Origin of the sequence: Pseudarthrobacter sp. C1 (assembly GCF_034720455.1) — a bacterium.
In the GTDB taxonomy this organism is placed as follows: Bacteria; Actinomycetota; Actinomycetes; order Actinomycetales; family Micrococcaceae; genus Arthrobacter.
In genome coordinates, this window is the sequence record NZ_JAYESK010000002.1 from 115,344 (window position 1) to 344,377 (window position 229,034).

202 protein-coding genes, 3 tRNA genes, 1 other RNA gene and 2 riboswitches (1 of these 208 only partly in view) are annotated in these 229,034 nt (G+C 65.7%); of the genes, 79 read left to right on the forward strand and 127 right to left on the reverse strand.

Annotated elements, in window-relative coordinates:
* Positions 1 to 19: 19 nt before the first annotated feature.
* Complete coding sequence (locus U7114_RS03200; protein ID WP_323056542.1) at positions 20 to 1,030, reverse strand: exonuclease domain-containing protein; 1,011 nt, start codon at positions 1,028 to 1,030, stop codon at positions 20 to 22.
* 83 nt (positions 1,031 to 1,113) lie between these two features.
* On the opposite strand from U7114_RS03200, the gene U7114_RS03205 reads away from it, so the two are divergent.
* Positions 1,114 to 1,890 (forward strand): VTT domain-containing protein, encoded by a 777-nt coding sequence (locus U7114_RS03205; protein WP_323056686.1) that lies wholly within the window; start codon positions 1,114 to 1,116, stop codon positions 1,888 to 1,890.
* 95 nt (positions 1,891 to 1,985) lie between these two features.
* Here U7114_RS03205 and rdgB read toward each other — a convergent pair whose 3' ends face one another.
* The 6 genes from rdgB to clpS form a co-directional block, all read right to left on the reverse strand.
* Positions 1,986 to 2,660, reverse strand: a complete 675-nt coding sequence (gene rdgB / locus U7114_RS03210) for an RdgB/HAM1 family non-canonical purine NTP pyrophosphatase (RefSeq protein ID WP_321213838.1) — start codon at positions 2,658 to 2,660, stop codon at positions 1,986 to 1,988.
* Positions 2,657 to 3,415, reverse strand: coding sequence for a ribonuclease PH (gene rph / locus U7114_RS03215; RefSeq protein WP_157241850.1), 759 nt, complete (start codon positions 3,413 to 3,415; stop codon positions 2,657 to 2,659). Before rph ends, rdgB begins: the two co-directional genes overlap by 4 nt.
* 53 nt (positions 3,416 to 3,468) lie before the next feature.
* A complete protein-coding gene (locus U7114_RS03220; protein ID WP_321213839.1) occupies positions 3,469 to 4,266 on the reverse strand; it encodes an MBL fold metallo-hydrolase in 798 nt (265 codons plus the stop codon).
* A complete protein-coding gene (murI, locus tag U7114_RS03225) occupies positions 4,263 to 5,279 on the reverse strand; it encodes a glutamate racemase (protein ID WP_157241849.1) in 1,017 nt (338 codons plus the stop codon). The genes U7114_RS03220 and murI overlap by 4 nt, the downstream gene beginning before the upstream one ends.
* 105 nt (positions 5,280 to 5,384) lie before the next feature.
* Positions 5,385 to 5,951, reverse strand: coding sequence for a DUF2017 domain-containing protein (locus tag U7114_RS03230; RefSeq protein WP_321213841.1), 567 nt, complete (start codon positions 5,949 to 5,951; stop codon positions 5,385 to 5,387).
* Complete coding sequence (gene clpS / locus U7114_RS03235; protein ID WP_157241848.1) at positions 5,944 to 6,327, reverse strand: ATP-dependent Clp protease adapter ClpS; 384 nt, start codon at positions 6,325 to 6,327, stop codon at positions 5,944 to 5,946. The genes U7114_RS03230 and clpS overlap by 8 nt, the downstream gene beginning before the upstream one ends.
* 96 nt (positions 6,328 to 6,423) lie before the next feature.
* On the opposite strand from clpS, the gene U7114_RS03240 reads away from it, so the two are divergent.
* Entirely contained in the window at positions 6,424 to 7,752 is a 1,329-nt protein-coding gene (locus U7114_RS03240) for a nicotinate phosphoribosyltransferase (RefSeq protein ID WP_321213842.1), read from the forward strand.
* 9 nt (positions 7,753 to 7,761) lie between these two features.
* Positions 7,762 to 8,400 (forward strand): isochorismatase family protein, encoded by a 639-nt coding sequence (locus U7114_RS03245; protein WP_157241847.1) that lies wholly within the window; start codon positions 7,762 to 7,764, stop codon positions 8,398 to 8,400.
* A 22-nt stretch (positions 8,401 to 8,422) separates the two neighbouring features.
* Here U7114_RS03245 and U7114_RS03250 read toward each other — a convergent pair whose 3' ends face one another.
* The 8 genes from U7114_RS03250 to U7114_RS03285 all read right to left on the reverse strand — a co-directional run bounded on the left by U7114_RS03250 (position 8,423) and on the right by U7114_RS03285 (position 17,806).
* Positions 8,423 to 10,204, reverse strand: a complete 1,782-nt coding sequence (locus U7114_RS03250) for a DEAD/DEAH box helicase (RefSeq protein ID WP_321213843.1) — start codon at positions 10,202 to 10,204, stop codon at positions 8,423 to 8,425.
* Entirely contained in the window at positions 10,204 to 10,545 is a 342-nt protein-coding gene (locus U7114_RS03255; RefSeq protein WP_323056543.1) for a DUF3039 domain-containing protein, read from the reverse strand. Before U7114_RS03255 ends, U7114_RS03250 begins: the two co-directional genes overlap by 1 nt.
* Before the next feature lie 131 nt (positions 10,546 to 10,676).
* Positions 10,677 to 11,459 carry a glucosamine-6-phosphate deaminase gene (nagB, locus tag U7114_RS03260; RefSeq protein ID WP_323056544.1) on the reverse strand — a complete coding sequence of 261 codons (783 nt, stop codon included), beginning with the start codon at positions 11,457 to 11,459 and terminating at the stop codon, positions 10,677 to 10,679.
* A 20-nt stretch (positions 11,460 to 11,479) separates the two neighbouring features.
* Positions 11,480 to 13,051, reverse strand: a complete 1,572-nt coding sequence (locus U7114_RS03265; RefSeq protein ID WP_323056545.1) for a transporter — start codon at positions 13,049 to 13,051, stop codon at positions 11,480 to 11,482.
* A complete protein-coding gene (locus U7114_RS03270; protein ID WP_157241844.1) occupies positions 13,033 to 13,854 on the reverse strand; it encodes an ABC transporter ATP-binding protein in 822 nt (273 codons plus the stop codon). Before U7114_RS03270 ends, U7114_RS03265 begins: the two co-directional genes overlap by 19 nt.
* Positions 13,855 to 13,980: 126 nt before the next feature.
* Positions 13,981 to 15,078 (reverse strand): NADH:flavin oxidoreductase/NADH oxidase, encoded by a 1,098-nt coding sequence (locus U7114_RS03275; RefSeq protein WP_323056546.1) that lies wholly within the window; start codon positions 15,076 to 15,078, stop codon positions 13,981 to 13,983.
* Positions 15,078 to 16,049 carry a tetratricopeptide repeat protein gene (locus U7114_RS03280; RefSeq protein WP_157241843.1) on the reverse strand — a complete coding sequence of 324 codons (972 nt, stop codon included), beginning with the start codon at positions 16,047 to 16,049 and terminating at the stop codon, positions 15,078 to 15,080. Before U7114_RS03280 ends, U7114_RS03275 begins: the two co-directional genes overlap by 1 nt.
* 53 nt (positions 16,050 to 16,102) lie before the next feature.
* Positions 16,103 to 17,806 (reverse strand): hypothetical protein, encoded by a 1,704-nt coding sequence (locus U7114_RS03285; RefSeq protein WP_323056547.1) that lies wholly within the window; start codon positions 17,804 to 17,806, stop codon positions 16,103 to 16,105.
* 191 nt (positions 17,807 to 17,997) lie between these two features.
* On the opposite strand from U7114_RS03285, the gene U7114_RS03290 reads away from it, so the two are divergent.
* On the forward strand, positions 17,998 to 19,308 hold the full coding sequence (locus tag U7114_RS03290; protein ID WP_321213849.1) for an AI-2E family transporter: 1,311 nt from the start codon (positions 17,998 to 18,000) through the stop codon (positions 19,306 to 19,308).
* A gap of 32 nt (positions 19,309 to 19,340) precedes the next feature.
* Here U7114_RS03290 and U7114_RS03295 read toward each other — a convergent pair whose 3' ends face one another.
* Both U7114_RS03295 and U7114_RS03300 read right to left on the reverse strand, forming a co-directional pair.
* Complete coding sequence (locus U7114_RS03295; protein WP_157241841.1) at positions 19,341 to 20,141, reverse strand: alpha/beta hydrolase; 801 nt, start codon at positions 20,139 to 20,141, stop codon at positions 19,341 to 19,343.
* A gap of 42 nt (positions 20,142 to 20,183) precedes the next feature.
* A complete protein-coding gene (locus U7114_RS03300) occupies positions 20,184 to 20,540 on the reverse strand; it encodes an ATP/GTP-binding protein (RefSeq protein WP_157241840.1) in 357 nt (118 codons plus the stop codon).
* A gap of 115 nt (positions 20,541 to 20,655) precedes the next feature.
* Between U7114_RS03300 and nucS the strand changes: the two genes are divergently transcribed.
* Positions 20,656 to 21,351, forward strand: a complete 696-nt coding sequence (nucS, locus tag U7114_RS03305; protein WP_321213851.1) for an endonuclease NucS — start codon at positions 20,656 to 20,658, stop codon at positions 21,349 to 21,351.
* Positions 21,352 to 21,652: 301 nt separating this feature from the next.
* On the forward strand, positions 21,653 to 21,856 hold the full coding sequence (locus tag U7114_RS03310) for a cold-shock protein (protein WP_011692441.1): 204 nt from the start codon (positions 21,653 to 21,655) through the stop codon (positions 21,854 to 21,856).
* An 88-nt stretch (positions 21,857 to 21,944) separates the two neighbouring features.
* Here U7114_RS03310 and U7114_RS03315 read toward each other — a convergent pair whose 3' ends face one another.
* From U7114_RS03315 to U7114_RS03380, 14 genes are all read right to left on the reverse strand, one after another.
* Entirely contained in the window at positions 21,945 to 24,506 is a 2,562-nt protein-coding gene (locus U7114_RS03315) for a bifunctional lysylphosphatidylglycerol flippase/synthetase MprF (RefSeq protein ID WP_157241839.1), read from the reverse strand.
* On the reverse strand, positions 24,503 to 25,813 hold the full coding sequence (locus tag U7114_RS03320) for an alpha/beta hydrolase (protein WP_323056687.1): 1,311 nt from the start codon (positions 25,811 to 25,813) through the stop codon (positions 24,503 to 24,505). The genes U7114_RS03315 and U7114_RS03320 overlap by 4 nt, the downstream gene beginning before the upstream one ends.
* A 5-nt stretch (positions 25,814 to 25,818) precedes the next feature.
* Positions 25,819 to 26,247, reverse strand: coding sequence for a DUF2550 domain-containing protein (locus U7114_RS03325; protein WP_157241837.1), 429 nt, complete (start codon positions 26,245 to 26,247; stop codon positions 25,819 to 25,821).
* A 10-nt stretch (positions 26,248 to 26,257) separates the two neighbouring features.
* On the reverse strand, positions 26,258 to 26,542 hold the full coding sequence (locus U7114_RS03330) for a F0F1 ATP synthase subunit epsilon (protein WP_157241836.1): 285 nt from the start codon (positions 26,540 to 26,542) through the stop codon (positions 26,258 to 26,260).
* 1 nt (position 26,543) lies between these two features.
* The gene (gene atpD, locus U7114_RS03335; protein WP_157241835.1) at positions 26,544 to 27,998 is read right to left on the reverse strand and encodes a F0F1 ATP synthase subunit beta; all 1,455 of its coding nucleotides are present in this window, start codon (positions 27,996 to 27,998) and stop codon (positions 26,544 to 26,546) included.
* An 83-nt stretch (positions 27,999 to 28,081) separates the two neighbouring features.
* Entirely contained in the window at positions 28,082 to 28,972 is an 891-nt protein-coding gene (locus U7114_RS03340) for a F0F1 ATP synthase subunit gamma (RefSeq protein WP_157241834.1), read from the reverse strand.
* A gap of 72 nt (positions 28,973 to 29,044) precedes the next feature.
* Complete coding sequence (gene atpA, locus U7114_RS03345; RefSeq protein ID WP_157241833.1) at positions 29,045 to 30,682, reverse strand: F0F1 ATP synthase subunit alpha; 1,638 nt, start codon at positions 30,680 to 30,682, stop codon at positions 29,045 to 29,047.
* A 79-nt stretch (positions 30,683 to 30,761) separates the two neighbouring features.
* Positions 30,762 to 31,589: a F0F1 ATP synthase subunit delta gene (locus U7114_RS03350; protein ID WP_157241832.1), complete on the reverse strand. Its 828-nt coding sequence runs from the start codon at positions 31,587 to 31,589 to the stop codon at positions 30,762 to 30,764.
* Positions 31,589 to 32,140: a F0F1 ATP synthase subunit B gene (locus tag U7114_RS03355; RefSeq protein ID WP_323056548.1), complete on the reverse strand. Its 552-nt coding sequence runs from the start codon at positions 32,138 to 32,140 to the stop codon at positions 31,589 to 31,591. The genes U7114_RS03350 and U7114_RS03355 overlap by 1 nt, the downstream gene beginning before the upstream one ends.
* A 52-nt stretch (positions 32,141 to 32,192) precedes the next feature.
* A complete protein-coding gene (gene atpE, locus U7114_RS03360; RefSeq protein ID WP_009356484.1) occupies positions 32,193 to 32,396 on the reverse strand; it encodes an ATP synthase F0 subunit C in 204 nt (67 codons plus the stop codon).
* A 107-nt stretch (positions 32,397 to 32,503) separates the two neighbouring features.
* Complete coding sequence (gene atpB, locus U7114_RS03365; protein ID WP_157241830.1) at positions 32,504 to 33,304, reverse strand: F0F1 ATP synthase subunit A; 801 nt, start codon at positions 33,302 to 33,304, stop codon at positions 32,504 to 32,506.
* A gap of 81 nt (positions 33,305 to 33,385) precedes the next feature.
* The gene (locus U7114_RS03370) at positions 33,386 to 33,724 is read right to left on the reverse strand and encodes an AtpZ/AtpI family protein (RefSeq protein WP_323056688.1); all 339 of its coding nucleotides are present in this window, start codon (positions 33,722 to 33,724) and stop codon (positions 33,386 to 33,388) included.
* Positions 33,724 to 34,197, reverse strand: coding sequence for a hypothetical protein (locus U7114_RS03375; protein ID WP_157241829.1), 474 nt, complete (start codon positions 34,195 to 34,197; stop codon positions 33,724 to 33,726). Before U7114_RS03375 ends, U7114_RS03370 begins: the two co-directional genes overlap by 1 nt.
* A 109-nt stretch (positions 34,198 to 34,306) precedes the next feature.
* Positions 34,307 to 35,419 (reverse strand): MraY family glycosyltransferase, encoded by a 1,113-nt coding sequence (locus U7114_RS03380; protein WP_157241828.1) that lies wholly within the window; start codon positions 35,417 to 35,419, stop codon positions 34,307 to 34,309.
* Positions 35,420 to 35,755: 336 nt separating this feature from the next.
* Between U7114_RS03380 and U7114_RS03385 the strand changes: the two genes are divergently transcribed.
* The gene (locus tag U7114_RS03385) at positions 35,756 to 36,652 is read left to right on the forward strand and encodes a glycosyltransferase (RefSeq protein ID WP_323056549.1); all 897 of its coding nucleotides are present in this window, start codon (positions 35,756 to 35,758) and stop codon (positions 36,650 to 36,652) included.
* A gap of 10 nt (positions 36,653 to 36,662) precedes the next feature.
* On the opposite strand, the gene U7114_RS03390 is transcribed toward U7114_RS03385, so the two are convergent.
* From U7114_RS03390 to argS, 10 genes are all read right to left on the reverse strand, one after another.
* Complete coding sequence (locus U7114_RS03390) at positions 36,663 to 37,436, reverse strand: WecB/TagA/CpsF family glycosyltransferase (RefSeq protein WP_157241826.1); 774 nt, start codon at positions 37,434 to 37,436, stop codon at positions 36,663 to 36,665.
* Positions 37,436 to 38,272 (reverse strand): L-threonylcarbamoyladenylate synthase, encoded by an 837-nt coding sequence (locus U7114_RS03395; RefSeq protein WP_321213860.1) that lies wholly within the window; start codon positions 38,270 to 38,272, stop codon positions 37,436 to 37,438. Before U7114_RS03395 ends, U7114_RS03390 begins: the two co-directional genes overlap by 1 nt.
* A 12-nt stretch (positions 38,273 to 38,284) precedes the next feature.
* Entirely contained in the window at positions 38,285 to 39,157 is an 873-nt protein-coding gene (gene prmC / locus U7114_RS03400; protein ID WP_323056550.1) for a peptide chain release factor N(5)-glutamine methyltransferase, read from the reverse strand.
* Positions 39,158 to 39,178: 21 nt separating this feature from the next.
* Positions 39,179 to 40,252: a peptide chain release factor 1 gene (prfA, locus tag U7114_RS03405; RefSeq protein WP_157241824.1), complete on the reverse strand. Its 1,074-nt coding sequence runs from the start codon at positions 40,250 to 40,252 to the stop codon at positions 39,179 to 39,181.
* A gap of 304 nt (positions 40,253 to 40,556) precedes the next feature.
* Complete coding sequence (gene rho / locus U7114_RS03410) at positions 40,557 to 42,722, reverse strand: transcription termination factor Rho (RefSeq protein WP_323056551.1); 2,166 nt, start codon at positions 42,720 to 42,722, stop codon at positions 40,557 to 40,559.
* A gap of 296 nt (positions 42,723 to 43,018) precedes the next feature.
* A complete protein-coding gene (gene thrB, locus U7114_RS03415; protein ID WP_323056552.1) occupies positions 43,019 to 44,005 on the reverse strand; it encodes a homoserine kinase in 987 nt (328 codons plus the stop codon).
* 2 nt (positions 44,006 to 44,007) lie between these two features.
* Positions 44,008 to 45,114, reverse strand: a complete 1,107-nt coding sequence (thrC, locus tag U7114_RS03420; RefSeq protein ID WP_321213864.1) for a threonine synthase — start codon at positions 45,112 to 45,114, stop codon at positions 44,008 to 44,010.
* Positions 45,115 to 46,443 (reverse strand): homoserine dehydrogenase, encoded by a 1,329-nt coding sequence (locus tag U7114_RS03425; protein WP_157241822.1) that lies wholly within the window; start codon positions 46,441 to 46,443, stop codon positions 45,115 to 45,117.
* Positions 46,444 to 47,919 carry a diaminopimelate decarboxylase gene (lysA, locus tag U7114_RS03430; RefSeq protein WP_323056553.1) on the reverse strand — a complete coding sequence of 492 codons (1,476 nt, stop codon included), beginning with the start codon at positions 47,917 to 47,919 and terminating at the stop codon, positions 46,444 to 46,446. It abuts the gene before it with no gap.
* 4 nt (positions 47,920 to 47,923) lie between these two features.
* Positions 47,924 to 49,588 (reverse strand): arginine--tRNA ligase, encoded by a 1,665-nt coding sequence (gene argS, locus U7114_RS03435; RefSeq protein WP_323056554.1) that lies wholly within the window; start codon positions 49,586 to 49,588, stop codon positions 47,924 to 47,926.
* A 182-nt stretch (positions 49,589 to 49,770) separates the two neighbouring features.
* On the opposite strand from argS, the gene U7114_RS03440 reads away from it, so the two are divergent.
* The 6 genes from U7114_RS03440 (at position 49,771) to U7114_RS03465 (ending at position 54,413) form a co-directional block, all read left to right on the forward strand.
* Positions 49,771 to 50,214, forward strand: a complete 444-nt coding sequence (locus U7114_RS03440; protein ID WP_157241820.1) for a hypothetical protein — start codon at positions 49,771 to 49,773, stop codon at positions 50,212 to 50,214.
* 3 nt (positions 50,215 to 50,217) lie between these two features.
* Positions 50,218 to 51,090: an FAD:protein FMN transferase gene (locus tag U7114_RS03445; RefSeq protein WP_323056555.1), complete on the forward strand. Its 873-nt coding sequence runs from the start codon at positions 50,218 to 50,220 to the stop codon at positions 51,088 to 51,090.
* The gene (locus U7114_RS03450) at positions 51,087 to 52,631 is read left to right on the forward strand and encodes an FAD-dependent oxidoreductase (RefSeq protein WP_157241819.1); all 1,545 of its coding nucleotides are present in this window, start codon (positions 51,087 to 51,089) and stop codon (positions 52,629 to 52,631) included. Before U7114_RS03445 ends, U7114_RS03450 begins: the two co-directional genes overlap by 4 nt.
* A gap of 113 nt (positions 52,632 to 52,744) precedes the next feature.
* Positions 52,745 to 52,820: transfer RNA gene (locus U7114_RS03455), tRNA-Arg, on the forward strand.
* Between the two features lie 142 nt (positions 52,821 to 52,962).
* A complete protein-coding gene (locus tag U7114_RS03460; RefSeq protein ID WP_157241818.1) occupies positions 52,963 to 54,015 on the forward strand; it encodes a M4 family metallopeptidase in 1,053 nt (350 codons plus the stop codon).
* 65 nt (positions 54,016 to 54,080) lie between these two features.
* Positions 54,081 to 54,413, forward strand: a complete 333-nt coding sequence (locus tag U7114_RS03465) for a protealysin inhibitor emfourin (protein ID WP_104998388.1) — start codon at positions 54,081 to 54,083, stop codon at positions 54,411 to 54,413.
* Positions 54,414 to 54,426: 13 nt separating this feature from the next.
* On the opposite strand, the gene U7114_RS03470 is transcribed toward U7114_RS03465, so the two are convergent.
* Entirely contained in the window at positions 54,427 to 55,395 is a 969-nt protein-coding gene (locus U7114_RS03470; protein ID WP_323056556.1) for a GlxA family transcriptional regulator, read from the reverse strand.
* A gap of 81 nt (positions 55,396 to 55,476) precedes the next feature.
* Between U7114_RS03470 and U7114_RS03475 the strand changes: the two genes are divergently transcribed.
* Together U7114_RS03475 and hrpA are read left to right on the forward strand one after the other, a co-directional pair.
* Positions 55,477 to 55,644, forward strand: a complete 168-nt coding sequence (locus U7114_RS03475) for a hypothetical protein (protein ID WP_197432488.1) — start codon at positions 55,477 to 55,479, stop codon at positions 55,642 to 55,644.
* A gap of 81 nt (positions 55,645 to 55,725) precedes the next feature.
* Positions 55,726 to 59,697 carry an ATP-dependent RNA helicase HrpA gene (gene hrpA / locus U7114_RS03480; protein ID WP_323056557.1) on the forward strand — a complete coding sequence of 1,324 codons (3,972 nt, stop codon included), beginning with the start codon at positions 55,726 to 55,728 and terminating at the stop codon, positions 59,695 to 59,697.
* A 33-nt stretch (positions 59,698 to 59,730) separates the two neighbouring features.
* On the opposite strand, the gene U7114_RS03485 is transcribed toward hrpA, so the two are convergent.
* Genes U7114_RS03485 through U7114_RS03500 form a run of 4 tightly spaced genes read right to left on the reverse strand, consistent with a single transcriptional unit; the run spans position 59,731 to position 62,862 of the window.
* Entirely contained in the window at positions 59,731 to 60,156 is a 426-nt protein-coding gene (locus tag U7114_RS03485) for an HIT family protein (protein WP_157241814.1), read from the reverse strand.
* Complete coding sequence (locus U7114_RS03490; protein ID WP_323056558.1) at positions 60,153 to 61,316, reverse strand: NAD(P)-dependent alcohol dehydrogenase; 1,164 nt, start codon at positions 61,314 to 61,316, stop codon at positions 60,153 to 60,155. Before U7114_RS03490 ends, U7114_RS03485 begins: the two co-directional genes overlap by 4 nt.
* A complete protein-coding gene (locus U7114_RS03495) occupies positions 61,313 to 62,209 on the reverse strand; it encodes a sulfurtransferase (RefSeq protein ID WP_323056559.1) in 897 nt (298 codons plus the stop codon). The genes U7114_RS03490 and U7114_RS03495 overlap by 4 nt, the downstream gene beginning before the upstream one ends.
* Positions 62,206 to 62,862, reverse strand: coding sequence for an MBL fold metallo-hydrolase (locus U7114_RS03500; protein ID WP_323056560.1), 657 nt, complete (start codon positions 62,860 to 62,862; stop codon positions 62,206 to 62,208). The genes U7114_RS03495 and U7114_RS03500 overlap by 4 nt, the downstream gene beginning before the upstream one ends.
* A gap of 94 nt (positions 62,863 to 62,956) precedes the next feature.
* On the opposite strand from U7114_RS03500, the gene U7114_RS03505 reads away from it, so the two are divergent.
* The gene (locus U7114_RS03505) at positions 62,957 to 63,421 is read left to right on the forward strand and encodes a Fur family transcriptional regulator (protein ID WP_321213873.1); all 465 of its coding nucleotides are present in this window, start codon (positions 62,957 to 62,959) and stop codon (positions 63,419 to 63,421) included.
* A gap of 55 nt (positions 63,422 to 63,476) precedes the next feature.
* Here U7114_RS03505 and U7114_RS03510 read toward each other — a convergent pair whose 3' ends face one another.
* The 5 genes from U7114_RS03510 to U7114_RS03530 all read right to left on the reverse strand — a co-directional run bounded on the left by U7114_RS03510 (position 63,477) and on the right by U7114_RS03530 (position 68,721).
* The gene (locus U7114_RS03510; RefSeq protein WP_323056561.1) at positions 63,477 to 64,352 is read right to left on the reverse strand and encodes a metal ABC transporter permease; all 876 of its coding nucleotides are present in this window, start codon (positions 64,350 to 64,352) and stop codon (positions 63,477 to 63,479) included.
* Positions 64,352 to 65,164 carry a metal ABC transporter ATP-binding protein gene (locus tag U7114_RS03515; protein WP_321213875.1) on the reverse strand — a complete coding sequence of 271 codons (813 nt, stop codon included), beginning with the start codon at positions 65,162 to 65,164 and terminating at the stop codon, positions 64,352 to 64,354. Before U7114_RS03515 ends, U7114_RS03510 begins: the two co-directional genes overlap by 1 nt.
* Complete coding sequence (locus tag U7114_RS03520; RefSeq protein WP_321213876.1) at positions 65,161 to 66,150, reverse strand: metal ABC transporter solute-binding protein, Zn/Mn family; 990 nt, start codon at positions 66,148 to 66,150, stop codon at positions 65,161 to 65,163. Before U7114_RS03520 ends, U7114_RS03515 begins: the two co-directional genes overlap by 4 nt.
* A 133-nt stretch (positions 66,151 to 66,283) precedes the next feature.
* Complete coding sequence (locus U7114_RS03525) at positions 66,284 to 67,354, reverse strand: hemolysin family protein (protein ID WP_321213877.1); 1,071 nt, start codon at positions 67,352 to 67,354, stop codon at positions 66,284 to 66,286.
* Complete coding sequence (locus U7114_RS03530; protein ID WP_157241805.1) at positions 67,351 to 68,721, reverse strand: hemolysin family protein; 1,371 nt, start codon at positions 68,719 to 68,721, stop codon at positions 67,351 to 67,353. The genes U7114_RS03525 and U7114_RS03530 overlap by 4 nt, the downstream gene beginning before the upstream one ends.
* 548 nt (positions 68,722 to 69,269) lie before the next feature.
* Between U7114_RS03530 and U7114_RS03535 the strand changes: the two genes are divergently transcribed.
* The 5 genes from U7114_RS03535 to U7114_RS19370 all read left to right on the forward strand — a co-directional run bounded on the left by U7114_RS03535 (position 69,270) and on the right by U7114_RS19370 (position 75,595).
* Positions 69,270 to 73,079 carry a multifunctional oxoglutarate decarboxylase/oxoglutarate dehydrogenase thiamine pyrophosphate-binding subunit/dihydrolipoyllysine-residue succinyltransferase subunit gene (locus tag U7114_RS03535; protein WP_323056562.1) on the forward strand — a complete coding sequence of 1,270 codons (3,810 nt, stop codon included), beginning with the start codon at positions 69,270 to 69,272 and terminating at the stop codon, positions 73,077 to 73,079.
* Between the two features lie 190 nt (positions 73,080 to 73,269).
* Entirely contained in the window at positions 73,270 to 73,869 is a 600-nt protein-coding gene (locus tag U7114_RS03540) for a GDSL-type esterase/lipase family protein (protein WP_321213879.1), read from the forward strand.
* An 87-nt stretch (positions 73,870 to 73,956) separates the two neighbouring features.
* Entirely contained in the window at positions 73,957 to 74,784 is an 828-nt protein-coding gene (locus U7114_RS03545; RefSeq protein ID WP_321213880.1) for a DUF4097 family beta strand repeat-containing protein, read from the forward strand.
* The gene (locus U7114_RS03550; protein ID WP_323056563.1) at positions 74,784 to 75,395 is read left to right on the forward strand and encodes a PadR family transcriptional regulator; all 612 of its coding nucleotides are present in this window, start codon (positions 74,784 to 74,786) and stop codon (positions 75,393 to 75,395) included. The genes U7114_RS03545 and U7114_RS03550 overlap by 1 nt, the downstream gene beginning before the upstream one ends.
* Before the next feature lie 125 nt (positions 75,396 to 75,520).
* A complete protein-coding gene (locus tag U7114_RS19370) occupies positions 75,521 to 75,595 on the forward strand; it encodes a 50S ribosomal protein bL37 (RefSeq protein ID WP_369299106.1) in 75 nt (24 codons plus the stop codon).
* Between the two features lie 95 nt (positions 75,596 to 75,690).
* On the opposite strand, the gene rsrA is transcribed toward U7114_RS19370, so the two are convergent.
* Both rsrA and U7114_RS03560 read right to left on the reverse strand, forming a co-directional pair.
* Positions 75,691 to 75,951: a mycothiol system anti-sigma-R factor gene (gene rsrA, locus U7114_RS03555; protein ID WP_157241802.1), complete on the reverse strand. Its 261-nt coding sequence runs from the start codon at positions 75,949 to 75,951 to the stop codon at positions 75,691 to 75,693.
* Positions 75,948 to 76,721 (reverse strand): sigma-70 family RNA polymerase sigma factor, encoded by a 774-nt coding sequence (locus U7114_RS03560; RefSeq protein WP_321213882.1) that lies wholly within the window; start codon positions 76,719 to 76,721, stop codon positions 75,948 to 75,950. The genes rsrA and U7114_RS03560 overlap by 4 nt, the downstream gene beginning before the upstream one ends.
* Before the next feature lie 337 nt (positions 76,722 to 77,058).
* On the opposite strand from U7114_RS03560, the gene U7114_RS03565 reads away from it, so the two are divergent.
* The 11 genes from U7114_RS03565 (at position 77,059) to U7114_RS03615 (ending at position 85,842) form a co-directional block, all read left to right on the forward strand.
* Positions 77,059 to 77,607: a DoxX family protein gene (locus U7114_RS03565; protein WP_157241800.1), complete on the forward strand. Its 549-nt coding sequence runs from the start codon at positions 77,059 to 77,061 to the stop codon at positions 77,605 to 77,607.
* 6 nt (positions 77,608 to 77,613) lie between these two features.
* The gene (gene aroA, locus U7114_RS03570; RefSeq protein ID WP_323056564.1) at positions 77,614 to 79,002 is read left to right on the forward strand and encodes a 3-phosphoshikimate 1-carboxyvinyltransferase; all 1,389 of its coding nucleotides are present in this window, start codon (positions 77,614 to 77,616) and stop codon (positions 79,000 to 79,002) included.
* Positions 78,986 to 80,101, forward strand: a complete 1,116-nt coding sequence (locus U7114_RS03575) for a ribosome small subunit-dependent GTPase A (RefSeq protein WP_321213884.1) — start codon at positions 78,986 to 78,988, stop codon at positions 80,099 to 80,101. The genes aroA and U7114_RS03575 overlap by 17 nt, the downstream gene beginning before the upstream one ends.
* Positions 80,102 to 80,149: 48 nt before the next feature.
* Entirely contained in the window at positions 80,150 to 80,962 is an 813-nt protein-coding gene (hisN, locus tag U7114_RS03580) for a histidinol-phosphatase (RefSeq protein ID WP_157241797.1), read from the forward strand.
* A 159-nt stretch (positions 80,963 to 81,121) separates the two neighbouring features.
* A riboswitch (SAM riboswitch) is annotated at positions 81,122 to 81,235 on the forward strand.
* Between the two features lie 35 nt (positions 81,236 to 81,270).
* Positions 81,271 to 82,713 carry an aminotransferase class V-fold PLP-dependent enzyme gene (locus U7114_RS03585; RefSeq protein WP_323056565.1) on the forward strand — a complete coding sequence of 481 codons (1,443 nt, stop codon included), beginning with the start codon at positions 81,271 to 81,273 and terminating at the stop codon, positions 82,711 to 82,713.
* Positions 82,714 to 82,807: 94 nt separating this feature from the next.
* Entirely contained in the window at positions 82,808 to 83,566 is a 759-nt protein-coding gene (locus tag U7114_RS03590) for a class I SAM-dependent methyltransferase (protein WP_323056566.1), read from the forward strand.
* A 64-nt stretch (positions 83,567 to 83,630) separates the two neighbouring features.
* Positions 83,631 to 84,359, forward strand: coding sequence for a metal-dependent transcriptional regulator (locus U7114_RS03595; RefSeq protein WP_321213887.1), 729 nt, complete (start codon positions 83,631 to 83,633; stop codon positions 84,357 to 84,359).
* On the forward strand, positions 84,356 to 84,781 hold the full coding sequence (locus tag U7114_RS03600) for a CrcB family protein (protein ID WP_323056567.1): 426 nt from the start codon (positions 84,356 to 84,358) through the stop codon (positions 84,779 to 84,781). Before U7114_RS03595 ends, U7114_RS03600 begins: the two co-directional genes overlap by 4 nt.
* Positions 84,778 to 85,179 (forward strand): CrcB family protein, encoded by a 402-nt coding sequence (locus U7114_RS03605; RefSeq protein ID WP_323056568.1) that lies wholly within the window; start codon positions 84,778 to 84,780, stop codon positions 85,177 to 85,179. Before U7114_RS03600 ends, U7114_RS03605 begins: the two co-directional genes overlap by 4 nt.
* A gap of 67 nt (positions 85,180 to 85,246) precedes the next feature.
* Positions 85,247 to 85,615: a hypothetical protein gene (locus U7114_RS03610; RefSeq protein ID WP_321213890.1), complete on the forward strand. Its 369-nt coding sequence runs from the start codon at positions 85,247 to 85,249 to the stop codon at positions 85,613 to 85,615.
* Positions 85,616 to 85,707: 92 nt separating this feature from the next.
* Positions 85,708 to 85,842, forward strand: a complete 135-nt coding sequence (locus tag U7114_RS03615) for a hypothetical protein (RefSeq protein WP_255428760.1) — start codon at positions 85,708 to 85,710, stop codon at positions 85,840 to 85,842.
* A gap of 2 nt (positions 85,843 to 85,844) precedes the next feature.
* Here U7114_RS03615 and U7114_RS03620 read toward each other — a convergent pair whose 3' ends face one another.
* The 14 genes from U7114_RS03620 to U7114_RS03685 form a co-directional block, all read right to left on the reverse strand.
* Complete coding sequence (locus U7114_RS03620; RefSeq protein WP_157241793.1) at positions 85,845 to 86,828, reverse strand: S1C family serine protease; 984 nt, start codon at positions 86,826 to 86,828, stop codon at positions 85,845 to 85,847.
* A 207-nt stretch (positions 86,829 to 87,035) separates the two neighbouring features.
* Positions 87,036 to 87,404: a transfer-messenger RNA gene (ssrA, locus tag U7114_RS03625) on the reverse strand.
* A gap of 88 nt (positions 87,405 to 87,492) precedes the next feature.
* Positions 87,493 to 87,966, reverse strand: coding sequence for an SsrA-binding protein SmpB (gene smpB, locus U7114_RS03630; RefSeq protein WP_009356865.1), 474 nt, complete (start codon positions 87,964 to 87,966; stop codon positions 87,493 to 87,495).
* An 86-nt stretch (positions 87,967 to 88,052) separates the two neighbouring features.
* Positions 88,053 to 89,477, reverse strand: a complete 1,425-nt coding sequence (locus U7114_RS03635) for a peptidoglycan DD-metalloendopeptidase family protein (RefSeq protein ID WP_321213891.1) — start codon at positions 89,475 to 89,477, stop codon at positions 88,053 to 88,055.
* Between the two features lie 26 nt (positions 89,478 to 89,503).
* Positions 89,504 to 90,418, reverse strand: coding sequence for a permease-like cell division protein FtsX (gene ftsX, locus U7114_RS03640; protein ID WP_157241791.1), 915 nt, complete (start codon positions 90,416 to 90,418; stop codon positions 89,504 to 89,506).
* Positions 90,415 to 91,194 (reverse strand): cell division ATP-binding protein FtsE, encoded by a 780-nt coding sequence (gene ftsE / locus U7114_RS03645; protein ID WP_157241790.1) that lies wholly within the window; start codon positions 91,192 to 91,194, stop codon positions 90,415 to 90,417. The genes ftsX and ftsE overlap by 4 nt, the downstream gene beginning before the upstream one ends.
* 186 nt (positions 91,195 to 91,380) lie before the next feature.
* The gene (prfB, locus tag U7114_RS03650; protein ID WP_157241789.1) at positions 91,381 to 92,496 is read right to left on the reverse strand and encodes a peptide chain release factor 2; all 1,116 of its coding nucleotides are present in this window, start codon (positions 92,494 to 92,496) and stop codon (positions 91,381 to 91,383) included.
* 86 nt (positions 92,497 to 92,582) lie between these two features.
* Positions 92,583 to 92,996, reverse strand: a complete 414-nt coding sequence (locus U7114_RS03655) for a pilus assembly protein TadG-related protein (protein ID WP_323056689.1) — start codon at positions 92,994 to 92,996, stop codon at positions 92,583 to 92,585.
* 44 nt (positions 92,997 to 93,040) lie between these two features.
* Entirely contained in the window at positions 93,041 to 93,562 is a 522-nt protein-coding gene (locus tag U7114_RS03660) for a hypothetical protein (RefSeq protein ID WP_157241788.1), read from the reverse strand.
* A complete protein-coding gene (locus U7114_RS03665) occupies positions 93,543 to 93,968 on the reverse strand; it encodes a TadE family protein (RefSeq protein ID WP_197432487.1) in 426 nt (141 codons plus the stop codon). Before U7114_RS03665 ends, U7114_RS03660 begins: the two co-directional genes overlap by 20 nt.
* A 3-nt stretch (positions 93,969 to 93,971) precedes the next feature.
* A complete protein-coding gene (locus tag U7114_RS03670) occupies positions 93,972 to 94,202 on the reverse strand; it encodes a hypothetical protein (protein WP_157241787.1) in 231 nt (76 codons plus the stop codon).
* Positions 94,203 to 94,260: 58 nt separating this feature from the next.
* On the reverse strand, positions 94,261 to 95,202 hold the full coding sequence (locus tag U7114_RS03675) for a type II secretion system F family protein (protein WP_323056569.1): 942 nt from the start codon (positions 95,200 to 95,202) through the stop codon (positions 94,261 to 94,263).
* Positions 95,199 to 96,056 (reverse strand): type II secretion system F family protein, encoded by an 858-nt coding sequence (locus U7114_RS03680; RefSeq protein ID WP_323056570.1) that lies wholly within the window; start codon positions 96,054 to 96,056, stop codon positions 95,199 to 95,201. The genes U7114_RS03675 and U7114_RS03680 overlap by 4 nt, the downstream gene beginning before the upstream one ends.
* On the reverse strand, positions 96,053 to 97,276 hold the full coding sequence (locus tag U7114_RS03685) for a CpaF family protein (RefSeq protein ID WP_157241785.1): 1,224 nt from the start codon (positions 97,274 to 97,276) through the stop codon (positions 96,053 to 96,055). The genes U7114_RS03680 and U7114_RS03685 overlap by 4 nt, the downstream gene beginning before the upstream one ends.
* 288 nt (positions 97,277 to 97,564) lie before the next feature.
* Between U7114_RS03685 and U7114_RS03690 the strand changes: the two genes are divergently transcribed.
* A complete protein-coding gene (locus U7114_RS03690) occupies positions 97,565 to 100,450 on the forward strand; it encodes a GH25 family lysozyme (protein WP_157241784.1) in 2,886 nt (961 codons plus the stop codon).
* A 63-nt stretch (positions 100,451 to 100,513) separates the two neighbouring features.
* Here the strand turns inward: U7114_RS03690 and rfbA are convergent, their stop codons facing one another.
* Positions 100,514 to 101,383: a glucose-1-phosphate thymidylyltransferase RfbA gene (gene rfbA, locus U7114_RS03695; protein ID WP_321213922.1), complete on the reverse strand. Its 870-nt coding sequence runs from the start codon at positions 101,381 to 101,383 to the stop codon at positions 100,514 to 100,516.
* Between the two features lie 55 nt (positions 101,384 to 101,438).
* Here rfbA and rfbB point away from each other — a divergent pair, with 55 nt between their 5' ends.
* The 4 genes from rfbB to U7114_RS03715 are packed head-to-tail and all read left to right on the forward strand — an operon-like array spanning position 101,439 to position 104,990.
* Complete coding sequence (rfbB, locus tag U7114_RS03700; protein ID WP_157241782.1) at positions 101,439 to 102,437, forward strand: dTDP-glucose 4,6-dehydratase; 999 nt, start codon at positions 101,439 to 101,441, stop codon at positions 102,435 to 102,437.
* A gap of 4 nt (positions 102,438 to 102,441) precedes the next feature.
* The gene (locus U7114_RS03705; protein WP_157241781.1) at positions 102,442 to 103,866 is read left to right on the forward strand and encodes a sugar nucleotide-binding protein; all 1,425 of its coding nucleotides are present in this window, start codon (positions 102,442 to 102,444) and stop codon (positions 103,864 to 103,866) included.
* Between the two features lie 35 nt (positions 103,867 to 103,901).
* Positions 103,902 to 104,594: a glycosyltransferase family 2 protein gene (locus U7114_RS03710; protein ID WP_157241780.1), complete on the forward strand. Its 693-nt coding sequence runs from the start codon at positions 103,902 to 103,904 to the stop codon at positions 104,592 to 104,594.
* A 9-nt stretch (positions 104,595 to 104,603) separates the two neighbouring features.
* On the forward strand, positions 104,604 to 104,990 hold the full coding sequence (locus U7114_RS03715; RefSeq protein ID WP_157241779.1) for a DUF2304 domain-containing protein: 387 nt from the start codon (positions 104,604 to 104,606) through the stop codon (positions 104,988 to 104,990).
* Positions 104,991 to 105,063: 73 nt separating this feature from the next.
* Here the strand turns inward: U7114_RS03715 and U7114_RS03720 are convergent, their stop codons facing one another.
* Positions 105,064 to 105,945 carry a glycosyltransferase family 2 protein gene (locus U7114_RS03720; protein ID WP_157241778.1) on the reverse strand — a complete coding sequence of 294 codons (882 nt, stop codon included), beginning with the start codon at positions 105,943 to 105,945 and terminating at the stop codon, positions 105,064 to 105,066.
* A 164-nt stretch (positions 105,946 to 106,109) separates the two neighbouring features.
* Between U7114_RS03720 and U7114_RS03725 the strand changes: the two genes are divergently transcribed.
* The 7 genes from U7114_RS03725 to U7114_RS03755 all read left to right on the forward strand — a co-directional run bounded on the left by U7114_RS03725 (position 106,110) and on the right by U7114_RS03755 (position 114,978).
* Positions 106,110 to 106,871, forward strand: a complete 762-nt coding sequence (locus tag U7114_RS03725) for a glycosyltransferase (RefSeq protein ID WP_321213924.1) — start codon at positions 106,110 to 106,112, stop codon at positions 106,869 to 106,871.
* Positions 106,871 to 107,806: a glycosyltransferase gene (locus tag U7114_RS03730; RefSeq protein WP_323056572.1), complete on the forward strand. Its 936-nt coding sequence runs from the start codon at positions 106,871 to 106,873 to the stop codon at positions 107,804 to 107,806. Before U7114_RS03725 ends, U7114_RS03730 begins: the two co-directional genes overlap by 1 nt.
* Before the next feature lie 57 nt (positions 107,807 to 107,863).
* Entirely contained in the window at positions 107,864 to 108,907 is a 1,044-nt protein-coding gene (locus tag U7114_RS03735; protein WP_321213926.1) for a hypothetical protein, read from the forward strand.
* Positions 108,908 to 108,937: 30 nt separating this feature from the next.
* Entirely contained in the window at positions 108,938 to 110,170 is a 1,233-nt protein-coding gene (locus U7114_RS03740) for a lipopolysaccharide biosynthesis protein (protein WP_323056573.1), read from the forward strand.
* Entirely contained in the window at positions 110,167 to 112,143 is a 1,977-nt protein-coding gene (locus tag U7114_RS03745) for a DUF6541 family protein (protein WP_323056574.1), read from the forward strand. The genes U7114_RS03740 and U7114_RS03745 overlap by 4 nt, the downstream gene beginning before the upstream one ends.
* Before the next feature lie 67 nt (positions 112,144 to 112,210).
* Entirely contained in the window at positions 112,211 to 113,278 is a 1,068-nt protein-coding gene (locus U7114_RS03750; RefSeq protein ID WP_323056575.1) for a substrate-binding domain-containing protein, read from the forward strand.
* Positions 113,275 to 114,978, forward strand: a complete 1,704-nt coding sequence (locus U7114_RS03755; RefSeq protein WP_321213930.1) for a DUF2142 domain-containing protein — start codon at positions 113,275 to 113,277, stop codon at positions 114,976 to 114,978. Before U7114_RS03750 ends, U7114_RS03755 begins: the two co-directional genes overlap by 4 nt.
* A 361-nt stretch (positions 114,979 to 115,339) precedes the next feature.
* Here the strand turns inward: U7114_RS03755 and U7114_RS03760 are convergent, their stop codons facing one another.
* Complete coding sequence (locus tag U7114_RS03760) at positions 115,340 to 115,819, reverse strand: GtrA family protein (protein ID WP_231754890.1); 480 nt, start codon at positions 115,817 to 115,819, stop codon at positions 115,340 to 115,342.
* A gap of 77 nt (positions 115,820 to 115,896) precedes the next feature.
* On the opposite strand from U7114_RS03760, the gene U7114_RS03765 reads away from it, so the two are divergent.
* Positions 115,897 to 117,480, forward strand: coding sequence for a DUF2142 domain-containing protein (locus U7114_RS03765; RefSeq protein ID WP_323056576.1), 1,584 nt, complete (start codon positions 115,897 to 115,899; stop codon positions 117,478 to 117,480).
* A 15-nt stretch (positions 117,481 to 117,495) separates the two neighbouring features.
* On the opposite strand, the gene U7114_RS03770 is transcribed toward U7114_RS03765, so the two are convergent.
* A complete protein-coding gene (locus tag U7114_RS03770; protein WP_321213932.1) occupies positions 117,496 to 119,520 on the reverse strand; it encodes a glycosyltransferase in 2,025 nt (674 codons plus the stop codon).
* Positions 119,517 to 120,704 (reverse strand): UDP-galactopyranose mutase, encoded by a 1,188-nt coding sequence (gene glf / locus U7114_RS03775; protein ID WP_321213933.1) that lies wholly within the window; start codon positions 120,702 to 120,704, stop codon positions 119,517 to 119,519. The genes U7114_RS03770 and glf overlap by 4 nt, the downstream gene beginning before the upstream one ends.
* Before the next feature lie 188 nt (positions 120,705 to 120,892).
* Here glf and U7114_RS03780 point away from each other — a divergent pair, with 188 nt between their 5' ends.
* The gene (locus U7114_RS03780; protein WP_323056577.1) at positions 120,893 to 124,954 is read left to right on the forward strand and encodes an FtsK/SpoIIIE domain-containing protein; all 4,062 of its coding nucleotides are present in this window, start codon (positions 120,893 to 120,895) and stop codon (positions 124,952 to 124,954) included.
* A 22-nt stretch (positions 124,955 to 124,976) separates the two neighbouring features.
* Here U7114_RS03780 and U7114_RS03785 read toward each other — a convergent pair whose 3' ends face one another.
* A complete protein-coding gene (locus tag U7114_RS03785) occupies positions 124,977 to 125,465 on the reverse strand; it encodes a hypothetical protein (RefSeq protein ID WP_370460663.1) in 489 nt (162 codons plus the stop codon).
* Positions 125,466 to 125,695: 230 nt separating this feature from the next.
* Between U7114_RS03785 and U7114_RS03790 the strand changes: the two genes are divergently transcribed.
* Positions 125,696 to 125,944, forward strand: coding sequence for a WhiB family transcriptional regulator (locus tag U7114_RS03790; protein WP_015937605.1), 249 nt, complete (start codon positions 125,696 to 125,698; stop codon positions 125,942 to 125,944).
* Between the two features lie 122 nt (positions 125,945 to 126,066).
* Here U7114_RS03790 and U7114_RS03795 read toward each other — a convergent pair whose 3' ends face one another.
* The 4 genes from U7114_RS03795 to U7114_RS03810 are packed head-to-tail and all read right to left on the reverse strand — an operon-like array spanning position 126,067 to position 134,421.
* Positions 126,067 to 127,533 carry a PAS domain-containing sensor histidine kinase gene (locus U7114_RS03795; protein ID WP_321213935.1) on the reverse strand — a complete coding sequence of 489 codons (1,467 nt, stop codon included), beginning with the start codon at positions 127,531 to 127,533 and terminating at the stop codon, positions 126,067 to 126,069.
* Between the two features lie 28 nt (positions 127,534 to 127,561).
* Complete coding sequence (locus tag U7114_RS03800; RefSeq protein ID WP_323056578.1) at positions 127,562 to 132,415, reverse strand: NAD-glutamate dehydrogenase; 4,854 nt, start codon at positions 132,413 to 132,415, stop codon at positions 127,562 to 127,564.
* A gap of 57 nt (positions 132,416 to 132,472) precedes the next feature.
* A complete protein-coding gene (locus U7114_RS03805) occupies positions 132,473 to 133,780 on the reverse strand; it encodes an AAA family ATPase (RefSeq protein WP_321213937.1) in 1,308 nt (435 codons plus the stop codon).
* Positions 133,777 to 134,421 carry a hypothetical protein gene (locus U7114_RS03810; protein ID WP_157241764.1) on the reverse strand — a complete coding sequence of 215 codons (645 nt, stop codon included), beginning with the start codon at positions 134,419 to 134,421 and terminating at the stop codon, positions 133,777 to 133,779. Before U7114_RS03810 ends, U7114_RS03805 begins: the two co-directional genes overlap by 4 nt.
* A gap of 155 nt (positions 134,422 to 134,576) precedes the next feature.
* Here U7114_RS03810 and U7114_RS03815 point away from each other — a divergent pair, with 155 nt between their 5' ends.
* Positions 134,577 to 134,792 (forward strand): helix-turn-helix domain-containing protein, encoded by a 216-nt coding sequence (locus tag U7114_RS03815; RefSeq protein WP_009356834.1) that lies wholly within the window; start codon positions 134,577 to 134,579, stop codon positions 134,790 to 134,792.
* A 37-nt stretch (positions 134,793 to 134,829) separates the two neighbouring features.
* Here the strand turns inward: U7114_RS03815 and U7114_RS03820 are convergent, their stop codons facing one another.
* Complete coding sequence (locus tag U7114_RS03820) at positions 134,830 to 135,399, reverse strand: hypothetical protein (RefSeq protein ID WP_157241763.1); 570 nt, start codon at positions 135,397 to 135,399, stop codon at positions 134,830 to 134,832.
* Between the two features lie 129 nt (positions 135,400 to 135,528).
* Here U7114_RS03820 and U7114_RS03825 point away from each other — a divergent pair, with 129 nt between their 5' ends.
* Together U7114_RS03825 and U7114_RS03830 are read left to right on the forward strand one after the other, a co-directional pair.
* The gene (locus U7114_RS03825; protein ID WP_323056579.1) at positions 135,529 to 136,431 is read left to right on the forward strand and encodes a LysM peptidoglycan-binding domain-containing protein; all 903 of its coding nucleotides are present in this window, start codon (positions 135,529 to 135,531) and stop codon (positions 136,429 to 136,431) included.
* Positions 136,432 to 136,521: 90 nt separating this feature from the next.
* Positions 136,522 to 137,031 carry an Rv3235 family protein gene (locus U7114_RS03830; RefSeq protein ID WP_323056580.1) on the forward strand — a complete coding sequence of 170 codons (510 nt, stop codon included), beginning with the start codon at positions 136,522 to 136,524 and terminating at the stop codon, positions 137,029 to 137,031.
* A gap of 98 nt (positions 137,032 to 137,129) precedes the next feature.
* On the opposite strand, the gene secA is transcribed toward U7114_RS03830, so the two are convergent.
* The 7 genes from secA to mtrA form a co-directional block, all read right to left on the reverse strand.
* The gene (secA, locus tag U7114_RS03835; protein ID WP_323056581.1) at positions 137,130 to 139,868 is read right to left on the reverse strand and encodes a preprotein translocase subunit SecA; all 2,739 of its coding nucleotides are present in this window, start codon (positions 139,866 to 139,868) and stop codon (positions 137,130 to 137,132) included.
* Positions 139,869 to 139,915: 47 nt separating this feature from the next.
* On the reverse strand, positions 139,916 to 141,181 hold the full coding sequence (locus U7114_RS03840; RefSeq protein ID WP_323056582.1) for a winged helix-turn-helix domain-containing protein: 1,266 nt from the start codon (positions 141,179 to 141,181) through the stop codon (positions 139,916 to 139,918).
* A gap of 32 nt (positions 141,182 to 141,213) precedes the next feature.
* Complete coding sequence (gene hpf / locus U7114_RS03845) at positions 141,214 to 141,939, reverse strand: ribosome hibernation-promoting factor, HPF/YfiA family (RefSeq protein ID WP_157241760.1); 726 nt, start codon at positions 141,937 to 141,939, stop codon at positions 141,214 to 141,216.
* Between the two features lie 144 nt (positions 141,940 to 142,083).
* Entirely contained in the window at positions 142,084 to 143,007 is a 924-nt protein-coding gene (locus U7114_RS03850) for a ComF family protein (protein ID WP_323056583.1), read from the reverse strand.
* Positions 143,008 to 143,111: 104 nt separating this feature from the next.
* Entirely contained in the window at positions 143,112 to 144,830 is a 1,719-nt protein-coding gene (locus U7114_RS03855; protein ID WP_157241758.1) for an LpqB family beta-propeller domain-containing protein, read from the reverse strand.
* Positions 144,827 to 146,578: an MtrAB system histidine kinase MtrB gene (gene mtrB / locus U7114_RS03860; protein WP_157243075.1), complete on the reverse strand. Its 1,752-nt coding sequence runs from the start codon at positions 146,576 to 146,578 to the stop codon at positions 144,827 to 144,829. The genes U7114_RS03855 and mtrB overlap by 4 nt, the downstream gene beginning before the upstream one ends.
* A 142-nt stretch (positions 146,579 to 146,720) precedes the next feature.
* Positions 146,721 to 147,395, reverse strand: a complete 675-nt coding sequence (gene mtrA / locus U7114_RS03865) for an MtrAB system response regulator MtrA (protein WP_102974915.1) — start codon at positions 147,393 to 147,395, stop codon at positions 146,721 to 146,723.
* 560 nt (positions 147,396 to 147,955) lie between these two features.
* On the opposite strand from mtrA, the gene U7114_RS03870 reads away from it, so the two are divergent.
* Genes U7114_RS03870 through U7114_RS03895 form a run of 6 tightly spaced genes read left to right on the forward strand, consistent with a single transcriptional unit; the run spans position 147,956 to position 153,909 of the window.
* On the forward strand, positions 147,956 to 148,981 hold the full coding sequence (locus U7114_RS03870) for a hypothetical protein (RefSeq protein ID WP_323056584.1): 1,026 nt from the start codon (positions 147,956 to 147,958) through the stop codon (positions 148,979 to 148,981).
* Positions 148,971 to 149,660, forward strand: a complete 690-nt coding sequence (locus U7114_RS03875) for a DUF4129 domain-containing protein (RefSeq protein WP_323056585.1) — start codon at positions 148,971 to 148,973, stop codon at positions 149,658 to 149,660. Before U7114_RS03870 ends, U7114_RS03875 begins: the two co-directional genes overlap by 11 nt.
* Positions 149,657 to 150,871 (forward strand): DUF4350 domain-containing protein, encoded by a 1,215-nt coding sequence (locus U7114_RS03880; protein WP_323056586.1) that lies wholly within the window; start codon positions 149,657 to 149,659, stop codon positions 150,869 to 150,871. Before U7114_RS03875 ends, U7114_RS03880 begins: the two co-directional genes overlap by 4 nt.
* Positions 150,868 to 151,863 carry an AAA family ATPase gene (locus U7114_RS03885; protein ID WP_157241756.1) on the forward strand — a complete coding sequence of 332 codons (996 nt, stop codon included), beginning with the start codon at positions 150,868 to 150,870 and terminating at the stop codon, positions 151,861 to 151,863. The genes U7114_RS03880 and U7114_RS03885 overlap by 4 nt, the downstream gene beginning before the upstream one ends.
* Positions 151,863 to 153,155 carry a DUF58 domain-containing protein gene (locus U7114_RS03890; protein ID WP_157241755.1) on the forward strand — a complete coding sequence of 431 codons (1,293 nt, stop codon included), beginning with the start codon at positions 151,863 to 151,865 and terminating at the stop codon, positions 153,153 to 153,155. The genes U7114_RS03885 and U7114_RS03890 overlap by 1 nt, the downstream gene beginning before the upstream one ends.
* Before the next feature lie 40 nt (positions 153,156 to 153,195).
* Positions 153,196 to 153,909: a DUF4166 domain-containing protein gene (locus tag U7114_RS03895; RefSeq protein WP_157241754.1), complete on the forward strand. Its 714-nt coding sequence runs from the start codon at positions 153,196 to 153,198 to the stop codon at positions 153,907 to 153,909.
* Positions 153,910 to 153,915: 6 nt separating this feature from the next.
* Here U7114_RS03895 and U7114_RS03900 read toward each other — a convergent pair whose 3' ends face one another.
* From U7114_RS03900 to U7114_RS03940, 9 genes are all read right to left on the reverse strand, one after another.
* Positions 153,916 to 154,920, reverse strand: coding sequence for a hypothetical protein (locus tag U7114_RS03900; protein WP_323056690.1), 1,005 nt, complete (start codon positions 154,918 to 154,920; stop codon positions 153,916 to 153,918).
* A gap of 65 nt (positions 154,921 to 154,985) precedes the next feature.
* A complete protein-coding gene (locus U7114_RS03905) occupies positions 154,986 to 155,393 on the reverse strand; it encodes a chorismate mutase (RefSeq protein WP_157241753.1) in 408 nt (135 codons plus the stop codon).
* A gap of 98 nt (positions 155,394 to 155,491) precedes the next feature.
* Entirely contained in the window at positions 155,492 to 157,216 is a 1,725-nt protein-coding gene (locus U7114_RS03910; RefSeq protein WP_157241752.1) for an ABC transporter ATP-binding protein, read from the reverse strand.
* Positions 157,213 to 158,226, reverse strand: coding sequence for an ABC transporter permease (locus tag U7114_RS03915; protein WP_157241751.1), 1,014 nt, complete (start codon positions 158,224 to 158,226; stop codon positions 157,213 to 157,215). Before U7114_RS03915 ends, U7114_RS03910 begins: the two co-directional genes overlap by 4 nt.
* 2 nt (positions 158,227 to 158,228) lie before the next feature.
* Positions 158,229 to 159,320, reverse strand: coding sequence for an ABC transporter permease (locus U7114_RS03920; RefSeq protein WP_157241750.1), 1,092 nt, complete (start codon positions 159,318 to 159,320; stop codon positions 158,229 to 158,231).
* 140 nt (positions 159,321 to 159,460) lie between these two features.
* Positions 159,461 to 161,092, reverse strand: coding sequence for an ABC transporter substrate-binding protein (locus U7114_RS03925; RefSeq protein ID WP_157241749.1), 1,632 nt, complete (start codon positions 161,090 to 161,092; stop codon positions 159,461 to 159,463).
* A 237-nt stretch (positions 161,093 to 161,329) separates the two neighbouring features.
* Positions 161,330 to 162,469 (reverse strand): tRNA 2-thiouridine(34) synthase MnmA, encoded by a 1,140-nt coding sequence (gene mnmA, locus U7114_RS03930; protein WP_157241748.1) that lies wholly within the window; start codon positions 162,467 to 162,469, stop codon positions 161,330 to 161,332.
* A 133-nt stretch (positions 162,470 to 162,602) separates the two neighbouring features.
* Positions 162,603 to 163,832 (reverse strand): cysteine desulfurase family protein, encoded by a 1,230-nt coding sequence (locus U7114_RS03935; RefSeq protein ID WP_323056587.1) that lies wholly within the window; start codon positions 163,830 to 163,832, stop codon positions 162,603 to 162,605.
* Between the two features lie 53 nt (positions 163,833 to 163,885).
* The gene (locus tag U7114_RS03940) at positions 163,886 to 164,578 is read right to left on the reverse strand and encodes a hypothetical protein (RefSeq protein WP_323056588.1); all 693 of its coding nucleotides are present in this window, start codon (positions 164,576 to 164,578) and stop codon (positions 163,886 to 163,888) included.
* Positions 164,579 to 164,805: 227 nt separating this feature from the next.
* Between U7114_RS03940 and U7114_RS03945 the strand changes: the two genes are divergently transcribed.
* From U7114_RS03945 to U7114_RS03960, 4 genes are all read left to right on the forward strand, one after another.
* Positions 164,806 to 165,756, forward strand: a complete 951-nt coding sequence (locus U7114_RS03945; protein ID WP_323056589.1) for a J domain-containing protein — start codon at positions 164,806 to 164,808, stop codon at positions 165,754 to 165,756.
* Between the two features lie 42 nt (positions 165,757 to 165,798).
* Complete coding sequence (locus tag U7114_RS03950) at positions 165,799 to 166,266, forward strand: tRNA (cytidine(34)-2'-O)-methyltransferase (protein WP_321213955.1); 468 nt, start codon at positions 165,799 to 165,801, stop codon at positions 166,264 to 166,266.
* A 213-nt stretch (positions 166,267 to 166,479) separates the two neighbouring features.
* Positions 166,480 to 167,118, forward strand: a complete 639-nt coding sequence (gene sigK / locus U7114_RS03955) for an ECF RNA polymerase sigma factor SigK (protein ID WP_321213956.1) — start codon at positions 166,480 to 166,482, stop codon at positions 167,116 to 167,118.
* A 1-nt stretch (position 167,119) separates the two neighbouring features.
* Positions 167,120 to 167,998, forward strand: coding sequence for an anti-sigma factor domain-containing protein (locus U7114_RS03960; RefSeq protein WP_409339686.1), 879 nt, complete (start codon positions 167,120 to 167,122; stop codon positions 167,996 to 167,998).
* Between the two features lie 100 nt (positions 167,999 to 168,098).
* Here U7114_RS03960 and U7114_RS03965 read toward each other — a convergent pair whose 3' ends face one another.
* From U7114_RS03965 to U7114_RS03980, 4 genes are all read right to left on the reverse strand, one after another.
* Positions 168,099 to 168,878 carry a PIG-L deacetylase family protein gene (locus U7114_RS03965; RefSeq protein WP_157241744.1) on the reverse strand — a complete coding sequence of 260 codons (780 nt, stop codon included), beginning with the start codon at positions 168,876 to 168,878 and terminating at the stop codon, positions 168,099 to 168,101.
* Positions 168,879 to 168,882: 4 nt separating this feature from the next.
* The gene (locus U7114_RS03970; protein WP_157241743.1) at positions 168,883 to 169,836 is read right to left on the reverse strand and encodes an electron transfer flavoprotein subunit alpha/FixB family protein; all 954 of its coding nucleotides are present in this window, start codon (positions 169,834 to 169,836) and stop codon (positions 168,883 to 168,885) included.
* Positions 169,837 to 169,850: 14 nt separating this feature from the next.
* Entirely contained in the window at positions 169,851 to 170,642 is a 792-nt protein-coding gene (locus U7114_RS03975; protein ID WP_104998470.1) for an electron transfer flavoprotein subunit beta/FixA family protein, read from the reverse strand.
* Between the two features lie 275 nt (positions 170,643 to 170,917).
* Positions 170,918 to 172,468: a S1C family serine protease gene (locus U7114_RS03980; protein ID WP_323056590.1), complete on the reverse strand. Its 1,551-nt coding sequence runs from the start codon at positions 172,466 to 172,468 to the stop codon at positions 170,918 to 170,920.
* A gap of 283 nt (positions 172,469 to 172,751) precedes the next feature.
* Here U7114_RS03980 and U7114_RS03985 point away from each other — a divergent pair, with 283 nt between their 5' ends.
* The 3 genes from U7114_RS03985 to U7114_RS03995 all read left to right on the forward strand — a co-directional run bounded on the left by U7114_RS03985 (position 172,752) and on the right by U7114_RS03995 (position 177,225).
* Positions 172,752 to 174,797 carry a TPM domain-containing protein gene (locus U7114_RS03985; RefSeq protein WP_323056591.1) on the forward strand — a complete coding sequence of 682 codons (2,046 nt, stop codon included), beginning with the start codon at positions 172,752 to 172,754 and terminating at the stop codon, positions 174,795 to 174,797.
* Between the two features lie 106 nt (positions 174,798 to 174,903).
* Positions 174,904 to 175,695 (forward strand): PspA/IM30 family protein, encoded by a 792-nt coding sequence (locus U7114_RS03990; RefSeq protein WP_157241740.1) that lies wholly within the window; start codon positions 174,904 to 174,906, stop codon positions 175,693 to 175,695.
* Positions 175,696 to 175,791: 96 nt separating this feature from the next.
* Entirely contained in the window at positions 175,792 to 177,225 is a 1,434-nt protein-coding gene (locus U7114_RS03995; RefSeq protein ID WP_323056592.1) for a deoxyribodipyrimidine photo-lyase, read from the forward strand.
* Positions 177,226 to 177,244: 19 nt separating this feature from the next.
* Here U7114_RS03995 and U7114_RS04000 read toward each other — a convergent pair whose 3' ends face one another.
* The 5 genes from U7114_RS04000 to U7114_RS04020 form a co-directional block, all read right to left on the reverse strand.
* Entirely contained in the window at positions 177,245 to 178,177 is a 933-nt protein-coding gene (locus tag U7114_RS04000; RefSeq protein ID WP_323056593.1) for a cytochrome b/b6 domain-containing protein, read from the reverse strand.
* Positions 178,178 to 178,318: 141 nt separating this feature from the next.
* Positions 178,319 to 178,392: transfer RNA gene (locus tag U7114_RS04005), tRNA-Met, on the reverse strand.
* Positions 178,393 to 178,494: 102 nt separating this feature from the next.
* Positions 178,495 to 178,568, reverse strand: a tRNA-Met gene (locus U7114_RS04010).
* 167 nt (positions 178,569 to 178,735) lie between these two features.
* Positions 178,736 to 181,708 (reverse strand): UPF0182 family protein, encoded by a 2,973-nt coding sequence (locus U7114_RS04015; RefSeq protein WP_323056691.1) that lies wholly within the window; start codon positions 181,706 to 181,708, stop codon positions 178,736 to 178,738.
* Between the two features lie 167 nt (positions 181,709 to 181,875).
* Positions 181,876 to 183,075, reverse strand: coding sequence for a PDZ domain-containing protein (locus U7114_RS04020; protein ID WP_416235542.1), 1,200 nt, complete (start codon positions 183,073 to 183,075; stop codon positions 181,876 to 181,878).
* Positions 183,076 to 183,208: 133 nt separating this feature from the next.
* On the opposite strand from U7114_RS04020, the gene U7114_RS04025 reads away from it, so the two are divergent.
* Entirely contained in the window at positions 183,209 to 184,684 is a 1,476-nt protein-coding gene (locus U7114_RS04025; protein WP_323056594.1) for a zinc-dependent metalloprotease, read from the forward strand.
* 33 nt (positions 184,685 to 184,717) lie between these two features.
* Here U7114_RS04025 and U7114_RS04030 read toward each other — a convergent pair whose 3' ends face one another.
* From U7114_RS04030 to nudC, 3 genes are read right to left on the reverse strand one after another with little or no spacing between them, the layout of a single operon-like run.
* Positions 184,718 to 185,272, reverse strand: coding sequence for a M48 family metallopeptidase (locus U7114_RS04030; protein WP_323056595.1), 555 nt, complete (start codon positions 185,270 to 185,272; stop codon positions 184,718 to 184,720).
* Positions 185,273 to 185,316: 44 nt separating this feature from the next.
* A complete protein-coding gene (locus tag U7114_RS04035; protein ID WP_323056596.1) occupies positions 185,317 to 187,452 on the reverse strand; it encodes an ATP-dependent DNA helicase UvrD2 in 2,136 nt (711 codons plus the stop codon).
* Between the two features lie 58 nt (positions 187,453 to 187,510).
* The gene (nudC, locus tag U7114_RS04040) at positions 187,511 to 188,533 is read right to left on the reverse strand and encodes an NAD(+) diphosphatase (RefSeq protein ID WP_321213963.1); all 1,023 of its coding nucleotides are present in this window, start codon (positions 188,531 to 188,533) and stop codon (positions 187,511 to 187,513) included.
* Positions 188,534 to 188,676: 143 nt separating this feature from the next.
* Between nudC and U7114_RS04045 the strand changes: the two genes are divergently transcribed.
* A complete protein-coding gene (locus tag U7114_RS04045; protein ID WP_321216274.1) occupies positions 188,677 to 189,924 on the forward strand; it encodes a macrolide 2'-phosphotransferase in 1,248 nt (415 codons plus the stop codon).
* Here U7114_RS04045 and U7114_RS04050 read toward each other — a convergent pair.
* Genes U7114_RS04050 through U7114_RS04060 form a run of 3 tightly spaced genes read right to left on the reverse strand, consistent with a single transcriptional unit; the run spans position 189,911 to position 197,282 of the window.
* Entirely contained in the window at positions 189,911 to 193,492 is a 3,582-nt protein-coding gene (locus tag U7114_RS04050; protein ID WP_323056597.1) for an ATP-dependent DNA helicase, read from the reverse strand. The genes U7114_RS04045 and U7114_RS04050 overlap by 14 nt on opposite strands.
* Before the next feature lie 8 nt (positions 193,493 to 193,500).
* Positions 193,501 to 196,869 (reverse strand): ATP-dependent DNA helicase, encoded by a 3,369-nt coding sequence (locus U7114_RS04055; RefSeq protein ID WP_323056598.1) that lies wholly within the window; start codon positions 196,867 to 196,869, stop codon positions 193,501 to 193,503.
* Complete coding sequence (locus U7114_RS04060) at positions 196,866 to 197,282, reverse strand: MGMT family protein (protein ID WP_323056599.1); 417 nt, start codon at positions 197,280 to 197,282, stop codon at positions 196,866 to 196,868. Before U7114_RS04060 ends, U7114_RS04055 begins: the two co-directional genes overlap by 4 nt.
* Before the next feature lie 63 nt (positions 197,283 to 197,345).
* Here U7114_RS04060 and U7114_RS04065 point away from each other — a divergent pair, with 63 nt between their 5' ends.
* From U7114_RS04065 to U7114_RS04080, 4 genes are all read left to right on the forward strand, one after another.
* Entirely contained in the window at positions 197,346 to 198,056 is a 711-nt protein-coding gene (locus U7114_RS04065; protein WP_157241731.1) for a 3'-5' exonuclease, read from the forward strand.
* Positions 198,057 to 198,389: 333 nt separating this feature from the next.
* Positions 198,390 to 199,325: a substrate-binding periplasmic protein gene (locus tag U7114_RS04070; protein ID WP_157241730.1), complete on the forward strand. Its 936-nt coding sequence runs from the start codon at positions 198,390 to 198,392 to the stop codon at positions 199,323 to 199,325.
* A gap of 16 nt (positions 199,326 to 199,341) precedes the next feature.
* The gene (locus U7114_RS04075; RefSeq protein ID WP_104998485.1) at positions 199,342 to 200,106 is read left to right on the forward strand and encodes an amino acid ABC transporter permease; all 765 of its coding nucleotides are present in this window, start codon (positions 199,342 to 199,344) and stop codon (positions 200,104 to 200,106) included.
* Positions 200,103 to 200,840, forward strand: a complete 738-nt coding sequence (locus tag U7114_RS04080) for an amino acid ABC transporter ATP-binding protein (protein WP_157241729.1) — start codon at positions 200,103 to 200,105, stop codon at positions 200,838 to 200,840. Before U7114_RS04075 ends, U7114_RS04080 begins: the two co-directional genes overlap by 4 nt.
* 82 nt (positions 200,841 to 200,922) lie before the next feature.
* On the opposite strand, the gene hemL is transcribed toward U7114_RS04080, so the two are convergent.
* From hemL to hemE, 10 genes are all read right to left on the reverse strand, one after another.
* Complete coding sequence (gene hemL / locus U7114_RS04085; protein WP_323056600.1) at positions 200,923 to 202,254, reverse strand: glutamate-1-semialdehyde 2,1-aminomutase; 1,332 nt, start codon at positions 202,252 to 202,254, stop codon at positions 200,923 to 200,925.
* A gap of 36 nt (positions 202,255 to 202,290) precedes the next feature.
* On the reverse strand, positions 202,291 to 203,388 hold the full coding sequence (locus tag U7114_RS04090) for an LLM class flavin-dependent oxidoreductase (protein WP_323056601.1): 1,098 nt from the start codon (positions 203,386 to 203,388) through the stop codon (positions 202,291 to 202,293).
* Positions 203,388 to 204,368 carry a porphobilinogen synthase gene (gene hemB / locus U7114_RS04095; RefSeq protein ID WP_323056602.1) on the reverse strand — a complete coding sequence of 327 codons (981 nt, stop codon included), beginning with the start codon at positions 204,366 to 204,368 and terminating at the stop codon, positions 203,388 to 203,390. The genes U7114_RS04090 and hemB overlap by 1 nt, the downstream gene beginning before the upstream one ends.
* 60 nt (positions 204,369 to 204,428) lie before the next feature.
* Complete coding sequence (locus U7114_RS04100; protein WP_323056603.1) at positions 204,429 to 205,295, reverse strand: uroporphyrinogen-III synthase; 867 nt, start codon at positions 205,293 to 205,295, stop codon at positions 204,429 to 204,431.
* A gap of 8 nt (positions 205,296 to 205,303) precedes the next feature.
* Positions 205,304 to 206,302, reverse strand: coding sequence for a hydroxymethylbilane synthase (gene hemC, locus U7114_RS04105; RefSeq protein WP_323056604.1), 999 nt, complete (start codon positions 206,300 to 206,302; stop codon positions 205,304 to 205,306).
* Positions 206,299 to 207,567, reverse strand: coding sequence for a ferrochelatase (locus U7114_RS04110; protein WP_323056605.1), 1,269 nt, complete (start codon positions 207,565 to 207,567; stop codon positions 206,299 to 206,301). Before U7114_RS04110 ends, hemC begins: the two co-directional genes overlap by 4 nt.
* A complete protein-coding gene (gene hemQ / locus U7114_RS04115; protein ID WP_157241723.1) occupies positions 207,564 to 208,265 on the reverse strand; it encodes a hydrogen peroxide-dependent heme synthase in 702 nt (233 codons plus the stop codon). Before hemQ ends, U7114_RS04110 begins: the two co-directional genes overlap by 4 nt.
* A 116-nt stretch (positions 208,266 to 208,381) precedes the next feature.
* Positions 208,382 to 209,287 (reverse strand): hypothetical protein, encoded by a 906-nt coding sequence (locus tag U7114_RS04120; protein WP_323056606.1) that lies wholly within the window; start codon positions 209,285 to 209,287, stop codon positions 208,382 to 208,384.
* 106 nt (positions 209,288 to 209,393) lie between these two features.
* Positions 209,394 to 210,851 carry a protoporphyrinogen oxidase gene (gene hemG / locus U7114_RS04125; protein WP_323056607.1) on the reverse strand — a complete coding sequence of 486 codons (1,458 nt, stop codon included), beginning with the start codon at positions 210,849 to 210,851 and terminating at the stop codon, positions 209,394 to 209,396.
* Positions 210,852 to 210,855: 4 nt separating this feature from the next.
* Positions 210,856 to 211,950 carry a uroporphyrinogen decarboxylase gene (gene hemE, locus U7114_RS04130; RefSeq protein ID WP_157241720.1) on the reverse strand — a complete coding sequence of 365 codons (1,095 nt, stop codon included), beginning with the start codon at positions 211,948 to 211,950 and terminating at the stop codon, positions 210,856 to 210,858.
* Positions 211,951 to 212,108: 158 nt separating this feature from the next.
* Between hemE and U7114_RS04135 the strand changes: the two genes are divergently transcribed.
* Entirely contained in the window at positions 212,109 to 213,425 is a 1,317-nt protein-coding gene (locus U7114_RS04135; RefSeq protein WP_323056608.1) for a glutamyl-tRNA reductase, read from the forward strand.
* A gap of 200 nt (positions 213,426 to 213,625) precedes the next feature.
* Here U7114_RS04135 and moeB read toward each other — a convergent pair whose 3' ends face one another.
* Positions 213,626 to 214,825 carry a molybdopterin-synthase adenylyltransferase MoeB gene (gene moeB / locus U7114_RS04140; protein WP_323056609.1) on the reverse strand — a complete coding sequence of 400 codons (1,200 nt, stop codon included), beginning with the start codon at positions 214,823 to 214,825 and terminating at the stop codon, positions 213,626 to 213,628.
* An 83-nt stretch (positions 214,826 to 214,908) separates the two neighbouring features.
* Here moeB and U7114_RS04145 point away from each other — a divergent pair, with 83 nt between their 5' ends.
* From U7114_RS04145 to U7114_RS04155, 3 genes are read left to right on the forward strand one after another with little or no spacing between them, the layout of a single operon-like run.
* Complete coding sequence (locus U7114_RS04145; protein WP_104998498.1) at positions 214,909 to 215,574, forward strand: TetR/AcrR family transcriptional regulator; 666 nt, start codon at positions 214,909 to 214,911, stop codon at positions 215,572 to 215,574.
* 49 nt (positions 215,575 to 215,623) lie between these two features.
* Positions 215,624 to 215,848, forward strand: coding sequence for a DUF3107 domain-containing protein (locus U7114_RS04150; RefSeq protein ID WP_321213976.1), 225 nt, complete (start codon positions 215,624 to 215,626; stop codon positions 215,846 to 215,848).
* Positions 215,849 to 215,888: 40 nt separating this feature from the next.
* Positions 215,889 to 216,191 carry a hypothetical protein gene (locus U7114_RS04155; protein WP_321213977.1) on the forward strand — a complete coding sequence of 101 codons (303 nt, stop codon included), beginning with the start codon at positions 215,889 to 215,891 and terminating at the stop codon, positions 216,189 to 216,191.
* A gap of 92 nt (positions 216,192 to 216,283) precedes the next feature.
* On the opposite strand, the gene U7114_RS04160 is transcribed toward U7114_RS04155, so the two are convergent.
* The 4 genes from U7114_RS04160 to thiO form a co-directional block, all read right to left on the reverse strand.
* Entirely contained in the window at positions 216,284 to 216,622 is a 339-nt protein-coding gene (locus tag U7114_RS04160; RefSeq protein ID WP_323056610.1) for a 4a-hydroxytetrahydrobiopterin dehydratase, read from the reverse strand.
* Between the two features lie 42 nt (positions 216,623 to 216,664).
* Positions 216,665 to 217,480: a thiazole synthase gene (locus U7114_RS04165; RefSeq protein ID WP_323056611.1), complete on the reverse strand. Its 816-nt coding sequence runs from the start codon at positions 217,478 to 217,480 to the stop codon at positions 216,665 to 216,667.
* 5 nt (positions 217,481 to 217,485) lie between these two features.
* A complete protein-coding gene (thiS, locus tag U7114_RS04170; protein ID WP_321213979.1) occupies positions 217,486 to 217,722 on the reverse strand; it encodes a sulfur carrier protein ThiS in 237 nt (78 codons plus the stop codon).
* Entirely contained in the window at positions 217,719 to 219,038 is a 1,320-nt protein-coding gene (gene thiO / locus U7114_RS04175) for a glycine oxidase ThiO (protein ID WP_323056612.1), read from the reverse strand. Before thiO ends, thiS begins: the two co-directional genes overlap by 4 nt.
* Positions 219,033 to 219,150: riboswitch (TPP riboswitch) on the reverse strand. It overlaps the preceding gene by 6 nt.
* A 28-nt stretch (positions 219,151 to 219,178) precedes the next feature.
* Here thiO and thiE point away from each other — a divergent pair.
* The 4 genes from thiE to U7114_RS04195 all read left to right on the forward strand — a co-directional run bounded on the left by thiE (position 219,179) and on the right by U7114_RS04195 (position 224,408).
* On the forward strand, positions 219,179 to 219,934 hold the full coding sequence (thiE, locus tag U7114_RS04180) for a thiamine phosphate synthase (protein ID WP_321213981.1): 756 nt from the start codon (positions 219,179 to 219,181) through the stop codon (positions 219,932 to 219,934).
* 76 nt (positions 219,935 to 220,010) lie between these two features.
* Complete coding sequence (locus tag U7114_RS04185) at positions 220,011 to 221,531, forward strand: RNB domain-containing ribonuclease (RefSeq protein ID WP_323056613.1); 1,521 nt, start codon at positions 220,011 to 220,013, stop codon at positions 221,529 to 221,531.
* Between the two features lie 304 nt (positions 221,532 to 221,835).
* Entirely contained in the window at positions 221,836 to 223,527 is a 1,692-nt protein-coding gene (locus U7114_RS04190; protein ID WP_323056614.1) for a DEAD/DEAH box helicase, read from the forward strand.
* Between the two features lie 8 nt (positions 223,528 to 223,535).
* Entirely contained in the window at positions 223,536 to 224,408 is an 873-nt protein-coding gene (locus U7114_RS04195) for a DNA-methyltransferase (RefSeq protein WP_157241709.1), read from the forward strand.
* 68 nt (positions 224,409 to 224,476) lie between these two features.
* On the opposite strand, the gene U7114_RS04200 is transcribed toward U7114_RS04195, so the two are convergent.
* Together U7114_RS04200 and U7114_RS04205 are read right to left on the reverse strand one after the other, a co-directional pair.
* Positions 224,477 to 224,707: a hypothetical protein gene (locus tag U7114_RS04200; RefSeq protein ID WP_157241708.1), complete on the reverse strand. Its 231-nt coding sequence runs from the start codon at positions 224,705 to 224,707 to the stop codon at positions 224,477 to 224,479.
* A 254-nt stretch (positions 224,708 to 224,961) separates the two neighbouring features.
* The gene (locus tag U7114_RS04205; protein WP_323056615.1) at positions 224,962 to 225,816 is read right to left on the reverse strand and encodes a PHP domain-containing protein; all 855 of its coding nucleotides are present in this window, start codon (positions 225,814 to 225,816) and stop codon (positions 224,962 to 224,964) included.
* A gap of 139 nt (positions 225,817 to 225,955) precedes the next feature.
* On the opposite strand from U7114_RS04205, the gene U7114_RS04210 reads away from it, so the two are divergent.
* Entirely contained in the window at positions 225,956 to 227,542 is a 1,587-nt protein-coding gene (locus U7114_RS04210; RefSeq protein WP_321213986.1) for an aminopeptidase P family protein, read from the forward strand.
* Between the two features lie 98 nt (positions 227,543 to 227,640).
* On the opposite strand, the gene U7114_RS04215 is transcribed toward U7114_RS04210, so the two are convergent.
* Positions 227,641 to 228,546 carry a general stress protein gene (locus U7114_RS04215; RefSeq protein WP_323056616.1) on the reverse strand — a complete coding sequence of 302 codons (906 nt, stop codon included), beginning with the start codon at positions 228,544 to 228,546 and terminating at the stop codon, positions 227,641 to 227,643.
* A 77-nt stretch (positions 228,547 to 228,623) separates the two neighbouring features.
* Between U7114_RS04215 and U7114_RS04220 the strand changes: the two genes are divergently transcribed.
* Positions 228,624 to 229,034, forward strand: partial view of a magnesium transporter MgtE N-terminal domain-containing protein gene (locus U7114_RS04220; RefSeq protein ID WP_104998511.1) — the 5' portion only. It continues 873 nt past the right edge of the window; only the first 411 of its 1,284 coding nucleotides appear in the window; its start codon is at positions 228,624 to 228,626; the stop codon falls past the right edge of the window.

A 229,034-nucleotide genomic window follows, 5' to 3' on the forward strand; every position in this document is an offset into this window, starting at 1 on the left:
GGATGAACCGGCGGGCACCTCAGGCTATGCCCGCGGCCGCGAAACCGCCCACCATCTGCAGGAACTCCCCTTCGGAGAGCACCTCGATGGCCTGCCCCCGCTCATGGAGTTCCAGGACCCGGCGGGCCTTGCCCGTCAGCCTGCCGGACCGAAGGTCTGCGGCGACAAAGCCGTCGCCCACCACCAGGACCGTGGTGCGTCCGGTTACCCGGCTTTCGGGCCGGGCGCCGACGTCCGCAGAGCGCCTTTTCGCCTCCGGGCGCCCCATGGACAGCTGCCCGGTGAAGACGACGGTCTGCCCGTACAGGGGATGGCCGGGCTCGGCGTCGGGGTTGGGCAGCGGGTTGGCGCCCTCCTCCGGCCAGCCCGCCTGGAAGGACCGGAGCGGCGCAGCAGTGCTGCCGGACGCAGCCGAGAGGGCGGCCAGGCTCGGCTTGGAGAGCGCATCCGTCGCGGGGTGGAAAGCCTGTTGCCGGGGCATCACCAGTCCCAGGGAGAGGTAGAGTTCGGGGATGCTGTTGGCCTGGTTCCTGCGGGCTATGTCGATCAGGATCCCCGCGCACGCCCGCGCGTCCTCGGCGGCGTCGTGATGGTTCACCAGGGGAACGCCGGCTTCCTCCGCGGCGAACGGCAGGGAGTTGGACACCAGGGAATAGCACCGCCGGGAGAGCATCACGGTGCAGACATAGTCGTAAGCGGGCCCCGGCAGGCCCGAGACCTCCAGGCCGGAACGGATCACGCCCAGGTCGAAGGCAGCATTGTGCGCCGCGAGGATGTCGTCGCCGATGAAGGCCCCGATCTCGGGGAAGAGGTCCCCGAAGCGGGGCTTGCCGGCCACGTCCTCGGCCCGGATGCCGTGGATCCGGACGTTGTGGTAGTCAAAGTGGTCGTGGTCCTGCGGCGGCCGCATGAGCCACGAAGCTTCCTCGACGATCCGGCCGCCCCTGACCTTGGTCAGGCCGACTGCACAGGGCGAGCCCCGAAAGCCGTTCGCAGTCTCGAAGTCGATCGCCGTAAAGTCCAAACCCACGGCCCCCACCTTACCGCCGGAATGCCGCCCCTCCGTGCAGGCACAGCTCTGTCAAGTACCCTTGAGGGGTGAACTTTCCTGTGATGAATGACCTCGCCGTGTCCATGCTGGGCGGGGCAGGACCGGTCCAGCCCCAGCTGGCCTCCTTCCTGCCCGACTGGCTGAACCCCCAGGTCTTCCTGGCCGATCCCGCCCTGGCACCTTGGGTGGTCCTGCTTGTCTGCGGGATTGTCTTCGCGGAAACCGGCCTGCTGGTTGGCTTCTTCCTGCCGGGTGATTCCATGCTGTTCACCGCCGGACTGCTGGTGGCCACGGACACCATCAAGTTCAACGTGCTGCTGTTCGCGCTGCTGATCATCATCTCGGCCATCGTGGGTAACCAGACCGGCTACCTCATCGGTTCAAAGGCCGGCCCCGCCATCTTCAACAAGCCAAACTCACGCCTCTTCAAGCGCGAGAACGTGGAAAACGCGCACGCCTTCTTCGAAAGGCACGGCGGCAAGGCACTGATCCTGGCCCGTTTCGTCCCCATCATCAGGACTTTCGTTCCCGTCATCGTGGGCGTGGCCCAGATGAGCAAAAAGAAGTTCTTCCTCTTCAACGTCATCGGTGCAGTGCTGTGGGGCGGCGGCGTGACGCTCCTGGGCTACCTGCTGGGTGACCGCGTGCCGTGGGTCCGCGAGAACCTGGACATCATCTTCATCGCGATCGTCCTGGTTTCGGTCCTCCCCATCGGCGTGGAGGTCCTCCGCGGCCTCTCCGCCAAGCGGCAGGCCAAGGCCTACGGCACCGATCCGGTGGACGAGTTCATCGAAGAGCACGCCCCCGAGGACGAGCAGAAGACGCCGCGCCTGCCCTAGGAAGCCGACCAGAGATCCTACGCAAAAGGTGTGCCCCCGCTCCGGCGGGGTGCACACCTTTTTTGTTTGCCCAGCGAGCCGTCCACCGGCGGGCGTCAGGACTTTGGCGCCTGCAGGGCCTCGACGATGGCGGGCAGCAGCGCGCGGAACGCCTTGCCCCGGTGGCTGATGGCGTTCTTTTCCTCGGCGGACAGCTCGGCACAGCTGCGGTCCTCCCCCGCGGGCTGGAGTACCGGATCGTAGCCGAAGCCGCCGTTCCCCCGCGGCTCGCGCAGCAGGATCCCTTCGAGTTGCCCGTATTCCACTACCTCGCGTCCGGGGGTGCCGTCCGCGTCCGGGACCGCGAGGGCCGCCGCGCAGACGAAGGCGGCGCCCCGATGGTGGTCCGGAACGTCCGAGAGCTGGCTGAGCAGGAGCCGGAGATTGGCGGCGTCGTCGCCATGGCTGCCGGCCCACCGGGCTGAGAAAATCCCGGGTGCTCCGCCCATGACGTCCACGGCGAGGCCGGAGTCGTCGGCGATGGCCACCAGGCCGGTGGCCTCGGCGACAGCGCGCGCCTTGAGCAGCGAATTCTCGGCGAACGTCACGCCTGTTTCGACGACGTCCGGGGCGCCTGCAGCCGCCGCGTCCACCACCTGCGTGTCGACGTCGAGCCCGGGCACCTGTCCCCGCAGCAGCTCACGCAGTTCCCGGAGTTTGCCCTTGTTGTGCGTGGCAAGGACCAGGCGGGGGGCAGCACCTTGCCACGGGGCGGCGGCGGCCGCGCTCACAGCGTGTCTGCCAGGGTTTCGCGCTGGATGGCCGCGAGCTGCGTGGTGCCCAGCAGGGCAAGGTCCAGGAGCTGGTCCAGTTCTGCCCTGTCAAAGGGTGCGCCCTCAGCCGTGCCCTGCACCTCCACGAACTTGCCGGACCCGGTGACCACCACGTTCATGTCCGTTTCGGCCCGGACGTCCTCCACGTACGGCAGGTCCAGCATGGGAACGCCGTCGATGATGCCCACGGACACCGCGGCGATGGTGTCGATGAGGGGCTGGGCGTTCTTTGCGATCAGCTTGTTGTCCCGGGCGAAGCGGATGGAATCAGCGAGCGCAACGTAGGCGCCGGTGATGGCTGCCGTGCGGGTTCCGCCGTCGGCCTGGAGGACGTCGCAGTCCAGCACGATGGTGTTCTCGCCGAGGGCCTTGGTGTCGATGATCGAGCGGAGCGAACGGCCGATCAGCCGTGAGATCTCGTGGGTGCGGCCGCCGATCTTGCCCTTGACCGATTCGCGGTCGGAGCGGGTGTTGGTGGCCCTCGGCAGCATGGCGTACTCGGCGGTGACCCAGCCGCGGCCCTCACCCTTGAGCCAGCGCGGGACGCCCGCGGTCAGGGAGGCGGTGCACAGGACCCGGGTGTTGCCGAACTCGATCAGGGCCGATCCTTCGGCCTGGGAAGACCATCCGCGCGTGATGCTGATGGGCCGGAGCTGGTCGGGAGCGCGGCCGTCGGCGCGCACGATGGGCACTGCAGTTGCTTCAGAAGTCATGCCTTTAGCTTATCCACTGCAGGTGCTGCCGACGCCTGACCCTGTTTCGGGGCCTAGATGGTGTAGTGGACGCCGGCAACCGCTACCGCAACATCGCCGCCGAACACCGGCCGGGCCTCGGCCATCACGGTGGTCTGGGACGTCCATACCGGAATGTGCGTCAGCAGGAGCCGGCGTGCCCCCGCCGCCGCGGCGGCCTCCCCCGCACGCTTGCCGGTGAGGTGGACGTCCTTGATTCCGTCGTCGCGGCCTTCCTCGAATGCAGCTTCGCACAGGAAGAGGTCTGCGTCCTTCGCGGCTTCCTCAAGCCCGGCGCAGGAATCGGTATCACCGGAGTACGTCAGGGTCCGGGAGACGGTGTTTCCCTCCTTGTCCGGTTCCACCACTTCCACCCGCAGGGCGTAGGCCTCCTCCACGGGGTGGTTCACGGCAAAGGGGGTCACGGTGAAGGGACCCACGGTGACCGGCTGGCGTTCGGCCCAGTTGGTGAAGTCGAATTCCTCATGCATGCCAGGGTCCAGCGGCAGCCCGTACGCGGTGGCCATCCGGTCTGCAGTGGCGGCCGGTCCCCAGACCGGAATCCGTCCCCGGCCCCAGCCGCCGGGCTTCCAGCGGACGGCCACGTGCAGGCCGCAGAGGTCCATGCAGTGGTCGGGGTGCAGGTGGGTCAGGAAGATCGCGTCGATGTCCTCGAGGTCCGTGTACCGCTGGATGGCACCCAGTGCGCCGCTGCCCAGGTCCATGACCACTTTCCAGGTCCGCTCGCCGTCGTTCGCGGTCAGGAGGTAGCAGGATGCGGGCGATCCGGGGCCGGGGAAGGAACCGGTACAGCCGACGATGGTGAGCTTCACTGGCCCGGCCCCCCGGTCACTGACGTCCCAACGAAGTTGGAGATCCGCGGACGGGCGGCGGCGCCCTGGGCGGCAGCGATCATCTCGGGGGTGATCCGGGCAAGGCTGCCGGTGGGGTACTGCGCGGACACATGGTCCACGTGCCGGACGGAGAGCACTTCCGGGCCAAGGAACCGCCTGGCCAGGGCCTCGAACTGGCCGGCGTCGCCGGTGGCCACAAAGTGGTGCTCCGGGGGCGTGGCGTCCGTGCGCTGGAGACCGTGGGTGGCCAGGGCGCGGTAGACGTCCTTGGCGGTCTCTTCGGCGCTGGACACGAGGGTCACGTCCGCTCCCATGACGTAGGAGATGACCCCCGTGAGCAGCGGGTAGTGCGTGCAGCCCAGGACCACCGTGTCCACGCCGGCCGCCTTGAGGGGTGCAAGGTACTCCTCGGCAACAGCAAGAAGGGCCGGTCCGGTGGTGACGCCGGCCTCCACATAGCTGACGAACTCAGGGCACGCCACGGAGGTGATCGCCAGGTCGGGAGCCGCGGCAAACGTGTCCTCGTAGGCCCGGGACCCTACCGTGGCGGAGGTGCCGATCACGCCGACCCGTCCGCTGCGGGTAGCGGCAACGGCACGCCGCACCGCCGGCTGGATGACCTCGATGACCGGGATGCCGTACTTGGCCGTGTAGCGCTCCCGGGCGTCCCGCAGGACAGCGGCCGACGCCGAGTTGCAGGCGATGGTGAGCAGCTTGACGCCGGAGTCCACGAGTTCGTCCATCACACCGAGGGCGTTTGCCCGCACCTCCGCGATGGGCAGGGGGCCATAGGGCCCGTGCGCCGTGTCCCCCACGTAGAGGATGGACTCATTGGGCAGCTGGTCGATGATGGACCGTGCCACCGTCAGGCCGCCCACGCCGGAGTCAAAGACACCGATGGGCCGTGACTCCACGGCGGCGGCAGGGGTGTCGCTTGCGGCGGACCCGGCTGCAGCGCCTGCCGGCGGATCAATGCTCGAGGCTCTACTCATGATTATTCGAGGATAGGGCTTCCCTGCAGCCCCGGCGGTGATCTTGTGGCCAGCAGCTCATGTCTGGTGTGTCACAGCACGGGGACGGAGACCGGCCGGCGCCGCTCATCGGCGGGCGTCCAGGGACTGCAGCATGGCCTGGACCAGTGATTCCTGGAGCCAGGTGGCGAAGTTGTAGACCAGCGCCAGGTAGCTTTCCACGTCCTCCGCCTGGGACCAGTCCTGCATGAGGTGGACATGTTCGGCATCCTCCTCATCCTGGATGTCCAGCCGCTCGGCCAGGACAAGCCGGACGTCGTTCAGCGCCATGGACCAGTGCTTCGCCCCCTCGGGCGTCAGCACAATCTCGTCCTTGTCCAGGTCCAGGGCGGCCGCCTGCAGGGCGCCGATCTTTGTCTCCCGCAGCGACCGCTCGGTGAGCTGGCGGAACTCAAGGGACGCGCCGGCGTCGTCCTTCATGACGTTGGGAAGGAGCCGCTTAACGGCGCGGTCCGAAGGCTCGGCGACGTCCATGTCCAGGCCGATCAGGGCAGCCAGCGGATCCTGCCCCGTCCGTTCCTCCGGCTGCAGCATGGAAATGACGTCACTGATCAGGCTGCGCAGCAGGTCCCGCTCCGCAGGCTCAAGATAGCCGGTAATGCCCTTGAGTCCGTACTTGAATGCCTTAGCCACGTTTCCCCTTGCCCTGGCCCGGTCCGCCGGATTTGCGGGTGCTGCCGCCGTTCCCGCCGCTGGCCTTCTCCACCGTCGCCCACAGGCCAAAACCGTGCATCGCCACCGCGTGGCGCTCCACCTGCTCCTTGCTGCCGGAGGCAACAATGGACCGGCCCTTCTTGTGGACCTCCATCATGAGCTTGTTCGCCTTGCTCTCCGAGTAGCCAAAGTAGCTCTGGAAAACGTAGCTCACATAACTCATGAGGTTGACGGGATCGTTCCAGATCACCAGGTTCCAGGGGATGTCCGGTGCCGTCAGGGAATCGGTGGATTCCGCTGTTCCGGTCCGGGTGCCCTCCCGTGTATCGGGGCCGGGCGCAACGCTTATGGTCATCTGTCCATTCTATGGGGATGATAGGCCCACACCGGCGAGGGCCCCGCGGCGAAGCGGAGCGAGACGCGGGAGCCGGTGGGGACTAGAGTAACTTTCGTGAGTACCTCCGCCGGCTGGGACCATCCCCGCACGTCTTTCTACACCGACCACTACGAGCTGACCATGCTGCAGGCGTCGCTCCACTCGGGGGCCGCGCACCGCAAATCGGTGTTCGAGGCGTTCGCCCGCCGCCTGCCGGACGGCCGGCGCTATGGGATCGTGGCCGGCACCGGACGGTTGCTTGAGGGCATCGCCAACTTCCGTTTCGGGGAAGCGGAGCTGGAGTTCCTGGAGCGCACCAAGGTAGTCAATGCCCAGACCCTCGAATACCTGGCCTCCTACCGTTTCTCCGGGGATATCTGGGGCTACCCGGAGGGTGAAGCGTACTTTCCCAATTCCCCCATCCTGATCGTCGAAGCCACCTTCGCCGAAGCCTGCATGCTGGAGACCTACCTGCTGTCCGTGCTGAACCACGACAGCGCCATCGCCTCTGCCGCGTCCCGCATGGTCAGTGCCGCCGGAGGCCGGCCCTGCATCGAGATGGGCTCCCGGCGCACCCACGAGGAAGCGGCCACCGCCTCCGCCAGGGCGGCCATCATTGCCGGGTTCGACAGCACCTCCAACCTTGAGGCCGGCATCCGCTACGGGATCAAGACGGTGGGCACCGCCGCCCACTCCTTCACCCTCCTGCACGACACCGAACGCGACGCGTTCGAGGCGCAGATTGCGTCCCTCGGGCACCATACGTCCCTGCTGGTGGACACGTACGACGTCGAGGCGGCCGTCCGCACGGCAGTGGACCTTGCCGGTCCCCGGCTGGGAGCGGTCCGCCTGGATTCCGGGGACCTGGTTGCGCAGGCCCAGTGGGTGCGCCGCCTGCTGGACGACCTCGGCAACGAGAACACCAAGATCGTGGTCACGTCCGACCTCGACGAGTACGCCATTGCGGCCCTGCAGTCCGCCCCGGTCGATTCCTACGGGGTGGGCACCTCGCTGGTCACCGGCTCGGGCGCACCCACCGCCAGCATGGTCTACAAACTGGTCAGCCGCACGGACGATGACGGAAACTTCGTCTCCGTCGCCAAGGCGGCCAAGAACAAGGCCAGTGTGGGCGGCCGCAAATACGCGCTGCGCAAGCTGGATGAACGCGGCATCGCCACTGCCGAAGTGGTGGGCGTGGGGCACCGGCCCGAGGATGACGGCAATGACCGCCCGCTGCTCCAGCAGTTCATGAAGAACGGCGAGGTGATGCCGGGCTGGACCGGCCATGAAGGGGTGCTTCGCGCACGCCAGCGCCATGCTGATTCCATGGCGGAACTCCCCCCGGTGGTCAACCGCCTGCAGCGCGGTGAAGCTGCCATCCCGACTCTCTATGAAGACAACTGAGGAGGACTGATGTCCCGCGCACTGATCATCGTCGACGTCCAGAACGATTTCTGTGAAGGCGGCTCGCTCGCCGTGTCCGGCGGTGCGGACGTTGCCGGCGCCATCAGCGAATACGTGGACGCCCACCACGGCGAGTTCGACCACATCGTGGCCACCCAGGACTGGCACATCGACCCGGGCGCCCACTTCTCCGACACACCGGACTTCAAGGACAGCTGGCCGCCGCACTGCGTGGCCGGGACCCGGGGCGCCGAACTCCATCCGGACCTCGACACCGAATACATCCAGGCGTATTTCCAGAAAGGCCAGTTCGCCGCTGCCTACTCCGGCTTCGAGGGCCTGCTGGCCCCTGAAGACGCAGTGCCCACCGGGGAACGCCGGCCCGGGGCCCTGCCCGGACCGGCAGGCGAGGAAAAATTCGCCCCCGACGAGGACGCTATCGGGCTGGATGACTGGCTGCAAAGCCACGACGTCGAGGACGTTGTGGTGGTAGGAATCGCCACCGACTACTGCGTCATGGCCACCGCCCTGGACGCCGTCCAGGCAGGCTACTCGGTCACCGTCCTCCGGTCCCTGACCGCGGGGATCGCGGAGGACCTGGAGGACGCCGTGGCCGAAATGGAACTCGGCGGGGTAGACGTCGCCTGAGTGGCCCTGGCGGCTTCGGCCGCTACTTCCGGCCGATGAACCAGTCCTGGAGCTTCCGCAGACGCGACTGCAACTGCTCCTCGTTCGCCTGGGCAACGGGCGGTCCGCCGCACACCGTCCGCAGCTTGGTGTGCACCACGCCGTGGGGGGTACCGGTCCGGGCTGACCAGGCGGCCACGTTCTTGGCCAGCTCGTTCCGGAGGTCCATCAGCATCCGGTGGTCCGGGACGGCCGGCGCCGGGGTTTCGGCCGCCGCAGGAGCCTTCCGGTTCTTGCGGTTCAGCTGCTCATGCTGGCGCTGCCGCAGCAGCGTGCCCACCTGCTCCGCGTCCAGCAGCCCGGGAATGCCCAGGAAGTCCATCTCGTCGTCGGACCCCACTTCGCCGCCCGTGCCGAACTCGCCACCGTCGAACAGCACACGGTCAAAGGACGCCTGTGAATCCAGGGCCTCGAACTTGCCCTTGGTCAGGCTGTCCGACGCCTTGTCCTCGCGGTTGGCCTCGGCCATCAGCGAGTCCTCGGGATTGAACAGGCCGTCCCCGTCTTCCTTCTCGGGGCGGTCCAGGGCATGGTCCCGCTCCGCCTCCATGGAGTTGGCCAGGGCCATCAGCTGCGGCACCGAGGGCAGGAAGACCGACGCCGTTTCCCCGCGTTTGCGGGCACGCACGAAACGCCCCACAGCCTGGGCAAAAAACAGCGGCGTTGAAGTCGATGTGGCGTACACGCCCACGGAAAGCCGCGGCACGTCAACGCCTTCGGACACCATCCGGACCGCCACCATCCAGCGTTTCTCGCTGGCGGTGAATTCCTCGATCTTGCTCGACGCCTTCGCGTCGTCGGAAAGGATGACCGTGGGCGACTCCCCGGTGATCCTCTTGAGCTGCCCGGCGTACGCGCGCGCGTCCTCGTGGTCCGTGGCAATCACCAGGCCGCCGGCGTCGGGGACGGTCCGCCGGACCTCGCTGAGGCGCTTGTCCGCACCGGCCAGGACAGCCGGAATCCACTCGCCTGCGGGGTTTAGGGCGGTACGCCAGGCGTGTGACGTGATGTCCTTGGTCACCGCGGCCTCCCCCAGCGACGCCGCCATCTCTTCACCGGCACTGGTCCGCCAGCGCATCTGCCCCGAATAGGCCATAAACATCACCGGGCGGACAACGTGGTCCCGCAGGGCGTTGCCGTAGCCGTAGGTGTAGTCGGCCTTGGAGCGGCGGATCCCGTCCCGGTCCTCGGCGTACTCGACGAACGGGATGGGCGAGGTGTCCGAGCGGAACGGCGTACCGGTCAGGGAGAGGCGCCTCACTGCGGGGTCGAACGCCTCGCGCAGGCCGTCGCCCCAGGACAGGGCCTCGCCGCCGTGGTGGATCTCGTCCAGGATCACCAGGGTGCGGGCGGCCTCGGTCTTGGCACGGTGCAGCAGCGGCTTGCTGGCCACCTGGGCATACGTGACGGCCACCCCGATGAAGCCGCGGCCGTGCTGGCCGTCGGAGTTCTTGAAGTTGGGGTCGATGGCGATTCCCACCCTGGCCGCCGCATCCGCCCACTGCCGCTTGAGGTGGTCCGTGGGCGCCACGATGGTCACCCTGTTCACGGCGCCGGAGTCGATGAGCGTGGAGGCCACGCGGAGGGCAAAGGTGGTCTTGCCGGCGCCGGGGGTTGCTACCGCGAGGAAATCACGGGGGCTGTTGCTCAGGTATAGGTCAAGCGCTTCCTGCTGCCAGGCACGGAGTTTCGGGGCGGTTCCCCAGGCTGCGCGTTCCGGATAAGCCGGAGGCAGGGTGGGGCCGCCAAAGAGCGTCTCCGTCACTATTTGTTGTTGCCCGAGTCCCCTCCGGGACCCTTGCCGCCGTCGTTGCCCGGGCGGAGGCCGTCATAGACCTCTTTGCACATCGGGCACACCGGGAATTTCTGCGGGTCCCGGCCCGGCGTCCAGACCTTGCCGCACAGGGCGATGACGGGGTCCCCGGTCAGCGCGGACTCCATGATCTTTTCCTTGCGCACATAGTGCGAAAAGCGCTCCCGGTCCCCGGGTTCCACTTCCTGGCGCAGTTCCTCGCGCTCAATGGTGGCTGTGGACGATCCAGCCCCGGAAAGCTCGCGCATCGGGTCGTTCTCGAGAGGGTCCGTCATGCTAGTCATGCGAACCATCTTAGCCGTTCGAGCGGCGCCACGTTCGACGCCGGACGCTGCCGCCGCGCCGCCCGGAACCGGCCGCCGTCGTACTTTTCCGCCGGATACCCTGGCTGCCGGCCCGCGGTCAGCCAGCGGCCAGCCGGTGGTCAGAGGCCCTGCCAGGCGGGCTTGTTGTCATAGGTGTGGCGGTAGAAATCCGCCAGCTTCAGCGCCGAGGCGGCGGCCTGGTCCAGCAGGACGGTGGCGTGCGGATGGAACTGGAGGATCGACGCCGGGCAGATGGCCGAGACGGGACCCTCCACGAAGTCGCGGACCGCCTGGGCCTTGCGCGCGCCCGTTGCCACCAGGATGACATGCCGCGCCTCCATGATGGTTCCGAGGCCCTGGGTGAGGACATGGTGCGGGACCTCGGCCAGGCTGTTGAAGAACCGGGCGTTGTCCCGGCGTGTCTGTTCGACGAGGCTCTTGATGCGGGTCCTGGAGGTGAAGGAGGACCCCGGTTCGTTGAACGCGATGTGGCCGTCCGTCCCCACTCCCAGGAGCTGCAGGTCGATTCCGCCGGCGGCGCTGATGGCTTCCTCGTAGGCGCGGCAGGCCTCCGGAATGTCCTCGGCTGTCCCGTCCGGTCCGTGCACATTCTCCGGGGAGATGTTCACCCGGTTGGTGAATTCACGCCGGATGACTTCGCGGTAGGACTCGGGATGGCCGGCAGGAAGGCCCACGTATTCGTCCAGGGCAAATGCGTGCGCCCGGCTAAAGTCCAGGCCGTCCCGGTCGTGCCGGGCGGCCAGCTCATCGTAGACGGGCAGCGGGGACGAACCCGTTGCCAGGCCCAGGACAGCACCCGGTTTGCGCCGCAGGAGTTCCTCGATGGCGTCAGCGGCGAGCTTACCGATCTGTTTGCTGCCGTTGAGGATGACTACTTCCATGCTGTTCCTTTCCGAAGTTTTCAGCGGTTGACGGCCACTTGGGCCAGGAGCTCGGGACCGCGGGCATCCAGCCATTTTCCGCCCAGCCGCACGCCTGCCACGAACAGGCACAGGCCCAGGGCCGTCCCTGCGCCAAGGTTGATCCAGCCGAAGATCCGGTTGCCGGTGACCAGCTGGGCGGCCAGGAGCCCGGCCTCCGGCAGGACCAGGACCATCAGGAGCACCAGTCCGCCGAACTGGACCGCGAGGGTCTGCCCCACATTGCCCGGCGGTTTTTTGAACGGGCTGTCGCCCGGCAAGGGAACGGCCACGGTGTAGCGTGCGGAGACAACCGAAGACAGGCCCAGGCCGGTGAACAGGACGCCCAGGCTGAGGCCCAGCTGGCCGGGCAGGGCACCCCAGTCCCCCGTGAAGGCGGAGTACCCCAGCGCAAACACCAGCACCACCGGCAGGGCGAACGCCAGGCAGGCCAGGGCACGGCCCAGCCGGTCCGCCACGCCCCGGACGCCGGTGGCCAGGTGGAGGGCGAACGCGGTGTTGTCATAGGACACATCGGCGGAGATGGACCAGGCGAGGATGAACGCGGACATCGGGGCGAGGAAAGCCAGGCTGGTGTAATCCCCGGTCTGGCTGCCCTGGAACAGCAGCACCACGGGAAGCAACGGGATCACCACAAGCGAGCCCGAATACCGCGGGTCCCGGAACCAGTACGTGAGGCACCTGGCCATCACCGCCCCGGCCGGGACCGCGGGCAGGACCCCCAAAAGTCCCAGCTTGCCGCCTTTCCTCTTCCCGCTTCCCGCATAGGGAGGAGTCACCAGCGCCCGCTCCAGCAGGACCTTCCAGGCCCACGCCAGGGCGGCAAGTGTTGCCGCGGACAGGAGCAGCTTCAGGGCTGCCGCGCCTGGCTCGCCGGCGGCGACGTCACCGGCAATGGACCATGGGGCTCCGAGCGGCGTCCAGGACAGCATCCGGGCAAAGCCGGGGAGGAACCCGGCGGACGAGGAGATGCCCTGGCCTACCCCGGCCACGATGGGTCCCATCAGGACCAGGGGCACCATGAAGGCGACGGCGCTGATGTCCTTGAAGCGCCGTGACGCTGCCAGGCTTGCCGTCGCCGTTGTGACCACCTTGGCGATGACCACGCAGGTCATCACCCCCAGCACTGCTCCGGCGAAGGCAGCGAGCGCGGGAAGGACCGCCCGGGACCACGTCACCACCGTAGCCAGGGCAACGAGGGACGTTGCGAGCCCGGGAATTCCGATCAGGCCGCCCAGGGCCAGTCCCGCCAGCATCTGGTTCATGGGGATGGCGAAGGTTGTGAACCGCGCAGGGTCCAGCGTCATGTCCGTTGCCGACGCCACCACCGGCACGATTCCCCAGCCCAGGATGGCAGCGGACCCGCCCAGCACCACGGCGGCGTAGGCGAGATCGTGCGGCGCGTTGCGCAGCAGTACCAGGACCACCACCAGCATGCCCACCAGGCCGAGCGCGTACAGTCCGGCGAAGGCCATGCCCACCAGCTGCAAGGGGCTGCGCCGCAGGCCGTTGCGCAGCAGGGTGAGCTTGAGCCTCAGGAGGTGCGCAACCATTCCAGGCCCTCCGTGTGGCTGCGGCCGCCAACCAGCTGGACGAACCGGTCCTCAAGTGTTGCCCCGGCGCGCACCTCGTCCACCGTTCCCGCCGCCAGCAGCCGGCCGCCGGCCACCACTGCCACGTGGTCGCACATCCGCTGGACCAGGTCCATGACGTGGCTGGACACCATGACGGTGCCGCCGGAGGCAACATACTTGTCCAGGATCGAGCGGATGTTGGCCGCGGAGATGGGGTCCACCGCCTCGAAGGGTTCATCCAGGACCAGGAGCCGGGGCGCGTGGATCAGGGCGGAGGCCAGCGCGACCTTCTTGGTCATGCCGGCGGAGTAGTCCACCACCAGTGTGCCGGCGTCATCCTGGAGGTCCATGGCCGCGAGCAGGTCCGCAACGCGCGTGGCCACGACATCCTTGTCCATTCCCCGCAGCAGCCCGGCGTAGGTGATCAGCTGTTCCCCGGTCAGCCTGTCAAACAGCCGCACGCCGTCCGGAAGGATGCCCATTAGCCGTTTGGCTTCCAGCGGCCGCTGCCACACGTCCACGCCATGGACCACCGCTGTGCCAAAGTCCGGGCGAAGCAGGCCGGTGGCCATGGACAGCGTGGTGGTCTTGCCGGCACCGTTGGGGCCCACAATCCCGTAAAAGGAACCTGCCGGCACGTCCAGGCTGATGCCGTCCACGGCGATTTTGCCGCCGAAGCGCTTGGCCAGGCCCCTGATGGACAAGGCAGGCAGGTGTGCCGCAGGGCCGGGAAGCGCGGCCGGGTCCGGTGGCAGCGCCGGCTCGGGTTGCGGAGCAGTCATGAAGCCAGCGTAGCCCTCAGCCCACCCCTTCGGGGTCCTCCCGCGGGAGGAGTAAACAAGGCGTGGCGACGCCCCTTTATCCAGCTGCGCCTTTGTGCTGCCGGCGGGCCTCCATCGAGCCGGACATCAGAATGAGTGCCGGGGAACGGCCCGTTCGTATTGCGGCGGCCACGCAATGTCGTGGCCCAGTTCGAAGGCCGCCCGCAGCCACCAGTGCGGGTCCCGCAGCGCTGCCCTGGCAATGAGGACGCCGTCAGCCTGTCCCGTGGCAAGGGCGTGTTCTGCCTGCCCCGCGGAGGTGAGCAGGCCAACGGTCCCGGTGGCCACTCCGGCTTCCTTGCGGATGGCGGCGGAAAACCCGGTCTGGTAGCCGGGGCCGGCCTTGATGTGCTGATGAGCCACGGCACCCCCGCTGGAAACGTCGATGAGGTCCACCCCGTGTTCGGCTGCCTGCCGGGCCAGGCGCACGGAAGCGGCAAGGTCCACACCGCCGTCCGCCCAGTCGCTGGCGGAGATCCTCAGGAGCAGCGGCATGGACTCCGGAATGACCGCCCGTACCGCGTCCACCACCGAGAGCATCAGGCGGTTCCTGCCGGCTTCGTCCCCGCCCCACTGGTCGTCGCGGGTATTGATCAGCGGGCTTTGGAACTGATGGAGCAGGTACCCGTGGGCGGCATGGATTTCCATGGTGTCGAAGCCTGCGTCCAGGGCACGCCCGGCAGCCGCGGCGAAGTCGCCGATGACGCCGCGGATCTGTTCCTCCGTCATCGCGGCGGGAACGGCATAGCCGTCAAAAGCCGATGCCGAGGGACCCACAGTGGTCCAGCCGCCGTCGGACTCCGGCACGCTGCCCTGCCTGCCGGAAAACGGCCAGTAGGTGGATCCCTTCCTGCCGGCATGGGCGAGTTGCACGCCGATCCTGGCCTCCGCCGGGCCGTGGCGGTGCACGAAGGACGTGATCCGCTGCCAGGCCTCGGCCTGTGCGTCGTTGTAGAGCCCGGCGTCCCGGGGACTGATCCTGCCCTCGGCGTTGACGGCCGCTGCCTCGGTGAGGATCAGCGCTGCGCCGCCGGCCGCGAAGGACCCCAAATGCATCAGGTGCCAGTCGTTCGGCACGCCGGGGGCGTCGTCGGGATCGCAGCTGTACTGGCACATGGGTGAGACCCAGCCCCGATGCTGGAGCTCCAGCCCCCGGAGCTTCAGCGGCTGGAACAGCGCCGGCACTAGAAGAGGACCCTCGCGAGTGCCTGGCGCGCCTTGCCCACCCGCTCGTCCGCAGACCCCACCACGTCGAACAGCTCCAGCAGGCGGACGCGGGCAGTTTCACGTTCCGGGCCGAAGTTCCTGCCGATGAAGGTGACCAGCCGGTTCAGCGCATCCTCCACGTGGCCGCCTGCCACATCCAGGTCCGCCACGCCCAGCTGCGCCTCAAGGTTGTCCGGTTCGTTGGCCGCCAGCGCCCGCAGGGCTTCGCTGTCCTGCGCGGAGAGCGGCTGCAGCCTGGCCATCAGCTCCACCTGGGCCAGGCCGGCCTTCGCCTCGTGGTCCGAGGGCATCTCGGTCAGTGCCTGGCGGTAGGCATCGGCTGCTGCGGCGTAGTCCCCCGCCTCGATGGCGTCAAAAGCCGCCTGGTGCAGCGGCGGCAGGGGCGCGGGGGTGTCGTCTTCAGCGGCACCGGCACCCAGGCTGCCGGTCACGCCGTTCGCCGCAGCCACCTTCAGCAGTTCGTCAAAGAGGCTGCGGACCTGCTGTTCGTCTGCGCCGCCCTGGAAGAGCGGTACGGGTTGGCCCTTGAGGACGGCCACCGCGGTGGGCACGGCCTGCACCTGGAAGGCCTGGGCCAACTGCGGGAACGCCTCGATGTCCGCGGCGCCGAGGACCAGGCGGCCGCCGTAGCTTGCCACCACCCGCTCCAGGACGTCCAGCATGGTTGCGGACTCCGGCGAGTAGGAGGCCCAGAGCGCAAAAACAACCGGCACCTGCGCTGACAGCTCCACCAGCTGCTGGAAATTGCCTTCGGTGACGTTGACTTTCAGTTCCGGCGAGCCAGGAGCATCGGGGGCTCCGCCCTGCGGCGTTCCGGTCCCGGCCGGGGACGCGGGGCGCTGCTTCAGCGTGGAAAGGTCGACGGCGCCGCGCAGGTTAAGCAGGTTGGCAGCGGCAGGAGGGACTGGGCGGGAAGCTGGCGAACTCATGCTTTCCACTCTAGCCACTCCGGCCGCTGCCGGGGCTACTGAAGGAACCGGGGTTACTTGAAGCTGGCCCCCGTCAGTCCGCGGGTCGCAGCGACGAGCTTCATCGGGTCGGTTGACCCTGCCGGCGGCACGTACACGGCCACGGACTCGGCGAAGGTCAGGACCATGCCGGTGGTGGTTTCCTTGCCGCCGGCCAGGGCTGCGGCATCGTCACCAATGGTGAGCTTGTCACCTGCGGCCTTGGGGGTTCCCTCGAAGCCGAAGTTGATCCGGCCCAGGACCAGGGCGCCGCCGTCAGCCGTCCGGAAAACAACCGTATTTTCCGGAGCCACCTTGTGGGTGAAGGAGAAGTTGCCGTTCTCGCCGGCCTTCACCACCTCGGCCTGGTAGGACAGGGTGTCCGCAATGTACGGCGAGGACTCCCCTTCCACGAGCTTGTCCTTGTAGGCGGACTCAGCGGTGGTCAGTCGGTCGGCAAGGCCGGACATGGCCTCCTCGCCGCTGTAGAGCAGGCCGGTCTTGTCGCCCGCGGCCAGGGTCTCCGTGCCGTCCCGGTTGATGGTGGGGAAGGTGGTTCCGGGCTGCAGCGGGTTGGTTTCCACCAGCTTGTAGTTCTCGCGCGGAGAGGGCTGGACCAAGGTCAGCAGCTGCGGCACCACGTTGCCGTCGCCCTGGGTCACCGCCATAACGGACCTCGGCCACTCGCGGTCGCTGGTCACCACGGTGGTGAGCAGCTTGGTGGAGCGGACCGGCATGCGGGGCTCGTAGGAGCCCACCTGGGAGCGGATCTTGTAATTCTGGGTGCGGACCTCAAGCTCAGTGCCGCCCACGCGGTCCGCGAGCTTGGCCGCATCCTTTGCGGCATCGCCGGCGTCAACGGCGCTGGAAACCTGTTCCAGGATCCTACGGAACTGGGCATCCAGCAGGACGGGCGGACCGGACTGCCCCTGCGCGGCAGACGAAGCTGCGGAAGACGGATCCGGGGAAGGCGCCGGCGATGTGGCGCTGGCGGCGGCACCGCTTCCGGCCACGACGGCAACAGCCACTACTCCGGCGGCCGCCATGGTTACCCGCGAGGACCGTGCCTCGTTGCGGGCCCGGGCGCGCTGCGCAAAGCCGCTGCCCTTGCCGTCGCCTTCGCCGTTGCGCCTGCGGGCGGAGAGCAGGGCCAGGGCGATTCCACCCAGGATCAGCAGCGAGCCGAGGATGATCAGCGGGATGGCCCACGGGGTGGACGTGTCGTTGGGGAACGTCATGGAAACGGTGGCCGGCGCCGGCTTGGTTCCGTCGGAGGCGAGCAGGAGTGTCCAGTCGCCGTCCGCCGGTGCTGTCCACGAGTATTCAAGCTCGCTGATCGCATTCTCGGTGGAAACCCAGAGGTCCGAGCCGGCGGGGTTGGGCGCGGTGGCTTCGCCGTCGGCGTGCTCAACCAGCAGCGACTTCTCGTCCCCGGACACGCCGGTGATGGTGTTGTGCGCAGTCTGGCCCACCCACGCCTCCACGTCGTCCGGCCGGCCCGCTGCCAGGAGGAAGTTGCCGTCGCCCTCGATCTTGATCTTGACGGTCCCGCCGTGAAGGGTGCGCAGGTTTTGGTCGATCACGGTCAGCGGGGCCTCGGCAGCATCCACCGGAGCGGCGGCCGTAAAAGTCTCGGAGGGGGCCCAGATGGTTCTCTGGCCGATGCCGGCCAGAAGTGTCAGGAGGCCGAGCAGCACGAGTGCGACTGCAGTCTTTAAACGCAAGGGAACACCTATCATCAGCGGGGGTTTCCTTTCAATAGTATCCGTTTTGTTATCGAAGGCCCGGATCGGGGCTTCTGCGAGGACCGCCAGCGGGTCGCCGGCCGGGCCGTTCCGCTGCTGTTGACAAGGCTGCTGATAGTGTTTGCGATGATCATCACACCGGCCCGCCGACGCGGTGCCATCAACGGAACAGGCCCCTAAAACCAGTGACTGACAAGACGGACGAATCCTCCGCGGCGCCAGAGAACCCGGGGGGTGGGCAGCCGCCGGCAGCCGCTCCGCAGGGTCCCGCAGCTGCCCGCCGGAAGAGGCCCGCCGCGGCCGCCCTCGGGCTGCTGCTTCACCGCCTGCGCCAGCCACTCCCCGGCGCCCAACCCAGGCTCCGGTTTGAAATGCCGCCGGAGTACTCCCGCCAGAACGGGGAAGACGCCAGCCGGGACAGCGCGGTACAGCCGCAGTTCGGCAGCCCCGGCCCCCGAATCTCGCCGCAGCATCCCCTTTATCTGGGCTTCATGGGCACGGTGGGCGTCGGACTTGCCCTGCTGGTCTACTGGATCGGCTCCAACACCACGCAGCTGCTGCTGTGGATTGTGGCTGCGCTGTTCATCGCGCTGGGGCTGGAACCTGTGGTCGGCTGGCTGGAAAGCCGGAAGATCCCCCGCCCCGCCGGAATCCTGGTGTCCGTCACGGTGCTGATAAGCGCCGTCGTCGGCTTTTTTGCCACGCTCATTCCCACCATCGTGGAGCAGGTCACCCAGATCGTCGAGCAGGCACCGGTGTGGATCCGGGACTTCATCGACTCCGACTTTTTCCGCAGCCTGGATGACCAGTTCGGCGTGCGCGACCGGATCACAGAGGAACTGGAGAAGTTCGTCAACGACCCCGCCGCGATGGGCGGGATTTTCGGGGGCGTGGTGGGCTTTGGCTCCACCGTGGCCAACGGCCTCTTCGGCACCCTGATCGTCCTGGTGTTGAGCCTGTACTTCCTCGCTGCGCTGCCCGCAATGAAGAAGTGGGGCTACCGGCTGGCGCCGCGTTCCCGGCGGCACCGCGTTGAAGCGCTGTCCGAGGAAATCACCCGATCGGTGGGCAACTACGTGATCGGCCAGGCGGTGGTTGCCCTCCTGAACGCCACCTTCGCCTTCATCGTGATGTCCATCGTGGGCATCCCTTTCGCCCTGCTGCTGGCGTTCGTGGTGGCCCTGCTCGCGTTCATTCCGCTGGTAGGCGGCATGATTGCGGGGATCGTGGTACTGCTGGTTTCGCTCACCGAGGGCTGGCAGGCGGCAGCGGTGTACGGTATCTGCTACTTCGCCTACCTGCAGTTCGAGGCCTACTTCATCTCGCCGCGCATCATGCAGAAGGCCGTGGCGGTCCCCGGCGCCGTGGCCGTCATTTCAGTCATTGCCGGCGGCAGCCTGCTGGGCGTGCTCGGCGCGCTGATCGCCATTCCGACGGCGGCCGCCGTCCTGCTGCTGGTCAGGGAGATCTACATCGTCAGGCAGGACCAGCACTAGATGTGCGTCACCGGACCGGCCCCAGCCGTTCCCTAGGCTGACGCTGTTGCCGCGGGCCCGTTCCATTCGTGCGGCAGTCCGGCAGCGCCCGATCCCGCCTCGGTGACGTCATCCACAATTTCGTTGAGCACCCGGGAGGCGTACTTCTCCCCCACCCACAGGTGCTTGGCGCCGTCCACGCCCACCACGCGGGCCTGCGGGACCAGGCTGAAGCGGGCTGCGGCCTCGTCCGGCTTGAGGAAGTCATCGTGCTCCGGCACCAGGACCGTGAGCGGCTTTCCTGATGCGGCCCAGAGGCGCAGGTGCTCATCTGTGGCGCGGTGCAGCGGGGGCGAGAGCAGGACCGCGCCCTCAACCAGGGACGCCACGGGTTCCACGGCTCCGTACATCAGGGCGAGTTCCGTACCGAAGGACCATCCCACCAGCCAGCGGTTGGGCAGGCCGCGTTCGACGGCGAAGCGCACCGCGGCCTCCATGTCATGGCGTTCCCCGACGCCCTCGTCGAAGGCCCCGCTGCTGGTTCCGTGCGGGGACGTGGTTCCGCGGGTATTGAACCGCAGCACGGCGATGCCGGCAAGCGCCGGCAGCCGGTAGGACGCCTTGCGGTAGACATGCGAGTCCATGAAGCCGCCGTGCGTTGGAAGGGGATGCAGGGTGATCAACGTGGCATTCACGGGGCCGGATTCCGGCAGCGCCAGCTCGGCCACCAGGGTGTGTCCGTCTTCCGTGTCCAGCTTCACCAGCTCGCGTTTGGCGGGCAGCACGGTTGAGGCACGGATGGGAGCGGGCCCTGCGGCCTGGTGGAATTCGTACGACGCCGGATCAAAAGTCATGCCTGCCAGCTTAGCGACAGCGGGCGCATCTTTGCCCGCCCGTCAGCGGTAGCGGTAACTGCGCGACATCCAGCAGTTGGTGTGCCAGTGCCGCCGTTCGGCCAGGCCGGCCGCGGCCCCGAACAGGTGGTCATCCTTCCAGACCACCAGGTGGGCGACGCCGGGCAGCACCGCGGTGGAGCATTCGGGGCAGATGTAGGTTTTCTCGGCGTTTTTGGCTGTCATGGTGCGGACCATCCATTCGCCGTCGGGCGCAGTCTCCCGCCGCACGATGCCGGCACGTGCGCGTTCGAGGTCGAGTTCGGGGACGTCCTGGCCGCCCTTCTTTCCGGCGCCCGCTCTTCCGGACCCGGAACCCTTTCCGGAAACGGGACGGCGGGGGCGGTTGGAGCGCGGCATGCCTCCATTCTGCCCCAGCGGCGGGCCGGCAGGCTCCTCAACCGGCCGGAGCCGGCCGCAGCCGCCCGGAGACCGCCGGCGGAGCCTGCACCCGGCAGACGGTAGTCTGTACGGCGTGCGACTTGTCATAGCCCGATGCTCCGTTGATTACGTTGGCCGGCTCAAAGCCCATCTCCCGCTTGCCACCAGGCTCCTGCTGGTGAAGGCCGACGGCTCCGTCCTGGTCCACTCCGACGGCGGTTCCTACAAACCGCTCAACTGGATGAGCCCGCCGGCCACGCTCAGGGTGATTTCCCCCGAGGACGTGGACCTCGAACTCGGGGTGGTGGAGCAGTGGACCGTCCAGTCCGCCAAAACCGACGACCGGCTCATCATCAACATCCACGAAAAACTCGACGAGTCCTCCCACGACCTCGGCGTGGACCCCGGGCTGATCAAGGACGGCGTGGAAGCGGACCTGCAGCGCCTGCTGGCGGAACAGATTGAAACACTGGGAGCCGGCTACTCCCTCATCCGCCGGGAATACTTCACCGCCATCGGCCCGGTGGACATCCTTGCACGCGACGCTGAGGGCGCCACTGTGGCCATTGAGCTGAAGCGCCGCGGTGACATCGACGGGGTGGAACAGTTGACGCGGTACCTCGAACTGCTCAACCGCGACCCCCTCCTTGCCCCGGTCCGCGGGATTTTTGCGGCCCAGCAAATCAAGCCGCAGGCAAAGGTCCTGGCCAACGACCGCGGGATCGACTGCGTGACCCTGGACTACGATGCCATGCGCGGCGTTGACGACAGCGAGTCACGGCTTTTCTGACTGCAGGGCCAAGGTGTTCAAACCCCGGTTGAATAAGCTCCTGACATGCGCATTAACCTGTCTTTTGCCGAAAATTTGTCCGTTTCGCCGTGCAAACCGTTGACCTGCGGGAACGGGCATGAAATTCTTGTCTCAGTCTTTGTGTAGGTGTTTTTCATGCTCGCAAGACATGTTGCGAGCGCGAAGCTCCTGCAACGCCGCTTCCCTTTCCGGGACGGTAATTCAGGATTCTTCTCGCGGAGTGACCAAGGCCGGCACGAGGTGTGCCGATCTTAAAAAGTTCCATAATGAGGAGAAATAAATGGCACAGGGAACCGTCAAGTGGTTCAACGCTGAAAAGGGCTTCGGCTTCATTACCCCGGATGACTCGGATGGGGACGTTTTTGTCCACTACTCCGAAATCCAGACCGGCGGCTTCAAGACCCTCGACGAGAACCAGCGCGTTCAGTTCGAAATCGGCCAGGGCGCCAAGGGTCCCCAGGCTACCGGCGTAACGCTGGTCTAGTCCCGCATTCCGGCCGCAGCTGCGGCCGGGCAGCGAAACAATGGTCCCCGGCAATTATGCCGGGGACCATTGTTGTTAATCAGGACAGCTATTTCACCAATTTGCGCACGAGGCGGGCGCCCTGCGGAAGGGAAAGCCCGGGCAGGTACGCGCGGGTCAATGCCCGGCCGATCGCCGGCAGATACAACGCGTCCTGGTAATACAGGTAAAGCGCACGGTATTCGGGTTTGAAGCGCGACTTGAATGCGGCCAGGGAGCGGAATCCGTAGACGGGTTCCAGTGCGTGGCCCACGAGGTCGAGTATCCGGACCAGGTTGTCCGCTTCGCCTTCACCGGGGGCCTCAGAACGGGAGCCGTCACCGGCAGGGGATTCGGGAAGGCTGGCCAGCGGTGAGCCCGAGAGCGAGATCACCTCAACCGAACTGCGCAGCTCAAGCACGGCAGAGGCGATGAGGAATTCCATGACCCCGGGAAATCCGTCGGCGCCGCGGCGCATGACGTCAAGCGTCCTGCTGACCAGGACCCCGCCGTCATAAACCGGCAACCAGCTGGTCACCCCGTGGACCGTGCCGCCGGCATCCACGGCAAGGCAGCACAGCACCTCCGGGTCGTCGAGCTCGTCGATGCCGCCGAGGGTAAAACCCATTTCGGGAACGGTCTTTCCGGCCGCCCATTCCTCGGAGACCTCTATCAGCTTGGACCGCAGCGCCGGCGGCAGGGACTGGTACGTTCCCCAAACAGCCTGAACCCCCAGCTTGGCTGCCCTGTTCAGTGCGGTCCGGACGTTCTGCCACTCCTTGCCCTTGAATTCGAGTTCACGGACGGCCAGCCTGGTCTCCTGGGCAACGGCAACCCTGGAAAAACCGCGTTCCCGCAGCATCGGCCAGAGCGAATCATCGCAGGAGTAGAGCGCAGGGATGAGGCCTTCGTGGCTGCAGTAGTCAAGGAAACCCTCGGTCACCCGCCCTTGTGCAGTTGGCGGCCCGAAAGCGCCGCCCAGTGTCAGAGCCACGCTGCCGTGCCGCTGGAACGCCACGGCGCCGCGGCCGTCGGGGCTGAACCAGTACGTGTTGGGTTCCCACAGCGCCATCCAGGACAGGGGTCCGCCGCCCTGGTGGAGCAGGGCGCGTGCTTTGATCCTGTCCTGCCGTCCGGAGTCGTTGCCGTGGTGGCCGCTGAGCAGGGCCCACCACACGCTGACCAGCGCGACAACCCAGAACACGGGTCCGGAATAGGCAAAGAGCACCGCTTCCAGGTTGTTCCGGTCGGCGAACACCCGGTGGTAGTACTGCGGGATGGGAACCGGGACGTACTGGCGCGCAAGCTCTGCAAAGAGCGCCAGGATGCCGCCGTCGCGTAGCAGACCGCCGGCCCAGAACCAGGCCGCCGCGTATGCTCCGGCGAGGACAAGCCATGTTCCTCCCACGACTGCGGCCAGCGTCCGGCGGGCAGCAGGCCGCGTCTGGACGCGGAACTGGCGCCGGTTGAGCCACAAAAGGACCGCCAGGAGCAGGGGGACGAACACCAGGGGAAGCACATGGGCAAACGCCGACGCCATGGGTGTGGCGGACGCGCTGTGCGGCCTGGACGGGATCAGTGCGAACAGCGCAAGATAGACGCCGGCAAGGGCTGTGACCGCAAGCTGGATGACAATGGCGATGTTCAGGGCCAGGCGCCGGCCGCGGCGCATGCCGTCCGCACAGATCAGCAGCAGGATGACCGGAACCACCGCAAGCGCGAGTCCGAAGGGCCCGGCAAAGCCTGCCCGGCCCGCTTCAAGGCAGGACGACTCCACGGTTGCGCCGCAGTTGAACTCCAGTTGGCTCAGGGTTGGCATCGGGTTGAGGACTACGTCGCGCAGGAGCGCCAGCGGGCCTGTGGGTGACCGGGCGATTCCGGTGAGGATGGGCCCCACCGCAAAGACTGCCACCGTCAGGGCCAGCAGGTTCCGTGCTTCGCGGCCGGTTGACCGGTGCCGGTGGAGCTGGCCGCGATCACCCTGGATCCACCAGCCGGCCAGGAGTCCCAGGATGGCACCGATCAGGCCGATCACCGTTTCTGCATGCCCGATGTACAGCACCAGCAGCAGGGAGATGGACAGCACAGCTGTCCGGAGCCGGCGTTGCCAGAGGACCGGCAGCCGGCCGGAGGCTGCCAGACCTGCCGCGAGGACTGCAGGGTAGGGTCCGATCAGGATGTCGTCGGCCATCCGGTCGAGCCACCCGTCCCCCACGTATCCCGCCAGTTGCGTGATCAGCAGGAAGAGCGTTACGGCACCGAACTGTCCTCCGAAAAAGAAGGCGGCCGCTGCGACGGTTCCCAGTTTCCGCTCGGCAAGCCCCAGCAGCAGGAGGATCATCAGCGACGCGGAAATATAGGCCAGCGGGTTCGTGGCGAAGAAGAGGCTGGTGAACAGGCACCACCAGTTGCCGGCCCGCAGCCCCGGTCCGCTGACGCCTGCACCGTCCAGCAACTGCTCCGGGGGCCCGGCAAGGAAGCTGCCGGTGACAGCACCGGTGGCGAGGAACACGAGCAGGACCGCCACTGAGAAGGGCATTGACTTCAGGGCACTGATGGCACGGTCGAGTGTCGGGCGGACCACCGTTGCCCAGGCGAGCGATCCTGTCCGGACCTTATGTCCCGTTGTCATTGCCCCATCCCCCAGCGGGCGGACAGGAACTCCAGGGCATCGGCAAGGCGCTTGGAGGACGTGTCCCAGGAGTGGCCTGTTTGTTCCACCTCGTAGGCGCGGACGTCAAAGCCGGCCTCCCGTGCCGCGGCGGCCAGAGTACGGAGATAACCCACAAATTCTGGGTCGTTCTGTCCGGCAGTCAAGTACAGGCCGCTGGATTCGAAGCGCTGTTCCTTCATGATGGCCAGGGGGGTTTGCCGCTCAAATTCCTCCGGCCTCCCCGGAAAGGCAGCGTCAATGGTTTTTTGCCGCTCCTTGGCGATGGCCGGTTCAGCTTCCCCGGAGAACGAAAGGACAGCCGGAAAGAGATCCGGGTGCCGGGTTCCCATCTGCAGGGCACAGGTGCCGCCAAAGGAAAAGCCGCCAATGGCCCACTGACTATGGTTGGTGTCCACGGCCAGGGTGGAACTGATCCAGGCCGGCACGTCACGTGACAAGTAGGTGTCAGCCTGCGCTATCTGGCTGTCCATGCACATGGTGTTGGCAGACTGCGAGCCGTTGGGATCGGGGATCACCACCACCGGTGCCAGGCCGCCGTGCGCCGCCGCAAAGGAATTCATGTGCCCGCCCAGAGCTCCGCCGGTCAGCCAGTCCGCGGGGCCGCCCGGCTGTCCGGCGATCAGGACCAGCACCGGCAGGGCTGGCCGGTTTTTGGCGAAGTAGGCGGGCGGCAGGTAGATGTACGCGTCCCGGGCGCTCATCCCGGACTTTTCCCCAGGGATGAAGGCCTTCCGCAGCTCGCCTTCGGCAGGGACGTCCCCTTGCGGCACCCACCCGCGGAGGGTAGCGCCGTCGGACTGTCCCGGCTGCCGCATCAGCTCCTGCTCCAGCGTCGGGATCCTCGCGAGTGCTGTGCCGAAGAGATCGCTGACCGTCTTGTTGAGGCCAAAATAGGCGTTGATCTGCACTGCCGAAAGTGCCGTCACCAAAAGGGCGGCCACCAACCCGGCCGTACGCCGGCGCCACGTGTTTCGGGGCATCCTCAGGAGGAGGAGGATCAGGGCGGCCACGCCGGGCACCACCCACAGGAGGACGGTATCGGGAATGTTCTCCGGGAAGATCGAGAAGACGTTGATGAGAGCCCAGTGGATGGAAGCCACGAGGGCGAAGGCGGCAGCCGCGGCCGCAATGACTTTCAAGAACCAGCTCCGCCTGGCGACGGCGGACGGGGGCAGCAGCAGGTACGCGGCACCGGCCACCCCGAGGGCGAGGGAAGCCCAATATAGCGGCCCGTCGATGAGCCGGATGTCGAAGAACCAGTCCACGTTGGCTAGCGCCAAGTCCCAATGCCGATGACCGGGCCGGCTTCCAGCCAGGAAGAGAGGCCCGTGTAGGCGTCGAAGTTCATGGCGAGGCGCATGTCCTGGCCTTCGTACCGCAGTTCAACAATGACGACGTCGGGCTGCACCTTGACAGCCTCGGCCTCCGTGGGCGTCCGCCGGCCGAGCAGTTCCAGGGAATGCCGTTTGAACTTGTGCTTGGGCCGCACGCTAAGGGAAAGCAGCCGGAACCATTCAAGGTCGTTGTCCTGATAACGACAAACCCCCATCTGCCAGCTGTTTCCAGCCATGCAAATGGAGGCGTCCACCGTGCCGAGGGCACGCCGCAGATTGAAGCGGCGCACCCCCGAAAGGCACAGTGCAAATATCAGCAATCCAAAAGCGACTGCCAAGGCGATGAACAGACCCGGTGCGTCCATCAAAGTGATGCTAGCGGATCCCAGCGGTAGCCGAGCCGCCCAGCTGGGCGTTGTCAGCAACGATAACCACACGGTTGTTGTCGACGGAGAAGAACCCGCCGTCAACCTCTACCGCAATCCGGTCTCCCGAAACCGGCTGGATGGCCAGTTCACCCTCGGCCAGGATCGCCAGCAGGGGCGAGTGGCCGGGCAGGATTCCGATTTCACCATCGCTGGTGCGGGCCTTGACCATCTTGGCCGCTCCGGACCACACAAAGTGGTCCGCTGCGACAATCTCAACCTCAAGCTCAGCCATATTACTTGGTCTGTTCCTGGATCTTGGCCCACTGGCGCTCTACGTCATCCAGGCCGCCGACGTTGAAGAACGCCTGCTCTGCGATGTGGTCGAGCTCGCCGTCGCAGATGGCGGAGAAGCCTTCGACGGTGTCCTTGATGGAAACCGTGGAACCTTCGACGCCGGTGAACTGCTTGGCGGTGTAGGTGTTCTGCGAGAGGAACTGCTGGATGCGGCGTGCACGCGACACGACGATCTTGTCCTCTTCGGAGAGTTCGTCAACGCCGAGGATGGCGATGATGTCCTGGAGTTCCTTGTTCTTCTGCAGGATCTGCTTGACACGGACAGCCGTGTTGTAGTGGTCCTTGCCGATGTACTGGGGGTCCAGGATGCGGGAGGTGGACGTCAGCGGGTCAACTGCCGGGTACAGGCCACGGGAGGCGATTTCACGGGAAAGTTCCGTGGTCGCGTCCAGGTGCGCAAAGGTAGTTGCCGGGGCCGGGTCGGTGTAGTCATCCGCGGGGACGTAGATGGCCTGCATCGAGGTGATGGAGTGGCCCTTGGTGGAGGTGATGCGCTCCTGCAGGAGGCCCATCTCATCAGCCAGGTTCGGCTGGTAGCCCACGGCGGAGGGCATGCGGCCGAGGAGGGTGGAGACCTCGGAACCTGCCTGCGTGAAGCGGAAGATGTTGTCGATGAAGAGCAGCACGTCCTGGTTCTGGACATCGCGGAAGTACTCCGCCATGGTCAGCGCGGACAGGGCCACGCGGAGGCGCGTTCCCGGCGGCTCATCCATCTGGCCGAACACAAGGGCGGTGTCCTTGAGGACGCCTGCCTCTTCCATTTCAACCCAGAGGTCGTTGCCCTCACGGGTACGCTCGCCGACGCCGGCGAATACCGAGGTACCACCGAAGTTGCGGGCCACACGGGTGATCATTTCCTGGATCAGAACGGTCTTGCCCACGCCGGCGCCGCCGAAGAGGCCGATCTTTCCACCCTTGATGTAGGGAGTGAGGAGGTCGATAACCTTGATGCCGGTTTCCAGCATCTCGGTGGAGCCTTCGAGCGAGGCGAAGTTCGGTGCCTTGCGGTGGATCGGCCAGCGTTCGCTGATGTCCAGTTCCGACTCTGCAACGTCCAGGGGCTGGCCCAGCACGTTGAAGATGTGGCCCTTGACGCCGTCGCCAACGGGTACGGAGATGGGGGCGCCGGTGTCCACTACGTTGGTGCCGCGGACCAGTCCGTCGGTAGCCTGCAGGGAGATGGCGCGAATGAGGTTGTCGCCCAGGTGCAGGGCGGTCTCGAACGTGATGGTCTTGGTTACACCGTTGAGAGTAATCTCGGTGGTGAGGGCATTGTAGATGGACGGGATTGCGTCAGCCGGGAATTCGACGTCGACAACCGGGCCGATTACGCGCGCAATGCGCCCGGTGGCACCGGACGTTGCGGCTACGTGTTCGGTAGCAGTGGCAGTCATCTCTCTCACTTCACTCAGTAGATGGCGTGGGTTTAAGTTTATCTGTGGTGGTGCAGGTCCTGCGGAATCCGACCTGCTGCAGGCTAGGACGCGAGGGCGTCGGCGCCGGCAACAATCTCGGAAAGCTCCTGCGTAATTTCAGCCTGGCGGGCCGTGTTGCGCAGACGCGTGTACTTCTTGATGAGGTCCGTGGCGTTGTCGCCGGCGGACTTCATGGCCCGCTGGCGTGCAGCAAGCTCCGAAGCCGCAGCCTGCAGCATGGCCGCGAAGATGCGTGACTCGATGTAGCGCGGCAGCAGGGCATCAAGAACCTGCTCGGTTTCCGGCTCGAATTCGTACAGCGGCAACAGGTCCGATTCAGAAGCGGCCTGCTCTTCCACTACTTCCAGCGGAAGCAGGCGGATGACAGTGGGCTCCTGGGTAACCATGGACTTGAAGCGGGTGTACACCACGTGGATCTCGTCCACGCCGCCCTCTTCGTAGTCGGTTGCGAACTCGGACAGCAGTGCTTCGCCGATTTCGCGCGCGGTGGCGAATTCGGGTGCGTCCGTCCCTCCGGTCCAGACCCGTGCGTATTCACGGTTCCGGAAATCGAAGTAGGCCTGGGCCTTACGTCCAACGACGTACGTCTTGACTTCCTTGCCTTCTTCGTGGAGCAGCTCGATGAGACCTTCCGCCTGCTTGAGCACGCTGGCCGAGTACGAACCTGCCAGTCCACGGTCCGCGGTAATTACCAGGACAGCGGCACGGCGGATCTGATCCGGCTCGGTGGTCAACGGGTGGTCGATTTCGCTTTGAGTTGCGACAGCAGAAACGGCGCGTGTGATCGCGTTCGCGTAAGGCAGTGAAGCTGCTACGCGCGCACGGGCCTTGCCGATGCGCGAGGTAGCGATCAGTTCCATCGCCTTGAAGATCTTGCGCATCGACGTGGTCGAGCTGATCTTCTGGCGGTAGACCCGGATCTGGGCTCCCATACTTATCCTTTCCTAACATTCCTTAGACCGGATGCGCCGGGCCCTTGGGCCCGGCACATCCGGCCAGCGGAACTAGCGCTTCTGCTTGACGATTTTTTCCTGGTCGACTTCGCCCTCGGAGATGGCTTCATGCTCCTCGTGGCCGGCGCCTACCAAGCGGTCGTCGCCCTCGCCGAAGAAACCCTTCTTGAAGTCCACGATGGCGGACTTCAGGGCTGCTGCGGTGTCGTCGTCCAGCACGTTGGTCTGCGCCAGCGTGGTGAGGATCGAGGACTTGTGCGTCAGGTGCTCCAGGAACTCGGACTCGAAGCGGCTGATGTCCTCAACCGGAACGTCGTCCAGGTAGCCGTTGGTGCCGGCCCAGATGGACACAACCTGGTTCTCCACCGGGAACGGCGAGTACTGGCCCTGCTTGAGCAGTTCCATCAGGCGGGCGCCACGGGTCAGCTGCTGGCGGGATGCGGCATCCAGGTCCGACGCGAACATGGCGAATGCCTGCATGTCGCGGTACTGGGCCAGATCCAGCTTCAACGTACCGGAGACCTTCTTCATGGACTTCACCTGTGCGGCGCCGCCCACGCGGGAAACGGACACACCAACGTCGACAGCGGGGCGCTGGTTGGCGTTGAAGAGGTCCGACTGGAGGAAGATCTGGCCGTCGGTGATGGAGATGACGTTGGTCGGGATGTAGGCGGACACGTCGTTCGCCTTGGTCTCGATCAGCGGCAGGCCCGTCATGGAACCGGCACCCAGTTCGTCGGACAGTTTTGCACAACGCTCCAGCAGGCGGGAGTGCAGGTAGAACACGTCGCCGGGGTAGGCTTCGCGGCCCGGCGGGCGGCGGAGCAGCAGCGACACTGCACGGTAGGCCTCGGCCTGCTTGGAGAGGTCATCGAACACGATGAGGACGTGCTTGCCGCCGTACATCCAGTGCTGGCCGATAGCGGAACCTGCATACGGTGCCAGGTACTTGAAGCCTGCGGGGTCGGATGCCGGAGACGCCACGATAGTGGTGTACTCCAGTGCGCCGTTGTCCTCGAGGGTCTGGCGGATGGCGGCGATGGTGGACGCCTTCTGACCGATGGCCACGTAGATGCAGCGGACCTGCTTGGTCACATCGCCCGAAGCCCAGTTGGCCTTCTGGTTGATGATGGTGTCGATCGCAATGGCCGACTTGCCGGTCTGGCGGTCGCCAATGATGAGCTGGCGCTGGCCGCGGCCGATCGGGATCATGGCGTCGATGGCCTTGAGTCCGGTCTGCATCGGCTCGTGCACCGATTTGCGCTGGGTCACGCCGGGAGCCTGGAGCTCCAGCGCGCGGGTGGTTTCGGCCTTGATCTCGCCGAGGTCGTCGATGGGCATGCCCAGCGGGTCGACAACGCGGCCAAGGAAGGCGTCGCCCACGGGAACGGACAGAACCTGTCCGGTGCGGTGGACTTCCTGGCCTTCTTCGATGCCGGTGAAGTCGCCGAGGATGATGACGCCGATTTCGCGGACGTCGAGGTTCTGGGCCAGGCCCAGCGTGCCGTCCTCAAAGCGAAGCAGCTCGTTCGCCATGACCGAGGGAAGGCCCTCAACACGGGCGATGCCGTCACCAGCGGTAGATACGCGGCCGACCTCTACGCGTTCTGCGTTTCCGGGTTCGTAGGACGCCGCGAACTCGTTCAGCGCAATACGGACGTCGTCGGCGTTGATGGTCAATTCGGCCATCTGCAGTCCCTGCTCTCCTGTTTTGTGATCACCGTTTCCGGTGACCGGGGTTTCTATCAGTTAGGTTGTGCTTGTCCGGCTAGCCGGCCAGCTGGCGCTGCAATTGGCCCAGCCTGGCGAGGACCGAAGCGTCGAGCACTTCGTCACCAACCTGGACACGGATGCCGCCAATAAGTGACGGGTCAACATTGAGGTTGACCTTCAGTTCCCGCCCGTACATGGCATTCAGGCCCGCCTGGAGGCGGTCAAGCTGCGTCTGCGTCAGGGGACGGGTCACGCTGACCGTTGCAATCCAGCGCTGCTGCCGCTTGGCCGCCAGTTCGGCGAACCGCTGAACCAGCCGCGTGGGCTTGATGCCGCGGGGCTGGGTGACGGCCTGCGAGATGAGCACTTTAGCTTCCTCGCTTGCAGCTGGCACCAGCTTCGCGGCCAGTGTGGCCTTGGCCGCAGCACTGGCCTGTGGTTCGGACAGAGCACGTTGCACCTCGTGGCTGGAGGCAACGGCCTGGTTGAAGGAGAACAGATCGTTTTCCAGTTCTTCCAGGCCAGTGATTCCGGAGGCAGAAACGGCCGACTTGTTTTCAGCAACGGAAATGACCACCGTTGCGGCAAGAGTCTCGAGTGCATCGCCGATGTCACGGGCCGTTGCCCAGCGCGAGCTGGCCAGTCCGCCCGCGATCTCTGCAGCATCAGCGGAGACTTTCCCGCCAACCAGCTGCTTGACCAGCGCCGACTTTTCGCCACCGTTGCGGGACGGGTCAGTCAGGGCGCGGCGCAAGCCAGCCGAGCTGTCCACCATTCCCAGAATTCCGAAGAGTTCCTTTGCCAGCTGCAGCGACGCGGTGGGAAGTTTGGCTTCCAACTCTGCCAGCGCTGTTGCCAGCGATTCGCTCGATACGCCTGCCATTACTTAGCTGCACCTGCGTTCTGGGTCTCCAGATCTGCCAGGAAACGGTCCACGACCCGTGCTGCACGCTCGTCGTCGCTGAGCGCTTCGCCGACAATCCGGCCCGCCAGGGTGGTGGCCAGGGTGCCGACCTCGGAACGCAGGGACACAACGGCCGCCTGGCGCTCGGACTCGATCTGTGCGTGGGCCTGGGCCGTGATGCGGGCAGACTCTGCAGCTGCCTTCTCCTTGAGATCCGCGAGGATCTGGGCACCTTCGGCGCGGGCTTCCTCACGGATGCGGTTGGCTTCGGTGCGGGCGTCGGTCAGCTGCTGCTTGTACTCTTCGAGTGCAGCAGACGCCTCAGCCTGGGCCTTTTCAGCCTTTGCAATGCCGCCTTCGATGGCCTCGGCACGCTCGGCGAAGGTCTTTTCGAACATCGGGACAACGAACTTGACCACGATGAAAAAGAGGATGGCAAAGCCCACGAAGACAACGCCCATTTCCCAGATATTGGGAACCAGGGGGTTGACTTCGCCCTCAGTGGCGGCTGAGATGATCAGCTGATTCATATTTCACCCGTCCTTATCTACTCGGTTCTGTAAGTTCGCTTCGCTCTAAGGACTAGAGAACGAAGGCGAAGACCAGGCCGAGGATGGCGAGGGCTTCGGTCAGCGCAAGGCCGAGGAATGCGATCGGCTGCAGGACGCGCTGTGCTTCCGGCTGGCGTGCAACGCCGTTGATGTAGGCAGCGAATACGAGACCAACACCGATACCACCGCCGATTGCGGACAGACCGTAACCTACGAGGTTGAGATTGCCTTCCATTTTTATTCCTTTCAAGATGCCACCCATGTGGCAGGTTGTTTGGTTTGCTCTATCCCCGCGAGGGGAAGTCTTAGTGCCCGGCGGCGGGTTGCCGGCAGGGAGGGTGCCTAGTGGCTGTCGGCGTGAAGTGCGCCTTCGATGTAGATCGCAGTCAGCAGGGTAAAGACGTAGGCCTGCAGGACCATGATCAGGGCTTCAAGCATGTACATGGCGATCGCCCCGGCCAGGACCAGGAGCGAGGTTCCCTTGAGCAGGAGGTTCTCCTGCATGACGAGGAACTCGATGCCGTAGCCGGCGATCATCACGATGAGGTGGCCTGCGAGCATGGTGGCGAACAGACGGAGGCTGTGCGTAACAGGCCGGACCAGGAAGTTGGAGATGATCTCGATCGGGATGACGATCGGAAGGATGAACCACGGAACACCGGAGGGCACGGTGGCCAGCTTGAAGTAACGGAGTCCGTTCTTCCTGACGCCGATGGCGATCCAGGTGACGTAGACAATGCCGGCCAGCACGTAGGCGCCGCCCACGTGCGAGAACGTGGGGAGCTGGAAGAACGGGATGGCCCCGTAGATGTTGTTGACCAGGATGAAGAAGAAGAGGCTGAACAGCAGCGGGACGTACTTCATGAAGTCCCTGCCGCCGATGATGTCCTTGGCGATTCCGTTCCGGACGAAGCCGTAGGCGGCCTCGCCGGCGAACTGGAGCTTGCCGGGTACCAGCTGCTGCTTGCGTGCGGCAAGCACGAAGAAGACGGCGATAAAGACGACAGAGAGGAGGACCAGCAGCATCTGCTTGGAGAATCCTTCTGCGGCACCCCACGGCAGGATTGCCGGCAAATGCATTTCGTTAATACCAGGAGGAGTAAACTCTCCTGAATCTTGGGCCGGGAGCGCAAGCGCGATCAACGCGTTTCCTCTCTGCAGTGTCCATCATTGGGCGTTGGGCGGGGACCGGCAGCCGGAAGGCCTGCTGTTCCCCCTGTGAAATTATTTGGCATTAGTGTCGCCGTCCTGGGACGGCCCGCTGGAAGCACGGCGCTCCCCAGCATTGTTTCGAGAACTGGTAAGGCCATGCATGTGGGAAAGGTAGAAACCTCCGACGGCTCCAAGCAGGGCGCCTGCGAGCACGATCCAGCGCGTTCCCCACACGTAATCCAGTCCCCACCCTATCAAACTCCAGACGATGATTCCGCCAATGATGTAGCTGAATACGGCCATGCCGGCGTTGTATGCGCCGCTGGTTCCGTCGCTCGATACACCGGGGGCAGAACCGCTCGATCCGCTGTTCCCGTTGCGGCCTTTGTTGGGCTTCTTCGGATCACGCATCATGGTTTTCCTTGTTCCGGCTCGTTGTAGATCTGCAGGCGCGCCTTGCTGAAACCGTAGATTTCAGCAGCCTGCCACAGGACGACTGCGGTCACCGCTCCGGCCACAAACCAGCGCCCTTGCAGCCACTGCGGAGCCCCTACGACGAACAGCACGACGGCGAAGCCGACCACCTTGACGAAGTAGGTTGCCACGAACATGCCGATGGCGCCCGAAGGGTTGCCGCGGCCCACGAAATGTCCCACCAGGAGGCTGATTCCGAAGAACAGCATGACCAGCAGCCCACCCGCGGTACTGGACAGGGCGGCGTTCACGCCCTGCAGAAGCACGGCTGCGGCCGCGCAGAGGAGCAGGCCGGCGGCAGAGGCAATCGAGCTCAGCTTGAGGAGGTGCAGCCAGAGCGACGGAGTGGGGCCGGATGCGCCAACACTTCCGTTGCCGGACGGAGGTCCGGACTCGGCGTTGGAGGTCATTCGATCCCAATCGTCGGCACCAACAGGCGGTTCGCCGGCAGGCAGGTTTGGAGGGGCAGCTTTGGCTGCCCCTAAATTCTACACGAGATAGAAATAATTGGCATCGAGGTTACGCCCGCGTCTCTTCGCCGCGCCGGGCAAGGTACGGCCAGGCGGTGACGAGGCCCATGACAAGGGTGGCGAAGAGGTCCACGGCGAGCACCACCTGCCACGGGAAGATGGCGAAGGCCAGTCCGCCGAAGGAGAGGATGCCGGTCCAGAGGTACATCAGGATCACCGCGGTGCGGTGCGAGTAGCCGATGTCCAGCAACTTGTGGTGCAGGTGGCCCTTGTCCGCGGACCAGGGCGAGCGGCCGCGGGCGGTGCGCCGCACCACGGCCAGGCCCAGGTCCAGCAGCGGCAGGAAGAGGACGGCGAACGGAAGCAGGATGGGAATCACGGTGGAGATACCGTTGGCCCTGTCATACAGCCCCGACGTGATCTGTCCGGTGGACACGACGCCGGCAGAAGCCATCAGCAGCCCGATCAGCATCGCACCGGAATCGCCCATGAAGATTTTGGACGGAAACCAGTTGTGCGGGAGGAAGCCCAGGCAACTGCCCACCAGGACGGCGGTGATCAGGGTGGCGAGGTCCGAATAGTCCAGCAGCACGGCGTTGCGGTGCACCCAGTATGCGGTGAAGAAAAACGCGGTCCCGCCGATGATGGCCACACCCGCGGCGAGGCCATCCAGGCCATCGATGAAGTTGAAGGCGTTCATCGTGGTGACGATCAGCCCCGCGGTCAAGAGCACCCGTACCGTCTCGTTTTCGAGGTAGATCGCTTCCGGCACCCAGGGGACGATGGTCATCTGGACTCCCCAGATGGCCACCGTAAGGCCCGCGGCGCTTTGCCCGATGAGTTTCACCCACCAGCGGATGTCCAGCAGGTCGTCCGCCACGCCCACCAGGACGATGACGGCAGCACCGGCAAGGACGCCCCAGGGGGAGAAGTTATTGCGGTAGATGTCCTTGACGAAGAATGACTGGCTGGCAACAATCAGCGCAACCATCACTCCGAGGAAAATCGCCACGCCGCCCAGCCGCGACACCGGGATCGAATGCATGTCGCGGCTGCGGATGGGCAGGTGCAGTTCCAGCCGGTGGCCGACGACCCGCGCTGCCCAGGTGGCCGCGTAGGACACGATGGCAGCCGTCAGCCCCATCAGCAGGTACATGATCATGGGGCGGGGGCCGTTTCAGGGGGGAGGCTGAAGCAGGGCAACCGTGCCGGCAGCTGGTCCTTGGTCGAGGGGCTCACTGGCCGGGAATCTGTTCTTCGATAAATGAAACTTCTCCGTCGCCGAGCGCGCAGCAGGCAGTACGCATTTCCGTATGCGCAGTGCCATACAAAACGCAGTGCCTTACAGAACGCAGTGTCTTACAAAACGCAGTGCCTTACAGGGCTGTATTACAGTGGACTCTAGTCAAAGATACTAGCGCCAACAGCATCATGGCTTCGCGCCACACGGCGCAGTGCGAGCGGGGAAATCCCTGTCAGCCATGCTGAAAGGACCCCAATGACCCCCCGCATAGCCGTCGCTGCCGTGACCTTCGACCGGCCCAATGAACTGGCTGTCCTGCTGGATGCGATCAACGCGCAGAGCGCACCCGTGGAGACGATCTGCCTGGTGGACAGCGGCACGGCCCCGGCCGCGGACGTCGCCGCCAAGCACCCGAATGTCGACTACGTCCGCTCGGAAGCAAACCTCGGTGGAGCAGGCGGATTCGCCCTGGCGGCGCTGAAGGCCGTGGCCAGCGGTGCCACATGGATCTGGATGATGGACGACGACGCCGAGCCGGCTGATCCGGAATGCCTTGCAACGCTGGTGCGTGAGGCTGAGGCACGGGACCTGGAAGCGGTGGTTCCGCTGGTGACGGCGCCGGGCCAGCCCGACCGGCTTTCCTTTTTCTTCCGCCTGGACGGCAAGGTCACGCACAGCCGCGCCGAGGTGGAAAAGCTGGGCTTCCTGCCCAACGACGGCCACTTCTTCAACGGGGCGCTGATCCGTTCCGACGTCTTCTTCAAAGTGGGCCTGCCCGACATGCGGCTCTTTATCCGCGGCGACGAGGTTGACTTCACCATCCGTCTTCGCAAGGCGGGGATCAGGTTCGGCACAGTGACCACTACCGCCATCACCCACCCGCACGCGTTTTCGGAGACCCAGCATGTATTCGGCGCCGGCTGGCACGTCATTGTTCCGGAATCGGCCTTCAAGCGGTACTACTACTACCGGAACCGCGGCTATCTGATCCGCCGGTACTTCCGCGTCAGGTCCTTCGTTGCGGATGTGGGCGGCTATCTGGGCTACTTCCTGCAGCACCGGGACCTTCCCGGCTTCCTGGGCTGGGCCAGGTCCTTCACCACCGGCCTCCGGGGCAAGGGGTTCGCGCCGCTGGAAGACCAGAAGTTCTAGGCTGCGGTTCCTAGCTCCTGCGCGCCAGCCCCTGGCGCTTCAGCCCGCGGGCGGCCAGGAGCCACAGCAGCACCCAGGGCTCGCCAAGCACGCGGTACGCCACGCGGCGGGGATGAAGCAGCAGGCGCCACGCCCACTCCAGTCCCAGCCTGCCCAGCCACCGGGGGGCGAGCTTCTGGAAGCCGGCAAGCTGTTCGATCGCTCCGCCTACGGCGCAGTAGACCGCGGGCGGCATCTCGCCAAGGCGCCGCTGCAGGACTTTTTCCTGCAGGGGCATGCCAAGTCCGATCAGGACCAGCTGCGGCTGCTGCCGGTGGAGCCAGGCCACAGCTTCATCCTCAAGCCCGTCATCCCAGCCCTCCCCCGGAAAGCCTGCAACCTTTGCGCCGGGGACGATTGACTGCAGCTTCCTGACGGCGCCGGCGTTGGCCTCCGCACCGGCGCCAAGCACGGCAATCCGCTCCAGTCCCCGCACCTGGTCCAGCGCCGGAAGCCAGTCGGTCGAGCCCAGCCTGTAGTCCATGACGGGGCCTTCAGCCTTGCCTGTCCTCCCCCACAGCCAGAGCACGGGAGCCCCGTCCAGCAGGACCACGTCGCTCCGCTGGTAGAGGTCGCGGAAGCCCTCATCCGAGAGGGTCAGCGTGACGCTGTGGAGGTTATGGCCCAGCACCGTCCGGGTGGAGCCTTCCTGGACGTAGCGGCTGAGTTCCGCCACCAGTTCCGGAACGCGCAGCGGGGTTGCTTCAACATCCAGCACCGGGACCTGCTGGCGGTCCAGTGCCATCAAGATTCAGTGTCCCGCGCCGGCGCCGGGGTTGCGGGAGCGGGGGGTTCGACGGCGGAGGACCCTGCCGGGGGCTGGACCGACGCGGCGGCCTGCTCCTCCGCCACGGGAGCCGCAACCGCAGGCGACGCGTCAGCGGGTCCTGCATCCACCGGTTCCTCTTCAGCCATGGGGATCTCCCCCAGGCCCAGAACACCCGGAACGTGCTCCCGGAGCTGGTCAAGGCTTACGGCACCGTTGCGGACCACGCGCAGGTGCGGCCCCGTGGCGTCAACAATGGTGGAGGGCACGGCGTCCTGGCCTTCCTGCGGCCGGAAGCCTCCTTCCAGGTAGACCTCCACGGAATCGGCAAGCTGCTCGCGCGCGGCGGCGGCCGTCTGACCGGGCACGTGGCCCGTCCGGTTCGCAGAGGATACGGCGAGCGGCCCGGTGAGGGTCAGCAGTTCCTGGGCGATCTCGTCGTCAGGCATGCGCAGTGCCACCGTCCCCTTGGTCTCACCCAGATCCCAGTCGAGGGACGGCTGGGCGTGCAGGATCAGGGTCAGGCCGCCCGGCCAGAACGCCTCCGCAAGCTTGCGGGCGTCCGGGGACACATCCGTAGCCAGTCCATCAAGTGCATTGATCCGCGGGATCAGCACGGGCGGTGGCATGGTGCGGCTGCGTCCCTTGGATACCAGCAGCATGGTCACGGCCTGGGGCGAAAAGGCGTCGGCGGCAATGCCGTAAACAGTGTCCGTGGGAAAGACCACGCACTTCTTCTCGCTGATGGCCCGCTGGGCGTGCTCCAGCCCCTTGGCGCGCTCGTCGTCACTGGTGCAGTCGTAGGTAGTGGTCACTCGCCTATTCTTTCATTCCCTGTAGTCCGGATCCGCGAGCAGGGCGCTGGTGGCGCGTTCCTTGCCGTTGAGGTCCAGATGCGTCCTGATTCCGGTCCAGTTCCCTGCCCTGGCCAGCATGGCCGAGATCCAGCCCGCCTGGACTTCCGCGTGTTCCATCACGAAGTAGCCGCCGGGCCGCAGGAGGCGGGCCGCGGAGGCAGCGGCCGCCGTCGGAAGTTCCATCCCGTCCGCTCCCCCGCCGTACAGCGCTTCGGGCGGATCGTGGAGGGCGACTTCGGGTTCGTTGGGGATGGCTTCGGCGGGGATGTAGGGCGGGTTGGACACCACCACGTCGAAAGTTCCGTTGAGCTCCGGCAGCGCGTCCCGCAGGTCCCCCTGGACGAGGTTGACGCCCAGGGGCGCCAGGTTCCTTGCAGCCCAGGCGTGGGCGAGGGGGCTGAACTCCACCGCGTGGACTTCGGCGCCGGGCACCTCGTGGGCGATGGAGCCGGCGATGGCGCCGGATCCGGTACCAAGGTCCACAATGCGCGGGTGCGGCACGCCGATGACGTGGTCGATCACCAACTGCACCACGGACTCGGTCTCCGGGCGGGGAATGAAGACCCCCGGCCCCACGGCCAGTTCGAGGTAGCGGAAATGCGCCACACCGGTGATATGCTGCAGCGGCGTCCTGCCGGCACGCTCCGCCACGAGGGCCGCATAGCCTTCCGGCGCTGGAGTATCGCCAAGCATCATGGCGCGGAGGCGGCCGAGCCCGACACTCAGGAGGTGGTCGGCGAGCAGTTCGGCGTCCACGCGGGGGCTGGGCACGCCGGCGTCCCGGAGGATGGCTGTTGCCTCGGCGACGGCATCCGCAAGCGACTGGCCTGGCTCAAGTGTCATGTCTGGGATGTGCCGGAAGGACTAATCGCCGATGGCGTCCAGGCGAGCCTGTTCGTCCATCTCAATTGCGGACTGGATGACGGGTTCCAGGTCGCCGTTCATCACCTGGTCCAGGTTGTATGCCTTGTAGCCGGTGCGGTGGTCCGCGATGCGGTTTTCCGGGTAGTTGTACGTGCGGATGCGCTCCGAGCGGTCCATGGTGCGGATCTGCGACTTCCGCTGGGCCGAGTTCTCGGCGTCGATCTGCTCCTGCTGGTGAGCCAGGATGCGTGCCCGCAGCACGCGCATGCCGGCTTCACGGTTCTGCAGCTGCGACTTCTCGTTCTGCATGGCCACCACGATTCCGGTGGGAAGGTGGGTAATGCGCACGGCAGAGTCCGTGGTGTTGACCGACTGGCCGCCCGGGCCGGAAGACCGGTAGACATCGATCTTGAGGTCGTTCTGGTTGATCTCAAGCTCTTCGGGCTCGTCCACCTCGGGGAGGACCAGCACGCCGGCCGCCGAGGTGTGGATGCGGCCCTGGGATTCGGTGACGGGAACGCGCTGGACGCGGTGTACGCCGCCCTCGAACTTCAGGCGGGCGTAAACGCCCTCGGCAGGATCGTTCGAGTTGCCCTTCACGGCCACCTGGACGTCCTTGTAGCCGCCAAGGTCGGATTCCGTGGCGGAAATGATTTCGGTTTTCCAGCCGCGCGATTCCGCGTACCGGGTGTACATGCGCAGCAGGTCGCCGGCAAAGAGCGCAGCCTCGTCGCCGCCCTCACCGCCCTTGACTTCAAGGATGACGTTGCGGGCGTCGTCAGGATCCCGCGGAATGAGCAGCCGCCGCAGCTTGGCCGCGGCAGTTTCCAGCGCGGCCTCAAGCTCGGGAACCTCGGCAGCAAATTCAGGGTCCTCGGCCGCCATCTCCTTGGCAGCAGCAAGGTCATCCCGGATGGCCTCCCACTTGTGGTAGGCCTCAACAATGCCATTAAGCTGAGCCGACCGCCGCCCCAGCTTCCGGGCAAGCCGCTGGTCAGCATAAACAGCAGGATCCCCCAGCTGCGCCTGGATGGAGTCATGCTCATCAAGCAGGCCCTGTACGGACTCAAACATTTAAAACCTCTTTCGACTTGTACAAGTCTAGTTACTGCAACGCGGGGTCAGTTAACGCCCAATCCAGGGCTCCCGGAGGGCCAAAAGTGACCCCGCGTCGCGTCTCTTGGTGCGGAACCGTTAACGACGAACCGCTCAAAATATGCCGGCCAGGGAGCAGTCGATGACTCCCAACCTTCGCAAGCTCAGGTCGGGGCCCTCGTCATCTCCCTTACGGGCCTGCCGGAGCCGGGTGGCTTGGGATCGTAGATCGCAAGCCACCCGGCGTAGGGGCGGGGCCGGCATATTTTGAGCGGTGACTCAGCTACTTGTCGTTATCCGACTTCGCACCAAGCGTCGTCTTCTGGACCTGCATGAGGAACTCAACGTTGCTCTGGGTTTCCCGGATCTTGTTGGTCAGCAGTTCAAGGCTCTGCTGGGTCTCGAGTCCGGAGAGGACGCGGCGCAGCTTCCACATGATCTTGACTTCCTCGGGCGAGAGCAGGTTCTCTTCACGGCGGGTGCCGGACGCGTTGACGTCCACGGCCGGGAAGATGCGCTTGTCAGCCAGCTGGCGGGACAGGCGGAGCTCCATGTTGCCGGTGCCCTTGAACTCTTCGAAGATGACCTCGTCCATCTTGGAACCGGTCTCTACGAGCGCGGTGGCCAGGATGGTGAGCGAGCCGCCGTTTTCGATATTGCGGGCTGCACCGAAGAAACGCTTGGGCGGGTACAGTGCCGCGGAGTCGACACCACCGGACAGGATGCGGCCCGAGGCCGGTGCCGCCAGGTTGTAGGCACGGCCCAGGCGGGTCATGGAGTCCAGGAGGACCACAACGTCCATGCCCATTTCCACGAGGCGCTTGGCGCGTTCGATGGAAAGTTCGGCCACGGTGGTGTGGTCGTCGGCAGGACGGTCGAAGGTGGAGGCAATGACCTCGCCCTTGACGGTGCGCTGCATGTCCGTGACTTCTTCGGGGCGTTCGTCAACCAGCACCATCATGAGGTGGACCTCAGGGTTGTTGGTGGTGATCGCGTTGGCGATGGACTGCAGGATGAGCGTCTTTCCGGCCTTCGGCGGCGAGACGATCAGGCCACGCTGGCCCTTGCCGATCGGCGCCACGAGGTCGATGACACGGGGGCCGATCTTCTTGGGATCGGTCTCCAGGCGCAGGCGCTCGGACGGGTAGAGCGGAACCAGCTTGGCGAACTCGACGCGGTCCTTGAGCTCTTCCGGCGTCTTGCCATTGACGGAAGTGACGCGGACCAGGGCGTTGAACTTCTGGCGGGCGGACTGCTGGCTGCGGTCTTCGCCATCGCGGGGCGCCCGGATGGCGCCGACGACGGCGTCACCCTTGCGGAGGTTGTACTTCTTGACCTGGGCCAGGGAGACGTAGACGTCGTTAGGGCCCGGCAGGTAACCGGAGGTACGGATGAACGCGTAGTTCTCCAGGACGTCCAAAATGCCGGCTACCGGCAGGAGGACATCGTCCTCGGTGACCTCAACGTCGTCGACATCCGGACCCTGGGCGCGGCCGCGGCGGCGGTCATTGCGGTCGCGGAAGCGGTCATTGCGGGAGTTGTCGCGGTCCTGGCCGCCCGAGCGGTCATTGCGATCGTTCCGGTCGCGCCGGTTACGGCGGTTGCGGCGGCTGCCGCCGTCGGAGTCGTCACTGTCGCGGCTGTCCTCGCGGCGGGACCCTTCGCGCTGGCCGGCCTCGCGGCTGCCTGCGTTGTCACGGCCGCTCTCGGTGCCTTCACGCGGGCCGCCGTCGCGGCCGCGGGTGCGGCCGCCTTCACGGCGGTCGGTGCGCTGGCCTGCATCGCCCTCAGCCGGAGCTTCGGTGCGCTGTTCTGACGTCCGCAGTTCTGAGGTGCGCTGTTCCGCGGCCTGTGCTGCGGGGCGCTGTTCGACGTCGGCCTGCACGGCAGGAGCCTCGGCGGCCTCCGCACCCTGGGGTGCTGCGGCGGCAGCTTCGCCGCGGCGGCGGTTACGGGTACGCGGCTGGCGGCGCTCGGTGGCGCCTTCAGTTGCTTCGGGAGCCTCCGCAGGCGCTTCCACCGGCGCGGCGGGGCCCGTTTCGGCAGCAGCGGGCTCAGCGGCGGCCGGTGCCACCACTCCGTCGCTCACTGCGCGGCGGCTGCGGCCACGGCGGGCGCGGGTGCCTTCAGCGGGCGCTTCCGGAGTCTCAGCCGGAGCGGCGGCAGCCGGGGCGGAGACGGCCGGGGCGGCAATGCTCTCGGCCCGCTTCTCGGTTGCCTTGGCAGGAGCCTTGGTCAACGGGGTGCCGGCGCGATGGGCGGAAATGGCTGAGACCAGGTCCCCCTTGCGCATCCGGGAACCGCCGGAAATACCGAGCTGGCTGGCAAGTGCCTGCAGCTGGGCGAGCTTAAGGCCTGCGAGGCCACTGCTCTTGGCGGGTGCGGCCGGCGATTCGGCAGCAGAAGATGATAGTTCCACAGCTGGCGACAGCTCAGTGGTTTCGGTCACGAAGGATCCTTCCCCCTCGACGGCGTCCAGACGAGGAGCTGGACGCGATGATTTGATCTGGGCTGCAGTTCAGATCTGCAGCCGGATTGTTCGGCCTTGCCGGTTGGAGATCGGCCAGCAGGGCCGGATACTGATTCACCTTCCACTCCGCCCGTGGCGGAGGGATGGGCTGACGCATCAGGGGCAGCTTTATAGCTACAGATTCCTGCGACAGACCAAGCAGGCGGCACCGGAATAGATTGCGCAGTAGGAGATCAAATCGCAAATGAATGCTGGAGGAGATCAGATAGGCGGAATTACCGCCGGTGCATCTCCACCTTAGCACCTTCAACGTCCACTGCCAGCTTCAGCACCCGCCATGCCATATCCGGCGTGTTGGCTGCGATGAAGTCCTCGATGAAAGCCACAACGGCGGCAGCCTCAGCCTCGCCGTCAGCCAGGACCAGCACGGTGGGCCCGGCGCCCGAAACGACGGCGGCATATCCCGCCGTGCGCAGCGCCCCGATCAGCGCTGCGGACGGGCGCATTGCCTCCGCCCGGTAGCTCTGGTGCAGGTAGTCCTCGGTGCCGGCCAGCAGGAATTCTGGTTTGGCCGTCAGTGCGTGGATCAGCAGCGCGGCGCGGCCGGCGTTCATTGCGGCCGCGTGGTGGCCCACCGAGGCCGGCAAGAGGGCCCGCGCCGCCTCCGTGGAAAGTTCGAAGTCAGGCACCGCCACAACGGGGATGACCGATTCCGACACCGTTGCCCGCGTGCTGCTGTACTGGTCATTGTTCTGCCAGGACAGTGCCAGTCCGCCGAAAATGGCGGGTGCGACGTTGTCCGGGTGCCCCTCCATCTCGGACGTGAGCTGGAGGATCCAGTCCTTCCCGCGGCGGGCAGCCTCAGGAACCAGGGCATTGGCTGCGGTCACGGCAGCTACCACTGCCGACGCCGAGGACCCGAGCCCCCGCCCGTGCGGGTTGACGTTGTCCGCCGTGATCCGAAGCCCCTCGTGCCGGAAGCCCAGGCGGTGCAGGGCCTCCGTGAGGGCCCTGACCACCAGGTGGGTGGCATCGCGGGGAAGTGTTTCAGCCCCCTCGCCGCTGAGGTCGAAGTGCAGCTCGCCACTGCCCAGGGTTTCCACCGTCAGGGTGTCGTGCAGCGACAGGGCGAGCCCCAGGCTGTCGTACCCGGGGCCCAGGTTCGCGCTGGTGGCGGGCACGCGAACGGTCACCAGCTGGCCGGCCGGGACTGCCGGCGCAGCTGCTGCGGACTCGGCAGGCACAGTGAGGGTGGTTTCCACGGTTATTTGTCTTCCAGTCCCAGTTCGGCTGCAACCGTGACGACGTCGTTGGGTACCTTGACCGGCTGCACATCGCTGCCGTCCTCGGTGCGCAGGGCCCACTGGGGGTCCTTGAGGCCGTGGCCCGTAACGGTGATGACGATCGTCTTGCCCGACGGGACTTCACCGGCGGCGTGCTTTTTCAGCAGCCCGGCCACGCCTGCGGCGGATCCGGGCTCCACGAAAACGCCCTCGCGTGCGGACAGCCAGCGGTGCGCATTCAGGATTTCCTCATCCGTGACTGCGTCAATCAGTCCGCCGGACTCGTCACGGGCGCCAATGGCGCCGTCCCAGGAGGCGGGGTTGCCGATCCGGATGGCCGTGGCAATGGTGTCCGGTTCGGTGATGGGGTGGCCGGCGACGAAGGGGGCCGCGCCAGCCGCCTGGAAACCCCACATGGCCGGGGTCTTGGTGGAGACGGCGGGAAGGGTGCCGGCCGTTTCGGACTCGAAGGGAGCGGAGTACTCCTTGTAGCCCTTCCAGTAAGCGGTGATGTTTCCGGCGTTGCCGACCGGCAGGACGTGGATGTCCGGAGCGTCGCCCAGCGCGTCGACGATTTCGAAGGCACCGGTCTTTTGGCCCTGGATGCGGGCCGGGTTGACTGAGTTCACCAGGAACACAGGGTAGGACTCCCCCAGCTTCCGGGCGATGTCCAGGCAGTTGTCGAAGTTGCCGTCCACCTGCAGCAGCGTGGCGCCGTGGGCGATGGCCTGGCTGAGCTTGCCCATGGAAATCTTGCCTTCCGGCACCAGGACAGCGCACTTCAGGCCGGCAGCGGTGGCGTAGGCGGCAGCAGAGGCGGAGGTGTTACCGGTGGAGGCACAGACTACAGCCTTTGCCCCGGAGGCGACGGCGGCGGTCATGGCCATGGTCATGCCGCGGTCCTTGAAGGAACCCGTGGGGTTCATGCCCTCAACCTTCAGGTACACCTCGGAACCGGTGAGCTCGGAAAGCTTCTGCGCGCGCACCAGCGGTGTGCCGCCTTCGCCAAGGGTGATGACCCTGGTGGATTCCGTCACGGGCAGACGGTCAGCGTATTCGCGGATGACGCCGCGCCATTGGTGAGCCACTTAGACTCCTTCTACCCGCAGAACGGATGTAACTGAATTGATGACGTCCAGGCCTTTCACGGCCTCGACGGTGGCCGCTAGGGCAGCCTCTGACGCGCGGTGGGTGACGATCCGCAGCTCGGCGGATTCCACGTTGGACTCCGCGTCACGGTGGATGGTCTGCCGCATGATCTCGATGGATACGCCGTGCTCGGCGAAGAGCTGGGCAATCCTGGCCAGCACGCCCGGCTGGTCGGCGACGTCGAGCCCGATGTAGTAGCTGGTAACGGCCGCGTCGATCGGCAGCGCCGAAACCTGGCCGGTGGTGGTTTCCGTCCGGCCGGGTCCGCCGAGGACCAGGCTGCGCGCGGCCGAGACCAGGTCGCCCAGGACAGCGGACGCAGTGGGGGTACCGCCGGCTCCCTGTCCGTAGAACATCAGTTCGCCGGCATTCTCGGCTTCGATGAAAACCGCGTTGAAGGCGCCGCGGACGGCGGCCAGCGGGTGCTCCCGGGGAAGCAGCGTGGGGTGCACGCGCACAGAGACGCCCTCGCCGCCGTCGGCATCCGTGCCTGCTGCGGGAAGCTTCTCCGCAATCGCCAGCAGCTTGATGACAAAGCCGGCGTCCTTGGCCGCTGCAATATCCGCCGCAGTGACCGAGGTGATCCCTTCGCAGTGGACGTTTTCCAAGGCAAACCGGGTGTGGAAGGAGAGCGAGGCAAGGATGGCGGCCTTGGCGGCGGCATCGTGGCCTTCGACGTCCGCAGTGGGGTCCGCCTCGGCGTAGCCAAGGCGCTGCGCTTCGGCGAGGGCATCGGCGAACTGGGCTCCGGTGCTGTCCATCTGGTCAAGGATGAAATTGGTGGTTCCGTTGACGATGCCCAGGACGCGCGTGATCCGATCGCCGGCGAGACTGTCGCGGATGGGACGCAGGATGGGGATGGCACCGGCGACGGCGGCCTCATAGGAGAGCTGGACGCCCGCCTTGTCAGCCTCCTCGTGCAGGGTGGGGCCGTCCTGCGCCACGAGCGCCTTGTTGCCCGTGACAACGCAGGCACCGTTGCGAAGGGCAGAAAGGATCAGCGTGCGGGCCGGCTCTATGCCGCCCATCAGCTCGATCACCAGGTCCGCGTCCTTGACCAGCGTCTCGGCGTCGGTGGTGAAGAGCTCCTGCGGCAGGTCCACGTCGCGGGGGGCATTGACGTTGCGCACGGCGATGCCGCTCAACTGCAGCTTCGCGCCCGTGCGGGCGGCAAGGGTGTCGGCGTCCTCAATGAGGATCCGCGCAACCTGGGCCCCAACGTTGCCGCAGCCCAGCAGGGCTACTTTCAGGGTTCGCAATTCCGTCATTCAGGCTCCCATGTCGCGGTTCAGCAGATCTTCTTCGGTTTCCCCGCGGACAATCAGCCGGGCAGATCCGTCGCGCACCGCGACAACGCCCGGCCGGGCCAGATAGTTGTAGTTGCTTGACAGGGCCCAGCAGTAGGCGCCGGTCCCCGGTACAGCAAGCAGATCACCGGCTGCCACGTCCTCGGGCAGATATACATCTCTAACAACTATGTCGCCGCTCTCGCAATGTTTGCCCACCACGCGGGACAGCTGCGGAGCCGCCGCGGACGCGCGGGAGGCCAGAATTGCGGAGTAATCGGCGTCGTAGAGCACGGGCCGGGCGTTGTCGCTCATGCCGCCGTCCACCGAAACATACCGGCGCGGATACGTAACGTTGTTGCCTCCGTCACTGGCTCCGGAGGGGGCCGGCGCGTCCACGCGCACGGTTTTGATCGTCCCCGCTTCGTAAAGGGTGAACGTGGTGCTGCCCACGATGGCGCGTCCGGGTTCGATGGAGATGCGGGGCGAGTCAATGCCCAGTGCTGCGCAGGTGGAACGGACGACGGCGGCCATCGCCTCCGCGATCTCGGCTGCGGGGCGGGGGGTGTCCACCGGGGTATAGGCGATGCCGTAGCCGCCGCCGAGGTCCAGCTCCGGAAGGACAATGGAGTACTTTTCCTGCATGGCGGCGAGGAAGCGAAGGAGCTTCTCGGCAGCCATCGCGAAGCCGTCCGGCTCGAAGATCTGGGATCCGATGTGGCAGTGCAGTCCCAGCAGTTCAATGCCCGGGTGCGCGGCAGCGGCTGCCACTGCTTCTTCGGCAGCGGACAGCCCGGCCTGTTCGGTGGTGTCCGCCGCCATGGAGAGGCCGAACTTCTGGTCCTCGTGGGCCGTGGCAATGAATTCGTGGGTATGCGCGTGGACCCCGGGCGTGAGCCGGAGCATGACCTTGGCTTTTTCCCCCCGCAGTTCAGCGATGGCGCCCACCCGGACCAGTTCGCTGAGGCTGTCCACCACAATCCGGCCCAGCTTCATGTCCAGCGCACGGTGGATCTCGCCGTCGGACTTGTTGTTGCCGTGCAGGGCCACGTCGGCGCCGGGAATCCCGGCCTTTGCCGCGACGGCCAGCTCGCCGCCGGACGCAGTGTCCAGCCGCAGCCCCTCCTCCTCGACCCACCGCACCACGGCGGTGCACAGGAATGATTTGCCGGCGTAGTAGACGTCCACTCCCCCGCAGACATCGGCGAACGCATTGTTGAAGGCGTCGCTGAAGGCGCGTGCCCTGGCACGGAAGTCGGTCTCGCTCATGACGAAGAGCGGGGTTCCATATTGCCGCTGGAGCTCGCTGACGGGAATGCCGTCGATGGTGAGTTCACCGGACTCGTTCCTGGCTGCATCCTGTGCCCACATCTTTGGCTCAAGGGCATTCAGGTCCGCAGGGACAGACAGCCAGCCCGGGGCTAGCGGAGAACCGGCAATGGGGTCCTGTGCAGTCATTGGATCACATCCGTTCCGGCGCGGAAACGCCAAGCAGGTCAAGGCCGTTGGCCAGTACCTGGCTCGTGGCGTCGTTGAGCCACAGCCGGGTGCGGTTGACATCCGTCACCGCTTCGTCGCCCATGGGCGCAATGCGGCAGGCGTCATACCAGCGGTGGTAGGCGCCGGCGATGACCTCGAGGTGGCGGGCCACACGGTGCGGCTCGCGCAGCTCGGCGGCCTTGGCCACGATCGAGGGGTAACTGCCCAAGTAGGAAAGCAGCTCGTTCTCGGTGGCGTGGTCCAGCAGCGAGGCGTCAAAGCTGTCCTTGCCGTCCACCTGGCGCTCCACTCCGGCCGCCACGGCGTTCCGGGCAGCACCGCGGGAGCGGGCGTGGGCGTACTGGACGTAGAACACCGGGTTTTCGTTGCTGTGCTTCTTCAGCAGCTCCGGGTCCAGGGTCAGGGGCGAATCTGCGGGGAAGCGTGCCAGCGAGTAGCGGACGGCGTCCTTCCCAAGCCAGTCGATCAGGTCCTTGAGCTCAATGATGTTTCCGGCGCGCTTGGACAGCTTCGCTCCGTTAACGGACACCAGCTGCCCGATCAGCACCTCGATGTGGACCTCGGGGTCGTCGCCGGCGCACGCGGCAATCGCCTTGAGCCGGTTGATGTAGCCGTGGTGGTCCGCGCCGAGGAGGTAGATCTTCTCGGTATAGCCGCGGTCCTTCTTGGACAGGTAGTAGGCGGCGTCGGCTGCGAAGTACGTCGGCTCGCCGTTGGCCCGGATCATCACCCGGTCCTTGTCGTCGCCAAAGTCCGTGGTCCGCAGCCAGACCGCGCCGCCGTCGTCGAACACGTGGCCCTGCTCGCGCAGGCGCGCCACTGCACTCTCGATCGCGCCGGCGTCGTGCAGCTCCTGCTCGGAGAAGAACACGTCGAACTCCACGCCGAAGTCCGCAAGGGTGGCCTTGATGTCCTTCATCTGCGCCTCGTAGGCAGCGGCGCGGATCACCGGAAGGGCCGCAACTTCAGTCAGTTCGCGGATGTCCGGGTGCTCCGTCAGCACCTCATGCCCAAGGTCCGCAATGTACTGTCCGGGGTAGCCGCCGTCGGGCACGGGGAGGCCGTGCAGCCGGTTGTAGACGGAGTGTGCGAAGACGTTCATCTGCGTGCCGGCGTCATTGATGTAATACTCAGCGGTCACATCCGCCCCGGACGCACGCAGCACGCGCGCGATCGAATCCCCCAACGCCGCCCAACGGGTGTGCCCGATATGCAGCGGACCGGTGGGATTGGCCGAGACAAACTCCATGTTCACCGTGTGGCCGGCGAGCGCGGAGTTGGTGCCGTACTGCTTTCCGGCTTCGACAATCACCTTGGCCAGGGCGCCGGCGGCAGCCGCATCCACGGTAATGTTCAGGAACCCCGGCCCCGCGATGTCCACGGCGGCAACGCCGTCGATGGACTTCAGCCGGGCACTGAGGATGGTGGCGAATTCACGCGGGCTGGTGCCGGCCTGCTTGGCAAGCTGCAGGGCAATGTTGGTGGCCCAGTCGCCGTGGTCCCGGTTCTTGGGTCGCTCCACGCGCACCTCATCAGGGACAGCTGATGCTGCAAGGGCGATGTCACCGGCGGCGACAGCATCCTTCAGGCAGGCGGATATGGCGAGGGAGAGTTCTTCGGGAGTCACCCTTCTAGACTACCGGGGGCCGGTCACAGCAAAGGAATCCAGGGCGCTTCCTGCACCCTGTCGATCCACAGGAAACCGGAAATCTTCGCACGGGTTGAACCAATACGCTGGCTTTTGCGTTGACAACACAGTAAGCACTGAGCAGATCCCTTCCTGCGTCCCCTGATGAAACGAGAACCCTGATGAGACCCTCAGTCCGTAAAAGTGTTTACGCCGGAGTCGCCGGCCTGTCCCTGGCGGGAGCGGTGGCAGGCTGCGCGCCGTCAGCCGGGAGCAGCACCGCGGCAACCACCCCCTCCACCGGAGCGTCGACAACGGCGGCCGGCGGGGCGGAATACAAGGACGGCACGTACAGCGCCGACGGCACCTACGTGTCGCCCAACGGTACGGAGACAGTGGGCGTCCAGCTCACGCTCGCCGCCGGGACCGTCACGGACGTGCAGATCACCCAGCATCCGTCCAACCCGAATACCCGCAAGTTCCAGGGCGAGTTTGCCGGGGGCATCGCGGCCCAGGTGGTTGGCAGGAACATCGACGAGCTCAATGTGTCCAAGGTTGCGGGCTCTTCCCTCACCAGCGGCGGTTTCAACAAGGCCCTGGAGCAGATCAAGTCGGAGGCCCGGTAGGCCGTGCCGGACGGGGACCGGGAGGACTTTGCGTTTGAGGGGATCGGGACGCGCTGGCAGGTCTCTGCGCCCGGGCTGCTCGGTCCGGCCCTGCGGACCCGCCTCCTGGACGTGGTGGAACGGTTCGACGCCGACTGGTCCCGCTTCCGGGACGATTCCCGCGTCACCGCGATGGCCAGGGAACCCGGCCGGTACGAGTTTCCCGCCGAGGCCGGACCGCTCGGGCTGGTCTACCGCACCCTCTACCAGCTCACCGGCGGGGCCATGACCCCGCTCATCGGCACCAGCCTGGAGCGCCTGGGCTACGACGCCGGCTACTCGCTTCGGCCGTCCGGCTCCCCGCTGCCTGCTCCGGCCTGGGACGACGTACTGGACTGGGCCGGCACCACCCTCACCACGAAGGCTCCTGCCGTCCTGGACATCGGGGCCGCCGGCAAGGGCCTGCTCGTGGATCTGCTGGCGGCGGAGCTTGAGGCGGGAGGCGTGGAGGCCTTCATCATCGATGCCGGCGGGGACCTCCTGGCGCGTGGCCCGGATCCCGTTCCGGTGGCATTGGAACACCCCTACAACGAAGCCCAGGCCATCGGGGTGGTGCAGCTGGCCGGCCGGGCACTCTGTGCATCTGCCGCAAACCGGCGCGCCTGGGGCGACGGCCTGCACCACGTCCTGGATGGCAGGACCGGTCGCCCTGTCAGGACCGCCGTGGCCACGTGGACACTGGCGGAAACCACCATGCTGGCCGATGCCCTGGCAACCGCGCTCTTTTTCCTCCCTGGTGACGAACTCCAGCGGTCTTTCGATTTTTCCTGGTTGACGGTCTTCTCGGACGGAAGCGCCACCCATTCCGCAGGATTTGAAGGGACACTGTTTTCATGAGCCCCGTTGAAGCGCCGGGGGCCGGACCGGCCCTGTCCGTGGCCGGCCTGCTGGATACCGTGCTGGGCCGGTTCACCATGTACCGGCTGATCCTCCTGGTCCTGGCGGCCCTCGCCGGATACAGCCTTCTGCTGGATGCCCTGGGCTGGCTGACTTTCGGCATTCCGGAGATGCTGGCGCACCTGGTCCTCTGCCTTGGGCTGACGTACGCGTCGAACAGGGCGCTGGCAGTGCTGTTCCGGGTACGGCCGCACTCCGAGTCGTCGCTGATCACCGGGCTGCTTCTCTATTTCCTGTTCTGGCCCTCCTTCGCCCCCATGGATGTGGCGGGAGTGGCTTTGGCGTGCGTGCTGGCATCGGCGTCGAAATACGCCCTCGCCTGGCGCGGCCGGCATGTGTTCAACCCCGCCGCAGCCGGCGCGTTCGTCACGGGCCTCACCGGCCTGAATATCGCAACCTGGTGGGCCGCCACGCCGGCCATGCTGTGGCTGCTGGTCCCCGGGATCCTGCTGGTCCTGTACCGCACCCGGAAGTTCCTCATGGCTTCGGTGTTCACCGTTGTTGCCGCCGCGATCATCACTTCCGAACTGATCCAGGCCGGGCTGTCAGCGGGCATGGCCTTGTGGCAGTCCTTTGCCCAGCGGCCGCTGCTGTTCTTTGCGGGGTTCATGCTTACCGAGCCGCTGACACTGCCGCCGCGGCGCTGGCAGCAGCTGGCGTTGGCTGCAGTGGTAGGTGTTGTTTTCGCGGTCCCCTACAACGTCGGTTTCCTGGCCAACTCTCCGGAGGCGGCGCTCCTGCTGGGCAATCTGCTGGCTTTCCTGGCGGGCCAGCATGGGAGCGTGTCCCTTCGTTTTGCCGGAACCAGGGCGTTGACACCCAGCACTACGGAGTTCTCCTTCGAACCGTCCCGGCCGGTCCGCTTTGTGCCGGGGCAGTACATGGAGCTGGACCTGCCGCAGGTCAAGTCGGACCGGAAGGGACGGCGTCGTGTGTTCAGCCTGACAGGTTCGCCGGACGACCGCCTGGTGAAGTTTGGCGTGCGGACAGCTGAGCCGGTGTCCCCGGCGAAGCGGGTCCTCCTTGCGCTGAAGCCCGGGGACAAAGTGACCGCCACGTCCGTGGGGGGAGACTTTGTCCTCCCCCGGGATCCCCGGAAGCCGGTACTGCTGATTGCCGCCGGAATCGGCATCACGCCTTACCTTTCACACTTGTCTTCGGGAGGACTGCGGGAACGGGACGCTGTCCTCCTCCTCCTTGCCAGGAGCGCCGACGAGATTGCCTATGCGCAGGAACTGCGGGCGGCGGGCATCCGCGTCCTGGTGCGCACTGCGGATGGTTCCGCGCCGCCGCCGGACCTGGCCGCCGCCTCCTGGGACGGCACGCGGCTGGATGGCGAAGCCCTCCGGGCACTGGTCCCGGACATCGCGGAGCGGGACGTCTACGTCTCGGGCTCACCGGCCAGCGTCGCCTCGCTGCGGCGGGCGGCTAAGCAGGCAGGGGCCCGCCGGCTCCACGTGGACTCATTCTCCGGCTACTGATTCCGGCCCGGGACCGCGCACGGGGTGGCGGAGCGGTAGCGATTTTCCCTTGCGGGCCACCTTCCTGCTAAGCTCTAGGACGTCCCGCCAGCAACGGCAGGAAACCCCGGATTGCCCTCGTAGCTCAGGGGATAGAGCGTCTGCCTCCGGAGCAGAAGGTCGTAGGTTCGAATCCTATCGAGGGCACCAGAAGAACCCCGCCACTTCAATGAAGTGGCGGGGTTTTCTGCTCCCATACGCCCGTGCACGCTGCCTGCTTCCGTACGTGAGCCTGCGAAGGATTGTCGGTGCGCCCTCGTAGGCTGAAATCACCAAGTCGAGGGGGTACGCCATGCACGTTCCGTTCTGTTCCATCGTTCCGCCATACCTGTTGAGGCGGTTGGCCAAACAGGGTGCGCCGGAGTTTTCCTCCGCGGCCAGGGCAGCCAAGGAAGCTTTGGGCCATGTGGAGTCGTTCCATTCAGCACGGTCCCAGCCTGTGCCGGGCATTCCGGCAGGCGTCCGCCAGGCGAAGCCGGGACCGTCAACCCGGGCCATCTACGACGCCGGCGGCTCAGAGACCCTCCCCGGCAGGCTGGTCCGCAAGGAGGGTGAAGCCGCCACGGATGACCCTGCCGTCGATGAGGCCTACGACGGGCTGGGCCACACGCACCGCCTGTACGCGGACGTGTTCGGACGCAACTCCATCGACGGACGCGGGCTGCCGCTGGACGCAACGGTCCACTTCGGCAAGCTGTACGACAACGCCTTTTGGGACGGCAAACAGATGGTCTTCGGCGACGGCGACGGCGAGGTCTTCGAACGGTTCACCCGGTCCCTGAGCGTCATCGGCCACGAACTGGCCCACGGTGTCACCCAGTATTCCGCCGCGCTCGCCTACCGCAACCAGGCGGGGGCCCTTAACGAATCCATGTCCGACGTCTTTGGCGCACTGGTCGAGCAGTATGTCAAAAACCAGTCCACTGCCGAGGCCAGCTGGCTGATCGGCGAGGGCCTCTTCACAGCCGAAGTGCAGGGCAGCGCCTTGCGTTCCATGAAGGCCCCCGGCACGGCGTACGACGACGACGTGCTGGGCAAGGACCCCCAGCCGGACTCCATGGACGCGTACGTCAAGACGAGCGCCGACAACGGCGGGGTCCACATCAACTCCGGCATCCCCAACCGCGCCTTCTACCTCGTGGCGGAGACCCTCGGGGGAAACGCCTGGGACTCGCCCGGGCGCATCTGGTACGAGACACTCACGGGCGGAACACTGCCTCCCACGGCGACCTTCAGGGTCTTTGCGCGTGCCACGGCCGCATCCGCCGTGGAGCTTTTCGGTTCCGGATCCACCGAGCATGACGCCGTCCGGAAGGCGTGGGAAACTGTGAAGGTCAAGCTTTAACGGACGCCTGGCTGCCGCACTTCGGGGCGGCAGCCAGGCTGTAGGGCAAGCCCAAGGACCAGGCCATGAAGATCAGTGTTGAGCGCACCGGAGGAATCGCCGCGATACCACGGGTGTGGACTGTGGAAGCCCAATCCAAGAGCGCCATCAGCCAGTGGCAGCCCATCGTGGAGGCATGCCCGTGGGATTCAGTACCCAGGACCCCGAAGGCAGCTGCCGAGCAGTTTGCGGAAGCCCAACCGGACAGGTTCATCTATTCGATCCGGGCAGGGCAGCGCCGGGCAGCCCTGCCTGAGCAGGCCGTCACCGGACCTTGGCGGATTCTCGTGGACAGTACGCGGGAAGCGGCCGAGGAAATCCGCGCCAAACAACGCCGCAACGGACCGGCGCCCGGTTAGCGTGCAAGGGGCGCTATCCCGCCACAGCCAGTTGGCCGCGGAAAGCGCGGCGGTATGACTGCGGGCTGGTGTCCAGGACCTTGGCGAAGTGGTGCCGCAGCAGGACAGGGTGCCCGAAGCCGGACTCCCTGGCGATTTCTTCGATGTTCAGGTCGGTGGACTCAAGGAGTTCCTGGGCGCGTAGAACACGCTGTGAATTGAGCCAGGCGGCAGGCGTCGCTCCGGTCTCCGACCTGAACCGCCGTGCAAAGGTCCTCGGCGACATGTGGACCCGTGCCGCCAGTTCGTTCACCGTGTGCTCGCGGTCCAGGTTCTCCACCATCCAGCGCAGCAGTTCCTCCATGGGAGCGGAACCGCAGGCTGGCATTGGCCGGTCGATGAACTGCGCCTGGCCGCCGTCACGGTGCGGGGGAACCACCATGTCCCTGGCGATCGCGGCCGCCACCTGCGCCCCCAGTTCGACGCGCACAAGGTGCAGGCACGCATCGATCCCGGCGGCGGTGCCTGCGGAAGTGATGATGTTGCCGTCCTGCACGTAGAGGACGTTTTCGTCCACCTGTACGCGCGGATACTCTGCAGCCAGTTGGCCTGAGTAGTGCCAGTGGGTGGTGCAGCGGCGCCCGTCGAGCAAGCCGGCGCGGGCCAAGGCAAAAGCGCCCGAGCAGATGGACATTACCCAGGCTCCCCTCGCATCGGCAGCCCGGAGCGCTTCGAGGACGGATTCGGGCAACTCGTCGTCCCTGCCGTAGGGCGCCATGATGACCAGGTCCGCATCGTCGGTTGCCTCGAGTCCCAGGCCGACGTTCAGGGACAGGCCGGACTTGAGCCGGACGTTACCAGGCTGCGGCGTGCAGACGCGGAAGTCGAAGGCCGGGACGCCGCTCCCCCGGCCGGATCTGTCGATACCGAAGACCTCGCAGGCAGTACCGAACTCGAATATCGAGAAGTTGGGAACCACGATGAGGGCCACTGATCTGAGCATGCTTCCATTGTGGCAGGAATTATAGCTTTTTGGGCATTTCTGCCACTTTTTCTTGGCTGCGGGGAGGAGAAGCATGGAGTCATGGAAATCCTCATAACCCTCCTCGTCCTCCTGATCCTCCTCGTGGCCGCCGCCACCGTTTCGGCGCTTTTGCGTGACGGCCGGGGGCATACGCCTCCTGTCGAATCCCACGAAGCCTGGTCCGCCCTGGACCTCCCCAGCATCAACTACACGCTCCGCGTCTTCTAGCGGGCAGGACCAAAAGGCGCCGGACAACTGCCGGCAGTACAGACGGGAAGCCCGGGCTCCCGCAGTAGACTGTCAGCAGACATGACACTTCACATCTCCTATCCCGCCGAGCTGCCGGTCTCCGAGCGGCGCGAAGACCTGATGGCAGCCATAGCGGCGAACCAGGTCACCATCATCGCCGGCGAGACCGGTTCCGGTAAGACCACCCAGATACCAAAGATGTGCCTCGAACTTGGCCTGGGCGAAAACGGGCTGATCGGCCACACCCAGCCGCGCAGGCTGGCCGCCCGCACGGTGGCCGAGCGCATCGCCGAGGAACTTGGCGTGGACATCGGCCAGGAGGTGGGCTTCCAGGTCCGCTTCACCGGTGAGGTCAGCCGCGCCACGAAGGTCAAGCTGATGACCGACGGCATCCTGCTTGCAGAAATCCAACGGGACAAACTGCTGCGCAAGTACAACGCGATCATCATCGACGAGGCCCACGAGCGAAGCCTCAATATCGACTTCATCCTGGGCTACCTCAAGCGGATCCTGCCGCAGCGGCCGGACCTCAAGGTGATCATCACCTCCGCCACCATCGACCCCCAGCGCTTTGCCAACCATTTCGGCACACCGGAAGAACCCGCACCCATTGTCGAGGTCTCCGGGCGGACCTACCCGGTGGAAATCCGGTACCGCCCGCTCTCCCAGCCGCCAGGCGGAGCCGGCCCTGACGACGAGAACGGTTCCGATGACGAACTCGAGGAAGACCGCGATCCGCTTGACGCCGTGTGTGACGCCGTCGACGAACTTGCCCTGGAAGCGCCGGGCGACATCCTGGTGTTCTTCTCCGGCGAGCGAGAAATCCGCGACGCTGCCGAAGCGCTGCAGGCCCGCATCCAGTCCAACCGCCGGCTGGCCGGAACCGAAGTCCTTCCGCTCTTCGCACGGCTGAGCCTGCAGGAACAGCACAAGGTCTTCCACCCCGGCAACAAGCGCAGGATTGTCCTTGCCACCAACGTCGCCGAAACCTCGCTCACCGTGCCGGGCATCAAATATGTGATCGACACCGGCACCGCCCGCATCTCCCGGTACTCGCACCGCACCAAGGTCCAGCGGCTGCCCATCGAGCGGGTCTCGCAGGCGTCCGCCAACCAGCGTTCGGGGCGGTGCGGCCGCGTCTCGGACGGCATCGCCATCCGCCTGTACTCCGAGGAAGACTTCGATTCGCGGCCGCTGTACACCGACCCGGAAATCCTGCGGACCAACCTCGCCGCCGTCATCCTGCAGATGACCGCCATGGGAGTGGCGCGCGGCCCCAAGGATGTCGAAAACTTCCCCTTCGTGGAGCCGCCTGAAACGCGGGCAATCAACGACGGTGTCACGCTGCTCCGCGAACTCGGCGCCCTCGCTGCCTCCCGGCCGCAGAACGGCACGGACGGGGCGAAAAGCGGCGGCGGGCTCACCGCCGTCGGGCAGAAGCTCGCCCAGCTGCCGGTGGACCCCCGGCTGGGCCGGATGATCGTGGAGGCGGGCAAACGCGGCTGCGTCCGCGAGGTGATGGTCCTGGCCGCGGCCCTCACCATCCAGGACCCGCGCGAGCGTCCAACAGACAAGCAGCAACTCGCGGCGGAAAAGCACAACCGGTTCAAGGACGAGAACTCGGACTTCACCGGCTTCCTTAACCTCTGGAACTACCTGCAGGAGAAGCAGCAGGAGCTCTCGTCGTCCGCCTTCCGCCGGATGTGCCGGGCCGAGTTCATCAATTACCTCCGGGTCCGGGAGTGGCAGGACCTGTTTGCCCAGCTGCGCCAGCTGGCCCGGCCCCTGGGCATCAGCCTCGACAACAAGCGGCTAGCCGATCCGGTGGGCAACCACGAGGGCATCCACATCAGCCTTCTTTCCGGGCTCCTGAGCCACATCGGGATCCTTGACGAACGCAAGCGCGAGTATGCCGGAGCCCGCGGCAGCCGGTTCGCCATCTTCCCCGGCTCGGCCCTCTTCAAGAAGTCGCCCACGTTCGTGATGGCGGCGGAACTCGTGGAGACCAGCCGCCTCTGGGCGAGGGTGGCTGCGAAGTTCGATCCTGTATGGGCCGAGCAGGTGGCCCCGGACCTGGTGAAGCGCAGCTACAGCGAACCGCACTGGTCCACCCGGCAAGGTTCAGTGATGGCCTACGAAAAGGTCACCCTCTACGGCGTGCCCATCATCGCCCAGCGCAGGATCAACTACGGCAGGGTTGACCCCGTCGTCGCCCGGGAACTCTTCATCCGCCATGCCCTGGTGGAAGGCGACTGGAAAACCCACCACAAGTTCTTCCACCGCAACCGGGCCCTCCTCAATGAGGTGGAGGAACTGGAGGCCAGGATGCGCCGCCGGGACCTCCTGGTGGATGACGAGACGCTGTTCGAGTTCTACGATGCGCGGATCGGGCCTGACGTGGTGTCCGAGAGGCACTTCGACAAGTGGTGGAAGGAAGCGCGGCAGAAGAACCCGGACCTCCTGGACTACGACAAATCCCTCCTCCTCAGCGACGACGCGGACGACCTTGACGACTCCGCCTACCCCAAAACGTGGCTGCACAAGGGCTTCGAGCTTCCGCTGAGCTACGAATTCCACCCGGTGGCTCCGGGTTCGCCGCCCAACCCGTCCGACGGCGTCACGGCCGAGGTGCCGGTGCTGTTCCTTAATCAGCTGGATGACAAGGCCTTCCGCTGGCTCATACCCGGGCAGCGTGTTGAGCTGGTGACGGCCCTGATCAAATCCCTGCCCAAGCAGGTCCGGAAGAACTTCGTTCCCGCCCCGGACGTTGCCCGGCAGGCGGTGGCACTCCTGGAAGCCGATTTCGATCCCGCCGTGGATGAACTCGAACCTTCCCTTGAGCTTGCCCTGCGCCGGATCCGGGGACACGTCATCCCGCCGGGTTCGTGGAACTGGGACGCGGTGCCCCCGCACCTGCGGGTGAGCTTCAAGGTGGTGGACAGCAAGGGCAAAGTCCTGGACGAGGGCAAGGACCTCGCCGCGCTCCAGGAGAAGCTGGCCCCGGCAACGCGGCGGGCCATCGCCGAGTCGCTGGGGGCCACGCCTGCCTCCACCGCGCCCGGCGCCGGCAACGGCAAAAAAGCAGGGAAAACGCACGACGCCGGATCATCCGCGGCGCGGCAGCCTGCCGAAGTGCCGGGGGCCGGAGCCCCACCCGGCTTCCGGGAACAGGACGGGCTCACCGAATGGACGGTCGGAACGGTCCGGCGCCAGGTCAGCAGCACGGTCAACGGCCATACAGTGACGGGTTATCCGGCACTGGTGGACCAGGGCACGTCGGTGTCCCTGCGTGTCTTCCAGACTGCCGAGGAACAGCAGGAGGCAATGCGCGGCGGAGTGGTCAGGCTGCTGGCCCTGCGCGTTCCGGCTCCTGACCGGTACGTGCTGGAGCACCTGAGCAACACGGAGAAACTCACTTTCAGCCAAAACCCGCACGGCTCGGTCTCAAGCCTGATCGCGGACTGCGCCCTGGCCGCCATCGACAAGCTCACGCCCGCGGAACTGCCCTGGGACCGGGAGTCCTTTGACCGGCTGTACGAGGTGGTCCGGGCCGAACTGATCGACACGGTGTTCAGCGTCACCGCCGTGGTGGAACGTATCCTGGCCAGCACCCGGCGGATCGAAAAACAGCTGAAGGGCACCACCAGCCTGGCGCTGATCAGTGCCCTCAACGACATCAAAAGCCAACTGGAACAGCTGGTCTACCCCGGCTTTGTGGCACGGACGGGCTACGCCCAGCTGAGCCAGCTCCCCCGGTACCTTACGGCCATTGAGAAGAGGCTGGAACGCCTGCCGGGCAACGTCCAGCGCGACGCCCTGAACATGGCCGCGGTGCAGCGGCTCGAGGACGACTACGACGACGCCGTATCGGCCCTGCTCCCCGGACGGAAGGCCGGCCCTGAGTTAACCCAGGTGCGCTGGATGCTCGAGGAGCTCCGGGTGAGCCTCTTCGCCGTTGAACTCGGAACAGCGTATTCGGTGTCGGAGAAGAGGATCCGCGCCGTGCTCAACAAGGCACTTGCCCCGGCCTAGGCGGAAACCGGGAGCGGGACCGGGACGGGCTGCCTAGGACGGGACGAACTCGCCGTACCCGGCGGCCCGCAACCCTTGGCGGAGCTTCTCGGCGTTGGCGTCGAGGATGTCCGGATCGGGGTTCTGGTCCGCCGTCGCGAAATTGAACTCGGCCATGCTCCTTGAGGGCCAGACGTGCACGTGGAGGTGGTTGATCTCATAACCCGCCACGATCAGCCCGGCCCGCGCGGCCTTGAAGGTCTCCACCTGCACGGCACCGATCCGCCGGGCCACCTCCATGACCTTCGCCAGCGTTTCCGGCGACGCATCCGTCCACCGGTCCACTTCCTCAGTGGGTACCACCAGGGTGTGGCCGTCAGCCAGCGGACCGGTGGTGAGGAAAGCGGAAACATCCGGTTCCCGCCACACGAAGCGGCCCGGGATTTCGCCGTTCAGGATCCTGGTGAAAAGCGTGCTCATGCGTCTGCCTCCTTGGCGGGTCCCTGCAAGGTGCTGGTGTCCAGCACAAAACGGTATTTCACATCGCCTGCCACCATCCGGTCGTAGGCCTCATTCAGCTGGTCTGCCCGCACCACCTCGATGTCCGCAGCAACACCGTGCCCGGCGCAGAAGTCCAGCATCTCCTGGGTTTCGGCGATGCCGCCAATCAGCGAGCCGGTGTAGGAAAGCCGACGCCCGATGAGCGCGCCCGGGTTCACCGGCGGCATCGCCTCCGACGGCAGGCCCAGCTGGAAGAGCGCACCGTCCACCCGCAGGGTCCGGAAGAACGGTTTCAGGTCGTGCGGGGCCGCCACGGTGTCGATGATGAGGTCGATGCTGCGGTTGGCCGCTGCCATCGCCGCTTCGTCGCGGGACAGGACAACCTCATCCGCGCCCAGCTCCACGGCAGCCGCCACTTTTGCCTCCGACGTGGTGAACACCACCACCTTCGCTCCCATTGCCTTGGCGAACTTGACGGCCATGTGGCCGAGTCCGCCCAGCCCCGCCACGCCCACAACGTCGCCTTCTTCGACGTCGAAGTGCCGAAGCGGCGAGAACGTGGTGACGCCGGCGCACAGCAGTGGGGCAGCGGCGGCGGGATCGAGGGCTGCCGGCACCCGCAGGACGTAGCGGCGGTCCACCACCACGGAGGAGGAGTAGCCGCCCTGCGTCAGGGCGCCGCCGTTCCGCCGGTCAACGGCCCCGTACGTGCCGGTCATGCCGCTTTCGCAGTACTGCTCCAGGCCGTCCAGGCAGCTTTCGCATTCGCGGCACGAGTCCACCATGCAGCCCACACCCACGCGGTCGCCAGCGGCGAAATCCGTCACCGCGGAGCCCACCCGGCTGACGGTGCCCACAATTTCGTGTCCCGGGACCAGCGGCCAGACCTTGCCGCCCCACTCGCCGCGGGTTGCATGCACATCCGAGTGGCACAGCCCGCAGAACTCGATGGCGATTTCGACGTCGTCCGCCCCGGGAGCGCGCCGGGCAAGGGTCAGCGGCACGAGCCCGCTGTCCGGTGACGTCGCGCCGTACGCGGCAGCGAGGCGGCCGCCGTCGACAGCAATTGCTTCAGGAGCGGCAGGTTCCGGGGCGACTGGTTTGGCAAGGGGCGGCGGTACGGGGCGTCCTGGAGTCATAGTGGGACGCTACCCTTGACCGCAGCCGTGTTTCCACTCGGCGGTCCGCTTGGGCGGCCGGGCTCTGCGCCGGTTGCCACCGGCAGGTCCGGGTTGTTGGACCACTCCGAGAACGAGCCCGGATACAGTGCAGCCCGAAAGCCGGCGAGTTCCAGGGCTGCCACCTCATGGGCCGCAGTGACCCCGGAGCCGCAGTACACCGCGACGCGCACTCCGTCCCGGACGCCCAGCGACTCAAAACGGCGGCGGAGGGCGTCAGACTGCAGGAACCGCCCGCTGCTGTCCACGTTTTCCGACGTCGGCGCGCTGACCGCACCCGGGATATGTCCGGCCCGGGGGTCAACAGGCTCAAACTCCCCGCGGTACCGCTCCCCGGCACGGGCATCCAGCAAGAGGCCGGCGTGCGGCCAGCCGGCCGCGGCAGCGGCGTCGAGCACCGGCATGTTTCCGTCCGCGAGCGTCACGTCTCCCGCCTCCGGGACAACCGGTCCTGCTTCCACCGGAAGGCCCGCGGCACGCCAGGCGGCCAGGCCGCCGTCGAGCAGGTAAACGTCCGCGAAGCCGGCGTTCCGAAGCATCCACCACACGCGTGCCGCGGCCATGCTGCCGCTGTCATCGTAGGCAACCACGACGTCGCCGTCGCGGATGCCCCAGCGCCTGGCGCTTTCCTGGAAGTCCCGGGCGGCCGGCAGCGGGTGCCTCCCGCGCTCCGGAACTGCCGGGGCGGCAAGTTCGGTGGCGAGGTCCACGAACACGGCACCCGGCAGGTGCCCCTGCAGGTAGTGGCGGTAACCGTGCGGATCGCCCAGGACCCAGCGGACGTCAAGGAGCACCGTGCGCCGGTGTTCGGCAAGGCGGGCCTGCAGGCCGGCCACGTCGATCAAGGGGTTCAAACTTCCACCGACTCCCGGGCAGCCAGATGGGTGTATTCGGTGCCGTATTTGGCGCCGATCCTCTGGACATGGCCTTCCACGATCTTCAGGCCGTTCTCGTTGAGCAGTCCGTCATGGATCTGGAACGCCTTCGGCGCCCGGACGCCGATCACAAAGTCCAGCACCTCGGCGGATTTGCTCCACGGCGCGTGGAGGGGAACCAACAGGGTCCGGACGCTGGTCCCGTCCGGAATGACGAAGGAGTCCCCCGGGTGGTAGACGTTGTCGTCGATGAGGTATCCGATATTGGCGACAACGGGGATCTGCGGGTGGATCAGGGCATGCTGGCCTCCAAAGCTGCGGACGGTGAAGCCGGCAGCCTGGAATGTTGAGCCAGGGTTCACGGCATGGATGCGCGCGGCTTCGCCCGTGGCCTTGTCCTGCAGCTGGCCGGCAACCCGCGCCGGAGCGAAAACCGCCAGCGCCCCGTTTGCGCGCAACGCCTCCACCACAACCGGAACGTCGATGTGGTCGGCATGCTCATGCGTGACCAGGACCGCCTCCGCATCTTCCAGGGCCTCCGCCGACTCGGAAAAGTTGCCCGGATCCAGGACCAGGACCCGGGCGTCCTTTTCAAGGCGGACGCAGGAGTGGGTGTATTTGGTCAGCTTCATAGCGCCAGCCTAGGGTCCGCCGCGGGACCGTGTCCACGACGCTCCGGCTGGTAATCTGTATCTTTGCCACCATCCTGAGGAAGCGAGTCCACCCATGCCCTTCGGCGCCAAGGCTGATTCCACCACCCCGTCCCCCGTGCCGGGCGGCGGCAAGGAACAGCGCGTCACGAAGCAGCGCCGGGCCGTAAGCGCCGCCCTGGATGAACTCGACGATTTCGTCAGCACGCAGGAGCTGTACCGGATCCTGCAAAACCAGGGCGCCCCGGTCTCGCTGGCAACCGCCTACCGGATCCTGCAGTCTCTCGCGGACGAGGGGCTGGTGGACGTTCTGCGGAACGGCGACGGTGAAGCGGTGTACAGGCGCTGCGCCGTCACCGGGCACCATCACCACTTGCTGTGCCGCAACTGTGGAAAGGCCGTGGAAGTGGAGGCCCCCGCCGTCGAGACGTGGGCGGCGCGCATCGCGGCAGAACACGGATACACCGACGTGGCCCACACGGTGGAGATTTTCGGGCTCTGCCCTGACTGCACAGTGCGCCAGGCCGCCGGCATCCTTTAGGCACGCAGCCAGGTCGGCGACCATGCAGGCGGCAGGCCTGTAGGCAGGCCGCCTTTCAGGATGCGGCCAGGACCCGCCCGTTGATGCCCCTTGCGGCCCGCACCGACCCGACCACCCGGCACACCACGTAGATCAGGAACGACAGGGTAGTGACGTAGGGGCTGATGGGGATGCGCCCGCCCAGGGCCAGCAGGATCCCGCCCACCGTGGCCGTCATGGCAAAGACCACGCTAAGCACCACCACCGCCACCGGTGAAGACGTCACCCGCAGCGCCGCCGCGGCCGGGGTAATCAGCAGGGCGAGGACCAGGAGCGCGCCCACCACCTGGATGGACAGCGCTACGGAGACGCCCAGGAGGACCATGAATACGATGGCAAGCGTCCGGACGGGAACACCCCGGGCCTCCGCCAGTTCCGGATCCAGGCTGGCGAAATTGAGCGGCCGCCAAATGGCCACCAGGGCCAGCATCACCACCACGGCGGTACCGGCAAGCGCCTGGAGCTGCACCGTGTCCACGGACACGATCTGCCCGGTCAGCAGGCCGAACTTATTGGCAGCCCGTCCTTCGTAAAGGGACAGGAACAGGATCCCAAGTCCCAGCCCGAACGGCATGATCACGCCGATGATTGAATTCTTGTCCCTGGCCCGGACGCCCATCAGGCCCAAAAGCAGGGCGGCGGCAACCGATCCTATGAGCGATCCAAAGACGATGTTCGCGCCGACCAGCAGGGCAAAGGCGGCACCGGCGAAGGAGAGTTCGGATATGCCGTGGACCGCGAAGGCCAGGTCGCGCTTCATGACAAAGGTGCCAACCAGCCCGCCCAGCAGGCCAAGGACGGCACCTGCCCAAATCGAGTTCTGGACCAGGACCAGCAGCTCGCCGTAGTTCTCGAAGCTGAAGATCGCGCCAAGGATGCTGTCCGCGTCCATCAGGCAGCCTCTCCCGCCGCGTGCGTCTCCGCATGGTGGTGGGTTGTGGCGTCAGGGAGGCCCACCACCACGATGCGGCCGTTCGCGTGGATAACCTCAACGTGGCTGCCGTAGAGGCCGGAGAGGACTTCCGTGGTCATGACTTCCTCGGGGGTTCCCACCCTGAAGCGTCCGCCGGCCAAGTACAGGACACGGTCCACGTAGTCGATGATGGGGTTGATTTCGTGCGTCACGAACACAACGGCGCTGTTCTGGTCGCGGCACTGCTTGTTGATCAGGGCGCTGACCGCCTGCTGGTGGTGCAGGTCCAGGGAGAGCAGTGGTTCGTCGCAAAGCAGGACCTGCGGATCCGTGGCAAGTGCCTGCGCCACGCGGAGCCGCTGCTGCTCGCCGCCGGAGAGCTGGCCCACCGGGACTTTTGCGTATTCCGTGGCACCAACCAGTTCAAGGAGTTCGTCAATCCTGCGGTTGGCCTTGGCGGTGTTCAGGCGCAGGCCCCAGCGGTGGCCGTCAACGCCCAGGCCCACGAGGTCCCTGGCACGCATGGGAGTGTCCGGAGCGAACGATTTCTGCTGCGGGATGTAGCCGATCAGGCTGCTCCCGCGCTCCACGGGGCGGCCGCCCAGGACGGCCTGGCCGCGGTGCAGGTCCTGGAGCCCTAGGAGGACCTTCAGGAATGTGGTCTTGCCGCTTCCGTTGGGACCAAGCACGGCGAAGAACTCGCCGGGCTTAATGTCCAGGTCCAGGTCCTCCCAGAGCGCCCGCTTACCGAACTTCAGGGACGCTCCGGTAAGGCTGACCAGGGGTTTCAACTATTTGTCTCCAGAACTTTGCTGATGTTGTCCACATTGTCCGTCATCCACTGCAGGTACGTCTTGCCCTCAGGCAGTGTTTCGTTGAAATCCACCACCGGAACCCCGGCAGTTTCCGCGGCCTTCTTCAGCGACTCCGTCTGCGGGCCTTCGGTCTGGCTGTTGTAGGCGAGGAGCCGCACCGACTTCGTGGCCACCAGGTCGGTTGCCGCCTTGAGGACTGCAGGCGGCACGTCGGAGCCTTCTTCAATCGCAGCAGTGTAGTCCGCAGGGGTGGCGTTCACCAGCCCGGCATCCTCAAGGAGGTAGAGGGGCACGGGTTCGGTGACGGCAACCTGGGCCCCGGCTGACGCAGGCTTGAGGGCATCGAGCTTTATGTGCAGCTCTTCAACGCTGGATTTGAAGGCGGAAGCGTTCGACTGGAAGGTCGAAGCAGAGGCGGGGTCCAGCTCGCCGAGCTTGGCGGCGATGCCGTCGGCCAGCTGCTCCATGGCGTGCAGGCTGTACCAGACGTGCTCGTTCATTTCGCCGTGGCCGTGCGCGGAGTCATCCCCCGCTGCTGGTTCCGTCGTGGTCGCCCCAGCGGAGGGCTTTTCCTCCTCCGGGTGGGCAAGGCCGGAAAGTTCGACGGCGTTCAGCACCTTCGCGTCGTCGAGGCCGCTGTCCTGTGCCAGGGTGTGGATGAAGCCGTCGTAACCGCCGCCGTTTTCCAGGACAAGGTCCGCCTTGGACACTGCCAGCCGGTCCTGGGCAGTGGCTTCGTAGGAATGCGGATCCTGGCTGGTCTTGGTAATGAGGGCCGTAACGCTGACCTTGTCACCGCCGATTGTCTTGGCGATGTCCCCGTAGACGTTGGTTGACGCCACCACGTTGATCCCGTCGGCAGCCTGCGTTGACGGTTCCGCCTGCGGGCTGCACGCGGTGAGCAGGAGGCCTAGCCCGGCAAGGGCGGCCATGGACGATCGGGCAGCGGCGGTACGGCGCACGGGAACCTCATTCAAAAGGGAAGGTGAAAACAACCAGTCCAGCTTATACCTAAATGGGAATCATTCCTATTTAGGACGGAAGGCCGGCAGAAAAGGCGCCTTCCCCGAACTGGCCGGGAAGGGCGCCTTCGGGTCAGCTGCCGTTCGGCTGTCCCAGCCTGCGGATGCCGGTGGCCTGCGTGGCGTCCCTGATCTCGCCCACCAGCTGCTCGATCACGTCCTCGAGGAACAGGACGCCCTGGGTGTTGCCGTCCGGGCCGATCACCCGGGCCAGGTGCGAGCCAGTGCGCTGCATGACGGACATCGCCTTTTCAATCTCGTCGTCCAGTGCCAGGTTGGCCAACGACCGGATGCGGCTTTCGGCTATCGGCAGCCCATACGCCTCCTCGGGGATGGAGAGCACGTCCTTGACGTGGAGGTAGCCGTACAGCATGTCGTCCTCGTCAAGCATGGGGAATCGGGAAAACCCGGTGCGGCTGACTGCTTTTTCGAACTCCACCGGTGTGGTGGACGCCTTCAGCATGACCAGCTTGTCCAGCGGCACCATGATGTCCGCGGCCGTGTATTCGGAGAACTCCAGCGCGCCGGTGATCAGCCCGGCGTCGTCGTCCACCAGGCCGTGGCGGGTGGACTCCTGCACGATCGACTGCACCTCCTCAAGGGTGAAGGAGGAATTCACCTCATCCTTGGGCTCAATGCGGAGGAGCTTGAGGATGTGGTTCGCGGACCAGTTCAGGACCGAGATCACGGGGTGGACCAGCCGGGCAACAAACATCAGCGGCGGGGCAAGCAGCAGCGCCGCCTTGTCCGCCACGCTTACCGAAATGTTCTTCGGCACCATCTCGCCGAAGGTGACGTGCAGGAACGTCACCAGCATCAGGGCAACGGCGAAGGCCGCCACGTCGGCGATCTCCATCGGCAGTCCAAGGGTCTCCAGGGGGACGGCCAGCAGGTGGTGGATAGCAGGTTCAGCCACCAGCAGGATCAGCAGCGAACACACGGTGATGCCAAGCTGCGCACATGCCAGCATCAGCGACACGTTTTCCATGGCGCGGAGGGTGGTCTGCGCACGCTTGGACCCGGCCTCGGCCAGCGGCTCGATCTGGCTTCGCCGCGCGGACATGACCGCGAACTCAGCGGCAACGAAGAACGCATTACCAAGCAGCAGGATCCCCAGCCAGACGATTCCGGCCCAGTCGCTCATTGTTCTGTCCTGTCGTTGCGCTTGGACCTGCCGTTGCGCTTCGTCTTGTCATCGGTGGCCGCGGGCTCGGGCTCAACGGCCGGGTGGAAGCAGATCCGGTCAATCCGGCGGCCGTCCATCCTGGTGACACTCAGTGTCCCCCCGCCAACGGGAACCGTGTCCCCCACGGCGGCAATCCTGCCCAGCTTGCTCATGACGTACCCGCCCACGGTCTCATAGGCCGCTTCGTCGGGGACGGTCAGCCGCGGAATCTGCTCGGACAACTCGTCCGGGCGAAGCAGGCCCGGGAAGTACCAGTCGCCGGAGGCACTCTGCAGCAGTCCCGGGCGGACCTTGTCGTGCTCATCCGCCACCTCCCCCACGATTTCCTCGACCAGGTCCTCAAGGGTGGCGATGCCGGCAGTTCCGCCGTACTCATCCAGGACCACTGCGAGTTGCAGGTTGCCGTCCCTGAGTTCTGCCAGAAGCGCGTCAAGGTGGATGGTCTCGGGAACCCTCAGGACCTCCGTCATGATGGCCCCGGCTTCCAGGTTCGGGCGGCGGTCCCAGGGAACAGCCACCGCCTTCTTCACGTGCACCAGCCCCCGGATGTCGTCCGCGGAGTCACCGATGACCGGGAAACGGGAGTATCCGGTCCGGCGCGCGGCATCCACCACATCCGAGACCGGCTGGTCGGCGTCGATCGTCTCCACCCGGATGCGCGGCGTCATCACGTCCGCCGCTGTCCTCGTGGAGAAGTTCAAGGTGCGCGCCACGAAGTTGGCGGTGCCGGCGTCGAGCGTTCCCATCGCCGCCGAACGGCGCACCAGGGATGCAAGTTCCGCGGGCGTCCGGGCGCCGGAGATTTCCTCCTTTGCCTCCAGTCCAAAAACGTTCAGCACCTTGTTGGAGAATCCGTTGAGCACCACGATGGCAGGCCTGAAGACGGCGGTGAACATCAGCTGCGGCCGCGCCAGGGCCCGCCCTACGGGGAAGGACAGCGCAATGGCCATGTTCTTGGGCACCAGTTCGCCCAGGAGCATGGAGAGCAGGGTGGCGATCACCATGGCCAGGACCAGGGAAATGGAGGAGGCCGCGACGCCGGCAAGTCCGACGGCGGCCAGGGGGGCCTCCAGGAGGCGGCCCAAGGAGGGCTCCATCACGTAGCCGGTGAGGAGGGTGGTCAGGGTAATGCCCAGCTGGCAGCTGGACAGCTGCGTAGACAGCGACTTCAGGCAGGTGAGCAATGGCGCGGCGGCCGTGTCGCCGTCGTCAATGGCGCGCTGGACCGTTGCCTGGTCCAAGGCGATGAGGGAGAACTCGACGGCGACGAAGAAACCCGTACCGGCGATGAGCAGCAGTCCTGCTGCGAGGAGTAGCCACTCCATTCAGCATCCCGCCCGGGAGGCGGTTGCCGACGGCGTGGCATTTAAAAGGGGAAGCCGGGGACTGGACGATCTTCCCGGCGGAGGATGGTCGGCAGAGACCGACGCTCTTTCCGCGGGGGCTACGGCCGGCCGGGCTGCCGGCGGATGATGGGCTCGTGTTCGGGGTTTGCCGGCTCTGCGGGTGGACTGCGCGGAGCTGGTCTTCATGCTCCGCTGACAGCCCCCAGGCCGGCACCTAGATTTACTGTCCATAAGGTTTTTAGTCTACAGGAGCAGCACCCCCCGCCCCGCCGCCGCCGGCCCGCCGGCAGCTCCCCCAGCCTGGTTCTTGCCACGGCAGGGCGCTGCTCGACCGTGGTGCATAACGCCACATTCAGCGATCCCGGCGTCACTTCATGATTTGAATCACCCTTATTGGCAGTTAAGACAAGATGCTCACTAGACTTGCAAAGGTCTGGGTTCAGAGGACGCAGAGATCGGTTCGAACGTGTTGCTGAGGCACCGTGGGGCCGGAGAGAAATCAAACTCATGGAAGAGGCGTATTTCAAGTGCCAGAGCAGCCTAGCCACCGTCTACCAGAGGAATTTGGCGGAAACGAGTGGCTCGTTGACGAACTGTACGAGCAGTACCAGCAGGACAAGAACGCTGTGGATGCCAAGTGGTGGCCGCTGTTTGAATCGTTCGGGTCGGGCAACAGTTCTTCTTCCAACGGACATCCGGCGCATGCCGCAGCCCACCCTGCCACCCGGGAAATGCCTGCCGTAAACCCCGCCCCCGCAGCCCCGGCACCGTCGCCGGCCGCTGCCCCCGCCGCGCCTCCGGCACCTCCTGCCGCGCCGCCGGCGTCCGCTGCAGCCCCGGCAAAGAAGGCTCCCGCCACCGAAGCCCGCGACGGCGGCAAGAAGACCGGGACCGGAACCGGCTCGCAGCCCATCCCCGCGCAGCTGCCCAAGAACGTCAAGGCCCCCACCGCCCCCGAAGAGGACGTCGTCTCCGTCCTTCGCGGACCGGCAAAGGCGATCGCCACCAACATGGTCACCAGCCTCCAGGTGCCCACCGCCACCAGCGTCCGCGCCATCCCGGCCAAACTGCTGATCGACAACCGCGTGGTCATCAACTCGAACCTCGCCCGCGCCCGCGGCGGCAAGGTTTCCTTCACGCACCTCATCGGCTATGCCGTGATCCGCGCCCTTTCCCAGTTCCCGTCGATGAACGTGTACTACGACGAAGTGGACGGCAAGCCGGTTGCGGTCCAGCCGGCCCACGTCAACTTCGGCATCGCCATCGACATGCCCAAGCCTGACGGCACCCGCCTGCTCATGGTGCCAAACATCAAGAAGGCCGAGACCCTCAACTTCTCCGAGTTCTGGCACACCTACGAGGACCTCATCAAGCGTGCCCGCAACGGCAAGCTGACCGCGGAGGACCACCAGGGCACTACGGTGTCGCTGACCAACCCCGGCGGCATTGGCACGGTCCACTCGGTGCCCCGCCTGTCAAAGGGCCAGGCCGCCATCATCGGCGTCGGCGCCCTCGACTACCCTGCGGAATTCCAGGGTGCCAGCGAAAAGATCATCGCCCATAACGCGATCAGCAAGGTCCTCACGCTGACGTCCACTTACGACCACCGGGTAATCCAGGGTGCCGGCAGCGGCGAGTTCCTGAAGCTGGTCCACCAGCTGCTGCTGGGTGCGCAGGACTTCTACGACGAAATCTTCGAGTCCCTCCGCATCCCCTACGAGCCCGTGCGCTGGAGCGCCGACAAGCAGGTGGACCCGGCCGACGAAATCAACAAGGTGGCCCGGATCCAGCAGCTGATCCACTCCTACCGCGTCCGCGGACACCTGATGGCGGACACCGATCCGCTGGAGTACGTCCAGCGCAAGCACCCCGACCTCGACGTCCTCACCTATGGCCTGACACTTTGGGACCTGGACCGCGAATGGCCCACGGGCGGCTTCGGCGGCAAGCCCATGCTCAAGTTCCGCGACATCCTGGGTGTCCTGCGCGATGCATACTGCCGCACCACGGGCATCGAGTACATGCACATCCAGGAGCCTGCCGAGCGCAAGTGGTTCCAGGACCAGCTGGAGCACCCCTACTCGAAGCCCAGCCGCGAAGAGCAGCTGCGCATCGTTTCCAAGCTGAACGCAGCCGAGGCCTTCGAAACCTTCCTCCAGACCAAGTTCGTAGGCCAGAAGCGATTCTCCCTCGAGGGCGGCGAATCGCTGATCCCGCTGCTGGACGCCATCATGTCCAACGCGGCCGACGACGGCCTGGACGAGGTTGCCATCGGCATGGCCCACCGCGGCCGCCTCAACGTGCTCACCAACATCGCCGGAAAGACCTACGCGCAGGTCTTCCGGGAGTTCGAAGGCACCCAGGACCCGCGCTCCGTGCAGGGATCCGGCGACGTAAAGTACCACCTTGGCACCGAGGGGACGTTCACCTCGGACAACGGCAAGGAAACCAAGGTCTACCTGGCCGCCAACCCCTCCCACCTGGAAGCCGTGGACCCCGTCCTCGAAGGCATCGTCCGCGCCAAGCAGGACCGGCTGGACCAGGGTGAGTCCTTCCCGGTCCTGCCCATCATGGTCCACGGCGACGCCGCCTTCGCCGGCCAGGGCGTGGTTGCCGAAACACTCAACCTGTCCCAGCTCCGTGGCTACCGCACCGGCGGCACCATCCACGTTGTGGTCAACAACCAGGTGGGCTTCACCACGGCCCCCTCGTCATCCCGCTCGTCCACGTACTCCACGGACGTTGCCAAGATGATCCAGGCACCGGTGTTCCACGTGAACGGCGACGACCCCGAAGCCGTGGTCCGCATCGGACAGCTCGCCTACGAGTTCCGCCAGCGGTTCCACAAGGACGTTGTCATCGACATGGTCTGCTACCGCCGCCGCGGGCACAATGAGGGCGATGACCCCTCGATGACGCAGCCGCTGATGTACAACCTGATCGAGGCCAAGCGCTCAGTCCGCAAGCTGTACACCGAGTCCCTCATCGGCCGTGGCGACATCACCGAGGAAGAGGCCGAACAGCTGCTCCGCGACTACCAGGAGCGCCTGGAACGCGTCTTTGCCGAAACCCACGCGGCGCAGACCTCCCCCATCCCGATCGTGACGGCGGATACTGCCGCCGTCTCGGACATCGAGCGTCCCATCTCCCAGCAGTCGGACTCCGGCGTCAATGCCCCTGCCTCCACGGCAATCTCCGCCGAGACCCTGGCCCGGATCGGCAAGGCCCATGTGGAGGTCCCCGAGGGCTTTACCGTCCACGCCAAGCTCAAGCAGCTGCTCGAGAAGCGTGAACAGATGTCCCGTGAAGGCGGCATCGACTGGGGCTTCGGTGAAATCGCGGCCTTCGGCTCGCTGATCATGGAAGGCGTCCCCGTACGCCTTGCCGGCCAGGATTCCCGCCGCGGCACGTTCGTGCAGCGCCACGCCGTCTTCCACGACCGCGCCAACGGCAAGGAATGGCTGCCACTGGGCCATCTCTCCGACGACCAGGCGAAGCTGTGGATCTACGACTCCCTGCTCTCCGAATACGCGGCCATGGGCTTCGAATACGGCTACTCCGTTGAGCGGCCTGACGCGCTGGTCCTTTGGGAAGCGCAGTTCGGCGACTTCGTCAACGGCGCGCAGACCATCATCGACGAGTTCATCTCCTCCGCTGAGCAGAAGTGGGGCCAGCGCTCCTCGCTGGTGCTGATGCTGCCCCATGGCTACGAAGGCCAGGGACCGGACCATTCCTCCGCAAGGATCGAGCGGTTCCTGCAGCTGTGCGCCGAAGAGAACATGATCGTGGCCAACCCCACCACGGCCGCCTCGCATTTCCACCTGCTGCGCCGCCAGGCCTACAGCCGTCCGCGGAAGCCGCTCATCATCTTCACGCCCAAGCAGCTGCTGCGCCTCAAGGCGGCCGCATCCTCGGTGGAGGACTTCACCACCGGCAGCTTCCGCCCTGTGATCGGCGAGCACGAGCAGCTGGCGGGAGGCGCCGTCGAACGCGTACTCCTGGTCTCCGGCCGCCTGTACTACGACCTCCTGTCCACGCGGCAAAAGACCGGTGACAAGACCACCGCGATTGTCCGCGTGGAGCAGCTCTACCCGCTGCCGCACGAGGAGATCGCAAAGGAGCTGGCCAAGTATCCGAACGCCGAGGTGGTCTGGGCCCAGGATGAGCCCGCCAACCAGGGGCCGTGGCCATTCATCGGCCTGAACCTGCCGGACGCCCTCGATCGCCGCATCCGGCTGGTCTCCCGCCCGGCCTCGGCATCCACCGCTGCAGGGTCCATGAAGCGGCACGCCGCTGAGCAGGACGTCCTCCTGAAGCAGGCATTTGCACGGAAGTAAAGCAGTAAGGCTGCCCGGCCGGACGTCGAAATCCCAGACTCCGGCCGGGCAGTTCTGTTTAATGGAGTGCACAGCGCCGATGAAACGCACGGCGCGAGATGGACAGCCCAACGAATGCACAGGCGCCGCTCCGTGGCCGGCAGTTGAATCCACGGTTGCAGCGGCAAGGCACTGACGTAAAGAGGAACGTGTGGAAGACAGGAAGCTGCGCATTGCAGCTGTAGGAGATGAACTGCTGGCCGGACTGGGTGATCCCCGGGCGCTCGGCTGGCTGGGACGCGTCCTCGCCCGCACGCCCCGGGACAGCATGCTCCTGGAAAGCTACGCCCTCCCATGCCCGCAGGAAGGCACGGAAGGCCTGGCCGCGCGGTGGCTCGAGGAAGCCGGCCGCCGGTTCAGCGACCACGCCGAAAACAGGCTGGTCATCGGACTCTCCGGGCGTGACATCGAGTTTGGGCTCTCCACGGCGCGCAGCAGGCTCAACCTGGCCAACATCCTGGATTCGGCGTCGCAGAACCGGATTGAGGTCTTCGTCGTGGGGCCGCCCCCCACACTGGACCCGAACCGGAACAGGCGCCTGGATGAGCTGAACACGGCCTTCGCCGACGTCACAACACGGCGCAAGCACCTGTACGTTGACACCTTCTCCCCTCTCCTGAACCACGAACAGTGGCGCCAGGACCTGGCAGCCAACGGGGGAACTCCGGGGCAGGCAGGTTACGGACTGATGGCATGGCTGGTTCTTCACCGGGGCTGGTTCCAGTGGCTCGGCATGGACGTCCCGGAGTAGGCCCGATTCGCGATATATCTTGACGCTGTTTCCATGGGCGGGTAGCTTGGAAGGGTCAACACGATATATCGCCTTTTGGAGGACCCCGTGACTGATCAAGAATGGACTGTCACCAGCCCGCAGACCATCGACGTCGACGGCGTGGAGTCCCTGAAGCTGGGCATGGTCCAGGGCCGCTTCGACGTGGTCACGCACGAGGAACCCGTAGCCCGGATCGAGATCGCGGATGTCCAGGGAGACCCGGTGGCGGTATCCCTCAGCGATGGCCGGCTGGAGGTCCGCCACCAGTTGCACGGACCCCAGGGCTGGTTCAAGAACCTGATGGGGACCGTCAGCCACAACAGCGAGAATTCAGCCGTCATCAGTATTGCCGTTCCTGCCCACGTCCGCGTGGAGGCGGGAACAGTCAGCGGTGACGGGCTGGTGTCCGGCATCAAAGGGCAGACCCGCCTGAACACGGTTTCCGGCTCGGTCATGGCGGACGGTACCGAGGGTGAACTGCACATCAGCACCATCAGCGGAGAAGTCTCCGCCCGGAACCACACCGGTGTCCTCACCGCCAAGAGCGTCTCCGGCGAAGTGACCGCGTCCGGGCACCTGAGCAATATCCGCGCCAACACCGTCAGCGGGGACATGAGCTTTGACCTCCTGGGCTTCACGCACGATTTCGGGGCCAACTCGGTGTCCGGAGACCTCACCATCCGCCTGCCCCATGACGTCGGCGTGGACATCGTGGCCAAGTCTGCCAGCGGTGCGGTGGTGATCGGAGACCAGCGGTACACGGTGGTCGGCGGCAAGGTGGAAACCATTGCGGGCCCGGACGGACAGCTCATGCTGGTGCGGACGAACACGGTGTCCGGCAAAACCTCCATCTTCCACGGCCCGGCGGTTGAAAGTGCAGAAGCCGGCTCCTAATGGCCCCGGTATTCGCCCACGGCGCGCTTCGCCTCTACCTGCTGGCACTGCTTGAGTCAGGTCCCAAACACGGCTACGAGCTCATCAAGGAACTCAAGGAAAGGTTTGGTGGCACCTACTCCCCCAGCGCCGGAACCATTTACCCGCGGCTGGGAAAACTTGAGGAGGAGGGTCTGGTGGCCACGGAATCCGCCGGGCGCCGGACAAACTACCGCATCACCGCTTCCGGACTGGCTGAGCTGAACCGGCGCCGTGACGAACTGGCCGGGGTGGAGAGCCAAATCTCCGCCTCCGTCCGGCGCTTGGCCGACAACCTCCGCGACGACATCCGCAGCAACATGCGGGGCCTGCGCGCGGATCTTGCCGCCACGGCGGAGGCTGCGCGGGCCACCGCGCTGTCGACGGAATTCAAGGTCCCCGGCAGGTTGCCCCCGGAAAGCCAGCGCTCCCTGAAGGAAGCGGAAATGATGATCCAGCGGTTCCGGGACGATCTCAGGGCGGAACTGCGGCTGCACGCAGGCAGGCAGCCGCTCAGCCCCCTGGCACTGGAAACAGTCAGGACAGTCCTCGAACAGGCCGGCATCTCGATCCGCAACTCGCTCAGACCCTAGGCCTGTACGCCTTACAGCTGACAAAGCGCAGGTCACGCGGCCGTCCCTGGTTCGCGGGCAGCTACTTGATGTGCGAGACTTGAGGGCAGCTCTTTTGAGTACCAACAGTAAGAAGGAGGCCAGCTATGAGCAAGCGTGCACGCAAGCGTCGTGACCGTAAGCGTGGCGGCGCGAACCACGGGAAGCGCCCCAACACCTAGGCACATGCCAGGAACTACGGTTCAAGCGAAGGACCCCGGAAGCCACATGGCTTCCGGGGTCCTTTGCTGTTGTCAGCGGCGGCTGTGCGGCCGCCCTACGCGTCTACCGGCCGGATCGTGTGGATCCGGTCAAGAATGGCGTTCTTCAGGTTTTCCGGGGCAGCCTCGGTGCAGGAGCGCTTAACCATGTTGCGGATCACGCATTCGAGGTCGTACTGCTCCGTGCATTCCGGGCAATCATCAAGGTGGTTCTTGATTTCGGTGATGTCCTCGCGGGTCAAAGCACCGTCGAGGTACTCGTAGATCCGTTGCATCCGGGTGTCATCGCAATCGCCCAATCCCTGGCAGTCGCTCATTTCCTGCTCTCCTGTTGTGTGCTTCCTGCCGCGTCCGGTGATTCGGCGGCTGTCTTGAATCCGCGCTCTGCGGCGTACTCCCCCAGCATGTCCCGCAACATTCTCCGGCCGCGGTGGAGCCGGGACATCACCGTGCCGATGGGCGTGTTCATGATGTCTGAAATTTCCTTGTAGGCGAACCCTTCGACATCGGCGAAGTAGACCGCAAGGCGGAATTCCTCGGGAATGTCCTGGAGCGCCCTCTTCACGTCGGAATCCGGGAGGTGGTCCAGCGCTTCGGCCTCGGCGGACCGGAGACCGCTGGAGGTGTGGGACTCAGCCCTCGCCAACTGCCAGTCCTCGATGGTGTCCGAGTTGGACTGGAGCGGCTCCCGCTGCCGTTTGCGGTACAGATTGATGTACGTGTTGGTCAGGATGCGGTAGAGCCAGGCCTTGAGGTTGGTTCCGGGCTTGTACTGGTGGAACGCGGAGAAAGCCTTGGTGTAGGCCTCCTGGACGAGGTCCTCGGCATCTGACGGGTTCCGGGCCATGCGCATCGCCGCCGAATACAGCTGGTCGACATACTGCATCGCATCGCGCTCGAACCTCAGCCTGCGTTCTTCCACAGATTCAGTGGAAACATCCACCAGGTCCCCGCCCGCTTCCGCGGCAGGCCCGGCCACCGGGACAACTGCGGAATCGGCAGCCTCTGTTCCGGCGGCAAGGCTGCTCTTCGCTTCGTCATGGGAAGCTTCGTACATGGCCGAGACGGCCGGATCCAAGGTGCTCATTGCCCTCAAGTCTACTGTCAGGCTCCGCGCACGCGGCGGCCCGTACCCTGATGGTTCCGACTTAAACGTGTCCAGTGCCACCGGGCCTGCTGCTTCAATTCCGTCCAACACGCGCGCCAAGGGCCCAACTCCGCTCTGCTTGTCCGGCCGGGGACCGGCGTCTGGCGATCCGTGCCCGGCCATCTGTTCCATGGTTTCACCCATGACTTCCCTGCGGACCGGTGTTCCCGGATCCGACATCCATAACCTCCCGCGCTCGGCAAATATTCCCCAAAAGTGCAAGACTAGGACGGACTCCGCCGCATTCGACGCGGTTCGTCCACCCGGGAGGAAATCCATGTCCTTTGTCCGCACGCTCGCCCGCCCCATGCTGGCCTCCAGCTTTGTCCTTGCTGGAATGGATAAGCTCAAGAACGCTGACGACACCGCGCAGCAGCTCTCGCCGCTGCTCCGCAAGGCGGCCGCCTCGCTGCCCTTCAAAACGGACGAGAAGACCCTGGCCCGCGTCATCGGCGGAACCCAGGTTGGTGCCGGCGTGCTGTTCGGGCTGGGCAAGTTCTCCAGGCTTTCGGCCACTGTGCTCACCGTGGTTTCCCTGCTCAACACGTTCGTCGAATGGCGCAGCGCAGACATCAGCAGCAAGGAAGGCCGCGACACCCGGCGTAACCAGCTCCTCAAGAACCTGTCGTTGAGCGGGGGCGCACTGCTGGCGTCAGTGGATACTGCCGGCAAGCCGGGCCTGGCCTGGCGGGCAGAGCACCTGGCCGCGGATGCACGCAAGGGCGCGTCCCACCTCGCGGCGGATGCCAGGAAGACCACCAACAAGAAACTCCACAAAGCGGACAAAGCCGTGCGCCGCGCGGTGGAACAGGCCACGGGGGCATAACAACGTATGACCGCAGCAGCCGCCGTCCGGGATGATTCCGGCACGCCTGTCCCCCACTGGGCCGCACCCTTCGCGTCCCGGCCCGTCAATGCCACCGTCACGGTACCCGGTTCCAAGTCGCTGACTAACAGGTACCTGGTCCTTGCAGCCCTGGCTGACGGACCGTCCCGCCTGCGCGCACCGCTGCACTCCAGGGACTCCGCGCTGATGATCGAAGCACTTCGCCAGCTGGGGGCCACCATTACGGAGGTGCCCGGGGACGGAGCCTTCGGACCCGACCTGGAAGTTGTTCCGCTGGACCCGGACGCCGCCCCGTCCCTGGCCAGGATCGACTGCGGCCTCGCCGGCACGGTCATGCGGTTCGTCCCGCCCCTCGCGGCACTGCGCAGGGGCGCCGGCGAGTTCGACGGCGACCCCCACGCCCGCAAGCGGCCGATGGGAACCATCATCGAGGCACTCAAGTCGCTCGGAGTGGCCGTTTCCTCCACGGAGGGCGGCACGCCGTCGTCATTGCCGTTTGTGGTGGATGGCACGGGTGAGGTCCGCGGCGGCCACCTGGTAATCGACGCCAGCGCCTCCTCCCAGTTCGTTTCGGCGCTGCTCCTGGTGGGGGCACGGTTCACCGAGGGGCTGCACCTGGAACACGTGGGCAAGCCCGTGCCCAGCCTCGACCACATCAACATGACCGTGGCCGTCCTGCGTGGAGCCGGTGTTGCCGTGGACGACTCCGTTCCCAACCACTGGGTTGTCAGCCCGGGACCCATCCGGGCGTTTGACCAGCGGATCGAGCAGGACCTGTCCAACGCCGGGCCGTTCCTCGCCGCGGCTTTGGCCTCGCGGGGCACCGTGCGGATCCCCGGCTGGCCCGAGGAAACGCAGCAGGTGGGTGACCTCTGGCGCAGCATCCTCGCCCGGATGGGCGCGGACGTCACCCTGCACGACGGCGTCCTGACAGTCACGGGCGGACCGGCCATCAAGGGCGCGGACTTCGCCGACACCAGCGAGCTGGCCCCCACCGTAGCCGCCCTGTGTGCACTGGCGGACGGACCGTCGCGGCTGAGCGGTATTGCCCACCTGCGGGGACACGAAACGGACCGGCTTGCCGCGCTGGTGGCCGAAATCAACCGGCTCGGCGGTGACGCTGAGGAGACCAGCGACGGCCTGGTGATCCGTCCTGCCAGGCTGCACGCCGGTGTCGTCCACAGTTACGCGGACCACCGCATGGCTACCGCCGGAGCCATCCTCGGCCTGGCCGTGGAGGGCGTCGAGGTGGAGGACATCGCCACCACCGCCAAGACCATGCCGGACTTCCCCCGGTTGTGGGCGGACATGCTTGCGCAGGACGGCACCCCCGAGGCGGGGGCGGAAGGTTCCAGCGGTGGCGCGGAGCACTGACTCCTGGGACGAATCCGACGTCCGGATTCGGCCCAGCAAAAAGGGCTCCAGGCCTCGCACAAAGGACAGGCCCAGCCACGACGACGCCGTCACCGGCCGGATCATCACGGTTGACCGGGGCCGTTACAGGGCTGTGGTGGGTGAGGACTCGGGCAACGAGCGTGTGGTTATTGCCGCCAGGGCAAGGGAACTGCGAAGGAACCCGGTGGTGGCGGGGGATTTCGTTTCACTCGTGGGTGACGTCTCCGGCGAGCCGGACACTTTGGCGCGGCTGGTGAAAATCCAGGACCGCAAGACGCTCCTGCGGCGCAGCGCCGATGACACTGATCCCGTGGAACGCGCCGTGGTGGCCAACGCGGACCAACTGGTCATTGTGGTGGCCGCTGCCAACCCCGAGCCACGGACTGGCTTCATCGACCGCGCCCTGGTGGCCGCCTACGACGCCGGTATCGAGCCGATCCTGCTGGTCACCAAGGCGGACATCAAGGATCCTGCGGAGCTGCTGGCCAACTACACCCACCTGGACTTCCCCGTGATCATCAGCCGGACGGCGGATGCGCAGGCCTCGGGCGTGGATGCCCGCTCCGACGACGGGCTCTCCGCCCGCCTGGACAGGGCCGCCGTCGCGGAGCTCCGGACCCACCTCGGCGGGAAAGTGACCGTGATGCTGGGGCATTCCGGCGTGGGCAAGTCAACCATGGTGAATGCGCTGACCGGGGCCGAACGGGCCACCGGAGGGGTGAACGCGGTGACCGGCCGGGGCAGGCACACGTCGTCGTCCGCCCTCGCCCTGCGCCTCGCTGACGCGCCGTCCGGCAGCTGGATCATCGACACCCCCGGCATCCGCTCCTTCGGCCTGGCCCACGTGGACCCGGACCGGATCCTGCGCTCCTTCCCGGACCTCTCCCCCGGCACGGATGACTGCGAGCGCGGCTGCAAGCACACAGCCACCGCCGTGGACTGTGGGCTGGACGCGTGGGTAGCGGGAGGCCATGCCGGACCCACCGGTTCAGCAAGGCTGGCCTCCCTGCGGCGGCTCCTGGGGACGGACCCCCGAATGGAAGCCCAGGAGGCCAAGGAGCTGGGCAGCGTCAACTGACGGGGCCCGGTTCCCGGCAGAACGGCGCGCAGACGGTAGTTTGGAACCATGATCCAACCCGCTTCGAGCTACAACGATGACCTGCGCCTGGCCCACGTCCTGGCCGACTCAGTGGACGACCAGACAATGAGCCGCTTCAAGGCGCTGGACCTCCACATCGAGACCAAGCCGGACCTGACGCCCGTCACCGATGCCGACAAGGCGGCCGAGGAGGCCATCCGCGGCCAGCTCTCCCGTTCCCGTCCGCGCGATGCCGTACTCGGCGAGGAGTTTGGCAGCACCGGCCATGGTGCGCGGCGGTGGATCATCGATCCCATCGACGGCACCAAGAATTTCGTCCGCGGCGTTCCGGTGTGGGCCACGCTGATCGCCCTCGTGGACGAAGGCGAGCCGGTGGTGGGCGTGGTGAGCGCCCCTGCACTGGGCAAGCGCTGGTGGGCGGCCAAGGGCATGGGCGCCTATATGGGACGTTCCCTGGCAGCCGCAACCCGCCTCCGCGTGTCCAACGTGTCCAAACTGTCCGACGCTTCCCTGTCTTATTCGAGCCTTGGCGGCTGGAAGGAGCGCGGTAACCTCAACGAATTCCTGGGCCTCACGGAGGACGTGTGGCGTACCAGGGCATTCGGGGACTTCTGGTCGTACTGCATGGTGGCGGAAGGCTCGGTGGATATCGCCTGCGAGCCCGAGCTCAACCTCTACGACATGGCCGCCCTGGTGCCCATCGTGGTTGAAGCGGGCGGCCGGTTCACATCGCTGGAAGGTGAGGACGGCCCGTTCGGCGGCAACGCACTGGCCACGAATTCCATCCTTCACTCGGAGGTGCTGCGCCGGTTGAACCCGGACCTGGACGACCTCCTCTGACCCTCCTCTTCCGAACAATCAACGGCGGGCACCTCCGAAAGGAGGCGCCCGCCGTCGTTATCTTCGGCAAAAGCGGACCTTTTCAACTGCGCGTAACAAAGGCCTTAACATTCCGGCCGGCTTTTAGCCTGCGCGGGCTATGTCCTACGCTCTTAACCAGGTCACGAGTGCCAGCGCTAAACCCCGGTTTGCTGGCCGGCAACCCTCCATTCGCGGTGGGGTGCCCCGGGTGACGACCAGGCCGGTCCGGAACGGATGCGGCAAGCGCGGATTCCCCCAGCGGAGTCCTGTTCCAAAGTGAGGTCTCTGTGACAACAGCCACCGTCTCCCCCAACGCCGCAATCCAGCCTGACGCCGCAGCACAGCCCGGACAGGACGCCCTCTTCGACCAGCGCCACGCCGCAGCCGGCCGTCCCCTGGCGGCAGTCACGGGCGCCGAAATCCAGGCTCCCCTGATCCATGGCGGGCACGTCCGGTACGCGAACCTGGACTACGGCGCGTCCGCGCCGGCGCTCTCCGTGGTGTCCGCCTACCTCAATGAAATCCTGCCGTTCTACGCGAGCGTGCACCGCGGAGCCGGCTACGCCTCCCAGATCAGCACCTCGGTCTACGAGAATGCCAGGGCCATCGTCCGGGAGTTCGTGGGCGGCCGCCCGGACGATTCCGTGATCTTCACCCGGAACACCACCGACTCCCTCAACCTGCTGGCCGGCTGCCTGCCCGTCACGAACGGCCGGGCCGACGGCGACGTCCTGTACCTCGACATTGAGCACCACGCCAACCTGCTGCCATGGCAGGGCGTGCCCCACCGCAGCATCGTGGCGGACGACACCATCGCAGGGACCATTGAGGCCGTGCGTGCCGAACTGCAGCACGGCGGGGTAAGCCTGCTCGCCGTCACCGGCGCGTCCAACGTCACGGGCGAGATCCTTCCCGTCCGCGCCCTCGCCGCACTCGCCCACGAGCACGGCGCACGGATCGTGGTGGACGCGGCCCAGCTGGCGCCGCACCGCCGCATCGACATCACCGCTGACGACGTCGACTACATCGCCTTCTCGGGGCACAAGCTTTACGCGCCTTTTGGCGCCGGTGTGCTGGTGGGCCGGCCGGACTGGCTCGACGCCGGAACACCGCACCTTGCCGGCGGCGGCGCCGTCAAGGAGGCAAGGCTCGACGGCGTCAGCTGGGCAACGGGCCCGGCCCGCCATGAGGGCGGATCACCGAACGTGCTGGGAGCGGCCACCCTGGCCCGCGCAACGCAGGTCATCGCGGGGCTGGACCAGGACCGCTGGCACGCGCACGAATCAGCCATCCGCTCCTACCTGGTGGAGGGCCTGCAGGGAATCGACGGCGTGACCGTCCACCAGATCTTTCAGGACACCAACCCGGATACGGACACCATCGGCGTGGTCAACTTCTCGGTCGAAGGCTACGACGCCGGACTGGTGGCGGCGTACCTGTCGGCAGAGCATGGCGTGGGCCTGCGTGACGGCCGCTTCTGCGCCCACCCGCTGCTCAAGCGGCTGGGGCTGCCGTCGGGTTCCCTCCGTGCCAGTTTCGGCGTGGGATCCCGGCTTGACGATGCCGAGCGGCTCCTGGCAGGAATCCGTGACCTGCGGAGCAAGGGGCTCGGCTGGGACTACGTGGTGGACGCGGGCCGCTGGGTTCCCGCCAACGACAACCGCACCTACCCGCACTGGGCTCCCAACACTCCGGGAACGGCCGGCGCCGCCCCCTGCATCGACGACTGACCTGCGGCCCGCCTGCATGCTGCCGCTCCGCCACACCGGCGCGGGTGCGGTAAATTCGGAAGGTAGCAACGAGACCCGACGAAGGAGGCCACGCGTGGCACGGGGTGGCCCCAGGCTGGATCACGGCCGGCGGCGGGAGCTGGGCCAGAGCTTCCAGGATGGCGGCAAACACTACCAGCAGGTGCGGCCCGGGTATCCCGCTGAGACAGCACAGTGGCTGGTACCTCCGGGCGCCCGGGACGCGCTCGACGTTGGTGCCGGCACGGGCAAGTTCACTGAACTGCTGCTGGGGCTGGGGCTGTCCGTCACGGCGGTGGACCCCTCAGCCGACATGCTCGGACAGCTGGCGGAACATTATCCCGGCGCCGCGGCTGTCCTGGGCACCGCGGAGGCCACCGGCCTGCCTGACTCAGCGTTCGACGTCGTCACCGTGGCGCAGGCCTGGCACTGGTGCGATGCGCTGCGGGCAAGCACGGAACTGGCCCGCGTCCTCCGCCCGGGGGGAACGCTTGGCCTGGTGTGGAACCAGCTGGACACGTCCGTCCCCTGGGTCCACCGGCTCTCGAGGATCATGCATGCCGGAGACGTCTACAAACCCGGTTTCCGGCCGCTGGTGGGGCCTGAGTTCGAGGGCTTGGAGGACCACCTGACGCACTGGCAGGACTCCGTCACCACCACCGACCTGATGGAGCTGACAAAGTCGCGCAGCTACTACCTCCGTGCGGGTGAGGCCACCCGGGCGAAGGTACTGGCGAACCTCGACTGGTACCTGCATGAGCACCTGGGACATGCGCCGGACGAAGACCTGGAGTTGCCTTACCTCACCCTGGCCTGGCGGGCGGTGAGGGCATGAGTGCCCGCCACCGCCAGCCCCGCCGGTCCCCGCATGGCGGCGGCGAGCCGGTAGGCTTGATCCCGTGAAGACCAGCGCGCCCTCCTCCTCCATCGAGGACTACGTCAAGGTCATCTACTCATTCACCGAATGGCAGGACAAGCCCATCACGTCCTCCCAGCTGGCGCAGCGCCTTGGCGTGGCCAATTCCTCCGTATCGGAAATGGTCCGCAAGCTGAAGGACCAGGGCCTGGTGGACCACAAACCGTACAGCGCCATCAGGCTCACGGACGCCGGTCTCCGGCTTGCCCTTTCCATGGTGCGGCGCCACCGGCTGATCGAGACGTACCTCGTCCAGCAGCTGGGGTACAGCTGGGACGAGGTGCACGACGAAGCCGAACTGCTGGAGCATGCCGTCTCGGACACCTTCATAGAACGGATGGCAGCCAAGCTGGGCAACCCGCAGCGGGATCCGCACGGCGATCCGATCCCCACCGCCGATGGCAAAGTGTTCATGCCCCGCGCGCACCTCATGGGTGAACTTGATGAGGGCCATACCGGCCGGATTACCCGGATCAGCGACGACAACCCGGAACTGCTCCGCTACCTGGCGGCCGAGGAGATAGACCTCGACGCCGAAGTTGAGGTGGTGGGCCGCCGGCCCTTCGGCGGCGCCCTGGTGGTGCGGATCAGCAATTCGGGCCGCGAACGGAACTACGACCTCGCTGACGAGGTTACGTCGGCGCTGTGGGTGCACAGCGACCACCCCCACCCCGGCTGCCTCCTCGGGGACGCTGACTTGCCCAGGGTGTGAGCCGGCTGAAGACTTCCGGCGTAGGGCTGCGCGCCTGGCTTGCGGTGGCGGCCGGCGCCCTGATCGGTACCGAGCTGCGCTACGGCCTGGCTGTTGCGTTTCCTGAACTGCCCGGCGCCTTTCCCTGGACCACCCTGGGCATCAACGTGGCCGGCAGCTTTGTCCTGGCCGCCCTGACCACCATGTGGATGGCCCGGCCGCAGACTGCCTTCTGGCTGCGGGCCGGGCTGGGGCCTGGCCTGCTGGGCTCCTTCACAACATTCTCGGCCGTGGTCTTTTCCGTGGACCAACTGGCCCGGGCCGGGCAGCATGGTGTGTGGTCCGCCTACCTCGCACTGTCGCTGCTCCTTGGACTTGCGGCCGCCGGCGTGGGGTGGCGGGCCGGGAAATTGGTTGGCCGGCGCCCCGGGGTCCGCCGGTGATCGCGGCGGTCATGGTAGGAATATTCGGCGTGGCAGGCGCCCTTCTCCGCTTCGGCGTGGACAGCTGGTTTGCGCATCACAGCTCCATCCGCAGTACACGCGCCACAGGCAGCGCAGAGAGGCTGCACTGGCCCTGGGCCACGTTGCTGGTGAACGTGGCCGGCAGCTTCGTCATCGGAGCAGCGCACGGCTCCACTGCGGGGCTGGGGCTTGGCGCCGAGTGGCAGGCCGGCCTGGCCACGGGCCTGGCCGGAGGGCTGACCACCTTCAGTTCGTGGACCACCGCAACGGTGCGGCTGCTCAGCGAGGAACGATTCGGCGCTGCCGCAGTGAATCTTGCGGCCAACCTGGTCCTGGGTTTTGGCGCGGCAGCTGCCGGGATCGCCCTGGTTTCCTAGCGTTGGCTGCCTTGTCAGCTGTGGTGACGGCGCGCTGATTTGGCGGGCTCCCGTATCGTGGATGGTGATGATTAGCAGACGCGACGCGGCCATTGCCCTTGATGTACCCATGGAGATGGCACAGCGCCATGGCCTTCCGAAGTGGATGACCGAGGCCGAGCTGGGTGAAATCCTGGACAACCCGCCGCCTTGGCTGGTCCAGTCCCGCGCAAACCGCACCGGCAAACGCCCTGTGTGGGTCCATCTGGAATGCGCAGTCTGCGGTTACGAGGAAGCCGCGCGCCCCAAGAAATGGTGGCCGGACTTCACCTACGTGGTGTGCGGGCACCACGATTCCGGAGAGGTTCCCCGCACGCGTGAGGGGTACGTCCGCAGCGAGTTCGACGGCGTCGGGACACGTTTTGTGGGCATCGCCGACGTACCTGTTCCGGACTGATTTCGTGTCGATCCAGGCCATTACATTCGGGGCTGAATAGGCGTAACTTACGAAGTGGGACGCAGCCCGTCCCCTGCTGTAAGGAGCACGCCATGCCGGACAAAACACCCCACCAGAACCTGGCAAAGAAGCCGGTCAAGACCATCAAGGAAAAACGCGCCGAGAAGAAGGCGAAGAACCCTGAGGGCGCCCAGGACCCGGTGGCGCACTTGAAGAAGCGCCGGTAGCCTTACTGGCCGTTTGCCTGCATCTCGTCGGGTACGGCAACGAGGTCCTCATCCCTGCCGTGCCTCAGCACCCTGATCTGCAGCGGCTTGCCGATTGCATCGGCGAACAGCAGTTTCTGCAGGCTTTCAGCGTTGCTGACGGCACGGCTTCCGGCTGTAAGGATTATGTCGCCGGCCTGTAGTCCCGCGCGTTCTGCAGGCGATCCGGCCAGCACCTCCACCACCCTGAGCCCCTCCCGCTGGCCCGTCCTGATCACCGCACTGGCGTTTAGCCGAATGGGGGTGCTGACCACTCCGAGGTAGGCCCGCCTGACCCGGCCATCTTTCAGCAGGGCTGCGATGATCCGCCGTGTCGTGGTGTTGATGGGCACGGCGAGGCCAAGCCCGGCGCCGGCCACTGCGGTGTTGATGCCCACGATCCTGCCGTGCGCGTCTGCCAGGGCGCCGCCGGAACTGCCTGGGTTGAGGGCCGCGTCGGTCTGGATGACGTCCTCGATCACCCGCCGGTTGCCGCCCGCCCAGACCGGGATGGAACGGCCCAGGCCGCTGACCACTCCGGCCGTGACTGATCCTGCCAGCCCGAGCGGATTCCCGACCGCAATGACCAGCTGGCCCACACGCAGTGTCTCAGCGTCGCCGAACCGGGCAGGGGCCACCCTCGGTGCTTTGCCGCGGACCACGGCGAGATCCGACAATGGATCCACGCCAACCAGTTCGAGATCGGTCCGGCTGCCGTCGGCAAACGCGGCATGGCCCTTAGTGGTGCCGGCCACCACGTGCGAATTCGTCAGGAGATAGCCGTCCTCGGTAAACAGGACTGCAGAACCTGCTCCCGCGCGGAACCGGCCGGTCCGGCGTGTGCTGGTCATTTCTATGGCCGCAACGTGCGGCGTAACCGTCTCAGCCACCCGCATGACCGTCTCCGAATATGAGTCCAGCGGGCCGTCGTCGAACTCTTCCGGGCTGGGCTTGCGTGTCTGGTTCATGGGGCACCTCCTGGCTGCTCCGGCTGCCTCCGGCCCAGCCGGGGCCGCGACGCCGGATCTTATAGAGGACAACCCATGGACGGCGGCTGCTAGTCCCGGACCGGCTACGCCGTCGGTGAACAGCCGCTTCTTGAGGCCGTGCGCTTAAACACTGAAAGACCCGGACGAGGGGTCCGGGTCTTTCAGTGTGCCTTGCGGCTTTTCAAAATGTGGAGATGGGGGGAATTGAACCCCCGTCCGATGTCGTGTTGTCAGGGCTTCTCCGGGCGCAGTTTGCGTCGGATTTTCTCGGCCCCAGCCATGCTGCAAACAGCTGGCTGATCCGGGCCCAGTCATCTAAGAGTCCCGCTCACCCCGATGACGGGGGTAAGCAGCAGTGGCTATCTAAATGACGCCAGGTTCCGGGGCAATAGCAACCTCGGGCTGACGGACTGTCTTACTGCTTAGGCAGCAAGAGCGAAGTCAGTGCGCTTAGAATTGGCACTTATTGGTTTGCAGACAGCGTTTACGAGATAATTCTGCATCCTCGGCCCGCTTCACCTGTCGCGACTAACATCGTCGAAACCGATCATCCCCGTATTTTGTTATCAAACCGGTGGGCTTCCCCTCCGGACTACTTATAGTAACGCATGTTCCCGGGGATTCATTCCCGGCCGCCGGATCACTAGCGGCGGCGGTTGCGTTCCCGCATCTCACGCTGCGCCTCACGGTTGTCCTGCTGCTCGCGGAGGGTCTGGCGCTTGTCGTATTCACGCTTACCGCGGGCCACGCCGATCTCCACCTTGGCCTTGCCGTCAACGAAGTACAGCTGCAGCGGCACGATGGTGTAGCCCGATTCCCGCACCTTGTGGGAAATCTTGATGAGCTCCTCACGGTGCAGCAGCAGCTTGCGGCGGCGGCGGGCGGCGTGGTTGGTCCAGCTCCCCTGGTTGTACTCGGGGATGTGGATGGCTTCCATCCACAGCTCGTCGTTGTAGAAGGTGCAGAACCCGTCCACCATGGACGCGTGGCCCTCCCGCAGCGACTTTACTTCGGTGCCCATGAGCGCGATTCCAGCCTCGTAGGTGTCCAGCACGTGGTAGTCATGCCGGGCCTTACGGTTGGTGGCCACCACTTTACGGCCACTTTCTTTAGGCAAGGGAAAGCTCCTCAGTTCGAGAATCGGATGTCCTCCGGCCCGGCCGGCGCGGAGTCATACCAGTCTACGGCAGGCTGACGGCCGCCCTACAGCAGGCGCATCGGGTCTACGGCGGCGCCGTTCAGCCAGGTCTCGAAGTGGGCGTGGCAGCCCGTGGAGTTACCTGTGTTGCCCGAGTAGGCAATCAGCTGTCCCTGCGAGACCCGCTGCCCGTTCGACACCACGATGCTGGCGTTGTGGTAGTAGATGGTGTTCAGGGTATTGCCCTCGATCAGGCCGTGGGAGATCTTGACCCGCCAGCCGCCGCCGTCAGCAGAACTCCAGCCCGAGCTGAAGACCTCTCCCGCCGCTGCCGCATAGACGGGCGTGCCGCAGGCGGCGCCGAAGTCGATGCCGGTGTGCAGGTACCCGCCCTGGCCGTAGAAGTCGATGGTGCCCGGCGGGGTTGCCCGCCAGCCGAAACCGGAGGTGATGGGAACGCTGCCGTCGAACGGGTGCCGGAGGCCAAAGGCCGACGGCGATCCTACAGAGGGCACAAAAGGCTGCACCGGGGGCGGCGGCTGGTTCCTCGCTGCCGCGGCGGCCGCGGCAGCGGCAGCGGCTTCCGCCGCCAGCCTGCGCTGCTCGGCTTCCCAGGCTTCGCGGAGTTTCCTGTCGCGTTCCTGGATTTCCGCGGCCACAGCGTTCTGGCTGGCCTGCACGCCGGCGAGCTGGGACTGGATGCCGGGCTTGGCCGCCTGGAGTTCGGCGTCAAGGCGGGTGGTGTCGGCGATCAGGCGGTCTACTTCTTCCTTCTTCGCGGCCGCTTCATCACGGGCGGCCTTCTCCCGCTCAAGGGCTGCGTCGGCCTTTGCCTTGAGGTCCTTGATCTCGGCTTCCACGGCCTGCAGGCGGGCTTCGGAGTTCACGTTGGTCGCGTTCTGCTGCGACAGCTTGTCCATGGCGGCGTTTTGGCTCCGCATGGCCTGGTCCGCCAGGTCCATGGTTTCGGTGAGGCTGCCGCCGTTGTTGGCCCCGAAGAAAAGTGACAGGTTGGACGGAACGCCGCCGGATTTGTACGCCTGGGTGGCGATCTGGCCGATCAGTTTTTTGGTGTCGGCAATCTTTTGTTTGTCCGTCTCAAGCTGCTGGGTGATCTTGGCTTTGTTCTGCTGCGCCATGTCCACACGGGCGGAGAGCGCCTCCACCTCCTTGACGGCACCGGCCACGCGCCCCTGCGCCTCGAGCAGTGCCTGCTGCGCGCCGGGCAACTGGCCCTGGTAGATCACCAGGTCGCTGGCCGCCTTGGCAATGCGCGAATCAACGAATTCCAGGGACTGCTGGACGCGGGCAGCCTCCGCTTCCAGTGCCCTCTGCCTGTCCTCGAGCTCGTCAGCGAAGGCCGGCGCCGAAGATGAGGCCAGGCCCGCGGCTAGGACGACTGCCAGCACGCCGCTGAGAATGCTTTTGCGGTGCGCCGTGCGGCGGCTGTTGAGCCGGTGTCGCGGCGACGTTTGGTCCGTTAAGTTCATGGGCATTCCTAGTTCGGTTTGCATACCTAGACGCGAAGGTATCTGCGCAAGGTCAAGAGAGACGAAATTCCGGCCAAGGATCCGCCAAGGATTATCAATGCCGGCGCGAGGATCAGCGTCTGCCCGGCGGAGATGAAGGCTGTGTCCGGGTACTGCTGGGCCATGTAGTCGCCCAGGAAGAAGTGGGCCACGGCCCAGAGCGTGGCGGAGGCCAGCGCCGCGCCGATGACGGCGGCAATGACACCTTCCAGGATGAAGGGAAGCTGGATCACTGTCTTGGAGGCCCCCACCAGGCGCATGATGCCCGTTTCGCGGCGGCGGCTGAAAGCGGAGAGCCTGATGGTGGTGGCGATCAGCAGGATGGCGCACACAATCATCACGCCTGCGATGCTGACGGCCACCAGCGAGGCGCCGTTCATGACCGAGAACAGGCGCTCAAGGAGCTGGCGCTGATCGATCACCGTTTCCACTCCCGGCTGGGAAGAGAAGGTCTCGCTGATGATCTGGTACTTTTCCGGATCCTTCATGTTGATGCGGAAGGATGCCGGGAGCTGGTCCGGCGTGACCGAGTCAACGATGGGCGAATTCGAGAACTGGTCCTTGAAGTGCTTGTAGGCCTCTTCCTTGGACTCGAACTGGAAGTCGTTGATGTACTGCGCCACTGCGGGAGATTCCAGCAAGGCGTTGAGGCTCTCCTGCTGCTCGGGGGTGACTGGCCCGCTGGCGCAACCCGCCGCCGTCGACCCTTCACTGCACAGGAAGACGGCCACCTGGACTTTGTCGTACCAGTAGCCCTTCATCTGGTTGATCTGCATCTGCAGCATGCCGGCCGCGCCCACGAAGGTGAGCGAGACAAAGGTGACCAGGATGACCGAGACCACCATGGAGAGGTTGCGGCGGAGTCCGCTGCCGATCTCACCGAGGATAAACGCTAGCCTCATCGCTGTCCCTCGCCTTCGCCGGGCAGGCCCGCTTCGGGGTTTTCCCGGCCGCTGGCGTCCTTGAGCCTGCGCGACTGGCCGACAACGGGAATCATGGAGGTGTACAGCGCCTTGGCTTCGTCACGGATGACGATGCCGTTCTTGAGCTCAACCACGCGCTTGCGCATCTCGTTGACGATGTCGTCATCGTGGGTGGCCATCACCACGGTGGTTCCGTTTTGGTTGATCTTGTCCAGGACACCCATGATGCCCATCGAGGTGGTGGGGTCAAGATTTCCGGTGGGCTCGTCGGCGAGGAGGATCCCGGGCCTGTTGACCACTGCGCGGGCAATGGCCACGCGCTGCTGTTCACCGCCGGAGAGCTCGTGCGGCATGCGGTGCTCTTTGCCCTCGAGGCCAACGGTCTTCAGGACCTCGGGGACTGTGTCCCTGATGACGCTGCGGCTCTTGCCGATGACCTGCATGGCGAAAGCTACGTTGGCGAAGACGTTTTTCTGGGGCAGGAGCCGGAAGTCCTGGAAGACGACGCCGATTCCGCGGCGGAGCCTGGGCACGCGCCAGCTTGATATCTTGGCGACGTTCTGGCCGGCGACGTAGACGGCGCCGGATGTCGCCCGGTCTTCCTTGAGCACCAGCCGGAGGAAGGTGGACTTGCCGGAGCCGGATGCGCCCACCAGGAAGGCAAATTCGCCGCGGTCAATCTCAAGGTTGACGGAGTCCAGCGCAGGCCGGGCTTTCTGGTCGTAGACCTTGGTGACATTTTCGAATCGGATCATGGCCCTAAGTACCCTGCAGGGCATGGCTGATTCTGATGCAGCCCAGTTCTGCAGCCGGTGCGCGGGTTTTCGTTTGGGGGAAGTAGGGCCCCGGCCCCTCGACTATACGCAGGAGTCTTTGCGTATCACGCTGTTATCCGGGGGCGTGTCGGCGAATTCGCTCTTGGGCCTTGGCGGCCGCCTGGCCTATTTTTCAGCGTTGCGGTTGTCGGTGCGCCAGCGGATTCCGGCGTCGATGAAGTCGTCGATCTCCCCGTCGAACACGGCCGAGGTGTTGCCCACCTCGTGCTCGGTCCGCAGGTCCTTGACCATCTGGTACGGGTTCAGGACGTAGGACCGCATCTGGTCACCCCAGGATGCCTTGACGTCGCCGGCCAGTGCCTTCTTTTCGGCGTCTTCCTGCTCCTTCTTAAGGAGCAGGAGCCGGGACTGCAGCACGCGCATGGCGGCGGCGCGGTTCTGCAGCTGCGACTTTTCGTTCTGCATGGACACTACGGTGCCGGTGGGGATGTGCGTGAGGCGGACTGCGGAGTCCGTCGTGTTGACCGACTGTCCGCCCGGGCCGGATGAGCGGAACACGTCAACCCGGATCTCGTTGTCCGGTATTTCGATGGAGTCTGTCTGTTCGATCAGCGGGATTACTTCGACGGCGGCGAAGGACGTCTGGCGCCGGCCCTGGTTGTCGAAGGGGCTGATGCGGACCAGCCGGTGCGTGCCGGCCTCGACGCTGAGCGTGCCGAACGCGTAGGGTGCCTTGACTTCGAAGGTGGCCGACTTCAGCCCGGCTTCCTCCGCGTAGGAGGTGTCCATGATCGTGGTGGGGTAACCGTGGCGTTCCGCCCAGCGGAGGTACATGCGCATCAGCATCTCGGCGAAATCGGCAGCATCCACGCCGCCGGCACCTGCGCGGATGGAAACCACTGCCTCCCGTTCGTCATACTCACCGGAAAGCAGGGTGACCACTTCCAGTTCCTTCAGGGCCTTCTTGATGGACTCGAGTTCAGCCGCTGCCTCCCCCATGGAATCGGCGTCGTCCTCGTCCTGCCCCAGCTCCACCAGGACCTCGAGGTCATCGATCCGTGACGCAAGGTTGTTGAGGCGTTCCAGTTCCGACTGTCGGTGGGAAAGGCGTGAGGTGATTTTCTGCGCCGCTGCGGGGTCGTCCCACAGGTCCGGCTCGCCCGCCCGCTCGCTCAATTCGGCGATGTCTTCCTTCAGTGCGTCTACGTCGGAGACCCGCTCAATGGACTCGTAGGTAGCGCGAAGGGCGCGGATTTCAGCAGAAAAATCAATATTGGCCATGGTTGTTTAAGCCTACGCTATCCGGGGCAGCGCACCGGCGTGCGCTATTGGCGCCCGGAGCGCATACATTCTGCGCGTCCGGGAAGTCAGCGCGTCAGCCGCGAGCGGGCCGTCGACGTTGCTTCGATCCTGATGCCGTCGGGCACCAGGAAGTTCACCACCGGCGGATGGACTGCTGCGGTCAAGACAACGACGGCGGTGGCGCCGTCGGGACTGCCTGTTGCCCCCGTGACCGCCAGGCCGTCGAAACGCTGCGATGCGGGGCTCCTTGCCAGGAAGTCGGCTGCGACGCTCCGGACCCGGGCGGGGTCAAGGGTGGCCGACGGGCTGCCGCCTTGCCCTTCCACCTCGCCCAGGGTGTAGCTGTCAGCGGCAGCCAGGGAGGCGCCGTCGGCCAGCGACAGCAGCCGCTTGTGCTCCAGGTAGACGGACGAAATGCCAACCACCACCGTTGCCACCAGCAACGCCAAGGTTACGTAGCCGAGGATCATCACCATCATCTGGCCGTCCTCGCCTCGTGTCCTGCCGGTCACGGTCCTGCTGGTCACCGGAACCGGCCCACCAGTTGAGTCGAGGATGCCTGTACCTCGCTCGCCGCCAGCCGGAAACCATCGTTAAAGGGCACGAACGGCAGGGGCACGGCCAGGGTCACTGTAACGGTGACTGCGGTGCCTGCGGCCTGGCAGTCTGCCGGATTGCAGGATGTGGCAACGCTCGCTTCCTCAGGCTGGTGCCCAAAGTCGGCAAGGGCGACGGCGACAGCCTGTTCTGCTGCAGCCTGGGCGGTTGTTCCGTCAGGCTGGGCCACATAAACCTTCGCGGCTTGGTCGGCTGCTCCCACCACGGCAAAGGAGCCGCCCTGGATCTGCCCCACGGTGATGACGAAGTAGACCAGCGGCACCATCAGCAGAAGGGCCAGGAACGTGAATTCGACCACCGCGCTCCCCTGTTCGTGCTTGCGGGCAGGTTCCTGCGGCGCATCGCTTTCCCGCGGTATCCGGCAAAGGGCTTCGCCCAGGCCGGCCCTGAGCGGGGACCACAGGCATTTATGGCTGGACCGCCGCATGCCCCTTCACCTCCAGCATCTCCCGGGGACCGATGAGACCGATCACGGGCATTGGAGCCCGGACTGTCACTTCGAGGGTGCGAAGCCCCTGGACGGTCACTTCGCTCGTGCTGACGTGTTCGGCGAATCCGGAAGTCAGGGCTACGCCAATCAGCCCGCGGGTCCGTTCCTCTGCGTCCGCGGCTCCCCGGTCCGCCAGGGTTCCGTAGCGTGCCCCTGACGCCGCAGCATCGATCAAGGTATTCCGAACGTGCAGGATCAAGGTCAGCTGGATAATCGCCAGGAAGAACATGGTGAGGAGGCCTCCCACCAAGACAAAATCCACCACTGCCGAGCCCTGCTCCCGCGCCCCGGGCAACCCGCATTTGTTGCTGGCCTGGCCGGCGCGACGGGAGGATTGCGTCATCGGCTAGCTTCCGACCGTTTCCATCGCCTGGTTGAACATTGCTTCGAGCGCCGGTCCGGCAAGTGCCAGGAGCGCGGCCACCAGGACTGCTGACATCAAGGTGATCATGACCCACCCGGGGACGTCTCCCCTCTCATGGTCCTCAGCGTGGCGCCCTCCTGAGCAAAGTCCGGTGCCCAGCAGGGCACCCAACACCAGGAGCAGGGATGCCCAGCGGTTACCCATGGTTTTCATTTCTCGTCCTCTTCCTGATTTGATTCTTCGAGCTTCTTGCGTTCCGTGTCTTGTCTTCCTAGAAGCCCAGGTTGATGGCTGCAAGCCCGGGAAAAACGGCGAAGACCACAGTCAGGGGGAGCACGCCGAAAACAAGCGGCACCATCATCGCGATCTCCTTCTTGCCCGCAGCTTCCATGAGGTCCCGTTTGGCTGTGTCCCGCACGTCCTGGGCCTGGGCACGAAGGACATCCGCGAGCGGTGTGCCTCGCTCAACTGCGACGATGATGCCGTCAACAAACCTGACCAGTGGCGCCAGATCCGTCCTGCCCGAGAATGCCTGCAGTGCCGTCACCAACGGTTTGCCGGCCCGGGTCTCGGCAAGAATGTTCGAGAACTCTTGGGACAGTTCGCCCTTGGCACTGCGGCAGACCCTCTCAAGCGCTCCGGTTGCGCTCTCCCCTGCGCTGACGGCGAGCGCCATCAGTTCGGCGAGACTCGGGAACTCCGCCATCATTCGTGCTTCCCGCCGACGGACCTGCGCGCCCAGCCAATAGTCACGCAGCATGAAGCCGCCCACGGCGCTGCCCAGGACTGCCAGGGCCGCAAACAAGGGGCTGAACCTCCCGGCTGCTGCTCCTATGAGGATTAAGCCAAGGGAAACCACGAAACCTGCAGCAGCCCACAGGAGCTGCTCCGCACGGAAGTCGACGGAAGATTTGTTGATGCCTGCCTGTGCCAAGCGTCGGGCGGTGGCTCCCGGCGAGGGGTTCAGCCGTCCCAGCGCCGCCATGCCGTCACGGAAAACCGGGCGAAGTATCCTTTCGAGCGGTCCGAAGGGCGTCAGGTTCTGCTCCGCGGAGTTCAGGAGCCGTGATTCGAGGTTCTGGGACCTCAGCTGCGGCTCGATGCGTTCTGTCAGTGTGGTGGCACGCATGAGCGGGGATCTAAACACGACGAGCCATAGGCCGACGCCCAGTACAGCCCCACATACAACTGCCGCCGGCGAAATCCCGATCACCTCAACACCCGCTCATCCTGCGGAAGAGCGCCAATCCTTAGCATGATGGAGTAGCAGACCAGCGAAACCACCAGTCCCCCGAGCAGGACTGCCGCGCCTACAGCCGTGTTGTAAGCCTGCACCGCTTCCGGCCGCGTTGCCAGCAGGATCATGACGATCCACGGGGCAGCGACAGCAAGGCGCGCCGCATTGACGGTCCAGGACTGCCTTGCTTCAAGTTCGCTGCGGGTGCGAGCACTTTCGCGGAGGAATTCGGCCAGCGTACCGAGCAGCCTGCCCAGATCGGAGCCCCCGACCTCGCGGGTGAGGCGCAGGGCCTCGACAATGCGGTCAGCGACAGGGTCGGCGAGCCGGTGTTTGAGCTTGTTCAGCGACGCATCGAACTGGCCTCCCGCGCGATAGTCGGCGGCGAATTCCCGAAAGACGTGCCGCAACTCTTCGGGGCCTTTGTCCCCCAGCTGAATCAGTGCCTCGGGCAGCGGCAAACCGGCGCGTATCGCGGAGCGGAGGTGATCGACGACGTCGGGCCACAACTGTCGCAATAGGGCGCTTCTCTTTTTCGCCCTCCAGCGCACGACACTGACGGGGAGCCATGCCGCGAACAGCGCGAAGCAGCCAGCGATTGGCCAGGAGCGGCTAATGGCGTAGAACACCAGGGCCACGAAGAGCCCCAGGCCCAAGCACGTACCCAACAATCCGCCCGGAGATACTCTGTCCACGCCCGCGGAGGCGAGAAGATCGGCCAGGCGGCTGGCCTTCCGCTCCCGCGGACCGTGTGCCGGAGACTCCCAGCAGGACCACCAGATCAGGAAGAGGCCCGTCCCTGCCGTCACCCCCAGCAATGCTGACGTCATCGCGGATCCAGCAACGCCGCGACGTCGTAGCCTGCCCGGTTGAACTTTTCAGCGGCAGGCATCGAGTTGGCCCTGGCCTGCAGGGTGCCATCCATCATGGTGAACACCGGGGAGGACTCGATGATGCCGTTTTCGACGCGGCGGCCCAAGGACAGGATCTCGGTGACCTCCCTGCGTCCGTTGGCGTGCCGGCTGCAGTGCACCACCAGGTCGATGCAGGATGCGACAGTGGGGACAACAAAGGCGCTTGAGATGTTTTCGCCCGCGAGCAGGGGCAGGGTGCAGATCTTCGTGACGGCGTCGTGTGCTGAATTTGCATGGACGGTGCACATGCCTGGAAGGCCACTGTTTAAAGCGATCAGCATGTCCAGGCTCTCCGCCTCACGGACCTCGCCCACCACCAGCCGGTCGGGCCGCATGCGAAGGGCTTCCTTGACCAACCGGCGAAGCGGGATCTCGCCTTCACCCTCCAGGTTCGGCTGCCGGCATTGGAGGCCGACGACGTCGCGCAGGGGAAACTGCAGTTCGAAGATCTCCTCAACGGTGATCACACGTTCCCGGCTGCCGATGCTCGCTGCCAGGCAGTTCAGCATCGTGGTCTTGCCGGCCTGGGTTGCACCGGAAACCAGGATGTTGAGGCCGCTTGATACGGCTGCACCCAGGAAACGGGCTGACTGCGGCGTGAGCGTGCCGAGCTCGACGAGATGTTCAAGGCGGCTGGCCTTCACCACGAACTTCCTGATGTTCACTGCCCAATGCTTGCGGGTCACATCGGGAATGACGACGTGCAGCCTGGAGCCATCGGGAAGTGCTGCGTCCACAAAGGGAGACGACATGTCCAGGCGGCGCCCTGAGCTCTTGAGCATCCTCTCCACCAGGTCCCGGACCTGCTGCTCGGTGAGGCTCAGGGAGGTAAGTTCCGATTCGCCGTTGCGGGCCACAAAAATTTCATTGGGCGCATTGAGCCAGATCTCCTCAATTGAGGGATCGTCCAGCAGGGGCTGCAGCACGCCGAAGCCGGCAACAGCATCGAAGAGGAACCGGCGCGCTGCATCGAGTGGACCTATGGGAGGAAGAGGTCCCATGAGCGCTCGCTCGTCGTAGTCGGTAACCGCTGCCTCAACAAGCCGGCGCACCTCACCAGCCTGGTGCAGCGGATCCAGCCCTCGACGACGGATCAGCTCACGGACCTCGTCCTCGACAATTCCAAGCGCGTCCATACGTTCCCCAATACAACTGCCGCCCCCGGCGGAGGCAGTGCAACTGGGATAAAGACTAGGGACCATACAACATGCTGCCAAGTCATAAGGATTGTCTGTGGATAAGCGCAAGATAGCCACAGGATCAACACATGCACCATCAGCACCACTGTTTCCACCAGCAACACGGTGCTATGGTGAGCGCGTTAAGTGTCAAAAACCCCTGTCCGTCAGGTTCCTGGGGGAACCAGCCGGAACAGCAACCCAGATGAGGGCTCGTGGGAGCGCCTCATTGTCTCCGGAGCCAATATGAAACGGAACCTGTCTCAGTCCCGTCGCCCCGTCAGGAAGTCCCTTGGGATCGTTCTGCTGGCCGCTTCCCTGGTGGCCGGCCCAGGCCTGGCGGGTATTGCCTCCGCCGTTGAGCCTGCCCCGACGCCGACAACTTCCTCGCCGACGAGTGATCCGTCGCAAACTGTTTCACCTTCTCCGTCGGTCTCTACGCCGCCCCCTTCTCCCGAAGAAACAGCACCGGCGGCAGCGCCGGCCGCCCCGCCCACTGCAGAGGCTACCCAGTCCATGGCGGAAGCAGTCGGCGTCGGCGGAGCTGAGATGGGGCAGCGGTCCGCCCGCGTTACGGCCTCGGCTCCCTCGGACTCGTTCAAGCGGCTGAGCACGGAGTCACTGTCCACCGAAGGCACCTGGATGCCCACTTTTGGCATCCAGGGACTGGACGTGAGCGGCCACCAACCGAGCGTGGACTGGCAGCAGCAGTGGAATATGGGCGCTCGTTTTGCCTACGTAAAGGCCACTGAAGGCAATTACTACACGAACCCCTCCTACGGCCCCCAGTACCAGGGGTCCCGCAACGTTGGAATGATTCGGGGCGCCTATCACTTCGCCATACCCAACTGGTCTTCCGGAGCGGACCAGGCGCGCTACTTCGTGCAAAACGGCGGGGGCTGGTCCGCCGACGGGTACACTATGCCGCCCGTCCTGGACTTCGAATTCAACCCGTACGAGGGACGCACCATCAACGGGTTCTACTTCGGCAATACCTGCTACAACATGGCCCCAGCCCAGCTGCAATCCTGGGTTCGGGATTTTGGCAACACCATGCAGGCGCTGACCGGCAGGCTCCCGGTTATCTACACCAATACAAGCTGGTGGAACCAGTGCCTGGGAAATCCGGCCGGTTTTGGTGACTATCCCCTGTGGGTTGCGGCGTACCCAAGCTCTCCCACGAACAACGCCGGCCCGGTACCCACCGCCAGCTGGGGTACTTACAGCATGTGGCAGTACAGCAGCACCGGCCCCTTCGCCGGCGACTCCAATGTCTGGAACGGGGATTACGCGGGCTTGAAGGCATTTGCCTCAAGCGGCATCCCTCCTGCCGCGACCAGGGCCATTGATGCGCTCCGGTCATCCATGCCGTCGCTCGGAGCACAGACTTCTGACACGATCTGCGGGCTTAGGGATGGAGGCTGTTTTAGGGGCTACCAATCGGGAATCGTTATGTGGTCCTCCTTGTCAGGTGCCCAGCCGAGCATGATCGGGCCAATCCGCGATTCCTGGGCAAGGACTGGATTCGAGAACGGCCAGATGGGATATCCGGTCTCGGCTGTCATTTGCGGGATCAAGAACGGCGGCTGCTTCCAGAACTATCAAGGTGGATCAATCATGTGGTCGCCGGCGTCGCCGGCATCGCAGGTACCTTTCGGAGCGATCCGAGACTATTGGGCAGCCCAGGGGTACGAAAATGGCGCTCTGGGCTACCCCACAAGCGATCAGACATGTGGGCTCAAGAACGGCGGCTGCTTCCAGCTCTTCCAGGCTGGTTCTGTCCTCTGGAGCCCTGCCACAGGTGCCCGCCTGGTGAAGACAGGACCGCTCCTCGATGCCTGGTCCCGGGCGGGATTTGAGAACGGCCTGCTCGGCTACCCGAAATCGGAGGCCACCTGCAGCAGCTCAGCCTGCACCCAGGACTTCAGCGGTGGCGTTATTGCCTGGACGCCAACCTCAGGCGCCTGGCCTGTCTTCATGGGAATGGGCGAGACCTGGAAAGCGGCCAGGACGAACGGGGAACCCATCGGGTTCCCCGTGGCAGGGGAAGTCTGTGGCCTGCGGGAAGGCGGCTGCTATCAACTGTTCCAGGGCGGGACACTTATGTTCTCCCCGGCCCGCGGTGCCTTTACCCTTACCGGCCGCTTGCTGGATTACTGGCAGAAGTCCGGCTTTGAGAACGGCCGGCTGGGCTACCCGGCCGGCGCCGCGAGCTGCGGCGGAGTGCAGATCGAGTGCCGGCAGGCGTTTGAAAAGGGCGTTGTGGGCTACTCAGCCAGCACGCCCCCGGAAACGGTTCCTGCCGGTCCCCTGGCGGCAGGCTGGGAGCGTCTGGGGTGGGGCGCAGGAACCCTCGGCTACCCCGCATCTCCGCAGTATTGCGGGCTCAAGGACGGCGGCTGCTTCCAGATGTTTACCAAGGGCGCGCTTATGTACTCGCCGCTTACAGGGGCCCAGCCCAGCATTTGGGGACCGATCCGGGATCTGTGGCAGAAAACCGGCTTCGAGAACGGGGTACTGGGCTACCCTGCCTCCGACGTCATCTGCGGCCTCGTTGACGGCGGCTGCTTCCAGAACTACTCCACCGGGACCGTCATGTGGTCTCCTGCAACCGGAGCGAACGCCGTGATGTTCGGCCCCGTCCGGGATGCTTGGGTGGGCTCCGGATTTGAAGGCGGGAAGCTTGGTTACCCTGTCAGTGCACTGGTTTGCGGGCTCAAGAACAGCGGCTGCTTCCAGAACTTCGCCAGGGGAACGGTCATGTACTCGCCCACAACCGGGGCACATGCGATGACTTCAACGCCGATCAGGGAGCGGTGGGCGGCAACAGGCTACGAGTCAGGGTCATTGGGCTACCCCACAAGTGCCACAATCTGCGGCCTGAGGAACGGCGGCTGCTTCCAGAACTTCGAGAAGGGCACGGTGATGTGGTCCTCGGGAAGCGGCGCCCACCTTATGGTGCCGGGCCCGATCCAGCAGAGCTGGGCCAGCCAGGGCTTCGAAAACGGAACACTCGCCTACCCCACCAGCAGCCAGACGTGCACAGTCGACAGGACATCCTGCAGCCAGACGTTCCAGGGAGGAAGCATCAGCTGGACCGCCTCCGGTGGAGCGACAATCCGGCTGAACTAGCCGGGCGATAACGAAGAGCGGGACCCGGATCTCCGGGTCCCGCTCTTCGTTATGGACTATGTTCTAGTGGCCGTGCTCCAGCAGATCGATTAGATAAGATCCGTAGCCGCTCTTTACCAGAGGCTCGGCCCGCTCCCGCAGTTCGTCATCGGTAAGGAAGCCCAGCCGCCAGGCGATTTCCTCCGGTGCACCGATCTTCAGTCCTTGGCGATTTTCGGTTGTCCGGACGAAGTTCGAGGCATCGTTAAGATCGTTGAAAGTGCCTGTGTCCAGCCAAGCCGTCCCCCGCGGCAGGATCTCAACCTGCAGCTTTCCCCTCTCCAGGTACGTACGGTTGACGTCGGTGATCTCCAGTTCACCCCTGGCCGAGGGCTTGAGGTTCCTCGCGATCTCCACAACGTCATTGTCATAGAAATAAAGTCCGGGGACGGCGTAATGGCTCTTGGGTTTTGCCGGCTTTTCCTCCAGCGAGATGGCCTTGCCCTCGGAGTCGAACTCCACCACGCCGTAGGCCTTGGGGTCCGCCACCCAGTAGCCAAACACCGCCCCGCCATCGATGTTCTCGAAACGACGCAACTGTGTGCCCATTCCGTGGCCATAGAAGATGTTGTCGCCGAGGACCAGGGCCACGCTGTCATCACCGATGTGCTCTGCACCGAGCACGAATGCCTGGGCAAGGCCGTCCGGCGAAGGCTGCTGCTTGTAAGTGATGGACACTCCGAAACGGGACCCGTCCCCCAGCAGGCGTTCGAATTGCTCTGCGTCATGCGGAGTGGTGATAATCAGGATGTCCCGTATCCCGGCAAGAATGAGGGTGGAGAGCGGGTAGTAGATCATGGGCTTGTCGTAGACCGGGACCAACTGCTTGCTGACTCCCAGGGTTATGGGGTGAAGCCTTGAGCCGGTACCGCCGGCAAGTATTATTCCGCGCATGCTCCCATCTTTCCCTTCGCTAAGTGCGGCGGCAAATCCGGTACCCTTGGGAATTATGCAGCGACTTCTTGTTACCGGCGGCGCCGGCTTCATTGGCTCAAACTTTGTCCACTACGTTCTGGAGAATACGGACTCCCACGTCACTGTTCTGGACAAGCTGACCTACGCCGGCAACCTGGCATCGCTGCGGGGCCTCCCCGAGGATCGTTTTGAGTTTGTCCACGGTGACATCGGCGACGCGGCCCTGGTGAACCGCCTTGTCGCGGACACCGACGTCGTGGTCCACTATGCTGCCGAGTCACACAACGACAACTCCCTGCACGATCCCCGCCCCTTCCTGGACACCAACATCATCGGCACCTACACGCTCATTGAAGCTGCCAGGCAGCACAACAAGCGGTTCCACCACATCTCCACGGATGAGGTGTACGGTGACCTGGAACTCGATGACCCGGAGCGGTTTACCGAACAGACACCCTACAATCCCTCCAGCCCGTACTCATCCACCAAGGCAGGCTCAGACCTGCTGGTCCGTGCATGGGTCCGGTCCTTCGGGCTCCAGGCAACCATCAGCAACTGCTCCAACAACTACGGGCCGTACCAGCACGTGGAGAAGTTCATTCCCCGCCAGATCACGAACGTCATCGACGGGATCCGCCCCAAGCTTTACGGCAAGGGCGAAAACGTCCGTGACTGGATCCACGCCAACGACCATTCCTCCGCGGTCCTGGCCATTATCGCCAAGGGCAGGATCGGCGAGACCTACCTGATCGGCGCGGACGGGGAGAAGAACAACAAGGACGTCGTCGAACTGATTCTCAAGCACATGGGCCAGGCGGCGGACGCCTACGACCACGTTGTGGACCGCCCCGGCCATGACCTGCGCTACGCCATCGACTCCACCAAGCTCCGCGAGGAGCTGGGCTGGGAACCGGAGTTCTCCAACTTCGACGAAGGCATCGAAGCCACCATCGCCTGGTACCGGGACAACGAGGACTGGTGGCGCCCCCAGAAGGCCCAGACCGAAGCGAAGTACAAGGAACAGGGCCAGTAAACGAATGCCGATCGAATTTTCCAAAAAGCTCGCTGCACACGAAACGCCCATTCCCGGCGTCGTGCTCTATGACCTCCCGGTCCACGGTGACAACAGAGGTTGGTTCAAGGAAAACTGGCAGCGGGAGAAGATGCTGGAAATCGGACTGCCGGATTTCCGGCCGGTCCAAAACAACATCTCCTTCAACGAAAAGGCCGGGACCACCCGCGGCATCCACGCAGAACCATGGGACAAGTTCATCTCGGTCGCAACGGGCCGGATCTTCGGTGCCTGGGTTGACCTCCGCGAAGGCCCCACTTTTGGTGCAGTCTTCACGGCGGAAATCGACCCGAGCCAGGCCATTTTCATTCCCCGCGGCGTAGGCAATGCCTTCCAAACCCTTGAGGACAACACTGCATACTCCTACCTCGTAAACGACCACTGGTCCGCTGACGCGCAGGGGCAGTACACCTTCCTGAACCTCGCGGATGAAACAGCTGCCATCGGCTGGCCGATTCCGCTGGAACAGGCGGAGCTTTCCGACAAGGACAGGGCGCATCCAGTGATGGCTGACGTCACCCCGATGCCAGCCAGGAAGATCCTCGTAATCGGTGCAGACGGGCAGTTGGGCAAGGCGCTGCGGAAGCTGTACGACGGCGACCCATCCGTCGAGTTCGCGTCCAGGGCCGAGTTCGACCTCACCACCGCGGAATCCTTCAGCAGCCGCAACTGGAAGAACTACACGGCGATCATCAACGCGTCCGCCTACACGGCGGTCGATGCTGCGGAAACTGCTGAAGGACGTGCGGCCGCCTGGAACGTAAATGTCACGGCCGTCGCGCAATTGGCCAGGACCGCCGTCGAGCACAACCTCACACTGGTGCACGTCTCGTCGGACTACGTTTTTGACGGCTCCCGCCGCGTGCACGATGAGAACGAGCCCTTCGCCCCACTCGGCGTCTACGGCCAGACCAAGGCCGCCGGCGACGCCATCGTGAGCGTTGTTCCCCGCCACTACATTGTGCGGACGAGCTGGGTCATCGGAGCCGGCAACAACTTTGTCCGGACCATGGCTTCCCTGGCGGAACGCGGCGTAGCACCATCAGTGGTCAACGACCAGATCGGCCGGCTGAGCTTCACCCAGGACATCGCCGCCGGCATCAAGCACCTGTTGGAGCACGAAGCTGAATATGGCGTCTATAACCTCAGCAATGAGGGTGAGCCGCAGTCATGGGCCGACATTGCCGCCGACGTCTACGAGCTGTCGGGCAGCCCAAGGGAAGCGGTGAGCGGAGTTACCACCGAAGAATACTTCAGCGGTAAAACCGCCGCGCCCCGCCCCCTCGCAAGCACGTTGGACTTGACGAAGATCAAAGCGACGGGCTTTGAGCCGGCCTCCTCCAGCAACCGGTTGGCCGAATACTTGAAGAATGAGTTGATCAACCCGTGACACTAAGCAACCGCAGGCCCGAAACACTGGTCATCATGCCTGCCTGGAATGAGTCCGAATCCATTGGCAACACCATTCGGGAAGTGTACGAGTTTGGGCCTCTGTGCGATGTATTGGTCGTCGACGACGGATCCCGCGATAACACTGCCCAGGTGGCACGTGATGCCGGCGCCATGGTCCTCCAGCTTCCTTTCAATATGGGAGTCGGCGGCGCAATGCGTACCGGATTCAAATATGCGAAGAACCATGGCTACAGCCAAGTGATCCAAGTCGATGCTGACGGCCAGCACGATCCGCGGGATATCAAAACGGTGCTGGACGGCCTTCAGGATGCCGACATTGCCATCGGCGCCAGGTTCGCCGACAAGGGCAATTACACGGTGCGTGGACCCAGGAAATGGGCCATGAAAGTACTGGCGTGGACGGTTTCCCGTGTTGCCGGCACCACTTTGACCGACGTCACCTCAGGGTTTCGGGCCGCAAATACAAAAGCCATCCGCCAGTACGTGGATCACTATCCTGCGGAATACCTCGGCGACACCATCGACTCCCTTGTTGTCGCGATCCGTTCCGGCTGCACCGTTAAACAGGTTGGGGTTTCAATGCGCGCCCGCCAGGGCGGAACGCCAAGCCATGACCCCATCAAAGCCGCCATTTATCTCGGACGCTCAGGAATGGCTTTGCTGTTCGCACTGACGCGAAAGAAAACCGAGCCGTCCACCAACTAGGAATTCAACATGTCACTCCTTATGGGTTCCATCGTCGTCGTGGCGATCCTGTTCTTTGTGTTCGAAATGCTCCGCCGCCAGAAACTGCGTGAAAAGTACGCTGTGCTGTGGATCGTGATCGGTATCGGCACCCTCCTACTCTCGGCCTTCCCCTCCGTATTGGAGAAAGCCAGTGGACTCCTCGGAATCCAGGTACCGGCAAACCTCCTCTTCATCATGACGCTGGTCCTCCTGGTGGGAGTGTGCCTGCACCTCTCGAGGGAGCAGTCTCAGGCTGAAGACGAGGTGCGGATCCTTTGCGAGGAAGTAGCCCTTCTCAGGGCGGACCTGGCCGATGTTCGACACCGCCTGAAAGCGGTCTCCACGTCTGGGGAGGAACCCGAAAACGGCCAATAGGAGAGCCCGGCCGCGGATGTGAGTGAAACAACAAAAAAGGACGCCCGAGGCGTCCTTTTTTGTTCGCTGCTCCCTATCTGACGACGTGCTTCGCCAGCCGGGGCAGTGAATCGAACTTGCCTTTCCCGACTGATTTAAAGATTAGCGACACAGCGTTGAGCCGGGAGGTGGTGTGGAAACTCGCAGCGCGCGCGGCACCTTTCCAGCCAAGACGGCTGAACCGCTCAGCCTGCTGCTGAAAGAAGCGCCGCTCCTCATCAAAACGCCTGCCGTCCAGTGCACGCACCGACGAGTCGGACGCCTGGTGCCTGCGGTACAGGAAGGCCAGCACGGGATCAACAATCATCGAACCGTGCTCTGCGGCGATATCGAGCAAGAGGGCGAGGTCTTGGACAACGTCGAGACCTTCGGTGAACCCGATACGCTTGACCGTCTCTGAACGCCATGCCAGGGACGGGAAGTACGCCCAGTCGGCACGCACCAGGCTTGTCGCCATGGCCTCACCCTTAAGTTCGATGCGCTCACTGGTCTTGGGTGCATAGACCTTCTTCACAGCATCCACGAGCGGCGTGCACGCGATGCCCTGCTCATCAATTACCTGCACCCCCGGCTGGACAACGTCTGCCTTTGGGTACTCTTCGAAGGCGCTCACCACAACGTCGAGATAGTTGGGGAGCATGATGTCGTCGGCGCCCATAATGACGACGTAAGGGGCTTCTACGAGGGTCAGCGCCTTGCGGTAGTTGCCGTTTGCGCCCAGGTTCTGGTCGTTCTTGAGGTAGGTAACCCGAGGATCCGTGATGGTCGAAAACCATCGTTCGGGTTCAGGATCCGGGTACCCATCGTCGATGACAACAAGCCGCCAGTCTTGGTTCTCCTGATTCATTACGCTGCGGGCTGCAAGCTTCATCTGATGGACATCGCCGTAGTACGGCAACATTACGTCAACGGTCATGGACCTGAGGTTCCTTCCGTGGTTTCCGCGCGAAGAGCTCGGCGGCTGCGTCCCCTCGATTATAGTTGACTGGCATGCGTCCATTCGGGCAGGCACAGCTTGCTAGACTGCTTGGGACCTGCCCGCCCCGCTGGCACCGCCCGGAGGCCTGAGGAGAAAAACTGATGGAGCCCGAAACCGCCCCCAAGCCGCGCGTGAGCGTGTGCATGGCGGCGTACAATGGCGCGCGCCATATAGAGGAACAAATCGACTCAATCCTGAGCGAAATTGGCCCGCACGATGAGCTGGTAGTGGTCAACGATTGCTCCACCGACGAGACATCCCAGCTAGTGGCCGGCATCAATGATCCGCGGATCCGGCTCATCCAGGCCGAGCGCAACAACGGTTACGTCCGCACTTTCGAACGGGCCCTTGGTGAGGCGCGCGGAGAATTCGTATTCCTTTCCGACCAGGACGACGTGTGGCTCCCTGGCAGGGTGGAACGCATGATCTCCGCCATGGACGGCAAAAACATGGTTGTCAGCAATTGCCGGCACTTTGACGGTCCGCTGGGCTCGTTCCACGAAATTCGGCTGCGCTCCAAGGACTCGACACACAACCTCCGAAACATCCTCGGCATTGTCGTGGGCTACCGGTTGCACTGGGGGTGTGCCATGGCGCTCCGGCAGGAAATCCTCCAGCAGGTATTGCCTTTCCCCTCGTACATGACTGAATCACATGACCAGTGGGTGGCAACCGTGGGCAATGTCAACCGCTCCATTATCTACATGGAAGAAGACACCATCCTTCACCGACTGCACGGCGGGAACCTGACCCCTCACGGCATCCGCTCCGCCGCAAAGATAGTCCGGGCACGTATTGCGTTCCTCCGCAACGTTGTCGAGGCTGTACGACGACGCTTTCGCCACGCCAGGACGGCGCAGTAATGGCGCCTGCAGACTTTGAAGCCAAAGAACCGCACCAGGACGTGTGCGGGGTCGTTTCCGCATACAACCCAGGTCCGGAAAACGTCTCCAACGTCAAATGGCTGCTGCGCTTCGTCTCCCACGTTGTGGTCGTCGACGACGGCTCGCCGGGCGACGTTTCACAGGCGCTGGCGGAGATGGAGGACGCCGGCGCAATCGTGGTACGGCTGAGCACTAACTCCGGCATAGCACGGGCCCTGAATGTTGGAATCAAGGAAGCAGTGGAGCGGTGGGGTCCGGAGTGGATCGTCACCATGGACCAGGACTCCCGCTTTACCGGCGATTACATCACGTCCGCACTCGAAACCGCGGCTTCCTCCCGCGACCCTCGAAGCGTGGGCATGGTGTGCGCGGAGTCACATAACCATATTCCACTGCCCACCTGGGGCGATCGGCAGGAACCCCAGATCTTCGACCCCATGACCAGCGGCAGCTTGGTACGGACAAGCGTCTTCAACGTCGTTGGGTTCTTTGACGAGGGCTTTTTCATCGACTGCGTGGACTCTGAATTCAATGCCCGCTTACGCGAGCATGGACTCCGTGCCCTCGCGGGACGGGGATGCAACCTGGAGCACAGCCTTGGCAGTGCGCGCCCCATGAAAATTCTGGGATGGCATGCCCGCGTGGGCTCAAAGAAGCTGTTCGTCTACTACCACGCGCCGTTCCGTGTTTACTACATCACCCGCAATTCACTCATCCTTGCCCGCCGGTATGCGATGAAACAGCCAACGTGGGTGCTTCGCAGGATTTACATGGAAATCCAAAGCAACGTTGTCCGCTTTGGATTTGGCCCCAATAGGCGGAAGCATTTCGTCGCGGCCGTGGCAGGTGTCCGCGATGCGCTCCGTCAGAAGATGGGCAAAATAGACGACGCCCTCTCCGCCCGCCTGCGCTAAGGAAGAATCCCAGTACTCAGGGCAACCCCCTGGCCCGGCCGAGATCGAAAGACACCCATGACCACCAACTCAGGAACCATCTTCGTCCTCTACCACAAGGGACTCAGGACCGGGGGGCCGGAAGCCCTCCACCAGCTCGTCGACATGCTGCGCGAGCTTGGCCAGGATGCCTTTCTCGTCCCGCATCCCCACACGGCCCGGAACCCGCGGGTGGAACAGTACAACATCTATGACGCACCGGAAGCCCCTGAAATCGTGGATGCGCCCGGGAACACGGTGGTTTTCCCGGAAACCTATGTTTTTGAGATGTCGAAAGTGAAGCACGCCCGGCGGATGTGCTGGTGGCTCAGCATCGACAATTCCCTGACGTTCATGGCCGAACGGATGTGGCACCGCAACCAGGCCGGCCTTTTGAAGAAGGCACGCGAAGCCGCCTTTCCCTATGCCCGGATGTGGAAGAACCGCGTTAATCCGGAGTCCCTTCGGAAGGACCGTGACGTTGTCCATTTGGTGCAGTCGTCCTATGCCTGGGCCTTTATCGCCACGCGCCTGGACGTCGTACCCTCACTCATCTCCGATTACACCCCAACGGACGAGTTCCAGGGGACCACAGCCCTTCAGCGCAACCGCAACATGGTCACGTACAACCCCGCCAAGGGTGGGCACATCATCGAAGCCGTCAAGGCCCAATGCCCTCCTTCCTTGGAATGGCGTCCCATCGTAGGAATGACCCGGGCGGAAGTCGTCGAAACCCTCCAGGGCTGCGGCGTATACCTGGACCTGGGTCATCACCCTGGCAAGGACCGCATGCCCCGCGAAGCCACGTTGTCCGGCGCGCTCACCGTCGTTGCCCGCCGGGGCTCAGGTGCTTTCTATGCCGACGTCCCCATCCCCTGGGAGCACAAGATCACCCCCGGCGACGAAGAGGTGGCAACAGCCGTGGGGATGCTGCCTCGGCTCATCGAAAACTTCGATGTTGAAGTGGCAAAACAGGACACCTACCGGGCAACCATCCTGAATGAACGTTCCCGGTTCAAGCGGGAGGTTGAAGACGTGTTCGTGAACGGCCGGCTTGGCAAGGACGCGTATGACTACCTGTAGCAAACCAGCCAACCCCGGAGCAGCGACGGCATGATCAAAAGGATCGCGGCGTTCGCCGGGTTACCCTTGCTCGCCTCGCTGGCCTCCTTCATCCTCCTGCCAATCATTGCAAGGGTGGGCGGCGCTCCGGCGTGGAACTCTTTGGCTGTCGGGCAGGCCGTAGGCGCCATTGCCGCCATTGTCATCGGGCTCGGCTGGCCCCTCACGGGACCCGCCGCCGTCGCGTCAGCCAGCGAGGAAAGCGTGCGGCGCCGGCATTATGCCGTCAGCTTCGTCACCCGCTCGTTCATGTTCGTTTGCTCTGTGCCCCTGATGGCGCTCGCCCTGGGGTTCGCTAGCGGCACCAGCCAGTTCCCGGTCGCATTCCTGATGGCCTGCGCCCAGGCGGCGGCGGGCCTGACGCCGGCCTGGTACTGCATCGCGACCGGACACGCCGGCCGGATAGCCAAGTACGACGTCCTGCCGAGGATGGCAGCGACGCTCGGAGTGATACCGCTGATTTTCGCGACGAGTGAGATCTATCTCTACCCGCTGGCATTGCTGGTGCTGGGCTTGACAGGAACCTTCTGGTTCAACAAGAACCACTCCGACCGCCAGGATTACAGGGGCCTGTCACTACCGGTTGTTTTCAGGGAAATCTGGGGATTGCGGGCAGGCGCAGGAATCACTGTAGCTGCCGGAGCTTACGCTTCAACGCCTGTACTGGTGGTTCAGTTTGCTGCGTCGGCAAGCGGCCTGGCCGCCTTTGTGTCGGCCGAGAAGCTGTACCGGATCGGTCAACTGGCTACTGCCGCGTTGGGCAACAGCCTGCAGGGCTGGGTCAGCGAGTTTGGTACGGACCACCGTCAGAGGCGGAAGTTTTCGCTGGTGGCGCTGTCCGGACTTGGTACCGCCGGGTGGCTGATCATGGCCCTCCTCGGGCCTTGGGCCAGCACGCTGCTTTTTGGCCCGGCACTGGCTGCGGACTTTTGGACGTGCTTCTGGTTTGGCCTGTCATTCCTCCTGGTATGTGTCACAACGTCGACTGGCGCCCATTGGCTGGTTCCGGCCAAGCAGATGCGGGTCGTGTTCACCAGTACCATCGCCGGTGCCGTTGTGGGCCTCCCCGCCATGATTGTCCTGGCCGGACTGATGGGCGGCCAAGGCGGGGCCCTTGGCCTGGCGATAGGTGAAATCCTGGTCACCGCAATTCAGTTCGCAGCCGTTTTGCGGCTCATCCGGGCCAAAGCCCCGGAGGACAAGGTGGAGGGATTGACTCCATGATATGGATCGGCTTCCTCCCGGTGGTGGTTTTGGCAGCCCTCCTGCTGTACGTCCCCGGAGCCCTGATTGCCAGCTGCCTGAAATTCCGCCCGGGTGCTGTCCTTGGTCTTGCACCATTGCATTCGACGGCGGCCGCAGGCCTTGCGGGTGTCATTGCCGGACAACTGGGGATCCCTTGGAGTGTCCTGCCGTTTCTGCTGGTGAGCGCCCTGATTGCCGCGGCCGCACTGGTGATTACACGGGGCATTCCGTGGCGAATGCCCCGGATCCCGTCATGGCGGCAGTGTCTCCCCTTCGCTGCCATCGCCCTGGCTTCTGTTCCGATAACCTGGCGCTTCATCCAGCTGGTCGGCTCACCTGAGCATCCCTCACAGGTATTCGATAACGTCTTTCACCTCAACGCCATCCGGTTCATCCTCGACACCGGCAATGCTTCCTCGCTGAACCTTGCTTCTATCCAGGGGGTGAGCGGCTTGGATGCTGTCTATCCGGCGGCATGGCATTCTTTTGCCGCCTTACTGGTGCAGTTGGCCGCCGTCGATATCCCTACAGCGCAAAATGCACTGAATCTGGTCGTAGCAGCTGTTCTGTGGCCCGCTTCCTGCTTTTTTCTGGTGGCAAAGACCGTTTCGAGAAGGCCCGCCGCGCTTATCCTTGCAGCCGTTGTCGCCGGGACACAGGTGGCGTTCCCGTTCCTTATGATCGTCTGGGGACCGTTGTTCCCCTACGCCCTGGCAATTAGCATGATGCCCGCCGCCATCACTGCCCTGGCCGGGCTGGCACGGCTCGGACGGACCCGTACGGATCCGCTGCGGAGCTGGACCTGTGCGCTCGCCATCGCGATGGCGGGCCTTGCCTTCGCCCACACCAGTTCCATTAACACCACTATGGCTGCTGGTTTTCCGATCGCTGCCCTGCTGTGGTGGCGGCTTGCTGAGCGGGCTAAACTGCGGCAACCTGACCCGCGACGGGCCTGGCTGCTTATTGCCGGGACGTTGGCCGTTGTTGTTGTTGCAGCCGCCCTCTGGTTCAAGCTCCGCCCTGCTCCGTACGACAACTGGGGACCATCCGTTAAGCCGGGTGCCGCCGTCGGTGAGATCCTGACAATGAGCCCGATGCAGTCAGCCATCCCGGCTGTGGTGGTCTCGGTCCTGTCCATCGCGGGATTGCTCACGGTCTTCCGGATGGGCAGCCTCCGTTGGCTCGCCGCCTGTTATGCCATCGTCGGGGCGCTCTATGTCGTGGCAGCATCACTGCCTGAGAGCGCCCTTAGGGACGCTCTGGTGGGGACCTGGTACCAGGACACCTACCGGCTGGCGGCTCTCCTGCCGCTGTTCGCGACGCCGCTTGCCGTGGTCGGCGGACTGCGCATATGGGATTCCTGGCGCGCTTCCGCCGCGGCCTTCAAACTCCAGCGCGTGATCGGACACCGGTTTCGTTGGCGCTCACACACCGGGGCAACTGCACTGGCAACCATTACGGCCTTTGCCTTCGCTGCGCTCGCAACTGTCGCTGGCCCCTTGTCGCACTATATCGCCGGCGCCGCCACCGTCTATCGGTTCGACGCTGGATCCGACTTGTTGACTCCTGACGAGTTGGCGTTGTTGAAACGAATCCCCAGTCAGGTTCCTCCGGATGCAGTCATCGCCGATAACCCCTGGAACGGCAGCTCTTTGGCCTACGCTTATGCGAACCGGCGGGTACTGACGGCTCATCTGTTTGCGGAGAAGGACGCTGACACATTGCTTATCGACCGAGAACTGAAGGAAGCTCCGGACAACGAAGCCGTCTGCAGCGCGTTGAAGAAAAAGAATGTGCAATACGTTTTGGACTTTGGATCGCAGTACCTGATCGATTTGCCGGGATCCGAAACCTATCCCGGTGTAACCGACATAAGTGATGTCCAGGGGCTTGACCTTATAGATTCACAAGGTGACGGGGCCAAACTTTACCGGATCACGGCCTGCCCATGACCATGGGCAACTGCCGGGAGACATCAGCCTGCCCGTACCTGCTCCGCGTCGGCATTAGGCTGGACAGGTGATTCCTGTTTCCCGCCGAACATCCCGTCTCCTGGCCGCCGCTTTACTGTCGGGGCTCTTCACCCTAACCTCGTGCTCCACCACTCCCCCCGGAACCATCCAGGGCGCTCTTACCGGCATCGGCAGCAACGCCGGGCAGGGAGCCGTCAGCGCTTGGGGTTTGGCATGGGGCAGCGCGGTCAAGGGCACTTCGGTCAGCTTCTCGCCCGATGGTTCCGCGGCGGGGCTCAAGGCGTTCCAGGACGGACAAGCGCACTTTGCAATCACTTCTGCTCCGCTGCCTGAGCGGGAGGCTGCAGCGGTGCGCGGTATGTGCACTGATAAGGGCGCATTATCGCTGGCAGCCGGAGTCCTGCCGGTAGGTGTTGCGGTCAAGATCAAAGGCGTAAATGACCTTGTGCTGGACCCTCGAACCCTCGCAGCCATACTGCGCGGGGAAATCACGCGATGGAACGATTCGAGGCTGGCTGAGCTGAACCCTGGAATTGCGTTGCCGGACCTGGCAATCACTGTTCTTGTTCCGGAAGGGCCGTCGGATACAGTGCGGCCCGTCAACAACTACATCAGTGAGCGGACAGGCACCGATTGGGATCCCGAGCATGAAGACCGCTGGCCAGCCGACGTAGTCGGGCAGTCGTCGTCGCCGCCGCTGGCTCTTGCGGACAAACTTGACGATACGAATGGTGGCCTCTCCATTCTCGATGGAAGCATTATCGGCAACAGGTTTACTGCAGCCCAACTGATGTTCGACGGGAAGCCCCGGAGGCTGCAAGCCTCCTCGGTGGTAGACGCTGTCAGTACGGGCGATGTAGAAGCCTCATCAACCTCAGTCGTCCAATCGTTGGATGGGCGCTCCGGATATGCCCTGGGCACTGTCATTTACCTGCACGTCTGCAGGGAGTACTCGGAACCGGCCCTGAGCCGGCTGGGCCGCTCGTTCAGCGAAAATGTCTTTGGCAGCGATGCCCAGAAGAACGCCAACGCATTCGCGTTTGTCATGTCACCTAGCAAAAAAGCCGCAAGCGAAGGACTGGCACTCATCAGCACCATTGGAGACGGACAATGACCCTGCTTTTCCGAAATGTTCGACGACGTGGGTTGCCCCGACCACTGCCTACTTTCGGTCTTCTCACGGCACTGTTCTTTCTGCTGTTCGGATTGTGGTCGGCCGCCACCCCCCTCATGGGCTCTCCAGACGAGCCCGCGCATACCATTAAGGCCGCAGCTGTAGTTCGCGGCCAGATCCTGGTGGAGGAAGGTACCTCGTTCGGCCACGGCGTCCACGTACGTGTACCCAACTATATTGCGAGCCTCCACGCCCAAAGCTGCTACAAGTTCAACCGGGCTCAGGCTGCCGATTGCACAGCTCCCATTTATGCCGACGACACCTTCACAAACATTGCTGTGACCTCTGCAGGCTCCTATAACCCGATGTACTACTTTGTTGTCGGGTTGCCATCACTACTGATGTCCGGCGCCCCGGCGCTCTATGCCATGCGGCTGGTAAGCGCTCTACTCTGTGCCGCTTTCTTTGCAGCCGGCTTCACCGCACTGACCGAACTGAGGCGTCCAAAGTACCCCGTCTTGGTTGCGGCCCTGACAATGACTCCGATGATCCTGTTCCTTGGCGGGGGCATCAACCCGAACTCCTTGGAGATTGCGGCCACCATGGCAGCATTCGCGGGGTTCGTGGTGATCCTCGACAACTGGCGGGACACAAGACGTGTGATCCCCGCGCTGGCCACTGTTGCCGCGTCCACGGTGGCACTCGCAAACGCCCGGCAAATATCGTTGATATGGCTTCTCTGCGCCCTGATCGTCGGTGTCTGCTCTTTCCGGTTCCGGCGCACTGTCACCGTCTTTAAGGACAGGCGGGTGCTCGCTGCCGTGGGTTTGGCCGTTCCAGGGGCATTGTTGGGGTTAGTTTGGATGTACCTGGCAGCTAACGGGCCAGCAAACGTCGGCGTGGCGCCAGAGGGAATTGCCAATCCACATCCCGACGCCCCCCTGTACCGCGGTTTCATGATTATGCTCGACCGGACGTACGATTTCTTCCCGCAGTACATCGGAACCATGGGATGGCTCGACACCCCTGCACCCGAACTGGTGACGCTGGTTTGGGGCGGATTGATGATCGCCGGCCTGCTGATCCCTTTCTGTGTCCGGCCGCTTCGCAACTGGACCGGATACTGGGTTGCCCTCGCAATGCTCTACCTGGTTCCTGCGCTGCTGCAGACCGCGCTATGGCGTGGGATGGGGTTCATCTGGCAAGGACGCTACACGCTTCCCCTTGTTGTGGTCCTATTCGTCAGCGTAGGTCTTGGACTGAGGAAACTCAGATTCCCGGACGGCCCCGTTGCCTTACACGTTTCGCGGATCATGTTCTGGCTCATTGTTTTCTGCCACACCTTGACCTTCGCATATGTCTTGAGGCGCTACGTTGTAGGCATTAGTGAGATCGCCAACTGGCAGACGCTTTTCTCTTCGCCTGACTGGCAGCCGCCGTTCGGTTGGCTCCCCTTGACCATCGCTTACCTTCTTATAACCGCGCTCGCGGGCCTGATCCTGTTCCGCTACCTCTTCACCGGGCAGCCTTTGATAGCTCGCTCGGTGAGAGCTGGAAGGCCGGGCCGGCTCTCCACTTCGGGAGCCACCGCCCACGCGGAGCGAAACGCTGCGGCAGACCTTATTTCCGCATCCGGGGCCTCCCACCCCGTTTCCCCCGAGCCCGAAGTCTCCAGGGCGCCGCGGGAACCGTCCATGTAATTCAAAGGTGCCGCACGGCAGGCCGTGATGCGTACGCTTCAAGCCTCCGGCACTCACAAGGAGCGCCGGAGGCTGTTTTGGCTATGCACATGTGTAAAGCCCGGGCGTGGCCGAAGCGTTCCACCCAGCCCGGGCGGCGCCATAGCCCTCCCTGCCCCTTCAGAACGGGGCACTGGATGTGGTCACACCGTCGATCGTGCTGGACCGTTGGGCCGGGCTTGGATGTGTTCGGCCAGCCGCAGGGCCTGCTCACTGCGGAATGAAAGGTGCCCGGGAGCAGGCCCTTCAGGGTTTGGCGTCGTTCGTCGGGGCTGTCTGTTGCCCGAGTTGCCCCCCCGGAAGCCCCCTACCGGGCAGAGAACTAGTTCGTTTCCACGTCCTGCGGTTCACGCCGGAAGATCCAGTGCCGGTAGAGGAAATAGTTCCAAACCGTGGTGAGAGTCGTTGCAGTGGTCTTGCCCAAAACATACGACCAGCCAAGAGCATCAAAACCGGTAACTATCACATCACTTACGACGATGTTCAGTAGAACCAGGAGCAGGTACTTTGCTGCACTGACGCTTCCCTTGTTCGTTGCCTGGAAAGTGAATACTCGCTGGAGCAGAAAATTGAAAACCAGGCTAACGACGAACGCAATGGGCGTGGCAATCCAAAGGTCTACGCCGAACCCTTCGTGAAGCACCGCCAGCAGTCCCAGATCAAGCGCAAATGAAAGACCACCAACCGCCAGAAATCTGACTACGGGATGCCGGTAAAGGACCATAGCAAGGCGTGGCACAGGAGGAGCTGCCTCGGCGGAAGATTTATTGGATGACGGCATGCCAGAACCGGGAATTCGCATCGTGGGGTTGATCCTCTCCAGTGGAACGGAGTGTTCAGCCTCTTGACAGCCAGCCTCCAAGTACGCTTAAAGCTATCATGCCACATTCGACGCTCCCTCCCCTGTTAGCCAAGTTCAACCACCTAAAGACCCACCGACCCGCCCCCTCATCCTTCCGAGTCCTCATAGTTGCCTGGCTGCTCTTTGGATGCATCGGAAGCGTATGGAGTTTCGCTTCGCCCCTCATGTCCATTCCTGACGAACCCGCTCACACCATCAAGGCGGCAACAGTAGCCCGTGGACAGCTGTCGGGAACCAGCTCCGGAGTCCAAGGTGCCCCCTTGATGGTTCAAGTGCCCGGTTACATCGCGGATCTTAACCAACATGTATGTTTCGCGCAAAAATCAAACGTAACCGCTGACTGCGCGACTCCGATCGACTCCTCCGATCGAGGATGGAGAACCGGCAAGACATCCGCCGGAAACTACAATCCTGTGTATTACGGCATTGTCGGCCTGGGTAGCCGCGGCCTCAGCGGCGAAACTGCGATATATGCCATGAGGCTGATCAGTACGTGGATGGTGGCATTCTTCCTGGCTGCAATCTTCGCAGCCACCGCGTCCTTGCGTCGTTTCCACCGGCCAGTCATCGCGGCTTCAATAGCACTGACACCAGCTGTCTTCTTCTTAACCGGCTCGATCAACCCGAATGCGCTGGAGATAGCCTCCACGGGGGCCGTATTCGCGAGTCTTTGCGCCATCGCCGAGCAAACGGCCAGCAAGGTTAGGCTCAGCACTCTGCTCTTAGTTGTCTTCACCCTGTCCGCCTCAGTTCTCGCACATACCCGTCCGCTTTCCCTCTTGTGGTTGGCAATTGCCGCGACCGCCGCTGTGCTCTGTTTTGGCATCAATGCTTCTCTGCGCACGCTGGCACAAAGGAGATTCCAGGTAGCGCTGCTCATCGTCGGCGTATCGTGCGCTTTTGCACTGTGGTGGGTCGTGTCGGCGAAAAGCTTCGAAAGCCTGCTGGCGGGCGCCCCCATTCCTGCGGAGAGTGCAGCTGTTGCCATGCTCGACAAAACGGTTTTCTTCATGGTGGAGTACGTAGGTGTCCTTGGGTGGATCGACACTCTGCCGCCGCCGGCCGCTCTCTACGCCTGGGTCCTGGGGTTTGGGGCCATGTTGTTCCTTGCCTACACGGCCCGCCCTCTCAGGGCGCGCTGGGTCATGGTGCTGCTGACGGTTACCGTTATCGCAGTTCCAACCGCCCTGCAAGCAAGCTCAAGCGAACAGCTGGGTTGGATTTGGCAGGGAAGATACACGCTGGCAATGGTTGTCACCCTCATCTTGGCGGCTGGAATCGCAACGCGCTTCCGGCCGTTCCGTATTACGCCTTGGACTAAGTCCATGGTCCGCTGGGGGTTGGTTCTTGGGGGATTGGCGCACGCCTATGTGTTCCTGGAAGGCTTGCGCCGCTACACCATCGGGATTCAAGATCACGTCAACTGGACAGAGATGTTTGAACCGCTGTGGCAGCCTCCAGGTACCTGGCAAGTGCTCGCGGTCATCTACATCCTGCTGTTGGCAACCTGCGGTAGTTTCCTCTACCGCCTCTTGACTACGCCGCCGGCACAGGCACGGCAGAAGCATATAGCCCCGTTGCAGCCACCGCTCAGCAGATGATGAGCGGCGGGAGATTCATTTAGAAGCGCCCGCGCTCCTGGTGGCAGGGTCATTTTTATGGCCCTGCGCCGGGGCGGCGGCATCGAAGGTGGCGCGCCAGGCCTCCATCGAAACAAGGGCCGGCAGCGCCGACCTGTAGTTATCAGCCAGCGCATTCCAGTCTTTGTACAGTCGTGCATGCTGTCTGGCCGACCGTGTCAGCATTGCCCTGAGCTTTTTCGGATCGCGCCTATACCAGGAGGCGGCCGTACCCTCCGCGTTTGAAACTACGACGGAGTCGTAGTGGGCTATCCGAAACCAGCGATTATCAAGGTGGGCAAGGTACGCCTGGGGGCGTTCCAGCGATTCCGGCGGGGGCTGCTTCATCAGCTGCCGCGCCACCATGGTCAAACCCCACTGGACCATGTCCTTCTTGGCGGGCATTTGGACATCGGCAGCGGCCGAGAGGCCGGCGCCCAGTGCAGGCGCAGGAAAATCGTCCACGTCCTCGCGCATCGTTGCGTCGGAGTATGACTCACGGAGTTCGTTGATCTCCGCGAGCTTTGTACTCAGGGAAGGATGCAGGTGCCCGGGACCTGTCAGGAGGTCGTCCCTTCCAGCCAAACGATTGTGCGCGGTGAAGTACTGCAGGGATACCAGATGTTTGACGTCTTCCTGGAAAGATTCCCGAAGGACGTTGCCCCCTTTGGGATAGGGACTATGGAGAAGTGCGGTAATGAGCCGGTTACGGTTGTGGAAGTAGGCCTGCCAGCCCACAAGGTCGTCTTTGTCTATCCAGGAGATGTGCCAGAGTGCCGCCCCTGGAAGGGATACCGTCCGGATTCCGGCAGCTCTGGCCCGAAGACCATACTCGGAGTCATCCCACTTAATGAACACGGGCAGGGGCAGGCCAATCGTCCGGATGACGGACGTCGGGATCAGGCACATCCACCAACCGTTGTAATCTACGTCGACGCGGCGGTGAAGCCATGGCGTCTGCCGAAGGTTGGAAACGCCAAAGTCGTGCCGCATCTGCATATCCTGATGCGGCTGGCCTGGCGAGAAGCGGCGGGCGTCGATGGTCTCGCCCATCGAATACAAGGTGCTCCTGCTGTAGAGATCGAACATATGGCCACCAACGATGGTGGGATTCTTGCATCTGCCGGAAAAAGCCATCATCCGCATGATGCTCTCCGGCTCCATGACGACGTCATCGTCCAGGAGGAGAACGTAGTCGCTGCCGTTTTCGACAGCTTCGTACATTCCCCGCGCGAAACCTCCTGAACCCCCAAGGTTGGCCTGGTCGATCACCCTGAGTTTTGGGCCAAAGAGCTCCGCAACCTCTGCGAATCCGGGCTGGTGCGCCACCTTTCGTGACCCTTGGTCGACGATGATAACTTCCTTCGCCAGTTCAAGGGCATCCGGATGCTCAACGAGCGAGCGAATGTTGGCGAGGCAGAAGTCGGGCTTGTCCATAGTAGTGATCTGGATCGTCGCCCGCTCCCCGGACCTCAGCGGCTGGGGCCCTTCCCAGCGTGCCTGCTTTAGGACGAGGTCGCCGCGGCTCGACGCCAGATCGAACCAATACCAACCGCCATCACCGAATGGTTTGATGGACAACTCGAATGCCGTCGTCGTGTCGCCATCCAGCCTTGCGCCTTCAACACGCTGGATCGTTCCGCGGGCATTCGATTTGTAGACGGTGACCGAACCGTGTCCGGAGGTCTCAACGACAAGCCGGATTTGCCTGACATGGGTCCATCGCCGCCAGTAACTGGCCGGGAAGGCATTGAAGTAAGTTCCGAGCGAAAGCTGTTCGCCTGAACGCACACGAATGGAATAACGGGACACCAGGTCATCGAAATGCACCTCCTTCGGGCTTGCCCCAACAAGGTGCAGCCTCTCTCCAAGAGGCTTGGGATTCCGGGCAAACTCGTTGCTCTCCTGCATCCGAACGCCGCTTGCCGGGCCGGCGTCCGCATAGAGGGACATGGTGTCCACCCCTGATTCCGGAGGGAATATGACCCTCTGGAGCGTTGCCCAGCCCGGCGTGTCAGTCATGCGTCGACGCCTCCGCTTTCCAGCTTTACGCCGCTTTCGAAGTGCGGCCGGATCTTGTTGTCAAACATGCTCAGTGCCGAACCGATGGCCATGTGCATGTCCAGGTACTTGTACGTCCCGAGACGCCCGCCGAAGAGGACGTCCTTCTCGGCCGCCGCCAGGTCGCGGTATTTCAGGAGCCGTTCCCGGTCAGCGGACGTGTTGACCGGGTAGTACGGCTCATCACCCTTCTCGGCGAAACGTGAGAACTCTCGCATGATGACGGTCTTTTCCGTCTGGTAGTCACGCTCGGGGTGGAAGTGGCGGGGCTCGATGACCCGGGTGTAGGGGACGTCGTCGTCGTTGTAATTCACAACGGAGGTGCCCTGGAAGTCCTCCATGTCCAGCACTTCTTCCTCGAAGTCGATGGTGCGCCAGGACAGGTCACCTTCAGCGAAGTCGAAGTAGCGGTCCACGGGGCCCGTGTAGATCACCGGGATGTTCCCGACCACCTTGTTCTTGCTGTACTCATGCGACTCATCGAAGAAATCGGTGTTGAGCCGGACCTCGATGTTCGGGTGCTCCGCCATCTTTTCGATCCACGCCGTGTAGCCGTTCGTGGGCAGGCCCTCGTACTTGTCGTTGAAGTACCGGTTGTCGTAGTTGTACCGCACCGGGAGCCGCGAAATGATGCCGGCCGGCAGGTCCTTGGGATCCGTCTGCCACTGCTTGCCGGTGTAGTGCTTGATGAAGGCCTCGTACAGGGGACGGCCGATCAGCTGGATGCCCTTGTCATTGAGGTTCTGCGGATCGGTCCCGGCGAGCTCGCCGGCCTGCTCCTGGATGAGTTCCCGCGCCTGGCCGGGTGTCAGGTTGGCACGGAAGAACTGGTTTATGGTCGCCAGGTTGATGGGGAGTGAGAAGACCTCCCCCTTATGCACGCCATAGACCTTGTGGACATAGTTCGTGAAGGTCGTGAACCGGTTGACGTACTCCCACACCCGCTCGTTGGATGTGTGGAAGAGGTGGGCGCCGTAGCGGTGCACCTCGATGCCGGTCTGCTCTTCTTTTTCGCTGTAGGCGTTGCCGCCGATGTGGTGGCGGCGGTCGATGACGACGACCTTCAAGCCCAGCTCAGTGGCGGCCTGTTCTGCGATTGTCAGGCCAAAAAAGCCGGACCCTACGATGACGAGGTCAGCGGTCACAAAATCTCCTGGATTGAATGCGGGCAGCGCAATTGTGCGCATTGTCTGCTGCTCTAGCCTACCCGAGGGATAGCGGGCCCCGTCGAATCGAATGCCCCTGCCACTTGTCCACATAGAAGATTCAGGCCGTGTTCCACACCATGCCAATTGCCTAGCGTGGATTCAAAGGCACCGAAGGATTCACGCCCATGACACTTCACTGCACACTGGTCCGCAGCCCCCACGCGCTTCCGGCGGGGCCGCCCATGGAACTTTCCATTACGGCACCACCGGGCACTTCCGGCGCAAAAATCCACGCCCTGCTGGTGGAGAGGTTCGGCACGGGGGCGGTCTCTATCGGCGGGGATGACCTGTGTTCCATGAGCCTCGGCAAAGCACCCCTTGTGAATGGCGCCATCCTGGTCGACGGCGGGAGCCAGCCCCCCAGCCGAAGAAGGCCGAGGAGTCCGGCTCCTGATCCCGCTGCACCCATCGCGCTGGCTGTGCACACCGGCGCCGGAGCAGGCATCCTGGTCCCCCTGAGGCGCGGCACCTACACGATAGGCAGAAGCAATACGCGCATCGTGGTTCCCGATCCTGAACTCTCCCGCGAACATGCCCGCCTGGTGGTCACCGAGAAGGACATCATGATCGTTGATCTGGAGAGCGCCAACGGCACCTATGTGGACGGCGGACGGGTCCGCCATGCGCGCGTCACCACTGACTCCACCATCCGCTGCGGCAACACGGCAATGTCGCTCGTCTTCCTGGACCTGCCTGACAAGGCACTGGCCGACGCCGGCACGTCAGTTAAGGAGCCCCTCACCGTTCCAGGCCTCACCGAGTCCGGCAATCGCGGAATCCTTCTGCTCACCGCAGTGCTCCCCCTGGCCATCGGCATAGGACTCGCGGTCCTCACAGGAATGTGGATGTTCCTTGCTTTCGCGGCCGTCTCGGCAGTCTCCGTACTCATCCCGCTGGCGACGGGCCGCCGCCAGGCGCGCGAGTTCGCACAACGGATCCAGTCGGCAGTGGAGGAGGACCGGAAGCGGCGGCAGCGGGCGGGGCCCTCCCTCCCGCTGCTGATGCTGGCTGCCCGCCATGGGCAGGTTGCGCCTTCGCGGGCCGAGGGGAACGGCAGGGTGTGGCTTCGCCTCGGGCAAGCGGCCCAGGAAGCCTGTCTGAAAGTCGAGTCGGGGACCGCGCCCCGCATTGTTCCGTCAGTCGGGGAAGTCCCCGTGCTGCTGGATCCGGATCCCCCCAACACCACGTTCCGCGGGCCTCGGACCGTGGCGGAGGCGATGATCAGGTCGCTCGTCATGCAGTTGGCAGGCTACCCGTGTGGCAGCAGGACCCGCATCATCATCTGCGGCCCGCTGGAAAGTCTTCCGCTCCCTGCCCGCTTTCTTCCCGGCGTAACCCTCGCAGGAACCCGGCGTGCCGGCATGAAGGCACTCGCGGACGGCTTCGGTTCCACCTATGATCACGGTGTCCTCCTGTCCATCGAAGCGTCCCTCATGGACGAGGACGGACTACGGGAAAAGGCAGCAGGGCTGGGCTGGCAAGTGCTCCAGTTTTGTGAGCCTGACACCGTTCCGGGTGTCCCCGAAGTGATACTCGCCGAGCGGCAGTCGTTCCTGCGGGAAACGGGACGCCGCATTGCGTTCGTCCCGGACCTGGCACCCGAGGACGTGTTCAGCAGCTTCTGTCGGCAGGTAGCGGCCTCTCCGAGGCCGCCGGAGGGCCAGGAGCGCCCGGTCCCGTCTGCCTGCGCACTGGACGAACTGCTGCCGATCACTCCCGCAGACACTGCTGCCCGCTGGGCTGCGAGTGCCGGCACCCGCGGTCTAGGCGTTCCGCTGGGACTCGGAGCAACCGGGCCTCAACTTCTTGACCTGCTGAATGACGGTCCCCACCTGCTGGTGGCGGGAACCACAGGCTCGGGCAAATCGGAACTGCTCCGAAGCCTGGCGCTGGCGCTGGCGCTCACCCACCCCCCGGACAGGGTCAATTTCCTCTTTGTCGATTTCAAAGGCGGATCGGGCCTTGGTCCGCTGGCGGGCCTGGTCCACTGCGTCGGCGTCCTGACGGACCTGTCCACCCACGAACTCGAACGGACCCTCGCATCACTTCGGGCGGAAATCAGGGTCCGGGAGGAAGCCCTCGCCGCTGCCCGGGTTCCGGACCTCACCGCCTACCGTTCCACACGCGCATCCCTTAGTTGTCCCCTTCCCCATCTGGTCATCGTCATCGACGAGTTTCGGATGCTCGTGGACGACGCTCCAGAGGTAATCCGCGAACTCATGCGGATCGCTTCCATCGGGCGCTCGCTCGGTCTGCACCTCGTCATGGCGACCCAGCGTCCCCAGGGAGCGCTGACCGCCGACATCCGCGCCAACGTCACGTCCAGCATTGCGCTTCGCGTCCAGTCGGAGATGGAGTCCCACGACGTCATCAGGACCGCAGCGGCAGCCGGCATCAGGCTGGCAACTCCGGGGCGTGCCTTTATCGCCCGCGGCATGGAGGAGCCGGAGGAATTCCAGGCGGCAGCAACTGGAGCGTGCCGTGCCATGGCAGTCGAAGAGACGGAGGTACAGCTCGCCACGGAGTATCTGGAGGCCGTGGGCGAAGACACCGCGGCCACCGCCGGCACCGCAGACCTGACACCGGTAGAAGCAGCAGCTCCCCTCGTCTCGCTTGTTCGAAATCTTTGGGCCTCACAGGCAGGGGCAGCGCCACGGCCGCCGGTTGCCCCTCCCCTGCCCCGGAAGCTCACTCAACCCCAAAGGAAGATATCCCGTGGCGGCCTGACCGCCGGGGCAACGGCGAAGGACGGCACCAGCCAGTGGACCATTGATCTGGGCCTGGTGGACTTGCCCGAGCGCCAAGAGGTGACGCCCCTGCTGTGGAACCCCGCAAAGGACAGCCACCTCGCCTTTGTCGGAGGTCCGGCGTCCGGCGCGGCGGAGGCCCTTGACCTGGCCGCCCGTGAAGTGGCCGGTCATACAGCGGAATCACACTGTTATTTCCTGGACGCCGGCGGATCCTTCCTCGGCCTGGCCGCGCACACCCGGACGGGGGCCCACGCAGGGCTGCACGAGCTGCGGCGTGCCGTCCGCATACTTGAACGGCTGGCCCAGGAACTGGCCAGCCGCCTGAACCGGGCTGACAGCTGTGTTCCGCTTGTCCTTGCGATCTCCGGCTGGGGGTCCTGGGTATCGGCTTTTCGGGCAGGACCGCTGGCCTGGGCCGAAGACCTTGTCCAGGATCTGGTCCGCGACGGCGCCAACGCCGGAATCACGGTCCTCATCTCCGGTGAGAGGGAACTGGTTACGGCCCGGTTCTGCGGATCACTTCCCAACCGCATCTACTTCCCCGCAGGCTCCAATGAGGACAGCCGAATGGCATGGCCAAAGATGCCTTCCACGGCCCCGGTCAAAGGCAGGGGCGCGGCCTTCGGGCCGATCGTCGGCGGCCCAGCAGCCGTCTGCCAGCTCTTCGAACCCGCTTCGGCCAGTGCAGCGCAGGACGGCACCAGCCCGAACGAAGTCGTTGCGGCGGGGACCCGGCCTTTCCGGGTTGAGCCGCTTCCCTCCCTGGTATCAGTCTCGGAGGTTGAGGCTTTGGCTGCCAGGATGGATGACGTCGGAGCGACGGTTCCCGAAGCGCCGCTTGCGAACGGGAAGGGACCACGCCGGAGTGCCGGCGACGCCCACTCGCGGGACCTGCTCCTGGGCGTTGGTGGCGATGAACTTCAACCTGTCACCGTTCGGATTCCGGCCGGAGGCGTCTTCGCCGTCCTCGGTGGAGCCGGTTCGGGAAAGACGAACGTCCTGCGTACCCTGCAGGCTCTGAACCCGGCCGCGGGCCGGTGGACCTGCCCGGACGGCGGCACGGACCCGGAGGAATTCTGGAAGTGTTCGCTGGCCAAGGCCAGGGAGGGGGAACTGCCGAGGGCGGCGGTGCTGCTGGCAGACGACATTGACCTCTTGCCTGCCGGCGCCTTACAGGACCTGTCTGAGTTGCACGCCCTCGGCCACCCTGTGGTCCTGACCGCAAATTACAGTCCCTTGCTGCTTCAGCGCGTTCCGTTGGTCATGGATTGCCGTGCCGCCGGACGGGGACTCCTGCTGTCTCCGCGGTCCGCTTCGGAGGGCGACCTGTTCGGGGTCCGGTTCGACATCGAGCCGGATCCCCCTGCGGGCAGGGGGATGCTGATATCCCGGGGGCGGTCCTCCCCGGTCCAGGTTGCCTGGGCGGGGACGGAATAAAAGGACCGGGCGGCAGAACCTGCTAGAGAGCCGGCGTCCCCCCACCGGTGCGCGACGCATAACTGATCACCTTGCTTTGGAACAGAAGGACGATGGCAGTGACGGCCGGAACCAGCATAGCCAGCCCGGCAAGCAGGAGGCCGCTGCTGACCGTTGGAAATCCGATGGTCAGAACGAACAGCTGCGCTACGAGGGCAGCAGCCCGGGTCCAGCGGAAGCCGCGGTTCAGGAAGAGGGCCACCGCATACAGCCAGGCGGAGAAGGCAAGCAGGAGTACAAGGGTGAACACAGCTCCCCAGAATGACAGGACAGGGCTCCCCGCCAGCAACTGGTAGCCGTACCACCCCGCCGCGACCAGGAGGGCAGTGGCCTCCGCGGCCACTACCAGGGCCACCACAAGCACCGCCGCGGGCCGGCCACTCGGGCCCTTATCGTGCTGGCCGTTTCGGCCCTGGCCGGGGTCCGGTGCGGGTGAAGGGGGCTCTGCTGGGTTTACCGGGGGTCTTGACACACTGGCACCCTACCGGACATAGTCGGACAGTGGTGAGGGCCAGCAGCGCCGGTGTGATGTATCGCTCAGCTTTCGGGGGATATCAAGCGTTATTACCCCTTGTTTACACAGCGTTAACATGACAGGCTTGATTCAGATGACCAAGGGGGCCCCGCCGGGCCCTTTTCCTTTGTAGCTACTAGTGAATAATTTCACAAGGGCTCTTCCCAGAAATGGAGCAACTGATCAGCATGGATTGGCGTAACCGCGCAGCGTGCCTCGAAAAGGACCCTGAACTCTTCTTCCCCGTCGGGAACACCGGGCCTGCCCTCCTGCAGATCGAGGAAGCAAAGAGCGTCTGCCGCCGGTGCCCCGTTGTGGATACCTGCCTGCAGTGGGCCCTCGAGTCCGGCCAGGACGCCGGCGTCTGGGGCGGCATGAGCGAAGACGAGCGCCGGGCGCTGAAGCGCCGCGCTGCCCGCGCCCGCCGCGCTTCCTGATCCCACCGGAAACCTCCAGGCACAAACAGCCCCGGCTGCAACCTTCCAAGGCTGCAGCCGGGGCTGTTTCAGTTGTTCCTCCTCGGTAGTCCGGCTCCGGCAAAGGTAGCCGGGCTCCCGACCTACTTCCCGGCGAGGCTGAGGCGGATCTCGACGGCAGTGCCGCCGCCCTCCCGTGGCCGCCACTGGATGGTCCCGCCCAGTTCGCTCGTCACGAGGGTCCGCACGATCTGAAGCCCCAGCCCCTCAACGTGGGGTGTGTCGGGAAGCCCCACGCCGTCGTCGGCGATGGTGACGGTGAGCTCCTCGCCGTCATCCCCTTCCGACCGGTCAGCGATCAGCGAGACCGTTCCCGCCCTTCCCTCCAGTCCGTGCTCCACGGCATTGGTTACCAGTTCGTTGATGACCAGGGCCAGCGGGGTGGCGAGGTCGCTGGGCAGCTCGCCAAAGGTGCCGGAGCGTTCCGTCCTGACCTGTTGCGAGGGCGAGGCGACTTCCGCGGAAAGACGGAACTGACGTCCGATCAGCTCATCAAAATCCACGCTCTGGGTGAGGCCCTGGGACAGGGTCTCGTGGACGAGCGCGATGGTGGCCACCCGCCGCATCGCCTGCTCCAGGCCCTGTTTGGCTTCGTCGCTGACCATGCGCCGGGACTGCATGCGCAGCAGCGCCGCCACGGTCTGGAGATTGTTCTTGACCCGGTGGTGGATCTCCCGGATAGTGGCGTCCTTGGTGACAAGCTCCATTTCCCGCCGGCGCAACTCGGACACATCGCGGCACAGGACCAGCGCGCCGAAGCGCTGCTGCTCGTCGCGCAGCGGAATCGCGCGCAGGGACAGGCTCACCCCCCGGGACTCGATCTCACTGCGCCAGGGCATCCGGCCGGTCACTACGAGGGGGAGCGTCTCGTCCACCATGCGGCGGTCCTTGAGGAGGCTGGCGGTCACCTCCGCGAGGGACCGGCCCTCAAGGGATTCCCCGTCACCCAGCCGCCTGAAGGCAGAAACACCGTTGGGACTGGCGTACTGCACGATGCCTTCTGCATCCAGCCTGATCAGCCCGTCCCCCACGCGCGGCGCACCGCGCCGGGAACCCGTAGGCGACGCGAAGTCCGGCCAGAGCCCCAGCGTGCCCATCCGCAGCAGGTCATACGCGCACTGGCGGTAGGTCAGTTCGAGCCGGGACGGCATCCGCGAGCTGGACAGGTCCATGTGCGTGGTGACCACGGCAAGGGTGCGCCCGTTGCGGACCATGGGGACCGCCTCCACCCGCAGGGCCATGTCACTGCTCCAGTTCGTTTCGCTGGAGCGTTCAATGGAACGGCTGTTCCATGCCTTGTCCACGAGCGGCTGCAGGTCGGACCGGATGCCCTCGCCCACGAAGTCGCCGTGGAACACCGTGTGCGTGGTGGAGGGCCGGACATGCGCCAACGCCACATACCCGTGGTCAGGGTGCGGGAACCACAGCGCAAGGTCCGCGAACGCCAGGTCCGCGACCATCTGCCAGTCCCCCACCAGGAGGTGCAGCCACTCGGCATCGCCCGGCCCAAAATCAGCATGTTCCCTGATAGGGTCCGTAAAGATTGCCACTGCACCTCCATTTGCGACGCCGGCTTGGCTAGCGTCGAACGATTGACCTCAAGAGCCTCAATGCTACCGACAGTGACGCCATATCGTCGGCCTCAAGTGAATTGACCTCGTCGAACATGGACTTGGCCCGGCTCAGCTGCTCGGCATTTTGAGCCTCCCAGTCCTTCAGGCGGGCCTCCGGCGAGTCGCTGGCAGCGGTGGCGTCCAGCACCGCCATCGTCATGTCCGAAATGGTGGAGTACAGGTCATCCCTCAGGGCCGCCCGGGCCAGGGCCTGCCACCTGTCCTGCCGGGGCAGGCTGCTGATCCGTTCCAGCAGCGAGTCGGCGTGGAACCGGTTGAAGACGGTGTAGTAGACGGCCGCGATTTCATTCACAGGCTCCTTGCGCCCATGCGCGATCTTGGCAATGTCCAGCAGCACGAAGCTCTCGAATAGCTCCGCCCATCGCAGGGCGAGGCCTTCCGGCAGCTCCCATTCACGCGCTGTCTCCAGCCAGCCTGCCACCCGTTCCCGGTCATCACCCCGCAGGTAGTCCAGCAGGTGGGCCCGCATCGGCTCCATCACGGGCTTGAACTCCAACACGACGTCGGCTATCGGCCGGGAGACCGTGCCCTGGCCCAGGAGCCAGCGGACTGCACGGTCAAGCAACCGCCGGATGTCCAGGTGGACGGCGCTCCAGTGCTCGGTGGGGAAGGACGCCGGCAGGCTGTTCAGCTCCCCCACCATGTGGTCCAGCTCGTAGATCTCCCGCAGGGCCACGAATGCCTTTGCCACCGCTGCTTCGCTGGCCGACGTTTCCTCCATCACCCGGAACGCGAACGTGATGCCGCCGAGGTTAATCATGTCGTTGGCAACCACAGTGGCAATGATCTCGCGCCGCAGCGGGTGGGTGTCCAGTTCAGCGTCAAAACGCTCCCGCAGCTGCGCGGGGAAGTAGGCGCGCAACGTCTGCCTGAACCAGGGGTCGTCTGCCAGGTCGCTTTCCCGCAGTGCCGTCGCGAGCTCGATCTTGGCATACGCGGCGAGTACCGACAGTTCAGGAGATGTCAGCCCCTGGCCCTGCTGCAGCCGCTCCCGGAGCGCTTCGGTGGAGGGAAGCGCCTCAAGGTCCCGTTTCAGGTCGGCCGTCTTCTCGAGCCAGTCCATCAGCCGTTCGTAGCTCGGGCTCCACTCGGCCACCTTGGTCCGGTCGTTCAGCAGCAGGATGTTCTGGTCAATGTTGTCTTCAAGAACCAGCCGGCCCACTTCGTCGGTCATCGATGCAAGGAAGCCGGAGCGTTCTTCCGCCGACAGCTTTCCGGCAGCCACCATCCGGTCCACGAAGATCTTGATATTGACTTCGTGGTCGGAGCAGTCCACGCCGGCGGAGTTGTCGATGGCGTCCGTGTTGAGGATGACACCCTGCAGCGCCGCTTCAATGCGGCCGCGCTGTGTCATGCCGAGGTTTCCGCCTTCGCCCACCACCTTGACGCGCAGGTCCCGGCCGTCCACCCGGATCGCGTCGTTGGCCTTGTCCCCCACCGAGGCGTTGGTCTCGGTGCTCGCCTTGACGTAAGTCCCGATGCCGCCGTTGTAGAGCAGGTCGGCGGGGGCAAGGAGGACTGCGCGGAGGAGTTCCGGCGGGCTGAGTTCGGTGGTTTCGGCCGGCAGTCCCAGCGCCGTGCGGACCTGGGGCGAAACCGGGATCGACTTGGCCTGCCGGGCGAAGACTCCGCCGCCTTCACTGATGAGCGACTTGTTGTAGTCATCCCACGAGGACCTCGGCAGCTCGAACAAACGCTGCCGCTCCGCAAAAGAGGCTTCCTCGTCCGGGTTGGGGTCGAGGAAAATGTGGCGGTGGTCGAAGGCCGCCAGGAGGCGGATGTGGCGGGACAACAGCATGCCGTTACCGAAGACGTCCCCTGACATGTCCCCCACGCCCACCACGGTGAACGGCTGGGTCTGGGTGTCCAGGTCGAGTTCGCTGAAGTGGCGTTTCACCGACTCCCACGCACCCCGCGCCGTAATGCCCATCGCCTTGTGGTCGTACCCCACGGATCCGCCGGACGCGAATGCGTCCCCGAGCCAGAAACCGTACTCGGCAGCGAGCCCGTTGGCGATGTCGGAGAACGTCGCGGTGCCCTTGTCGGCAGCCACCACGAGGTAGGAATCGTCGTCGTCGTGCCTTACAACGTCCGACGGCGGCACGAGCCTTTCGCTGTCACCCTCGGTGAGGAGGTTGTCTGTGATGTCCAGCAGGCCCCTGATGAAGGTCTTGTAGCTTTCGATCCCTTCCGCCATCCAGGCGGCGCGGTCAACCGTGGGGTCGGGAAGCTGCTTGGCAAAGAAACCGCCCTTTGCCCCCGTAGGCACGATGACGGCGTTCTTCACCGTCTGCGCTTTCACCAGCCCCAGGATCTCGGTGCGGAAATCCTCGCGGCGGTCGGACCAGCGAAGCCCGCCGCGTGCCACCTTGCCGAAGCGGAGATGGACCCCCTCCACCCGCGGCGCGTAGACCCAGATCTCGAACATGGGGCGCGGGAAGGGCAGGCCCTCAAGCCGGGCGGGATCGAGTTTGAAACTCAGGTGAGGCTTGTTCTGGTAGTAGTTGGTCCGGAGCGTCGCCTCGATCAGGTTGACGAACGTGCGGAGGACCCTGTCGGCGTCGAGCGTCTCCACCTTTTCAATGGCCAGGTCCAGGTCCTTGCGGGCGGACGCCTGGGCCTCATTGCGCTCTTCGTCGTTGAGGGAAGGATCGAAGCGCGCGGCGAAGAGCGCAGTCAGCCCCTTGGTCACGCGGGGGTTGGCCAGCAGGGTATCGGCCATGAAGCCGAAGGAGTTGGTGTTACCCATCTGGCGCATGTACCGCGCGTAGGCCCGCAGCACGGTGATCTTCCGCCACTGCAGACCCTCGCGCAGCACCAGCCGGTCGAAGCTGTCCGACTCGGCTGCACCCGTCACTGCAGCGCCGAAGGACTCGGCAAGGAGCTGGCCCGTGGAGACCGGGTCCACCTTTGCCGGGTACTTCAGGCCAAGGTCGTACAGGAAGAAGTCGCGGCGGTCCGCCGTTTCGATTTCGAAAGGCCGCTCGTCCAGGACCTCCAGTCCGAGGTTGTGGAAGTACGGCAGGATCTGGCTGAGGCTCTTGGGCTCCAGCATGTAGAGCTTGACCCGCGCGTCCTCCTCCAGTGTTGCCCCCGCACCTTCCGGGAGATAGACGTGCACGCCGGGGCGCTCCTGGACAGTACCTTCAGCCCGTTCCGCGGCGGCACCGTACTTCTCGAACCGTGCAATGTCCTCGAGTGCGTCCTCGACTTCGTAGTCCACCCGGTAGCTGGCGGGAAACGCTTCCGACCAGATGGCGGCAAGCTCCTTTGCCTCAGAAACGTCCCGCCCCTCGCGCAGGACCTCCGCGATCCCTTCGCTCCAGGAGCGAGCAGCCCGCACAAGGCGCTTCTCCAGCTCCTCCGCATTGACGTTGCTGATGTCTGCGTTCTTGGGCAGCCGGATGCGGAAGAACAGGCGGGCCAGCGCCGACTCCGTCATGCGGGCTTCGTAGTCAATCGAGACGGCCTGGAACGTTTCGCGCAGCTCCTGCTCGATGCGGAGGCGAACGTTCGTGGTGTACCTGTCCCGTGGAAGATAGACGACGGCGGACATGAACCGGCCGTAGATGTCAGGCCGAAGGAACAGCCTGGTGCGCCGACGCTCCTGGAGTTTCTGGATACCGAGGGCAGTGGCGGCTAGGTCCGGGACCTCAATCTGGAATAGCTCGTCCCTGGGATAGGTTTCCAAGATGCCCAGCAGGTCCTTGCCGGAGTGGGAGTCCGGGGGAAAGCCGGCGCTTCGAAGCACCGCGTCAACCTTCTCGCGCACAATCGGAATATTCCGGACGGAGCCGGTGTAGGCGCTGGTTGCCAGGAGGCCGATAAAGCGCCGCTCGCCGTTGACATTCCCCGCGGCGTCAAAGCTCTTCACACCGATGTAGTCCAGGTAGGCCGAGCGGTGGACGGTGGAGCGGGAGTTTGCCTTCGTGATGACCAGGGCGCGTTTTTCCCGTGCCTTCTTCCGGCCGGTGTCCGTCAAGTGCTGAATGTGGGGCGAGTCGGTGGAGGGCCGCAACAGCCCAAGGCCGCTGTCTTCACGGAGCTCCAGGACGTCTTCCCCGTCAACGTTGACCAGGTCGTATTCCCGGTAGCCCAGGAAGGTGAAGTTCCCGTCGTCGAGCCAGCGAAGGAGGTCCTGCGCCTGCCGCAGTTCGGCGATTTGCGAGGAGTTGGCTGTCTGGTCAAGGCTTTCCGCAATTTGGATGGCCTTCTGGCGCATCTTTGGCCAGTCCTCCACGGCGGCGCGGACATCCTTGAGGACCCGTTCAAGGCCTTCGAGGAGGGAGGCTTTCGCGTCTTCCGAGACGCGGTTGATCTCGACGGCGATCCAGGACTCCATGTGCGAGGCGTTCTCACCCTGGGCAATGAGGTGGGACAGGCTGGGCATGGCGGCCGTGTCGCCGCTGGAAATCCCAAGGTGCGCCGGGACCCTGCTGACCTTGGTGAGCTCGCCGCTCTCCCTGTTCCGGGTAGCCACGAAGAGGGGGTGGATGACCAGCTTGATGGCGGCATGCTGCCGGACGAGTTCGGCGTTGACCGAGTCCACCAGGAAGGGCATGTCATCTGTGACAACGAAGACCACGCTGCTGTCTTCCTCGTCCGCAATGGCGACCTTCGCCTGGCCAGGCCTCCGGACGGAGGCGATCTCCCGGTGATGGTCGGCACGGGCAACCAGCACGTCCCGGGGGTACGTTCGGGCGTCCTCTTCGGCTAGGTGCTGGTAGTAGTCCCCAATGAAGCCCTCATCGCCTACAAGGGAAAGGGGCTGATCCTCCACGCTGGATCCAGACGACATCGACAAACGCCTCCATCACAAGATATTCGCTGCACCCTTGCAGCTCTTATGGCGAGCCTAGTCCTTCGCCCGGCGCCGTGCTGTGGAAGAAAATACAGAGGATTTCCGATTTTGCTGGTCGGATGCACAAACCAAATTGCGGATGGCGTGGCGCAGGGACGAATCTGGAGCAACCTCAAGCAGCAGGGACCCTCCCAACAGTGCGGCATCCGCCGCAGACACGTCGTAGGGAAGGAAAGCCTTAAGCTCAGACGCGGGACCGTACCGCTCCCAGGCATCCATCAGCTGCCTCTCCGGCCCTCTGCCTACCGACGAGGCGCGTACGCGGTTCATCACAACAATGGGTGATGCCTGCGGAACAGCCAACTCGAGCTCTGCGAGGCCACGGACCAGCCTCGGCACTCCCACCGGGTCCGCGGCACCCACAGCGTAGAGCGTGTCAGCCAGCTCGAGCGACCGCAGCGTGGCTGCGTTCCGCCGCGGGGCCAGCGTATCGAAACTGAGTTCTTCGTCCGCTTCAAGGCAGAACCCGGCATCCACCACCACGACTTCCGCAATCTCCCGGGCGCGTTCGAGGACCAGCGCAAGGGCGGAGGCCCGGAGCTCCGTCCAGCGGTCCGCCCGGGTAATCCCGGTAAGGACCCTGAAGGTGCCCGCTTTGGTTGCCACTGGCGCGGCGATCTTCTCGAGCGCCTCCCTGTCCAGCAGGCCCTGGTCCGCGAGCCTGCATGCCTGTGCCAGGCCCGCCGACTCATCGAGGAGGCCCAGGACAGCCGCGATGCTGGCGCCATAACTGTCGGCGTCAACAAGAAGCACGGCCGTTCCTTCCGCAGCCAACTCACCGGCGATATTTGCAGCAACGGTGGTCCGTCCGGGAGCTCCGGCCGGCCCCCAGACCGCAATGATCCTGCCCGGACCCGGTTCATCCGGCCCCGCCGGCGGCTCGGCCTGGACGGACTTCAGTGCAGCCCCGGGGTCAGCCGGGCCGCTTCTCCGGGCAACACCTGGCCCCCGCCCTGTAAGTTGGGCTACCGCCTCCGCGATCCTGTCCGAGAGCGCCGCGGACTCCACGCCGGTCAGCGCTGAAGCTACCCCTATCGACCGCAGCCGGGCGGCTTCGTCGGCGTTGTCAGTCAGGGCAATGATTGCCACCCCAACTGCCGAAAGCCTGTCCACGAGCGAGGAAGTCAGTCCTTCGGACCCGTCCGCCACAACCGCAGCCCTGGCCAGGCCGCTTTGGCACGCCGCCAGAAGTTCGGGAAGTTCCGTGCACCTCCTGACCACCGTTACCGGTCCATGCAGGCGCTCGAGCCCGCCCACCAGATCGTCCCTGCTCTGGCCGACGGTAACTACCGGGATGCTCACCTGGCACCGCCGCCCGGGTTCCAGACCACAGAGATTTTCGCCTCGTTGGCCTGGGCCCCCAGAAGGGCCGGCATTTGACCATCCTCCACCAACACCATCAGGACGGTGGTTTTTGATGATCCCAGAGCCGTCGAGCCGGAAGTTACTTCCGCGATCTCAGCGCCGGGAAGGAGGAGTTTCGGTTCACTGAATCCGTTGCGGGCATCCGGCTGCGCAACCCAAACGTCCACCCTCGCGCCGGCGACGGCTTGCGCCGGGAGGGTTTCCTCGATGGTGAGGGCTACCGGCTTCCGGTCGAGTTGGTCGACTGAGCCAAGGCTGGCGCGGGGCACCAACTGGTGCTTGCCGATGCGCTGGACCGCCACCACCCCTTCGGGGATGCCTGATTCGGCCGTAATATACTGCTCCTCCGTCTCACCCAGGCGCACCTTTGCGCGCACAACGTTATCCCGGGTCAGCCTCTCCCCTACGGCGATGCCGTCACGGGCCGCATATACCTCGGTGGTCCGGTCCGCACTGCCGACAAGGAACACAACACCCGCCACGGACACCAAGACCAGGAGGACACCTACCAGCAGGCGGGGGTCCTTCCATGATGGCCGTTTCAGCCTGGCCGCCGTGGCGGATGAATCAGGAACCATGAAAATTTCTCCCCCTATGTGCGCCGGCCCTGCTCGCCGTGTCCAAACACCCTCATTGTTACCGCCGTGACGCTGGAACGAAAGTCACGATGCCAAACAGGGCCAATCTGTGGATAACAGCAGCATAAGGTCCCATTCGATGGCAAAATGGAGGCATGCCAAGGTTCCTAACGCTCGCAGATGTCGCCGAGCAGCTTCAGATCAACTCGCCGGCCGCGTACGCGCTGGTCCGCAGTGGAGAACTGAAGGCCATCCAGGTGGGCGGCCGCGGCCAATGGCGGGTTGAAGAAAAGATGCTGGAGCAATACATCGAGGAGCGCTACGCCGAGGCCAGCCGGATGATCCAGGAATCCAAGTCCAGGTCCGTCTGAGCTCCGTCCGGGACTTCGGCGCCAACAGCACCGCCGGCTAAGAATCGCCAGTCCGCCGTGACCTGACGGCCGCCAACGCCGCCAAGGGGATGACTGACACCTGGCCGACTTGGTTGCTGCGGCGCACCTCTCCCGGAGTGAACGTCGCCAGGTCCAGATAATCCTTCCCCACCCGGTCGATGACCCCGGCCAGCCTCACCGCACCGGCACCATGCGCCAACGTCACCGCCAGTTCCGCGCGGTCCCGTGCCAAAGCGCGCAGCGCGTGCGCAAGTCCCAGCCCCCTGCGCACCGCCGACGGTTCAGCCACGGAGAACCTGCCCAGGCCCACATAACGTACAGCGGCGGCATACGGGACCAGGACCTGGTGCCGCTCCTCATCGAGAACCAAGGCGTCCGCGCCGGCGTGGCTCAGCGCGCCGCGGACAACATCGCCACACGCGAGATGCACGGCGAGGCGGCACCCCAAGGCGCCGCGGAGCCGGTCCGCGAGCCCGACGTCCACCATCTCCGCCCGGGTCCGTTCGTTGATCTCCGCGTCCAGGGAAAGCCGCTCCGATTCGGCAAATTGGCTTTCCATGTCATTGAAGAGTGCATCCCAGCGCATTGCGTCAGCGTAGGACCGGGCCGGGCGGCCGGTCAATGCATCAAGTAATTCTTTCCAGCGTATGGACAAACCTGCACGCACGGGCTCAAACTTTCCTTATGCGTATCAAACAACATCAAACTGCATCAAATGAGCAGTTCTGTGGCTAGGCCTGGATCACGGCGGTTGTCTGCCGACGCCGTGGCAGCGGCAGCTGTCCTCCTGTTGGGCCTTTTGCTGTGCCTCATCGGCTCGGGGCTGCTGGCACAGTGGAAGGATTCGTATGCGCGGCAGCAGCTGCCCGGCGTGGAGATTCATCTGGCTGCCGCAGCAGGCATTGCAGGAGCGGGCATTGTGGCCTGGTGGTTCGTGTCGCTGGCGTGCGCGGCCGCTACCGCCGTCCTGGCCAGAACAGGCAGAGCCCGGGCCGCAGCAGCCACGCGGAAGCTTTCCCCCGCTTTCATGCAGCGGTTGGTGCTCGGCGCGCTGTCCGTTCAACTCCTGGCCGGACCCGTGGCCCACGCCTCGGTACCGGCGCCCGGCCCGGTGTGGGCACCCACGCAAGGCCACTCATCCTCGGCGCCCGCTGGCCCTGCCACTGCGACAGCCCAAGATCCAGCCAAATCCCCGCCGGCCCATACGGAGACGCTGGCCGGTGCAGTGACCCGATCCGGGAATGAAGCACCGGCCGGCAACGTGGCGCCGGTCCATACAGGGAAGGAACACGCCGTCGTTGAAACAACGGCGCCACCGCCACCCGTCCACCCCGGCTGGCAACCGGTCCCGCCGGTGGTGAATCCGGGCATGCTTGCGGCTCCTGCCATCCGTGCCACCCGGGAAGCAGCGCCTGCGGAGGTTGAAGGCGTCACCGTCCAGGCGGGAGACACCCTGTGGGACATCGCTGCCCGTCATCTGGGACACGGTGCTTCGGACCTGGACATCGCGCTTCAGTGGCCCCGCTGGTACCAGGCCAACCTGGCACTCATAGGACAGAACCCTGACGTGCTGCTCCCGGGACAGATTCTTCAGCCACCTTCACCCGCCCACAAATAGCCAGGCCGCGAATAGCCAGGCCACACCCTACGAGCCAAGCCCGATCCCGTCCGCCATCCCACTGACGGCAATCCAACCAAGGGGAAACCAATGAGTGCAGTGACACCGATACGCACGGCCAAGACCACAAACTGGGCGGGCCAAGGGACGGCCCCGGGAGCGGAGGCAGGACATGCGCCGCGCCGGCCAACCACGCCACCGTTGTCTCCGGGCCGCCAGGCAGCTTCCACGCCTTTGCGTCCCGTCGACGACATGGCGGAGGTCCGCGCAGTCACCCGCACCACAGTGCAGGCGGCCATGGAGGTACTTGCCGGGATCCGGCCGATCCATCAGCTTGCCCGGCGCCTTGACCCCCGTTGCCTGGCGGCCCTGCAACACCGGGCCGCCCTTATCCGCCGCGAGCTCACGCGTACGGGTAGTCCGGCCCTGGCAAGGCTCCATCGCAACTCGACTGTCAGGTCGGTCCGGGTCTGCGAGGTCGCCGACGGCATTTACGAGGCCAGCGCAGTGGTGGTGGACGACGTACGGGCCCGTGCCGTTGCCGTCCGGCTGGAGCAAAGCAAGCAGGTGTGGCGGGTGACCGAACTTGTCATTGGTTGACGACGCAGCGGAAAGAAAGCAGGGCCGGGAACCACTGTTCCCGGCCCTGCCCGCACTCATTGCCTGGCACCGCGGCCGGCAGGCAGGTCGTTCTGTGGTCAGCGGCGCTTTTTCTTTGCGGGGCGCTTTGCCGCATCCTGCGCGGCCGCCTTGGCCGGATTTCCGGAACGGCCGGAGGAACGGGTCTCTACCCTGGTCTGCGTGCCACCGGTTTCGCTCGGAGCCGTGTACTGCAGCTGGGCAGGCTTTTCCGGAGCTTCCAGACCGGCGGCCCGTACCTGCGGTTCGACATGCTCGGTGTGTCCGCCCTGTGCATCCGGCACCACCACGTCCTGGGCAGGAGTGACTTCCACTTCGAGATTGAACAGGAACCCCACGCTCTCTTCGCGGATGGCTTCCATCATGCTCTGGAACAGGAGGAAGCCTTCACGCTGGTACTCCACGAGGGGATCACGCTGTGCCATGGCGCGCAGGCCAATGCCCTCTTTGAGGTAGTCCATCTCATACAGGTGTTCCTGCCACTTCCGTCCAATGACGGAGAGGACCACTCGGCGCTCAAGTTCCCGCATGCTTTCGGAGCCGATGGCTTCCTCGCGCGCCTGGTACACCAGCCGTGCGTCGGACAACAGCTCCTCTTTCAGGAACTCAACAGTGAGCCTGGACTTCCCGCCGGCTTCCTCGATGATCTCGTCCGGAGTAACGCTGACAGGGTAGAGCGTCTTGAGGTTGGTCCAGAGCAAGTTGTAGTCCCAGTCGTCCCCGTTTCCTTCGGCCGTTGCGGCGTCGATGAAAGCGGTGATGGTGTCTTCGACGAAGAACTGTACTTTCTCATGCAGGTCGTCGCCTTCGAGGATCCGGCGCCTGTCGCTGTAGATCGCTTCTCGCTGGCGGTTAAGGACGTCGTCGTACTTCAGGACGTTCTTGCGCTGTTCGGCGTTGCGGCCCTCAACCTGCCCCTGGGCGGAGGCGATTGCCCGGGACACCAGCTTCGATTCCAGTGCGACGTCGTCGGGCACGGAGCTGTTCATGAGCCGTTCCGCCGCCCCTGAGTTGAAGAGCCGCATGAGGTCATCGGTCAACGACAGGTAGAACCGGGATTCGCCGGGATCGCCCTGGCGGCCGGAACGTCCGCGGAGCTGGTTGTCGATGCGGCGTGATTCGTGGCGCTCGGTGCCGAGGACGTAGAGTCCGCCGAGATCCAGGACTTCTTCATGCTCGTCCTTGACGGACTGCTTGGCAGCCTCAAGGGCGGCGGGCCACTGGGACTCGTACTCCTCGGAGTTCTCTTCAGGGTCCAGTCCGCGCTTCGCGAGCTCGGCGACAGCGGTAAACTCAGCGTTGCCGCCGAGCATGATGTCGGTACCGCGGCCGGCCATGTTGGTTGCCACCGTGACGGCACCCTTTCGGCCCGCTTGGGCAACGATGGCGGCTTCGCGTGCATGGTTCTTCGCGTTGAGGACCTCGTGGCGAATGCCTTCCTTGGCAAGGAGCCGGGAGAGGTATTCGCTCTTTTCAACGCTGGTGGTGCCCACCAGGACAGGCTGGCCCTTTTCGTGGCGTTCGGCAATGTCCCGCACAACGGCGTCGAACTTGACCGTTTCATTCTTGTAGACGAGGTCCGGCTGGTCGATGCGCTGCATGTCCCGGTTGGTGGGAATGGCCACTACGCCCAGCTTGTAGGTGCTCATGAACTCGGCCGCCTCGGTTTCGGCGGTGCCGGTCATGCCCGAGAGCTTGTCGTACATGCGGAAGTAGTTCTGCAGCGTAACGGTGGCCAGGGTCTGGTTCTCGGCCTTGATCTCGACGCCTTCCTTGGCCTCGATCGCCTGGTGCATGCCCTCGTTGTAGCGCCGGCCGGCCAGGATGCGGCCGGTGTGCTCGTCGACAATCAGCACTTCACCGTCCAGGATGACGTAGTCCTTGTCCCGCTTGAACAGTTCCTTGGCCTTGATGGCGTTGTTAAGGAAACCGATGAGGGGCGTGTTCGCGGACTCGTACAGGTTCTGGATGCCGAGGTAGTCCTCCACCTTTTCGATGCCGCTCTCCAGGACGCCGACGGTGCGCTTCTTCTCGTCGACCTCGTAGTCCTTCTCCGGCTGCAGCCGCTGGACCACTTTGGCAAATTCGCTGTACCAGCGGTTTGTGTCCCCCTGCGCGGGGCCGGAGATGATGAGCGGGGTACGCGCCTCATCGATGAGGATCGAGTCCACCTCGTCAACGATGGCGAAGTTGTGCCCGCGCTGGACGAGCTCGTTCCTGTCCCACGCCATGTTGTCGCGGAGGTAGTCGAAACCGAACTCGTTGTTGGTGCCGTACGTGATGTCCGCGGCGTACTGCTGGCGCCGGACCGCCGGGTCCTGGTTGGCCAGGATGCACCCGCTGGTCAAACCAAGGAAACGGTAGACGCGGCCCATGAGGTCGGACTGGTATTCGGCGAGGTAGTCGTTAACGGTGACCACGTGGACACCCTTGCCGGTCAACGCGTTCAGGTAGGCGGGAGCGGTCGCCACCAGGGTCTTGCCTTCGCCGGTCTTCATTTCCGCGATGTTGCCCAGGTGCAGGGCGGCACCACCCATCAACTGGACATCGAAGTGGCGCATCCCCAGGGTCCGTGACGAAGCTTCGCGGACTGCGGCAAAAGCCTCCGGAAGCAGGTCATCCAGCTCCTCGCCATCCTGGTGGCGTTCGCGGAGCCGGGCAGTTTCTTCCCGGAGTTCGGCATCCGTGAAGGTCTTGAAGGAGTCTTCCAGGGCATTGATGGAGTCGGCATAGTTCCTCAGCTGCCGGAGTGTTTTTTTGTCACCGGTGCGGAGAAGTTTTTCGATAAGTGATGCCACGTGAAGATGCTCCCAGTCTCATGCCGCCGAATTCTGGCGTTTTTAGTCTACGGGAGAGACGCCGCCGCGAGCCCCGTTTGTTCCCTCAGAGCGGATACTCCCCTGCCGCTGACCGCCGCGGCGAGGCTCCCGGCGAGGTCGCCAACCGGGAAGACTTCCACTTCGGACAGGCCGAGCCAGTCGGCCATGAGCCGAAGCTCCGCAGCGAGTTCGACGGCGGTGTCCGGCGGGGCGTAAGGCTCCGCGAAGGCGGACCTCGCCAGCAGGATCCCGCGTTGGCGGTCCGCCTTCAGGTCCACACGGGCCACGATCCTGTCGCGGAGGAGGAAGGGAAGGACGTAATACCCGTAGCGCCTCTTGTGTTCGGGCGTGTAAATCTCGATCCGGTAGTGGAAGCCGAACAGTTCCTCAAGCCGCCGGCGTTCGAACACCAGGGAGTCGAACGGACTCAGCAAGGCGCGGCCGGTGGCGCGCCGAGGCAACCTCGCTTCGACATGGCGGAAGACATCACGCTCCCAGCCCGGAACTGTGACGCGTTCCAGCCTGCCCATCCGCACCAGATGTTCGACGGCGGCCGCCGCAGCCTTCGGAGGGGTGCGGAAGTAATCCGCGAAACAACGTACGGTGCCGATGCCATGTGCCTGGGCAGCGGCGTCGATCAGCCGGTGCATCGCTTCCGCTGGACCGGCGTCGCCTGTCGCCGGCCCGGACAGCTCCGGCAGCACCCTGGATGTCAACGTGTACCTGCGCTCGAACTGCTCCGTCCGCGCTGCCGCGGAGACCACGCCTTCCTCGAACAGGTGCTCGAGCACCCGTTTGACGGCGTTCCAGTTCCAGCCCCAGTTGGCAGTCTCCTTCTCCTCGACGTGGCCCATCCTGGCAGTCAGCTGGGCCGCGGTCAGGGGCCGGGAGCGTGCCAGCGTGTCCAGGATCTTCCCTGCGATTGCGGCGCGAAGGTCAGGGTCCATGCGGGAGGCACCGACCCAGGAGCGCTTCTGCCACAGGAGGAGGTCCGCGTAGTGCTCCGGGCGGATGTAGCTCGCTTCGTGTGCCCAGTACTCCACCATGCGCCGCGGATGGACGGCGGTCATTCGCTGGAGGATGGTTCGGTCGTAGTTTCCCAGCCGCGAAAAGAAGGGCAGGAGGTGGCTCCGGGAGACGACGTTCACGGAATCGATCTGGACGAGCTGGATCCGGGCAAAGGTGCGGCCCACCGCCCGTGAGGTCACGGGGCCGGTGGGCCGTCCTTTGTCGAGTCCCTGGGCTGCCAAAGCGATCCGCCGTGCCTGGTCCAGGCTCAGCGTCGCTGACACTTCAGTCCTCTCTGTGGATGGTGTCAACCACCCTACGCGTTTGCGGCGGCGTCGTCCGAACGGTACGCAATGACCTTTTCCTCCACCACGGTGTCTCCGGGTTCGCACTCGTGATCCAGCGTGATGACCCCGTAGGTCCAGCCGCGGCGCCGGTACACGACCGACGGCGTGTTGGTGGCCTTGTCCACGAAAAGGTAGAAATCATGGCCCACAAGTTCCATGTTGTCCACGGCGTCGTCGAGGGAGAGGGAGGCGGCAGGAAAAACCTTGCGCCGGATCAGGACGGGCGAGTTGCCGGCCGGGATGTCGTTTTCAACATCGTAGGGAGACTTGTCCTCGGGGGCGGCGACGGCCTCATTCCGGTGGCTGGCCTCGACATAAAGCGGTTCTTGCGTGCTGGCGGGTTCCAGGGTGGCCGTCGCTTCCCGGACAGCCTTAGGGGTGTGCCGTCCATGGTGGACCTTCTTGCGGTCCTTGGCCCGACGGAGCCGTTCAAGCAGTTTGTTGTAGGCAAGATCAAAGGCCGCGAACTTGTCAGCGGCGCTGGCTTCGGCACGAATCACGGGTCCCCGGCCCAGCACCGTCACCTCAACGGTCAGCTGGTCGCCGGTCTGCCGGGCATTGGTCTCCTTCGAGACTTTCGCGTCCACCCGCTGGACCTTGTCCCCAAGCGACTCGATTTTCGAAATCTTTTCCCCGGCATATTCACGGAACCGGTCTGAGACTGTCAGATTTCGTCCGCTGATCATAAACTCCATGGTGCCCTCCAAATGACTTCGGTGACACGACGGCGGCGCTTCCCTGGGCCGATCTGTGTGACAGTCGAGCCCCTCTCCGAGCCGCCATCGAAAGGTACATTCTGTTCTTGGTACCCACCACCGACGTTAGTTCATAGGCACCCGTTATTCATCCTTTCTTGGTTTATTTTTTTCTAAGTCATGGCGGCTTCCGCGGGTCTTCGGGAGTTGGGCGCCGTGGCCCTCGGCGTCCGGCGGGCGTGTCGCAGCGAGGACGACGGCACCCGTTACCTGTGCCCCTGATGCATGGAGCGCGCGGGCTGCTTCGGCCAGCGTGGAGCCGGTGGTCAGGACGTCGTCGATGATGACGCAGCGGCGCCCGGCCACCTTTGCCCGCCCCCGCCTGGAGACCCGCATGGAACCGCGCACCCGCTGCGCCCGGGCGCCCCGGCCCAGGCCTTTTTGGCCGCCCGGCAGCTGCAGGACGGACCCGCCGGCCTTGGCGAGGACATCTGCGACAGGCAACCCTGCAAGCTGCTGCGAGGCCCCGGCCAGCAGCAGGTGGACAGGGCTGAAACCCCGATTCAGGTAGGCCTTGGTGCTGGTGGGCACGGGGACGAGGCAGATCTCTCCGGAGCCCTCGGCGGCTGCGCGAACCGCCCCGGCGAGCGCGCGGCCCAGGCTTCGCTTGAGCTGCTGCTGGCCGTGCCTCTTGAACGAAAGCAGGGCCTGCGCGAGCTCTTCGCGGTAGACGCCGGCAGCCACCACCGGAAGCAGCACCGACCCGTCCACATCCATGAGTGCCGGCGCTCCGCTTTCTGCCCGGAACGGGGCTGCGGTGAGGTGCCGGATGCGACGATCACAGGGGATGCAGAGCGCCCGGTCTTCCGCACCGCAGCTGACGCAGTCAACCGGAACAGCAAGCGACAGGAGGTCCGCCGCCGCTCCCGTGAGCTGGTCGGTGAACCGGAGGAAGGCGCTGCCGTGGTCTGAGCGGTGCCGGGCGGCAATTCCGTCGGGCGGGTCAAGGTCGGGATCGAGCCGGACACCTGTCACGGCCCGCCCGCCGGCTAAGGATCTGCGGCTCACCCCACCATCTTCGGCCTGCGCCCCGTCGCCGCGCAGCGGGCAGGCGCGCTATGTGGACAGTGCCCCGAAGCGCTACTGCCGGCCACGATGTCCGGCCGCGGTTCTCAGCCGGGAAATGCCGGATCGATCGGGCCCTTGATCTGCGGAGACCAGCCGTTACCAAGCCGCTGGAAAATCCCTTCAGCCGACTGTGCATAGATTTCCTCAGCCCCGTTGCCCGCGCTGAGGGCCACGAGGCCTGGCCACGGTGCCAGCTGCTGCGGCTGCCCGGAGGTGAGGGACAGCAGTTCCGGGGTGACGTTCTGCCCCGCTGATGCCTTCATCACGGCAACAGTTGTATCCGTGACCCAGACGCCCTGGTCCGGATCGCTGCCGGTGGCCAAGGTGGCCGGCGGTGTCAGCTCCCGCGGGGTGCCGTCGGCGCCCCGGATGATTCCGGTTACCTGAACCCTGGTTTTGCCGTTCTGCTCCGAAATCACCAGCGCCCGGACCCCTTCCCTGGAAATCCGGAACTCCTTGACTGTCCTTCCAGCCAGCCATGCGGGCGACAGGGTGACAGTTGGAACGGCGGCGCCCTCCGCAATCCCGGCCGGGCGGAACGCCACAACTTCAGTGCCGCCCGTGGCACCCGGACCTGCCGACCACACCCATTCACTGAGGCCGAAGGATGGCCGGCTCAGGGTGCTCCTCGTGGTCAGGGCCCGGGCGGGTTGCCCGGGACTGATGCTGTACAGCGTCGTGCGGCTTTCGTTGAGGAAAGCGGCCGTCTGCGAAACCGGGGACTCCGCGGGGAACCGCGGCGCGAACGATGATACGGGCTGCATGTCCGGAAGCGGCGAAACCCTGTTGTTCTCGTACCGCACCAGCTCGTTGCCGCTGATGGCAATCTGGCGGGACGGCACGCTCTTGTCCTGGACCGGCGGGAGGACGGCTCCGTTGTCTTCCACCCGCACCAGGTCCTGGTTGGCGCGCAGCTCGACATTGACGACGTCGGGCTGGCTGCGGAACGTCAGCGTCAGCTGCATCTGCATCCGGAGCCGGTCCTCCGGGGACGTCTCCATCAGTTCCTTGGCCGTCAGGTCCACCTGCGCAGCCCCTGAGACGACGGGGACCGACTCCCGCGCGAGCTTGATGCCGGACGGAAAGGCACTCGCCACCGCCCCGCGCAGGTACGGCGCCGGCCCTGCCAGCAGTGCGCTGGTCATCGCCTTGACGGTCTTGTTCTTGATGAACCAGCGGACGTCCGGGACAGCGAACGTGAATGTGGGGTCGTAGAAGTAGATGGGGTAAGCCCCGTAAATCACCTTGAAGGTTTCCTCAGCAATGGCGGTGCCGTCCGGGAGGCCTGAAATACGCCATTCACCATCCACCTGGGTGAGAGTCACCGGGATATTCTCAATGGTTCCCTCCGGCGACTGTGTGGCGATGCCGTCCGCATCCACGGTGTAGGCGACATCCAGCTCGTAGTTGTAGACGTTCTCGTTTCCCGTTGCCACCACCCGCGCCTCCCGGTAGACGAGCGCCCGCTGGTCCGGCTTCCAGGACACCGAGGCGGCCTGGGTCAGGTACTGGCGTGCCACAGCGTAGTCGTCCTCATAGCCGCTGCCGGCCCGGTAGAAGTAATCGATGATGGTTTCCGGCAAGGCACCCGGTTGGGGAGCTGCCGGCAGGAACACCGGCGCGCTGACGTTGCCCGCGCTGCCTTCGCTGCTTTTGCCCACCGGCCCCGAGGTGGGAATACGGGCGCAGCCGGCCAGCAGCACCAGCAGGAGGACCAGCAGTGAAGCATGCAGCTTGGCCCGGCGGCCGGCGCGACCGATCATTTTCCCTCCTTCGGGGACGATGCCGGAGCAAGCGACGCGGCACCCGTTTCCAGGACGAGTATGTTCTCTGAGCGCGGCTCACCGGGAAGGGTGATGTCCTCCGGCTCCAGCTGGACCGGCGACTTGTCGATCTCTTCTCCTTGGCGGAGCGGCAGCGTCAGCCGGAAGTTGGCGCCGCTTCCCTTCCTGCCCCACGCCTGGAGCCAGCCGTTGTGCAGTTTGGTGTCTTCCATGGCGATGGACAGGCCGAGGCCGCTTCCGCCGGTAGTGCGCGCCCGCGCAGGGTCTGCCCGCCAGAAACGGTCAAAGACGCGCGCCGCTTCCGCGGGATCCATTCCGATCCCCTGGTCCCGGACGGCAATCCCGACGGCGGTCTGGCTGGCCGCCACGGTGACAGTGACTGGCTTACCTTCGCCGTGTTCCACGGCGTTGAGGATCAGGTTCCGCAGGATCCTGTCGATACGGCGGGCATCCATTTCCACGATGACGGCACCCTCCGGTGCCCTGAGGACAATCTCGGAACCATATTCGGCAGCCACCGGGGCCGCACCCTCGATGGCGTGGGCGATCACCTGCAGGATGTCCTCCGCTTCCGCATCCAGTACCGCCACACCGGCGTCGAACCTGGAGATCTCCAGCAGGTCCGAGAGGAGCGACTGGAAACGCTCCACCTGGTTGTAGAGCAGTTCCGCCGAACGCTTGTTGATGGGGTCGAAATCGTGCCGGGCGTCGTACAGGACCTCCGCAGCCATCCGGACGGTGGTCAGCGGTGTCCGCAACTCGTGGGAGACGTCGGAGACGAAGCGCTGCTGCATCTGGGAGAGGGTTGCCAGCTGGGTGATCTGTTCCTGGAGGCTGGCTGCCATGTGGTTGAAGGAGGCGCCGAGGCGGGCCACTTCATCTTCACCCCGGACCACCATCCGCTCCTGCAGCTGGCCCGCGGCGAGCTTCTCGGAGACCATGGCGGCGTGGCTGACCGGGCTGACCACGTTCCGCGTGACATACCAGGCGACGGCTCCGATCAGGAGCACCAGCACCGCACCGCCCGCCCACAGGACGCTCTGGATCTCGTCCAGCGTCTTCTGGGCGGTATTCAGGTCGTAAATAAGGTAGAGCTCGTAGACGGTGCCGTTGAAGGTCACTTTGTTGCCCACGGCAATGCCTGGCCGGTCCTCGGTGCCGACCGGGATGACCGTGGATGCCCAGTACTGGTCCTTCCCGGATTCCTGCACGGCCTTGCGAAGCGCCGGCGGAATGACGCTGACGGTCAACTGGTCGGAGGCCCGGGATTCGACCCAGCGGTTCCGCGGTTTGGTCTGTTCAGGCACGGCCTCGAAGACGTACCTGCGCTGGATGACCGACCCGCGGCCCTCCACGGCGTTCAGGGTGTCGTAAACGAGGGTGATCACGCTGGCCTGGTCGGTGACCTGCGCGCCGTCGAACGTGTCCTGCACCTGCTTGACGTTGTAGCGGGTCTCCGACTCGGCCTGCGTCAACCGCTCCTGGAAGAGGTTGTTGGCAATCTGGTTGGACAGGTACGCGCCCACCACAGCGAAGGAGGTGACGGCCAGGAGCAGGGTGGTGAGGACAGTCCGGAACTGCAGGGACCGGCGCCACCGGCGGTGGAGGGAACGTCCGACGTACCGCAGCGCCGGCAGGAACCGGCGGACTCCGGTCTTGACCAGCCGCGCAACGCGCAGGCTGACAATCAGGGACCGCCGCTGCCAGAGATGGGCGCGGAACGTCAGGCCCCGCAGGCTGATGGCGTCCGTGTGTTCGGGGGGAGGCGGCGGCCCGGTGCCGCTGCTGTGGTGCCCGGAAGTTTCCCCCGGAGCGGGGTTCGCGGAAGCTGGCACGCCCGTACCGGGTGTACCGCCTTGCGACGCGGGTTCAGGCCCCTGCTTTGTAGCCGACACCACGCACCGTCAATACGACTTCCGGAGCTTCCGGATCCTGCTCGATCTTGGAACGAAGCCGCTGGACATGGACGTTCACAAGGCGCGTATCGGCAGCGTGCCGGTAGCCCCAGACCTGCTCGAGCAGCAGTTCGCGGGTGAACACCTGCCAAGGCTTCCGGGCGAGCGCCACCAGGAGGTCAAACTCCAGGGGCGTCAGAGAGATCCGCTCATTGCCCCGGCTGACGGTGTGCCCGGCGACATCAATGGTGATGTCCGCGATGCGCAACGTTTCGGGCGCTTTCTGGTCACCGGGTCGGAGCCGTGCACGGACGCGGGCCACGAGTTCCGCCGGCTTGAACGGCTTGGGCACGTAGTCATCGGCGCCGGACTCGAGTCCGCGGACGACGTCGGACGTATCTGACTTGGCGGTGAGCATGACAATGGGAACATCGGACTCCGCGCGGACCTGCCGGCAGACCTCGATGCCGTCCACACCGGGAAGCATGAGGTCCAGCAACACAAGGTCCGGCCGGGATGACCGGAAAACGTCCAGCGCCTGGGCGCCGTCCGCGCAGAAGACGGGCTCGAAGCCGTCGTTGCGGAGAACAATTCCAATCATTTCGGCCAGCGCTTCGTCATCATCTACCACCAGAATGCGTGCCTTCATAGCTATATATTCCCTTATGAGGATGGCTTTGTCCTATTGGACGCCCTCCGGCATGGCGGGGCGCTAGGATGCCCGACGCCGGAACTATAGGCTGGTGCCACGCCGTGCGTTGGCGCGCCGCGCCTGCGTCAATGGAGCGGGCGCCTGGCTGACGGCGCACTGGTACGGGGGAAGGAACATCGGTGTCACCACAGGATTCGGACGCGCAGGAGCCTCAGGACCGGCAGGCTGCCTGGCGGCACCCTTCCGGCCACCAGCCGCCAGGACCGCAGCCATCGGGACAACAGCCGTCCGGGCAACAACCTCCGGAGCAGCAACCGCCGGCCCGGAACCCGTGGGGGCCGCCGTCGTGGCAACCGCCTTCGGCGCAGCAGCCTTGGGGGCCGCCGCCGTTTCAACAGCCCTCGCCGCAGCAGCCTTGGGGGCAGCCCGGTTCTGCCTATCCCGGGTTGCCGCAGCCCCGGTATCCCAGCCAGCACTTTCCGAACCAGGGCCCTCCCTACGGCCAGCCGCGGTATGTTGCTCCCCCGAAGCCGGGCATAGTCCCGCTGCGTCCCCTGATGTTCGGGGAAATCATGGACGGGTCCTTCCAGGTGATCCGGCGGAACGCGAAGGCCATGCTGGGCGCTTCCCTGCTGGCGCAATCCCTCGCCGCCATCCTTACCGCTGTCCTCACTGCGGCCACGGCAACTTCGGCGGGCTCCATCGAAGGCTGGGCAAACAGCGCCACTGATGCCGATCTGGCAACCCTCGGCCTGGGGTTCGTGGCCGCCATGCTGCTGGTGGCCGTCCTCAGCCTCTTCATTGCCTCCGTCCTGCAGGGCGCCATGGTGGTGCCGGTGGCCCGGTCCATCCTCAACCGGCCCACCAGTTTCAAGCAGATGTGGTCGCTTGCCCGCCCGCGGGTCGGAGCCCTGGTCCGGCTTGCTGCCTTGCTGATGGCCGCCGGCCTGCTGGCGATGCTTGTCCCCGCAGCGTTGGCCGTCGCGCTGATCGCAAGCATGGAAGGGATCGGGATCCTGCTGCTCATCCCCCTGTTCCTCGGTTTCGTTGCCCTGTACGTATGGATTTACGTGAAGCTGATGGTAGCCCCGGCCGCGGTCGTGATTGAGGAGCTGGGTGCGCTGGACAGCCTCCGCCGGTCATGGGAACTGACCCGGGCCAACTGGTGGCGGATCCTGGGGATCACGTTGGTGGTGGGCATTCTGGTCGGCGTCGCCAGCCAGATCGTCATGATCCCGGTAGGCCTGCTGCCCCCGCTGGTGGCCGGTTTCCTGTCCCCGCACGGCGGCAGTGAGCAGGAGGTGGCCCTCGCCGTGGCAGTCGGAGTCATCACAGCAATCCTCGGCGCGCTGGCCGGGGCCCTCGGCTACGCCTTGCAGACGTCTGTGATGGCACTGGTCTACATGGACCTCCGGATGAGGAAGGACGGGCTGGACATCTCACTGCTCCGCCAGATGGAGTCCGGCGCCGATCCGGACGGCATTCCGGGCCGGGGCCACGCAAGGGGCACGCCAGGCTGGAGCCAGCCTGGCTGGAGCCCCGGACCCGGACCCGTGGCGGGGGCATGGCCGGATGGCCGCTGAACCCCCGGTCCTGCCCGCGGCAGAGGAAGCCCGGCGGTGGGCGGCCGAGGAACTGGCTAAACCGGAGTACCGCGAAGCTGCTCCGGGCTGGCTTGAGGAGCTCTGGAAGGGCTTCGTGGACTGGCTCCAGTCGCTGGACGGTTCCGCGGCTGACGGGAGCACAGTGCCCAGCCCGGTCATTGGGATCGTCATCGCCGTGGTCATCGCCGCCGCCGTGATCATTGCCAAACCCCGGCTGAATGCGAAAGTGCGGCGGGCCGGGGAGGTCTTTGAGCCTGACAGCGTCTTGACGCCAGCGGATTACCGGCAGCGCGCCGAAACGTCCGCTGCGGCCGGGAAGTGGGGGGACGCCGTCGTCGACCGCTTCCGGGCGCTGGTCCGTTCTGCCGAGGACCGCACCATCCTGGATCCGCAGCCGGGACGGACGGCTGACGAGGTGGTCCGTGAGCTTGCTGCACCGTTCCGTACCGAAGCGGACCGACTGGGCAAGGCAGCAGGGACCTTCGACGCTATCCGGTACGGGAACTTGGCGGCGGACGCCGCCGACTACCAGGCAATGGCCAGCCTGGACAAGAGCCTCGAAGCCATGAAGCCCGTCCGCACCCCCGCCCAGCAGGAGCAGGCCCCACAGGAGCAGGCCCGGCAGGATTCCCTGCCGCACACGGCGGCGCGCCCATGACCGCCGTGTCTCCGGCACCCTCAACCCGCGAGGTGCCTGAGCCGGGCGCTGCACCGGACAGCGGCACCGGGAAAGCCAAAGGGCTGTGGGGGTGGCTGGGGCGGCACCGTGCCCTCGCCGCACTGTGGGCCCTCGTCGGCGCAGCCCTGGCGCTGGTTCTCTGGGCGCAGCTCGCTCCGAAAGGTGACGCCGTTCCCCTGTCCCTCAACAACGCCGGCCCGGACGGTGCCCGGGCCGTCACGCAGATCCTGGGCCGGCACGGCGTCAAGGTCCACGGCGTCGGGAACTTCGAGGCGGCCATGGCGGCGCTGGAGGCGGGAACCTCCCCGACCCTTCTGTTGTACGACAGGAGCGGCTTCCTCGACGAGCCGCGGCTCCAGGAACTGGCGGCGTCCGCGGAGAGGGTGGTGCTGGTTTCGCCCAGGCTGCAGACCCTGGCCGCGCTCAGCGGCAGCATCCGCCAGGCAGGGGTGGTCCCGGACGCCTCCTCCGCGCTGGATCCCGGGTGCAGCCTTCCTGACGCGGAAGCAGCCGGACCGGTGTCCGGCGAGTCAGGCTTTATTTACGACGGCGGGACCTCCTGTTACCGGCCTGCCGGTTCTGCCGCCGGAGTGCTTGCCGTGGAGGGTCACGGGCGGCTCACTGTCCTGGGAAGCACCGGCATCCTCAATAACGGGCGGCTGGACGATCTCGGCCACGCTGCGCTGGCCATCCGCACCCTCGGCACCTCCCCGGACCTGGTCTGGTACCTCCCGACCATCGAGGACCTGGAAACCGGCGCTTCCCCGCAGACCCTCGACGAACTCGCACCCGACTGGGTGCGTTTCCTCGGGCCGTGGCTCGCCCTGGTGGCCGCCGCGGCAATAGCCTGGCGGGGCAGGCGCCTTGGCCCTCTGGTGTTTGAGCCCCTTCCTGTGGTGGTCAAGGCAGTGGAGACAGCAGAGGGCAGGGCCCGGCTCTACCACGATTCCCGCGCCGTGGACCAGGCCCGGGACAACCTCCGGGCCGGAACCCTGGTTCGGCTTTCAGGGCACCTGCGGGTGGGCGCCGCGGCCACGGCCGACCAGGTGGTCAACGCCGCAGCACGGCACCTCGGCCAGCCGGCCCGGCAGATACACGAACTCGTCAACGAACATCCGCGGACCGAGGCAAGGCTTGTTGCCTGGTCGCGGGAGCTGGACAACCTAGAGAAAGAAGTCAAAAGGCGATGAGCGAGCAAGGCAGCGGCCCCCGGGTCCTGGACCACATGGAACATGATTCCGCCCGGCAGGCACTCCTGGACGTGCGCAGTGAGGTGGCAAAGGCCGTGGTGGGCCAGGACGCCACCGTTACCGGCCTGTTGATCGCGCTGCTGTCACAGGGGCACGTGCTGCTGGAGGGCGTTCCGGGGGTCGCGAAAACCCTGCTGGTCCGCGCGTTGTCCGCCGCATTGAGCCTGGACACCAAGCGCGTCCAGTTCACTCCGGACCTGATGCCAGGCGACATCACGGGCTCGCTGGTTTATGACTCGCACACCTCGGAATTCACCTTCCGGGAGGGGCCGGTCTTCACCAACATCCTGCTGGCGGACGAGATCAACCGGACGCCTCCCAAGACGCAGGCTTCCCTGCTCGAAGCCATGGAGGAGCGGCAGGTGTCCGTGGACGGCGAGTCCCGGCCGCTGCCCGGACCGTTCCTTGTCGCTGCCACCCAAAACCCGGTGGAGTACGAAGGCACCTATCCGCTGCCTGAGGCGCAGCTTGACCGGTTCCTGCTCAAGCTGACCATGCCGCTGCCAGGGCGCCAGGACGAAATGGAAGTCATCCGGCGCCACGCCGCCGGCTTCGATCCGAGGGACCTTACCGCCGCCGGCGTCCGCGCCGTTGCAGGTGCGGAGGACCTGGCACGGGCGCGGCAGGCGGTGGCCTCCGTGGCGGTGGACCCTGAAGTCATCGCGTACATCGTGGACCTGGTGCGTGCCACCCGCTCCGCACCTTCATTCCTGCTTGGGGTCTCGCCCCGCGGCGCCACTGCCCTGCTGAACACTTCGCGGTCCTGGGCCTGGCTCTCCGGCAGGAGCTTTGTCACCCCCGACGACGTCAAGGCCCTGGCCCTCCCCTGCCTCCGGCACCGCGTGGCGCTGCAGCCTGAAGCCCAAATGGACGGAGTACGCGTGGACGACGTGCTGGGCAGCATCCTGGCGTCCGTTCCCGTTCCCCGCTGATGGCCGTCTCCGGGCGTTTCGTGCTGCTGGTGCTGCTGGGCGCCGTGCCGGTCCTGGCATTGCCGGGCTGGGGAACGGTGCTGCTGGTGGCCGCCGCGCTGGCGGCCCTTGCCGCCGTCGACCTCCTGCTGGCGGCTTCCCTGCGTCCGGTGCACGTCCTGCGTTCCGAGCCTGGCAACGTCACGCTGCATGCGGGTACGGACGCCGTGTTAAAGGTGCAGAACGACGGCGGCCGGCGGCTCCGAGGTGTCCTCCGCGATGCATGGCAGCCCTCCGCGGGAGCGCAGAATCCGGTGCAGGACATCGACGTCCCGGCCGGGGAAGGCAGGCGCGTCACCGTCCGGCTGCGGCCGGTCCGGCGGGGCGACCTGGAAGTACCCCACGTCACCCTTCGCTCTTTCGGCCCGTTGCTGCTGGCCGCGCGGCAGCGGACCATTGACTGCCCCGGTTCGCTGCGGGTGCTGCCTCCCTTCCATTCCCGGCGGCACCTGCCGTCAAAGCTGCGAAAACTGCGTGAGCTCGACGGCAAGGCTGCGGTGCAGATCCGCGGCGCGGGCACCGAGTTCGATTCACTGCGGGACTACGTCCGGGGAGACGACGTCCGGTCCATTGACTGGCGGGCCACCGCGCGCCGGTCAGCGGTGGTGGTGCGCACGTGGCGGCCTGAACGGGACCGAAGGGTGGTCATGGTCCTGGACACCTCACGGACCTCGGCGGCAAGGATCGACGACGAAACCCGCCTGGACACGGGCATGGAAGCGGCGCTCCTGCTGGGTGTGCTGGCCGAGCGGGGCGGGGACCGCGTGGACTTCGTGGCGTTTGACCGCCGCACCCGCGCCCGGGCGGGCTCTGCCGGGCAGGGGAACCTCCTGGGCCAGCTGGTCCAGGCGATGGCACCGCTTGAGGCTGAACTCATCGAGATGGACTGGCCAGCGGTCCCGGCCCAGGTCCGCGCCGTTTCCGCGCACCGTTCCCTGGTGGTGCTGCTGACGTCGCTGGACGGCGGCGCACCCGAGGAAGGCCTCCTTCCCGTCGCGGCACAGCTGGCCCGGCAGCACGTGGTGGTGGTGGCAGCCGTCCGGGACCCCCAGCTCGGTGCCATGCTCAAGGAACGCGACGACGCCACCGGTGTATTCCGCGCCGCCGCCGCAGAGCGGGCGCTGCTGCAGCGCGCGGCCATCAGTACCGAGCTCCGGCAGCACGGCGTGGAAGTGGTGGACGCCGAACCGCACCAGCTGCCGCCGAAGCTGGCCGACATGTACATCAGGCTCAAGGCCGCCGGTACATTGTGAATTCACAGCATCTTGTCCTACCGTTTCGCAGGAGGCCCCATTGAACATTCCCATTTACCAGCAGGCGCTCGGCGCGCACTTTTCCCGGCTCCAGCCGGAGCTCCAGGAATACTTTTCCCTGGCCCCGGGTTCCGGCAGCTACGGAGTGGGGGAAGGGACCTTCGACGTCGTTGGCTGCCGGCAGGAATGGCTGCGCCCCCTGCTGCGGCTTACCAGCGGGGAGGAAGCATTCTTCCCCGAGTACGGCGAGAACATTCCTTTCCGGATTGAGAACCATGCCCACCAGGACCCCTTTGGCCGCTCCAGCCTGACAGCCCGCCGCGAAATCCGGTTCCCGGGCCGGACGCGGATCTTCCAGGACACCACCAGTGCGACCCGCCGGGCCGGCGCCACCCAGCTGGTGGACTACGTGGGACGGTACCGGAGGCTGGTGACCGACCTGAACCTGAGCGTCACGCCGGAGGGCCGGCTTCGCGGCATCTCCGAAGCCTCCCGGCTCTTCATTGGCCCCCTCCGCATCCCCCTTCCCGCCGCCTTGGATGCCAAAGCATACGCGGAACAGTGGTGGGACCCGGCCGACGGCGCCGCGGGCAAGCACCGCATCCAGGTAAAGGTGATCCAGCCGCAGATCGGCCTGGTGCTGGTGTATGCCGGCAGCTTCGACTACAGGCTGCGCCCCTACACCGGCGGCAGTTCAGCCCAGAGTTTCCTGCCCCGCTACGCGCAGCCGGACCGTTGGGAAAACCGGGTCTGAGTCCCGCTATCCCAGCGCCAGCTGGTTCAGCCCATCCGCCACCTGCGTGAGGCGTCCGAGGACCGCCGTGGCCTGTGCCGGGGTGCCGCCGGCCAGCCCCTGCGAGGGAGTGATCCGCACGGTGCCAAGCGCTGTGGCGGGCAGCCCCAGCTGGCGCCAGGGGCGCCACACGCCCTCGACGCAGTCCGACACCTTTGGCAGGGACCGTCCCGCAGTATCGAGCGCGCCGATCCACAGGCGCTTGTCCGCCTCAACCGCTCCAGCCAACTGTTCCCACTGCCGGGAAGTCAGGGCGTCAAACGGAACGGCAATGCCGTCGGCTCCTGCCGCGAGGATCTGCTCGAAGGGCGCCTCGATCGCCGGCACGGCTATGACGACTTCGGCTGCGCCGAACCCGCGCAGTGCGTCCAGGACCACCCGCCACGATTCCCGTACTTCGGAGGCGGCCACAGCACGCAGGGTGCGGTAGCCGCTGGAGGTGGGGATGGTGCCGGCCAGCACCGCGGCGATGTCCGGCTCATCCACCTGGACCACCAGCCGGGCACCCGGCACGGCAGCGGCAACCCGCGAGAGGTACCGTCCCACACCGGCGGCAAGGGAAGCCGCAAGGTCCCGGCGGGCCCCGTAGTCGATGAGTGCCCGTTCGCCGTTGTGCAGGTGGAGCCCGGCCGCAAGGCTCAGCGGCCCCACCAGCTGCACCTTGATTTCGGCTGCCGGATTTTCCTCGGTCCCGGCCACGTCGGCCAGGACATTGATGTCCGTGGCAAGGGCGGAGGCGGCACGCCGGAAGTCCTTGCCGGGACGGTCCACGAGCCGCCAGCCATACGGCTGGACGTCGACCGCAAGCTCCTCCAGGAGGCAGGCAGTGCGTCCCAGGGCATCAGAGCCGACGCCCCGGTCCGGCAGCTCGGCGAGGAACGGCAGGTGGGGGCTGCCCAGCTCGCCGCGGATGATTTTTGCCGCTTCCACCGGATCTTCACCCGGCCAGGGTCCCAGCGCGGTGGCCGTCACCTGACGCGTCGGCGCCCCGTTCCCCGGTCCGGTGCTGGAGTCGGCGCGGCGCCGTTCGTCCCGGCTCACGCGCGTGCTGGTGCCTGCGGGTGCTGTCCGGAGGCCGCCTCGTGGTCTTCGGCAATCGCCTCGTGATGCCTGATGACCTCGCCGATGATGAAATTCAGGAACTTTTCCGCGAACGCGGGATCCAAGTGCGCATCCTCGGCCAGCCTGCGCAGCCTGGCGATCTGGGCTGCCTCACGGCCGGGGTCGCCGGCGGGGAGCCGGTGGGCGGCCTTGAGGAACCCCACCTTCTGGGTGGCTTTGAAGCGCTCAGCCAGCAGATAGACCAGGGTCGCATCGATGTTGTCGATGCTGGAACGGATGGACAGCAGCTCAGCCATCACCGAGTTGTCCACCTGGCCGGCCAAAGAACTGGCGGAGGGGTCGTAGTCATCGGAATCAGGAGAGTGGGGGTTGTGCTGCGTCATGGCTCAAGTCTATGGGAGGGCACGCGGATAGCCCGGGTGTTAAGCGCCGGCGCCGCAACCGGCACCGGCGCCGCAAACCCCGGGCTTGCCGCGACCCATCAGATGCCGAGCAGTGCCCGGTGCTCCTCCCGGCGCCGTGCCTGTTCCTGCGGGTCCGGCACCGGCAGTGACGCGATGAGCCGCCGCGTGTAGTCATGCTGCGGGCTTCCCATCACCTGGCTCCCGATTCCCTGCTCCACCAGCTTCCCCTTATAGAGCACGCCCACCCAGGATGACAGCGTGTCCACGACGGCCAGGTCGTGGCTGATGAACAGGCAGGCAAAACCGAACTCCTCCTGGATGTCCTTGAACAGCTCCAGGACCTTCGCCTGCACCGACACGTCCAGGGCCGACGTCGGCTCGTCCGCTATCAGCAGGCGGGGGTTCAGGCTGAGTGCCCGGGCCAACGAGGCGCGCTGCCGCTGCCCGCCGGACAGTTCGTGCGGGTAGCGGCCCGCGTACGACGCCGGCAGCTGGACTGATTCGAGCAGCTCGCCTACGCGCTTGCGCGCCTGGGCCGGGCTTGGCTTCGTGTGGATGACCATGGGTTCGGCAATGCAGTCCCCGATGGTCAGCTGCGGGTTGAAGGACGCCGCCGGGTCCTGGAACACGAAGCCAATGTCCTTCCGGAGCGGCTTGAAGGTGCGTTCCTTTAGGTTCAGCATCTCGTAGCCCAGGACCTTGAGGCTCCCGCCGGTGGTCCTGTTGAGGCCGGCGATTGCGCGCCCGATGGTGGTCTTCCCGGAACCGGACTCCCCCACCAGCCCGAAGACTTCGCCCCTGGAGACGGTGAAGCTGACGCCATCCACTGCCTTGAACGCCGGCGTTCCCAGCCTGCCGGGGTACTCGATGGTGAGGTTCCTGGCCTCCACCAGGATTTCCTCATCCTGGTGGGCCCGGCTGGTCAGGCCCTCCGACGCCGAGTTGCGCCCCAGGTGCGGCACTGCTGCGAGCAGTTTCCGGGTGTAGTCCTGCTTGGGTTCAGCGAACAAGGTGCGGGCCGGCGCCTCCTCCACCACGTCCCCCTGGTACATGACCACCACGCGGTCGGCGAGGTCCGCGACCACACCCATGTTGTGGGTGATGAGCACGATGGACGTGCCGTACTTGTCCCGCAGGTCCCGCAGCAGTTCCAGGATCTCTGCCTGGACCGTGACATCGAGGGCGGTGGTTGGCTCGTCGGCTACGATCAGCCCCGGATTCAGGGCCAGCGCGGCGGCGATCACCACCCGCTGCTTCTGTCCTCCCGAAAACTGGTGGGGGTAGTAGTTGACGCGGTGTTCGGGGTCGGGGATGCCCACCTTGCGGAGCGCGTCGACGGCCCGGGACTTGGCTTCCCTGGCCGAAACCCGCTTACCGCCGCTGCCGGCGTGTGCGCGGATGCCTTCGGCGATCTGCCAGCCCACGGTGAACACCGGGTTCAGGGCTGTTGACGGCTCCTGGAACACCATGGCTACGTCGCGGCCACGGATCTGGCGCAGTTTGGCGGCACTGACGCTGATCACGTCAGCGCCGTTGATCACCACTGCCCCGGAGCTGCTGGCTGTTTCCGGAAGCAGGCCCAGAATGGTCTTGGCGGTGACCGTCTTGCCGGACCCCGACTCCCCCACGATGGCCAGCACTTCCCCCTTCCGGACCTCCAGGCTGACGTCCTTGACGGCATGGACCGGGCCGCCGTCGGTGGCGAAGGTGACCTGGAGGTGGTCGATGTCGAGGACCGGACGGCCGCCGCCGGACTCGTGGCCGGAGCCGGCCCCGGACGACGGATCGATGTTGACGGTCATGATGCCCTCACTTCTGTTGCGATGGCGGCGTTGTCCACCGGCGCGGGCGAACCGCCGCCCGTGCTCTTGCGGCCCCGGAGCCGCGGATCATTCAGGTCGTTGATGCTCTCGCCCACCAAGGTCAGGCCCACCACGGTGAGCACAATCGCCAGGCCCGGGAACAGGCCGGTCCACCAGATCCCGGAAGTCGTGTCGGCGAGCGCCTTGTTGAGGTCGAATCCCCATTCAGCGGCCGAGCTCGGCTCGATGCCGAAGCCAAGGAAGCCCAGCCCGGCAAGGGTGAGGATGGCCTCGGAAGCGTTGAGGGTGAAGATCAACGGCAGGGTGCGGGTGGCGTTGCGGTAGATGTGGCGGGTCATGATGCGGATGTTGGAAGCGCCCACCACCTTGGCCGACTCCACGAACGGCTCGGCCTTGAGCCGGACCGTCTCCGCCCTGATCACCCTGAAATACTGCGGAATGAACACCAGTGTGATTGCCGTGCCGGCGGCAAAGATGCCGCCAAGCAGGCTGGACTGGCCGCCGCTGATGACAATGGCCATGACAATGGCAACCAGCAGGGACGGGAAGGCGTACACGGCGTCGGCGATGACCACCAGGATCCGGTCGAGCCACCCGCCAAGGTAGCCGCTGACCAGGCCGAGGGCAACACCCAGGACGATGGACATGGCGACGGCGACGACGATCACCAGGATGGCCGTCTGCGCTCCCCAGACGACACGGGACAGGACGTCGTAACCGCCCACCGTTGTGCCCAGAAGGTGCTTGCCTCCGGGGGCCTCCTGCGTGGGGAAGTTGCCGTCGGCGTCGGAAAGCTGGGAGAAACCGTAAGGTGCCAGCAGCGGCGCGAAAAGTGCCGTCAGGACAAAGAGGCCGGTGAGGATCAGGCCCGCCACTAGCATGCCGCGCTGGAGGCCCACGCTCTTGTTGAAATGTGAAACCACCGGCAGGCGCCGGTACCAGGGCGCCCTGGGATTTTCCATGGGGACGGGAACAGTGGGGATGCTCATGGTCAGTACCTCACGCGGGGGTCGATCAGCGCGGCGATGATGTCCACGATGAAGTTGGTCATGGCCACGATGATGGCGAGCAGCACCACGATTCCCTGCACCGCGACGAAGTCGCGCGCCGTGAGGTAGTTGGCCAGCTGGAACCCCAGGCCTTTCCATTCGAACGTCTTTTCGGTCAGTACCGCGCCGCCAAGCATGACCGCTATCTGCAGGCCCATCACCGTGATGATGGGGATGAGCGCGGGCTTGTAGGCGTGCTTGGTGACCAGTCGGTATTCGCTGACGCCCCTGGACCGCCCCGCTTCTATGTAGTCCCGGCCCAGGGTGCCGATCACGTTGGTCCGGACGAGGCGGAGGAAAATCCCTGCCGTCAGCAGTCCCAGCGCCACCGCAGGCAGGACCGCGTGCGCCAGGACGTCTCCGAGTGCGGCCATGTTGCCGCTCCGCAGGGCATCGAGCCAATAGATCCCGGTGGGGGCCTGGAGGGAGGTCAGGGCGAGTTCGCTGGAGGTCTTGGCCCGCCCGGCCACCGGCAGCCATCCGAGCCAGACAGAGAAGGTCAGCTTCAGGAGCATGCCGGCGAAGAAGACGGGGGTGGCGTAGCAAAGAATGGCAAAGACCCGCAGGACGGCGTCCGGCGCCTTGTCCCGGCGGTGGGCCGCCACCATGCCCAGGGGAATGCCCACCAGGAGGGCGACGAGCAGCGCGTTGATGCTCAGCTCCAGGGTGGCTGAGCCGTAGGTTGTCAGCATTTCGACGACGGCCCGGTTGTCGGTGAGCGTCCGGCCGAAGTTGCCGGTGGCCAGCTGGCCGAGGTACTCGAAGTACTGGACCAGGATGGGCCGGTCGTAGCCTGCAGCCTGGATCCGCGCCTGTAGCTGGTCCTCGGGCAGGCGTCCGCCCATGGCCGCGGTGATGGGGTCTCCCGTGATCCGCATCAGGAAGAAGACCATGGTCACCAGGATGAATATTGTGGGGAAAATCAGCAGGAAACGGATCAGGATGTACTGTCCCAATCCCCCGCCGGAGGATTTCTTGGCCGCCGGAAGCAGGCCGTCCGCGTCTGTTGGCGGCGCGTCGATCAATGTAGTCATGGTGCCTCAGGTTGTTATTTGCGGTGCCCGCGGTGGGCGTTCACCGCTTCCCGACCAGCAGACGGGGCGGGACACGCGCACCTGTGCAGGCGCACCGCGTCCCGCCCCGTCTTAGGTCAGAGCCGGATTGTTCAGTGGACCTACTTGGACATCACGCCAAGACGGGTCTTGAAGGACGCGTCCAGGGTCTTCTCGACTCCCTTGACATCCGTTCCGGCCACCATTACCTGGGCGCCCTGCAGCAGCGGGAGCGTGGAGAGGTCCTTCGCAATGGCTTCCTGGGCCTGGCCCAGGAGATCGCTGCGTTCCGCCTTGTCCGTGGTGACGAGCTGTTTCTTCACGATTTCCGTGACGGCGGGGTTCTCGTAGTGGTTGCCGAGGAAGTTGCCCGGAATAAAGAACGGGGTCAGGTAGTTGTCCGCGTCCGAGTAGTCCGGGAACCAGCCCAGCTGGTACACCGGGTACGCGTCCGCGCGGCGCTCCTTGGTGTAGGTGGTCCATTCCGTGGACTTCAGGTCAACGGCGAAGAGACCTGACTTCTCAAGCTGCTCCTTGACCAGGGCGTACTCGTCGGCAGCTGACGTACCGTAGCGGTCCGTGTACTGCAGCTTCAGGTCAACCACGGAGGTGACGCCGGCGTCGGCCAGGACCTTCTTGGCCTTGTCCACGCTTGGCTTGCCGTTTCCGTCGCCGTACAGGCTCTTCAGCGGCTCCGCTGCTCCTTCGAATTCCTTGGGGACGTAGGAATAGACCGGAGTGTAGGTGTTCTTGAAGACCTGGGAGGCGATGACATCGCGGTCAACGAGGTGTGCTATCGCCTGGCGCACGGCCAGCGACTTCGCGGGATCGGCTTCGGGCGTCTTCGCGCCGAACGGCATGGTGTCGAAGTTGAAGACCATGTAGCGCAGTTCCCCGCCCGGGCCCTTGTGGACCTTGACCTTGGAATCCTTCTCGAGGTCGGCGACGTCCGTGGCCGTGAGGATGCGGCCGGCAACGTCAATGTTGCCCTGCTGCACGTCGAGCTTCAGGTTGTTCGGGTCGGCATAGTGCTTGAGGGTTGCGCCGTCGTTGGCCGCCTTGCCAAGCAGGCCCTGGTAGTCCGGATTGGGTTTGAAGCTGACCAGTTCGTTCTTCTTGTAGCTTTCAATCGTGTACTGGCCGGCGAAGGGCTTTGCGGCGACGATGGCGTCGTCGTCCATGACCTTGTCCGCCGGGAAGACCTGCTCGTCCACGATCGGCCCGGGGTTGGAGGCGAGGACGCCAGGGAACACCTGGTCATTTCCGGCCGCAAGGGTGAACACGACGGTGTTGGGGTCCGTCGCTTCGATCTTTTCCATGTTCGAAAGCAGTGAGGCCGGGCCGTTGGGATCGTCAATGGCCTTGACCCGCTTGAAGGAGAACACGACGTCCGAGGAGTCCAGCGTGTTGCCGTTGGCGAACTTCAGGCCGGGCTTCAGCTTCACCGTGTACTCGGTGGGGCTGGTGAAGGAGGCGGACTCGGCGATGTCCGGCGCGGCGTCTGCAGTGCCGGGCTTGTAGTTGAGCAGGAACGGGTAGATCTGGTTCATCACCATGAAGGATCCGCCGTCATAGGATCCGGCGGGGTCGAGGGTGACCACCTTGTCCGTGGTGCCGTAGGTGATGGCACCGCCTCCTGCCTCGCCGGTTGAGGTTCCGCCGCCGCCTGAGGGGCCCGTGCAGGCTGTCAGTGCGATTGCGGAGATGCCTGCCAGCGCGATTGCGCCATGCAGTGCTTTGTTGCTCTTCGTCATCTGTGAACTTTCTGTTCGATGAGTGCGCGCCCGCCGACCGCTGACGGGTACATGTGCTCAGGCGGGAAGCGCGCGGTGCTGATGCCTAGATTCAATCAGAGAGTCAACCCTCAGACGGGACGATTTTGTGAGTTGAGACACAAAATTTACCTGAATGAGCCCCGGTCCTCCCGCCAGGGCGCGCACAACAAAGAACACCGCCCCGGCGGAACCGGGGCGGTGCTCGAAATTAAGGGTCTAGAGCGCGGCGCGCTGAAGCGAGCGGGCAGCGTCGATCGTTGCCTGGCCCAGCACGCGGCTGCCCTGGTAAAGGACTATCGTCTGCCCGGGGGCCACTCCGCGCAGCGGAGTGGCGAGCCGGACGACGAGCTGGCCTCCGCCCGCTTCCGTATCCCGGCCGGCCGGCTCCATGCGTGCCGTGGCAGGAACGGGATCGCCGTGGGCACGGACCTGCGCGTGGCATTCGAAGTCCCCGCCCGTCCCTACTTCAGCGATGGGCATTCCGGCCCAGGACACTTTGATGCCGCGGATCTCGTCAATCGCCAGCAGCGCCTCGGGGCCCACCACAACCTTGTTCTCCTTGGGCCGGATCTCAAGGACAAACCGCGGCTTGCCGTCGGCGGCGGGGGTGCCCAGCTTCAGCCCGCGGCGCTGGCCCACGGTGAAGGCGTTGGCGCCAGGATGTTCGCCCACCTTGGTGCCTGTTTCATCCACGATGTCACCGGTGGACATATCGATCTTTTCCGCCAGCCATCCGGCGGTGTCGCCGTCGGGGATGAAGCAGATGTCGTGGCTGTCCGGCTTGTTTGCTACAGACAAGCCGCGCCGCTCCGCCTCTGCACGCACTTCAGCCTTGGACGGCGTATCGGCGAGCGGGAACATGGAGTGCTTGAGCTGCTCGTGGGTCAGGACGCCCAGGACGTAGCTCTGATCCTTGGCCCAGTCAGCCGCGCGGTGGAGTTCGCGGTTACCGTCAGCGTCCTCGATCACCTTGGCATAGTGCCCCGTGCACACGGCGTCGAAGCCCAGCGCGATGGCCTTCTCCAGCAGTGCCGCGAACTTGATCCGTTCGTTGCAGCGCATGCAGGGGTTGGGCGTGCGGCCGGCGGCGTATTCATCGATGAAGTCCTGGACGACGTCTTCCTTGAACCGCTCGGAGAAATCCCAGACGTAGTACGGAATGCCCAGCACATCGCAGGCGCGCCATGCATCGCGGGAGTCTTCAATGGTGCAGCAGCCCCGGCTTCCGGTGCGCAACGTTCCGGGCATGCGGGACAGCGCCAGGTGGACGCCGACGACGTCGTGCCCTGCCTCGACGGCGCGGGCGGCGGCAACGGCGGAGTCGACTCCGCCGCTCATGGCTGCTAGAACTCGCATGTTTGCTTTCTGTTGGGGTACCTCCGGGGCCGAACTGCCGGAGGCCGGCTTAAAAGGCGGGCAGTCACCCGGAAACGATCTTCGCCTATCTATTCTACGGCGGTGTCAATTCGACGGGCGCGGCAAGCTCCCGTCATTCCTGGGCCGGCACCCGGCGGGCCAGGGTTCCTGCGGTTTGGATACTGGACTCGTGTCCGGCCATGCCCGCCTGCCGCGCCCGTGCATAGGCTCCCGGAAGCGCGGCCAGCAGCGCATCGACGTCGGCCTCCACGGATGCGTGGCCCAGGGTGAACCGCTGCGCTCCGCGCGCCGTCTCCTCGTCCAGGCCCATGGCCAGCAGGACGTGCGAAGGCCTCGGCACCCCTGCCGTGCAGGCGGAACCCGTGGATGACTCCACCCCTGCCAGGTCCAGGAGGAACAGCAGGGAGTCCCCTTCGCAGCCGGGGAAGGTGAAGTGCGCGTTCCCGGGGAGCCGGCCGTTCCCTGGGGCACCCCGCAGGACGGCTTCCGGAACCTGTGCATGGACGCCGTCAATCAGCCGGTCGCGGAGGGCCGCGATCCGCGCCGACTCCTCGCCCAGCGTGGCCGCAACCTTTTCCGCAGCCGCGGCGAAGGCTGCGATGGAGGCGGTGTCCAGCGTGCCTGAGCGGACGTCACGTTCCTGGCCGCCGCCGTGCTGGACGGGCGTCAGTTTCACCGCCCGCCCTAGCAGGAGGGCCCCCACCCCCACCGGTCCGCCGATTTTGTGCCCGGAGATTGACATGGCGTCCAGGCCGGAGGCCTTGAAGTCCACGGGAAGCGAACCGAATGCCTGTACCGCGTCCGAGTGCACGGGCACCCCTGCGGCGTGGGCCAGTTCCACGATCCGGCTGACGGGCTGGATGGTGCCCACCTCGTTGTTCGCCCACATGACCGTTGCCAGGGCAATGGTGTCCGGGTCACGGGAAAGTTCCTTTTCAAGGGCGGTCAGTTCCACGACCCCCTCGCTGTCCACGGGAAGCCATGCCACCTCGGCGCCTTCGTGCCGCTCCAGCCACTCCACGGTGTCCAGGACGGCATGGTGCTCGACGGCGGAACACAGGATGCGGCGACGGGCAGGGTTTTCTGCCACCCGTGACCAGTAGAGGCCCTTGACGGCCAGGTTGTCAGACTCCGTGCCCCCCGAGGTGAAGATGACTTCCGAGGGGTGGGCCCCCGCTGCAGCCGCAATGGCCTCCCGCGCGTCTTCCACCGCACGGCGGGCGCGTCGGCCGGAGCCGTGCAGGGAGGAGGGATTCCCGGTGCGCGCGAGCTCACGCGTCAAGGCAGCCAGCGCCTCAGGTGAGAGGGGCGTGGTTGCGGCATGGTCCAGGTAAACGGGCACCTCCCAATTCTACTGTCCATGCCTTGAGGCAGGAGCGGCTGCGCCTGGGGCTGCTAGCCGGCCGGCGGGACCAGAGGCAGGAAACGCACGACGTCGGACCTGGCCGACGCGAGCGAGGCGGCGTCCGGGCAGGAGATGGAGACATAGACCGACGAACCGGCCGTGCCGAAAAGCCTGGCCAGCACAGCCGTTGCCCTGCCGCCCGGCTGCGGTGCCGGCTCCAGGGCCAGCACCTCCACCGCGCGCCCTGGCCCTTCCGGGGATGCGCCCCACTGCAGGGTCTCCGTTTTCAGGTAGCCGGGCAGGATGGACGGATCAAGGTATTCGAAGAGGGCAATGGTCGATTCCCGGTCATCAGCCCTGGCAAGGGCGTTCTGGTTGGTGCGGGCTTTGGCGGCAACCAGGCATCCGTCGGCCTTGGTGTACCGGCTTTCGCCCGCGACGTTGCGGCTCCCGGCCTTCCAGCCCGGAGCTTCCTTGAGTCCATCCGAGATTCCAACCGGCACCCCCGGGGCCAGGGTGCCGCCGGCAGCAAAGGGCAGGTCCCGGCCGGCTACTGCCTCAGCGTCGTGGCCCGGCGTTATGGTGGGCGTAGCCACTGCGGGCGTGCTGGCCGCAGGTTCCGCAGCCGCCGGGTCCCGTACCTCAACGCTGCAGCCGCCCATGAGCAGGGCCGCCATTGCGGCTGCCAGTATCGGCACGGGCCGCCGCCCGGCCCAGCCAGCCGTTCCCGCCGTCGCCGGCATTTCCATTCCTACCCCAATGCATCCCGCCGCGGCCGGACGGCCGCGCATGCACGAGTCTAGAGGTATCCGGGCCCGGGCCAACGCCCTGGTCCCCGCCCCGCAACGCCAGCCCCCGCCGGCCGCAGGGAACCCGGCGGGGCCGGAACGTCGTTGTTCAGGCAGGGCCATTAAACTGTGCAGACCGGGCTACCCGCGAAGACTGGCCGAATCAACCAAAGGATGGGTGCTTGACCGAGAGCAGCGGCTCGTATTACCAGGTGCTTCGTGTGCCGGTGACAGCCACGGAGAAGGAAATCAAGGTGGCCTACCGCCGGGCTGCCCGCACGGCCCACCCCGATCACGGGGGAGATGCCGCAGCATTCCGGCGGGTGACAAAGGCCTATGAAACCCTCATCGACCCCATCCGCAGGAAAGCCTACGACCGCTCCTACGCCGCCGGCACTGTCCGCGGGGACGAGGCCGGGAGGGAGCCGCACTTCGACGCCCCGGCGGCAGGCAGCCGCGCTTCTGCCACCGTCCACCGGCCAGGCAACGCCCGCAACACCGCCGGAGATCCCCCGGTCTACGTCCCGGCGTACGACAGCGTTCCTGCCGGCGACGTTCCCCTTATCCCGCTGGAACTCGCCAGCCGGCAGGTCCACGGCATGCCCCGGAAACGTGGAATATTCGGCGCCGAGGCACGCATCCAGCGGGAAATGCGCACCGTCCAGCTCCTCACCCGACAGGTCCTGCCGGCAATTCCGGCCGCCAGGCTCATCAATGGCCTCCAGTCCCCCGCGGACAACAGCCACATCGACCATGCTGTGCTGTCCGGGTACCGGCTGGCGCTGATCGGCTCCATGCTGTTGCCCAAGGGAGCCTATGCCTGGGACGGCCGGACCTTGAACCACGGCGGCCGTGCCATCCCCCCGCCGCAGCTCGCACACGTGGTGCGTGCCATGCAGGACATCTTCCCGGAACTGAATGTCACAGGCTGGACCGTCGTGCTCAGTCCGGACGGCAACCTCCATGAGCCGGTGATCGACAACCACCGCCGGTCGGCAGGCGGGCTGGAAGCCGTACAGGTGGTCAATGCCGCGGGGATGGTGCGTGGCCTCAAGGAATTCCTTGCCGCCGGGCCGGCCCCCAACACGGTGAACGTTCCGGTGCTGGCCAGGCTGCTGCGCGGCATGCACTGACCCTGGACGCCCTGCGCCTGCAACGGTCGCTAGGATGGAACCGTGTTCCGCATCCTTTTCCATGCCCCCGAAATCCCCGGCAATACCGGCAACGCCATCCGGCTGGCAGCCATCACCGGGGCCGAACTGCACCTCGTGGAACCGCTCGGCTTCGACTTTTCGGATGCGAAACTCCGACGGGCCGGCCTCGACTACCACGACCTCGCCGTCGTCACTGTGCACCCGAGCATCGAGGACGCCTGGCAGCACCTGAAGCCGGAACGGGTGTACGCCTTTACGTCGGACGGAGCCGCCAGCTACACGGACATCTCCTACCAGCCGGGTGACGTCCTGATGTTCGGACGGGAATCCGTGGGCCTGCCGGCGGAACTGAAGGCAGATCCCCATGTCACCTCCACCGTCCGGTTGCCCATGCTGCCGGCACTGCGCTCCCTGAACCTGGCCAACGCCGCCTCCATCGCCGTGTACGAAGCGTGGCGCCAACAGGGCTTCGCCGGCGCCAGGATCTGACCCGCTCCGTTCCAGGCACACAACGGGCGGGCCGTATCATTTTTCCCAGCCAACCCATCCGCCCCTGCTGCGGCGTCGAATCACTCCCGACAACATTCCATCGTGTTCAAGGAGCTGCAGGTGACATTGCTGGAGTCACGTTCCAGGACCGCCCGCAGCAGCCGGGGCGGCACTGCTGAGGATTCACGGTCCGGACACTTATGCTTGGTAGTAATGGAAACCCCCAATGCCCCGCATTCCGAGGCCCAGCATTCCGAGGCCCCGCATTCCGAGGCCCATGCCGCGGTGACAGACCCTCCGGCCGATCTCAGCCACCGGCTTTCAGTCCTGCTGGAAGGCATAGGCCGGGGCGACCAGGCCGCCTTCGCCGAGTTCTACCGACTCACGTCGCGCCGGGTTTTCGGTATGGCCCGCCGCGTGCTGATCGACCCCGAACTCAGCGAAGACACCACGCAGGAGGTCTTCCTCCAGGTGTGGCAGAACGCGGCGAAGTTCGATCCCAAGGCCGGGAGCCCGCTCTCCTGGCTAATGACCATTTCGCACCGCCGCGCTGTGGACAGAGTCCGGTCCTCGCAGTCCTCCACTGACCGCGAGGCCAAATACGGCGCCAGCACCCAGGACATCGACCACGACACAGTGTCGGACCAGGTCGGGAGCAGACTGGAAGCCGAGGCCGTGGTCCGTTGCCTGGGAACGCTGACCGAAACGCAGCAGGAGTCGGTGCGGCTGGCCTACTACGGCGGCCTCACGTACCGGGAAGTTGCCGAACGCCTGAACGCAGCAGTACCGACCATAAAATCCCGGATCCGTGACGGATTAATCCGGCTGAAGACCTGTCTGGAGGTGAGTTGAGATGAGTGACATGAACCATGGCCGCGACGGCCGTCCAGGTTCGTTTGGTGACACCGTAGCCATGGACCTGGCTTCCGGCCGGGTCGTAGAGCTGGCGGAGCTGTATGCCCTGGACGCGGTGACCGACGAAGAACGCCGGGCGATCGAGCAGTACATCTCGGCTGCCCCGGAATCGGAACGTACCCTCTTTTTCGACCGGGTACGCCAGGCAAGGGAAACTCTGGCCAGGACTTTCCGGGTCGAGGAAGAGCCGCCGGCCGACCTTTTCGACCGCATCGTCGCACAGCTTCCTGCACAGGACAACCGCCCGGAAGCGGACGACCCGGCCCCCGCCGCGGGGCCTGCCGCCGCGCCCGCCGGGCCGTCGGCAACAGGGCAGCCGGTTGCCGGGGACGAGCTCGCCAAGGCGCGGCAGCGCCGGGAGGAACGGCGCCGGCCTTCCGGCACCCGCCGCTGGCTGGCCGGAGTGGCCGCCGCGGCCGCCATCGCCCTCGGCGGCGTGGGAGTGGGTTCATACCTGGCGGACCTGAACGATCCCATCAACCAGGTGGTGCGGGCAGGGGACCTGCGGGAGGCCTCGGTGGATGTGGCCGGCGGCGGCACCGCCACCCTGCTCATTTCGTCCTCCGAGGATGCCGCCGTTGTCAAGATGAACGGCGTTCCTGCGCCGCCCGCCGGCAAGGTGTACCAGATGTGGCTGATCCCCAAGGATGGTTCGGCACCCGTATCCCAGGGCCTGATGGACGAGGAAGCCCTTTCCAAGCCGGCTGTGGTGGAAGGGATCTCCTCCGCAGCGGCGCTGGGAATCACCGTGGAGCCGGCGGGCGGGTCCCGGTCGCCCACGTTGCCCACGGTGGCTGCCGCACCCTTGGGCGCCTAAGGGGAACGCTCCCGCACCAGCTGAAAGCGCCCCGTTCCATCTTCCGGAATGACATGGAACGGGGCGCTTTCGCCTGTGGTCTTCCCAGCGGGGAAATGTGTCAGAAGCCCGCGATGGTTCCCGGACCGTTGACCGCAACCACATGGAATGCCTCGGCGCTTCGCCCCTCCGGCAGGCCGGCGCGTGCGGCATTCAGCTTCATGCCCCGTCGGACGGTTGCCTCCATCGCCTCCACGTCGGGATGCTGGCTGACGTGGACATGGATTGCCCGAAGCTTGGACTCCACGTGCTCCGTGACGTCCACAAAATGGTTCTCCCGTTCTTCCGGCCCGGCATAGAGCCACAGCCACGGCAGTTTGTAGGCCCCCAGGCCGGCTTCCGCCAGTTCAGGGTAGGCGAACGGATTCTCCACTGCCGGGTAGACAGCACGCGTCACGGCCTCGCCTACGGCCAGATGGTCGGGATGGCTCTTCTGGATGCGCTTCCAGTTCCGTTCCGGGTGCATGGAAAGCACGACGTCGGGACGGATTTCCCGAATCAGTTTCACCACGCCCTTCATCACCTCGTGCGACGGCTCAAGGTAGCCGTCACGCTGGTGGAGGTAGTGGATGTCAGTGACCCCCACCAGTTCGGCGGCCCGGCGCTGTTCAGCGTCGCGCAGGGCGATGATGTCCGCCCGGTGGGCGGGGTCGAAGCCGCCGGCGTCGCCGTCGGTCATGATGCAGTAGCTGACATGGACTCCGGCCGCCGTCCAGCCGGCGATGGTGCCCGCAGCACCGAAGTCGATGTCGTCGGGATGTGCCGCAAAACAGAGCACCCGCCCAATCCGGTGGATGTCCGGGTTGAACGGGCCCTGTTCCTGTGCAGGAGAGGAAGTCAAGGAGTCAGCCTTTTCGCTTCTTGATCTCGGCTGTGGCCTGCGGGAGGACGTCGAAGAGGTCGCCCACGATGCCGAAGTCCGCGATCTCGAAAACCGGTGATTCAGCGTCCTTATTGACGGCTACGATCACTTTCGCCGTCTGCATGCCGGCCTTCTGCTGGATGGCACCGGAGATTCCCGCCGAGATGTAGAGCTGCGGGGACACCGTCTTGCCGGTCTGCCCCACCTGCGCGTCATGGCTGATCCAGCCGGCGTCGGTGGCGGCACGGGAGGCACCCACGGCTGCGCCCAGCGCGTCGGCAAGTTCCTCAACCGGACCAAAGTCACCGTCAAGGCCGCGGCCGCCGGCGACGACGATGCGGGCGTCGGTCAGGTCCGGGCGCCCGCTGGCTACTTTCTGCTCCCGGGCGGTGATCCGCGCGGCCGCGGCGGTGCTGCCGGCGGGAACGTCCACCGTGGCCGTCTCCGGTGAGCTTGGCGCCGCAGCCGGCTCCGGGGTGACGTTGTTGGCCTTCACGGTCAGCACGCTGACCGCGGTGGAGGCCTTGCAGGCGGTGTTGTAGGAGCCCGCGAGGACTGACTTGTGCGCGGTGCCGTCAGCGTCCACGGCAACCACGTCGGTGATGACGCCGGCGTTCAGGCGGATGCCCGCCCGCGCGGCGATCTCCTTGCCCTCAGGCGAATTGTCCAGCAGGACGATGCCGGCCCCGGCCTGTTCAGCCGCAGCTGCCAGGTAGGCAGCCTTCGGGGCAACAAGGAAGTCATCGAGGTCCCCTGCCGAGGGGAACAGCACCGTGCTGACGCCGTACTCGGCAAAGGTGGCCGCAACGTCGTCGTGCAGCGTCCCGTTCAGCGCAACTGCCGTCTCGCCGAGTGAGCGGCCCAAAGTGAGCAGTTCAAGGTTGCTCTTCTTGAGCGCAGCCCCGGGGTTGTCAATGAATACAAGTACTTTTGCCATGTCTGTGGTCCCTCTTAGAGCAGCTTCTGGGCGGCCAGGAAGTCAACGAGCTTGATGCCGGCATCGCCTTCGTCGGTGATGATGGTCCCGGCGGTCCGGGGCGGTCGTTCCTCCGCACTGAGCACGCGGGTCCAGGAACCGGCGTGCCCCACCTGCGCCGGGTCCACACCGATGTCAGCGAGGGAGAGCGTGGTGATGCTCTTGCGCTTGGCTGCGATGATGCCCTTGAAGTTGGGGTAGCGCGGCTCATTGATCTGGTCCGTCACGGAGACGACGGCCGGGAGCGGTGCTTCCACCGTCTCGGACGACGTGTCAGCGTCGCGGCGCGCGGTGAGGCGTCCGCCGTCGACCTCCAACGTGGAGGCGAAGGTGACCTGCGGGAGGCCGAGCCGTTCGGCCAGCTGGGCGGGAACGAGGGAGGTTTCACCGTCGGTTGACGCCATGCCGGTGATGACCAGGTCCACGCTGCCCAGGTGCCGGACTGCTGCTGCCAGCGCCAGGGACGTGGCGGCGGCGTCCGAACCGGCCAGTGCGTCATCCGTGAGGTGCACGCCCTCGGTGGCCCCGATCTGCAGCGCCTTCTTGATGGCGTTAACGGCGCCCGAAGGGCCCATGCTCAGCGCGATGACCTGGTTGCCTGCCTTGGCTCCCCCGCGGGCTTCGGCCAGCTGCAGGGCTGCCTCGAGTGCGTATTCGTCAAGCTCGGACAGGATGCTCTCGTCGCGGTCAGTCGTGTAGTCCTCCCCATTGAGGTGGCGGTCAAACTGCGCGTCCGGTACATGCTTGACCAGGACGATGATCTTCAATGTATCTTCCACTGTATTTACAGCAGCCTTCCATGCTTGTGGACAGCCAGCCGGGTGAGGTCATGGCCGCGGAATGCCCCGGCATACGGGTAGCTCCTAGCTAACCATATAGGCGCGCCCCGGCGCCCTCTTCCGTTAACGCCTGTGTCAGTGGGCTGGACATGCGCGCCGCTGCCCCCGCTGCCCGCCCATCGTTTAATGTCCGACGGCGGCGCCCCCAAGGTGGGGACGCCGCCGTCGGGCATTGCTGACTACGCCTTGGCGGGCCGCCGCTGCTAGCCGGCAGCGGTGCCGAGGGTGACGTCGAAGGTCTGTTCCGCGCCGTTGCGCAGGACGGTGATCTTCACGGTGGCACCGGCACGCTGTTCGCGGACAGCCGCGGTCAGCTGGTTGGGTTCACCGATGGCGAGGTCGTTGAACTTCGTGATGACGTCGCCCACCTTGATCCCGGCCTTGGCCGCAGCCGAATTGGCTTCCACCGTGGCCACGTCCGCGCCGACCGAGAACTCGGACGAGGTGCTGGATGCCGCCTTCTTCCGAACGCTGACGCCCAGTTGGCCATGGGAAGCCTTGCCGGTGTCAATGATTTCCTGGGCGACGCGCTTGGCGTGGTTGATGGGGATACTGAAGCCGACGCCGATGTTGCCGCTGGTGGACGATGCGTTTGAGCCCGCTGATGCGATGGCCACGTTGACGCCGATGATTTCGCCGCTGCTGTTCACCAGGGCACCGCCCGAGTTGCCGGGGTTGATGGCGGCGTCTGTCTGGATGACGTTGATGGAAATTTCGCCCTGGTTGGCCGGCTGCTGGCTTTCGCCGCCGCCGGGAGGTGCGAACTGGAAGCCGCCGCCATCGTCCTCGGCCTTGTCGCCTTCCGGTGCAGCGGCGGAGGCCACGCTGATGGTCCTGTTGAGGGTGGAGACGATTCCGTCCGTTACGGTGCCTGTCAGGCCCAGGGGCGAACCGATGGCAATGGCGGTGTCACCCACGTTCAGCTTTCCGGAGTCGCCCAAGGTCGCCGGGGTGAGGCCGGAGGCGTTGTCCACCTTGATGACCGCGAGGTCGGACAGCGGGTCTGTGCCCACGAGTTTGGCGCCGAGGACACGACCGTCACTGGTACGCACTTCTAGCGCGGCGTTGGCCGTTTGGCCGTCCAGGGTGACCACGTGGGTGTTGGTGAGGATATGCCCCTGGTCGTTGAGGACGATGCCGGAGCCGGTGCCGCCGGCGCTGCCGGTGGACGCGCTGATGGTCACCACGCTGGGCGACGCCTTAACGGCAGCAGCCGTGATGGCATTCACGTTGTCCTTGTTGTTGACGATGACCGTGCCCGGCTGGCTGTTGCCGGTCACCGTCGAGCCGGCACCGGTGTTAACCAGTCCCGCGGAACCGACCGTGGCCACTCCGCCTCCCACCAGCCCGGCAGCGAGGATGCTGGCCACGAGCGTGCCGACGCCGAACGAGGCCTTCCGCCGCGGCGCGTCCTTGGGGTTGGGGGCAAGGCCCACGGCTCCGTACTGGCCGCCTTGGCCGTAGAAGCCATGGCCGGGCTGCGGTGCCTGCTGTTGGCCGGGTGCCGGCTCCTGCGAAGTGTTCTGTCCGTAGAACGGCTGCCGCTGGGGATAGACCGGACGCGGAGCGCCGGGGATCTCCTGCGTGGGGTTGTCCTCGTGCCGGTCCAGCCCCTCGGTGGGGTACTCCCGAGGGCCGGGTTTACCGGTTCCGGCAGCATTGCCCTCCGGCTGGCCGGCGTGCTGCTGCTCCCAGGGATCCCGGTCCGGGCCGTCGTTCCTCGGGCCCTGCCCGGGCGTCTGGTTCTCAGTCATGGGACTTCCTTTCATCCTCGTCTGCATTAACTATGGACTCCCCGGCTGGAACAATCTCTTATGTTTGCTGAGAGCTTGCTGAAGACTTTTCGGCCCCGGCAGCGGCGGGTCCGGCGTTTCGCTGGTGGCATAGTCGGGCCGATGGACTGGCTCTGGGGTGCACCATAGAATCAAGATGAATTGCCACAGCGACCTGCGGCTTCACACCAAGCGTGGGGGCGCTGTGCATTCTCAGACGACCGGTTCGTCCCGAACTGGCGTCAGGCGTGCTGAAGGGTTGCACATGCGGTCAAAGTTCAAACGTATCCTCGCCGTGATCGGCCTAACCGCTTTCCTGGCGATGCCCGCCGGCGCGGCCTGGGCCGAACCACCGGTCACTTTGGATCCCGCAACGAAAATTGTGGATCCTTCGGGAGTCCTGGGTTCGAAAAAGGGTGAGGTCCAGGACGCCATCAAGAAGCTTGGTGCGGACCACGCCACCGTGCTGCACGTCGTCATCGTCAAGAAGTTTGAGAACCCCGCCGATCGTGAAGCCTGGTCAGATGCGGTGGCCGAAAAGGCCAACCTCGGATCCAATGCGCTGATTTTCGCGGTCGCCACCGATACCAGGCAGTACGTCCTCAACAAGGGTGGCAGCAAGATCACCACCGCCCAGATCGAGAACATCAAGAGCAAGGCAATCGGCCCGCAGCTCGCGAACGACAACTACGCGCAGGCGGCGATCAACGCCGCAGCGGCCATTGGTGATGCAGCCGGGGGCGGCAGTGGCAATGTCCCCGGTGATGGTGCCGGAGCGGCTGTCCTGGTGGGAACCGGAATTGTTGCTGCCGGTGGTGCCGGCGCCTACCTTTATTTCCGGAACAAGCGAAAGAAGGCCGCAGGACAGGCGGCGGGCGCGGGACACGGCGGACAGGAAGCTCCGGCGGATCCTCTGGCCTCGCTGAACATCGAGGAACTGCGCCGCAAGAGCGGCTCCCTGCTGATCGAGGCGGACGACGCCATCAAGTCCAGCGAGCAGGAGCTTGGCTTCGCCCAGGCGCAGTACGGAGATTCCGCCGTCGGGAACTTCACCAAGGCGCTGGCCGAAGCCAAAGCCCACCTGAGCGAATCCTTCAAGCTGCAGCAGCAGCTGGACGACCACATTCCTGACACCGAGGAACAGCAGCGGACCTGGCTTGTCGAAATCATCCGCCGGTCCGAAGCCGCCCTGACCTCGCTGCAAGAGCAGAAAGCGGACTTCGATTCCCTGCGCGAACTCGAGAAGAACGCTCCGCAGGCCCTGGCCACGGTCAACGCCGGGGCGCGGGAAGCAGACGCGAAGATCAACACGGCCGAGCAGTCACTCACTGCGCTGCGCTCAAAGTATGCCGAGAGCGCCCTCACCCAGGTCTCGGACAACATTCTGCAGGCCAAGGAGCGCCTGGCGTTCGTTCAGAATGCAACCGCCACCGCGCAGCAGAAGCTGGGTGAGGGCGAGGACAGCCTGGCCGCGGTAGCTGTCCGGGCAGCCGAGGAGAGCCTGCACCAGACGAACGTCCTCCTCGATGCCATCGCCAAGGTTTCATCCAACCTCGACGAGGCCAGGAGCAGCCTCGAGAGTGCCGTTGTGGACACCTCGCAGGACCTCGCCCAGGCAAGGGCCATGGTCCAGTCCGGGGCACACCCGGAACTGGCCGGACCGGTGGCCGGCGTCGAAAGCGCCCTCGCGCAGGTCAAGGCGGAAATCCAGGGCGGCAAGATTGACCCGATCGCCACATTGCAGCGGGTGGAAACTGCCCACCAGTCGCTGGACCAGGCACTCAGCGGCATCAGGGACCAGCAGGAGCAGGCGCGCCGGGCCCAGGCCTCGCTCCAGCAGACCATCATGTCCGCCCAGGCGCAGATCAGCGCAACGTCGGACTACATCACCGCTCGCCGCGGCGGTGTGGGCACTGAGGCACGCACCCGGCTTGCCGAGTCGCAGCGGAACCTCGATTACGCCCTGTCCATCTCGCGCACCGATCCGGTCACGGCCCTCACCTACGCCCAGCAGGCCCACGCGCTGGCGGCGCAGGCCGCCCAGCTGGCGCAGGCGGATGTGGACCACTTCGGCGGCTACGCCAACCAGGGCTACGGCCGCGGCGGGATGTTCGGCGGTGGCGGTGGCGGCGGCGGGGGCCTGGGGGGCGCCATCCTGGGTGGCATCCTGATCAACTCCATCCTCCATGGAGGCGGCGGCGCAGGCTGGGGCGGCGGCCACAGCGACGGCGGCGGCTGGGGCGGCGGCGATTTCGGCGGCGGAGACATGGGCGGCTGGGGCGGCGACTCCGGCGGCGGCGGGGACTTCTAGACGCCCGGCTGGCCCAAAGGCTGTGCAGTCCGGCCCACGGGCACGCACCACATAATTGTTCACTGGATTCAGTGGTCACCACAGAGCAGGACGAAAGGGTAACACCATGGTTAAGCAGTCCATTTTCGGCCGCATCGCGCAGCTGGCAAAGGCTAACGTCAACTCGTTGCTGGACAACGCTGAGGATCCGCAGAGGATGCTGGACCAGATGGTCCGGGACTACACCAACAACATCGCAGAAGCAGAGTCTGCCGTTGCCCAGACCATCGGCAACCTCCGGATGCTCGAGGACGACTACAACGAGGATGTCAAGAACGCCCGCGACTGGGGCAACAAGGCACTCGCGGCCTCGCGCAAGGCGGATGAATTCCGCGCCAGCGGCGACGTGGTGGACGCCGAGAAGTTCGACAACCTCGCCAAGGTAGCCCTGCAGCGGCAGATGGCCGCCGAAAATGAGGCCAAGGGCGCGGAGCCGAGCATTGCTTCCCAGCGCGAAGTGGTGGAGAAGCTGAAGACCGGCCTGGACCAGATGAAGGGCAAGCTCAACCAGCTGACCAGCAAGCGCAACGAACTGGTGGCCCGATCCAAGACCGCTGCAGCGCAGTCCCAGGTCCACGACGCCATCAAGAGCATCGACATCATGGACCCCACCAGCGAGGTTGGGCGGTTCGAAGAAAAGATCCGCCGCGAGGAAGCCAAGGTCCGCGGCCACGAGGAGCTCGCCGCTTCCAGCCTGGACGCCCAGTTCAACCAGCTTGAAGACCTCGGAGAGCAGGTGGAGATCGAAGCGCGCCTGGCCGCCCTGAAGTCGGGCAATTCAACCAAGCCGGCCCTCGGCACTTCAGGTTCCGCGGCCTCGGCATCCACCGTCGAGGAAGCTGACTTCGACAAACTCTGAACGGAGGCGGGACATGCCGCCACTTCCGTAGTGAAGAAGTAGGGCCGGGGCCACGGACGGGCCCCGGCCCTTCCTGTCCCTGTGTAGCGTGGTGCTATGGACTCCTCCGGTGTGACCTCGATCGTCTGGCTTCGCGACGACCTTCGGCTGGACGACAATCCGGCCCTGGTGGAAGCGGCTGCGCTGGGCCTGCCCCTGACGGTCGTCTTCATCCTCGACGAGGAGTCCGAGGGCGTCCGGCCACTCGGCGGGGCCACCCGGTGGTGGCTGCATCACTCCCTCACCTCCCTGGCGGCGGCGCTCGAGGCCAACGGCTCCCGACTGGTCCTCCGCCGCGGCCCTGCGCAGGAGGTAATCCGCCAACTCGCAGCCGAGACCAACGCAGGCCACCTGTTCTGGAACCGCCGCTACAGCCTGCCGGAACGCACACTTGACGCCGCCGTCAAGGCGTGGGCCGGAGAAAACGGTATTGAAGCCTCCAGCTACCAGGCGAACCTCCTGTTTGAGCCATGGACGGTCCGCACCGGTGCCGGCGGCCCCTACAAAGTGTTCACACCGTTCTGGCGGGCCTGCCTCGCGAACGGTGATGTGCGCGGCCCCCTCGACGCTCCGCTGAAGTTGCCGGCGCCGCCCAAGGGAACAGGTGGCAGGCCGGCCGGGGACGAGCTTGAGGGCTGGCAGCTCCTGCCCTCCTCCCCCGACTGGAGCGGCGGGCTGGCCGAAACCTGGGAGCCTGGGGAAGAAGGTGCCCACCGGCGGCTGGAGGATTTCCTGGACGGTCCTGCACGGGACTACGGCACCGGCCGCAATGTGCCGGGGGTGGAAGGAACAAGCCGCCTGTCTCCGCACCTGCGCTTCGGCGAAGTCAGTCCTTTCAGGATCTGGCGGGAAATCCGCAGCAGCTTTCCGCGGGAGGTGCCGGCCGACGTCGGGATCTTCCGTTCCGAGCTCGGCTGGCGCGAGTTCTGCTGGCACCTCCTGTACACCAACCCGGAACTGGCCACCCGTAACTACCGGGCGGAGTTTGACCGCTTTGAGTGGCAGTCCCTGGGCAGCGAGGAACTGAAGGCCTGGCAGCAGGGCCGCACCGGATATCCGTTCGTTGATGCCGGGATGCGGCAGCTCTGGCAGACAGGCTGGATGCACAACAGGGTGAGGATGGCGGCGGCGTCCTTCCTGGTCAAGAACCTCCTGGCGGATTGGCGGACCGGGGAGGCCTGGTTCTGGGACACCCTGGTGGACGCCGACGCCGCGAGCAACCCCGCGAACTGGCAGTGGGTCGCAGGCTCAGGAGCGGACGCCTCCCCGTACTACCGGATCTTCAACCCGGTGACCCAGAGCAAGAAGTTCGACGCCGCCGGGAACTACCTGCGCCGCTACATCCCTGAGCTGGCAGGACTGGACGGAAAAGGCATCCACGAGCCGTGGAAGGCCGGCGGTGACCTGCGGGGGTATCCCGCTCCCCTGGTGGACCTCCCGGAGTCCCGGGAACGGGCACTCGAGGCCTACCAGCGGCTTAAGGACGGCTGAAATCCCAGGCGGGCCTGGGTCAGCGGCTGACCTTGCCCATCAGGGAGGCGACGGGCCGCAGGAAAAGCGGGCGGGCCAGGAACCAGGCCGCCACCATGACCACCACCGAAGCGAGGAAGACCCAGAAACCGAACCACCCGTCGTTGTCCTGCACACCGTACATGTGGTTGAGGTTGCGGAGGGCTCCCGTGGCGAGCACCAGGAACACGTGCACCACGATGAACGCCACGAAGTAGATCATCACGGGGAAGTGCACAGCCCGTGCCCATTCAATGGGGAAGGCCTTGTTGAGGCCTGCCGCCTTTTTGGGCCAGGCACCGGACATGCGGAGGCCGGTGATGAAGGCCAGCGGAGCCGCGATGAAGACGGTCACGAAGTACGTCAGCAGCTGAAGCGCGTTGTAGTTGATCCAGCCGTTCTCGGTGGGCCAGTCCAGCGAGGCATACTGCAGGGCGGCCGACAGCGCGTTGGGGAAGACGTCCCAGCTCGTGGGAACAATCCGCATCCACTGCCCGGTGGCAAAGAGCAGTACAGCGAACACCAGGCCGTTGAGGATCCACAGCGCATCGAGTGTCAGGTGGAACCACAGCTCAAGCGTGATTTTGGCGGGCGGGTTCTTGGTCTTGATCAGGCCCTTGTTGTTCCGCGTCCAGTGGCCGCTGGGACGGGTGGTGGTGCGCACCTGCCACCCGGTCCGGATGATCAGGAGCAGGAAGAAGGCGTTGAGGAAGTGCTGCCAGGCAAGCCAGGCAGGAAAGCCCACGGGAGCAGCGGCCGGAAGCCCGGAATGTCCCGGATAGTCGGCAACGAAGGAAGCCACGGCAGGAAGGCCCATCAGCCACCTGGTAATCAACACCACGAGGACCAGCCCTCCCAGGGCGGCAGGTACCCCCCAGTAGAGTCGCGACCGCTTACCCGCCGCGGTACCGGGCTTCTTCGTGGGTGTGGACATCGAACAACATTCCTCTCGAGAATGACTGGCCAAGTGCTCACGACGTGTGAGGCTCTGCGAAAGAGAATACTAGGAACTACTCGTATCCAAGGAAAAAGAAGACCCCGGCCGGCTGATATGCCGGTCGGGGTCTTCTCATAGTTGCGGGGACAGGATTTGAACCTGTGACCTCTGGGTTATGAGCCCAGCGAGCTACCGAACTGCTCCACCCCGCGTCGCTGAAACAACACTACCCTATTTTCCCGGCCCGCTTTTCCACCTGCCGGGGAAACAAAAAAGTCCGGACACTGTTTCCAGTGTCCGGACTTCCCCATCAGTTGCGGGGACAGGATTTGAACCTGTGACCTCTGGGTTATGAGCCCAGCGAGCTACCGACCTGCTCCACCCCGCGTTGCAAGATCTACTTTACCGGCACGTGAACTCCAGGCCAAATCGGAGCGGCGTGATGTCCGTCTCGCCAAAACGGACGCGGCACCTGCTCCCCGAAGGAGCAGGTGCCGCGTCCCGCCGTCGTACGTAATCAGCTACCGGGCGGTATCAGTCGGGTACCAGTCACAATCACTTGCTCGGCGAGGGCGAAGGCGTAGCCGTGGACGCCGGAGCGGGAGATGCCTCGGGAGCCGCCACGGGGATCTTGGCCTCCGCCTCGACGGCCCTCTTGAGGGCAGCGGCGATCCGGTTCTGCGCCTCACCGTACGCCGCGAAGTCGCCGGCAGCCAGTGCCGCCTGCCCTGCCTGCATGGCCGCGTTGGCTTCGTCCAGCGCCGCCTTCAGGTCCGCCTTGGCATCCGCACCAGCGGGGCTGGCAGGGGCGCCGGGACCGGCGGGCGCCTGGCCGTTGTTGTCCGAGTCGCCGGCAGCAGCTCCGGAGTCTCCACCGAACAGCTGCTTCAGCGCCTCATCCAGGGTGGGCGCAAAGCCCACCTTGTCGCCGAACGCCACCAGGACGCGCTGCAGCGTCGGGTAGGACGTCTCGCCGGTGGACTTGAGGTAGACAGGCTGCACATACAGGATGCCGCCGCCCACCGGAAGGGTGAGGAGGTTGCCGTTAAGGACTTCCGACGCGCCCTGGCGCAGCAGGTTCAGCGCCTGCGACACCGTGGGGTCCGAGTTGAACTTGTTCTGCGCCTGGCCCGGACCGGGGACCTGGATCTCCGGTGGGATCTGGAGCAGCCGCAGCTTGCCGTAGCTCTCCGCCTTAACCCCTGCCTGGTTGCCGGCATCCGAGTCAGCAGCAAGGAAGCCGTAGAGCACGTTGCGGGCGTTTCCATTGACAATCTGCGGGATGAACGACGACGTCAGCTGGAAGGCGGGCTTGTCCTGGTCCGGCATCTGCAGCGACATATAGAACGGCGGCTGCTTGACGCCACTGGTGGAATCAACCGTGGGATCCGCCGGAACGCTCCAGACATCCTTGGTCTGGTAGAAGGTGGACGGGTTGGTCACGTGGTACTCGCCCAGGAGCTGGCGCTGGACCTTGAACAGGTCCTCCGGATACCGGACGTGGCTCATGACATCGCCGGACATTTCCGAGTACGGCTTCAGCGTCGAGGGGAACACCTTCTGCCAGGACTTCAGCAGCGGGTCCTGGTCGTCCCATGCGTAGAGCGTGACCGAACCGTCGTACGCATCCACCGTTGCCTTGACGGAGTTCCGGATGTAGTTGACCGTGCTGTTGGGCAGGGCAACCGCCCGGCCGGACGTGGTCTGGGTGTCAGCGGTGGCATCCGAGAGCTGCTCCTGCTGGGAGTACGGGTAGTACTGGCTGGTGGTGTAGCCGTCCACGATCCACTTGACCCGGCCGTCCACCACTGCAGGGTAGGCATTGCCGTCCACGGTCAGGTAGGGAGCTACCTTTTCCACGCGCTCCCGGGGGTTGCGGTCGTACAGGATCTGGGACTCCTGGTTGACGCCGTCCGAGAGCAGCAGGTCCGAGGACTGGAACTTGATGGAGTACAGCACGCGGTTGAAGAACGTCCCCACGTTGGGTCCGCCGTTGCCTTGGAAGGTGTACTGGGTCTCGCCCTCGCCTTCCCGGCCGGAGGGCCTGTCCTGCTCGCGAGCACGAGCACCTTCCGGCGCGCCAACAATTGAGTAGTCCGGCGAGGACTCGCCAAAGTAGATCCGCGGTTCATAGGTGGAGTCGTCGCCGAGGACACCGGTTGACGGGATGCCCGACTGCAGGAACTCCGGCTTGCCGTCCACTGTGAATTTGTTGCCCTTGGCTGCCACCACGCCGTATCCGTGTGTATAAACCACGTGCTGGTTGAGCCAGCCCTGCTGGTTGGTTGCGACGTTGGCAGGGTTCAGTTCACGGACCGCGATCACGGTGTCCTGGATCTTGCCGTCCACCTCGTAGCGGTCAACGTTGAGGGCTTCGGGGAACTGGTAGTACGGCCGGTACTGTTCCAGCTGCGAGAACGCGTCCGAGATCAGGTTCGGGTCCAGCAGCCTGATGTTCGCGGTGGTCTGGGCATCAGGCGCGAGGGCTCCGGTGCTGGCCGTGTTGGTGGCGTTGTAGCGGTCCACCTGGATCTTGTCCAGGCCATACGCAGCCCGAGTGTTGTCGATGTTGCGCTGGATGTATTCCTTTTCCAGCGTCTCTTCCGAAGGACGGACCTGGAACTGCTGGATCACCCACGGGTAGACGCCCCCGGCGAGGATGGACGTGATGACCAGCATCGCGGTTCCAATGACGGGCAGTCGCCATTTGCCGATCACCGCGGCGGCGACGAACAGGATGGCAACGAGGACCGCAGCCACCGCGAGGATGGCCTTGGTGGGGATGACGGCGTTGACGTCCGTGTAGAGGGCGCCGGCCCAGCGGCCGCTGTTGCTTTGCACTGTCGTAAAGCGGTCAAGCCAGAAGTTGATGCCCAGGAGCACCAGGAAGGAGGCGCCGGTGACAGCGATGTGGATCTGCGCCGCCCGGCTGGTGAAGACCCCGCGTTCCATCAGCCGGATGCTGCCGTAGAGGTAGTGGGTGAGGATGCCTGCGATGCCGGCAATGACCACCACGCTGATCAGGAATCCGGTCACGAAGCCGAAGAACGGAAGCGTCATCAGGTAGAAGCTGATGTCCATGTTGAACTCGGGATCCGCTTGCCCGAAGGGCTCCTGGTTGAAGAACAGGAGGACTTTCTGCCACTGGCTGGCGGCTGCGCTGCCGGCGAAGAGGCCGAACAGGACGGGCAGGCCCACCATGACTACCCGGCGGACGGGTTCCAGCTGCGCCTGGTACCGGTTGAGGTTGTCCCGGATCTCGGAGTCGGGCGCATAAACCGGCCTGGCGTGGTAGGCGATCCGGATCGCGAAGAAGACCGCCAGGAACATAACCGCGAAACCGGCCGCGAAGATGCCGATCCGGGCCAGGTTCTCGGTCACGAACACTTCAATGAAGCCGAGCTGGCGGTACCAGAGGACGTCGGTCCAGACGTTGGCGAAGAAGATGAAGCCCACTACCACCAGGGCAACAACGATCAGGGTGGGCGTCAACGCCCCGCGTCGTGAAGGGGGCCTGCCTGTGGACATGGTGCTGGCGGGACGGGACAAACTGGGTACCTCATAGCTGGTCGTCAGATTATTCGATGCGTGCGTGCGAGCGACGTCCGGCACCGGTCAAACAGCTGGTTTCGTCCGTCACAATTGCCACGAGTGGCGGTAAGGCTTAGTTCCTGTCGAGTCTAGTTGCGCCCAGTCTAGTTGCTTGTGCACGCCGGAAGGCCGGACGTGTCCTGGCCGCTGCCGGCGCGTTCGACGGCGTCACGCGCCTCCGCGAGGTTCTCCACCCGGACCACCTGCAGCCCGTCGGGGATCTGCCCCACCACTTCCCGGCAGTTGGCGGCCGGCGCGAGGAACATGGTGGCTCCCCCGGCCCTTGCACCCTGCATTTTCTGCTCGATCCCGCCGATGGGTCCCACGAGGCCGTCCGGGGAGATGGTGCCGGTCCCCGCGATGTGCTTGCCGCCCGTCAGGTCGCCCGGGGTGACGGTGTCAATAATGCCGAGCGAGAACATCAGCCCGGCGCTGGGGCCGCCCACCTTCTCAAGCGAGATGTCGACCGTGAAGGGGAACGTGAACAGGTATTTGAGCATCACGCCGAGGATGAAGCGGCCCTCGCCGTTGTCCTTGGGGGTGATGGTCTCCGTGACCGGCTGCCCGCCGCGCTCCACCACCACGGTGGCCGGCGCGCCTTTTCCTGCCGCCAGTTCCTCCTGGACAACGGCCAGTGAGGTGATGTCCCGGCCATTGATGGTTTTGAGGATGTCCCCGGGCTCGATCTTCCCGGCGGATGCGGAACCTTCCGAGAGGCCCGCTGCCTGGAGCTGCTGCCCGAAGGGAATGTCCAGCTCCTTGAGGGCCGACGCCACGGCGTTCTCCTGGGAGGTGGTCATGGCCACGGAACTCTGTTCCTCAGCCTCTTCCCTGGTTGTGCCGGTGGGGTAGATCAGTTCCACCGGGTGGACGGCCTTGGAGGGGGCAAGCCAGGCGGAAAAGGCATCAAGGATGCTGACGGGCCCGTTGGGTCCGCCGTCCACGTAGACCGTGGTGAGGTCCAGGTTGCCTTTCGCCGGGTACGCATCCCGGCCCGTGATGCTGATAACCGGCTTTCCCTGGCTCTCACCCAGGGTGTTGTACGTGGGTCCGGGTGACTCGATGACGTACGGCACCGGAATGGTACCGACGGCGATTCCCAGCCCAAGGGCCGACATCCCGGCCAACAGCATGGCGGACACTTTAGGGTCGCGCGGCGCACGGTCCGGCAGCAGCCTGCCGACGGCCGGACCGCCGTCGTTGGTTTCTTCTGTTGGTGCTTCTTCTGTCTGCGCAGGTAACCCGCGGGTGAAGAGCTCAGGAGCGTGGTCCTCTGAGGGGTGGCCGCCACGGGTTGTAGTCACCCAACCAAGACTACGCGGTGACCAGTGCCTGCCAACGCTTTGCCTAGAGCGAACGGCCCGGCGGTCCGGCAGACAGCCGGGCATGGCCGGGGTACCGTGAAGGTTGACAGTCAAAACGACGATCGGCGGGATCATGGCCTCCAATCCACTCAATTCGTCCAATGGGGATGACACCCCCAAGGATCCGTTGACCGAAATGCTGCAGAACCTCATGGGCGGCAAGGGGATGGAAAATTTCGACCCCGCCGAGCTGGCCAAGGCTGCCGGGCTGCCCAACGACCCCAACCTGCTCGCGCAGATGTTCTCCCAGGTGCAGGCAATGATGAGTGCGCCTTCCGAAGGTCCCGTCAACTGGCAGCTTGCCCATGACAACGCCCGCCGGGTCGCGGCGAGCAGCAGCGACCCTTCAGTCACTGCCCAGCAGTCCCGCGAAGTCGACGAGGCCCTGCGCCTTGCGGAACTGTGGCTTGACCCCGTGACAGACCTTCCCGCCACCGGTCTGATAGGCCACGCGTGGTCCCGGGCGGAGTGGGTGGAAGCCACCCTTGGAACGTGGAAACGGCTGACCGAGCCGGTTGCGAACAGCATCGCGAACGCCCTGTCCTCCGCAATGACGGAACAGATGCCCGAAGAGATGAAGTCAATGATGGGCGGGGCATCCTCGATGCTCCAGAACATGGGCGGGGCGATCTTCGGCATGCAGTTGGGGCAGGCCATCGGCGCCCTGTCCGCTGATGTGGTCAGCTCCACCGATATCGGTGTTCCGCTGGCCGACCTCGAGATGGCGCTGCTGCCGGCCAACGTTGCGGCGTTCGGTGAGGGCCTGTCCCTGCCCGAGAATGACATCCGGCTTTTCCTTGCGGTACGGGAAGCTGCGCACGCGCGGCTCTTTGTCCAGGTGCCGTGGCTGCGCGGCCATCTGCTGGGCGCCATCGAGGCCTACGCCCGCGGCATCCATATCGACACCTCGCGGATTGAGGAACTTGCGCGGGACCTTGATCCCGGCAACCCCGAGGGCATCCAGGAGGCCCTGTCCCAGGGCGTGTTCATGCCGCAGCGGACACCCGCACAGGAACAGGCCCTTGAGAAGCTTGAGACGGCGCTTGCGCTGGTGGAAGGCTGGGTGGACGAGCTCACGGCGGCCGCCACAGAGAAGCTGCTGCCGTCCGCGGGCGCGCTCCGCGAAACAGTGCGCCGCCGCCGGGCAACCGGCGGTCCGGCCGAGCACGCCTTTGCGTCCCTGGTGGGCCTGGAGCTGAGGCCCCGCCGGCTGCGGGATGCCGCCACGCTGTGGGCCACTTTGAAGGAAGAGCGCGGCATCGAAGGCCGCGACGCCATCTGGCACCACCCGGACCTGCTGCCCACCGCCGAGGACCTGGATGACCCCAAGGGCTTCAGCGGGCGCCGCAAACTGGCCGAAGCCAGCGACAGCGAAGTGGACGACGCCCTGGAGAAACTCCTCAGTGGCGGCTTCGACGCCGCCCCCGAAGGCAGGAGCGGCGCTGAGGGCCTGGGCGGCGCCGAAGGCCAGGACCAGGGCGGCACTGCAAAGGACGACGGCGACGGCGGGCGGCCGGAGGAGGGGCGGGACGGCCAGCCGAAAGGCTAGGACGTCCGGGCCCGCATTGTTGCGGGTGCGGCTTCAGTCCGCGTCCGGATCGGCCATGCCGCGCCCGGTGGCGAAGGAGACACCTTCCAGGAACGCTTTGGCCCGCTGGGTCTCGGGATAGGCCTCCAACAGCTTCCAGAACGCGGCATTGTGCGCGGCCACCAGCAGGTGGGCGAGCTCGTGGAGCAGGACATAGTCGATGACCCACTGCGGCATTGGCCGCAGCTTGTCCGAGAGCCTGATGGTGCCCTCAGCGGGAGTAGCCGAACCCCACCGGGAATTCTGGTTGCTGACCCAGCGCACCGACGTCGGCACTGCCCGCCCCCCGAGGTACTGTGCGGACAGGTGGGCGGCATGGGCGGCGAGGGCGGCGTCCGTGGCCGGGCGCCGCTTGCCCGCTGCTGCCCGCCGCTCCCCCTGGCGCTGCAGCTTGGCCACCATCCGGTGGACCCATTCGGCCTCCTGGGCGGCGGTAAACCGCGCCGGGATGGCCACAACTGCGCTTCCGTTCTCCCAGAAGGCCGCCACCGTGCGGGTGCGCCGGGCCGAACGCCGCACGACGACGGGCGCACCGTCGTCAGTGGTCAAGGGGGCAGTAACCGCTCCGGCCGTCTTTGCGCCCTGGCCGGGCCTCACAGGGAAGTGCTTTCCGTGAGGACGCGCAGAACGTCCTCCCCGTACCGTTCCAGCTTGGACGGGCCCACTCCTGCCAGTCCGGCCAGCTCTTCGAGCGAGGCGGGGCGCGCCTCGGCGATGGCCGTGAGCGTGGCATCGGTGAACACGACGAACGCCGGCACCTCGGCGGCGAGGGCAACTTCGCGGCGCCAGTTCCGCAGGGCATCGAAAGTCTGCTCCTCATAACTCGGCGGACAGGAATTGCACCGGCCCACCTTGCGTTCCGCGCCGGTGGCGAGCATGCTTCCACAGACCCGGCACATGGCAGGAGCGGCGGCCTTCCGGCGGGACACCGTGACCTTCCCCCGGGTGGTTGAAGTCGCCACCGAATCCGGGCGCAGCCCGTCCAGGAACCTGGACGGTTTCCTGTTTGCCCGTCCGCCCGGGGTCCGGGCAGTGGACCAGGACAGCGACAGGTGCTCCCGGGCTCGGGTGATTCCCACGTAAAGGAGCCTGCGTTCCTCGTCCACCGATTCCGGCGAGTCAGCGAAGGAGATGGGCATCAGCCCCTCGCTGAGGCCCACCAGGAACACCGCATCCCATTCGAGGCCCTTGGCCGCGTGCAGCGAGGCAAGAGTCACGCCCTGGACCGTGGGGGCGTGCTGGGCGAGGGAACGTTCCTGTAGTTCGTTGACGAAGTCGGCCAGGCCAAACCGGGCACCCCGGGTTTGGACCAGTTCGTCGGCGAGCGCCACCAGGGCCGCCAGCGATTCCCACCGCTCCCGCAGTGCGCCGCCGCTGTGGGGGGCGGAGTCCGTGTAGCCGAGGGACGAGACAATGTCCCGGACGAGTTGCCCCAGCGGCTCGGGGGAATCCGTCTCCGCGACGGCCCGGGTTGCGGCCCGAAGCTGCAGGATGGCGTCCCGGACCTCCTTGCGGGCGAAGAACCGCTCGCCGCCGCGCAGCTGGTACCCGATGCCGGCCGCAGCGAGGGCCTGTTCGTACGCCTCGGACTGGCCGTTGGTCCGGAACAGGACGGCCACCTCGCTTGCGGGCGTGCCGGCGTCGAGCAGGGCCTTGATCTTCTGGGCAACAGTGGCTGCCTCTGCTTCATCGTCCGCGCACTCGGTGAACTGGGGTGCCGGGCCCGCCGGCCGCTGGGCCACGAGCTGGAGCGGTGTTGCCCAGGCGGCGTCGGCCACTGGACCGCCGCTCCGCCGGCCTGCCAGGAGGTCGTTGGCGAGCTTGACCACCTGGGGCGTCGAACGGTAGTCCCGGATCAGCTTGACCACGTTGGCCTGCGGGAAGCGGGCTTTGAAATCCAGGAGGTGCTTGGGGGAAGCCCCCGTAAACGAATAGATGGTCTGGCTGGCGTCACCGACGACGCAGAGTTCGTCCCGGCCGCCGAGCCAGAGGTCCAGGAGCCGCTGCTGCAGCGGGGAGACGTCCTGGTACTCGTCCACCACAAAGTGCCGGTACTGCTCGCGGACGGTGGCAGCGACCTTCTCGTCCTCCTGGAGAATTCCCACCGTGATCAGCAGGACGTCCTCGAAGTCAATGACGTTGCGGTCCGTCTTCACGTCCTCATACGACTGGAAGACCCTGGCCACGGCGGTGAGGTCGAACCCTCCCGGGGCGCCCCTGTCCTGGGCATTTTCCAGGTAGTTGGCCGGCGTGAGCATCGACACCTTGGCCCACTCGATTTCGGAGGCGAGATCGCGGATGGAGGCCCTGTCCGTGCTGAGCCGGAGCCGCCGCGCGGCCTCGGCCAGCATCTGTGCCTTGTGGTCCAGGAGGTTGGGCAGCGTTCCGCCAACCGCCTGCGGCCAAAAGAACTGCAGCTGGCGCAGGGCGGCGGCGTGGAATGTCCGTGCCTGCACGTTGCCCACCCCGAGATCCCGCAGCCGGCTCCGCATCTCGGCAGCGGCCCGGGCCGTGAACGTCACCGCAAGCAGCCGTTGCGGCGAATAGACGCCGGAGTGGACGCCGTAGGCGATGCGGTGGGTGATGGCGCGTGTCTTGCCGGTCCCTGCGCCTGCCAGGACACACAGCGGGCCGTTCAGGGTGCTGGCGACTTCGCGCTGCTCCGCGTCCAGGCCGCCAAGGATGCGGTCCTCCAGGGAGGCTGTCCCGTCAATATGTTCTGTAGTCACTTCTGCTGCTCTTGGTCTCGACTACCGCGTGCTGGAGTCTGGTGGATACGTAAAGGAGTCAGGCCCCGGCCCGGTCCTGGATGCGTCCGCCGTACCAGTGCTCAATCAGCGAGCGGGCAATGGAAAGCCGGCTGGAGATGGTGATCTCCCCGCTGAGCACGGCTTCCTGGAGTTCCTCCCGGCTGAACCAGCGCGCCCTGGTCACCTCGACGCCGTCGGGCGTTGCTTCGGAGTCTTCGGTGACGGCGGTAAATCCAAGCATAAGCGAGGCAGGGAACGGCCAGGACTGCGATCCGAGGTACTGGCACGCGGTCACCCGGACCCCAACCTCTTCGTAGATCTCGCGGACTACTGCCTGTTCCAGGGACTCCCCGGGCTCCACGAAGCCTGCCAGCGTGGAATAGTTCCTGGCATCCGTAGGACCTCCGCCGCCCAGCAGCAGCCGGCCGTCAGGGCCCTCGACCGTGACGATGATGGCGGGATCCGTCCGCGGGTAGTGCTCCGACAAGTCCACCGGGCAGCGACGCACCCAGCCCCCGGCTTCCACCTCGGTGGGCTTCCCGCAGCGCGGACAATGCGTGTGGCCGGCATGCCAGTTGGCGATGGCACTTGATTCGACAAAGAGCGCGGTGTGGGTTGGGGTCAGCCCGGCAGCCACGTCGCGGAAACCGGCCCACTGGGCGTCGGAGGGGATTCCGGCTGTTCCCGGAGCCGCCTGCTCCGGCAGGACAAACAGCAGCAGCCCGGTTCCTGCGGGAAAGTCCGAGTCCGGGAGGGCGGTGCCCAGGAAGATGACCAGTTCCGGGGCTGAGCCTGCCGTGGTGAGTTCCTCAAGCAGGGGCGCCGCAGCGGCCGTAAACAACCCGCCGTCCTGTACCAGCCCCTGCCGGCCCGACAGGACAACGGCCAACGTTGCGGGGTTGGCCAGCTGGCTGGCAACTATTCCGGGAGCCGTGCGCTCGGCCGATCCGCGGTCCACCAGCGCCGGCCTGACAGGGAGCAGTGTGTCCCTGAGGTGGTTGGCGGGCAGCATTGCCTGCTGCCCCTGGTAGACCGGTGTAACAGACTCGGCGTGGCTCATAGGTCCACCGTACTGACTGGCGCTGACAATTGACATTTCGAGGCCGTTTCCCGGCCGACCTCCCCTCCCCTGATTTGCAGGTATCTCAAGACTCGCCGCCGCCGGACCGGCCTCCCGGACGGCAGGCAATCTACCGTGGAATGGTGAGAAGAAAACCGATTGAACTGGCAGCCGTTGCAACCGCGGCAGTCCCCGGACTGACCCCGACGGCCGTTAGCTCTGCCCCGGACGATCCCGCGGACTTCGACTCTGCCCTGCTCCTCGATTCGGAGGGGAAGCGCTGGCGGGTGAGGTCCCCGCGGCATGCCGAGGCCAGCGCACGGCTGGAAACCGAGTTCCTGGTCTTGCGCGCCTTCGCGCCGGGCATTCGGGCTGAGCTGCCTTTTCTGATGCCCACGGTTGCGGGCAGTGTGCGGCTGGGCAGCCTGAGCACCTTCGTGTATTCGCATCTGGGCGGGAGCACCCGCAGCGTCGAAGAACTTACGGCTGGACCGGATGCCCTCGCCCGCGAAATCGGCGTCGCGCTGGCGGCCATTCACGATCTTCCCCGGGCCCTGGTCAGCAACGCGGACCTGCCCAGCTACACCCCGAATGAATTCCGGCAGCGCAGGCTGAATGAGCTGGACCAGGCAGCCACCACCGGGAAGATTCCCCCCGCCCTGCTGCTGCGCTGGGAACACGCGCTGGAAGACGTGTCCCTGTGGCGCTTCAATCCCTGCGTCGTGCACGGGGACCTGCATGAGGACAACCTGATGGTGGAGGGCCAGCGGGTCACGGCGGTGACCGGCTGGACCGATCTCCGCATCGGCGACCCCGCGGACGACTTCGCATGGCTGGTCGCCTCCAACGAGCATGATTTTGTGGATGCCGTCCTGGCGGCCTACACCTCCGGCCGCCGCGACACCCCCGACAACCACCTCCTCCGGCGGGCCGCGCTCTCCGCTGAATTCGCCCTCGCGCAGTACCTGGTGAAGGGGATCGCTGCCGGCGATGCCTCCATGATTGCCGAGGCAGAAGAAATGCTGGACACGCTGGCAAGCGACATCGCGGAGCACGGCGGCCAGCCCATCAGCGTTGAGCCCCTCCCGCCCGCGGCAGCTGCCGGGGCCCCGGGCGCCCCCGCTTCCGGGGCACCTGACGCGGTACGGCCTGAGGGCGTTGCTCCCGAGGCTGTCCCAGGCATCAGGGCGGCCGACGACGACGTGCCGGCAGCCGTTCCGCCGGTCACCGTCCTGCCCGTCCCGGCCCAGCCCGCCGTCGTCGTGACGCAAATTCCGGTTGCCGTGACTCCACTTCCGGTGGAGCCGGAGACCCCCGGCCAAGGGTCCACCGGCGGACCGGACGACACCTCCACCGCGGCGCTCTCAATCGTCGACATCAAGAAGGACTAGGGGAAGCCAGGGCTGCCGCCACGATCTCCTCCAACTGGCCTGCTGTACCCAGGTCGTGGGGCCGCACCACCTCGTTATCGGCAACGTAGAAGAACGCTGCGCGCACGTCCTCCAGCGGCACGCCCTTCAGCCGCGACCATGCCAGCCGGTACACCGCCAGCTGGACCGCCTTGGCCCGAAGCAGGTCCCCGGAGGGCCGCCGGCCGGTCTTCCAGTCCACCAGGTCCCAGCGCCCGTCAGGATCCTGGAACACTGCGTCAACACGTCCACGGACCACCACGTCCCCTATTCGTGTCTCCACCGGCACCTCAATGAAGGCCGGAGAGCGGTGGGCCCAGGGGGACGACCGGAAGGTGGCCACCATGGCGTCTAGGTCGTACGCCGCGTCGATGTGATCATCCGAGCCCGGCGCTTCACCGAGGTCCAGCATGCCGGCCGTGCCAAAGTACTCTTCCACCCACGCGTGGAATGCCGTGCCCTTCCGGGCCGACATGCCCGGTTCCCGGGGCACGGGCCTGCGCAGCCGCCAGGCCACGGCTGACGGGTCCTCGCCAAGGTCAACGAGCGTGGATGCCGAAATGTGGGCGGGAAGGTGGACGTCGTTGGCTGAAGACCTCCTCGCCCGGCGTTCGAGCAACAAGGCTGCTTCCCGGGCCCACCCAGCGGCAACCCCTGTAAGTTCGGGCTCCCGGGTGGCTGTCCGCGCGCGGGGAGCGTCCTCCAGCGCCGCCGCCACCCGGGCAGCCGCGGTTTCCATAGCGCGCCTCCGGCCGCCTGCCAAGCGCAGGCGCTCCCCCGTGCGGGGGTCCACCGGCCCCTCCAGGGGATCGTACGGCCAGCCGGCCACCTCAGTATCGAGCGTCAGCGGACTGGTCTCAGGCAGTGCGGACTCCTCCACTGAGCGCGGATGGATGACGGCCGGCGCCGTGCCCTCGCTTGCGGCGGCGGCCAGAGTTTCAAGCTCTGCCAGGAATGGCGACATTTCCGCCCGTCCCGACCTGGACCCCACCCAGGCGGCGCTGGACGCCCACAGGACATGCTTGGCCCGGGTGTACGCCACGTAGGCCAGGCGGCGCTCCTCCGATTCCGCGTGGGCCTGGACAGCTGCCTTGAAGTCCTTTTCCGCATCCAGCCAGCCTTTTTGGTCAGGCTGGTCGAGGTCCCACTGGGGAAGGTCTGCCCGGTCACCGCGCAGCGGCCAGGGCAAGGCTGCGGACCCGCTGCTCCAGCGTGAGTCGCGGTCGCTGGGGAAGTCCTTGGCGTTCAGTCCCGGAACAAAAACGACATCCCATTCCAGCCCCTTGGAAGCATGGACCGTAAGCAGCTGCACGGCCTCCCGGTTGACGTCGCCCGGTGGTGCTTCCAGTCCGTTTTCTTCTGCTGACGCAGCCTCCAGCCAGGACAGGAAGGCGAGGATGTCCACGCGTTGGGACGTCCGCAGGAACCCGGCAGCGGCATCCTGGAAGGCATCGAGGTTCCGGCGCGCCTGATGGATGCTGATGCCGGGCCTGGCGGCAACCTCGATATCAAGGAGCATGGCCCTTTCCACCTCCCCGAGCAGGGTGGTGAGGTCATCCCCAAGGTAGCCCCGGAGCTGACGCAGCTCCGTGGAGAACCGGACCATCCGCTCCCGCGCAGCGGGGGTCAGGGACCTGCCGTTCGATGAGGTCCATCCTTCCCGGGGCAGCCAATCCAATGCCTCCACCAGGCTGGCACCGTCGGTAAGGTCGCCTTCGAGGACGGCCGGGCCGGCATCCGGAAGCTGGTCATCGCCCCGTCCAGCCTGGGCCCGACGCCGGGCAAGCTGGCTGGACCAGTCCCGCAAGGCCATCAGATCTGCGGGGCCGATCCGCCAACGCGCCCCTGCCAGCAGGCGCATCAGCGCATCGGAACGGCCGGGGTCGGCGAGGACACGCAGGGTGGCAACAAGATCCACGATTTCGGGGGTATCAAGGAGCCCGCCCAGTCCGACTATCTCGTAGGGAATGCCTCGGGCCTCCAACTGCCGCCGGATGGGCTCCATTTGTGCGCGCCGCCGGCAAAGGACGGCGATGGCGGGCGGAACCGGCGAACCGTCGGGCTTCAGCTCGAAATCCGTCACCCGGTACTTCAGGACGTCATCGGCGAGCGCTGAGGCTTCATCCACATCGCTTCCGAACCGCCCCAGCACCACAGATCCCGCTGCCGCATACGGGCTCGGCTGCAGCGGCGGCACCTTGGGCGCGGCCGGCCCTCCCCCGCCCGCCGGTCCGCGCTGCGCCGCTGACCGGGCCAAGGATTCAGACATCACGTTGGCAGCGGCCAGGATGGACCGTCCGTTCCGCCACGCCGTTGTCAGGTACGACGTCGGCGCGGGAGCCCAGTCGGCCCCGCCTTCCGCCATTCCCCCTGCCGGGGTGCCCTCCGCCCCGGTTGGCTCTGTCCCATGTCCTGGCCTCCCTTTCCACACGGGGAACTCGCGCACGAAATGGAACAACTGGCCTGCCGACGCACCGCGGAAACCGTAGATCGACTGGTTGGGGTCGCCAACGGCGGTCACCGCGTGCCCGCCGCCGAAGAGCCGGGAGAAAAGGACCAGTTGGGCGTGGGACGTGTCCTGGAACTCGTCGAGCAGGACCACTTTGTAGCGCTGCCGTTCCATGTGGGCGGCCAAAGGCACGTCCTGCGCCACGCGGGCGGCAAGGGCCACCAGGTCGCCAAAATCAAGTGCTCCCCGGGCCCGCTTCGCCGCCGCGTACCGGCCAACCATGTCCGCCACGCTTGCCCTGGTCCTCAACATGCCGGCGAGGTCAGCCACTGCCTGCGGGGCGTTCCTTTTCTTGGTGGCGAGATGCGGCAATGACTCAAAGTCGGACAGCCGCGCCATCAACCAGGCTTCGACGTCTTCGGGTTCCTGGAGGTGCTCGGCGCATTCACCGGCAAGTTGGATGACTGCTTTCACGAGCGTGGACTTGGCGGCGCGGAAATGCCCGTACTCGCCGTCGTAACCCTCCACGACCTCGCTGGCCAACTGCCAGGCCTGCGCGCCGCCCAGCAGGACCACGTCCCGCTCCACTCCAAGGCTGAGCCCATAGTCAGAGACGATGCCGCTGGCGAAGGAGTGGTAGGTGGAAACTTTCGGTTCGAGCGCATCACTGCTGAGCAGCCCGTGCTGGAACACCCTGCCCCCGCTGTCCGCGTCGGCGCCGTCCTGGACACCTCTATCCTGGACAACCACGCGCTGGAGGGCGGCCAGTTTTCCCCTGATGCGCGAGGCGAGTTCACCTGCTGCCTTCCGGGTGAACGTCACGCCCAGCACTTCCTCGGGACGGACCCAGCCATTGGCCACGAGCCACACCACCCGGTCCGCCATGGTGGCTGTCTTGCCGGATCCCGCCCCCGCAATGACCAGCCTCGGCGCGAGCGGCGACGAAATGATGGCCGACTGCTCGGGGGTAGGAACGTTCTTCTCCCCGAGGAGCACCGAAAGCTCCTCGGGGCTGAAGCGGGGCTCCGGGGGTGGCCCTGCATCCCCGCCGGGCCCGGAAACCGGGGCAAGGGCGGAGAGGGCAGTCGGGGAGTTTTGCATGTCCGGCCTCATTCGGTCACTTGCCTTCCGCGCACGCACAGCGGACACACCTCGGGGAGCCTGCAGCCGTGGCCGCCATGGCTTCCCTTCGAGGGATCGTGCCGTGCTTCGAACGTGGTGCCTCCCATTACGGCGGCTGCATCCTTCACCATGTCCATCGCCCAGTTCTCCTGCGGGTCTATGGCGTCCTGATGCTGGATGGCGGGATTCTTTGCCCCGGTGCCGAGCTGGGCCAGGACGGCACCGCCAGGGAGCGGAGCGGCGGGGCTGTCCGGTCGGTCCCGGAAGCCCCCGGCGAGCACCGCGGCCTGGTAGGCGCCGAGCTGGGGATGCCGTGACAGTTCCCCCTTACCGGGCTGGCGTTTTCCGGTTTTGAGGTCCACGATGACCAGCCTGCCTTCGGCGTCCACCTCAAGCCTGTCCACCTGGCCGCGCAGGACAGCGTCCCGGGCGGGAGCATCATCGACAGGAACCTTTCCGAGGGCGACGTCGAAATCCTGTTCCACTCCGAGCAGGCTTCGGCCTTCGCTTCGCATGAGGAGTACATACTGTGCCAGCTTGCGCACCATGGACTCGGCACGCTGGAAGTCCAGCCTGCCCTCCCAGTTGTCCTTCATTCCCAGTGCGGGCCAGCGCCGGACCAGTTCTGCGACATACTCACTGCCCGAGGCATCCGGCAGGTCCTGGGCAATGGCGTGGACCAGGGTGCCAAGGCTGCGGGCGAAGTCAGTGGCAGCTTCGCCTCCCGCGGCCTGGATAAACCAGTCAAGCGGGGATTTCTGCACGGTCTCGACTTTTGACGGTGAGACAAAGACGGTACCGCCAGGCGGAACCACCGCTGCCGCCGATGTCAGCGGAAGAAGGCCCCACCAGCTCTGCGGATGCGCGCCGGGCACCGGCGGGTCAGCCTTTGCCAGCCGGGCGAGGACCCTGGCCGCCTCATCCGCCTGCGGAGCGTCCCCGCCGTCCAGCTGGGCGTGCTGCCGGAGTTCGGCAACAAGGGCCCGCAGCGCCATGGGCCGCTGCACTGCCGTGAACGGACGGCCCTCCTGGCCCGGTTCCAGGGGCACAACGTAGTCCAGGAAGGAGGACGGCTGGTCATCCTCGGAGGAAACAGCCGTGCATACGAGCAGTTCGCGGGCGCGGGAGACCGCAGTGGAAAAGCTTCGCAGTTCGTCATACCGGATGTCGCGGAGCCGGCTCAGGGGATCACGCTGCAGGGCGTACCCCGGCCCGTGTTCCACCGCGTCGCTGTACAGCGTACTTCCCAGAAGTTCGCCGCGGAGCCGGGTATTGGGCCACACACCTTCCTGGAGGCCCGCCACTATCACCACCGGCCATTCCCGCCCGGCCGCACTGGCTGGAGTCAACAGTTCCACGGCGTCGTCCACCTGGGCACGGGCAGCGAGGGTGTCCATGGGAAGCTCCTGGTTCAGGAGATACTCGAGGAACTGCTCGGGGCCGGCCCCGGGCATCTGGTCCACGTAACGCTCCGCGGTGTGGAAGAGGGCCATCATGGCATCCAGGTCCCGGTCCGCACGCGCGCCGTGCGGACCGCCGGCAAGGGCGGTTTCAGTCCAGGAACCGGCGAGTCCGGTGGCATCCCAGAGTGCCCACAGCACTGATTCGGCGTTGGCGCCAGGTTGCGCAGCGGCGTGGCGGCCCGCCTGGATCATGCGTGCTGCCCGGCGTGCGGCACGGCCTTCGATGCCGAGCGTTTCCAGTGCGCCGGGTTCGAGCAATGCTTCAACCAGCAGGGCGTCGCTGGTCCGGCCTCCGCCGCCCAGGATCTCGTCCCTCCTCAGCGACTGCCGCAGCCGGCGGAGCTCGATCGATGTGGCACCGCCGATCCGGGAGGTCAGGAGGGATACTGCGGCCTCCGGGGTCAGCAGCGCTGGATCCAGTGCAATCGCGAAGGCATCAAGCAGCGGGCGGACTGCCACTTCGTCCCGGACCGCGGACTCCGCCACCGGGACCCGCACAGGAATCCCCTGGCCCGACAGGTAACGCTGGAACTCGCTCACCTGGGCGCCGTTGCGCACGATCACCGCGAGTTCGGCAAGGTCGCGCCCGTGGTTGATGTGCTGGTCCAGGATGCGCTGGGCAACGTAGCGCAGTTCGTGCACGGCGGACGGAACAAGGTGTGCTTCCACTGCCCCTTGGGGCCTGGCGTCGTCGGGTTGATCAGGGTCGGGTTGGTCAAGCCGCCGGGCCAGTTGCCCGCCCGCGCGCTGTGAAATCCGCCCGGCCACTCCAAGCCAGGCTTCGGCCACCGCGGGCGCTTGCCGGTGGGCGTACCGCAGTGGACGCTCCGCCACGGGTGCACCGGGCGATAGCAGCCCGGGCAGTTCTGCCACCAGGTCGGGCCTGGCACCGCGGAAGCCCTGCACCACAGTGTCCGGTGAAAACGCCACGTAGCAGTCCTTCCCGCCGGCGATGTCGGCCAAGAGCTCAAAGACTGCGGGGTTGGCTTCCTGGATGTCGTCCACCAGGATCACCTGCAGCTGGTCCCGTTCCGCCGCCAGGAAGCCGGGAGAGTCCTGGAAAATCTGCCGTACTGCCGTGATGATGCCGGCCGGATCGAAAGCCTCAGGCATCCGCAGGTCCAGGACGTCCCGGTACTCGGCGTACAGGGACGCAGCGGCGATCCAGTCAGGCCTGCGGCACTCGTGTCCCAGCCCTACCAGGTCGCCGGGGGTACGGCCCGACTCGATGATGCGGTCGAACAGCTGCCGGACTTCCTGCCGGAAGCCCCGGGTTTCCAGGGCACCTTCAATGTCGGCGGGCCAGGGAAGCTCCAGGCCGGGCAGGCGATGGCCTTCAAGGAGCTCCTTGATGATGAGGTCCTGCTCCGGGCCTGAGAGGAGCCTGGGCGGCCGGGACAGGGGAAGGATCCCTTCCGCCTTGGCACGCCGGATCACGTCAAAGGCGTAGGAGGCCCAGGTCCGCGCGGGGGTGGTGCTCAGGCTCCTGTCCAGCCGGGCCGTGAAGCGGTCCCGCATGGCATCGGCAGCCAGGCGGCTGGGCGCCAGGATCAGTATCCGCTCGGGATCCACGCCGTCACGGGTGACCCTGCTGACGGCGGCCTCCACAAGGACGGTGGTCTTGCCAGTTCCCGGAGCGCCGGGCAGCAAAACCGGCCCTGTTCCCTGGGGGACGTCGACGGCCGCCTGCTGGTCGGCGGAGAGCAGGGGCGCCACGGCATGCACCTGGCGGGGCGGCAGCAGCCGCAGGCCGGTTCCTGCAGCTCCGGCCTGCCGCGGGGGCGTACGGCCGTCTCCCGGGCCGGCGGGTTCACCGGAATGACGCGCGGGGCCGTCCGCGGAGCCATCCCGGGATTCGTCAAGGGGGCCGGTGAGGGGCATGGTTACTGTCACAGGGACATTCCATCATCGGCCGCCGACAATCTGTGCAGCCGCCGCTCCAGCATCCCGGCGACCACATCAATCCTGTCGAACTGGGCATCGCTTGGCGCCCAGCGGGCGGCCGAAAGATCCACCCGCCAGCGCCCCTCGCCGGTCCGCTGGAAGTCGAGGTAGGCGCCCAGCAGGGGTGTGCCCTCGGCCAGGTAGCGGCGGAGGGCCTCAGCCTCGTGTCCGTCCGGTGCGTGGCCGCTCGCCTTGAGAATCCGCCACCAGGGGACTCCGCTCCCGTAGCGGCTCATGACCGCACCGACCTGCCTTGGCCCGCCTGAACCCAACAGCTCGGCGACGTCGCCATACGCGACGGCGGATCCGGCGGGCACCAGTTCCACAATGGCCAGCACCGCCTCCACATACTCAATCCGCATTGATCCAATCTAGCCGCAGTGGCGTTCCACGGAATTGTCGGTGGTGCCCTTTAGCGTTGAAGCATGAGCACCTGGAACACCCTCCCCCGCGCAGCCTTCGACCTCGAAACCACAGGGCGCAACTCCCGGGCTGCACGCATCGTCACCGCCTCGGTGACGGTGGTGGACCACACGGGCGACGTCATCCAGGAACACGAGTGGCTGGCGGATCCCGGGGTAGAGATACCCACCGAGGCCAGTGATGTGCACGGCATCACCACCGAACAGGCACGCCGTGAGGGCAGGCCTGCCCACGAAGTGACCCGGGAGGTTGCGGCCGTGCTGCAGGGACTGTTCGACGACGGGACCCCCGTCATCGCCTTCAATGCCAGCTATGACTTCACGGTGCTGGCTGCGGAGTCGGCCCGGTACGGGGTCCCTCAGCTGACCCGCTTCCCGGTCCTGGACCCGTACATCATGAACAAGCAGGTGGACCGCTACCGGAAGGGCAAGCGGACCCTCACGGCGTTGTGCGAGGAATACGGCGTGGTCCTGGACAACGCCCATACGTCGGCCGCTGATGCCCTGGCCACCTTGAGGGTCCTGGACGCCATGGCCGGCAAGTTTCCCAAACTCAGCATGCCGGCCAGCCAGCTGCACCAGCTGCAGGTCGAGTGGGCAGTAAGCCAGGCAGCCGATTTCCAGGACTACCTCCGCAAGACGAAGCCCGCTGCCGTCATCGAAGGTGACTGGCCGGTCCTTCCGCCGCAGGACGCCACTACGGCCGGCTTCTGACCGGGACCGTCTCCGGCAGGGCCCACGGCGAGAGATATTTCACAGTCGCACTGCTCACACAGCGGGGCCGGTGAGGGACTCAAGGATTCGTCCGCACGGGGCCGCAGGACTCCAGTATGAGGGCCATCAGCGCCTATACGGAATTTCCTTCGATCGTTTGCCTAAAGAGACAGCACTTGTTCGCCTCACGGGCGCCAAACACTGAAGTGAGACAATAAAGTTTTGCGGTCACCCCTGCCATGCAGTGCTTGAACAGCCTCGGGCAGGTGCCAGGCGCCACCAGCGCAGCCTTGCGGCCCGGTTGACTTATGACTCAATGAAAGCGACAGACTGATGAAAATCAAAGCGATGAAGTGGCTGACAACCGCTCCCGTGGCAATCGCCCTCGCGGTTTCCCTGGCAGCGTGCGGTTCAGGATCAGCCCAGCCGAGCGGCACGCCCACGGACGCCCTCGCCGGCAGCGACCAGCAGACGCTGGACAAGTACACCACCGCTACCGTCACCCCGATTGACCAGATCGACAAGACCAAGCTCGGCCTGAACACAGAAGGCAAGCTTGAGGTGGGCACCCTGTCGGACGCCCCGCCGAACATCTTCATTGACCCCTCGGGCAAGTTCACCGGCTACGACAACGAGCTGCTGCGGGCCATCGCCGGCAAGCTCGGCCTTGAGGTCGAGTTTGTTGCCACGGACTTCTCCGCCCTGCTTTCCCAGGTTTCCACCAAGCAGTTCGACGTCGGATCCTCCTCCATCTCCACCACGGACGCGCGCCGCCAGAACGTCGGCTTCACCAACGGCTACGACTTCGGCTTCATGGCCGTGGTTGCCAAGACCGACAGCGGCATCAAGGGCTTTGCCGACCTTAAGGACGATCTCCGCATCGGCGTCGTCCAGGGCACCGTCCAGGACGACTACGTGACCAACACCCTGAAGATGGAACCCATCCGCTTCCCGGACTACGCCACGGTTTACGCCAACGTGCGCAACGGCCAGGTGGACGCCTGGGTGGCTCCTTCGCAGCAGGCCAGCGGCCAGGTGAAGGAAGGCGACGGCACCGCGATCGTCGAATCCGTCGTCAACACGCAGAACTTCACTGCCTACGCGGTGGCCAAGGACAACCAGCCGCTGATCGACGCGCTGAACTCCGGCCTTGACGCTGTCATCGCCGACGGAACCTGGACCAAGCTGACCAAGGAATGGTACCCGGACCGCGAGATGCCCTCTGACTGGAAGCCGGGCAGCAAGGCCGCCACGGTTCCCCAGAGCTGATTGAGCCGGGACGTTCATGGATCTCTTGGACCAGCTGGCTGACACCTTCTTCAACTGGGAGGAAATGGCCAAAGTCATTCCCGCCCTGTTCATGGTGGGCCTGCCCAACACCCTGATATTGGCCGTCGCCTCCGGCATCCTCGGCTCCCTGCTGGGGCTCGGGCTCGCCATGATGGGGATTTCCCGCAACGCGGGCGCCCGTTGGGTGGCGCGCATCTACACCGATATCTTCCGGGGCCTCCCTGCCATCCTGGTGATCCTGGTCATCGGCATTGGCCTCAGTCCCATCGCCCGGGAAATCACCGGATCCAGGAACCCCTACCCCCTGGGCATCCTGGCCTTGACGCTGATCGCGGCCGCCTACATCGGCGAGATCTTCCGCTCGGGCATCCAGAGTGTGGAGAAGGGCCAGCTGGAGGCCTCCCGGGCCCTTGGCTTCAGCTACGGCAGTTCCATGCGCCTCGTGGTGGTGCCGCAGGGAATCCGGCGGGTCCTTCCCGCCCTGGTAAACCAGTTCATCTCGCTGCTGAAGGATTCCTCACTGGTGTTTATGCTCGGGCTTGCCGCCTCGGACCGGGAGATCTTCCGGATCGGAAACGACGCGATGGCCAACACCGGCAACCTGTCTCCGCTGGTGGCCGCAGGTGTGCTGTACCTGATCCTGACCGTCCCGCTCACCCACTTCGTGAACTTCATCGACCACCGGCTGCGAACCGGCAAGCCGGAAAAGAAGGAACCGGATGAGCTGGCAGCACCTATCGGCAAGGGGGCACAGGCATGACGGAATTCGCTTCCGGAACCCTGACCGGCAAGAACCTGCACCTCTCCTTCGGCCACAACCATGTTCTCCGCGGCATCGACCTGCACGTGGAGAAGGGCACCACTGCCTCGGTGATCGGCCCATCGGGGTCGGGCAAGTCCACCCTCCTGCGCGTCATGAACCGGCTGATCGAGCCGGACCAGGGCGACATCCTCCTGGATGGCCGTTCGGTCCTGAAGGACAACCCGGACGAGCTGCGGCAACGGATCGGCATGGTGTTCCAGCAGTTCAACCTGTTCCCGCACAAGACCGTGGTGGACAACGTATCCCTCGCGCTGCGGAAGCTGCGCAAACTCTCCAAGGAGCAGGCACGCGCCGAGGCCCTGGAGCAGTTGGACCTGGTGGGCCTGAGGCACAAGGCCGATGCCCGCCCGGCAAACCTTTCCGGAGGCCAGCAGCAGCGCGTTGCCATCGCCCGGGCACTTGCCATGAAGCCGGAGGTGATGTTCTTTGATGAGGCCACCTCCGCGCTGGACCCCGAGCTTGTTAAGGGAGTCCTGGCGCTGATGGCCGACCTCGCGAAGGGGGGCATGACCATGGTGGTGGTGACCCACGAAATGGGCTTCTCCCGCAACGTCTCGAACACCGTGACGTTCATGGACGCCGGAGTGGTTGTCGAATCCGGGCCGCCGGAGCAGATCTTCACCGCACCGGCAACGGACCGCCTCAAGGGCTTCCTCTCGGACGTCCTGTAGTTCCCGAAGCACATAAAGAAATCCCCGGCTGCAGCCCGCAGCCGGGGATTTCTTTATGTGTGGCCGGGATGTTCCGGACTTTCTAGCCCCGGGCCGCTGCTGCCGCCTTGGCTGCGGCAGGCAGTGCATCATAGATCCGGTTCATGGCCGCGTCGTCGTGAGCAGCGGACAGGAACCAGGCCTCAAAGACCGACGGCGGCAGGTACACCCCGGACTCCAGCATCGAGTGGAAGAACGGCGCGTAGCGGAAGCTCTCCTGCGCCTGGGCGTCAGCGTAGTTGTGGACGCCGTTGGCTGAGGTGCCGAAGGCCACCGAGAAGAGGTTGCCGGCAAACTGGATCGAGTGGTCCACCCCGGCGGCGTCCAGGGCGCCGGACAGGGCAGAGGAGAGTTCCAGCGAACGGACGTCGATGAAGGAGTAGACATCGCGGGTGGCATGAGTCAGCGTGGCCACGCCGGCCGCCATCGCCACAGGGTTTCCGGACAGTGTTCCCGCCTGGTACACCGGGCCGGTGGGCGCGAGGTAGTCCATGACGTCGGCACGTCCGCCGAGGGCCGCCGTCGGCATCCCTCCGCCGATGACTTTGCCGAAGGTGAGCAGGTCCGGCGTCCACGGCTCGGCGGCGTCCGGCGCCCCGCCGGTCAGGCCCCAGTAGCCGGAATAGCCGGTGCGGAACCCGGTGAGCACTTCGTCCACGATGAGCAGCGCCCCGTGTTCGCGGGTGACGCGGGACAAGCCCAGGTTGAAGCCTTCTTCCGGTGTCACCACGCCCATGTTCGCCGGCGCTGCCTCCGTGATGACAGCGGCGATGTTGGGCCCGTGGGTGGCGAAGGCTTCCTTGACGGCGGCAAGGTCGTTGTAGGGCAGCACCAGCGTTTCTGCGGCCGTGGCCTCGGTGACGCCGGCGGAACCCGGCAGGGCGAGGGTGGCGACGCCGGACCCTGCGGCGGCAAGGAGCCCGTCCAGGTGGCCGTGGTAGCAGCCGGCAAACTTGATGATGAGGTTGCGTCCGGTGAAGCCGCGGGCCAGGCGCACGGCGGTCATGGTGGCTTCGGTGCCGGTGGACACCATCCGGAGGCGCTCGACGGCGGGTACGCGGTCCTTCACGATTTCCGCCAGGTTGGCCTCGTCCGGGGTGGACGCTCCGAAGGACAGGCCGCGGTCCACGGCGGCGTGGACGGCCTCCAGCACAGCCGGGTGGGCGTGGCCCAGCAGCGCCGGACCCCAGGAGCAGACAAGGTCCACGTATTCCTTGCCGTCGGCGTCCGTGAGGTACGGTCCCTTGGCGGAGACCATGAAGCGCGGGGTACCGCCCACGGACCCGAAGGCGCGGACCGGTGAGTTGACCCCGCCCGGCATCAACTGGCGGGCGCGGTCGAAGAGTTCCTCGTTGCGAGGGTTGCTGGCAGTCATGGTTCCTATTCTCTCAGGTGGCCGGCGCCGGGTGCGTCAGGTGCCGAGCAGTTCAGCCACGCGCGGCGCCACGGCCGTGCCCAGCAGCTCGATGGAGCGCATCATGGCGGAGTGCGGCAGCGGCCCGTTGCTGTATTTAAGGTCGAAGCGGTCCACGCCCAGGTTCTGTTTCAGCAGCACGATCTTGCGCGCCACCGTTTCCGGGGAGCCGACATACAGCGCCCCTTCCGGAGCGCACAGCGCCTCAAACTCGCCCCGTCCGGCAGGCCCCCAGCCCCGTTCCGCGCCGAGCTTGTTCCGCAGCTTCAGCCAGTGCGGGAAGAGTTCCTCCCTGGCCTGCTCGTCGGTCTCTGCTACGTGTCCGGGTGAATGGGTGGCAACCTGCTGCATCGGGTGGCCGTACTTGGCCATGGCCTCGCGATACAGGTCCACCAGCGGCCGGAAGCCACGCGGCTGCCCGCCGATGATCGCGAAGATGATGGGATAGCCGTATTGGGCGCACCTTAGCACGGACTCGGGGGTGCCGCCGACGCCGATCCAGGTGGGCAGCAGGTGCCGCTCGAGCGGCGGGTACACGCTCAGCCCGGCCACGGGCGGCCTGGTACGGCCCTCCCAGTGCACTGGTTTCTGTGCCCGCACCTTGTCAAAGAGCTCGAGTTTTTCCTCGAACAGGAGCTCGTAGTCTGCGAGGTCCAGTCCGAACAGCGGGAAGGACTCGATGAAGGAGCCGCGGCCCAGCATGACTTCAGCGCGGCCGTTGGAAAGGGCATCCACGGTGGAGAAACGCTGGAACACGCGGATGGGGTCATCGGAGCTCAGGACCGTGACGGCTGAGCCCAGCCGGATCCGGGTGGTGCGGGCGGCAGCGGCGGCGAGGAAGACTTCCGGCGCTGAAACGGCATAGTCCTTGCGGTGGTGCTCGCCCACGCCAAACGCATGGAGTCCGACGGCGTCCGCCATCTGAGCCTCTTCAAGCAGCTGGCGGAGTACCCGGGCATGCGGCTGCGGGCTTCCGTCCGGATTCTCGCCGACGTCGCCGAACGTGTTCAGGCCCAGGAGTATCCGGTCCGGTGCCACCGGGGCGGTGGGACTCTCCGGAACAGCGACGGGCCGGGGTGTCGGTGAGCCAGCCATCAGGACTCCTTCAGCCAGCCGGCCAGTTCGGCGGCCCAGTAGGTCAGGACCATGTGGGCGCCGGCGCGGCGGATGCCCAGTACCGATTCGGTGATGGCGGCGCGCCGGTCGATCCAGCCGTTGGCGGCCGCGGCCTCGATCATCGCGTACTCTCCGGAGATCTGGTACGCGGCCACCGGCACCGGACTCATGGCGGCGACGTCTGCGACGATGTCCAGGTAGCTCATGGCGGGCTTGACCATGACGACGTCGGCCCCCTCGGCGAGGTCCAGTTCCACTTCGCGCAGGGCCTCGGTGCGGTTGCCGGCGTCCATCTGGTAGGTCCGCCTGTCCCCCTTCAGCTGGGAATCAACGGCTTCGCGGAACGGGCCGTAGAACGCCGACGCGTACTTGGCTGCGTAGGCGATGACGGAGGTGTTGGTGTGCCCGGCCTGGTCAAGGGCGGACCGGATCGCGGCAACCTGGCCGTCCATCATTCCGGAGGGCCCCAGCATGTGGGCGCCGGCGTCTGCCTGGGCCACGGCCATCCGTGCATAGATCCCAACCGTGCGGTCGTTGTCCACGTAGCCGTCGGCGTCGAGCACTCCGCAGTGCCCGTGGTCCGTGAACTCGTCCAGGCACACATCGCTCATGATCACCAGGCTGTCCCCGACCTCGGCACGCACGTCCCGGATGGCCTTGTTCAGCACCCCGTCCGGGTCAAGCGATGCCGATCCCTCGGCGTCGCGGGTTTCCGGGATGCCGAACAGCATGATTCCGCCGAGCCCCAGCTCCACGGCTTCCGCCGCGGCGCGCTTCAGGGTGTCGGTAGTGTGCTGGACAACCCCTGGCATGGAGGTGATGGGGTTGGGTTCGGCCAGGCCTTCGCGGATGAACGCCGGAAGAATCAACTCGGCGGGCGCCAGGCGGGTTTCGGCGGTAAGCCGGCGCATGGCCGGCGTGGTGCGGAGGCGGCGGGGGCGGTCGCTGGGAAAAGTCATGATCCTGTCCTTTGCTTTGGTTCAAGCGTGGTGGGTGTCCGTTGGCGGGCATCCCCCGCGTCAGGGCGGCTTCCCTGCCTCTTGTTCCGGCTGGAGGGCTGCCGCCACGGCAGCAACAAGCCCGGCCGGCGTGGGCCGGGCCGCGATGGCGGCCACCGGCAAGCCAAGCGCGGAAGCCTGGTCCGTCGTCGGCCGTCCAATCGCCACGAACCGGCAGCGGCCCAGGGGAAACAGCTCATGGAGGCGCCGCGCGGCGCTCGGTGAAGCGGCGATCACGGCGTCGATGCGTCCCGCGGCGAGTTCGGCGGCGGCGGTTGCCGGGGTCAGCAAAGCGTACGACGGCGGCTGCCCCTCCCCTGCCCCGTCCTCCGCCGGGATGGCGAGCCTGCGCTCCGCTGCCGCCGGGTAGTCCACCGTGCGGTAGGCCGTGACGGCGGTGACGCTGCCGCCGGCCCCTGAAAGTCCCTCCGCCAGGCGCGGCGGCGCGATGTCCGCCTGCGGCAGCAGGACCTTGCCGCCCCCGTCCGGCCACACGGACAGCAGGCCGGCGGCGGACTGATCCTCCTCCGGCGCCAGGGCCACAGCAACCCCATGGGCCTCCAGGAGCCTGCGGGTCGCAGCGCCCACGGCTGCGATGCGGGTGGCAGCCGGGATCCAGCGGGCCAGCGCCAGGCCACGTTCGGCGGCCTTGGCAGCGAGCACATGGACCGTGGTGGCACTGCTGACTACCAGCCAGTCGAAGGCCCCGGCGGCCAGGGCATCGCAGGCAACGTCAAGGGAATGCTGGTCCGGAGCCCGTTCGAAGTCGATCAAGGGCAGCAGCAATGCGTCGGCTCCAGCCTTCCGCAGCGCCTCCACGAGGGGCAGCGAGCGCTCCGGGCTGCGGGTGATGAGTACCCGCGCCCCCGCCAACGGTGCCTTGGGCATGGCCGGGATCAGGAAGCCTGCAGGTCCGCTATGTCAGCGGCGCCGGCGGCCAGGAGTGCTTCGGCAAGTTCGATGCCGAGCAGCGTGGCACCCACCTCTGTCAGGCCGTCGGTGGCGCGCTTGTCCCGGACCGAGGCGGTGCCGTCCACGGCACATACCGCCGCCTCCAGGTGGAGCAGGCTGCCCTTGCGGTAAGCGTAGGCGCCGACGGGCGCCGCGCATCCGGCCTCAAGCCGTGCAAGCAGGGCCCGTTCAGCCGTGACGGCAAGCCGGGTGTCCGGATCATCCAGCGCAGCCAGCGCCTGCGCCAGGACTTCCTTCGAACCTTCTGCGGAGCCGGGCCTCGGCGGAGCGTCCGAGGTGCGGCACTCGATGGCGAGCGCGCCCTGGCCTGCAGCGGGCAGCATAACGTCCGTTTCGAGGAACTCGCTGACCGTATCCAGGCGGCTGATGCGTTCCAGGCCTGCGGCTGCGAGGACCACGGCATCCAGGTCGCAGGACTTGCCCGGAACCACGTCGCTGACGGTGTTGCCCGGCAACCCGGGAACCCGCCCCAGGCGGGTGTCCACGTTGCCGCGGATGTCCACGATCTCCAGGTCCGGGCGGGCGGTGCGGAGCTGGGCTGCGCGCCGGGGCGAACCGGTACCCACCCTGGCACCTGCGGGAAGGTCAGCCAGTTTCAGCCCGTCGCGGGCACACAGGACGTCGCGGACATCGACGCGCCGCGGGGTGGCCGCGAGGCTGAGCCCCACTGCCGCCCCGGTGGGCAGGTCCTTGAGCGAGTGGATCGCGACGTCGCATTCATTGCGCAGCAGCGCATCACGCAGGGCGGCAACGAAAACCCCGGTGCCCCCCATCTGCGAGAGCGAGCCGGTGAGGACGTCGCCGTCGGTCCTGATGTGGACGAGTTCCACCGGGAAGCCTCCGACGGCGGCAAGCTGGTCTGCCGTCTGCTGCGTCTGCGTGAGCGCCAGCTTGCTGGCACGGGTGCCGATGCGGACCGTCACTGCTGCGGCGCTCCCCCGGAAGAGGCCGGCTGCCCCGTCCCGGCTTCGCCGGGATAGGGGTCGTGCCCGGTGCCAACGGTGGTGTCTGCTCCGGCGATGGTGGGCTTCTCGCCACGGAAGTTCTGGCAGCATCCCGGCCGGCAGACGTCGTACCAGGGACCGAGGTCCGTCAGCGCCGGACGGCCGCTGATGTTGTTCGCCACGGTGCGTTCGGAGATCAGGTCCACCAGGCCGTTGACGAATTTGCGGTGCGTGCCCGGCGTGGGGACGCGGGTGGCGGCGAGGCCAAGGTTGGCGCAGGTTTCCAGGGCCTCGGTGTCAAGGTCCCAGACAACTTCCATGTGGTCGCTGACGAACCCCAGCGGCACAATGACGATGCCCTTGACGCCCTGGCCGGCCAGCTCCTCGATGGCGTCATTGATATCCGGCTCGAGCCATGGCACGTGCGGAGCGCCGGAGCGTGACTGGTACACCAGGGACCAGGGGGCGGTCAGGCCGGTTTCGTCCTTGACGCGCTGGATGACGGCATCCGCGGTGGCAAGGTGCTGGGCCACGTAGGCCGAGCCTTCCTCGAACTCGCGGGGTTCGCCTTCGGACCGGCCGGCCGCTTCCGCGTCCCGGGTGGGAATGGAGTGGGTGGCGAACAGGATCTGGACGGGCGCATCGGGAGTGCCGGCCGCTGCGAGCTTTTCCCGGACGTCGGCGAGGCCTGCAGCGGTGCCCTCAATGAAGGGCTCCACGAAGCCGGGGTGGTCGAAGTACTGGCGCACCTTGTCCACTTCCAGCCGGCCGTCCAGGCCGGTCTCCGTCAAGGCCATGCCGATGTCCTCGCGGTACTGGCGGCAGCTGGAGTAACAGGAGTAGGCACTCGTGGTGATCATCAGCAGTCGGCGGTGGCCGGCGTCGTACGCGTCCTGCAGGGTCTGCGGGATGTACGGTGCCCAGTTGCGGTTGCCCCAGAGGACGGGCAGGTCGATTCCCCGGGCGGCGAGTTCCGCCTCCAGGGCAGCCTTGAGCTCGCGGTTCTGCTGGTTGATGGGACTGATGCCGCCGTTGGCGCGGTAGTGGTGCGAGACCTCTTCCAGCCGCTCGTCCGGGATGCCCCGGCCGCGGGTGACGTTGCGGAGGAACGGGATGACGTCCTCCTGGCCTTCCGGCCCGCCGAAAGAGGCGAGGAGCACGGCGTCGTAGTTCTTGGGCGCCATCCGCCCGGCCTCGGTGACCGGATTGACGGCGGCGGCGTTGCTGGAAACCGGCAGGTTCATGCGAGCACCTCCGCCACTTCGGCCGGGGAGATCCGGCGTCCGGTGTAGAACGGGACTTCCTCACGGACGTGGTTGCGGGCCTCGGTGTTGCGCAGGTGGCGCATCAGGTCCACCAGGTCCACCAGTTCCGGGGCCTCAAGGCCCAGGATCCATTCCCAGTCGCCCAGGGCGAACGAAGAAACGGTGTTGGAGATGACCTGCGGGAACTCCCGGCCCAGGAGGCCGTGCTCGCGTAGCATGGCGCCCCGCTCGTCCTCGGGGAGGATGTACCACTCGTAGGACCGGACGAAGGGGTAGACGCACAGCCACTCCGCCGGCGCAACCCCACGGGAGAACGCCGGGGTGTGGTTCTTCGCAAACTCGGCCTCGCGGTGCACGCCCATGGCGGACCACACAATCTCTGTGCCGGCAAACAGGCTGCAGCGGCGGATATCCCGGATGGCCTGCTGCAGGGCTTCCGGCTTCGGGCCGTGGAGCCACACCATGACGTCGGCGTCAGCCCGCATCGCGGAGACGTCGTAGCTTCCGCGGTGGGTCACCCCGGCGTGGGCAAGCCGCTCCAGCAGGGTCTCGAAGTCAGCGGCGGCGTCGGCGCTGCGGATCAGGTTTTCGGAGCGCTTGAATACCGTCCAGAGGGTGAAAAACTGCTCGGCTGATTCTTCGGTTTTAGTGACAGATTCGGCAGAAGTGTGGCTCATGGTTACAAGTTTGCCCCCTTCTGCCCACCAAGGCGAAACCAGCGACTTCTACAAGCGGTAGAAGTGATTAAAGTCACGCCGGCGCCGGGACTGCATGCGGCATCCGTCGGTTTCGGCTACGGCTTCCGCATTCGGAAGTAGGCTGCACCGGCCGCGGCAGCGAGGCCCACCAGGCCAACGCCGAGCCCGACCATCACGGCTTCCAGTTCCGGCTGCGACTTGACGATGGCGCCAACACTCTGCGCCGCGCTGCGGGGGACGCCCGCGGCCTGCGGGGCGGGGCCTCCGGCTTCCTGTGGTGCGGCGGCAGCCTGCGTTGCGGCCGCGGGTACCGGCGCTTCAGCCCCGGCCACGGATTCCCCACCGGGCCCGGCCTGGCCGGCTCCGCTGTCGCCTGCCGGCAGTTCCATCGCGGGCGGGTTTCCGCCGGCTGCCGCGGCGCCGTTCACCTCTCCGGCAGATTCCGACGACGGCACGGGCACCGTACCCGGAGCCGCGGCCTGGGCAACGGTTTCCGGGGTGGGGGCGGCAGGAGCCTCGGCTGCGGGAAGCTCCTGGGCCTGGGACTCCGGCGATGGCGAGGATGGCACCGGAACGATTGCTGCCGGAGCCGTCGCGGCCGGGAGAAGCGGAACGTCCGACGGCGTCGGGAGTGGTATCGACGGCAAGGGTGCCGGAAGTGCCAAGGAAGCTGTCGTGGGAGCCGTGGTCACGGCCGGCGCCAGCGAAGTCGTGACCGCCGGCAGGAGCGCTGTGGGGACGGACAATACCGAAAGGCTTGCCGCCTGCCGCGCTTCCTTCCCATCCCGGCCCTGGCCCGGGGCGTCCTGGCCCGTGGCGTCCTGGCCCGGGCCGGCATCGACGCCGGATTGCGGATTCCCGTCATCACCGTGGGACGCCGGAACGCCTGCTGCAAGGACCAGTACCGCTCCGACTGCCGCAGCCGCAGTGCCGCGCCGGAGCCCCCCATGGATACCGGTCCGGGATGTGAAAAGTTCGGACCTGATGTAAACCATAGTCATCGACCCTAGCCATATCGGAAGGGGAAACGGAAACCGGCGAAGTGCCCGGCCGCAACACCTGCGCGGCGCCGTAACGCCCTGCTGCGCCGCTGACCAGCGGCGACATCTAGCGGGCCAGGGCCCGGATCTGTTCGTTCGTGTCGGACACCACGGCGGCAAGCCCGTTGCCGGCCACCCAGCCTCCCACCACGGCCAAGTTCCCCGCCGACGCGCAGGCTTCCCGGATTTCGGCCACCCGCGCTTGATGGCCTACGGCGGCGAACGGCAGCGACCCGCGCCAGCGGACCACGTCCCAGCCCATCAGGTTTTCCCTGGTGATGGGGACGCCCAGCAGGGCCCGGGCATCGCGCAGCGACGCGGCCAGGAGTCCTTCATCCGTGTCCGGGCCACCGGACTGTTCGCCGGCCCCGTCCACGCGCCCGTACGAGAGCCGGACCACGTGCCGTCCCGGCCCGGCGGCATCGGCCAGCCAGTCCCACTTTCCGGTCGCGTGCGTCAGTGCCTTCGCTTCAATACCGGGAGTCTGCGGTGCCACCAGGACGCCTGAGCCGCGCGGCCGGCGGTCAAGTTCATGGCCGACCAGGACCAGCGTGACAAGCTTGACGTCCGGGCCTGCCGGCGGCCGCTTCCCCGCAAGGCCGGGCACCGCGTCTTCAAGCAGTCCGACGGCGGCCGGACCGTCCACTGCCACTACCAGCAGGCCGGCGTCGAACGTTGCTCCTGCCGACCTGACGCGCCAGCCTTCAGGGGTGCGGATCACAGACTCGGCCGGGGTGCCGGGCAGCAGCCTGACTCCCCGGCGGCGGAGGTCGGAGACCAGGGCGGAGACGAGCGTGTGCATGCCGCCCTCCAGCCCCGCAACCGCGGAGCCTGCCTTGGCCGGACCGGCAGGGGCCGGCGTGTCCCCCTGCGCGGCAGGAGCAGCCCCCATGCGGCGCTGGGCGGAGACGGCGGCGGCCAGGGACCCGTGCCTCCGCAGCCCCTCGCGCAGCCCGGGTGCCACCATGTCGACGTCGAGCATCCCGGGATCCGCCGAGTGGACGCCGCCCACAACCGGCGCCACCAGCCGCTCCAGGACACGGGTGCCCATGCGCGCCTTGACCAGTGCCGAGACACTGATAACGTCCGCTGTGGTCCCAACCGAAGCCGGGAGGAACTTATCAAGGGAGGCCCGGAGGGTGCCGATGAGGCCGAGCGAACGCCGGACTTCGGGATCCCACGGGTTGGCCGGAATTCCCAGCACACCTGTCTTCGGCAACTCGCGCGGGCCGTCCGGGAGCTGGACCCAGGCACCCCCCGGGCGGGGCGGCACGATCTTGGCCGACAGTCCCAGCTCAGCGGCCAGCGCTGAGACAGCGTCGGACCGGGTGGCGAAGGATTCGGCGCCGCTGTCAAGGGTCAGGCCGGCCACCGTGTGGCTGCCCACGCAGCCGCCCCATTCAGCTCCGGCTTCAAGGAGCGTCACTTGGTACCCGGCGGACGCCAGCCCGCGGGCGGACAGCAGTCCCGAGATGCCGCCGCCCAGCACCAGTGCCGTCCCGGTTGTTGCCGACGTACTGCCCATCGGCCTACTCCGGGGAGATGGAGTGGATAAGTTCAACCACGCGGGTGAGGACGGCGGGGTCCGTCTCCGGCGGAACGCCGTGCCCCAGGTTGACCACGTGCCCGGGAGCAGCCGCGCCTGCGGCTATGACGTCGCGGACGTGGGCCTCAAGGATTTCCCACGGAGCAGGGAGCAGGGCGGGGTCGATGTTTCCCTGCAGCGGCACCGTGCCGCCCAGCCGGCGGTTCGCCTCATCGAGCGGAAGCCGGTAGTCCACGCCCACAACGTCCACACCCACATCCCGCATTGCCACCAGGAGCTCTGACGTTCCGGTGCCGAAGTGGATCAGCGGCGCCCCGAGGTGCCGGACATGGTCCAGGGCGCGGCCCGAGGCCGGCGCCACGTACTTCGTGTAGTCCGCCAGGCCCAGGGAACCGGCCCAGGAGTCAAAGAGCTGGGCCGCCGAGGCACCGGCCTCAAGCTGTGCCTGGAGGAACATTCCGGAGGCGTCCGCGGCCCAGTTGGCCAGGGCGTGCCAGGTTTCCGGATCAGCGTGCATCATGGTGCGCGGACCCAGGTGGTCGCGGGACGGCTTTCCCTCCACCATGTAGGCGGCAAGGGTAAAGGGTGCGCCCGCAAAGCCGATCAACGGTGTCTTGCCGAGCTCGGCCACGGTGAGCCGGACCGCTTCACGGATGGGTTCCAGCGATTCCCAGGTGAGCTGCGGCAGCGCCGCCACGTCCGCAGCAGTGCGGACCGGGGTGTCCAGGACCGGCCCCACGCCCGGAACGATGTCCACGCCCACGCCGGCGAGCTTCAGGGGAATGACGATGTCGGAGAAGAAGATGCCGGCGTCAACGTCGTGGCGGCGGACGGGCTGGAGGGTGATCTCGGAAGCCAGTTCGGGGCGCAGGCAGGAGTCCAGCATGGCGACGCCTTCGCGGACCTTCAGGTACTCCGGCAGTGAACGTCCGGCCTGGCGCATGAACCAGACGGGACGCCGGGACGGCTTGCCTCCGCGGTAGGCCGTGATGAGGGGTGAGTCTGCGGTGCGGCCATCCACCAGCGGGTGGTCTGCGGCGAGGACGCCGGCAGCGGATGTGGCGGGGCTGGAAGTCATGCCTTTGATTGTGCCGAAAAATGACTGCAAAAGATAACGACAAAGTGTCACGCGGGAGCCCTGCCGCCGCGCCGTGGCAGGAATCACAGCCCGCGCTCCCGTCCGGCAGCCCGGGGAGTTGTTCTACCGAGTAACGAAAAAGCTATGATTGACCTGCTGTGGTTCTTTTTTCATTGGTGGCTACACACGCCGACATCGATCTTGAGACCGTTGCTCAGTTGAGCAACGGTTCTTCGGAGATCGCCACATCCGCCCTCTCCGGATCGACGGCAGTGACGGGTGCGATTGTCCTTGCCACCTGCAACCGCTACGAAATCTATGGCGAAGCCGCCCGGCCTGACGATGTGGAGGCGGCCCGCGCCGCCCTGGTGGCCAAGATCAGCGAAACCAGCGGACTGAGCGAACCGCTCGTCTCACGCTCCTTCAGCACCCGCACGGGTCCTGAAGTCAGCCAGCACCTCTTTGCCGTCAGCGCCGGCCTGGACTCCGCAGTGGTCGGAGAGCGGGAGATCGCCGGACAGGTACGGCGCGCACTGATCACCGCCCAGCATGAAGGCACGGCAAGCTCCGGTTTGGTCCGGCTTTTCCAGGCGGCGTCCAAGACCGCCAAGGACGTGGGAGCACAGACTGCCCTCGGTTCCCGTGGCCTCTCGATCGTTTCCGTCGCACTCGACCTGGCCACTGATCTTTCCGAAAACCCGGACTGGACCAGCAAGAAGGTTGTGGTCTTCGGTACCGGCGCCTACGCCGGGGCCACCATGGCGCTCCTGCGTGAACGCGGCTGCACCGACATCTCGGTTTTCTCCTCGTCCGGCCGCGCCGAAGGATTTGTTGCCACCCGCGGCGGCACGGCGCTGGACGCCGATTCACTCCGGCCGGCGGTCGCGGCAGCAGACGTGATGATCGGCTGCAGCGGTTCCGACACCCGGGTGGAGGCCGACGAGCTGGCCGAAGTCCGGGCCGACTCCCCGCAGCCCCTGATCGCCATCGACCTTGCGCTCACCCACGACTTCGATCCGGGGGTCGGCGAGCTTGACGGCGTGGAGCTGCTCACCCTGGAATCGGTACGCCTCGCCGCACCCCAGGAACAGGCCGAGTCGCTTGCCCAGGCCAGCGGAATCGTCAGCGGCGCCGCCAAGGCGTTCGAGCAGGAACGCGAGGCCCGCTCCGTGGATTCCGCGATCGTTGCGCTCCGCCGCCACACCATGAGCGTCCTGGACTCCGAAATGGAAAAAGTCCGGGCCCGGCACGGCTGCACCGCCGCTGCCGAGGAAGTGGAGTTCGCACTCCGCCGCATGGTCAAGCAGCTTCTCCATGTGCCCACGGTGCGGGCCCGCGAACTTGCCGCCAACGGCCAGCAGGATGACTACGTGGCCGCCCTGGAAGCCCTCTACGGCATCACCGTGGAGCAGCCGGCATCGGTGGCGCCGCAGGCCGAATGCCCCGTGGACCACCGGGGCCTCGAAACCGCCTGACCGCGCCTCCCGCCGCGCGGACCCTCTCTCACTTAATGCGCCCTTTCCGGCGATGCTCTCTCACTTAATGCGCCCTTTCCGGCGATGCTCTCTCACTTGCCTCAGGAAAGTGAGAGAGCATCCCTCAAAACAGCGCATTAAGTGCGAGAGCGTCGTGTTAGAAGGCACGTCAAGTGAGAGAGGGCTGAAAGGGGCGGGGATCAGTAAACGGGCTTGTGGGGTTCCACCTCGCGCACCCAGGCGAGGATGCCGCCGTCGAGATGGCTCACCCGCTGGTAGCCCGCCTTCTGCGCCGCGGCGAGCACATTGGCCGAACGCGACCCGGCCTTGCAGTGGAACACAATATCCCTGTCCTGCGGGAGCTCATTCCACGCCTCGCCTGCAAGGATCCGGCCCTGCGGGATGAGCTTCGCGCCGTCGATCCGGACGATGTCGAACTCCCCCGCTTCGCGGACGTCCACCAGCTCAAAGTCCTTCAGCCCCGCCTTGCGCGCGGCGAGCATGGTGGCCAGCTGGGTGGCCGTGACGGTGTGCTCCGTGTCGGAGGGGGCCGCCGGCGTGACGCCACAGAAGGCCTCGTAGTCGGTCAGCTCCGTGATGGGCGCGGCCGCGGGGTCCTTTGAAACACGGATCTCGCGCCAGCTTCCGCCCAAGGCGTCAAACAGTGCCACACGGCCCAACAGGGAACGTCCGACGCCGGTAATCAGCTTGACTGCCTCCGTCACCATAAGCGATCCCACGGCTGCGCACAGCATGCCGAACACGCCGCCCTCGCCGCACGAGGGCACCGAGCCTGCCGGCGGCGCCTCAGGGTAGAGATCCCGATAGGTGGGCCCGAACTTCTCCCAGAAGACACTCACCTGGCCGTCGAACCGGAAGATGGAACCCCAGACGTAGGGTTTGCCCAGGATGGCGGCGGCGTCGTTGACCAGGTAGCGGGTGGCGAAGTTGTCCGCGCCGTCGAGGATCAGGTCGTAGCCGGCGAACAGCTCCAGCGCGTTGGACGCGTCCAGCCGGACATTGTGCAGCCGCACGTCCACCAGCGGGTTGAGGGCCGCGATGGCGTCCCGGGCGGACTCGATTTTGGGGCGGCCAACATCCGCCACGCCATGGATGACCTGGCGCTGCAGGTTGCTAAGGTCAACGTCGTCGTCGTCGATGATTCCCAGCGTTCCGACGCCGGCGGCCGCAAGATACAGGAGTGCCGGGGAGCCGAGCCCGCCGGCACCGATAACGAGCACTTTCGCATTCTTGAGCCGCCGCTGACCCACCGAGCCGATCTCGGGGATGATGAGGTGCCGGGAATAGCGCTCCACCTCGGCAGGGGTAAGGTCCGGGCCCGGTTCCACCAGCGGATCCAATGACACGGGTGAAACATTTGCGGTGAATGTCGAAGCCATACTTCAATGTATCCCCCGGATACTGCCGGGTCATATTACCCCGCAGTAAAGTGGAAGTAACTGCAACGGAAAGTAGGACAACTGTGGTCCATGAAGCACGGGCTGACCGCCCGTCAGCCGCCGAACCGCAAACTCCCCCGCGTCCCGCGGGTCAGCGGTCGGCCAGGCTTCCGCGTGACGAGCGGCGCGCGCAGCTCCTCAACGCAGCCCAGGAAGTCTTCGTGGCCAACGGCTACCACGGTGCGGCCATGGACGAGATTGCCGAGACGGCGCACGTCAGCAAACCCGTCCTTTACCAGCATTTTCCCTCAAAACGCGAGCTGTACCTCGCCTTGCTTGAAAGCCATCTGGCCTCCCTCACCGAACTGATGCTGGGTGCGCTGAACTCCACCACCGATAACGACGAACGCGTTCAGGCCGTCATGCGCGCCTACTTCCAGTTCATCGCCAGCGATGACCAGGCCCACCGGCTGGTGTTTGAGTCCGACCTGATCAACGATCCCGACGTCAGCTCGCGGCTGGAGACGTTCAACAGAACATTTGCCGACGCCATCGCCCGCGTCATCGCCGAGGACACCAAGCTCCCCCATCTCGAAGCGCAGTTGCTGGGCCGGGGACTGGCCGGGATGGCGCAGGTCAGTGCCAGGTACTGGCTTGAAACGGACGGCAACCTGGACATCAATGTGGCCAGCGACCTCATCTACCGTTTAGCTTGGCGCGGAATCTCGCGCTTCCCCAAAGAGTCCTAGACTACAAATAAGACATCACCAACGAACTTTGACTGGCTGGGAGGCCCCTGTGGAAATTAAGATCGGCGTTCAGAATGTTGCCCGCGAAATTGTGCTCGAATCAACCGAGGACGCGGCTTCTGTGGCCAAGGTCGTGGGGGAAGCCATCACCGCGGGCAGCGAACTTCGCCTGAAGGATGAAAAGGGACGCGTGATCATTGTTCCCGGAAATGCGCTCGGCTACGTGGAAATCGGCGCAGAAGAGGCACGGCGCGTAGGTTTCGGCCAGTTCTAGCGCCCGGCCGAAAAACCGCGTCCGAAGCCCAAGGAGATCCATGCTTTCGCTGACCATCGTTGTACTGGCTGCCGCCGCGGCAGGCTTCATCATCTGGGCAAACGACAAGCGGCACGCCAAGTATGGCGCAGGCCTGCCCGCCGGGGTCGCCGTAGCAATGGCGGCGTTGACCTGGATTGTCCTGATGGCGGCCGGTTTCGGCTACCTGCCAGGGCTGACCTGGATCCCGTGGGTCCTGCCCATCGTGCTGGGCGCCGGCGCCGCAACGGGGGCAGCCGTGTACCTTGGCCGCACGCGTGCGCGCCGGGACGCCGAAAGGCTTACGGCGATCCTCCGGGCGTAGGGCCGGCGCAAGGCAACCGGCAGCAGTGGCCGCCATCCCGCCAGGGGTGGCGGCCATTGCTGCTTAGGGACCAGTGGCTGGTGGCGAGGCTACTAACGCCCCGGCCCGTACTTCGCCGGCTCGGCCACGGCCCCCGCCGCTGCCGCAGCTTCACTTGCTCCCGCAGCTGCCGCGATGTCCCGGTCAGTCACCTGCCCCCCGGCGTCGTGGGACGTGTAGCGGATAAAGACGCGGTTGTAACGCCAGTCGAGGTCGGGATGGTGGTTTTGTTCCTCGGCCAGACGTCCGACGGCGGCAATCAGCTCAAGTGCGGCAACCGCCGTCGGCATCTTGAAGACAGTGACCAATCCGCCATTGTCGGTCCGCCAATCAGGCAGTCCAGCCAAGGCTTCGTCGATTCGTTCCGGGGGAAGGGCGTCTTTGCCGGCCACTGCTGCTCCTTGAATCAAGGCGCCGGCCGGCGGAAAGCGGGCCTACAGGAACTCGGCCCGGCCTTCCATCGCCGACGACGCCAGCGCGTGTTCACGGCGAGGTATGCGACCTGCCGCTTTCGCCAGCCTACCTGCGATGACGGCGTGCTTGAAGGCGGCGCCCATCATGGCCGGGTCCTGTGCCCGGGTCACCGCCGTGGCCAGGAGCACGGCATCACATCCGAGTTCCATCGCGAGGGCGGCGTCGGACGCCGTGCCGATTCCCGCATCCAGCACCACCGGAACCGAGGCCCGGGACACGATGAGCTCGATGTTGTGCGGGTTGAGGATGCCCAGGCCGGTGCCAATGGGCGAGCCGAGCGGCATGACCGCGGTAGCTCCCAGGTTCTCGAGCCGAAGCGCCAGGACGGGGTCGTCATTGGTGTACGCAAAAACCTTGAACCCCCGGTTAACCAGCTGTTCGGTGGCGTCCACGAGTTCCACGGCATCCGGCAGGAGGGTGTGTTCGTCAGCAATGACTTCCAGCTTCACCCAGTCGGTTTCCAGGGCCTCCCTGGCGAGCTCCGCGGTGAGGACGGCGTCCCGGGCAGTGAAGCACCCCGCCGTGTTGGGCAGGACCTTGATGCCGTGGTCCAGGAGGAGCTGGAAAAGCGAGCCTGCCTCCCGGGGTGAATAGCGGCGCATGGCCACGGTGGTGAGGGAGGTGCCGGAGGCCAGGAGCGCGGCGCCGAGGCCGTCAAGGCTGGGCGCGCCGCCCGTGCCCATAATGAGCCGGGACGCGAGCGCGACGCCGTCGATCACCAGGGGATCATGAAGGTCCGGCCGGGTGCCGTCGAGGGTGCTGCGGGTTTCCGTCATGGTGTTCAGCCTCCCTGTACTGCCGTGACAAGTTCGACGTCGTCACCCTCGGAGAGTGCGGTAGCGAACCACTGGCTCCGGGGCACCACCTGGGCGTTGCGCGCAACGGCGACGCCCAATTTCCGGCCGTCGGTTGCGTGGCCGTCAGCGGCCAGTGCGCGGCCGGTGACCTCGGTGACGAGCGCGGTGATGGACGCGCCGTCGGCGACTGTATGTCCGGTTCCGTTCAGGGTGATGTTCATGCTGTCTCCTTGGGGTTGGGTAGGGTGGCCGCTGCAGCAGGCCGAACGGCGACGCCGGAAAAGCGGCCGGGATTGAAGGGGGCCCAGCGGGGGTCCTCCCTGCCTTCGAGCAGGTCCCGGCATATCGCGGCCGCTGCCGGGGTGAGGAGGACGCCGTGGCGGAAGAAACCGGTGGCAATGATGAGCCCCTCCACGCGGCTTTGCCCTGAAGGGCCGTCCTCCAGGGGGACCCGCCCGAGCAGCGGGGCGTTGTCAGGTGTGCCGGGACGGGCCCGGGCCGTGCATTCCAGCAGCTCAAGTTCCGCCACCGCAGGCACCAGGACCTGGGCGTCGCGCAGCAACTGGTAGACGCCCCCTGCCGACACTGCCCCCGCGCTGGTTCCGCTGTCCTTCCCCAGTGCGTCCTCACGCTGCGTTGCCCCGATCACCACGGTGCCGTCCTGCCGGGGGACGATGTACACAGGGATCCCGCGGACCAGTCCGCGGACGGTGGAGGTCAGCAGCGGCTGAAGGTGGGCGGGGACGGCGAGGCGAAGGATGTCACCGTGGACCGGCCGCAACGGCAGGTGCAGCTTTTCCGGCAGCCCGGTCAGGGCCGCAGCGTGCAGTCCGTTGGCCACTACGGTCTCCCTGGCCGCCACCGTTCCTCCGCCCTCCAGCGTGACACCGGCGACGGCTCCGTCCCGCCAGAGCAGGCCCGCTGCCCGGTCCGGCACGGCGTAGCCCTCGGCGGCTCCGGCCACGAAGCTTCCGCCGGTTCCGCCGGCGTGCCGGGCCAGGGCACGGCGGAAGCAGGCGACCAGCAGCCTGGGGTCCACCTGGTGGTCCGCCGGTGTATTCAGCGCCGAGGCAATGGCCGGGCTCAACAGCGGCTCCCGGCGCCGGGCTTCACGGATGGTGAGGGGCTCAACCGTCAGTCCATTGGCCTGCTGCACCTCGCGCAGGTCCAGCAGCGCCTGCCGGTCCGCAGCGTCGGCACCCACGGCGAGGGTCGGCGTCGTAAGATACCCGGGATCCGAACCGGCAGCCGCGGCAAGGCCAGCGGCGAAACCCGGCCAGCGCCCGGAGGCCTCCAGCATGAGCTCCAGGAGGTCCTCCTCCTGGTAATGCAGTTCGCTCACCGGGGCAAGCATCCCCGCCGCGGCCCAGCTGGCACCGGAGCCGGGGGCGTCATCGATTACCACCGCTGAATGTCCGGACCGCCTCGCCTCCCAGGCGATGCCGTGGCCGATGACTCCCCCGCCGATGACCGCAACGTCGGCCTCCAGTGCGGAGCCGGGCGCGGGCCGGTACGGGGCGTCGAGCGCATTGGGCATAAGTGTCTCCTTCCCTACGCCGGTATTAGCCGGATCAGGTCAAGCGGTCGGCTCTGACGCCCTCTCAGCCCGGCGCTTTATGACAGCTGCCGCGGCTCCCGCAGTACGAGGCCCAGTCTAGAGGAACTAGGCTGGCACCCATGAATGTGTCCCACCCTCCTGCCGCTGCATCCCCCGTCCCGGCTACCGACGCCTTTCTCAACGCCGAAGGCAGTTCCGGCGTGCAGGCCGCACGCCTTTACCTCTGCACGGACGCGCGCCGGGAGCGGGGCGATTTCGGGCAGTTCGTCGATGCCGCCTTCGCGGGCGGGGTGGACATCATCCAGCTGCGGGACAAGTCCATCGAAGCCGCCGAGGAGCTGGAGCTCCTGGCCGTACTCAAGGAATCGGCGGTGCGGCACGGCCGGCTGTGGGCGGTGAATGACAGGGCGGACATCGCCGTGCTGTCCGGAGCCCCGGTGTTCCATATCGGCCAAAAGGACCTGCCCCTCAAGGCGGCCCGGACGCTGTTGAACGGCAACGCGGCCATCGGCCTGTCCAGCCACAGCCCGGAGCAGGTGGACGCCGCCCTGGCTGCCGCCGCCGGCCCCTCGGCGCTGGACTACTTCTGCGTGGGGCCGCTCTGGGCAACACCCACCAAGCCCGGACGGGCCGCCGTCGGGCTTGACCTGGTGAGGTACGCCGCCACGGCTGTTGCCGGGGCGGACGGGCAGGAGGACACGCCCGACGGCGGTGTCCCCTGGTTCGCGATTGGCGGCATCGACCACTCCAACGTCGAAGAGGTGGTGGAAGCCGGCGCACGCCGGATCGTGGTGGTCCGGGCCATTACCGAGGCTGACGATCCGGCCGCGGCCGCCGCTTCGCTCCTCAGCGCCCTGGACGCCGCCCGCCCATAATCCCGCGCCGGAACTGGCGTTCCTCTCCGGGCCGCTTCCGTGCACTATTGACGAAATTCGGGCTACGCTGATTTTCGTGTCACACCATCGGCTGGCCCCCAATGTCCACGAGCACACCAACGCACTCGAAGCGGCGCTGGGCGCGCTCCGGAGTGAGCTTGAGCTGCCGGGCGCCTACCCTGATGATGCCGTGAAGGACGCCGAGGCCGCCGTGTCCGCATTGCAACTGCCGTCCCATGACCTGACTTTCGTTGAATTCATTACCATCGATCCGGCATCGTCCACCGACCTGGACCAGGCGCTGTTCATCGAGCGGGACGGCAACGGCTACCACGTTCTCTATGCCATCGCCGACGTGCCGGCGTTTGTTACTCCCGGCGGCCCGCTGGACGCTGAGACGCGGCGTCGGGGACAGACTTTTTACACGCCGGACGGCCGCATACCGCTGCATCCCGAAGTCATCAGCGAGGGGGCGGGAAGCCTCCTGCCGGGACAGGACTGTTCCGCGTTCGTGTGGGACTTCCGTCTTGACGTTGACGCGGAGGTCACGGCCGTGGCCGTGCGGCGTGCCCGGATGCGCAGCCGCACCAAGCTCAGCTACAAAGGCGCCCAGGCGGAACTGGACGCCGGCAGCCCTTCCCCTGTGCTGCGCCTCCTTAAAGAGGTGGGGCTCAAGCGCGTGGAGCTGGAGCGCGCCCGGGAGGGTGCCAGCCTGAACATGCCGGACCAGGAGATTGTCCAGCTTCCCGACGGCGGCTACCGGATCGCCGCCGCCCCGCAGCTGCCCGTGGAGGACTGGAACGCACAGATATCGCTGATGACCGGCATGGCAGCCGCACAGCTCATGTTGGCCGGGAAAGTGGGCATCCTGCGCACCATGCCGGCCCCGGACGAGCGTTCCCTGAACCATTTCCGGCTGCAGACAGAGGCCCTCGGAAAGCCCTGGGACGGCGAAGTCAGTTACGGCGAATACCTCCGCAGCCTGGACCCCACCCATCCCCGCCAGCTCGCAATCCTCCACTCCGCAGGGATGCTCTTCCGTGGGGCGGCCTATACGGCCTTTGACGGCACCGTCCCGGATGACGCCGTTCAGTCCGCCATCGGCGCCGCGTACGCCCATACCACCGCCCCGCTTCGCCGCCTGGTGGACCGCTTCGTGCTGGTCACCTGCGAGGCCTTGAGCAATGGCGGCGAGGTGCCCGCGTGGGTGCGGGACGCCCTGCCGTCGCTTCCCGAGATCATGGCGGGCTCGGACCAGCTGGCGTCCCGGATGGAGCGAATGGCGCTGGACACGGTGGAGGCGGCACTGTTGATCAACCACATCGGACAGGAGTTCGACGCGATCGTGATTTCAGGGTCGAAGCCCCAGAAGGAGAACGGGAACGGCGGCATGAGCCGGAACGGCAACGGCAAGGGCAAAAACGGCAACGGCAAGAACGGCAACGGCGGCTCCGGGATCATCCAGATCGCCGAACCTGCAGTGACAGCGCGCTGCGCCGGTGAACTGGAGGCCGGAACCAAGGTCCGGGTGCGCCTCATGTCCTCGGACATCGCTACCCGTGAAGTGCATTTCGAGCTGGTGCCGAAGGCGCCGTGACCCGGGGCGGTTTTGTGGCAAATCCGGCCCGCAGTGCGGGCAAAAGCCGGATTTCGGTGCCCTTGCGGCTAGACTGAAGAGGTAGAAATGGATGCCCGGTCGTTGATTTCCTTGATTTGAAACCAACAAGCCCGCCCCTACGCGATCTTGAGAACCACCCGCTGGTCACCAGTGCCAGCATAAAGATAGCCCGCGATCGGCTTCCACTGGAATTGCTTGCGCGCCTGAGCGTGCTCCGGAACGGCCTGCCGGCCGGCCCGTTGAGCAGGCAGCGCCATTGCCCAAATGAATAAGGAAACTCCACGTGAGTGAATTGCATACCCACCAGCTTCTGACGGACGACTCCGGCACCGAAACGCTTGAGCCCGAAGAAACCATCATCTCCGACGAGAAGCCGCACGAGATTGAGGAGAAGTCCTTCGCGGACTTCAACGTCCGCGCCGACATCGTGGAGTCCCTGGCCGACGCCGGCATTACCCACCCCTTCCCCATCCAGGCCATGACCCTGCCGGTTGCCCTCTCCGGACACGACATCATCGGCCAGGCCAAGACCGGCACAGGCAAGACCCTCGGCTTCGGCATCCCCGCCCTGCAGCGGGTAGTGGGCCGGGACGACGCCGGCTACGAAAAGCTTGCCGTCCCGGGTGCACCGCAGGCACTGGTCATCGTCCCCACCCGTGAACTGGCGGTGCAGGTGGCCAACGACCTGCAGACTGCATCCCGCAAGCGGAACGCGCGCATCGCCACCATCTACGGCGGCCGGGCCTACGAGCCCCAGGTGGAAGCCCTGAAGAACGGCGTGGAGGTTGTGGTGGGTACCCCCGGGCGCCTCATCGACCTCTTCAAGCAGAAGCACCTGAGCCTGAAGAACGTCAAGGTCGTCATCCTGGACGAGGCCGACGAAATGCTTGACCTCGGCTTCCTGCCTGACGTCGAGACCCTGATCGCGGCCACGCCGGCGGTCCGCCAGACCCTGCTGTTCTCCGCCACCATGCCCGGCCCCGTCATTGCCATGGCCCGGCGGTACATGACCCAGCCCACCCACATCCGTGCTGCTGATCCGGATGATGAAGGCCTCACCAAGCGCGATATCCGCCAGTTGATCTACCGCGCGCACAGCATGGACAAGATCGAGGTTGTCGCCCGCATCCTGCAGGCCCGCGGCCGCGGCCGGACCATCATCTTCACAAAGACCAAACGCACTGCCGCCAAGGTTGCCGAGGAACTCGTGGACCGGGGCTTCGCGGCCGCCGCCATCCACGGCGACCTCGGCCAGGGCGCCCGCGAGCAGGCCCTCCGGGCCTTCCGCAACAACAAGGTGGACGTCCTGGTGGCAACCGACGTCGCCGCGCGCGGCATCGACGTCGACGACGTCACCCACGTCATCAACTACCAGTGCGTGGAAGACGAAAAAATCTACCTGCACCGCGTGGGCCGCACCGGCCGCGCCGGCAATAAGGGCACCGCTGTCACCTTCGTGGACTGGGACGACATGCCCCGCTGGGGACTGATCAACAAGGCCCTGGGCCTGAGCGTGCCGGAGCCTGTGGAGACCTACTCGTCTTCCCCGCACCTCTTTGAAGACCTGGACATTCCCGAGGGCACCAAAGGCCGGCTCCCGCGCGACAAGCGCACCCTGGCCGGAGTTGACGCCGAAGTCCTGGAAGACCTGGGCGAAACGGGCAAAAAGAACGCCCGCGGGGGCCGCGACGCCGGCAGTTCCCGCGACCGCGACGGCCGGGGACGCGACAGCCGGGACCGCGGCGCCAAGCGCGAAGGCGGGCGCAGCGGCGACTCCGCTGCCCGCACAGGTGAGCGCCGCCGTCGTACGTCCGAGCCTGCCGCAGCTCCCGTCACTGCCGGTGATGCCAACGCCGGTGCAGGCGAAGCAGAGCAGCCCTCCCGCACCCGCCGCCCCCGCACGCGTACCCGCCGCCGCAACGGCGAGGTAGTGGGCGCCGACAAGGCCACGCAGCCCGGCAGCACCGAGGCCTAAACCCCTCCATGACTGACACTGTCTGGGCGCCGGACGGCAGCAGCCTGGTGGTCCACGCGGACAACGCGGACTTCCTTCCCTCGCTGCCGGACGGCGCCTTCACACTGATATACGTGGATCCGCCGTTCAACACCGGCCGGGCCCAACGGCGCCAGCAGACCACCATGGTGGCCAATGCGGACGGCGCCGGCGACCGCGTCGGATTCAAGGGGCGCTCCTACGACACCATCAAGGGCGCGCTCCACCGGTATGACGACGCGTTCAGCGACTACTGGTCTTTCCTGGAGCCCCGGCTCGTGGAAGCGTGGCGCCTGCTGGCCGATGACGGCACCCTCTACCTGCACCTCGACTACCGCGAGGTGCACTACGCCAAAGTGATGCTGGATGCCATCTTTGGCCGCGAGTGCTTCCTGAACGAGATCATCTGGGCCTATGACTACGGAGCCCGCGCCAAGAACCGCTGGCCCACCAAGCACGACAACATCCTGGTGTACGTCAAGAACCCGGCGAAGTACCACTTCGACAGCGCGGAGGTGGACCGTGAGCCGTACATGGCACCGGGCCTTGTGACGCCCGCCAAGCGCGAACTGGGGAAACTGCCCACCGACGTCTGGTGGCACACCATCGTCTCCCCCACCGGCAAGGAGAAAACCGGATACCCGACGCAAAAGCCCGAGGGCCTGGTCCGCCGGGTGGTTGCCGCCTCAAGCAGGCCCGGAGACTGGTGCCTGGACTTCTTTGCCGGCTCCGGGACCCTGGGTGCAGTGGCGGCCAAGATGGACCGGAAGTTCGTGTGCGTGGACCAGAACCAGCCGGCGATCGACATCATGGCTAGGCGCCTGGGTGCCCACGCGGAGCTCACCGCGTTCCCGCCCAACTAGGTAGCGCCAAGTGTCGTTTTGACCCAGCAAAACGACACCTAGCGCGACTTACTTCACCCTCACCGGCTTTACGGGCAGCCCTCCATCAACTGGATCCCGTGGTCCGTCTGCCGGCTCACGAGTACTGACCCCTGGGAATCGCAGATTGCATTGACGAGTAGGGCATGGCCTTCGCCGCCCTGGAAGTTGCCCTTCTCGCCGGGCAGGCCGAACCCCTGGACTGTTCCGGGCGGGACAAATGCCCAGACTTCCGGAGCACCCTCGAAGACACTGGGAAGCCAGGCCCAGTTCCCGTTCAAAATAGGTCCGTCAGTACAGGTGGACCCGCACGCGGCAGGCGGCCGGCTGACGTTGATACAGTCAAGCGCGTTGGCTGCTGCGGGAACGAACAAAAAGGCTGTGGCTAGGCCGGCCGCAGCAAGGGACTTTTTCAGCATCGATCTCTCCGTCATCAGTTGGTAGTGACTCGATGAGACCTGGACCGGCTGGCGCCGCTCCCCCAGTACGCGCAAGGTTACTCGGCCCTGCCTGCTAGTCAATGCGTGGGAGCAAGTTACTTCTCCGCGCGCACGACCTTGGTGCCCGTCCCGAGTTCCTCGATCCGGGCGAGGACGTCCGGTGAGGTGAGGTTTTCCCCCAGCACGTTGGGCTTACCGGTGCCGTGGTAGTCCGAGGAACCGGTAATCAGCAGGTCATGCTTGGCCGCCAGCCGCCGCAGGAAGCCGCGCCCCTCCTCCGGGTTGTCCCGGTGGTCGATTTCCAGGCCCGCCAGGCCGGCGTCGATCATTTCCTGGTAGACACGCTCCCCCACGATGCGTCCCCGGGAGGACGCCACGGGGTGGGCGAAGACCGGGACGCCGCCGGCGGCGCGGACCAGTTCGACGGCGATGGCCGGCGCGGGTGCGTAGTGCTGGATGAAGTAGCGCGACCGTGAGGTCAGGATGGAGGCAAAGGCCTCCGAACGGTCCTCCACGACGCCGGCAGCCACGAGGGCGTCTGCGATGTGGGGCCGGCCGAGGGTGGCGCCGGGGGCCACATGATGGATGACGTCGTCCCAGGTGAGGGGGTAGTCCTCGGCAAGGAGGGTGACCATCCGCTCGGCGCGGGTGTGCCGGGCGTCCTTGGCCTTGGTGATTTCCTCAAGGAGCCCCGGATGCTTCGGATCGTGAAGGTAGCTCAGGAGGTGCACGCTGATGCCCTCCTCCGTCCGGCAGGAAACCTCCATCCCGGGTACCAGGGCAACACCGTGTTCAACAGCTGCCAGGGAGGCTTCGTCCCAGCCGGCAGTGGAGTCATGGTCCGTCAGCGCTATCACGTCCAGGCCGGCGCGGGCAGCGGATGCCATGACGTCTGCCGGATTCTCGGTACCGTCGGAAACATTGGAGTGGGCATGCAGGTCGATCCTCACCTGTCCAGAGTAGTTGACCTTGAGTTCACCCCGCGTATGCCCTGCTGCAACCCACGTCGGCGGACACGCCCCGGCAGAACCAGCCCGGCCGGTGGTCCGCCTGTTCGCGCAGCCGCGGAGCTGGTGAGACGATGGTGCCGTGAACGATGCCGAAAACACCCCTAACTCTGCTTCCCAGCCCTTGGACGAGCGCGTCAACAACCGCTCCCAGCGGCCCAGTTCCGACGCCTTCAAGGCCTTCATGGCCAGCAACTGGGCGCCCTCCCGCCAGGAACTCCCCGAGCGCGACGCCGTGGCCGGTTACGCCGCGGCCCGGCGCAAGGCCATCTCCAGCCAGTTCAAAGGTGAACGCCTGCTTATCCCCGCGGGCCCGCTGAAGGTCCGCTCCAACGACTGCGACTACCGTTTCCGCCCCCACTCCGGTTTTGCGCACCTCACCGGCCTGGGCCTGGACCACGAGCCTGACGCGGTGCTGATCCTGGAGCCGGTGGAGGAAGGGAAAGGCGACGACGGCGGCAACCACCGTGCCACGCTGTACTTCCGGCCCTTGGCCGGGAGGGACACAGAGCAGTTCTATGCAGACTCCCGGTCGGGTGAATTCTGGATTGGCGCCCGCCCCACGCTGGCCGAGTTCGAGGCACGCCTGGGCCTTGCGACGGCACACATCGACCAGCTCGAGACGGCAATCACCAAGGATGTGGGCGCCCCGGAGATCGGCGGCATTTCCATCCGCCTGGTCCGGAAAGTGGACGAAAACATCGACGCGCTGGTGGACACCGCCCGCTACAACACGGCAAAGGACCCGGAGAACCTGGACCTCGAGGTCCTCGATGCCCTCGACGAAAAGCTAAGCGAAGCCCTGTCCGAACTGCGCCTGCTGAAGGACAGCTGGGAGATTGAGCAGATGAAACTCGCGGTGGCAGCCACCGTTGAAGGTTTCGAGGAAGTGGTCAAGGTCCTTCCCCGCGCCCTCACTCATGCCCGCGGTGAACGGGTGGTGGAAGGCGCGTTCTTCGCCCGTGCGCGCGAAGTCGGGAATGAGCTGGGGTACGACACCATCGCAGCCTCCGGCAACAACGCAACCGTGCTGCACTGGACGCGCAACACCGGGAAGATCCACGCCGGCGAGCTCCTCCTCCTGGACGCCGGAGTGGAAGCAGATTCCCTGTACACGGCAGACATCACGCGGACCCTTCCCGCCAGTGGCGTGTTCAGCGACATCCAGCGCAAGGTCTACGAAGCGGTGCTGGATGCTGCCGACGCCGGGTTTGCCGCCGCTCAGCCCGGCGCGAAGTTCCGCGACATCCACACAGCGGCAACCACGGTGCTGGCTGAGCGGCTTGCCGAGTGGGGACTCCTGCCGGTTACGGTAAAGGAAGCCATCAGCCCCGAGGGCCAGCAGCACCGCCGGTGGATGCCGCACGGCACCAGCCACCACCTGGGGCTCGATGTCCACGACTGCGCCCAGGCCAAGCGTGAACTCTACCTTGACGGCATCCTCACGGAAGGCATGGTGTTCACTATCGAACCCGGCCTGTACTTCAAGAACGAGGACCTGGCCATTCCGGAGGAATACCGCGGGATCGGCGTCCGCATCGAGGACGACATCCTGATGACGGCCGACGGGCCGGTCAACCTGAGCGCCGCCCTGCCGCGCAAGGCCGGGGACGTGGAGGACTGGATGGCCGGGATCTACCGTGAAGCCGAGGGAACCAAAGAGTCCTAGCCGGACAACAGAAAGCGGGGCTACCGGAAGAGTTTTCCGGTAGCCCCGCTTTTGCCTGTGGCGCCGGCGTTTGCCTGTGGCACCAAGGCGGCCGTTCGCTACTGCCGCCCCTCGCCCGGGTGCTGCTGATTGTCTGCGTCTTGCTGCCCGTCAGCGGGTTGCCCATGATCCCCGTGCTGGTCGTCTTGGGGCTGGGCGGTCCCGGCAGCGGGACCCTGCGGCAGCCGGACACCATATTGGGGCCGGCCGTCCGGCAGGTCCGGGTACCGGACAGCACGTGCCGGGGCCGGCTGCTCCTGGACGGCGGCGTCCTGGCGCGGCCCGGCGCCGGCGTGGTCACCGGCCTGCTCCTGCGCGGATGAACCTGCGGAAGACTGGCCATAGGGGTCACTCCATCCCGAGGGACGGGCGGGCGCCTGGCCCGGCTGCGGGGGCTGGTACGGCTGGCCCTGGAAGTCACGCTGGGTGTACGGTCCCCCGCCGGCTGCCGCATCCGAGCGCGTCATGGGCAGCTGCTGAAGGAGCCGGCGCGCCTCGTGTGCGGCTTCCGGCGACACCACGACGTCGTAGCTGGTGGCCACCACCTGGCTGGTGGAGGTGAAGTCGCGCTTGCCCCGCTGCATGGCGTAGGTGACGATGCCGAAGAGCATAAAGAACGCCGCGCCCATCAGCACCGACGTGAGGATGGAGAAGTACCCCGGTGACGGTGCGAAGAAGGAGAGCATGACACCAACGAACAGGCCGAACCACATGCCGCTCAGCGCTCCGGACAGGGCAACCCGGGGATAGCTCAGGCGCCCCGTAACCCGCTCCACCATCTTCAGCTCGTTGCCCACGATGGACACCATGTGCACGGGGAACTGCTGGTCCGCGAGGTAATCCACGGCCTTCTGGGCATCCAGGTAGGAGGTGTAGGAACCCACGGTGTCGCCGGCGGGAACGGCCCGGGACTCGTCCATTCCGCCGGGCCCGCCGGCCTTGGGAGCACCAAATATGTTTGCCATACCCCCATTCTTGCCCATGCGCATGTGTGCTGCCTGTAAATTCAGCTAAAAGAGAGCAGACTCGGTAGCCTGTAGGAGTGAGCACAACTCCTACCCGCGTCTTCGTGGCGCGCCTTCTGGGCCTCGACGTCTTCGACCCGCTGGGCGACCGGCTGGGCCGGCTGCGCGATGTTGTTGTGCTGTCCCGTGGAACCCAGGGCGCTCCGCACGTGGTGGGCATCGTCGTCGAAGTTCCCGGCAAGAAGCGCGTGTTCGTGCCCATGACCCGGATCACCTCCATCGACCAGACGCAGATCATCTGCACCGGACTGGTCAACCTCCGCCGCTTTGAGCAGCGCGGCGCCGAAACCCTGGTGGTGGCCGAAATGTTCGACCGCCGCGTCACGCTCCGGGACGGAAGCGGCGATGCCACGATTGAGGACATTGCCATGGACCAGACCCGTTCCGGGGACTGGTTCGTCAGCAAGCTCTTTGTCCGGCGCGGCCAC

What these genes read in the sequence shown, in the direction of transcription:
- U7114_RS04080 (WP_157241729.1), top strand. Translation starts at nt 200,103, where the DNA reads ATGACGGAATTCGCTTCCGGAACCCTGACCGGCAAGAACCTGCACCTC.
- U7114_RS03530 (WP_157241805.1), bottom strand. Translation starts at nt 68,721, where the DNA reads ATGGAGTGGCTACTCCTCGCAGCAGGACTGCTGCTCATCGCCGGTACG.
- U7114_RS03885 (WP_157241756.1), top strand. Translation starts at nt 150,868, where the DNA reads ATGAGCGAGCAAGGCAGCGGCCCCCGGGTCCTGGACCACATGGAACAT.
- U7114_RS03980 (WP_323056590.1), bottom strand. Translation starts at nt 172,468, where the DNA reads ATGACTGAGAACCAGACGCCCGGGCAGGGCCCGAGGAACGACGGCCCG.
- U7114_RS04155 (WP_321213977.1), top strand. Translation starts at nt 215,889, where the DNA reads ATGCTTTCGCTGACCATCGTTGTACTGGCTGCCGCCGCGGCAGGCTTC.
- U7114_RS03745 (WP_323056574.1), top strand. Translation starts at nt 110,167, where the DNA reads ATGATATGGATCGGCTTCCTCCCGGTGGTGGTTTTGGCAGCCCTCCTG.
- nagB (WP_323056544.1), bottom strand. Translation starts at nt 11,459, where the DNA reads ATGGAAGTAGTCATCCTCAACGGCAGCAAACAGATCGGTAAGCTCGCC.
- U7114_RS03970 (WP_157241743.1), bottom strand. Translation starts at nt 169,836, where the DNA reads ATGGCAAAAGTACTTGTATTCATTGACAACCCCGGGGCTGCGCTCAAG.
- U7114_RS03470 (WP_323056556.1), bottom strand. Translation starts at nt 55,395, where the DNA reads ATGCTCAGATCAGTGGCCCTCATCGTGGTTCCCAACTTCTCGATATTC.
- U7114_RS03690 (WP_157241784.1), top strand. Translation starts at nt 97,565, where the DNA reads ATGAAACGGAACCTGTCTCAGTCCCGTCGCCCCGTCAGGAAGTCCCTT.
- U7114_RS03390 (WP_157241826.1), bottom strand. Translation starts at nt 37,436, where the DNA reads ATGGCACTGGACCGCCAGCAGGTCCCGGTGCTGGATGTTGAAGCAACC.
- mtrA (WP_102974915.1), bottom strand. Translation starts at nt 147,395, where the DNA reads ATGAAGGCACGCATTCTGGTGGTAGATGATGACGAAGCGCTGGCCGAA.
- atpE (WP_009356484.1), bottom strand. Translation starts at nt 32,396, where the DNA reads ATGGAAGGCAATCTCAACCTCGTAGGTTACGGTCTGTCCGCAATCGGC.
- U7114_RS03615 (WP_255428760.1), top strand. Translation starts at nt 85,708, where the DNA reads ATGCCGGACAAAACACCCCACCAGAACCTGGCAAAGAAGCCGGTCAAG.
- U7114_RS03265 (WP_323056545.1), bottom strand. Translation starts at nt 13,051, where the DNA reads ATGGTTGCGCACCTCCTGAGGCTCAAGCTCACCCTGCTGCGCAACGGC.
- U7114_RS04090 (WP_323056601.1), bottom strand. Translation starts at nt 203,388, where the DNA reads ATGGCTGGCTCACCGACACCCCGGCCCGTCGCTGTTCCGGAGAGTCCC.
- U7114_RS03385 (WP_323056549.1), top strand. Translation starts at nt 35,756, where the DNA reads ATGACCCCCCGCATAGCCGTCGCTGCCGTGACCTTCGACCGGCCCAAT.
- U7114_RS03755 (WP_321213930.1), top strand. Translation starts at nt 113,275, where the DNA reads ATGACCCTGCTTTTCCGAAATGTTCGACGACGTGGGTTGCCCCGACCA.
- ftsX (WP_157241791.1), bottom strand. Translation starts at nt 90,418, where the DNA reads ATGAGGCTAGCGTTTATCCTCGGTGAGATCGGCAGCGGACTCCGCCGC.
- U7114_RS04025 (WP_323056594.1), top strand. Translation starts at nt 183,209, where the DNA reads ATGGCCTCCAATCCACTCAATTCGTCCAATGGGGATGACACCCCCAAG.
- U7114_RS03730 (WP_323056572.1), top strand. Translation starts at nt 106,871, where the DNA reads ATGGCGCCTGCAGACTTTGAAGCCAAAGAACCGCACCAGGACGTGTGC.
- U7114_RS03280 (WP_157241843.1), bottom strand. Translation starts at nt 16,049, where the DNA reads ATGAGTTCGCCAGCTTCCCGCCCAGTCCCTCCTGCCGCTGCCAACCTG.
- U7114_RS03525 (WP_321213877.1), bottom strand. Translation starts at nt 67,354, where the DNA reads ATGAGCGACTGGGCCGGAATCGTCTGGCTGGGGATCCTGCTGCTTGGT.
- U7114_RS03960 (WP_409339686.1), top strand. Translation starts at nt 167,120, where the DNA reads ATGAGTGACATGAACCATGGCCGCGACGGCCGTCCAGGTTCGTTTGGT.
- hemL (WP_323056600.1), bottom strand. Translation starts at nt 202,254, where the DNA reads ATGACTGCCAGCAACCCTCGCAACGAGGAACTCTTCGACCGCGCCCGC.
- thiO (WP_323056612.1), bottom strand. Translation starts at nt 219,038, where the DNA reads ATGCCCAATGCGCTCGACGCCCCGTACCGGCCCGCGCCCGGCTCCGCA.
- moeB (WP_323056609.1), bottom strand. Translation starts at nt 214,825, where the DNA reads ATGGCTTCGACATTCACCGCAAATGTTTCACCCGTGTCATTGGATCCG.
- U7114_RS04060 (WP_323056599.1), bottom strand. Translation starts at nt 197,282, where the DNA reads ATGCGGATTGAGTATGTGGAGGCGGTGCTGGCCATTGTGGAACTGGTG.
- U7114_RS03500 (WP_323056560.1), bottom strand. Translation starts at nt 62,862, where the DNA reads ATGAAGCTGACCAAATACACCCACTCCTGCGTCCGCCTTGAAAAGGAC.
- U7114_RS04065 (WP_157241731.1), top strand. Translation starts at nt 197,346, where the DNA reads ATGAGCACCTGGAACACCCTCCCCCGCGCAGCCTTCGACCTCGAAACC.
- U7114_RS03315 (WP_157241839.1), bottom strand. Translation starts at nt 24,506, where the DNA reads ATGACAACGGGACATAAGGTCCGGACAGGATCGCTCGCCTGGGCAACG.
- U7114_RS03940 (WP_323056588.1), bottom strand. Translation starts at nt 164,578, where the DNA reads ATGCCGGCGACGGCGGGAACGGCTGGCTGGGCCGGGCGGCGGCCCGTG.
- U7114_RS03735 (WP_321213926.1), top strand. Translation starts at nt 107,864, where the DNA reads ATGACCACCAACTCAGGAACCATCTTCGTCCTCTACCACAAGGGACTC.
- U7114_RS04165 (WP_323056611.1), bottom strand. Translation starts at nt 217,480, where the DNA reads ATGACGGAAACCCGCAGCACCCTCGACGGCACCCGGCCGGACCTTCAT.
- U7114_RS03920 (WP_157241750.1), bottom strand. Translation starts at nt 159,320, where the DNA reads ATGACTACATTGATCGACGCGCCGCCAACAGACGCGGACGGCCTGCTT.
- U7114_RS04015 (WP_323056691.1), bottom strand. Translation starts at nt 181,708, where the DNA reads ATGTCCACAGGCAGGCCCCCTTCACGACGCGGGGCGTTGACGCCCACC.
- U7114_RS03425 (WP_157241822.1), bottom strand. Translation starts at nt 46,443, where the DNA reads ATGACGGAATTGCGAACCCTGAAAGTAGCCCTGCTGGGCTGCGGCAAC.
- U7114_RS03715 (WP_157241779.1), top strand. Translation starts at nt 104,604, where the DNA reads ATGTCACTCCTTATGGGTTCCATCGTCGTCGTGGCGATCCTGTTCTTT.
- U7114_RS03855 (WP_157241758.1), bottom strand. Translation starts at nt 144,830, where the DNA reads ATGATCGGTCGCGCCGGCCGCCGGGCCAAGCTGCATGCTTCACTGCTG.
- U7114_RS03460 (WP_157241818.1), top strand. Translation starts at nt 52,963, where the DNA reads ATGCACGTTCCGTTCTGTTCCATCGTTCCGCCATACCTGTTGAGGCGG.
- U7114_RS03915 (WP_157241751.1), bottom strand. Translation starts at nt 158,226, where the DNA reads ATGAGCATCCCCACTGTTCCCGTCCCCATGGAAAATCCCAGGGCGCCC.
- murI (WP_157241849.1), bottom strand. Translation starts at nt 5,279, where the DNA reads ATGAGTAGAGCCTCGAGCATTGATCCGCCGGCAGGCGCTGCAGCCGGG.
- hemQ (WP_157241723.1), bottom strand. Translation starts at nt 208,265, where the DNA reads ATGAGCCACACTTCTGCCGAATCTGTCACTAAAACCGAAGAATCAGCC.
- U7114_RS03870 (WP_323056584.1), top strand. Translation starts at nt 147,956, where the DNA reads ATGTTCGGGGAAATCATGGACGGGTCCTTCCAGGTGATCCGGCGGAAC.
- U7114_RS03790 (WP_015937605.1), top strand. Translation starts at nt 125,696, where the DNA reads ATGGATTGGCGTAACCGCGCAGCGTGCCTCGAAAAGGACCCTGAACTC.
- atpA (WP_157241833.1), bottom strand. Translation starts at nt 30,682, where the DNA reads ATGGCCGAATTGACCATCAACGCCGACGACGTCCGTATTGCGCTGAAC.
- U7114_RS03325 (WP_157241837.1), bottom strand. Translation starts at nt 26,247, where the DNA reads ATGGACGCACCGGGTCTGTTCATCGCCTTGGCAGTCGCTTTTGGATTG.
- rfbB (WP_157241782.1), top strand. Translation starts at nt 101,439, where the DNA reads ATGCAGCGACTTCTTGTTACCGGCGGCGCCGGCTTCATTGGCTCAAAC.
- U7114_RS04100 (WP_323056603.1), bottom strand. Translation starts at nt 205,295, where the DNA reads ATGCCCAAGGCACCGTTGGCGGGGGCGCGGGTACTCATCACCCGCAGC.
- hisN (WP_157241797.1), top strand. Translation starts at nt 80,150, where the DNA reads ATGATCCAACCCGCTTCGAGCTACAACGATGACCTGCGCCTGGCCCAC.
- thiS (WP_321213979.1), bottom strand. Translation starts at nt 217,722, where the DNA reads ATGAACATCACCCTGAACGGAACCGGACATACAGTCGCCGACGGCGCG.
- U7114_RS03800 (WP_323056578.1), bottom strand. Translation starts at nt 132,415, where the DNA reads ATGTCGTCTGGATCCAGCGTGGAGGATCAGCCCCTTTCCCTTGTAGGC.
- U7114_RS03705 (WP_157241781.1), top strand. Translation starts at nt 102,442, where the DNA reads ATGCCGATCGAATTTTCCAAAAAGCTCGCTGCACACGAAACGCCCATT.
- U7114_RS03610 (WP_321213890.1), top strand. Translation starts at nt 85,247, where the DNA reads ATGATTAGCAGACGCGACGCGGCCATTGCCCTTGATGTACCCATGGAG.
- U7114_RS04070 (WP_157241730.1), top strand. Translation starts at nt 198,390, where the DNA reads ATGAAAATCAAAGCGATGAAGTGGCTGACAACCGCTCCCGTGGCAATC.
- U7114_RS03880 (WP_323056586.1), top strand. Translation starts at nt 149,657, where the DNA reads ATGACCGCCGTGTCTCCGGCACCCTCAACCCGCGAGGTGCCTGAGCCG.
- U7114_RS03355 (WP_323056548.1), bottom strand. Translation starts at nt 32,140, where the DNA reads ATGAATCAGCTGATCATCTCAGCCGCCACTGAGGGCGAAGTCAACCCC.
- U7114_RS03565 (WP_157241800.1), top strand. Translation starts at nt 77,059, where the DNA reads ATGTCCTTTGTCCGCACGCTCGCCCGCCCCATGCTGGCCTCCAGCTTT.
- U7114_RS03300 (WP_157241840.1), bottom strand. Translation starts at nt 20,540, where the DNA reads ATGCCGCGCTCCAACCGCCCCCGCCGTCCCGTTTCCGGAAAGGGTTCC.
- U7114_RS03720 (WP_157241778.1), bottom strand. Translation starts at nt 105,945, where the DNA reads ATGACCGTTGACGTAATGTTGCCGTACTACGGCGATGTCCATCAGATG.
- U7114_RS03475 (WP_197432488.1), top strand. Translation starts at nt 55,477, where the DNA reads ATGGAAATCCTCATAACCCTCCTCGTCCTCCTGATCCTCCTCGTGGCC.
- U7114_RS03340 (WP_157241834.1), bottom strand. Translation starts at nt 28,972, where the DNA reads ATGGGAGCCCAGATCCGGGTCTACCGCCAGAAGATCAGCTCGACCACG.
- hrpA (WP_323056557.1), top strand. Translation starts at nt 55,726, where the DNA reads ATGACACTTCACATCTCCTATCCCGCCGAGCTGCCGGTCTCCGAGCGG.
- prfA (WP_157241824.1), bottom strand. Translation starts at nt 40,252, where the DNA reads ATGTTTGAGTCCGTACAGGGCCTGCTTGATGAGCATGACTCCATCCAG.
- U7114_RS03660 (WP_157241788.1), bottom strand. Translation starts at nt 93,562, where the DNA reads ATGCGGCGGTCCAGCCATAAATGCCTGTGGTCCCCGCTCAGGGCCGGC.
- U7114_RS04120 (WP_323056606.1), bottom strand. Translation starts at nt 209,287, where the DNA reads ATGACTATGGTTTACATCAGGTCCGAACTTTTCACATCCCGGACCGGT.
- U7114_RS03995 (WP_323056592.1), top strand. Translation starts at nt 175,792, where the DNA reads ATGGACTCCTCCGGTGTGACCTCGATCGTCTGGCTTCGCGACGACCTT.
- U7114_RS03815 (WP_009356834.1), top strand. Translation starts at nt 134,577, where the DNA reads ATGCCAAGGTTCCTAACGCTCGCAGATGTCGCCGAGCAGCTTCAGATC.
- U7114_RS03875 (WP_323056585.1), top strand. Translation starts at nt 148,971, where the DNA reads ATGGCCGCTGAACCCCCGGTCCTGCCCGCGGCAGAGGAAGCCCGGCGG.
- U7114_RS04050 (WP_323056597.1), bottom strand. Translation starts at nt 193,492, where the DNA reads ATGCAAAACTCCCCGACTGCCCTCTCCGCCCTTGCCCCGGTTTCCGGG.
- U7114_RS03550 (WP_323056563.1), top strand. Translation starts at nt 74,784, where the DNA reads ATGGCCCCGGTATTCGCCCACGGCGCGCTTCGCCTCTACCTGCTGGCA.
- U7114_RS03760 (WP_231754890.1), bottom strand. Translation starts at nt 115,819, where the DNA reads ATGCGAATTCCCGGTTCTGGCATGCCGTCATCCAATAAATCTTCCGCC.
- U7114_RS03205 (WP_323056686.1), top strand. Translation starts at nt 1,114, where the DNA reads ATGAATGACCTCGCCGTGTCCATGCTGGGCGGGGCAGGACCGGTCCAG.
- nudC (WP_321213963.1), bottom strand. Translation starts at nt 188,533, where the DNA reads ATGAGCCACGCCGAGTCTGTTACACCGGTCTACCAGGGGCAGCAGGCA.
- hemG (WP_323056607.1), bottom strand. Translation starts at nt 210,851, where the DNA reads ATGGGCAGTACGTCGGCAACAACCGGGACGGCACTGGTGCTGGGCGGC.
- U7114_RS03810 (WP_157241764.1), bottom strand. Translation starts at nt 134,421, where the DNA reads ATGGTTCCTGATTCATCCGCCACGGCGGCCAGGCTGAAACGGCCATCA.
- clpS (WP_157241848.1), bottom strand. Translation starts at nt 6,327, where the DNA reads ATGACCATAAGCGTTGCGCCCGGCCCCGATACACGGGAGGGCACCCGG.
- U7114_RS03905 (WP_157241753.1), bottom strand. Translation starts at nt 155,393, where the DNA reads ATGACGCAGCACAACCCCCACTCTCCTGATTCCGATGACTACGACCCC.
- U7114_RS03350 (WP_157241832.1), bottom strand. Translation starts at nt 31,589, where the DNA reads ATGGCAGGCGTATCGAGCGAATCGCTGGCAACAGCGCTGGCAGAGTTG.
- U7114_RS03450 (WP_157241819.1), top strand. Translation starts at nt 51,087, where the DNA reads ATGAGCCCCGTTGAAGCGCCGGGGGCCGGACCGGCCCTGTCCGTGGCC.
- atpD (WP_157241835.1), bottom strand. Translation starts at nt 27,998, where the DNA reads ATGACTGCCACTGCTACCGAACACGTAGCCGCAACGTCCGGTGCCACC.
- prfB (WP_157241789.1), bottom strand. Translation starts at nt 92,496, where the DNA reads ATGGCCAATATTGATTTTTCTGCTGAAATCCGCGCCCTTCGCGCTACC.
- U7114_RS03765 (WP_323056576.1), top strand. Translation starts at nt 115,897, where the DNA reads ATGCCACATTCGACGCTCCCTCCCCTGTTAGCCAAGTTCAACCACCTA.
- U7114_RS03270 (WP_157241844.1), bottom strand. Translation starts at nt 13,854, where the DNA reads ATGACTGCTCCGCAACCCGAGCCGGCGCTGCCACCGGACCCGGCCGCG.
- U7114_RS03330 (WP_157241836.1), bottom strand. Translation starts at nt 26,542, where the DNA reads ATGGCTGAGCTTGAGGTTGAGATTGTCGCAGCGGACCACTTTGTGTGG.
- hemB (WP_323056602.1), bottom strand. Translation starts at nt 204,368, where the DNA reads ATGACTTTTCCCAGCGACCGCCCCCGCCGCCTCCGCACCACGCCGGCC.
- mnmA (WP_157241748.1), bottom strand. Translation starts at nt 162,469, where the DNA reads ATGCGAGTTCTAGCAGCCATGAGCGGCGGAGTCGACTCCGCCGTTGCC.
- U7114_RS03830 (WP_323056580.1), top strand. Translation starts at nt 136,522, where the DNA reads ATGAGTGCAGTGACACCGATACGCACGGCCAAGACCACAAACTGGGCG.
- U7114_RS03740 (WP_323056573.1), top strand. Translation starts at nt 108,938, where the DNA reads ATGATCAAAAGGATCGCGGCGTTCGCCGGGTTACCCTTGCTCGCCTCG.
- U7114_RS04215 (WP_323056616.1), bottom strand. Translation starts at nt 228,546, where the DNA reads ATGGCAAACATATTTGGTGCTCCCAAGGCCGGCGGGCCCGGCGGAATG.
- U7114_RS03255 (WP_323056543.1), bottom strand. Translation starts at nt 10,545, where the DNA reads ATGGTTCGCATGACTAGCATGACGGACCCTCTCGAGAACGACCCGATG.
- hpf (WP_157241760.1), bottom strand. Translation starts at nt 141,939, where the DNA reads ATGGAGTTTATGATCAGCGGACGAAATCTGACAGTCTCAGACCGGTTC.
- U7114_RS03710 (WP_157241780.1), top strand. Translation starts at nt 103,902, where the DNA reads ATGCCTGCCTGGAATGAGTCCGAATCCATTGGCAACACCATTCGGGAA.
- U7114_RS03770 (WP_321213932.1), bottom strand. Translation starts at nt 119,520, where the DNA reads ATGACTGACACGCCGGGCTGGGCAACGCTCCAGAGGGTCATATTCCCT.
- ftsE (WP_157241790.1), bottom strand. Translation starts at nt 91,194, where the DNA reads ATGATCCGATTCGAAAATGTCACCAAGGTCTACGACCAGAAAGCCCGG.
- U7114_RS03670 (WP_157241787.1), bottom strand. Translation starts at nt 94,202, where the DNA reads ATGAAAACCATGGGTAACCGCTGGGCATCCCTGCTCCTGGTGTTGGGT.
- aroA (WP_323056564.1), top strand. Translation starts at nt 77,614, where the DNA reads ATGACCGCAGCAGCCGCCGTCCGGGATGATTCCGGCACGCCTGTCCCC.
- U7114_RS03825 (WP_323056579.1), top strand. Translation starts at nt 135,529, where the DNA reads ATGAGCAGTTCTGTGGCTAGGCCTGGATCACGGCGGTTGTCTGCCGAC.
- rsrA (WP_157241802.1), bottom strand. Translation starts at nt 75,951, where the DNA reads ATGAGCGACTGCCAGGGATTGGGCGATTGCGATGACACCCGGATGCAA.
- U7114_RS03375 (WP_157241829.1), bottom strand. Translation starts at nt 34,197, where the DNA reads ATGACCTCCAACGCCGAGTCCGGACCTCCGTCCGGCAACGGAAGTGTT.
- U7114_RS03990 (WP_157241740.1), top strand. Translation starts at nt 174,904, where the DNA reads ATGGTTAAGCAGTCCATTTTCGGCCGCATCGCGCAGCTGGCAAAGGCT.
- U7114_RS03665 (WP_197432487.1), bottom strand. Translation starts at nt 93,968, where the DNA reads ATGACGCAATCCTCCCGTCGCGCCGGCCAGGCCAGCAACAAATGCGGG.
- U7114_RS03505 (WP_321213873.1), top strand. Translation starts at nt 62,957, where the DNA reads ATGCCCTTCGGCGCCAAGGCTGATTCCACCACCCCGTCCCCCGTGCCG.
- U7114_RS03635 (WP_321213891.1), bottom strand. Translation starts at nt 89,477, where the DNA reads ATGAACTTAACGGACCAAACGTCGCCGCGACACCGGCTCAACAGCCGC.
- rfbA (WP_321213922.1), bottom strand. Translation starts at nt 101,383, where the DNA reads ATGCGCGGAATAATACTTGCCGGCGGTACCGGCTCAAGGCTTCACCCC.
- U7114_RS03465 (WP_104998388.1), top strand. Translation starts at nt 54,081, where the DNA reads ATGAAGATCAGTGTTGAGCGCACCGGAGGAATCGCCGCGATACCACGG.
- U7114_RS03485 (WP_157241814.1), bottom strand. Translation starts at nt 60,156, where the DNA reads ATGAGCACGCTTTTCACCAGGATCCTGAACGGCGAAATCCCGGGCCGC.
- U7114_RS03285 (WP_323056547.1), bottom strand. Translation starts at nt 17,806, where the DNA reads ATGATAGGTGTTCCCTTGCGTTTAAAGACTGCAGTCGCACTCGTGCTG.
- U7114_RS03510 (WP_323056561.1), bottom strand. Translation starts at nt 64,352, where the DNA reads ATGGACGCGGACAGCATCCTTGGCGCGATCTTCAGCTTCGAGAACTAC.
- U7114_RS04000 (WP_323056593.1), bottom strand. Translation starts at nt 178,177, where the DNA reads ATGTCCACACCCACGAAGAAGCCCGGTACCGCGGCGGGTAAGCGGTCG.
- U7114_RS03560 (WP_321213882.1), bottom strand. Translation starts at nt 76,721, where the DNA reads ATGAGCACCTTGGATCCGGCCGTCTCGGCCATGTACGAAGCTTCCCAT.
- U7114_RS03490 (WP_323056558.1), bottom strand. Translation starts at nt 61,316, where the DNA reads ATGACTCCAGGACGCCCCGTACCGCCGCCCCTTGCCAAACCAGTCGCC.
- thiE (WP_321213981.1), top strand. Translation starts at nt 219,179, where the DNA reads ATGAATGTGTCCCACCCTCCTGCCGCTGCATCCCCCGTCCCGGCTACC.
- U7114_RS03245 (WP_157241847.1), top strand. Translation starts at nt 7,762, where the DNA reads ATGTCCCGCGCACTGATCATCGTCGACGTCCAGAACGATTTCTGTGAA.
- U7114_RS03370 (WP_323056688.1), bottom strand. Translation starts at nt 33,724, where the DNA reads ATGCGTGATCCGAAGAAGCCCAACAAAGGCCGCAACGGGAACAGCGGA.
- U7114_RS03985 (WP_323056591.1), top strand. Translation starts at nt 172,752, where the DNA reads ATGCGGTCAAAGTTCAAACGTATCCTCGCCGTGATCGGCCTAACCGCT.
- U7114_RS04110 (WP_323056605.1), bottom strand. Translation starts at nt 207,567, where the DNA reads ATGAACCTGCCGGTTTCCAGCAACGCCGCCGCCGTCAATCCGGTCACC.
- U7114_RS03685 (WP_157241785.1), bottom strand. Translation starts at nt 97,276, where the DNA reads ATGGACGCGCTTGGAATTGTCGAGGACGAGGTCCGTGAGCTGATCCGT.
- U7114_RS03310 (WP_011692441.1), top strand. Translation starts at nt 21,653, where the DNA reads ATGGCACAGGGAACCGTCAAGTGGTTCAACGCTGAAAAGGGCTTCGGC.
- U7114_RS03725 (WP_321213924.1), top strand. Translation starts at nt 106,110, where the DNA reads ATGGAGCCCGAAACCGCCCCCAAGCCGCGCGTGAGCGTGTGCATGGCG.
- U7114_RS03655 (WP_323056689.1), bottom strand. Translation starts at nt 92,996, where the DNA reads ATGATGGTGATGATCCTCGGCTACGTAACCTTGGCGTTGCTGGTGGCA.
- U7114_RS04075 (WP_104998485.1), top strand. Translation starts at nt 199,342, where the DNA reads ATGGATCTCTTGGACCAGCTGGCTGACACCTTCTTCAACTGGGAGGAA.
- U7114_RS03440 (WP_157241820.1), top strand. Translation starts at nt 49,771, where the DNA reads ATGAGACCCTCAGTCCGTAAAAGTGTTTACGCCGGAGTCGCCGGCCTG.
- U7114_RS03295 (WP_157241841.1), bottom strand. Translation starts at nt 20,141, where the DNA reads ATGACTTTTGATCCGGCGTCGTACGAATTCCACCAGGCCGCAGGGCCC.
- U7114_RS03780 (WP_323056577.1), top strand. Translation starts at nt 120,893, where the DNA reads ATGACACTTCACTGCACACTGGTCCGCAGCCCCCACGCGCTTCCGGCG.
- rph (WP_157241850.1), bottom strand. Translation starts at nt 3,415, where the DNA reads ATGACTTCTGAAGCAACTGCAGTGCCCATCGTGCGCGCCGACGGCCGC.
- U7114_RS03925 (WP_157241749.1), bottom strand. Translation starts at nt 161,092, where the DNA reads ATGACGAAGAGCAACAAAGCACTGCATGGCGCAATCGCGCTGGCAGGC.
- U7114_RS03890 (WP_157241755.1), top strand. Translation starts at nt 151,863, where the DNA reads ATGGCCGTCTCCGGGCGTTTCGTGCTGCTGGTGCTGCTGGGCGCCGTG.
- U7114_RS03620 (WP_157241793.1), bottom strand. Translation starts at nt 86,828, where the DNA reads ATGAACCAGACACGCAAGCCCAGCCCGGAAGAGTTCGACGACGGCCCG.
- sigK (WP_321213956.1), top strand. Translation starts at nt 166,480, where the DNA reads ATGGAAACCCCCAATGCCCCGCATTCCGAGGCCCAGCATTCCGAGGCC.
- U7114_RS04195 (WP_157241709.1), top strand. Translation starts at nt 223,536, where the DNA reads ATGACTGACACTGTCTGGGCGCCGGACGGCAGCAGCCTGGTGGTCCAC.
- U7114_RS03910 (WP_157241752.1), bottom strand. Translation starts at nt 157,216, where the DNA reads ATGACCGTCAACATCGATCCGTCGTCCGGGGCCGGCTCCGGCCACGAG.
- U7114_RS03820 (WP_157241763.1), bottom strand. Translation starts at nt 135,399, where the DNA reads ATGCGCTGGGATGCACTCTTCAATGACATGGAAAGCCAATTTGCCGAA.
- lysA (WP_323056553.1), bottom strand. Translation starts at nt 47,919, where the DNA reads ATGACTGCACAGGACCCCATTGCCGGTTCTCCGCTAGCCCCGGGCTGG.
- hemE (WP_157241720.1), bottom strand. Translation starts at nt 211,950, where the DNA reads ATGACTTCCAGCCCCGCCACATCCGCTGCCGGCGTCCTCGCCGCAGAC.
- U7114_RS03680 (WP_323056570.1), bottom strand. Translation starts at nt 96,056, where the DNA reads ATGACGTCAGCATTGCTGGGGGTGACGGCAGGGACGGGCCTCTTCCTG.
- U7114_RS03380 (WP_157241828.1), bottom strand. Translation starts at nt 35,419, where the DNA reads ATGATCATGTACCTGCTGATGGGGCTGACGGCTGCCATCGTGTCCTAC.
- prmC (WP_323056550.1), bottom strand. Translation starts at nt 39,157, where the DNA reads ATGACACTTGAGCCAGGCCAGTCGCTTGCGGATGCCGTCGCCGAGGCA.